This is a genomic window from Myxococcus dinghuensis, from assembly GCF_024198235.1.
Lineage (GTDB): Bacteria > Myxococcota > Myxococcia > Myxococcales > Myxococcaceae > Myxococcus > Myxococcus dinghuensis.
This window is the reverse complement of record NZ_JAKCFB010000001.1, coordinates 1-230,686: the sequence shown is the minus strand read 5'-3', so window position 1 is coordinate 230,686 and position 230,686 is coordinate 1. Positions and strand designations below refer to the sequence as shown.

The following is a 230,686-nucleotide window of genomic DNA, read 5'->3' as shown; positions in this document are numbered from 1 at the left end:
GCCCCGCTGCGGGCCCGGAGGCCATGGAGAGCGCGACGGCGCGGTTGAGTTCCACCACGGGAGACGGCATGCGCCGCGCCAGCTCCGCGTAGAGTTCGGCGATGCGCGCCCAGTCCGTGTCCTCCGCGCGGCGGGCCCGGGCATGGCACGCGGCCAGCGAGGCCTGGAGCACGTACGGCCCGGGCTGTCCGCCGTGGAGGGACTCCGCGCGCTCCAGCGCCGCCAGGCCTCGGCGGATGAGCAACTGGTCCCACAGCGCGCGGTTCTGGTCGAGCAGCAGCACCGGCTCGCCCGAGGGCCCCACGCGCGCCCGCGCCCGCGAGGCCTGGATCTCCATCAGGGCCACCAGGCCGTGGACCTCCGGCTCCATGGGCGCCAGCCCCGCGAGGATGCGCCCCAGGCGCAGCGCGTCCGCGCACAGCTCCGGGCGCATCCAGTCGTCCCCCGCCGTGGCGGAGTAGCCCTCGTTGAAGATGAGGTAGATGACCTCCAGCACGGAGGACAACCGCGCGGCGAGCGCCTCGCCCCGGGGCATCTCGAACGGCACGCGCTCCTCGGCGAGCGTGCGCTTGGCGCGGACGATGCGCTGGGCCACCGTGGGTGACGGCACCAGGAACGCGCGGGCGATCTCCTCCGTCGTCAGGCCGCCCAACAGCCGCAGGGTGAGCGCGACGCGCGCCTCCGTGGAGAGCACCGGGTGGCAGGCGATGAAGATGAGGCGCAGCAGGTCATCCCCCACGTCCTCGTCCAGCGCCGCGTCGAGGTCCGGCGTGGCCCGCTCCTGCTCCGCCTCCAGCTCGTGCCCCAGCTCCTCGTGCTTGCGCTCGACGCGCTTGCCCCGGCGCAGCTCGTCGATGGCGCGCCGCTTGGCCGTGGCCATCAACCACGCGCCCGGGTTGTCGGGGATGCCCGTCTGGGGCCAGCGCTCCATCGCGGCGACGAGCGCGTCCTGCGCGAGCTCCTCCGCGAGCCCCACGTCGCGCACCATGCGCGTCAAGCCCGCGATGAGGCGCGCGGCTTCGATCCTCCAGACTGCCTCAATCGCTCGATGTCGTGGGTCCCCGGCCGTCACGCGGCGACTAGAGCACCCTCATTCCCCGATGCAAGGCCTCCGCGACGAAGCATGCGGACCCACACGGACGTTCGACCAGCCCCCGACACCCCGGGTGTCGCGCGCTACTCCTCCTTCGAGGCCTTGTCCTCGCGCCACCAGTGGCTCATGCGCTCGTGGACCTCCGCCTCGTAGCCCTCCTTGCTCGGGCGGTAGAAGACGGCGCGCTCCAGGGGCGCGGGCAGGTACGTCTGCCCCGGCGCGTAGTGGTCCTTGAAGTCCCAGGGGGGCTGATATCCCTTGCCGTGGCCCAGCTCCTCGAGCAGCTCCGTGGGGGCGTTGCGCAGGTGTGGCGGAGGCGACAGGTTGGGGTGCTCCTCCAGCGACGCCAGCGCCGCGTTCATCGCCGCGTAGGCGCGGTTGCTCTTGCGCGCGGTGGCCAGGGTGATGACGGCGTGCGCGACGAACAGCCGCCCCTCCGGCATGCCCGTGGAGTGGAAACCCTCCTCGCACGCGCGGACGATGGTGATGGCCTCCGGCATGGCCATGCCCACGTCCTCCACGGCGATGACCTTGAGCCTGCGCCACAGCGACACCACGTCGCCGGTCTGGAGCAGCTTCGCCGCCCAGAAGATGGCCCCCTGCGCGTTGGACCCGCGGCAGGACTTCTGCAACGCGCTGAGCAGGTCGAAGTGCTCGTCGCCGTCCTTGTCGTGCCGGGACAGCCCCACCCCCACCGCCTCGCGCGCCACCTCCACGGAGATCTCCCCGCCGTCCGGCGTGAGGCCCGCCGCCATCTCCAGCGCCCCCAGCGCCTTGCGCACGTCGCCCGCCCCGCCCCGCGCCAGCAGGGCCAGCGCCGCGTCCCCCACGGTGAGCTTGCGCGCACCCAGCCCGCGCTTCACGTCCGCCAGCGCCCGGCAGAGCGCGCCCTGGATGTCCTGGAGCGTGAGGTCCCCGAGCCGGAACACGCGGCAGCGGCTGAGGAGCGCGGGGCGCACCTCGAAGCTGACGTTCTCCGTCGTGGCGCCCAGGAGGATGAACAGGCCGCTCTCCACGTGGGGCAGGGCCTGCTCCTGGACGTTCTTCGCCCAGCGGTGGATTTCGTCGACGAAGAGCACCGTGCGCCGCGAGTACTGGTTGCGCGCGCGCTCCGCGTCCGCCACCACCTCCCGGATGCGGGGGATGCCGTCGGACACGGCGGACAGGACCACCATCTCCGCGTCCACGCTCGACGCCAGCATCCGCGCCAGCGTCGTCTTGCCCACCCCGGGCGGTCCCCAGAACAGCGACGAGACGAGCTGCTTGCGCTCCATCAACCGCCGCAGCGGCGCGCCGGGACCCAGCAGGTGGGCCTGGCCGATGAACTCGTCCGGCGTGCGCGGTCGCATCCGCTCCGCCAGCGGCGCGAAGCGGTTCAGGTCGACGGAAGCGGAGAACAGGTCGGGGCCGGCGCTCATCGGGAGCCAACCTCGCGTGATGTGCCGCGCCGGTCAACCGCCGCGCGACGTGGTCCGGACTCACCCTCGGTGCGACGCGACGCCACACCCGTCGAGAAGGCGACAGCGCCGGCACGCGGCTCCGCTCGCGCGGGAATCACACCGTGAGGCTGGCGGACAATCGTCCGCATGCGCGCATCCGACGCGAAGCGCGCGCGGGCGCGGCTTGCGTGTGCTCTACACTGGCGTCCCCAAAAAGGAGGGAGCGCGATGTCTTTCATGTTGATGATCATGGAGCCACCCGGCGCGCGGCAGGGCCGGAGCCTCGAGCAGGGCAAGGTCGCCTTCGAGCAGATGATGGGCTTCCAGAAGCGCCTCCAGGACCAGGGCATCCTCATCGCCAGCGAGGCCCTGAAGTCGGACGACCACGCCGCGCGCATCGAGATACGCGGTGGCAAGCGAAACGTGAGTGACGGCCCCTTCACCGAATCCAAGGAGATCATCGGGGGCTTCTTCCTGCTCGACGTCAAGACGCGGGAGCAGGCCATGGAGATCGCCCTGTCCTGTCCCGCCTGCGAGTGGGGCATGGTCGAGCTGCGGGAGATCGCCAACAGTTGTTACGAGTAGCCCCGCGGGCGAGGAGATTCGCTCGTGGGCGGAAATCGCCCGGGGGGATGCCGCGTAGTGGTAGTCACGCGGCACAGGTGTCCCCCCTCTCCCGGAGCGATTTCATGCCCTCCTCGATGCCCCACTCCACCGTCGCCGTCGTGCTGGGCACACTCTGCGTGTCCCTGCCCGCCGTGGCGGCCCCCGCGAAGCCCGCCACCGCGTGGTTGGCCCGGCCCTCCGAGGCCGCCCGGGTGGCGCGCGTGGAGGCGGGCCTCAAGCCCATCTCCCTGCCGGGAGAAGCCCCCACGACCCTGTCGCTCCAGCGCTGGATGGCGCTCTACGACGTCCCCGGGTTGAGCATCGCCGTGTTCGACCGGGGCTCGCTCGTCTGGGCCAAGGGCTACGGCGTGAAGCGGGCCGGCACGGAGGACGCCGTCACGCCGGACACGCGCTTCCAGGCCGCCTCCATCAGCAAGCCCATCTCCGCCCTGGCCACGCTGCACCACGCCGAGGCCAACAAGTGGTCGCTCGACGAGGACGTCAACGCGCGGCTGGTGTCGTGGAAGGTGCCGGAGAACGACCTCACCCGCGAGCAGAAGGTCACCCTGCGGCGCATCCTCAGCCACTCCGCCGGCCTGACGGTGCATGGCTTCCGGGGCTACGCCGCGGGCCAGCCGGTGCCCACGCTGCTGCAGGTCCTGGACGGCGCGCCGCCCGCCAACTCCAGCCCCGTGCGCGTGGACATCCTGCCCGGGAGCCAGATGCGCTACAGCGGCGGTGGCTACACCGTGGTCCAGCAGTTGCTGGAGGACCAGTTGCACCGGCCCTTCGCGCGCATCATGCAGGAGACGATCATCGCGCCGCTGGGCCTGAAGCACAGCACCTTCGAGCAGCCCCTCCCGGCGGCGCTGGCCGCCCAGGCCGCCACCGGCACGCTCGACGGGGGCGCCAGCGTGACGGGCGACTTCCACGTCTACCCGGAGCGGGCCGCGGCGGGCCTGTGGACCACGCCGTCCGACCTGGCCCGCATCGCCATGGAGGTCTCCAAGGCGTACCAGGGCAAGTCCCGGCGCGTGCTGTCCCAGGCCATGGTGAAGCAGATGCTCAGCCCCCAGCCCACCGGCCAGTTCGGGCTCGGCTTCGCGCTCCCGGGTGGCGGACGCTTCGCCCACGGCGGCGGCAACGAGGGCTTCCGCTGCATCCTCCTGGCCGACCCGGCCACGGGCAGCGGCGTCGCGGTGATGACGAACTCGGACAACGGCTCGCGCCTGTTCGACCGCATCCTCGACGCCGTGGCGACCGAATACGGCTGGAAGGACTTCGCCCCCAAGGGCGGGCGCCTCGACGAGACGTTCGACCTGCTGGTGCGCAGCAAGGGCATCGACGCGGGCATCGCCTGGCTCCAGTCGAAGCCCACCCTGCAGGAAGGTGACACGCTGTCGCCGTCCCTCCTGAACGAAATCGGCTACGCGCGGCTCAACGGCGGGAAGACCGCCGACGCCCTGAAGGCGTTCGAGGCCAACGTCGCGCTCTTCCCCCAGGACGCCAACGCCCATGACAGCCTCGGCGAGGGCTACCTCAAGGCGGGCCGGAAGAGCGAGGCCGCCGCCAGCTACAAGAAGTCGCTCGAGCTCGACCCGAAGAACACGAACGCGGTCAAGGTCCTGAAGGAGCTGGGCGCCGTGACGCCATGAGGGCCCCCGCCCTAAGGCGTGGGTGACACCGCCGCCGAGGACTTCAGCTCCTCGGCGGTGAGGGTCTGGCAGGAGCCCTCCCATTTCCCGTCCGGAGGCTGGCCGGTGAAGCGCTGCCGCAGCCAGCCCAGCGTCCCCGGCAGGTCGTCCCCCATCACGCCGAAGTGGTCCGCGAACGGACACCCGATGTAGTCGATGGTCGCGCCCCGTTGGGTGAGCTGCGCATGGACCCTCAGGGTCTGCAGCGGCTCCACCCGCGTGTCCAGGCGCCCCTGCACCAGGCGGATGGGGATGGGGATGGTCAGCGTCCCCGGGTGCATGGTCGCGAGCTGCGCCTCCAGCGCGTGCGTGTCCGCGCCCTCCGCGAGCACCGTCTCCTTCACGTCGATGCCACCCCAGGAGTCCGGCTGGCTCAGCTCGACACGGCAGCGCGTGTCCACCTGGGAGTACAGCTCCCGGGCGCGCGCGTCCTTCAGCAGCGCGTCCAGCCGGACGTGCTCCGGGTCTCCCTCCGCCGCGCCCGTGAAGTACAGCGGGATGAAGGCCGCCCCCTCGAAGGGCTGCGACTGGGCCATGGCCAGCCGGAACAACCCGAGGATGTCCGAGGCCGGCGCATAGGCGATGACGCCCACGGCCTCCAGGCCCGACCCGGCGAGCCGCTCCGCCGCCCGCGCCCCGGCGAACAGCGCGGCCTGACCGCCCTGTGAGTGGCCGACGATGGCGAACCTCGGGGAGAGCACGTCCGGGTAGAGGTTCCTCGCGGCCCGGACGATGTCGAGCACCCCGCGCGCCTCCGAGTCACCGAGCAGGAAGGGGTGACGCCCCTCCGTGCCCAACCCCTCGTAGTCCGTCATGGCCACCGCGTAGCCGTTGCGCAGCAGCAGGTTCAGCAGCCGGTGGGGGGCCTGGTTGAAGACATGCGCCGCCGCGCCCAGCACGTCCCGGGAGGGCGAACACGCGTCGGCGACGCCCACCGTGCCGTGCGCCCAACTGACGATGGGCCAGCCCCCCGAGGGAGGCCGCCCCTTCGGCAGGGCGATGATGCCGGACACCGCGATGGGCCTGTCGCCCGCCACCGCGTTGGAGCGGTAGAGGACGCGCTCGTTGCTCGCCGCGTCCTCCAGCGCCGCGAAGCCCGTGAGCGGCTCGTGCCGGATGACATGGCCCGGCTCCGTCCCGGGGATGGGCATGGGCGCGCGGTAGAACGCGGGCATCGAGTCCGGAAGATGGGCGCCATGCGTGCAGGCCGCCGCCGACAGGGCGAGGGCGGCGAGGAGCGACGCGAGCGGACGAGGTGCGGACATGGGACCTCTCGAGGAGGAGGGGCCGCGTCAGGAGGAGTCACGCGAGGTGGGCGGCGTGGGCGCGGTCATCCTAGCCGGCGCTCCTTGGAGGACGACCGGGACACCGGGGCCGCCCGCCTCGCGTGGCGGGCGACCTCCGGCGAAGTGTCGACGCGGCTACAGCAGCGAGCAGAGCAGCCCGCGGCCCGTGGTGCCCTCGGGGCAGCCCGTGCCCTGGCAGTACGCGGGCCCCGAGTCCACGGAGACGCCCAGCAAGCCGGGCACCTTGACCTGGCAGGTGCCCGTGGCGGCGTTCCCCGCGGCGTCCTTCACGTCATAGGTGAAGGTGTAGAAGCGGCCGTTGCCCAGGAGCGCCGCCTCCGCGCGCACCAGCGCCGAGCGACCATCCGGCGACAGCTTGATGTCGTCACAGGCCAGCAGCCGCAGCAGGGACAGCGCGTCGTTCGGCTCGTCCGAGGTCACGCGCACGATCGCCCCCGCCTGCGACGGGTCCAGTTGCCCACCGCAGTTGTCGGTGGCCGGCATCGCGCAGTCGGACAGGGAGACCAGCACGTAGTCGGAGCCCACCGACGGCGTGAGGACGAGGTTCTTGCTGGCCCCCGGCACGGGCGCCGTCACGTCCACCACCCGGACCGACGCGGAGCACGTGCTCGTGGCCGCCCCGTCCGAGACGGCGAGCTGCACGGGCGTCGTCCCCAGGGAGAAGGGCCCCGCCGGTAGCTGCGAACGCTGGAGCGGACCGGGGAAGCCGTCCGGATCGAACGAGCCACGGTCGATGGACGCGGCGCCGCGACAGGAGGCGTCGGCGGCGACGGTGACGTCCTGGCACAGCGCCACCGGGAGCTGGTTGGTGGCGCACGGCATGGAGAAGTCGAGCGAGGCGGTGTTGTTGGCCTCGTCGTCCTCCGCGTAGAGCCCGTCGTCGTCCGCGACGACGAAGACCCGCGTGGTCCCCTCGGGGACGGTGAAAGAGAGCTGGAACGGGAAGCGCTCACCGCCCACCAGGAACGGGACGCTGATGGCGCCCAGCCGCGTGTTGCCCGTCCCGGGGGTGAAGGCATAGACGGCGGCCGTGGAGCCGGCCACGCCCGTGGGCGCCTCGTTCCGGACCGCCGCAGACACCGTCAGCGCCGTGGCCTCGCAGGACGCCACCAGGTCCACCACGCTCAAATCCAGGTCCCCCACCGCGGCCTCCTGCTGGCCCAGGTGCGAACCCTCGGAAGACTCCATCTCGAGCTGACTGCCCTCACAACCCGCCAGGACCAACATCGCCGCGAGCGGAAGTACGCCTTGTCCAAGTGTCATGTCTGGCTCCGGGGAAATGTCTCGCGAGGAGACAGCTCCAGCTATGCCAAGACATCAACGACATCTCAAGCCACTCCCCGCATTTCCAGACAAATTACAGACACGGGTATCCCAACACCCCGACACAGGTCGATTGACCCATGGCTGGGGCTACCCGCCCGTTTCAATTCCTGTCAGATGACAAGACAGCGAGAAGGCCTCGCGTGGGATGACGCGCGACGGCGAGCGCGCGCAAGGGGAGATTGTCGTGCCCGCGGTGCCCATGGAATCCTGCGCGGCATGGCCCCCCCAGACGTCGCTCCAGACGCGGTCCTCGCGATGCCGCTGCTCGTCGAAGCCCGCACGTCCCGTCCCGTGCTGGAGGTGGGGCTGGCGCGCGCGGCCACGGAGCGAGCGCCTCGCCCAGGCACGTTGCCGGGCGGCGTGGAGTCCCTGCTCCTCGACAGCCCCGACGGCGCGCCCAACGACCTCGCGGCCCAGCGCTGGGGCGTGGTGGCGGTCCAGGGCCCGGAGGGCGACGCGCAGTTGGAGGCGATCCGCCCGTTGCTCCAGTACCGGAGCGAACAGCAGCAGGCGCCCGTGAAGGTGTACCGGGTCTCCCCGGGCCTGGGCGCGGAGGCCGCCGCGAGCTGGCAGGAGTCCGTCCATCAGGCCTCCGACGTCTCGGAGCGCGAACGCCCCCGGTACCTGTTGCTCCTCGGAGACCTGCCCCAGGTCTCCCTCTCCTTCCAACAGGTCATGGCCCATGGCGCCTATGTCGGGCGCCTGCACGTGAGCCAGCCGGATGGCGGCTCGGACCTGCGTGGCTACACGGACTACGCGAACAAGGTGGTCGCCTGCGAGCAGCGCTCCGACCAGCCCCCCACTCCACGGGCGTTGCTCTACACGGCCCATGACGGCACGGGCGCGACCCGACAAGGCCACGCCGCGTTGATGCGCCCGTGCCTCCAGCGACTCCAGGAGCGCTGGCCTCGGGAACGACCGGGCGCCACCGTCACGGAAGTCCCCTACGACGGCACCGCCACCGGCCTGCTGCGGCACGTCGGAGAGGCCCGCTCCGGGTTGCTGCTCTCCGTCTCCCATGGGCTGGGGCGTCCTCCCGAAGGCTGGTCCTCGGTGGAGGAGCAGCGGCGGCTCCAGGGGGCGATGTCGCTCGGCCCCGGAGAGGTGCTGTCGGGCGAGTGGCTCCGCGACGTGCCGTTCCTGCCAGGAGGGATGTGGCTGAACGTCTCGTGCTTCGGCGCGGCCACGCCCTCGGAGAGCGCCTTCCACGCCTGGCTCACGCTGCTCGCGCGGGAAGGGGCCTACCAGGCGTCCGCGAACGAGGTGCTCCAGCACCTGCCCGGCGCGGGCGAACAGCCCTTCCTGGCCGCCCTGCCCCAGGCCCTGCTGGCCAATCCCCGAGGACCGCTCGCGGTGGTGGGCCACGCCGACCTCACCTGGACGCTGGGGCTGCTGGACGCGACCGACCCGCAACGGGCGCGCCCGGACCGCCTCCTCTCCGCGCTGGAGACGCTCGCGAACGGAAGCCGCGCGGGCGTGGCGCTCGATGCCCTCCTGCGTTTCTACCGCGGCATCAACGAGCGGGTGCTCCAGCAGTACCAGGCGCGGGAGAACGCGCGGGTGGGCGGGACGAAGGACCCCACCCAACCCGCGAAGCTCGGCCTGCTGTGGATGCTGCGCAACGACCTGCGGGGCTACCTGCTGCTGGGTGACCCCGCCGCGAGGCTGACCGCGGACTAGCGGGGTGGTGGCTCGCGCCCGTGGGAGCGCTCGCACGCCGCATGATGGAGCCGCGAATCCTCTCCGCTCTCCCCCAGGTAGAACCTGCGCAGCTCCGGCGACATGCAGTCACTGCTCGCCGCCTGGAGTTGCTGGCGGAGCCCCTCCACGTCGAGCGACCACAGGCGCGCCGTGGCGTCCGCGGAGGCCGTGGCCACCCACTTCCCGTCCGACGACAGGCTCGCGGAGCGCACCGGCCCCGTGTGCCCCTCGAAGACCATGGGGATTGCCTCCCTGTCCACAGGCCAGAGCCGCGCGGTCTGGTCGTCCGACGCCGTCACCACCCACCTGCCGTCCTGGCTGAAGGAGGCGGTGTTCACATAGCCGGAGTGTCCCTCCAGGATGAGGGGTGTCCCCGAACCGTCCGCCCGCCAGACGCGCGCGGTGCCGTCCATGGAGGCGGTGACCACCCGCTCGCCGTCCGCGCTGAACTCGGCGGATACGACGAATCCCTGATGGCCCGCGAGCACCACGGGTTCACCGAGCCCCGACGTCCGCCAGACCCGCGCCGTCTCGTCCGTCGAGGCCGTCACCACGAAGCGCCCGTCCTGGCTGAAACGGGCGGATTGGACGGCGGCCTCGTGCCCCCGGAACTCCGACAGGACCCGTCCCGTCCGCCAATCCCAGACACGCGCGGTCCGGTCATCCGACGCCGTCACCACCCATGCCCCATCAGGGCTGAACTCCGCGAACCAGACGGAGCCCTCGTGTCCCTCGAGGACCGTGGGCGTGTCGTCGCCCTCCGCGTTCCACACCCTCGCGGTCCCGTCGAGTGACGCCGTGACGACGCGCTTCCCATCCGGGCTGAAGCGCGCGGAGAGCACGGGCGCCGAATGTCCGACGAGCCGCACGGCAACCCCCGCCCCATCCGCGCGCCACACGCGCGCCGTCATGTCGTCCGACGCCGTCACCACGCGCTCGCCGTCCGCGCTGAAGTGGGCGGACTGGACCGAGCCCTCGTGCCCCATCAACGGCACGGGCGCGGCCCGGCCATCCACCCACCAGACGCGCGCCGACCCGTCCTCCGACGTGGTGAGCACCCGCTGCCCGTCCGGACTGAACGTCGCCTGGAAGAGCGCCCTCTCATGCCCCTGGAGGACCCCCGGTGCTCCCGCGCGCCCCAGCCACCACACCCGGGCCGTCTTGTCGTCCGACGCCGTCACCACCCACTGGCCGTCCTGGCTGAAGCGCGCGGAGCGCAGGGCGCCCTCGTCGCCCGGCAACACGAGTGACACGCTCGCCGCCCCCAGGGCTCCGTCCCACGAGCCGTCGTCCTCCGTGGGCACCGCGCCCTCCCCTCTGCGCGAATTCACCAGGGGGTCGACGCGCCAGACCCGGGCGGTCCCATCCTCGGACGCGGACACGATGGAGGTCGCCCGAGGGCCGAAGTGCGCCGTGTGGACGGTCCCGGTGTGCCCGGTGAGCACCGCCGCCGGCCCAGCGACATCCGAGCGCCAGACGCGCACGGTCGTGTCCTTCGAGGCCGTGACGACCCATCGGTCGTCGTCGCTGAACTCCGCGGACACCACGATGCCCTGGTGGCCCTTGAGTTCGATGGGCGGCGCCTTCCCATCCACCGACCAGATGCGCACCACCCCGTCGTTGGACGCGGCCACCACCCTGCTTCCGTCCGAGTTCAGCGCGGCGGAGAGGATGCTGCCCCTGTCCACCTTGAAGGGAACCGGCGGCGCCGAGCCGTCCGTGCTCCAGACCCGCGCGAGGCCGTCCAACTGCACGGTCACCACCCGGCGCCCATCCGTGCTGAAACGTGCGGACTTCACGGGCCCCGCGCTGTTGAGCAGCGTGGCCCGCTGCACGCCCGTCGCCACGTCCCAGATGCGCGCCGTCCCATCCACCGACGCCGTCACCAACCACTTCCCGTCCGCGCTGAAGCGAACGGTCACGACGGCCCCGAGGTGCCCCGTGAGCGTGCGCAAGCACTGACCGCTCCCGTCCGTCGCCCAGAGCCGGACCGTGCCGTCATCCGAGGCGGTCGCCACCAGCGGTTCGGTCGGACTGAACGCGGCGGCCGCCACCTCCGCCTCGTGTCCCACCAGCTCCGTCGGGGCGCCGGTCCCATCCGCGTTGAACAGGTGTACGACCTTCGAGTTGGCCACCACCACGACGCGCCCGGGGGCCGGCCCGCTCGCCGGACCGAACGCCGCGTCGAACACGGCCTGGCGCTCGTGGAAGGTCGCCAGGGGCAGCGGCCCGGCGAGCAGCTCGTTGGCCAGTTGCTTCCAGCCCTCCACCGCGCTCGGGACCTTGACCTCGAGCAGGAGATGCGCCGCCAGCGCGGCCTTCTCCCGGACCGCCACCTCGCGGGCGCTGGCCACCAGCACGCTGTCCTGCGTCTGGCGGAGCAGCTCGTCCATGTGGTGCTTGACCATCATCGCCACGAAGGCGAACGCGGCCAGCGCCACGACCGCCACCACGGCCACGACGCGCCACCGGGCCCTGCCGCGGCGCGCCAGCTGGAGGCGCTGCTCCTTCTCCATGCGCGCGTGCTCCTCGCGCACGGCCTCCCGTGCCTCCGCCAGCCTGCGCTCGTTCGCCTCGCGCTCCTGCCGCGCCTTCTTCAGGTCGCGGACCTTGCGCGCCAGCCAGTCGTGTCCCAGCTCGAAGTAGGGCTTGCCCTGGTGCTCCTCCGAGTGGAGCACCGCCGCGGCCTCCAGCCGGGCGAGCACGCCCTGCTCCAGCTTGCCGCGCAGCTCCGCCTCCGCCTCGTTCTGCGTCAGGAGGGTCCGGCTGCCATCGCTCGCGATGAAGTGGTCCTCGAGCAGCCGCCACACCTTGTCCTTGTCCTCGCCGAACGCGTCGAGCGTCGTCTCCAGGTAGCGGTGCAGCATCGGCTCCGCCTCGGTGGGCGTCGCCGAGGCGTCACGGGTGCGCGCGTCCCAGAGCGCCCGACAGACGATCTGCGCGAACGCCGCCTGGACCTCCGCGTCCTCGTCGTCCTCCCGCTGCCCGGGCACGCGCATCTGCACCATGAGCGGCCAGATCTCCGCCTCCGTCCACTGCTGCGCCGGGGTCCCCAGGGCGGCCAGCCGGCACGCCACGTCCACCATCTCCCCCACGGAGAGCGGCCCCAGCCGGAAGCCCTGCGCGAGCAGCTCGCGATACCCACGCAGCCGGTCCCGGAAGCGCCCCAGGTAGTCCTCGCGCAACGACAACACGAGCTGGAGGCCGCGCAGCGGCCGGTTCGCGAGCTGGCCCACCGCCTTGACGAACTCGCCCGTCCACACCTGGTCGCGGCCAGGGAGGAAGAGCTGCTCGAGCTGGTCCAGGTAGATGAGCAGCGGCTGCTCGGAGCGCAGGCGCGCCAGGTCCACCGCCACCTCCAGCGCCTCGTCCGTCTGGAGCGCCCCAGGGGCGCTCTCCAGCCCCAACCCCAGCTCCGCGTCGATGAAGCCGATCAACCGCGCCAGGGGATGTTCCCCCGACGGCCACCCATCCACGCGCACCACGCGGAAGCCGTGCTGCGCCACGAGCAGCGGCAACACGCCCGCCTGCATGAGTGACGACTTGCCCGCGCCGGACGGACCGTAGAGCGTCACGCAGGGATGCGCGCGGATGCGATGGAGCAGCTTCCACGTCGCCTCCTCCCGCCCGAGGAAGCGCTGATGGTCCCCGAACCGGTAGGGCTGGGGCCCTCGGAACGGGTTGGGGTCCTCCTGCGGCGAGGGGGACGCGGTCGTCACCGGCGCGGTGGCCGCCGCGCGGCTCATGGCGAGACTCCAGGCGGCAGCGCATCGAAGAACGCCCGCAGCCGCTCCGACGCGGCCTGGACCACCTGCACCGGGCCGTTGCGCGGCAGGCCCCGCCCCCGCTGCCACGACTCCGCCTCCGGCTCATCCGGCTCCAGCAGGACGCGGCTCTTGTCGGACAGCGGCTTGGTGTCGAACAGCTGGTTCAACAGCATCCGGTGGTGCCACGTCAGCAGCGACATCCCCAACAGCAGCGTCGGCCGGTTGCGCAGCGAACCCAACAGGACGTCGGCCAGCTCGGGCGTCAGCACCGACTCCAGGTCCCGCACCTCCGTCAGGTAGTCATCCTCCGTCAGCAGCGGCGTCTCGAAGACGGGGCCCGACAGATAGCCCCGATACAGCCGCACCAGCGTCGTCTCCCGCTCGGGGTCGAACTTCTGCGGCAGCTCGTCGAGCGGCTGCCACTCCTCCCCGTCCCACCGCCGCAGCACCGGCGCGCCACCACCAGGGGCCAGGGGCTGCACGACATACAGCGTCTGCTCCGGGCGCAGGCGCACGAGGGCCTCCTCCAACATGGGCGTCCGCAAGAGCGTGAGGTGGACGCCCGGCGGCAGGTGCGCCGCGAAGGATTCGACCAGGGGGATGGACGGCATCGCGCCGCGGAACTCGTGCTGGAACAAGGGGCTGAGCGCCTTCGGCCCGGACTTGAGGGCGAAGCGCTGGGCGAGCGCGCTCATGGGCAATCCCGCGGGCGCCGCCCAGGGGCCGGTGAGCTTGTCGTGCAGCGTCTGCCGGAAGCCCGCCAGCGACTCGTTCCACCGGTCGCCCAGCACCAGCGAGAAGGGCCGCTTCATCAGGTCCCCCAGCCCGCGCAGCTCCGGCGGCTCGGGAGCGGCGACGGACGACACGGGGGGGGAGGCCTGGGGCGGCGTCGTCCTGCGCTGCCGGAAGTCGAAGAGGCTCGAATCACGGTTGCGAAGGTAGAGCACCGGGGAGAAGGCCTCCGCGCTCTCCTTGAAGTGGGTGAACACGCTGAACCGCGCGGCCTGGAGGCTGCGGGCCACGTCACCGCAATGCGCCGTCTCCTCGATGAGCGCCCGGTAGAAGGCCGTCGAGCAGTGCCGGGCCACGGGGGCACGCACGGGCCACAGGTGCGCCAGCACCGCGTCCGCGCCCAGGTCCCCCAGCCGCGCCGCCGCGCTCGTCAGCGCGCCCGGCTGCGCGCCCGCGCACGACTCGAGCGTCACCAACCGCAGGTCCTCCGCGAAGGCCGGCCGCAGCAGGTTCCCCAGCAGCGCCACCTTGAGCCAGGACTCGTGGCCATCCACGTCCTCGGCCAGTTGGAGCGCGGGCGACGGCGTCGCGGTGCCATGCCCGATGAAGTGCAGGATGTGGGGCACCGGCGCCTTCATCAGGCGCTTCTCCACGAAGCCCAGTCTCGCGCGTGCCCCCGTGAGCGGCTCCAGCCACTCCAGGTGCCCGGAGTCGATGGCCTCCTGGAGCTCCGCCCGCATCAGGTCGGGGGCGTCCTCGTCCAGGGGGGAGATGACCAGCATCCGGACGGCCCCGTCCACGCGCCGCGGGCCCGAGGGCTTCGTCGTGTGGACGCCGCGCACCAGGCTCAGCTCCTGCGACGTCCCCAGGAACTCCAGCTCCTTGCCCCGCTGGCACAACGCCTCCCAGGGAATGCCCTCCAGGTCGCGGTGCTGGGGCATCAACCGCATCAGCAACGGCGGTCCCCCCGCGGCCCCCCGCAGCGCGGAGAGCACCTCCAGGAACTCCCCCTGGAACAGCGCCGCGTGGAGGTCCTCCGCCCGGACCGGCGGGTCCAGGGGGTGGCTCCGCGCCGCGGCCACGCGGACCCACTCGCTGAACTGCTCCAGCGCGTCCTTCTTCGTCAGCGTCTGTGGACGTGTGTGGACATTCCTGTCCCCGCGCGTCACGGCCTGGACCTCGTCCCCCGACTGGGCGATGTCGACCTCCAGCCAGGGGCTCGGAGGCGCTGCTCCATCCCGATTCATGTGCGGGCGAGCTTAGCCGCCGCTCGCACTCCCGATGCAATCACTCCCCGACGGATGGTGCGCCCCGCCCCTCCCCGCGCCCCGCGCCGGGCGGGTCCGTCCGCCGGGCGGGCGGGCGGCGGAGGGCTCGCCCCGGAGGGGTCCGGTTGTCCACGGGCCGACAGCCGCCCAGCTTTCGCGCATGAGTCACTCTCCTGTGGCGGATGTCCTCGTCCGCACGCTCATCGAGGCGGGCGCCGAGCGCATCTACGGCGTCGTGGGCGACAGCCTCAATCCCATCACCGACGCCGTCCGGCGCAGCCAGGGCCGGTTGCGCTGGATTCACGTCCGCCACGAGGAGGCCGGCGCGTTCGCGGCCTCCGCGGAGGCGCAACTGAGTGGCAGGCTGGCGGTGTGCGCGGGGAGCTGCGGGCCGGGACACCTGCACCTCATCAACGGCCTCTACGACGCGCACCGCAGCTACGCGCCCGTGCTCGCGCTCGTCTCGCACATCCCCAGCGAGGAGATCGGCACCGCCTACTTCCAGGAGACCCACCCGGAGCTGCTCTTCCGCGAGTGCAGCCACTTCTGCGAGATGGCGAGCAACCCCAAGCAGGCCCCGCGCCTGTTCCGGCTCGCGGCCCAGGCGGCGCTCTCCCGGGGCGGCGTCTCCGCGGTGGTGCTCCCCGGCGACGTGGCCGCGCTCGAGACCGAGGACCCCCTCCCACCCGTCTTCTCCACCACGCGACCGGTGGTGCGACCTCCCGACGAGTCCCTGGAGCAGCTCGCGTCCCTGCTCAACGCCGCCTCGCGCGTGACGGTGTTCTGCGGCAGCGGCTGTCAGGGCGCGCACGCGGAGGTGATGGCCCTCGCCCGGGCACTCCAGGCCCCCGTGGGTCACGCCTACCGGGGCAAGGAGTGGATCGCCTACGACAACCCCTACGACGTGGGGATGACGGGGCTGCTGGGCTTCGGCGCGGCCTATGAGGCCATGCACGCCTGCGACGTGCTGCTCCTGTTGGGCACGGACTTCCCCTACGACGCGTTCATGCCCGTGCGCCCGCACATCGCCCAGGTGGACCTGCGCCCCGAGCACCTCGGCCGCCGCTCACGGCTGGACCTGGGGGTGTGCGGCGACGTCCGGGAGACGCTGCGCGCGCTGCTGCCACGGCTGGAGCAGAAGGAGGACCGCCGGCACCTCGAGACGGCGCTGGAGACCATGGTCCGCGCGAGGGAGAAGCTGGACAAGCACGTGCGCGAGGTGGGTGACCACCGCCCCCTGCACCCGGAGTTCGTCGCGGCGCTGCTCGACGAGGTGGCCGCCGAGGACGCCGTCTTCACGGTGGACACCGGCATGTGCAACGCGTGGTCCGCGCGCTACCTGCGCGCCAGCGCGCGGCGGCGCATCATCGGCTCGTTCACCCACGGCTCCATGGCCAACGCCCTGCCCCAGGCCATCGGCGCGCAGTTGCTGTACCCGGGTCGACAGGTCATCTCCATGTCCGGCGACGGCGGCTTCGCCATGCTGATGGGAGACTTCCTCACCCTGGCGCAGTACGAGCTGCCCGTGAAGGTGGTCGTCTTCGACAACAGCTCGCTCGGCATGGTGAAGCTGGAGATGCAGGTGTCGGGCTACCCGGATACGGAGACCGACCTCGTCAACCCCGACTTCGCGAAGCTGGCCGAGGCGGTGGGCATCCTCGGCATCCGCGTGGAGGCGCCGGGAGAGGTGCGCGGCGCCTTCGAGCGGGCCCTGGCGCACCCGGGTCCCGCCCTGGTGGATGTCGTGACCGACCCGCACGCCTTGTCCATGCCTCCTCGGGTCACCCTGAAGCAGGCGGCGGGCTTCGCGTTGGCCATGACGCGGTTGGTGCTCAACGGCGAGGGCACGGAAGTGAAGGACACTGTGGACGCGCAGCTCCATCACTGACAGGTTCGTGTCGCGGCGCGCCGGTCCGCGCGCGGTCCGCGACCCCGTGAGCTGACCATGCGCATCCTCGTCCTCCATTCCGCCTACGGCCTGCGCCCCGCGATTCACGCCGCCTCTTCCCGCATGGAGGCCGCGGGTCACGTCGTCCACGCCCCGGACCTGTACGACGGCGCCACCGCGGACACGCTGGAGCGCGCGCTCGCCCTGCGCGACGCGGTGGGGCGCGAGGCGCTGCTGGACCGCGCGCTGGCGGAGGTCGAGGCCTGGCGCCCGGACGTGCTGCTGGGCTTCAGCCTCGGAGCCTCGCTCGTGCAGCGGGTGGCGGTGCGGCGCGGCGCGCCCCCGCGCCTGGTGCTCTTCCACGGCATCGCCGAATCCGACGTCCAGCTCCCGCCCCGCATGGACCTGCTCGCGCACGTCGCGCAGCCGGATGACTTCGCCTCCGACGAGGAGCTGGCCGCCTGGCGGCAGGCCTTCATGCGGGCGGGGGCGCGCGTGGAGCTGCGCCGCTACCCGGGCGCCGGACACCTGTTCACCGACCCCGACCTGCCGGACTTCGACGAGGCCGCGGCCGAGAGCGCCTGGGACAGCACGCTGCGCTGGCTCGCGGCCGGGGACTGACGTCGCGCCCGCCGCTCACTCCAGCGTCGCGGCGAACGGCACCCCCTGCTCCTCGCACCAGCGGCGGTACGAGACCAGCCGGTCCGCGGGCGTCGCCTCCCGCGTCACCCGCCCCTCTGCGTCCAGGTACTGGATGGACCCCATCACGGTGATGTGGAACACCGCGGGCTCGTCCCCCACCACCCTCCAGCTGTCGACGTTGCCGGCGGGCTCGTAGACGTAGCCCCCCGGCCCCACCACCTCGCCGGTGTCGAGGAGCTCGCGGCGGCCGGAGAGGGTGAAGCCATGCACCTCGCCCGTGTGGCGATGCCGGGGGATGACGGTGCCCGGCTCGACCCGGAACAGGTACATCCAACCGCGTCCGTCCCGGTAGAAGCGCAGCGGCTTGAAGGACAAGCCCGCAGGCCCCATGGGAATCCAGGGCGAGTTCGCGGTGTCGACGGTGTAATCGCGGGTCATGACGGCTCCTGTGTGAGGTGCCGGCAGGATGCGTCGGGCGCTGGCCCGGCTGAAGTGCCAGGATTGACGAATCTCACCGGGCCATTCCAAGGTGGGGACATGGACCTCCACGTCGACCTGGCGGACCGCCGCGACCTGGCGGGGCAGGTGTACCGGGGGCTGCGCGCCCAGGTGCTCGACGGTCGCCTGCGCCACGGCGAGCGGCTGCCGCCCACCCGCGAGCTGGCCCGGCGGCTGGGCGTCTCCCGCAACACCATCAGCGTGGCCTACGAGTGGCTCGCGGCGGAGGGCCTGCTCGTGGGCCACGTGCGCACCGGCAGCTTCGTCCAGGCCCCGGCGCGCCCCCGACGGGAGCGCGCGCCCGCCACCACGCCGCGGGCGAAGCCGAGGACACGGGCCTCCTGGCGCCACCTGCCCGACCTCGTCCTCCAGGGCGCTCCCACGGCGCTCGACTTCCGCGTGGGCCTCCCGGACAGCGCGCTGTTTCCCTTCGAGACGTGGCGACGGCTCGTGGCGCGACAGTTGCGCGCGGGAGCGCTGTCCTCCGCCTACGGAGAGCCCTCGGGGCATCCCGCGCTGCGCGAGGCGGTGGCGCGACACATCGGCGTCTCGCGCGGCGTGCGAGCGGAGGCAGGAGACGTCCACATCACCCAGGGCGCCCAGCAGGCGCTCGACCTCGTCGGACGGGTGCTGCTGGAACCCGGGGAGCGCGTGGCGGTGGAGGAGCCGGGCTACCCTCCGGCCCGGCTGCTGTTCCAATCCCAGGGCGCGCGCGTCAGCCCCATCCCGGTGGACGACGAGGGGCTCGACGTGCGCGCGCTGCCGGACGACACGCGGCTGGTGTACGTCACCCCGTCCCATCAGTTCCCGCTGGGCACGGTGATGTCGACGGCGAGGCGGCAGGCGCTGCTCGACTGGGCCCGTCGACGCGACGCGTGGGTCATCGAGGACGACTACGACAGCGAGTTCCGCTTCGGAGGCCGCCCCCTGGAGACCCTCCATTCACTGGACCCCACGGGGCGGGTCCTCTACGTCGGCTCGTTCTCCAAGGTGATGCTGCCCATGCTGCGGCTGGGCTTCCTCGTCGCCCCGCCCTCGCTGCACCGGGAGCTGCGGCTGGCCCGCTGGGTGGCGGACGGACACGGCCCGCTGCCCACCCAGGCGGCGCTCGCGCGCTTCATCGACGAAGGCCTGCTGGCACGGCACATCCGCAAGATGCGGCGTGAGTACGAGACGCGTCATCACCGCCTCAGCCAGGGCCTCGCGCGACATTTCGGAGACCGGCTCCAGGTCCAACCCTCCGTCGCGGGCCTGCACCTGTGCGCCCTGCTCGGCCACGGAGGCGTCGCGCTGGAGCGGGCGCTCACCGGGCACGCGCGGACCCGAGGCGTCGGCGTGGAGGGGCTGTCAGGCTACTTCGCGGGGACACCGACCCAGGCGGGTTGGGTGCTCGGATACGGCGCGACGACGGTGGCGGACATCGACGAGGGGCTGCGTCGCCTGCGCGAGTGCCTCGCCCACCTCGAGAGTGGACGGCCAGGACACGCCCCACGCCCGGCGAAGCGCGCCGCCGCGTCACGTCCCGGGAAGGGTCGCCGCTCCACACTTCCTTGACCGGACACCGCGGACACCGGGCGCGGTGATGGCCCCGACGCGGCGGGTCCACCCGGGCCACCCCGACCCCAGATTCATCCGGATTGCAGATGACACCCACGGGCTCTTGTCATCCAACAAGCCGTGAGTCCCCACCGCGCGCACCTTGGCGTTCATTGACGCTTTCTCCAGCGATGGCGGAGCATCCCGACTTCACCCGAAGGAGGTCCGACGATGCGCAACGCGATGCTGGAGTGCCTGGGAGCGATGGCGGTGCTGGCGCTGGTGGGCTGTGGCGGCATGGAGGACGCGAACGAGGCGGCCCTCTCCGAGCAGGAGCAGCCGCTGCCCATGTGCAAGGTCGACGTGCCGCAGCCGTGTCCGGTCAACTACTACTGTGACGGCCGCGTCTGTCGCCCCAACCCCATCGACTGACGTCGGGCGACACCCTCCTGGCGGCGGCGCTCGCGCCGTCCGCCGGGTCTGCTCCGCGCGTCAGCTCAGATGTTGATGCGGGAGCTGACCGTCCGGACGTCCAGCCCGAGCGCGGCGAACGCGTGGGCGTGGGTCCGGAGCAGGTCCACGAAGCGAGGATGCACGTCGGCCTCCTCGTTGGACAGGAGGAAGCCGTAGTTCGTCTTGGACAGCATCCACGAAATCCACAGCATCTCCGTGGCCTGGTCGGGGGGCGGCGCCACGTCCAGGTCCTCCTCTCCGGAGAGGGCCCCCCCCTTGCCCCACCGCAAGCCGAGGCAGGCATAGAGCACCTCGCTCGCATCCTCCCACTGGAGGTTGTTGGCCCAGGCGTGGCGGAAGGTGGCGAAGAAGATGACGTAGCGACACAACTGCTTGAGGGCGTCCACCTCGCCGGGCTGGGGCGTGTCCGTGAGCGTCACCGGGCTGACCGCCTTCGGGGGTGGCTGGGCGGCCTTCGCGTCCAGGTCCATCCGCTCCGAGCGGACGAACCACGGCGCCTCCCGGCCCGCCACCTTCGCGCGCAGGTAGCGGCACACGAACGCGGGCGCGGCGTGCGCCACCAGGTCCTCCGAGAACCGGTGGACCTCTGTCCACCAGGCCTCCACCGCCGCGCCATGCTCCGCGAAGAACGCGTCGACGTGCTCGCCCACCAGGCGCCAGAAGAGGCCGGCGGCGCGCGCGTAGCGATGACCCTCGCAGACCGGCGGGGCCGGAGCGAAGCCCTTCCAGTCATAGCTGCCCAGCAGGTGCACCAGGCGCGTGTGGATGCCCGCCTCCGTCAACGCGCTGGCCCGGGTGATGTAGCCGGAGGGCCCCACGAGGAACCCGTTCGCGGCGTGGTTGATGAGGACCACCTCGCGCAGGTGGGGCATCAACAGCCACCGCAGCGGACTGCGCCGCAGGTTGCGGTGCGCGGCGATGGCGTACTGCTCCACGTTGAAGTGGCACTGCCCCAGGTGGTTGCCCAGCTCCGTGTCCAGCGTGGCGCTCACCCGCGCCATGCGCTTGGCGGCCTCCCACCCGGCGCCGTCCTCCGGCGTGAAGCTCCGCCGCGTCACCGGAGCGCCGGCCGCCGTCGCCCCGGGCTCGCGCATCCCCAGGATGATGCGCACCGGAAGGAGCCGGCCATCCACCAGGCGCAGCCGCACGTCCACGTCGGGCAGGCAGTGGACCCCATCCTGTTCGTACGCGTTCCAGGGGACGTACAACCGGAAGGCCTCCGGCGCCTCGGGCGCCTCCGGGTCCCGGTCGAGGACGGAGGAGAACATCCCGTTGAGCAACCGCTCCCCGAAGAAGGCGTCCGTCCGCGTGGAGCCCGGAGCCTCACGCTCCAGGCGCACCGTCATCGACTCCGGATAGTCCGCCTGGATCTTCGCCAGGCTCGGAGGGCGTCCCAGCCGGGCCTCGAGCAGGTGCTGACGCTTGACCAGCTCGATGGGCGCGACGGCCTTGAGCATGGCCAGCGCCCGCCCCGGGGCATAGGCCGTGGGCGGCGTCCCCTCCTCCGTGACGAGCAGCCGCGCCAGCGGCGTCCCCGGGTCGTATTCCCAATAGGGCAGCCTCACCGCGCCGAAGTCGTACTGGAGCCCGCCGTGGTCATCCGGGCCCCGCTCCGAGCCGATGCGTCGCCACGTCTCCACCACCGACCCGTCCGGGCGGAACACGTGCTGCGGCTCGAAGAAGCGGATCTCCAGGTCGGGCAGGTCTCCCACGCCCGCGTCCGTGGGGTCATAGCGGATGGAGAACGCCCCCGAGGTGTCCGTGAACCCCTCGCCCAGGAAGTCGTCCGGCGTGCCGATGTCCCGGTCCCACAGCTCCACCTTGAGGTGATGCAAGGGAATGGGCCCGGACGGCCCATCCTGCTCGAACACGAGCCGCCCCGTGACGACCGCGGGCAGCGTCGCCGGGTCACGGGAGACACGCTTCCCTCTCACCCGGGGCGCCAGCTTCCGGCTGACGGCGCGCTGCTCCCCCGGACTCAGGCCCGCGTACCAGCGCGCCAGCTCCTCCGCCTCCAGCAACTCCACCGCCCTCCCGCGAGGGCCCAGCCCCAGCGCGGCCATCCACCGCGACAGGACACTCATCGCCGCCTCCGCCTCACGTCCCCTTCCTGTCCCATGTCTGTCCAACCTGCCGACCCCACTTGAAGAGAACACGAGAGAGCATGAGGCGCGGCGGACGGATGGAAGCGTGAGCTGATCGACGAGAGCATCATTCTGCAGGGAGGGTAGCATGGCTTGCAGCCCCCGCTTTCCTCGTCCTACGGTCCTGTCCCTCAGCAAGAGGGTTTCATGACTGTCGAGTACAAGCTCATCATTCGCACGAGCTCGCGGCTGGGTGCGGGCACCGACGCGACGATCTCCGTCATCCTGGTGGGCACGCAGGGCGAGAGCGGTCCCCATCCGTTGGACAAACGCTTTCACAACGACTTCGAGGCCGGCGCGGAGGATGTGTATTCCCTCCATGCCAGTGATTTGGGTGAGCTGGTGGCGCTGCGTTTCACCAACGCGGGGGGTGTCGCCAGCGACTGGTTGCTCGACACGGTCCACGCCATCCGAGGGGAGCGCACCTGGTTCTTCCCCTGGTTCCGCTGGGTGCTCGGCGGCACGACGGTGGACGTCGTGGAGGGCACGGCCCGCCTGCCCCAGCACGCGCGCCACGAACTGGAACGGGACGCGCGACGGCAGCTCGTCGCGCAGCGACGCAGGCAATACCCGTGGCGACCACCGGAGGCGACCGCGGGCCTGCCGGGCGCGCTCGACATCAGCGAGGCCCGCCCGCTCCCCAAGGACGAGCTGTACCGGAACCTGGGCGAGGGCAGCTACGAGGTCGTCATCGCCAAGACGCTGGCCGCCATCCAGCTCCACCTGCCCATGCTGCGCCACGCGTGGAATGGACTGGTGGACATCTTCGACTTCTTCAAGGGCATCGAGCTGCCCCAACTGGCCCAGCGCTGGAAGGACGACGAGGAGTTCGCGCGACAGGCCGTCCAGGGCATCAACCCGCTGCACATCCAGCTCACCCCCCGCGTGCCCGACGGCATGCCCCTCTCCGACGAGCAACTGCACGGCCTGCTCCCTCCGGGGCTGAGCCTGGCCCAGGCGCTGGACGCGAAGCGCGTCTTCCTCATCGACTTCGAGGTCCTCGACGGCATCCCGATGTATCGGAAGACCAACGACGAGGGCGTGGAGGAGCGTCGGTGGGCCCCGCCCTCACGGTGCCTGCTGTTCCTGGACGACACGAAGAAGCTGCGCCCCATCGCCATCCAGTTGGGGCGCTCCGCGGAGGAGGCGCCCGTCTTCACGCCGAACGACGGCGAATACGACTGGCTCCTGGCGAAGATCTACGTGCGGTGCAGCGAGGGCAACACGCACCAGATGATCGCCCACGCGCTGCGCACGCACTTCGTGGCGGAGCCCTTCGTCATGGCGACGATGCGCAACCTCCCCGACCCGCACCCCGTCTACAAGCTGATGCGGCGCCACTTCCGCTACACGCTGGCCATCAACGAAGGCGCGCGGAAGGGCCTGCTCGCGGCCGGCGGCGTATTCGACGACTTCATCGCCACCGGTGGCCCCGACAAGGGCCACGTCGCGCTCGGCAAGAAGGGCTTCCAGCGGTGGAAGCTGCTGGACAACAAGCCGCGCGTGGACTTCGAGCAGCGGGGGGTGCTCGACCCGGCGGTGCTGCCGGACTACCCCTACCGCGACGACGCCCTGCCCCTGTGGGACGCCATCGAGGAGTACGTCGGCGGCGTGCTGCGGCACTTCTACCGGACCGACGCGGACCTCGCGGAGGACACGGAGCTGCGCCAGTGGTGGACGGACCTCCTCGAGCACGGCCTGCCCGCGGACAAGCTGCCCTGCGCGCGGCTCGAGCGGGTGGACGACCTGGTGGACATCCTCTCCACCCTCCTGTTCACCGTCAGCGTCCAGCACACCGCGGTCAACTACCTCCAGTACGAACACTACGCCTTCGTGCCCAACGCGCCGCTGAGCATGCGGCGGGCGCCCCCGACGAAGAAGGGCCTCGTCGGCCCGGACGACCTCGCCTCGATGATTCCCACCAAGGCCCAGGCGCTCTGGCAGGTCGCCATCGGGCGGGCCCTCTCCAGCTTCGGTGACGACGAGGAGTTCCTGCTCCACGAGGGAGGCTGGCGCGAGGAGTACTTCAAGGAAGCGGAGGTGGGCACCCTCCGGGACCGGTTCCACGCCCGCCTCCGCGCGCAGCTCGAGGCGGTGAAGACACGCAATGCCCGGAGCGCGGTCCCGTACACCGTGCTCCAGCCCGACCGGATTCCCTGTGGCATCACCGTCTGAGCCACCCGTCCAGGAGCGCTCCGTGCCGAACCTGCTCTCTCGCGGCCTGTTCAACCTCTTCTTCGGCGCCCGGCGCAAGGCCATGGAGCCGCTGCCCGGCCCCACGCCCGGCATCCTGGGGACCCTGGGGGATTTCCTCGGTCCCCAGCCATGGGACGTCTGCGCGCGGTATGGTCGCGAGTACGGCGGGGTGACGCTCATCTGGATGGGCGCCAGCCCCGGCCTGGTACTCAACGACCCGGTGCTCATCGAGGAAGTCATGGAGACGCGCCGGCTGGAGTTCGAGAAGGGCAACATCAGCGAACAGGTCCGCCCCACGGTGACGAACGACACCACCTTCATCGCCCTCCAGGGCGACGAGTGGAACGAGAAGCGCCGGCAGGACCCGCTGGTGCAGCCCTGGTCGTCGGACTGGCTGGCCGCCCAGGTGGGGCCCCTCCAGCGCGCCGTCGACGCGTCGCTGGGCTCGCTGATGACGGCGACCTCGCTCGACCTCACCCCCACGCTGCGCCAGTTGACCTTCGACGCCTTCGCCCACGCCACCCTCGGCGAGTCGCTGCCGGACTCCGCCTACGAGGACTTCCTCCTCATGGCCCGGGGCGCGGACGCGCGCATCCAGGCGAAGCTGCCCCTGCGCTTCGTCTCCCTGCCCAAGGGCTTCGAGCAGGCCAAGGAGCGGTTCTACGGCCTGTTCGAACAGAAGGTGCGCCAGGCCCGCCAGGCCCTGGACCCGCGCCGCGTCGACCTCATGTCCTGGACGCTGCGGGAGCTGCCCGACATCCCGGACCGGTTCCTCGCGCACCAGTTGGGGACGTTCTTCTACGGAGGTGTCTTCTCCTCCAGCACCACCCTGGTGGGCGCCTACCACCAGCTCCAGAAGCACCCCGCCGTGGAGACGCGGCTGGCCGCGGAGGCCTCGGCGTTGAGCGCCCGGCCGCTCGACTTCGACCGCCTGCGCGACGCCCGGTGGGCGGAGGCCGTCGCCTACGAGGCCATGCGCGTGCTGCCCGCCGTGCGGGTCTTCACGCGCACCCCGTCCCAGGACACCCGGCTGGCCGGCGTCACCCTCCCCGCCGGGTCCCTCATCATGATCTCCAACCAGCACCTGCACCGGGACCCCACGCACTGGAAGGACCCGGAGGTGTTCGACCCGTCGCGCTGGCTCGACGGCGGCACGGCGAGGGATCCGCTCGGCAGCGGCCACTTCTTCCCCTTCGGACGCGGCCCCCGGGCCTGCTCCGGCGGCGCCTTCGCGGTGGTCTACCTGCAGACCACGCTGGCCACCATCGCCGCGCGCGCCCGGGTCCACGTTGATTCGACCGACCCCTTCGAGGAAGGCTTCTTCTTCGGAGTGGTCCTCCCCAAGGGCGTCACGGGCCGGTTCGTGTCCCGCCGTCCCCACCTGGTCCATCTCCCCCCCGAAGTCCGCCCCACCCCCGCAGTGGAATCCGCATGACCCTGTTCCGACATCCGAGAGACCGCATCCCCGTCCTGCTGTTCCTGTGTGTCTTCGCGCTCGACCTCACGGTGTACTTCACGGCGAAGAGCTGGTGGCTGCCCGTGCTGTGGCTCGCCCTGTGGGTGATTCCCAAGGGGTGGATCTGCGCGTGGAACCACCACCACCAGCACGTCCCCACGTTCCGGCACGTCCTCCCCAACCGCCTGCTGGAGCTCGTCTTCGGCTTCCAGACCGGCGTCACCTCCAATGCCTGGTTCCTGCACCACGTGGTGGGCCACCACCGCAACTACCTGGACCAGGGCAAGGACGAGTCCGGGTGGAAGCGCCGGGACGGCACGACCATGGGCGAGCTCGAGTACTCCGTCTTCAACACCCTGATGGCCTATCCGCGCGCGTTCTGCGTGGGCCTCCAGCACCCGCGCGCCCTGCGCGTGTTCCTGGGCATGGGCGTGGTGCAGTCCGCGCTGCTGGGGCTCCTGTTCTGGCACGACTGGTACAACGCGCTCTTCGTCTTCCTGCTGCCCATGTGCGCGTCGCTCTACGTGACGGTCTGGGCCACCTACTTCCACCACGTGGGGCTCGAGACCACCGAGCACTCGCAGGCGTCGTACAACATCCTCCACCCCGGCTATAACCTGATGACGGGCAACCTGGGCTACCACACCGCGCACCACACGAAGCACGGCGTGCACTGGTCCCAACTGCCGGAGCTGCACGCGCAGCTCGCCAAGGACATCCCGCCCACGCTGTACCGGCAGCCGGGCATCCCCTTCGTGTGGACCAACACGGAGGCCAAGGTGGAGCTGCCCTCCATCTCCGCCGACCCGGCGGGGACCTGACGCGGCCGGGCTCCCCGGGGCGGCCTCCTCCAGGCGTCCCGGGCCTCAGCCCGCCGACAGCAGCCACGCGCCCATCAGGACCATCCAACCGAAGAGGGCGCCCTCCAGCACCCGCTGGAGGAGCCCCCGGACGGGTGACTCCAGGGACAGGCCGAACACGCCCAGCAGCGCGCCCTTGCCCACCGTGGCCGTGAGCGTGGCGAGCGCCGCGACGGGCGCGATGTCCTCGAGCGCCCGCCCCAGCTCGATGAGCCCCGCGCCAGCGCCGCCGTAGCCCGCGACCGCGACCAGGTTGTGCATCTGGTTGCGCCACGTGCCCCAGGGCGGCGCCCCCTCGTCGCAGGGGAAGACGGCGGCCCCGAGGTAGCTGACGCCCAGCAGGGAGAAGGCCCTCAGGGGGCCCGCGACGTCCTCGTAGGCAGCGAGGCTCGTCCGCAGCAGCGCGGCGAACACGATGACGGACGCGCCCGCCGGCGCGAAGGCCAGCCAGGCCACGCGCTTCGCGTCCTTCGCCCCTGTCTCTCCCAGCTCGCTGATGGTGTTGCGCAGGTGGCTGTAGTCCGGCCGGCGCCGCGCGAACCACCACACGGGCGCGAAGGACAGCGTCACCGACACCAGCGAGGACACGAGGACCCAGGGAGCCATCCCCCCATCAAAGCGCGCACCACGCGTCACGAAAACCCTCACGCGCGAGCCGGGGCCGTCCCACCGCGGCCAGAGCCCTTGAAACATTGTCTTGTTTCATGACCACACGCCTGCTCCGCGACAGGCATTCACTCACACGCCTGGAGCGGTGCACGGACACATTCCGGGTGGGGCGATATCCGCCCACTTCGCGGCGCGTCGTCCTTCCTCGCCACGGGACCTGCCTTGCGAAGACACACTCCCGGGCTCCGGCCTCTTCTACGCCGGACGTGCCCCACCGTTCGTGAACATTCCGTCACCAACCAGGTCGGCTCCGACGGGGAACACCACGCGCGTCCCCTCGGAAGAACCACGTCGGGAAGGGAACCCCCGCGGCCCGCTGAGACTGCGTCATTCATTCCCTGTTGGGTTCACCCGTCTTGAAAGACTTCCAGAACCAATCAGGACAATTGAAACACCAGGATTTGCCAGTAACACCCCAGTTCGGTGTATTAAGCCGCCTCTCCTCGCAGTCCCCGCAGTCCCCCTCCAAGGAGCAACCAATGAACCGTCGTCTTGGCTCAGCGTTCATCGCCGTCGGCCTGCTCGCCGGCTGTGGTGGTGTCACCGAAGCGGAACTGTCGACTCCCGAGCCCACCCAGACCCAGGCGGAGACCACGCCCCTCACCTCGCTGGACGTGGACGTCGCGCCGGAGTGCGAGGGCATCCTCGACTTCGTGAACCGCGCCACCTACGCGACGCTCGACTTCTACCTGCCCAGCAACGTCGCCAGCGGCATCGTCAACCGCCGCGTCACGACGCCCTTCGTCTCCATCGAGGACATCTCCGCCATCCCGCAGGTCGCCGAGGCGCGGCTGAAGGAGATCGAGAAGGGCGCCCGCGCCGAGGGCTACCTGTCCCCCAACTGCATCGGCATCTACGACGAGCTGGCCCTCTCCGTGGATGACTCGTCGTCCATCCTGCACCTGGTCAACAGCATCAGCTCCACCGAGCTGCACGACATGCTGCCCAACGCCTGGACCGGCGCGACCAACCTGCTCAACACCCGGCCCTTCGAGACCATCCAGGCCGTCTCCAACACCAGCGGCATCGGCATCGTGAGCCTGCGCCACATCCGCAACGCGGCCACCCTGAGCCGCCCGCTGGAGAACCTCGCCTACGAGCTGGACCAGCTCTCCAGCAACGGCTCCCACGGGGGCAAGCTCGCCCGCCACTTCGACTGGTGGACCACGATGCGGAACGACATCCGCGGCGCCTATGGCCGGACCGACGTGGAGTGCTTCGGCATCGACGAGGACCGCATCCCGGCCGACGGCCCGACCCTCCGCGCCAACCTGGCCACTCCGGCGGACGTGCTCGCGCGCTTCGAGTACACCGTGCAGGTGTCGGATAGGTACAACGTGGTTCCCCAGCCCCTGAAGGACGCCGCCAAGGCCAACCTGGTGAACCTCTCGGCGGGCCGCTCGTTCGTGGGCTGCAGCTACAGCTTCGAGAAGGACCCCTGGAGCGGAGACACCGTCGAGTTCTTCTACGACCCGGCGGACGGCTTCGGCATCTGGACGCACACCTACTGGAGCGAGTGATTCACGCGCCACCGCGACCTCGCGCGCCCGCAGCGGGTGCGTGAGGCCGGGGTCGAGAGGCCCCGGGTTCCTCATGGAGCCCGGGGCCTCTTTGCGTTCCGGGGGGCTCGGACTCGGCGCCACCCCAGTGTTCCGCACCATGGAGCACGTCGGCCTTTCGTGCCGTTGCCGCCAGAGGAGGCAACACGCAGCTTGGCCGCTCGTGCCTGGCCGACTCGGGCAATCCAGCCCCCCAGGGAAGGAGCGTCACGCCGTGCTTCACGTCCTCGCAGGAATCCTGACCACCGCGAGCCTGTCGTCCGCGATCCCCACCGCCAACCCGACCCCGGAGGAGCCCGACGGTCCCTCCCCCCGGGCCTGCATCACGTTGGACGCGCCGGGCGGTGGACGCGCCTTCGTCTGCAAGAGCTGGGAGGTGGCGGGGGACGGCCTCTTCGACGGGACCTGGTGGACCCGGAGCTACACCGGGAACGTCCAGCTCCACGCGCGCATGGACGGCATCGTGGAGCGGGCCTGGAACGGGCAGTACCTCGCCACGCAGCGCTTCCAACTCCAGTTGTGCAATCGCGGCACCGGCAGGTGCTCGGGCTGGTGGTGACCGCCGTTCACGCGTGAGAGGTGGCCGACGCCCCCTCCGCGTGAACGAGCCATTCCCCCCACGAGCCCAATGCCCACCCCTGCGCACATTGGACGCAACCGTGCGCTTGGGGCTCCGATAATGGAGCAAGAGGCTTGGGTCACGAACAGCGCGCACGGCGCGCCGCATCTTCAGGGGGAACACCATGGGCATCGATGGAGTGGGCAACACGCGTCCACGGACGCAGGGCGCGGTCCGTCGCCCCGACGCGGAGACACCGACGGCGCCCCCCAAGCCGACGCCTCCCGTGGCGAAACCCGCGGCGAACGTCGCCCCGCCGAATCCGGACCAGTCCAGCTTCGAGCGCGCGCCCACGCGGGAGGGCCCACGACTGGACGGGCCGCTCACCGGCTCGCCGCCCACGCAGGAGCAGCCGAAATATCGAAAGACCGGAGCGCCGTGGGGCTCCACGTCCAGCGGCACCTCCTCCACGGCCTCGGGCTCGGCCAGGAGGACGATGCCGCCCCCCTCGAAGGGCGGCGGCCTGGAGGTCGACGGCAACCGCCTGCGCTTCACCACCTCCGACGGCAAGGCCTTCGATGGCGACGTGACGCCGGAGAACGCGCGGGACGTGCTCGCGCTCGTCAAGCAGTCGGACCAGGGCACCGGCGACGTGTCCGGCAGCTACGGGGTGCGCCAGGCCATCCTGGAGCGCTCCGGCGGCAAGGTGGGCACGTTCGAGGCCTTCACCATCGGCGAGCCGCCCAAGGACGACACGCTGTGGACGTGGCTGGACAATGCCAGCAACTGGCTCCCGGAGCGCCGCGAGCTGCAGCAGAAGCTCTTCTCCAGCGAGCTCCAGAAGGCGGAGACGCTCTCCAGTCGACTGGAGCCCAACACCGTCTACGCGCTGCGCGGCAACACCGCCGCCGGCAAGACGACGGCCGTCAAGAACGACCCGCATCTCAAGAGCAAGGTCCTGGACGAGCACGGCGAGCTGAGCGGCGCCCTCAACCCGGACCCCATCAAGGCGGAGATCGCCAAGGCGCACGGCGGGAGGATCTCCACGTCCCAGGCCCACATCGAGGGCGCCATCATCTCCCAGCGCGTGGAGGACGAGATGCTCTCCCGCCCCGGCAGCTCCGTCGTCTACGACAAGCGCTTCGCGGGTGAGAGCGACATCCCGCGCATGCTGAAGGCCGTGGGCGACCGCGACGTCAAGATCGTCGACCTGGAGGTGCCGCTGGAGACCTCGAGCGTGCGCGTGCTGATGCGCAACCCGGGGACGCCCGACCCGCTCGTGCCGTTCGGCGCGGTGGAGGGCGGCTTCAAGGGCGTGCGCCACAACCGCGCCAGCCTGCTCCTGGGCCGCCCGGGTGAGTTCGAGGGCGTCATCGAGAACGAGAAGATCACCGACTACAAGCTGCTGGTGACGGACGAGCGCGGCAAGCAGGTGCTGGTGGCGGAGAAGCGCGACGGCAAGTGGTTCGCCCCGGACACGGAGGAGAAGCGCGCCCTCTTCAACCGGGCCGTGTTCGAGACACCCGCCGCCGAGGCCGAGCGCGTGAAGAACACCGTCATCGACGAGGCCTTCATCGAGCGGCAGGTGGGCGCCATCTCCAACCCCGACTTCGCCTCCAAGGTGGGCGCGAGGCTCACCGAGTACAAGGGCAGGACACTCGGCGAGGCACTCGACGAACACGCGAAGAGGACCCAGTGAACCCCTCCACGCCCGAGGACCCGGCCGCGCGGGGAGCCCGCTCCACCGACTTGTTGAAGCGCCCCTCCGCCAGCCCTAGCCTCCACGCGCGCCGCCCCCTTCGAGGACCGAACATGTCGACATCCGCCGAGGAAACCCTGAAGCAGCTCCGCGACGCGCTCGAGCAGCGCCAGCAGACGGAGCGTGAGCAGGTGAAGAAGGCCCGGGCCACGTCCGGCAAGGAGCCCTTCGACATCGAGAAGTTCCGCGCCCTCTACAACGTCGCGTGGGACCGGGGCGCGGAGCCCCTCACCCCCTCCGCCATCGAGGACTACGAGCGCCGCTACTACCTCGACGTCCCGCAGGTGAAGACGCTCCAGCAGTTCGCCGAGCACCTGACCCGGATGCGCGACCACGACGCGACCTGAGGTCACCCCGCCTGACCTCCCCCATCCGGGGGGAGGTCGTCGGAAGCCTGGACGTGAGCGACCGGCTCACGCCTCGGCGGGACCGTAGAAGCGCCGGGTGAGCTCCGCCTCGCTCGTGAAGCGGGGGTAGCGGCCTTCCGCCAGCGCGGGAGCATCCGGCAGCGGCGCCGCGTGGGAGCGCTCCAACAACTGGGCGACGAACCGGCCGAAGGCCTCGCGGGGAGCCTGCTGGGGATACAACCGCGAGAGCCCCAGGTGCGCGACGCCCAGGCGCAGCACCACCGTGGGCTGCTGCTCCCGCCCCCACGACACCACCAGGTCCGTCAGCGCGGTGAGGCGCGCGGGCGCGCCATCCGGCGACGGCGCGGGCACCAGCCCCACCGCCACGGCCAGCACCTCCGTGACGCCGAGCGTGCGACGTTGTCCGCCGCCCGCCTCCACCGTCAGCGCCTGCTCGGTGAGGCTCACCAGCCGGCAGGGGATGATGCGCGGGGGGACCGTCGTGGGCGGCGAGGACGGGGCCACGTGGCGCGGAGGCGGCTCGTCCTCGAGCGAGATGCCCTGCTCCAACGACGCCTGACGCGCCAGCGCGCGGGCCACCTCCGCCTCGACCTCGGCCAGCCGCTCCGCCAGCGCCGCGTCGCCCACGGGCACCTGCGCCTTCGCGCGCTCCACGTACTCCCGCGCCACCTCGCGCTTCACGCCCTGCGCCAGCCGCAGCTCCGCGGCCCGGAGCAGGGCTCGCGTCGCGATGGCGCCCGCGCCGTTCCCTGCGGCGGCATGGAGCGGCTCGGACAGGAAGGACACCGTCGGCGGCGCGTCCTCCATCGTCTGCGCCACGCGCCAGGCCGTGGCCGGTCTCAGCTTGTCCACGGGGAGCCAGGGCGCGATTCCCTCCAGCGTGTTCCAGAGCGCCTCCGGGGACTCGCGCGCCGCGAGCAGGAGCAGCGCGCGCTCCAGCCGCGCCATCCCGGGCTGGGGGCGCCCCTGCTCCAACTCCACCCGCGCCAGGCCCAGCAGCGCGTCCGGGTCGTCCGCGTTCTCGCCCAACAGCCGGGTGAAGGCCGTGCGCGCCGTGTCCCATTCGCCCCGGTCCAACGCCGCCTGGGCCTCCGTCAACCGCGGGTCGGCCACCCAGCCTCCCTGCTGGCTCGCGAGCGTGGGCGCGACATAGCGCTCCTCCAGGTGCGTGGCCTTCATGAGGGCCGCCACCGCGAAGCCGAACACGAACCCGCCGATGTGGGCCATGACGGCCACGCCGTTGTCGGAGCCCGAGGTCAGGAAGCCGAGCACCTCGCTGCCGAACCACAGTCCACCCCAGGCCCACGCGGGCAGGGCGAAGGTGCCCCGGATGGGCTTCACGAGGATCCACGTGAAGTAGCCCATGCGCACCTTGCGCGACGCGAAGCGGAACGAGAACGCCCCCATGCACGCCGCCACCGCCCCGGACGCCCCCGCCATCATCGTCTGGGAGTGGGGGTCCAACGCCGCGTGCGCGAGCGCCGCCACCAGCCCGCCCACCAGGAACAGCGCCGCGAACAGCGGCCGGCTCCACGCGTCCTCCAGCAGCAGGCCCGCCACGTAGAAGAAGAGCAGGTTCCCCAACAGGTGCATCCACCCGAAGTGCAGGAACATGTGCGTGAGCCAGCCGGGCTGGGCCGCGCCCCTCGCGGGGACGAGCGAGAAGCGGCGCAGCGGCGAGCGCTCCTGCTGCTCGACGATGTGCCGACACCGGGCGTCGATGCGCTCCTGCGCGGCCTCCAGGTCGATCTCCGGCGCCTCCTTGTCCGGCCTGGCCTCCTTGCGCTCCGCGAGCAGCTTCCGCCCCACGGGCGTCAGGTAGCGCTCCGCGCATTCCCGAGGCAGCTCGAGCGACGGGTGGGCCATCACCTCCGAAACGAGCGCGCGCAGCTCCACCGGGCTCACGCCCTCCGGATGGGAGGGCAACACCCAGGTGGCGAAGAAGGCCAGCACACACACCGCGGCGATGGTGATGGAGACCCAGGGACGACGCTCCAACGTCGCCTCGTCCACACCCAGAGGAAGCAAGATGACCATGAGATCCCGCGGTGAGCGGCGCGCCTGACGCCGGCTCCCCCCTCGCGGGCCACGCGCCGATGACGGGCCCACCGCATGCTCGCGGTGCGGGGTTGGATATCACAGCCCCACCCCTCCGGGCAGGTTGAGGGCCGCCACCACCGAAGCCACGTTGTCGCGGCCCGGCGCCTCGCACCGGGAGTGCCCACCCGCGCATGCGCCCCCCTTCCGAACCACCTCCCCCGACCACCGAGGAGGGGGCACCACCCGCGCCACGGGAGCCGTCACCGGAAACGGGGCTCCCTCCCAGGAGGAGACCGCGACGCCGGGTGTGGCCCTGGGTGCTGCTCGTCGTGCTCGTCGGCCTGGGCGCGCTCCTCATCACCCGCCGACATGCCCCGGCCAAGGGCGCGAACGCCCCAGGGGGCCCCGGGGCCAACGCCGCCGCGCGCGGCCCCCGGCCGGTGGTCGCCGCGCCCGCCACCACGCGCGACGTCCCCGTCTCCATCGTGGGCCTGGGCGCGGTGGTCCCCACCTACTCCGTCACGGTGCGCACGCGCGTGGATGGTCAGTTGATGCGCGTGGCCTTCCGTGAAGGACAGGACGTGAAGGAGGGCGAGCTGCTCGCGCAGCTCGACCCCAGGCCCTTCCAGGTCCAGCTCGAGCAGGCCGAGGGACAGCTCGCCAGGGACCGCGCCCTGCTGGAGAACGCCCGGCTCGACCTGCGCCGCTACACCGTCCTGGTGGAGCAGGACTCCGTCTCCCGCCAGACGCTCGACACCCAGGCGGCGCTGGTGCGCCAGTACGAGGGCGTGGTGAAGGCGGACCAGGGGACGGTCGACTCCGCGCGGCTCAACCTCGTGTACACGCGCATCACCGCCCCCGTGTCCGGCCGCGTGGGGCTGCGCCTGGTGGACCCCGGCAACATCGTCAGCGCGTCCAGCACCACCGGGCTCGTCATCGTCAACACCCTGCGGCCCATCACGGTCATCTTCTCCGTCCCGGAGGACAACGTGCCTCGCATCATGGAGAAGCTCGGCGCGAAGGTCCCCCTCGAGGTCCAGGCGTACGACCGCGCGCAGAAAAACGTCCTGGCCACCGGCACGCTCCTCACCGCCGACAACCAGATAGACCCCACCACCGGCACCGTGCGGCTGAAGGCCAGCTTCCCCAACCGCGACGAGCGGCTCTTCCCGCAGCAGTTCGTCAACGCCCGGCTCATCATCGACACGCTGCGCGGCGCCACGCTCGTGCCCACCGCGGCCATCCAGCACGGCGTCCAGGGCGCGTACCTCTACGTCGTCCAGCCCGACGACACGGTGCGCTCGCGCGCGGTGACCACGGGCCCCACCGACGGCGACGACACCGTCGTCACCCAGGGGCTCCACCCGGGAGAGGTGGTCGTCGTCGACGGCGCGGACGGCCTCACCTCCGGCGCGAAGATCCGCCGCCAGCCCGCCACCGCGGCCCAGGGCCAGGGCCCCGGCGTGGGGGGCAGCGGAGGCCCCGCGGCGCCCGCGCCGGCGCCGGACGGAGGACCCTGAATGTCCTGGCCCTTCATCCTCAGGCCCATCGCCACGTCGCTGCTCATGGTGGCGCTCCTGCTGGCGGGCGCGCTGTCCTACCGGCTCCTGCCCGTGTCCGCGCTGCCGGACGTGAACTACCCCACCATCCAGGTTCTCACGTTCTATCCCGGCGCGAGCCCGGACGTGATGGCCTCCGGCGTCACCGCGCCGCTGGAGCGCCAGTTCGGCCAGATGCCCGGGCTGGACCAGATGACGTCCTCCAGCTCCGGCGGCGCCTCCGTCATCACCCTCCAGTTCACCCTGTCGATGAGCCTGGACATCGCCGAGCAGCAGGTCCAGGCCGCCATCAACGCCGCCAACAACCTGCTGCCGCAGGACCTGCCCAACCCGCCCATCTACAACAAGGTCAACCCCGCGGACACGCCGGTCATCACCCTGGCGCTGACGTCCCAGACGCTCCCCCTCCCCCAGGTCGAGGACCTGGCGGACACGCGGCTGGCGCAGAAGCTCTCGCAGTTGCCCGGCGTGGGGTTGGTGAGCATCAGCGGCGGCCAGCGCCCCGCCGTGCGTGTCCAGGTCAACCCCACCGCGCTCTCCGGGAACGGCCTCACCCTGGACGACGTCCGCACACTCATCGTCGCGTCCAACGTCAACCAGCCCAAGGGCAGCTTCAACGGCCCCCAGCAGGCGTACACGCTCGACTCGAACGACCAGCTGCTCACCAGCGCGGACTACGCCCCGCTCATCCTCGCGTACCGCAACGGCGCCCCCTTGCGGCTGGGAGACGTGGCGCGCGTCGTCGACGGGGCAGAGGACGTGCGCCAGGCCGCGTGGACCGGACTCGAGCCCGCCGTCATCATCAACGTGCAGCGCCAGCCCGGCGCCAACGTCATCGCCGTCGTGGACGGCGTGCGCCAGCTCCTGCCCCGGCTCCAGGCCACCCTCCCCGCCGCGGTGAAGGTCGCCGTGCTCAGCGACCGCACCACCACCATCCGCGCCTCCGTGGCCGACGTGCAGCGCGACCTGCTGTTCTCCATCGCCCTGGTCGTGCTGGTCATCTTCCTGTTCCTGCGCAACGCGCGCGCCACGCTCATCCCCAGCGCGGCCGTCCCCCTGTCGCTGGTGGGCACCTTCGCCGCGATGCTGCTGCTCGGCTTCTCCCTCAACAACCTGACGCTGATGGCGCTCACCATCGCCACGGGCTTCGTCGTCGACGACGCCATCGTGATGATCGAGAACATCAGCCGCTACATCGAGGCGGGCGAGACGCCCATGGAGGCGGCGCTCAAGGGCTCCAAGCAGATCGGCTTCACCATCCTCTCGCTCACCGTGTCGCTCATCGCGGTGCTCATCCCCCTGCTGTTCATGAGCGACATCGTCGGCCGGCTGTTCCGCGAGTTCGCCATCACCCTGGCCACCACCATCCTCCTGTCCGCCGTCGTCTCCCTGACGCTCACCCCCATGCTGTGCTCGCGCCTGCTGCGGCACCGGGACGAGCAACACCCCAGCCGCTTCGAGCGGGTGATGGGCGACGCCTTCGACCGGCTGGTCCGCGGCTACGACGTCGCGCTGGTGTGGGTGCTGCGGCACCGGGGCTTCACGCTGCTCGTCGCCGCGGCCACCCTGCTGTGCACCGCGCTGCTGTTCCTCTCCATCCCCAAGGGCTTCTTCCCCGTCCAGGACACCGGCATCCTCCAGGGCATCTCCGCCGCGCCGCCGTCGCTCTCCTTCGACGCCATGTCCGAGCGCCAGCGCGCCCTGGCCCGGGTGGTGCTGGAGGACCCCGCGGTGGAGGGCCTGTCGTCGTTCATCGGCGTGGACGGCACCAACCCCACGCTCAACAGCGGGCGGATGCTCATCACGCTCGCGCCCCTCTCGAAGCGCGACGCCTCCGCCACGCAGGTCGTCCAGCGCCTCCAGGCCCGGCTGGCGGAGGTGCCGGGCATCTCCCTGTTCCTCTCCCCCGTCCAGGACCTCACGCTCGACAGCCGGGTGAGCCGCACGCAGTACCAGTACAGCCTGAGCAGCCCGGACGCCGCGGAGCTGGAGCGCTGGACGAACCGGCTGGTCGAACACCTGAGGGAGCGGCCCGAGCTGGCCGACGTCTCCAGCGACCTGCAGAACAACGGGCTGCGGCTCAACGTGGAGATGGACCGGACCACCGCGTCACGGCTGGGCATCACCGCGCAGAACCTCGATGACGCGCTCTACGACGCCTTCGGCCAGCGCCAGGTCTCCACCATCTTCACCCAGCTCAACCAGTACCACGTGGTGCTGGAGGTCACCCCGTCACTCCAGCACGCCACCACCGCGCTGGACGCCCTCTACGTCCACTCCGCCGCGGGAGGCCCGGTGCCCCTGGGGACCTTCACCCGGACGTCGCGGGGGCTGGGGCCCCTCAGCATCAACCGCCAGGGCCAGTTCCCCGTGGCCATCGTCTCGTTCAACCCCGCGCCCGGGGTGTCCCTGTCGGAGGCCGTGAGCGTCGTCGACGCCGCGCGCGACTCGCTCCAGATGCCGCTGTCGGTGCAGACGTCCTTCGAGGGCACCGCCAAGACGTTCCAGGACTCGCTCGCCCACGAGGGCTTCCTCGTGCTGGCCGCGGTGGTGGTCGTCTACATCGTGCTCGGGGTGCTCTACGAATCCTATATCCACCCCCTCACCATCCTCTCCACGCTGCCCTCGGCGGCCATGGGGGCGCTGCTCGGGCTGCGGCTGACGGGGCAGGAGCTGGGGATGATCGCCCTCATCGGCATCATCCTGCTCATCGGCATCGTCATGAAGAACGCCATCATGATGATCGACTTCGCGCTGGAGGCCGAGCGCGTGGAGCACCGCTCGCCGGAGGAGGCCATCCACGAGGCCTGCCTCTTGCGCTTCCGTCCCATCCTGATGACCACCCTCGCGTCGATGCTCGGCGCCGTGCCGCTCGCGCTCGGGGGCGGCATCGGCGCGGAGCTGCGGCAGCCGCTCGGCATCGCCATCATCGGCGGGCTCATGGTCAGCCAGTTGCTGACGCTCTTCACCACGCCCGTCATCTACCTGGGCTTCGACCTGCTGGCGCGCAAGGCCTCCCGGCGCGCGGCCGCCCACCGCGCTCCGGCCCGGGGGCCCGCGTGAACCCGTCCGCGCTCTTCATCCGCCGCCCCGTGGCCACCTCGCTGCTCGCGGTGGGCCTGGCCCTCCTGGGAACACTCTGCTTCAACCTCCTGCCCGTCGCGCCGCTGCCGCAGGTGGAGTTCCCCACCATCAGCGTGTCGGCGCAGCTCCCGGGCGCGAGCCCCCAGACGATGGCCACCTCCGTGGCCACGCCGCTGGAGCGCCAGCTGGGCCGCATCGCGGGCATCACCCAGATGACGTCCGCGAGCAACCTGGGTTCGACCAGCATCACCGTGCAGTTCGACCTGTCGCGCAACATCGACGGCGCGGCGCGCGACGTCCAGGCCGCCATCAACGCCGCCCGGGGCAACCTGCCCACGAACCTGCCCAACAACCCCACCTACCGGAAGGTGAACCCCGCGGACGCCCCCATCATGCTGCTGGCCCTCACGTCGGAGCACCACGACCGCGGCAGCATGTACGACGCCGCGTCCACCATCCTCCAGCAGAAGGTGTCGCAGGTGAAGGGCGTGGGACAGGTCATCGTCGGCGGTGGCGCGCTGCCCGCCGTGCGCGCCCAGGTCAACCCCACCGCGCTCGCCCGCTATGGCCTGGGCCTGGACGTGGTGCGCGACGCCCTCGCCGCCCAGAACGCCAACCGCCCCAAGGGGCAGCTCGAGGAGGGGCCCCGCACGCTCTGGATCTCCGCGAACGACCAGCTCTTGCGCGCCGAACAGTACCGGCCGCTCGTCATCTCCTACGTCGACGGCGCCCCCGTCCAGCTCCAGGACGTGGCCACCGTCGAGGAGGGCGTGGAGGACGTCCACAGCCTGGGCCTGGCCAACGGGAAGGAGGCCATCATCCTGGTCATCTTCAAGGAGCCCGGCGCCAACGTCATCGACACGGTGGACGCGCTCCAGGCCCAGCTGCCCACCTTCCAGGCGCTGCTGTCCCAGGACATCCGGCTGACGGTGATGATGGACCGCACCACCACCATCCGCGCCTCGCTGCGGGACGTGGAGATGACCCTGGTGCTGTCCATCGTCCTGGTCATCCTGGTCGTGCTCGCCTTCCTGGGCAGCCCCCGCGCGGCGCTGATCCCCAGCGTGGCCGTCCCCCTGTCGCTGCTGGGCACCTTCGCGGTGATGAAGCTGTTGGGCTTCAGCCTGGACAACCTGTCGATGATGGCCCTCACCATCTCCACCGGCTTCGTGGTGGACGACGCGGTCGTCGTGCTGGAGGACATCCAGCGCCACATCGAGGAGGGCCTGCCGCCCATGGAGGCGGCGCTGCGCGGCGCGCGGGAGGTGGGCTTCACCGTCATGTCGATGAGCCTCTCGCTCATCGCCGTGTTCATCCCCCTGCTGCTGATGCAGGGGCTGGTGGGGCGGCTGTTCCGCGAGTTCGCCATCACCCTGTCGGTGGCCATCCTCATGTCCCTGGTGGTGTCGCTGACGCTGACGCCGGTGATGTGCTCGCGGCTCCTGCGCCCCCGCCGTCCCCGCACCGGGCGCCGCGCTCGCTTTGACCTCCACCCCTTCGGGAGGATGCGCGAGGGCTACGCGACGAGCCTCGACTGGTCCCTGCGCCACCCCGGCCTGCTGCTCCTGCTCACCTTCGCCGCCATCGCGCTCAGCGCCTGGCTGTTCGTCATCATCCCCAAGGGCTTCTTCCCCCAGCAGGACACGGGCCGGCTGACCGCCAGCATCCAGGCGGAGCAGGACATCTCCTACGACGCGATGCGGGAGAAGTTCGAGACCTACGTGCGCCTCATCGACGACGACCCGGCGGTGCAGGCCGTGGCGGGCTCCGTCGGCGGCCTCAGCGGTTCGACCAACGCCGGCTCGCTCTACGTCACGCTCAAGCCCCTGGCGGAGCGCAAGGTGACGGCGGACGCGGTCATCAACCGCCTGCGCGGGAAGCTGGCGGCCGTCCCGGGCGCCACCCTCTACCTCCAGTCCGCCCAGGACCTGGTGATTGGCGGGCGCCTGGGCAACGCCCAGTACCAGTACACGCTGTCCGCGGACACGCTGCCCACGCTGCTCGAGTGGTCCCCCCGGGTCCTGGAGCGGATGAAGACGCTCCCCGGGGTGGTGGACGTCAACAGCGACCAGCGCGACCACGGCCTGGAGAGCTACGTCACCGTGGACCGCGACACCGCGTCACGCTTCGGCCTCACGCCCGCGGTGGTGGACAGCGCGCTCTACGACGCCTTCGGGCAACGACAGGTGTCCACCCTCTACACCGCGCAGAACCAGTACCACGTGGTCATGGTGGTCCAGGACCAGTTCTGGCAACGGCCGCAGAGCCTGGACGCGCTCTACGTCCAGAGCCCCTCGGGCGCCCAGGTGCCGCTGTCCGCCTTCGCCCGCTTCGCGCCCGCCGCGACGCTCCTGTCGGTGAACCACCAGGGGCAGTTCCCCTCGACGACGCTGTCCTTCAACCTGCTGCCGGGCGCGTCCCTGGGCACGGCGGTGAACGAAATCGACGCGAGCGTGCGGGAGCTGGGGCTCCCGTCGGAGATCCACGGGAGCTTCAGCGGCACGGCCCAGGCCTTCCAGGCGTCACTGGCCTCGGAGCCCCTGCTCGTCGCCGCGGCCCTGTTCGCCGTCTACATCGTGCTGGGCATCCTCTACGAGAGCATCGTCCACCCGCTCACCATCCTCTCCACGCTGCCGTCGGCGGGCGTGGGGGCGCTGCTCGCGCTGCTGGCGGTGGGGCTGGACCTGTCCGTCATCGCCCTCATCGGCATCATCCTGCTCATCGGCATCGTGAAGAAGAACGCCATCATGATGATCGACTTCGCGCTGGTGACGGAGCGCGAGGAGGGGCGCTCGTCCCGGGACTCCATCTTCCACGCGGCCCAGCTCCGCCTGCGCCCCATCCTGATGACCACCGTGGCGGCGCTGCTGGGCGCGCTGCCCCTGGCGCTCGGCACGGGCGTGGGCTCCGAGCTGCGCCGCCCCCTGGGCATCGCCATCGCGGGCGGGCTGTGCACCAGCCAGTTGCTCACGCTCTACACCACGCCGGTCATCTACCTGACGCTCGACCGCTTCGGCCACTGGGTGCGCGAACGGGGCTCCCGCCGCGCGCCCCCGCTGCCCACGCGCGGGCCCTGAGGCGACTGGAGCCCCCCCATGCCTCCCTCCTTCGCTCCTCGTCGATGGCGCCCCCTGCTGCTCCTGGCGGGGCTGGCGGGCTGCGCGGTGGGGCCGGACTACCAGCGTCCGAAGCTGATGGTGCCGGTGCGCTTCAAGGAGGGCGGCGAGGGCTGGAAGCCCGCCCAGCCCGCGGACCGGGAGGAGCGCGGGGCCTGGTGGCGCGTCTTCGCCCTCCCGGAGCTGGACGCGCTGGAGGAGCGGGTCGCCACCGCGAACCAGACGGTGGTGGGGTTCGCGGCCGCCTATCGCCAGTCGCGCGCGCTGGTGGCCCAGGCACGGGCGTCGTGGTTCCCCACGCTCGGCGCGTCCGGCTCCGCCACGCGGGCCCAGGGCGCGGGCCGCAGCAGCAACGCCCCCGGCGGCATCAACGCCGGACAGACCACGGTGGGGAACGTCTTCGACGCGTCGCTCGATGCCAGTTGGGAGCTGGACCTGTGGGGAGGCGTGCGCCGCGAGGTGTCGAGCGCGAAGTACGCCGAGCAAGCCGCCGCCGCGGACTGGGGCAACGCCCTCCTGTCCGCCCAGGCGATGCTCGCGCAGACCTACTTCCAGGTGCGCGCGCTGGACGCCGCCCAGCGGCTGCTCGACGACACCGTCATCGCCTACGAGCGCTTCCTGGCGCTGACCCTCGACCGCTATGCGCAGGGCGTGGCGGCGCGCTCGGACGTGCTCCAGGCGCAGACCCAGCTCGCGCTCGCCCGGGCCTCGGCGCAGGAGAACGAGATTGCCCGCGCGACGTACGAGCACGCCATCGCGGTGCTCGTGGGGGAGCCCGCCTCGGGCTTCGCGCTGCCTCGCGTCCCGCTCACCTCCACGCCTCCCGCCATCCCCGCGCAACTGCCGTCGACGCTGCTCGAGCGCAGGCCGGACGTCGCCGCCGCCGAGCGACGCGCCGCCTCCGCCAACGAGCGCATCGGCATCGCCATCTCCGCGTTCTTCCCCTCGCTGACGTTGTCGGCGTCCGGCGGCTTCACCAGCTCCACCCTCGCGCAGTGGCTCACCGCCCCGCACCTGGTCTGGGCGCTGGGCCCCCAGCTGGTGGCCACCCTCTTCGACGGGGGCCTGCGCAAGGCCCAGACGGACGAGGCTCGCGCGGTGTACGAGCAGGGCGTCGCCGAGTACCGGCAGACCGTGCTCGAGGCCTTCCAGGACGTGGAGGACAACCTGGTGTCCCTGCGCGTGCTCGAGCAGGAGGTGGTGATCCAGCAGGAGGCCGTTTCGCTCGCCCGGCAGACGCTGGACGTCGTCACGAACCAGTACAAGGCGGGCACCACGACCTACCTCCAGGTCGTCACCACGCAGACCACGCTGCTGTCCGCGCAGCAGCAGCTCGTCTCGATCCAGGGCCAGCGCATGGTCTCCGCCGTCGGGCTCATCAAGGCGCTGGGCGGCGGATGGGACGCGAAGGCCCATCCGCCGAAGAAGCCCTGAGACGCCCGTCCAGGCCGGCTACGCGGCGGCGGCCGGGTCCATCCACACGACCTCCCAGTGGTGGCCGTCCAGGTCGTAGAAGCTCCAGCCGTACATGAAGCCGTGGTCCTGGGCGGGCATGGCGTTCGTGCCTCCCGCCGCGAGCGCCTTCTTCACCAGGTCGTCCACCTCCGCGCGGCTCGAACACGAGACGGTGAACAGCCCCTCCGTATGCGTGCGGGTGTCACAGATGGCCCGGCGGGTGAACGTCTTGAAGTAGGGCTCGGTGATGAGCATGACGTAGCCGTCGTCGCTGAGGACCATGCACGCGGCCTGCTCGTTGGTGAACTTCGGGTTGAAGGTGAAGCCGAGCGCGGAGAAGAACGCCATCGACCGCTTCAGGTCCTGGACGCACAGGTTGACGAAGAGCTTGCGGGGGTTGGGCACGGCCATGGTCCGACTCCAGGGTGTGGGTGGGGCCGGGGCCGGCGGACGGACGACCCCGGGACTCAGCGCTTCTTCTCACAGTTGAGCAGCCAGCGGACGCCGTAGGCGTCGTCCAGGATGGCGAACGTCGCGCCCCAGAACGCATCGTGCGGCGCCATGACGGTGGTGCCCCCCTCGGAGAGCGCCTGGAACCTCGCCACCAGGTCCGCCGCGTCGTCGAAGTCCAGGAGGATGTCGACCTGCCGCCCCACGGGGGCGGGCCTGTCGGGGAGCGTGTCGGCGAGCAGGAACGACTGCTCGCCCACGCGCAGGCTCGCGTGCATGACACGGTCCAGGTGCTCGGGAGCCATCTTCATTCCCGGTCCGTCCCAGAACCGCATCAGCGTCTCCACCCGCGCCCCGAGCGCGCGTTCGTAGAAGCGGAGGGCACGCTCCGCCGTGCCGTCGAGGTGGATGTATGGACGTATCTGCTGGATGGCCATGGTCCCTCTCCTTTCCTGGAGGATGCGCATCACCGTCCGCGCTCGTCGGAATGCAGCCAGTTCGTTCAAGCCCACGGGGGCCCCTCCTCCGTAGCTTCGCGGCATGGCCCCGCTCATCGTCCTCGCCGCGCTGTTCGTCGTCCTCTCCGGCCTCGGCCTGCTCGGCGTCCCCCTCCTGGAGGGGTGGCACACGCCGCTGCGGCTGGCGCTCGCGGGAATGTTCCTGCTCACCGCCTGCGCCCACTGGGGCAGGCGCCGGCCGGACCTGGTGCGCATGGTGCCCAAGGCCTTCCCCCGGCCCGGCCTGCTCGTGACGCTCACGGGCGTGCTGGAGCTGCTCGGCGCCCTGGGGTTGCTAGTCCCCTCCCTGGCCCCCTGGGCCGCGCTCGGGCTGACGCTGATGCTGGTGGCGATGTTCCCCGCCAACGTCCACGCGGCGCGCGAGCGGCTGAGCATCGCCGGTGCGCCCGTGCCGTCCCTCGCCCCCCGGACACTCATCCAGGCGGTGTTCCTCGCCGCCACGGTGGCGGTGTTCCTGAGGAGGTGACGCGAGAAGCCGTACGCGCCCGGTGACGCTGGGCTAGGCTTGCCGGCGCACATGGCCATCGAGAAGGCGCTCCTCCTCATCGCGGACATCGGCGGATACACCCGCTTCATGCGACACCACCGCTTCAGCCTGGCGCACGCGCAGGAGACGGTGGCGCTGCTGCTCGAGGCCGTCATCGACGCGGCCGGGACCCTCAAGCTGGCCAAGCTGGAGGGAGACGCGGCCTTCTTCTACGTCGTGGGGGAGGACTTCCCGACCTTCGCCCGGCACGTCGCGGACATCCGCCGTGCCTTCCTGTCGCGCCGGGAGCAGTTGGTGCTCGACCGCATGTGCAACTGCGACGGCTGCATGCAGGCCAACGCGCTGACGCTCAAGTTCGTGGCCCACGCGGGCGAGGTCGCCTTCCAGCGCGTCAAGCACCTCACGGAGCTGGCGGGCGTCGACGTCATCCTCGTCCACCGGATGCTGAAGAACGACGTCCCGCTGACGGAGTACGTGCTCGTCACCGACCCGGTGCTGGCGACGCTCGACCCGGTGCTGCGCGGGCACTGCCAGGGACTGGAGCACGAGTTCGAGGGAATCGGCCGCACCCCGACCCACTACCTCGACCTGGACCACGTCTCCGCCGCCCTCCCCGCCCGCGTCCAGCCCAACCTGCTCCGCCGCCTGTGGCACAAGCTGCTGATGGAGCTGCGCTCGGTGAAGTACGTGCTCGGCATCAAGCAGCCCTGCCAGGACTTCCGCAACGTCGAGGTCGTCGACGCGCCCAAGTCGGCCTGACGTCGCGGCCCTCGCGGGCAGGCGCTAGGAGCCGCCTCCGACGACGTCCGGCCCCACGGTGACGGACTCCGCCCGCGCGCCCCGCCTCCGCCAGAACAGGTACACGGGGACACCCGTCGCCATCAGCACCGCGCCCCGGAGCGCGTTCATCGGATTGGACACCACCGCCCCGACGACGACGTATCCGGCGGCGGCGATGAAGAGCAGCGTCGTGAACGGATGGCCGGGCACGCGGTAGCCCACGCGTGGGACGAGCCCTCGCCGCTCCCGCGCCCGGTAGACGAAGAGCGTCGCCGCGGTGCTCCCGAAGACGAGCCAATCCGCGAAGACGACGGCGTCGAGCAGCTCGCCATACGTGCCGGTGCACGTGAGGAGGATGGCCCAGGCCGCCTGGAACGACAGGGCCGCCGTGGGAGTGTGGAAGCGGGGATGGAGCCGCGCGAGGCGCGGGAAGAACAGCCCGTCCGCCGCCATCGCGTGGTAGACGCGCGGCGAGACGAGGATGACCAGGTTGAGGAACCCGAAGGTGGAGAGCGCCACGCCCGCGGTGATGAAGCTGCGCCCCACCGGCCCCAGCAACTGGCCGAGCGCGTCCGCCGCGGGCGCGCTGCTGGCCGCCAACCCCGCCGGCCCCAGGGTCCGCAGGTAGGTCACGTTCGCCAGCAGGTACACCGTCACCACGCCGATGACGCCCAACAGCAGCGCGCGCGGCAGGTTGCGCTCCGGAGCGACCAGCTCCTCCGCGACGAAGTTCGTCTGCTGCCATCCCCCGTAGCTGAAGAGCACGGGCACCAGCGCCGCCCCCACCGCGAGCACGATGGAGCCCGGCGCGGCCGGAGTGGTCGGGAGACTCCGCGCGGCCAGCGGGTCGGCGAGCAGCAGCCCCGCGCCCACCAGCACCGCGAGCGCCAGGAGCTTGAGCACGGTGAAGACGTTCTGCGTGAGCGCCCCGGGCCGCACGCCGACCCAGTTGATGCCCGTGAGCAACACGATGGCGCCCACCGCGAGGGGGAGCCGGAAGCCCGCGCCGAGCCCCGTCAGCGCGAGGGTGTAGTGGGCGAACGTCACCGCCACCGCCGCGATGGCACCGGTGGCAATCACCCACATCAACCCCCAGGCATTGAGGAACGCGGGCAGCGGACCGAAGGCATCGCGCAGGTAGACGTAGCTGCCGCCCGCCTTCGGGATGCGTTGCCCCAGCTCCCCGTAGACGAAGGCGCCGATGAGCGCCACCCCTCCACCGAGCGCCCAGACACCCAGCGTGAGACCGGGGGTCCCCACCCGCTGCGCGACGATGGCCGGGTTGAGGAAGATGCCCGAGCCGATGATTCCGCCGATGACCAGCATGACGCCCGAGAAGAGGCCGACCCGCCGGACATAACCCTGACGCGACGCATCCATTCGTGCTCCGGCCATCAACTTCGGGAGGACAGGAGGCCACGGCCCCGAGACACCGCCTGCCCCGAGCACCTCCGGGACAGGCGGGGAGCCGGCGCTTCCAACGGGTCGACTACTCCGTCGCGGGCAGACCGCACTTGCCCGGCGCGGGCGTGCTGTACCAGACGCACACGTTCTTCGGACAGTACTGCTGGGACTTGTAGCTGTTGCACCACTGCTCACGGACGTCCTGGGCCTGGACCTCGGCCCCGGGCTGCTCCGTCGTGTCACCCGCCTCGTTCCCTGCACCACAGCCGCTCAGCAGACCCACGAGCCCAGCAAGAACCATCAGGCGCATCATCCACCTCTCCGTTTGGGGGGATGACAGACTATCCGGTGAGCACCCGGAAAGCACTGGCAATTGGAGACAGGTTCGAGACAGGGCGATGAAATCAATCCATCACCATTCATCCGGTTACCTTAGCCATCCAGCCTCGGAAACGAGCCGCTGACGGGTGGATGAGACTGACCTGGAAAGCCGGGTGTGATAGACCTGCATGCTCCCCCTGCTTTTCAAGGAGTCACGCATGAAGACACGTCTTCTGGTCGCGCTGGCTGGCTTGTCGTTGGGCCTCTTCGCCGCGTGCGGCACCGCGGATTCGTCCCCCGAGCCGCTGACGTCGGCCGAGTCGGAGCTCATCTGCCCCTGCGGGCCCCCGGGACCGGGGGGCACCTGCCAGCCCTGCATGTACCTCTGCGGCGACGGCATCTGTGACACCGCCAACGGGGAGAGCGCCGAGTATTGTCCCGAGGACTGCACGCCCGCCGCCTTCTGTGGCGACGGCATCTGCAATGGCGGCGAGTCGTCCGCGACCTGCCCCTGGGACTGCCCCAACAATCCCTCGCCGTGGTGCGGCGACGGCGTGTGCAACGGCTCCGAGACCGACGTGAGCTGCCCGTGGGACTGCCACGCCTCGACGTGCGGCAACCACCTCTGTGAGACCTACGAGGAGGGCTGGTGCACCGTCGACTGCGTCCCCGTGTGCGAGGGCCCGACGTGCCCGCAGGTGCCGCACGGCTGAGACCTCCGGCCGTGGCTCCGCCGCACCCGGTCGTTCCTCCGGGCGCGGCGGTGACCGCGACACGGGCTCAGCGCTGGCTCTCCTTGCGCCAGGCCTTGAGCTCGGCCTTCTTCGCGGCGCCCACCTCGTCCAGGCGCTCCTGCCAGCGACGACGGTGGGGCCGCAGCGCCTCCGCCACGGCGCGCGCGACGACCAGGTTGCGATACCACTTGGCGTCCGCCGGCACGAGGATCCACGGCGCCTCCTTCGTCGAGGTGCGCGCGAAGACGTCCTGGTAGGCCCGGGTGTAGTCATCCCAGTGGTCGCGGTCCTCCCAGTCGCTGGCGCTGAGCTTCCACGCCTTGCGCGGCTCCTCCTCCCGGTCCAACAGGCGCTTCTCCTGCTCGTCGAGGCTGATGTGCAGGAAGAACTTGAGGACGATGGTGCCGTGCTCGACGAGCATCTGCTCGAAGTCGCGGATGTGCTCGTAGCGCGCCTTCCAGAGCGCCTTGGGCGCCAGGTCGTGGACGCGCACGGCGAGCACGTCCTCGTAGTGGGAGCGGTTGAAGATGGAGAACTCGCCCAGGCGCGGCGTGTGTTGGTGGATGCGCCACAGGAAGTCGTGGGACAGCTCCTCGTCCGAGGGCGCGGCGAACGACGCCACGGAGACGCCCCGGGGATTGAGGTTGCCCACCACGTGCTTGATGGTGCCGTCCTTGCCGGCCGTGTCGCGCCCCTGGAGGACGATGAGCACGGAGTTCATGCGCGCCCCCCACAGCAGGTCCTGGAGGTCGAACAGCTCCTGTCCCAACGCGTCGAACTCCGCCTTCGCGTCGGCCTTCTGCTCCTTCTCCGGCGGCTCCGTGGCGATGCGGTCGAGCCGCACCTTCGCGCCCTGCGCCTGACTGGTGATGACGTGCATGTCTTCCCTCCCCGAGGCTCGCCCCGGACCTTAGCGCGCCGCCACCGGTTCACGCGGCGCCACGTGACGCGAAGGGATGGGAGATGAACCATTCATGCCCGCGTCATGATGACTCCGTGAAGATGTGAGCAGACGGCGCTGGCTACCTTGGCGCCATGCTCCTGCTCGGACTCGGACTCGTCGCGACCAGCCTGTTGCAAGCCACCACCGAGGCGCCCATCACCGGGGTCACCGTCTACAGCGACCGTGCCCGGGTGGTGCGCACCGCCAACGTCACCCTCTCCGGCCCCCAGCGGCTGGAGCTGCCTCGACTGCCGGACGGCGTCTCCCCGGACTCCGTCCAGGTCGAGGCCCAGGGCGCCGAGGTGACGTCGGTCGACATCCGCCCCGCCAGCCCCTCGCCCTTCCCCCAGGAAGAAGCCCGGAAGCTGCTCGCCACGCTGGACCGCCTGGACGACGACATCACCCGCGCCGACACCGAGCGCGCCGCGTTCGCCCTCCAGATGACCGCCCTGCGCCGCATCCGCCCCCTGGCGCCCCAGGATGGGGTCCTCGAGGAGTCCTCGGAGCTCCAGCGCATCCTGACCTCGAACCCGGCGAGCTGGGGCACGTCCGTGGCCTTCCTGGTGGACCGGCTCGCGAAGCTCGAGGCCCGTCGCAGCGCGACCGAGGACCGGATGCTGGCGCTGCAGGCCGAGCGGCGCCGCCGCCTCGAGGAGGCCGCGAGCCTGGGCGAGCTGCCGCGCACCCCTGGCACCGAGGTCGCCGTGTCCCTCACCGGCTCCGGTCCCGCGAAGGTGCGGCTGTCCTATCTCGTCGTCCGCGACGTGCGCTGGTATCCGCGCTTCGAGTTGCAACTGAACCCGGCACAGCAGCGCGTCCAGGTCGCGTTCTCCGGCCGCGTCAGCCAGAACACGGGCGAGGACTGGGAGCACGCCCGCATCACCCTGAGCACCGCGCTGCCCTCCACCGCCACCGCGCTGCCCCGGCTGACCACGTGGAAGATCGGCACCGTCGAGCGCTTCATCCCCCAGCCCATCCGCAAGGAGGAGCGCGTCAGCGAGCCGCCTCCGTTGCCGGAGCGCCCGCCCGCGCCCGACCTCGAGCTCGAGCTGCGACGACAACTGCTGAGCCGCGCCGGAAGGCCGGAACCCACCCCTCCACCGGCGGCGCGAACCCCGCCGCGCTCGCCCACCGCGTATGCCCCGCCCACCTCGCCTCCCTCCACGAGGGAGACACAGAACAACGGAGGGCAGCCTTCGGGGCAGTCCCACATCATCGGGACCCTCATCGACGCCCAGAGCCGCCAGCCCATGGCCGACGTGGTCGTCACCGCGACCTCGCCGAGCCTGATGGGCGAGCAGACGGTCGTCTCGGATGCCCAGGGCAACTACCGCCTCCACGCCCTTCCCTCGGGCCGCTACACGCTGCGGTTCGAGAAGGAGCAGTACAAGCCCTATGCCCGCTCGGACATCCTGCTCCGGATGGGACGCACCATCCGCGTGAACGTGGAGCTGCTCACGGAGTCCCTCGGCGAGGTCGTCGAAATCATGGGCGCGCCCCCCACCATCGACGTGGGCAGCACCACGATGGGTGTGAACGTCGACGCCGAGTTCCGACAGCGGATGCCCGGCGGCGGCGGCGGCCCCTCGAGCACGGGCGGCTACTACAGTCCCTCCGCGCCGGAAGTCGTCGTCGACAGCTTCGTCGGACTCACGCCCCCGCCCGGCTGGAAGGCACCGGTGATTGCCTCGGACCTGCCCGCGTCGCTCGCCGGGGGCTATGACCTGGCCTACACCGCGCCTCGCGCGGAGACGGTCCCCAGCGGACAGGGCGAGCGCACCATCCCCCTGCTCGTGGAGTCCTGGCCGGTCGAGGTCCAGCGCAAGGTCTTCCCCGCGCTCGCGTCGGAGGCGTACCTCGTCGCGGAGCTCAAGAGTCCGTCCCGCGGGGTGCTCCCGGGTGGCGAGGCCGCGCTCTTCGTCGGCGCGGACCCCGTGGGCACCGCGAACCTGAAGTTCATCGTCCCCGGCGAGCCCTTCACCCTGCCGCTCGGGGTGGACCCCGCCGTGCGCACCGCCCGCAACGTGCGCGTCGTGCAGTCGAAGGAAGGCTTCATCTCCAAGGACGAGATCAACACCTACGAGGTGACGCTGGAGGTCCCCAATCCCTACACCTTTCCCTTGAAGACCCACGTCGTGGACCAGCGCCCGCTGAGCCAGGACAGCGAGGTGGAGGTGAAGCTGGTTCGCACCGAGCCCGCCGCGAAGGAGGACCCCAAGACAGGCGAGCTGAGCTGGGACGTCGTCGTCCCCCCCTCCGGCAAGACCACGCTCGTCTTCGAATACACCGTGCGCCGCCCCCAGCACTGGCGGCTCTCCCAGTCCCCCTGAGGAACCCGCCATGACCTTTCTTCCATTGACCCTCCTGGCGCTCGCCGCCTCGCCCCAGGTGTCGTCCGTCGTCGTGTATCCGGACCGCGCCCAGGTCACCCGGGTCCAGGACGTGACGTGCGCCCGCGCCACCACCGCCGTCTTCGACCACCTCCCCCAGGCCACCGCGCGCGACAGCTTCCGCGCCCGCGCCACGGGCGCCACGTTGGAGGGCCTGACCGCCGAGACGAGGCAGCGGACCCAGGAGCTGACCGCCGAGCGGACCCGGTGGGAGGAGCGGGAGCTGGTGCTGGACGAAGAGCAGTCCCGCCTGGACGCGGCCGAGGCGCAGGCGAAGGACCTGGAGCGGCTGGCCCAGGGCTACACGAACGTCGCCGTCACCCGCGTCACGAACGAGCTCACCGGCCCGAAGCCCGACACCCGCGCGTGGGACGCCTCCTTCGACGCGGCGATGGACGTGCGGCTGCGCGCCGTGAAGGAGGCGCGCGACGTCGCGGACAAGCAACGAGGTCTCGACCAACGGCGCGAGGAGGTGGCAGCGGAGTTCCAACGCCTGGCGCGACTCGGTGAACAGCGGGAGCTGCGCGTCGAGGTGCGCCTGTCCTGCCCCGAGGGCACGCATGCGCGCGTGGAGCTGACGTACCTGGTGGGCGGGACGTCCTGGACGCCGCTCTACGAGGCCCGCGCCCAGGAAGCTGACGGCAGCGTCGAGCTGACGACCCTGGCCACGGTGCGACAGGAGACGGGCGAGGACTGGACGGGCGCGAAGCTCTTCCTCTCCACGGCGCTGCCGCGGCAGGACGCCACGCCGCCCGAGGTGACGCCGCTGTACCTGTCCGCCACGAAGCGGCCCAAGGAGCGCAAGGTGCTCGTGCGTCGCGACGAGGCACAACAACACGCGGAGGCGGGAGCAGAGGACGACGCCACCGAGGGGCAGGGACTGCGCGTCACCTCCCAGGGGCTGTCCGTCCAATGGGAGGCCCAGGGGACCACGCGGGTGCCGGGTGACGGCAGCGCCGTGCGGGTGCGGCTCGGCCAACACCGGCTCAAGGCGAGCTTCTCGTGGCGGACGGTGCCCAAGCTGCATCCCGTCGTGTTCCGCGTCGCGCGGTTGGCGAACACCACCACGTTCCCGCTGCTTCCGGGCCCGGTGAGCATCTTCCGCGACACGGGCTTCCTCGGGCACCAGGCGCTCTCGCGTGTGGCCCAGGGCGCGCCCTTCGAGCTGACCTTCGGCCTGGAGGAGACCCTGCGCGTCAAGCGCGTCGCCGTCGAGGAGGTCGCGCGCCCCGAGGGGCTCTTCGGCGGGAAGAAGCGCTTCCGCTACGTCTATCGCTTCCAGCTCACCAACCTGCGCAAGGATGCCGAGCAGGTCGAGCTGTCCGAACACATCCCCATCTCGGAGTTGGACGACGTGAAGGTGGAGGTGGAGCCGGAGTCCACCACGGGCTACGCGCTCGACGCCGCGGATGGCATCGCGACCTGGAAGGTGAAGCTGGCGCCCGGCGAGAGCCGCGACGTGAACCTCGCCTTCCACGTCGATGCCCCCTCCAGCTACGAGACCGGCTCGTTGTAGGACCGCCTCGCGGGCGCCATCCGCGCAGGGCGGACCGGTGGCCTCGCGGGCTCGGAGCACGTTAGGGTCGAGCCCTCGAGGTCCCGCGTCCATGCCCCGACGTGACTCCAGAACGAGCGCGGCGCCCCCTCGCCGCGCGCCGGTCCTCACCGCGACGGGGCGGGAGCTTCGCCAGCAGTTGCTGCGCTTCGACCGTCTCGACAGCACGCTGCGGCAGGCCTGGGTCGCGACGCGGTTCAAGGACCGGAAGCTCTCGCGCCAGTTGGCGGAGCTGGACGCGGCGGGCGTCGCGTGGCTGCGGCGGGTGGTGGCCGAACACGGCTGGCCCGGGCGAACCCTGGTCGGCCCGGCCGCCTCGGAGGCCGCGTGCCGCCTCCTCCAGCATTCGCAATGCGCACCCTCGTTCCAGCGACGATGTCTGCGAATGCTCCGCGCGGCCGCGGCCCGAGGGGACGTCCCCCTGCGACAGGTGGCCTACCTCACCGATGTCGTCCTGCTGCGTGCTGGAAAGAAACAGCGCTATGGGACGAAGTTCCGCGAGGTGAAGGGCGTGCTCGTTCCGTATCCCCTTGAAAAGCCAGACACGGTCGACGCGAGGAGGAAACAGATGGAGCTGACCTCCTTGAGCCTCTACGCTCGCAAGCTCAGACAGCGCTTCCCGCCTTCTTGACCGGAGCAGCGATGAGCCGCGGAGTGGACTGGCAGCCTTTCGTGCGTCGCCACTGGGAGCGCGCGCCCACGACCCTGTCCCTCGGCGCACCCCTCCTCCCCACCGACGCGACGTTCCGCGCCCTCATCGAGCTCTGCGCACCCTTCCGCTTCGGCACGCGCTTCCGGACGCTGCCCGATGTCCGCCTCCACGTCGCGGATGGACAGCTCACCGGACCGGGCACGCTGTTGCCCGGACGAGAGGACGCGAGCGTCGAAGACTATCTGCGCCGCGCGGCCAGCGGGCTCGGGGGACAGCCCTTCGAGTTGCTCGTCGAACAACCCTTCCTGCTCGACTTCGCGCGCTGGAACACCCTGCGAGGTTTCCTCCGGGGATTGCTCGAACGGGTCGGGGTCCCTGTCCTCCCCATCGGCTGTGAGCTCCTCGTGGGGCAGGGCCACCGTCCCCCGCCAGGACTGGCGCGCCGCGAGCATCACTCGGTCCTCCTGCTCGTGCTCCACGGAACGCTCCTCGTCTCGCACGCGGACGGTGACGCGCCGCTGACGGCCCACGCGGGACAACTTCTGTATCTCCCCTCGAGGCAGCTCCATCGTGTGGAGTCCCTGGAGGAATGCATGGCGGTCCGCCTGGCGATTCCCCTCCAGGCCAGCCACCCCACCGAGGTCGTCCAGGACGTGCTGCTGTCCCTGCTCGAAGACCGGCTCGCCCATGACGAGGAGGTGCCCTACCTGCCTTTCGCGGACACCGCGCGCGCCCCGCGCATCCCGCTCCTCGAACGGACCGCGGACGCGCTGCGCGCCCTGGCCCGCGAACAGGACCTCCAGCAGGCCCTGCGCATCGTCTGGGCCCGCCGCGTGAGCGCGTGTGGCCTGGACCCCGCGCCCGCACCCGACACACCAGCGCCCCTGACGGACGCGCAGCACGTGCGCGGCCAGCTCCGGGGGAACCTCGTTCGGATGCGGGAACGAACGGGGCCGTGGATCTGGGCCCTGCATGGGCATGTCTTCCCCGGACTCGGAACGTCCCAGGCCCGGAGGCTACTCGAGGCCCTGGACGACGACGAGCCGCCCACCGTCGGTGCCCTGTGCGCCACGGCGAAGCGGGGCCGCGAGCGCGCCGAGCTGAGGACCGTGCTGGGGCGCCTCCACCAGTTGAGAGGGATTCAGGTCGTCCGCCAGGGAGGAGGCTGACCCATGCCCACCATCGAGGTCGCCCACCGCTTCGACTGGGATGTCTTCGTCAGGCGTTACTGGAACCGCAAGCCGGTGCTGTACCGCCAACCCGCCGAAGCCCCGTTCACCTTCGAAGCCATCTTCGAAGCGGCGACGGAGGCGTCCCGACCTCATCTGGAGGATGGGTCCGCGCCCCAGGCCCGGTCGGACGTCACCGTCACCGTGGAGAAGATGAAGCAGCACGTGCTCGCCCCGTGGCTGCCTCGCGCCGAGGATGGCGGCTTCGACGGGTACGACGCCCGGCTCGCGCCCCTGCTCGACGGGCGCCGGTATGCCCTCATCCTCTCCCGTCTGCACGCCTCCGCCTTCGGACTCTGGGACCAGGAGCGCGACTTCTTCTCCGGACTCTGGCGGCGCGTCGGCCTGCCGCTCACGGGAGGCATCACCACGCTCTTCCACGGCAACTACGAGCACAGCCCCGTGGGTGTCCACCTGGACCGCTTCACCACGTTCCTCTTCGCGCTGCGAGGCCGCAAGCGGATGCGCTTCTGGAAGAAGCGGCCCTGGAAGGAGGACGTCTCCACGGTGCTCGACTACGCCCCCTATCTGGCGAGCTCCTTCGCCGCGGAGGTCGAGCCGGGCGACATCCTCTACTGGCCCTCGACCTACTACCACGTGGGCGAGAGCGTCGGCGCCCAGGTCACCACCAGCTTGAACATCGGCATTCCCATCACCGAGCACCGGCCGCTCTATTCCGTCCAGGATGTGATGGGCGCTGGGCCCTCCCGGGCGCGGGCCCCACGACCTCCCCGGAGGCCAGCGCCCATGCTGACGCGTGGCGCGCTCACCCGGGACGGACGCCTCTCCGCGTCGTTGCCCGCCGCCTTCACGGAGGCCCTGTCGGCCCTCCGTGACGCGAGTCACCCCCGCGAGGCCCGGCTCAACATCCAGGCCGCCTGGCTCAAGCGGGCTTCCGCTGGCGGATTCGAGCCCGTACCGCCCCACGCTCCGGCCGGACGACTCGGGGATGAAGCACTCGTCCGTGTGGCGCCGGGGGTCTCCATCCTCTTCGAGCAGCGGGGCCCCCGAGACTGGAGTTGCGCCGCGAACGGCCATGTCTGGCATGGCTCGGGTGGGGGAAAGGCACTCGCCAGGTTCTTCTCCATGCTCAACACCGGCCACGAGGCCCAGGTCGGAACGTTGCTCGAGGCCTTTCGCGCTGAACGCAAGACACGTCGCGACGACACCCACCTTGCCGCAACGCGTGAGGGAATGCGCAGTGTCCTGGAAAAGCTTCAAGCCTGCCGCGCGATTGCCCGAGCGGATGCCAGCGCATGACGACCCGGCATTGACGACAGGGATTGAACAGCCGACGCTATCCAAGCTGTCCCTACACCACGACGGAGGAGTGCCATGGCTGCCGCGAAGAAGACGAAGCCCAAGAACGCCCGGTCGTCGAAGCAGGCCAAGCAGAAGCTGACCCAACTGATGGAGACGATGGAGAAGACCACACTTCCCCAATCCACCAAGGGTCGCGCCACCTGTTCCAGGGCCATCTACTGCGTCTAGGACGGCAGCGGAGCCGGCGGGCGACGCTCCGCTCGCCGCGCTTCGCCGTCTGAACACGGGCGCGGATCGATTCGGTCGATTCGCGCCTGTGTCTTTCACGGCGGATGACTCACTCGACCTCGGGCAAGGCGGACCTGCTGCTGGCGCTGCCCAGGCGACGCCCGTCGCGCGCCACCCCCCTGCCCCCGTATACCCGCGCCCTGCTGAGAGCCGTCCAGCGAGGCCGGGGCGCAGAGCTGTTCCCTCCCGTGGTCGAGCGCGGGCCCGACGGCGTCCTCTTCCCCTCACGACGACTCGCTGGCGCGGATGACGCCTCGCGCCTGCGCGGCGTCCTGGACAGACCGGCGTTCCATCCGTGGGTGGAGTTGGTGGAGTCGCTCGGACACGCATGCGGGGACCTGGCGCGACGCCATCCCGGGCTCCTCGCCAGGAGCGTCCTGCGCGTCACCAACGCCGACCTGTTCGGCGCCCTGCTCCGCGAGGCCTTCTCGGTGTGCGCGGCCTCGCCGCCCAGCGAGCCCCCCGAGGAGCCTCGCCGCCTCTGCGAGGGTTTCCAGGCCTTCTTCACCACCTTCCTGGAGCGTCTGGCGCGAGACGTCCGGGCGGGGCTCTTCCGGAAGCATGGCTATGACGGCCCCGTGGTGGGGCTCTGGAGCAACCCCGACGAGACGCACAACGGTCGACAGGCCGTGTTGCGTGTCCAATTCCGGCGTGGAGGCGCGGTGGCCTACAAGCCGCGCCCCGCCGGGGGAGAGGCGCTCTTCCTCTCGGAGCGTCGCTCGGGGAGTCGGGGCTCGCTGTTCGAGTTGCTCAATGCACTGCCCCCCTCCGCGGGGAAGGTGTGTCTCCCCACGATGCGCATCTTCACGGGGCGGGGCGCGGACCGGCGCGACTACGCCTGGCATGAGTGGATTCCGAGACCCCGGCGATGGGGCGTCTTGAGGTCCGCGGCCGGGAGGCAACTGGAGGGGTGCAGACTCGAGCCGCGCGCGGCGGAGCGCTTCTGGCACGACGCCGGAGCCCTCAGCGCCGCCTGCTTCGCCCTGGGCGTGGCGGACCTCTACGCGGGCAACCTGCTCGTGGGACAGCGCCCCGGAGAGCGACGACCGCTGCTCTACCCCGTGGACCTGGAGCTGTACTTCTCGCCCCTGCGTCGCCTGCCGGAGACGGGCCTCGTCTCCGACGTCCAGGAACACGGCAACCACCATGTGGGGCTCGAGCGGCTGGCGCGATGGTGCGCGGCGGACGGCCCCTCCACGTGCTTCTTCGAGACCCCCTCCGGAGGCCTCCAACTGCGCAGGAGGCGCGAGCCCTGGGGACGCCAGGAAGCGCGCTCCGTCATCGGAGACACGCGCGGCCATATCGGCTTCGGCGCCTACCTGCCCTCGTATCTGAGGGGCATGTTCGACCTGTGGGCGCTCCTGCTGATGGAGCGGCCTCGCGTCACCGCCTTCTTGCGTCGCAACGTCGCGGGCCACCGGGTCCGCGTGCTGGTCAAGGCCACCACGGACTACGTCGAGGCGCTGGATGACCAGTTGCTCTCCAGGAAGCAGGCGTCACGGCGCTCGGGGAGCGCGCGCTTCAGCGCGGAGGAGCAGGAACAACTGCGCAGGCTCGACGTGCCCTACTTCTTCAAGGAGGCCACGGGCGGCCCCTTGCGCTACCTGCGAGGGAGCCCCGGACGGATGACCGCGCGTCGGGCGGGGCCTCAGCGAATCTCGGAGCCCCATCCGCCGCCCTCCCAAGCGGTCCTCGAGGGAGGCCACTTCGACCTCATGAACCTGGGCGCCGCGGTGCGGGACGCCGTGGCCTTCGTCTTCCCGGATGTCGGCGCGGGCACGCGCTCCGACACGCGCCTGGGCGTCCACCTCGACCTGCGGTCTCGCGAGCGCGGACAGGTCACCTTCGACTGGAAGGAGCTGGAGCGGCGGCTGGTCTACGTCTGGAATCGCCGGGAGCTGAGCGTGCGGGCGGAGGCGCTGCCTCGTCGCTCCCGTCAGGGCTCGTCGGTCCGCGCCATGCCTCCTGTCGCGCCGAGGAGCGCTTGCAGTCGGTGCAGCCGCTCCGAGGTCGGCAGGAGCAACACCTCCCAGCGCGTCCGCGAAGGCATCGGCACGTAGCGAAGCAGGAAGTGCGACATCCCCTCGGGGGAGTCCATCTCCTGGAACGACCGGGCCTCGAAGCCGGCGAACGCACCGCGACTCCGGTACGCGGCATCCCTCGCCGCGTATCCGGCGAAGGTGGACCGCAGCTCCGTCAGCGCCTCGGGCGCGACGGGGCCCTTGCGCCGCTCGAAGGCCTTCACCGTGGCGAGCAGGCGCGCTCCCTCTTGTTCGAGGTTGTCGAGCCGGACGAGCGCATCCGCGTTGAAGTTCACCTGGCCAGCCTCGCCACCGACGGAACCCGGCACGGTCCCCACCGAGGCCAACACGCCCACGTGCGCGCGATCCAGCGAGGGGATGACGACGACGTAGCGAGGCTTGATGCCCTTGCCGGGGACGTCGGAGAGCAGCGACGCGGCGACCTCTGGGGTCAGCGCCCACGTCGCGTCGAAGGACGGCACCACGGGCACCTCCGGCTCCACGAGGACCGCGACCCGCTGTCCCGCGGTGGGCAGCGTGCTGCGCCACTCGTCGAAGCGGTTGCCAGCGGCCGCGCTGGGCACGCGCGCCACCGCCGGCTCCGCCGCGAAATCGAAGCGAGGCATGGCGCCCTGGGCGGGGACCTTGCCGAAGTCCGCCACCGGCTCGAGCCGCACCACGAAGGCCGGCAACGCCCGCTCCGTCGCAGTCCCATCCCGCGCCAGGGCGCCGGGCTCGCGGTTCCACCGGAGGGACTGGACCGTCACCCGATACCGCCCGTTGGGAACGGGGAGCCAGCGCGGGTCACTCTCGGGCGGCAGCGGCTCGGGATGCTCACCGTGTGGGAGCTTCTCCGCGCCGTCGAGCAACACCCGGCCGTGCTGGACCTCCAGGCGGAAGGTCCAGGTCGCCAGCTTCCACCGCTTCTCCCTCGCGGTGAGTCCTCCTTGCGTGACACGGACCTTGAAGGGACCGTCGAGCGTGCTCTCGAAACAGACGAGCCTGCCGGCCTCGAGGTCGGGCTGGACGGAGAACGTGAGCCACGGCCAGCGCTGAGGCTCCGTCTGGTGAGGGGCGAGGTCGTCGGGATGGAACAGGGCGATGGCGGCCGAATCACCTTGGAGACTCAGGGTCCGCTCGAACGCGAGGCTCGGGCCGCTCCAGAGCCAGACACCCGAGACCAGGCACAGTCGCACCATCGACAGCCACTGCGAGGCATTCCGCATGGCACTCCCCCCGGAGGGCCACGGCGCGAGTCCGCGGCCACCAGGAGCATAGCCAAACTCCCGCCCCACCCAGACATCGTGTCCCGCACGCCGCGACGCGGCATGACCGCCTGGCACTGACGCCCCTCGCGCGCTCACGAGCAATCCATTCCATGCCCGCTTCCGTGAAGCGCCGCCAGAGGGCGCGGCATCCCGTGGTGGAGGGCCCGAAAAGAAGAGGGCCGCGCCCCCCTTGGAATGGGCGCGGCCCTCGCACGACTGCGAAAGACGATTCGGCGCTACTCGCAGCTCCCCTGCCCCAGGTACGTCAGCAACGAGCCCTCGGAGGAAGGCGTGGTCGCCACGAGGCACTGCCCCTGCCCCACCTCCACCCGCACGTCCCCGGCGGACAGTTGCAGCCCGCCCGTCACCACCTGCATGCCCCCCTTGAAGCCCGTGGCGCTGTTGGCGGGGACGGCGCGCAGGCTCGGTCCGCCCTCACCGCCGCTCAGGCGCAGCCGGTACGAGGCGTCCGCATACGCCGCGGGAATCTCCATCGAGGCGTCGGCCGCGAGCGGCGACAGGAAGAAGCGCGCCACCAGGTCGAACTCCGGCTGCACCTTCACCAACGGCAGGCCGTTCGCGTCGGTCGTCAGCGTCAGGTCGAAGTGCCGACCCGACTGCGAGTTGAGGTCCAGCGTCACGAGCTTGTCGGTGCCGAGCCCCACGTAGCTCTGCCCATTCCCCAGGCCCAGGTGCTTCACCGTGAAGTCCTTCGCGTCCGGGGTGGACTCGACCGAGTACGACAGGCCCGCCAGCGACACCGTCCAGTCCTTGCCACGCAGCGAAGGCGCCAGCCCCGAGTACGGCAGGCGCACCTCCGTGGTGTTCAGGTCCAGCGCGTACCGCACGCGGTCCGCCGCGGCGTCCACCTCCAGCTCCGCCAGCGCCTCCGACCGCGCGGAGGAGAACGCGAAGGTGCTGCCCTCCACGCCCAGCTCCAGCCGCAGCGCCTCGAGGATGGCGCTGGTGAGGATCCAATGCGCCTCCGCCTCCTTCGTCACCCGCAGCTCCAACTGCCCCACCATCACCTTGGGAAGGAGCGCGGCCACCTGCGGGTCGAGCTGCTCCGCGGCGCCCTTCAGCCCGCCCAGGTCCAGCACCAGCGAGACGACCTTCGGCAGGAAGCGCAGGGCCAGCGGGTCCGCCTTCTTCGCGCCGATGAGCAGCTCCAGCTCCAGGGCGTCGCCCCCCAGGCTCGTCGCGCGAACACGCAGCTGGGTGTCGTCCACGAAGCGGACACAGCCCGCGTCCGCGCTGCCCCAGCCATCCGTGCAGACCTGCGCCCCCTCGAGCCGGAAGACGGTGGAGTTGCCCTCCGTCGACTCCACGTTGGCCTCGGTGAAGACGCGCTCGCGCAGGTACTTCGCCAGCCGCTCCGCCTGCGCGTCCGTCTCGTCCTCGCCGAACATGACCGCCAGCGACGAACCGTCGGTCCCCACCGGCAGCGTCGGCAGCGGCACGCCCGCGAAGCCCGCGCCGAACAGCGCCAGCGTGTCGTCCAGCCCCTCCAGCGACGTCGCGCCGCTCGCCTTCCGCAGGCTGCTGCTGACGCCCCGCACCACCTCCGCCGACCGGCCCGCGGCGATGTCCGCGACCTTCTTCGCCTCCGGCGGATCGCCGTCATCACAGCCAGAGGTGACGAATGCGAACGCCGCGACCACCGCGAGCCAGGACCTGGAGTTGTTCATGGGTTGCTCCTTGGGACGAGTGAACAGGTGCGCCTCCCTGAGCAACGGGCGAGCCAACCCAGACTCCTGGTATTTCCAGGGGTTTCCAAAGGCCCCCTGGCCCTGGCGTCGTCCGTCCCATGACATCCGTGTCAGGTGTCGTCCAGCGCCGCGGCCCGTCGTGGACGCCGACCGAAGACTTCTGGCGAGGCCCGTTCAGGGGAGGCAGCCCAGACCGAGGAGTCCTTCGCCATGTCGCAACAACGTGCCCTGCCCCGCGCCCCCGGCGCGAGGGCCCTGCTGTCGTCCGCCCTCTGCAGCCTGCTGCTCACCGCCTGCGGAGCCCCGAGCCCCACCGAGGCCCCGCCGGCCGAGGCCGCTGTTCCGGGAACGCTGTTGCACGAGCTGAAGCTGAGCGACACCCGCACGGTGCGCTTCATCGAGACGGCGCCCGGCGAGGTGGTCGTCGCGGAGTCGGGCCACATGGACCGCGACGCCGCCCACCTCCAGGCGGCGATGCAGGAGGACACCGAAGCCAAGGAGCTGGCGGACCTCTATCTCTCCCACGTCCCCGGCGCGAAGCGCGAGGACGTCCCCGCCGCGCTCGTGCAGGCCCAGGGCCGCATCGCCATGGCGCGCATCATCCAGGCCCGCGAGGCCGCGCGTGAGGTGGGCCGCGCCGCGGAGACGCTGCCCGACGGCCCCTCGCCGCTGAACGCCGAGCGCGGCCCCGCCGCCGCCAGCCTCAACGACACCTGGGACTGGGTGGGCGACAAGGCGTGGTTCCGCAGCAACTTCTGCAGCACCACCGCCACCCAGTCCGCCACCTGCATCACCGACTACTGGTACGGCTCCTACAGCGGCGCGAAGGACAACACCGTGTTCTTCCGCGCGGTGGGGCTGGCGGCCGGCTTCGACTCGACCGCGTATTTCTATACGAAGTTCAAGTCCTGCAGCATCTGGCCCTGGGAGGGCTGTGAGTGGAAGGTCAGCTACAACTCGACCCTCCAGGCGCGCCACTACCTGACGCTCACGTGGAACAGCGGCCCCCGCTCGCGCTGGGCGGGCATCGACCAGAGCACGGACCGCGTGTACCTGAGCACCGTCTGGAGCACGTCGTCCTCCACGCCCCCGCCGCAGCAGGAGCCGTGCAACGTGTACGCCCGCGCCCACGCGACCACCTGCTACAACCTGGACGGCACCATCTCGTCCATCTCCAACACGCTGTGCGCGGACGCCTGCGCCGGCTCGTACTCCACCGCCTCGGCCTGGGCCACCCAGGCGCTCGGAACCCAGGTGTGCCTGGGCGCCTACGCGGGTTGCTGCCAGTACTACGTCGATCAGAACTTCAACCGCTGCGGGGGGTAGCGGTCGAGGCAGAGGGGGGCACGCGCCGGCCCGGTCCGTGGGGTCGGGCCGGCGCGTGGGAAGTCGTGCCCCCGGCGAGGACTCCCATTAAAAGGAGCCCTCATGACGGCACTGGCAGACCTCTTCCCCACCGACGAGCAGGTCCCCCCTGGCGTGAGGCTCCCCGCCTACCTCGAGCAGCGTGAGTACCTGGTCGACGGAGCGCTGCGCACCTGGACGGGCGACCTCAACCCCGTGCAGAGCCCGGTCTACGTCCAGACCCCGGAGGGCCTCCGGCAGAAGGTCATCGGCGCCACGCCGCTGCTCACCTCGCGCGAGTCGCTCGACGCGCTGGCCGCCGCGGTGAAGGCGTACGACCTGGGGCGTGGCGTCTGGCCCACGATGCGGGTCGCCGAGCGCATCGAGGCCGTGGAGCGCTTCCTCGTCGCCATGCGCGCCCAGCGCACGGCGGTGGTGAACCTGCTGATGTGGGAGATCGGCAAGACGCAGCCGGACTCGGAGAAGGAGTTCGACCGCACCATCGACCTCATCGTGGAGACCCTCCGCGCGCTGAAGGAGCTGGACCGCACCTCGTCCCGCTTCGTGCAGGAGCAGGGCATCATGGCGCAGATCCGCCGCGCGCCCATGGGCGTGGCGCTGTGCATGGGGCCCTACAACTACCCCCTCAACGAGACCTTCAGCACCCTGTTCCCCGCCCTGCTCATGGGCAACACGGTGGTGTTCAAGCCGGCGAAGTTCGGCGTGCTGCTCATCCGCCCGCTGCTGGAGGCCTTCCGCGACTGCTTCCCGCCCGGCGTCATCAACATCATCTACGGCAAGGGCCGGGAGACGGTGGGCGCGCTGATGGAGAGCGGGAAGGTGGACCTGTTCGCCTTCATCGGCACCAACCGGGGCGCCAGCGAGCTCAAGCGGATGCACCCCCGCCCCCACCGGCTCAAGTCCGTGCTGGGCCTGGACGCGAAGAACCCGGCCATCATCCTGGAGGACGCGGACCTCGACAACGCGGTGAAGGAGTGCGTCACCGGGACGCTGTCCTTCAACGGGCAGCGCTGCACCGCGCTCAAGCTGCTGGTGGTGCACCGGAGCATCGTCGACCGGTTCCTGGAGAAGTTCACCGCCGCCGTGGACAAGCTCAAGCCCGGCATGCCGTGGGAGCCGGGCGTGGCCATCACTCCCCTGCCGGAGCCGGGCAAGGCCACCTTCCTCCAGGGCCTGGTGGACGACGCCCTGGCGAAGGGCGCGCGCATCGTCAACGCGACGGGAGGACAGGCGGCCCTGTCGTTCTACACCCCCACCGTCGTGTACCCCGTGACGCGGGACATGCGGCTGGCCAACGAGGAGCAGTTCGGCCCCGTCATCCCGGTGATGGTGTTCGACCAGGACGAGGAGGCCATCCGCCTGGTGGTGGAGTCGGAGTTCGGCCAGCAACTGAGCCTGTTCGGCAAGGACTCGGCGCGCATCGGCCGGTTCATCGACGCGTTCTCGAACCAGGTGGGGCGCATCAACCTCAACTGCCAGTGCCAGCGCGGCCCCGACACGTTCCCCTTCAACGGCCGCAAGGACTCCGCCGAGGGCACCCTCTCCGTCGCGGACGCGCTGCGCGTGTTCTCCATCCGCACGCTGGTGGCCGCCAAGGCGACGCCGGACAACACCTCGCTCGTCCAGTCCATCCTCACCCGGCGCGAGTCGGACTTCCTGACGACCGACTTCCTCTTCTGACGCCCCCTGCCCCCGGAGCGGGCCACCGTGGCTCCCGCTCCGGGTGGACGCGGGCGAAGCGTCAGTCGAACTCCAGCGCGCGCTGGAAGTCCGCCGGGTTGGAGGCGGCGCTCTGGGCCGTCTCCAGGGTGATGAGCCCCTCGCGGTACAACTGCGTCAGGTGCTGGTCGAAGGACTGCATGCCGAACATGTCGCGGCCCTTCTCGATGACGTCCTTCAGCTCGCTGGCGCGGTCGTCGCGGATGTACTGCTCCACCGTCTTCGTCTGCACCATGATTTCCAGCGCCACGGTGCGGCCCTTGCCGCTGGCGCGCGGCAGCAGGCGCTGGGACACGGTCGCCTTGAGGCAGTCCGCCAGGCGCATGCGCACCATGGTCTGCTCCTCCGCGGGGAACACGGACACCAGGCGGTTGATGGTCCGCGAGGCGTCCGTCGTGTGCACCGTGGACAGCACCAGGTGCCCCGTCTCCGACGCCTTGAGCGCGATGTCGATGGTCTCCGTGTCGCGCATCTCTCCCACCAGGATGACGTCCGGGTCCTGGCGCAGCGCCGCGCGCAGGGCCACCGCGAACCCCCGCGTGTCCGGGCCGATCTCCCGCTGGGAGATGGAGGACTTGATGTTCTTGTAGATGAACTCGATGGGGTCCTCGATGGTGAGGATGTGCAGGTTCTCCGTGCGGTTGATGTGGTCGATCATCGACGCCAGCGTGGAGCTCTTGCCGGAGCCCGTGGCCCCCGTCACCAGCACCAGCCCGCGCTCGTTGCCGGCGATCTTCTTCAACACCTGCGGCAGGCCCAGCCCGTCGATGGTCGGGATTTCATCCGGGATGATGCGCAGGATGCACGCCAGCGAGCCGCGCTGCCGGTAGATGTTCACGCGGAAGCGCGCCACGCCCGGGAGGCTGTAGGAGGCATCACACTCCTGCAGCGTGTCGATCTGCCCCTTCACCGCGGGGTCCGAGACGACGTGGATCGCCACCTGTCGGGTGTGGTCCGCGTGGAGCTTCTCCATCTTCAGCGGCCTGAGCGCGCCATTCACCCGGTAGATGGGTGGATCCCCCGGCCGGAAGTGGATGTCCGATGCCCCGTTCTGCACGCCAACCGTCAGCAGCTTGTTCAGTGTCGCCAGGTCCAGGAGAGTACCCTCAGCCGTGAAAGCCTGGATTCTAGGTGAGCGCGCGGATGAAGCCCATGGCCACGCGCCCCAACGACAGTCACGGGTTTGGGGCGACACCTGGTGGGTACCCCTTCCCCCGTCACCGGACCGACACGAACGGGCTCACTGCGCGGAGAGGACCTCCGGCGGGACGGGGTCCAGCGGCACCATGACGAACCGCTGGGCGGAGTCCACGGACACCACGCCCTTCGTCCGGGTGGACATCTGCCCCGCGACGCGCCGCCAGCGCCCCTCCTCGACGAGGAACTCGCCGCGCCCCACGTAGGCCATCTCCATGGTGGCGGGGATGGGCTTGAGCAGCGAGGGGTCCTCGTAGCGGCCGGCGTGCCGCTCCGCGAGCGTGAAGTCGATGACGGCCACCGTGCGGCCCTCCGCCTCGCGCTCCAGGGCCACCAGCTCCACGCGGTTGAGGGTGTCGCCCTTTCCATTCCAGCGCTTCCCCATGTCGAGGAGGTCCGCGCTGTGGGTCCAGACGTCGCCCACGGAGACGGGCCGCGAGGGCAGCTCCACCATCAGGGCCACCAGGTTGCGCTCCTCGCGCTTCAGGTCGCTGGTGACCAGCCCCGAGGCCGTGAGCGTCGCGCGCACCTGCACCGTCCCCTCCATGGCCTTCATCCGCTGCGCCACCTCACGCGCCTCCTTCGAGGACGGCTTCGTCTTGGGCAGTTGCACCCGGGTCACCACCAACCGGGCGGACACGCTCCCCGACGACTGGGGTGACAACACGAGCGCCATCGCCGACTCGGTGGGCTGGCGCAGCTCCAGCATCTGCTGGCGCTTCGCGGGAGGCACACCCCGCAGCTTGATGCTGGAGAGGTCCACCCGCATCGAGCTGCCCTCCGGGGCCACGCTCTCCGCCGTGTACTCGTAGCCCAGCGACGCCGGGGGCACCTTCCAGCGGAGCGTCACCGGCGCGTCGACCCCGCCCCCGGCGGCCAGGGCCCCCGGCGACGACAGCAGGGACGCGGCGAGCAGCAGGAGACGGAGGCCAGGGGCGCGGGACATGGCGCCATCTTCAGGCGGGCACGGCCCCGGACGAAAGCCGACCTCCCCCCCTTTTTTCCGCCCGAGTCCGAGGCGCCACCCGGGTCGCCACCGCCACCTCCGCCACGGCGGCGGCCTCCAGGACGCACACCGGCCACTTCCGCAGCTTCGTATCCATCCTCGCGAATTTCAGCAACCAAATTGCAACTACATCCACGGAAACAAATGGAACACGAGATTGAACTACGAAACCACAACACCCCCGTGAAGACTGGAACCCCCCTCTTGAAAGGAGTCCCCATGGATTGGAGTCCCCGTCGTACCCTCCCGACCCTGAGTGCCCTGCTCCTGTCTCTCCCGCTCTCCGCGGCGGCGCAGTCCACCAACGTCGCCCTGAACAAGCCGTCCTCGGCCTCGTCGGTGAACGCCATCGGCTTCCCGGACCTGTTCGGCCACCCCAAGGCGTTCAACGGCAACATCGCCTCGGATGACCGGTGGGCCTCGGCCGTCAACCCGCTGCCCTCGAATCCGGAGTGGCTGGAGGTGGACCTGCAGGCCCAGTACCGGGTGGACCGCCTCGCCCTGTACACCGGCAAGGACGACACCTACGGCCGCATGGTCTCCTTCGACATCGTCTATCGCGCCAACCTCACGGACGCCTGGCAGGTGATTCCCGGCGCGAGCATCACCGGCAACACCCTGCCCGCCTGGACGCTGACGTTGCCCCAGCAGGTGAGCGCGCGCTACGTGCGCCTCCTGTGCAAGGCGGGCGCGGACGACAACTTCTGCCGCGTGCGCGAGTTCCAGGTGTTCGGGAGCACGCTGACGAACCAGCCGCCGTCGGTCTTCGCCGGCGCGGACCTCTCCATCACCCTGCCCACCCACTCGGTCCAGCTCCAGGGGTCGGCCACGGACGCGGACGGCACCATCACCCGCTACCTCTGGACCCAGGTCTCCGGTCCGACGACGGCCACCCTCTCCGGGGCCACGGCGGCCACGGCGAGCGCCAACGACCTCGCCCAGGGCACCTACGTGTTCCAGCTCGCGGCCACGGACAACGGCGGCTCCACCAGCGCGGACACGGTGAGCGTCACGGTGAACGCGGCGATTCCGTCCGCGGACCCGCGCGCCGGGAAGCTCCACGTGTGGAACCGCAACGGCACGTACGACTCCGCGGTGTTCCTGCCCAAGGACTACGGCACCGTCCCGGGCAAGAAGTACCCCCTCGTCCTGACGCTGCACGGCCGCGGCGGCTCCACGCTGACGTCGGACCACACGCAGGTGGGCAGCAGCCCCGAGGGCTTCATCCGCCAGCTCCTCCCCGGCAAGGCGCTCGTCGACACCTTCCCCGGCATCGTCATCGCCCCCAACGGCCCCCGCGTCGGGCAGCCGCTGGACACCTGGTGGCACACGGCCAACGTGCACGCGCTGGTGCTCGAGGCCATCACCCTCTACGGCGCCGACCCGGACCGCGTGACGCTGACCGGCCTGTCCTCCGGCGCCTCGGGCGTGAACGACCAGCTCGCCTACTACCGGTCGACCTACGCCGGCGCGATGCCGCAGGCCTACTTCCCGCCCAACCCCTCTCCCCTCTGCGTGCTGGAGGCCTTCCCCATCTGGGCCGCCGGCAACTCGGATGACGGCACGTTCAGCGCCTGGAACTGGACCAACCCCTACGACGGCTTCCAGATGCGCTTGCAGCAGTGCGCCGGCTACTCCGGCGAGCTCATGATCACCGTCAACCCCTCCGGCGGCCACGGCGGCTGGGACACCTTCTGGGCCCGGTCCGATGCCCAGGACTGGCTGGTCAGCCAGGTGCGCAAGGCCCCCTGACCTCCCTCTCCCCGCCCCCGGGGCTCCGGCTCCGGGGGTGGGCGGTGTTCGCGAGCGGAGAGCCCACAGCCGCCCACACGGTCCGTACGACACCTGCCGGACGGGGACGGGCCACCCGGGCCCCCTCGCGCGTCAGCCCCAGGCGAACCGTGTACGGTGCGTCCCCCACCGCTCACGAAGGAGCAGCACGCCGATGGCCGCGCAGACGATGGAGCAGCTCGTGTCCCTGTGCAAACGCCGGGGCTTCATCTTCCCTGGCTCCGCGATCTACGGGGGCCTCCAGGGCACGTACGACTACGGCCCGCTCGGCGTCGAGCTGAAGAACAACCTGAAGCTCGCCTGGTGGCGCGCCAACGTCTGGGAGCGCGAGGACATGGAGGGCATCGACGCCGCCATCCTCATGAACAAGCTCGCCTGGCGCTATTCGGGACACGAGGAGACCTTCGTGGACCCGATGGTCGACTGCAAGGGCTGCAAGATGCGCTGGCGCGCGGACCAGATCGCCGGCAAGTGTCCGAGCTGCGGCTCCACGGAGCTGACCGAGCCGCGCCCCTTCAACCTGATGTTCAAGACCCAGGTCGGCCCGGTGCCGGACCCCGAGTCGTTCTCCTACCTGCGCCCGGAGACCGCGCAAGGCATCTTCCTCAACTTCAAGCACGTGCTCGACTCGACGTCGCGCAAGCTGCCCTTCGGCATCGCGCAGATCGGCAAGTCGTTCCGCAACGAAATCACGCCGCGCAACTTCATCTTCCGCGTGCGTGAGTTCGAGCAGATGGAGATCGAGTTCTTCGTGAAGCCCGGCGAGGACGAGGCCTGGCACCAGAAGTGGGTCGAGGACCGCATCAACTGGTGGCTGTCGGTGGGCCTGTCCCGCAAGAACCTGGAGCCCTACCACCAGAAGGGGAACGAGCTGGCGCACTACGCCAAGGCCACCGTCGACCTGCTGTACCGCTTCCCCCACGGGCTGGAGGAGCTGGAGGGCATCGCCAACCGGACGGACTACGACCTGGGCTCGCACAGCAAGGACCAGGGCTCGCTCGGCTTGAAGGCGCGCGTGGCGCCCAACGCCCACAGCACGGAGAAGCTCACGTACTTCGACCCGGAGACGAAGCAGCACGTGGTGCCCTTCGTCATCGAGCCCTCCGCGGGCGTCGACCGCGGCGTGCTCGCGGTGCTCAGCGAGGCGTACGACGAGGAGCAGGTGAAGCCCGCCCCGGCGGACCGGCTCAAGCCCATCGAAGAGGCGCTGGGCACGTTCCTCAAGTCCGTGGGCCGCAACGAGAAGCTCCCGGCGGACGCGAAGCACGCCCTCATCGCCGAGGGAGAGCGCATCGCGGGCGCGCTCGGCGAGCGGCTGGCCTCCATCACCGGCCTGTTGTCCATGCCCGGCGCGGAGAGCATCGAGGTCGCCAAGAAGCTGCGCGGCCAGGTCGACCCCGTCGTCGACGAGTTCTACCGGACGGTGCTGCACTTCAAGCCGCGCCTGGCCCCCATCAAGGTGGCCGTCCTGCCGCTGAAGAAGAACCACCCCGGCATCGTCGGCGTGGCCAAGGGCATCCGCCGGCAGCTCCAGTCCTCCGGCGCGATGCGGGTCGTCTACGACGACACCGGCGCCATCGGGAAGCTGTACCGGCGGCAGGATGAGATCGGCACGCCGTTCTGCGTCACCGTCGACTTCGACACGCTCGGGGACGGCAAGGACGCCGCCACGAAGGACACCGTCACCGTGCGCCAGCGCGACTCCATGACCCAGGAGCGCGTCGCCATCTCGGAGCTGGAGTCGTACCTGCGCGAGAAGATGGCCTGAGCCTCGGCGGCGCCGTGCCCCTCACGCAGTTCGTCCAGGGACACGGCCGTGCCCGGCTCCGTGGGCGCGACGGCGCGCTCAGGCCTTCGCGCCGGGCTTCGTCGCCAGCGCGCCCTCCGGACGCGGGCCCGGGTGGGCGGGCGGCTTGTTCGCGCCCCCCTGCTCGACGGGGCTTCGCCCCCTGCGTCGGCGGCGCCGCTTCTTTCCGGGAGCCCCCTGGGGCGGGCCCCCCAGCTCGCGGAGGACCCGGGCGCGGACGCCGCCCTCCAGCCGCAGCTCCTGTGTGAGTGCATGCACCTGCCGGGCGCCCTGCGGATGGCGCAGCGCCTCGCACAGGCGCTCGACGAGGTCGATGCGCAGGGCCACCGTGCCGAGCACCTCGTACCCGAAGGCGCGCGCGTCGCGCCCCGCGAAGGCGGCGCTCTCCAGGACGGGCTCCCGGGGCACTCCCGGCGGGGCCACGCCCTGGAGGAAGAGGGTCGTCAACATGGCGCGCCGCTGCAGCGCGGGTGGGGCCAGCGCCGCCTCGACCTGGACGAAGCGATGCCCGTCATGGACCCCCAGCGCCGCCAGACGCGCGCGCGACTCGTCGTCCAGGAGGGCCCACTGTTCGCGCGCCTCGCCCCGGGCAATCACACCCATGCCCTCCGCCAGCCGGTAGACGAGCCCGCGCATGGGCGGAGGATGTCCCGCGCCCATGAGGGACTCCGCGGGGAAGCCGCCCATGGCCTCCGTGACCAGGTCCCGCGCCAGCGCCACCAGCCGCCGCTCGAGCCGTCGCCGCGCGCCACCGGTCCACACCTCCGGCTCCGCCAGGGCAACCTGCGGCGAGCGCCGGTCCTTGCCTCGCACCAGCCGCCCCAGGGGCTGGCCCTCGAAGGAGATGTTCCCCACGGGGTCCACCTCGAACGTGTCGTGCGCGGACTCGTCGACCCGCTGGACGAACTGCTCCTCCGTCATCACGCCGTCCGCCGTGGACGACTCTCCCAGCAACTGCCCCAACCGCGCGAAGGGGCTGTCCGACGCGGGCTGCGCCGCCGCCGCGCGGACGAAGCGACGGGCGCTCCGGCGCGCCGCGCGCTGCACGAAGCGCTCGACGAGCCGCTCGTGGAGGGCGTCCCCGAGCGCGTCCTCGATGTGCCGGGTGCGCTCCTGCCACTGCTCCGCGTCGTGCAGCCAGCTCTGGCGGTGGCTGATGTACGTCCAGATGCGGATGGCCGAGAGCCGGTCCATCAGCGTGTGGATGTCACCGGAGACGTCGTCCAGCGGGGACACCTGCTTCGCCAACCACGCCGGCGCCAGCTTCCCGTCCCCCGCGGTGAGCTGCAGGAACGTCTCGCGCAGCAGCGCCACGTGCTGGCCGAGCAGCCCCTTGCGGAAGTCCGGAATCTGGCAGACCTGCCACAGCAGCTCGACCAGGGCCGGGCGGGTGACGATGTCCCGGATGGCGGGCACGGCCGACAGCTCCTTGAGGGCGTCGAAGTCGTCCGCGCGCTCCACCCGGACGAAGGCGCTGTCGCGAGGCGCCCGGGCCAGCGAGTCCAGCAGCGCCTCCGGGTTCGAGAAGTCGAGCGCGGCGTTGCGCCACACCAGCCGCCGCACCGGGGAGAAGCGGTGCGATTCGATGGCGGAGACGACCCCCTGCGGCAGCTCCGACAACGTGCTCAACGTGCCGAAGCTGCCGTCGTTCAGGTGGCGGCCCGCGCGGCCGGCGATCTGCGCCAGCTCCTCCGGGTAGAGGTCGCGTTGCTCGGCGCCGTCGTACTTGGAGAGCGCCGCGAAGGCCACGTGGTGGAGGTCGAGGTTGAGCCCCATGCCGATGGCGTCCGTCGCCACGAGGTACTGCACCTCGCCGGACTGGTACATCGCCACCTGGGCGTTGCGCGTGCGGGGAGACAGCGCGCCCAGCACCACCGCCACCCCGCCACGCAGGCGGCGCAGCGACTCCGCCAGCTCGTACACGCGGTCGGCGGAGAACGCGACCACGGCCGAGCGCGGCGGGAGGCTCTTGAGGGAGCGGCGGCCGGCGTAGCGGAGCTGCGACAACCGGGTGGCGCGCTTCACGGTGGAATGCGGGATGAGCGACTGCACCATCGGCCGCATCGTGTCCGCGCCCAGGAACCACGTCTCCCGCCGCCCACGCGCGTGGAGCAGGCGGTCGGTGAAGACGTGGCCCCGCTCCCGGTGGGCGGCGAGCTGGATTTCATCCACGGCGAGGAAGTCGACCACCCGGTCGGTCGGCATCGCCTCGACCGTGCAGATCCAGTAGTCGGGGCGCGGCGGCAGGCGCTTCTCCTCGCCCGTCATCAACGCGACCCGGCCCTCGCCCACCCGCGCGGTCACCCGGTCGTAGACCTCCCGGGCGAGCAGCCGGAGCGGCAGGCCCATCATGCCCGTCTCGTACTCGAGCATGCGCTCGATGGCGCGGTGGGTCTTCCCGGTGTTGGTGGGCCCCAGCTCCGCCACGACGACGGCCGGCCGGCTCGATGGGCTGGAGTTCATCGGGGGAGTCTAACCTCCGACCGGGGCGTCTGCTCTCGAGGCCTGGGCACCAGGAAGGCGGGCTCGGCGCTCTCGTACGGGGAGAAGGAAGGAGGGCTCACGCAGACACCAGGGGTGTACGACAGCGCCCCGGACGAACCTGCTCCCCCCATCCTGAAACGTCTCGCGACGAATGCTTCGCGCCCCGACCCCCGCGTCAGGGGATGGTGGCCAGGACGCGGTACATGCCCCAGCGGCACGCCACGTTGCCCCCGTCGTGCGCGAGCGACCTCGCCTCCGCCAGGAAGGAGCGCTCGAGCGCGGCCCGGGTGGCGGCGGGGAGCTGGTCCGCGTCGTAGGTCGCGGAGAGGAACTCCCACGCCCGCTCCGGCGGCCCGTCGTCGATGACCTCCAGCGCCTCCACCGAGACGTCCTGGAAGCCGGCGCCGAACAGCTCCCGCAGGCCCGCCTCGGCGCGGAAGCGACGGTCCCCCAGGCTCAGGGGCGGCGCGGGCTCCGCGGCGATCAACGGCTTCATCAGGTCCTTGAACAGGGCCACCGCGCCGCCGGGAACCGGCGTGCCGCCGACGATGACGGCCAGCCGGCCGCCGGGCTTCGACACCCGGCGGAGCTCCGCGAGGACCCGCTCCCCCTCATCCATCAGCATGAGGGCCAGGTGGCTGAGCACCACGTCGAACGTGGCGGCGTCGAACGGCAGCGCCTGCGCCCGCCCCTGCACGAGCGTGGCGGTCGCCCCCAGCCGCGCCTTCGCGAGCGACAGCTCGTCCGCGCTCATGTCGATGCCCACCAGGGAGGTCCCTGGCAGCCCCCGCCGGGCCACCCGCTCGAGCAGATAGCCGTCGCCGCAGGCCAGGTCGAGCACCCTCCGGGGCCCCGGGTCCGCGGGCACCGCGTCCGCCAGGAGGTCGTAGGTGGAAGAGAAGCGGGAGCCCCCCGACAACACGGGGGAGTTCGCCAGCCACCGGGAGGTCACTCCCGCGAGGCGGCGGTGGTAGTCGAGCAGGTAGGACTCGGTCTGGGAGGGCGGCATGGGCGTTCTGCCCAGCATAGCGCCCACGGCCCCTCCCGGCGACATCGGCTCGCATCGCGAATCCCGCGGTACGTCTGGCGTTGTCCCATGTTCGCGAATCAAACCCAAGCAAAATATCGCGACCCCCGCGATTACGACTCGAATCGCAAGCACCGGCATCAGCAACCCGGTTTCGTCTTGTCTCTGGGAAACAATAGACACAGGATGTCGACCTCAACCCCAACCAGGAGTCGACAACAGCATGAAGACTTTCCGAATCATGATGGCGTTCGCGGGCCTCGGCATGTCCGTCCTCGCGGGCTGCGGCGGTGCGCAGACGGATTCGACGGACGTGCAGACCGGGACGGTGGAGCAGGGCGTGCAGTACTGCACGAGCAACAGCCAGTGCCCCTCGGGTCAGTACTGCATCAACTCGGGCTGCCGCATCGGCTCCGATGAGCCCATCATCTGTGGCGACATCACCTGCGCGGATGGGAAGATCTGCTGCGTGAACAACTGGACGTGCGCCACGAAGTGCTCGACGCCGTGAGACGCTGACGACGTCTGGGAATGGCGGGCTCCACGCCGGGGCCCGTCATCTCCGACGCGTGGAGCAGTCCAGACGCCGGGAAGACCTCGCGGCGAGGCGGGGTCGAGACACACACCGGGCCGAGGCTCGGGTGGACCCACGCCAGGAGCAGGGGGAGACGGCGACCGCGCCGGGGCCGCGCTCGGGACGAGGCGGTGACCCACGGCCGCGCGGTGGCGCGTGTCAGGGAGGGAAGCTCACCGGCGACGCGGGCCCGGGCGGAGGCACTTCCCGCCCGCCCCTCCTTGCCCGCGCGCCGGCCATGCGGGACGACTAGTTCACGCCGACGGCGGTCCAGCTCTCCTTCACCTTCTTCACCTCCGCCGAGTCCGCGCCGTACAGGTCCGTGGCGGCGTTGATGGTCGCCTGGCGGGCCTGGGCGAAGGTGGTGCTGGGCGTCATGTAGTGGGCCAGGGCGCGGTAGTAGATCTTCAGGCCCTTGTCCATGCCGATGCCGTCCTTGACCTCGATCTGCGACGTGCGGTTCTTGCCGCCGTTGGCCAGCAGGTAGAACGCGTTGTTCGCGATGCCGCTCGAGCCGTGGACCTCGGTCTGCTTCGGGTAGTTCTTGTAGTGGTCGATGGAGTACCCGTCCTTGGTCGGGTCATCCATGTAGCGCAGGCCGTCGTTGGGGTCGCCGTTGGTCGGCGTCCAGGCCGCCTCGCCCACCGTCCAGTTGAACTTCACGGCCGGGTTCTTCGTGGAGGCGTACCACTCCACGCCCGCGCCCATGATGTCGCTGATGGCCTCGTTCAGGCCGCCGGACTCGCCGCGGTAGATGAGGCCGGCGGTGCGCTCGGTGAGGCCGTGGGAGATTTCGTGGCCCGCGATGTCCAGCGCGGTCAGCGGACCGGAGTCCACGCCGTCGCCGTCGCCGTAGCTCATCTTCTCGCCGTCCCAGTACGCGTTGACGTAGTTCTCGCTGACGTGGATGTAGGAGACGAGCTTCTCACCCTTGCCGTCGATGGAGTCGCGGCCGAGGATGTTCTTCATGAAGTCGTACGTCATCGCCGCGCCGTAGTGCGCGTCCACCGCGGCCTGGTTGCGCTGCGGGTCGGTGGCCTCGCCCCAGATGTCGTTGTCGTCCTTGATCTGCGTCTGGCCGCTGGCCTCTTCCTGGTTGCGCGCGTCGTAGGTGGCCACGCCCTTGCCGCGCGTGGAGTCCTCCAGCGAGTACGTGCCGTCCGCGTTCTTCTTCGTCGAGAGGTCCACCTTGCCGCTGTAGAGCGAGGTGTCGTCGGCCTTGCCGGTGGACGGCGTCGTCGGGTCGGTGGGCGTGGGGGTGGTGGCCTTGGGGGTGATGGTCAGGTCCCAGCGGTTGAGCGTGCCGGTGTCCTTCTTGGCGTTGTCCTTGACGGTCAGCGTCCACTCGCCCTTGGCCTTCTCGCCCGCGAAGGCGCTCAGGTCGAAGTCGCCCTTCACGTTGTCCGCGCTGCCGCCGGTGCGGTTGTGCACCACCGCGCTCTTGCCCGAGGGGCTCGTCAGCGTCACGGACAGGTCGCCCTTGAACGAGTGGGCGATGTCCAACGACAGCTTCAGCTTGTCCACCGTGACGTCGGCGCCCACCTTCACCTTCGAGGTGATGGTGCCCTGGTCGGGGATGGGGACCTTCTTGGTCGAGGAGACCTTCACGTCCGGGCTGGCGGCGGCGCTCGCCGGCTTGCCCTGGGCCGCGGCCGTCTCACCCACGCCGCCGTGGGTGGCGCAGGGGCACTTCTTGAAGCCGTCGATGCTGTTGAACTTCTCGTAGACCTCACCGGAGTTCGCGTCGATGAAGTAGTGCATCCGGCGCGGGTCCTCCTCGCCGTTCACGTTGGCGACCTCGACCCGGTACGCGGAGTGGTACTCGCCGGAGGCGTCCTTGTAGATGATGCGCTCGGAGTGCGGCTGGCGGTCCGGCTTCACCCCGAAGTCCTTCTGGGCGATCTCCAACGCCTGCGCGTTCGACAGCGCGGGCTTCTGGACGCCCAGGCCCGCGGGAATCGTCGTCTGGTCGCCCGTGACGGTGGACACCTTGCCGTCCTTGCCCAGGTGCGCGACGACCTGCTCGCCGTAGACCTTCACGCCCTCGTGCTGGCGGTCCAGGCGCACGTGCGTCATCCCCAGCTCGTCACGCTCGACGTTCTTGGGGACGAAGGCCGGGTACTGCACGCCCCCGCGCAGCCCCTGCGTCGACGCCTTGGGCGCCGGGGTCAGGTGCGCGACCGCGGTCTGGATGGCGGCCTGCGCCTCCTTGCTCTCCAGGGACAGCCGCCCCACGGGCGCCGGCAGCGACTGGAGCGACTGCTCCGCGCGCGCCAGGTCCGTCGTCTTCGCCGCCGGGCCGAACCCGTCCTTCACCCGGGCCGCGGCCACGTTCGCGCTCTTCGCCGCAGCCTTGGGCTGAGCCGCCGTCGTGTTCGAGGTGGAGAGGACGGCCGGCTTCGATCCATCGGTACGGCGAATGCTCATGGGGCGCTCGGATGTCGGTACGAGGAGGATGAAGAGTTATCGTCAGAATGTATCAGAAGGTTTCCTCGCACCGACAAGCCCCCTCAGAACGCGAGCCAGCGCGCGGAGGAGGTCTTGTCGCCGAAACTCCAGGTGTTCAGGTTGACTTCACGGGCCGTCCCATCGCCCACGAGGTCCTTGTAGCCACCCGCGTGGTTCGAGTCCTGGTAGAGCCGCACGCGGTGGCCGAGGGGAATGCACCACCGGACCGCGGACACCTTGTCGTTGAGGCCGTCCACGTCCTGGAAGCGGGCCCAGTTCTTCAGGTCGCGGTCCACGGAGTCGAAGATGAAGCCCCGGTCGCTGAAGTCGGAGTCGTCGTAGAAGTCGACGTAGGCGCGCGCGAGGTCCACGCCGCAGCCGACGTTGGGGACGATGCTCCGGAACTCCATCATCTTCACCGACCCGGAGGGGCCGTCGTCGGCGTGCTCGGTGGCGTAGAGGACGAGGTTGCGGTCCGGCCCCACGAAGACGCCGCCCGCCGCGTCGAGGTTGCACTGCCGGGGTCCATCGTTCGTGCAGTACAGGTGCTTCGAGGCGACCTGCTCGATGCGCAGGTGGCCGGACGCGTCCACCCGGTACAGGAAGGCGTGGTCCTCGCTGCCCTTCAGGTAGGTCCCCACCAGGTACAACTGGCCGTCGTTGCAGTCGGTGAGGAAGGTGAGCCCCTGGAAGGCGCCCCACTGTCCCGACACCAGCTCTCCCTGCTGCCACGTGTCCACGCGCACCCACCGGTTCGCGCTCGAGCGCAGGTCGGTCTCGGACGAGCGGAAGACCTCGAGCGTCTTCGCGTCGTACTGCCCCAGCAGGAGCAGGTAGCGCTGGTCCGACAGCCGGGTGAGGGACGCGGTGCCCGCATCGGAGGAGAGGCCCTCGACGAAGGCGAAGGGGCTCGGCGCCAGGCTGGTGTTGAAGTCATAGAAGGCGACGCGGCCTGCCCCCGGGCCCTGCTCCATGGGCAGGGCGACGATGTTGCCCACCGCCTGCATCCCCCCGCCATGCGCGTAGCCGTCGACGAGGGGGAGCGCCGTCACGGCCCGGTCGCTCGCGGGCGGCGCGGTGTCCTCCGGCTGGGAGATGGTGGGAGACAGCCGGTTGGAGCGCCACCGCAATCCCTCTCCATTCCGGGAGACCATGTGGACGACGTGCCCCACGTTGCCCGCGGCGCGGTCATCGCGCTTGGACAGGACCAGGATGCGGCCGGCGTCACGTGGCAGCCTTTGCACGCCCTGCCAGTGGTTGCCTCCCGGATAGGCCACGTTGAAGTCGAAGCCTCCCCGGTGGAAGCCCAGGACCTCGCCGTGGTCCCGCAAGGCATTGAAGCGCGCGGGGACATCCGGCACGCAGAGGTTGCAGTCCGGGCTTCCCCAGACACAGGACGTGTCCCCCGCGAGCGACGCCTGGAGGGGACTGGACTGCGTCTGGGTGACAGGCTCGGCGCCGGGAGGCTCCGGCTCACAGCCCGCGAGCAACGCGCCGGCCGTGACGAGGAGGGCCAGCGCCCGCAAGGAGCAGCGTCGTGACGTGGACATGGGGACTCCCTGGAAGTGCGCGTCTTCGAATCCTCCGGCGTCATGACACACCCCGCCCGCCCGACGCCAACGCGGGGGCGCGCAGCGCGAGACGGCGGCCCTCGCGTCCAGGGAGGTGACCGCTGCGCGACGGCGCGTGCGCCCCGGGGACCGTTGTCCGGGGGCGCGAAGTGGCCTGGGCTCCGGAGCGCGCGAACACGCCCTCGCGCTGACGGAGGAGAGGCCCGATGCGATACCGACGCTGGACCCTGATGGTGGTGTGCACGCTCGCGAGCTGCTCGTCGCGTTCGGACCCGTTCGACCCGGCGCGCCCCGATGAGACGCCGTTGCAGAGCGCCTGGGAGTTCTGCTCGCGGACGGCGGTCTCGACGGGCGTCACCCCCGTCGAACCCGTGCCCTACGAGAAGGCCATGGCGCCCAGCATCGGAGGGCTGGTGTTCGCCGCGAACGACGGCACGCGTGGCAACGAGCCGTGGGTGAGCAACGGCAGCCCGGGCACGGGGACCCGAATGCTGGTGGACCTGTACCCGGGGGCCCAGGGCTCGAATCCCGGGCAGTTCACCCAGGTGGGGGACCGCGTGTTCTTCGCCGCCGACGACCCGGTGGCCGGACGCGAGCTGTTCGTGAGCGATGGGACGACCGCAGGCACCCGCAGGGTGTCCGACATCTGGCCCGGCCCGGTGGGCTCGTTCCCGGACGAACTCTTCGCCTTCGAGGGACTGCTCTACTTCGCGGCGGGCGACCCCATCCACGGGCGGGAGCTGTGGCGCAGCGACGGGACGTCCTCGGGCACCTTCCTGGTCGAGGACCTGGAGGACGGCATCGAGGACTCCTCTCCCCGTGGCTTCACGCTGGGCGGCGACGGCTCGCTCTATTTCTTCGCGCGGGTCGCCAGCACCTTCACGTCCCTGATGCGCTCGAACGGAGACCCGGGCGCCGTCGAGCTGCTGCGCATCCCGAGCGACCCGGGCTTCGTGTCCCCGCTCGTGCCGGTGGACAACCAGTTGTTCTTCGTCACGGGGAGCACCACGGGCGGCCTGGTGTCGCTGATGCGGTCGAACGCGGGCGCGGCGCCGGTGACCGTGGGGCTCTTCGGCGACGTGAACGCGATGGCGGACGTCGGCGGGACGCTCCTGTTCAGCGCCACCCCCAGCGTCGGCAGCGATGACATGGAGCTGTGGCGCAGCGACGGGACGACCGCGGGCACCTGGCTCGTCGAGGACATCCAACCCGGTCCCCAGGGCTCCTATCCCGACGAGTTCACGGTGCTCGGCGACACGCTCTTCTTCGCCGCCGACGACGGCGTCAATGGCCGGGAGCCCTGGGACAGCGACGGCACCGCGGTGAAGACGCGCTTGTTCGGCAACCTGCAGCCCGGCGCGGGCAGCTCGTCGCCCGAGGAGATGACGACCATCGAGGACCACTTCTTCTTCCGCGTGGAGATCCTGTCGCGCGGCGACGAGCCCTGGGTGAGCGACGGCGTGCGCGTCACCACCGTCGCGCTGACCGAGCCCGCCCCCGGCCCCAAGTCCTCCAGCCCCCGGGGCTACCTGCGCTCCGGCTGGAACGTCTTCTTCGTCGCGGCGGACAACTCCGGCGTGCGCAAGCTGTACGCCCTGCCCTTCCGCCCCGCGGGAAGCTGCACGCCCTGACGGCCGTGGACACCGCCCGGGCCCACGCCAGCGTGTGGGCCCGGCACCGCGCAGGTGGCCCTCGTGCTCCGCCCGGCTGGCCCGCACCGGAGCCCGGGCTCCCGCGCGCCCCAGCCGTCACGCGGCGGTCACGGCCTGCCGGGCATGAAGGGCCCAGGAGGGCTCGACATGCCCCGACGAGCGGTCCCCTGGGCCAAGCGGCTGTTGTTCGTCACATGCGGCCTCGCCATGTCCTGCGATGTGACCTTCCTCCGCGAGACGGCTCCCGCGACGTCCCCGCCCCGCGAGGAGCGCGCACCCTCCCGGGGGCGCGAGGTGTCCGTGTGCTGGTCCACCCCCGGCGACGCCGGGCGGAGGTCCGCGGTCCGCGAGGCCCTCGCGAATACCTGGGAGCGCTATGCGGACGTGCGCTTCACGGGGTTCGTCGACTGCGAGCGCGCGGCCGGAGCGCCGCTTCGTGGGCCGCCGCACGCCGAGGTCGCGCTCACGCCCCCCACGACACCGGACGACGCGCCCCCGCGCCACGACGACGCGACGCTCGTCGTCCCTCCCCGCACCGCGACGAGCCGCTGGGAGCACCTGGGCGTCCAGGCCTCCGGCCAGGTCCTTTCGCTCCCCCTCCCTCCGTTCGACGAGGGGAGGTTGCGACGACGGGACATCGAGGGTGCGCAGGCCGTCCATGGTCCCTCCCGTTGGTTCACGGGCATGAAGCAGCGGTTGCTCCCCCTCATGCACGTCGACGCGGACGGGCGTCCCGACCTCGTCTACCTTCGGGACGAGCGGGGCCTGCTCGGCATCGGCGTCAACCGCGCCCTCCACCAGAACGGCGCGCCAGCCCTCACCGCCACGGAGGTGGAGGCGGAGGCGCTCGTGTGGCTGACGGGTGACGCGGACGGCGACGGCCTCACCGACGTGCTCCAGGTCGGGGGCACGCCCGCGAGTCCCTGGCTGCGCGTCTGGCGCTCGGATGGCGTGGGCCTCCAGCCACGTCCTCCCATCCCCCTCCGGGGCCATCCCCGCGCGTTCCTGTATCTGCCCGTCGACGTGAACGGCGACGGCCTGACGGACCTCGCGGAGCTGTCGCCCTCTCCCTCCGGGCTGCTCCAAGTCACCGTCCACCGCGCGACCCCGGGCCTCGGCTACGAGACGGGACCCACGCGCCGCATGGCGGGCGGCACGGACGCCCTCGACTGGCGGACGGGCGACGTCGACGGAGATGGACGCACCGACCTCTTCCAGGTGTGGAGCGACGCGGGCGAGGTCCGGCTCGTCATCCACAAGCCGGACGCCGCGGGCACCTGCTACGAGCATGGCTGGGTCGACACGTCCCGGCTCCAGGGCGCGAGCGAGGCCTCGAGGTTCTTCGCGCTCGACCTCGACGGCGACGGGCGCACGGACCTGGCCCAGGCGCGCGACGTGGACGGCCGCGTCGCGCTGCGCGTCCATCAGAACGTCCAGGGCACCCGCTTCACGACCACGCGGGAGGTCCTCACCGACGAGCCCTGGGACGCGATGGACTGGCTGACGGGGGACACCGACGCGGACGGGACGCAGGAGCTGCTGCAACTGCGCGACGACGCGGACCGGCTGCGCGTCGTCCTCTGGCGTTGGAATGGCGAGGCCTTCGAGGACGCCCACGTCCGGACCCACCTCGCGGCGCCCGCCACGGCCCTGGCCTTCCACGCGGGAGACATCTCGGGCGACGGGAGGGCGGACCTCGTGTTGCTTCGCGACGATGGCCGGGGAGGCGCGTTCGCCAGCGTGCTCGTCTACGACGGCGGCCTGAACGCGTTCAGCGCCGCCATCATCTCTCCCGGACTCGGTCCCCTGTAGGCCACCGGCCGGGACACGGGCCCTCCGCGAGGATGTGCTCTCGGGGAGGGCCTCGACCCGCGGGCGCGGGCCGCGCGCGCGGGCACCCCGCTCAGGGACGGCAGTCCGCCGGATTGCTGTCGCTGGTGTCCTTGTTGTTCAGCACGAACGGGAAGCCGCAGCCCGCGGGCGAGCCGCAGGACTCACGGCCCGCGGCGGGATTGCCGCAGCCGTCGCCGTCCCGGTCCTCGTACCAGATCTCCCGCTTGTAGACGCCCCTGTTGGTGTCGTCGCAGTCATCCGGCAGCGTGGACACGTAGTGGCCCTGGACCAGCACGTTGCCGGTGGTGGGGTCCACCAGGTTGGTGGGGTTGGTGCACCAGCGCAGCTGGAAGCCCGTGCCCGCGTGGCCGTCCTTGTCGGCGTCGCCGTACCAGAGCGGCGCGCCGCCGGAACTCTCCGGCAGCTCGGGGTCCACGTCGTTGCGGTCCCCGTCGCAGTCGTTGTCCACCTGGTCCGCGTACGCCCCCGGCTCGCAGCGCTCCGTCATGCCCGGGTTCACCTCCGGGTTGAGGTCGTTGCAGTCTCCCTCCACGGCCACGTAGCCCGCGGGCCGCGTGCAGCTCTTCACCGTGAGGGTCTTCACGCCGAAGCCGTCGCCATCCGCGTCCCGGTACCACGTGGTGCCGTCGACGGCGTTCTCCGTGTTCCCGTCGCAGTTGTTGTCCACCTGGGCTCCGCTCACCTCGCAGACCTCCACCTGCGCCGGGTTGATGCGGGCGTTGGCGTCGTTGCAGTCCGTGTGGTTGTTCACGTAGCCCGGCCCCGGGGAGGCGCAGGCCGCCACGGGCGTCCCGTTGGACTGGCCATGGCCGTCACCGTCCGCGTCCACGTACCAGTTCGTCGTGGCCAGCCCCTCGTCCACGGCGCCGTCGCAGTCGTTGTCCAGCAGGTCGCAAAGCTCCGGCGCCCCCGGCTTCACCGTCGCGTTGCCGTCGTTGCAGTCCGCGTGGCTCGCCACGTAGCCCGACGGCGCCGTGCACGCGAGCACCCGGAACGACGCGTTGGACGTCCCCACGCCGTCATTGTCCGCGTCGGGATACCACTCCCCGAGCACGCCCTCGTCCACCCGGCCGTCGCAGTTGTTGTCGCGGCCGTCGCAGACCTCCGCCGCCCCGGGGTGCGTCCCCGGCCGGCTGTCGTCGCAATCCAGGTTGTTGGTCACGTACCCCGACGCGGTGCACGCCATCACGAAGACATACGGGTTGCCGTAACCGTCTCCGTCCGTGTCCAGGTAGAAGGCGGACTTCACGCCCTCGTCCGTGTCGAAGTTGCAGTTGTTGTCCAGCCCGTCGCACACCTCGGCGCGGCCGGGGTACATGAGCGCGCCGTTGCCCGGCGTGTCGTTGCAGTCGTCGCTGGTGGCCGCGTAGCCCGCGGGCATGCTGCAGGCCTGGACGGTCTGCGTGGGCACGCCGTGGCCATCCCCATCCGCGTCCCGGAAGTAAGTCGTCAGCACGCCCTCGTCCACGCTGCCGTCGCAGTCGTTGTCGCGGTTGTCGCAGACCTCGAGCGCGCCGGGGTGGGTGCTGGCCAGCGTGTCGTCGCAGTCCGCCTTGTTGTCCACGTACTGGGGCGGCGCCGCGCAGGCGTGGACGACGTTGGCGTCCCGGCCGTAGCCGTCCCCGTCGGAGTCCGGATACCACGGCGGCCAGAGCGCCTGGTCCTCGTCGATGGCGCCGTCACAGTTGTTGTCCTTGCCGTCGCAGACCTCCGGGGCGAACTGGTGGATGGTGGGGTCGTTGTCGGTGGTGAAGCCGGGGTCCGGGTTCCCGGGCGGGGGGTCACACTCCAGGCCCACGCTGGTGTTGAGGTCGATCCACCCGGAGCTCGCGGGCGGCGCACAGCTCTGCTGCGCGGCGTTGAAGTAGACGTACAGGTCGCCGTCGTTGTCCGGGACCCACGTCTTCACGTTCACCGGGTTGGCCCCCGGGTCGTCGCCCTTCAGGCCGTCACAGTTGTTGTCGATCTCCTCCTCGGCGGAGGCCTCACAGACCTCGTCCGCGCCGGGGTAGACGTTCGCGCGGGTGTCGTCACAGTCGCCGTCGATCAACGCGCGCTTGCTGCCCGCGGCCGGCTCGCCGCACTGGCGCGAGGAGCCCACGCTCGTGCCCACCCCGTCGCCGTCGTTGTCCACGTACCAGGTGCGGGGGCCGTAGCCGAGCACCAGGGTCGCCGCGCCCGCGCTGGACAGGCCCGGAGAGCCCACCGCGAAGTCGGCGGAGCCGTCCCCGTCCACGTCCCCCAGCGCGACCAACGCGCGCCCGGTCTCGCTCGCCGCCAGGCCCGCGTAGCGCGGCAGCGTCGCGAGCGACACGTTCCCCGTGAAGCGGGTCGCCGCGCCGTAAGCCACGTACACCGCGCCCGCGTTGGACGAGTAGCCCGGCGCGCCGACGAGCACGTCCTTGAAGCCGTCGCCGTTGATGTCCCCGGGACCGAGCAGGGCCGTCCCCGCGAGGTCCTGGGCCACGCCCGTGAAGCGCGGCTGCGCCGCCAGGGAGAAGGGCGACGCCGTCGCCGTGCCGCCGTACACCACGTAGGCCTTGCCCGCGGCCGTCCCCGACGCGGGAGCGCCGATGAGCAGGTCCTCCAGGCCGTCGCCGTCCAGGTCACCCGCGCTGGCCACCGCGCTGCCCGTCAGCTCGCCCGCCACCGCGCCCGTCAGGACGAGGTTCGCCGTGGCGAAGGTCTGCAGACCCGACACCGGGCCGAAGAAGACGAACACCGCGCCCGCGTCCGTCAGGGCCCCCACGTCGTAGCGGGGCGCGCCGACGACGAGGTCCTTGATGCCGTCGCCGTTCACGTCCGCCACGGCCACCGACGTGCCCGCCTGGTAGTTGGCCTGCGTCAGGCCTCCCAGCACGCGGATGGGCGCGCTGCCGAGCTGACCATTGGAGGATGGCGTCACGGGTCCCGTGAAGGCGTAGACCGCGCCCGTGTCCGCGTACGTCGTGGACGTGTCGTAGAAGGGCGAGCCGACGATGACGTCGTCCACGCCGTCGCCGTTGATGTCACCCACCGCGAGCGCGGCGCCCGCCTGCTCCGCCGTCGTCGCCCCCCGCAGCCGCGGGTTCGTCGCGCTCAACGGCTTGTCGCCGCCGCCCAGCGTGAGGCCATCCACCGGATACGCGATGCCCTGGCTGGCCGTGTGCCCGGGCGCCCCCATCAGCAGGTCCTGCCGCGCGCCGGTGACGAAGTCACCCACCGCGACGGCGCCACCCAGCCGGTTGCCCACCGCCTCCCCCTCGTAACGCGTGCTGTAGCGGCTGATGTCCAGCGGGCTCGCCAGCGACACGACATGGACGTAGCCCTTCAGCGCCGTCGAGCCCGCCACCGCGGGCGCGCCGATGACGAGCTCGATGCGTCCGTCACCGTCGAGGTCGCCCGCGGCCAGCGCCGAACCCGTGCGCGTGCTCGCCAGCCCCAGGAAACGCCGCGCCCCCACCGGGAGCACCGTGTTGGTCGCCGCGGGCAGCTTGCACAGCGGGTCCCCCGGCAATTCCTGCTCCTGGGTGGAGGGCGCCGCGCGCCCCTCCTCGTCCGCCCCAGGTTCGTTGCATGCCGCGAGCGCGACCCCCGACAGGAGCAATATCAATCGTCGATTCACTGCCATCCCCTTGGTGAAGGTGCCCGGGAAAAGGGCGTGGCCTTTTAGATCCACACTCGGGGTATGAACACGCAATTTATTGATGACGCGCGAGACCGGAATCCCACGAATATTTTGCGCGCGCATCCAGACACCCGCCGCGCCCCACGGGAACGCTCACACAGACACTTCCAACACGGGTCAAAACCGACTTCACGGAGATGTGCATGGAGGACCTGTGCGACGACCACCAACACTCGGACTGCCGCCTGGACGCGCGCGCGCGGTGGACCGGCAATGGCTTGCTGTACGAGCTGCCGCGGGAGGACGGCCTGGGGCGCTGCAAGCAGTTCGTCGACGACGTGCGTCTCCTCCGTCAATGACTACCCGTGCATCCATATCGACCTGAGCCAGTACACGAAGGGGCGGATGGGCGACCCGGAGGCCTTCGTCGAGTGCATGTGCTTCGTCTTCAATGCCTACGTGGCCCCCGAGACGCGGAAGTACGACGACAAGCTGCCATGCGTCTGCCGTTCCAGCTTCGGCTTCAAGGGGGCCTCGAGCCGCGCCGACACGCGGGCCTTCGAGCGGGCGGGCCTGGTGCCCACGGTGTCCGCCATCCTGTCCCCCGAGTCCCTGTGACGCCGGCCCGGGCGTGATAGAGGGGCGGCATGATCGTCCGCCCTCGTCTCCACTGGCTCCGGATGCTGTTCGTCTGGCGGGGCTCGGTGGTTCCGAGAATCCTCCCCCGCCTCCTCTTCTTCCTGGTCGTGTCGTGCGTGGCGGTGTTGCTGGAGCCCTGGCGCTTCCGCCTGGAGCCGGGCCCGCTGGGGTTGCTCGGCGTGGCCCTGGCCATCTTCCTGGGCTTCCGCAACAGCACCGCCTACGACCGCTTCTGGGAGGGCCGGAAGCTGTGGGGCTCGCTGCTCATCGTCTCGCGCTCGTTCATGCGGCAGGCGCTCACCCTGCCCGCCCCCGCGCTCACCCAGGACGAGCGTCGCCGGCTGTGCGATCGGCTCCGCGCCCTGGCCCTGACGCTCAACCACCAACTGCGGCACAGCCCCATCCCCCTCGACACGCTGCCCCCCGGCGTGCGGGAGCAGGTGGTCACCGCGAACGAGCGTCCAGCCCAGGTGCTCCAAGGACTGGCGGAGGAGATTTCACGCCTGCGACAGGAAGGACGGCTGGGCGAGCTGCTGGTCGCCTCGCTCGACGACAACCTCAACCGGCTGTCGGAGGTCATCGGCGGGTGCGAGCGCATCGCCTCCACCCCGATTCCGTACGTGTACAGCGTGATGCTGCACCGCACCGTCTACCTCTACAGCCTGCTGCTCCCGTTCACGCTCTCCAGCAGCCTGGGCTGGTCCACGCCGCTCATGTCCGTGTTCGTGTCGTACACCTTCATCGCGCTCGACATGGTGACGGCGGAGCTGGAGGACCCCTTCGGCACCGAGCCGAACGACCTGCCCCTGGACGCGATGACGCGCACCATCGAGCGCGCCGTGCTGGAGCTGGCCGGAGAGCCGCTGCCCCCCGCCCTCCAGCCGGACGCGAACTTCGTCCTGACCTAGGACGCCCTCTCGCCACCACGGGGCGTCTTCAGCGCATCCCCCGTGGCGTCGTCCTCGGTGTTCGAGCCCGTGGTGGCGTCGAAGTCGCGGTTGTCGTGCGGCTCGATGTCCCCCGGTGAATCCCGCTCGTCCGGCGTCGGGCCGCCCTTCAACCACCCCGACTCCGAGGAGCCGCTCCCGCCCGTCCCTTCGCCGGCACGCTCGCAGGCCTCGTCGTCCGTCTGCTGGCGCGCGCCGTCGACGCGGGTGGGGGCTTGCTCCTCCGCCCGGCCCACCCCGCTCCAGAGCGCGAACGCGCCCACTGCCGCCATCCATGGAAGACGCATCGAATCCCTCCCTGGATGGAGGGTGTGCACCCCAGGGGCTGGCGACAGTCCGACCCGGCCCGGCCCGGCAGGCGGGCGCGCGGCCCGTGCCGTCCCCTGCTCACATGAAGTTGAAGGGCGTCGCCACCGACAGGGTGTGGATGAGCTGATCCGTCTCCTTGGTGGGCCGGCGGGTGTAGACGTTGAGGTAGCCGACCTCGAGCGCGGAGTGCTTCCCCAGCTTCCAACCCGCGCCCACGAAGGCGCGATTCATGTCGAAGCCGGTCCGCGGCCCTCCCTCTACGGTGTTGAGGTGGAAGAAGACCTCGTCCCAGACAATCAGCGACAACCGCGATTCGAACGCCATGGGATAGGCGCCGCGCAACAACAGGCGCGTGCGGAGGGAGACGTCGGTGGTGCCCGGGAGGAACCGCTGCTCGAAGCGCGCGCGCACGGTGGCCTTCAGCTCGCCGAGCTTGGGGGTGTAGAGCCCCTGCTGGAACAGCCGGCTCTCGCCCTGCCGCAGGGACGGGTTTCCCTCCTCCCAGGCCCAGAGGGGAATCCACGCGTAGCCCAGCCAGAACGACAGGTCGTGCAGCGCCCGGACGCCGCCCGCGGAGCGGAAGATGACGCGGCCATCCTGCTTGCTGACGCGCGGCTGCGCCTCCAGGTAGTACAGGAACGGCTCGGCGATGGGGCCCTGCGCCGACAACACGTACCAGAACTGCGCCTCCGAACTGACCGGCCGGGCCTGCACGGCGCGGACGGGGACGAGGAGCAGCAAGCCAATGAGGACGATGAGGGTCTGCGAACGCATGGTGCCCGGCGCTAGAACACGCCCGGCGTCCCCATGCCAGTGTCACGCGGGGCACCTATCCCAAAGAACACGCGCCCTGCCGGCCGCCGCCTCCGCGTCGTCACCCCCCGGACGCGAGCAGTCGCCCCAGCACCCGGGGGGCCGCGCGCGCCGCGTAGTCCCAACCGTGGTCCCCCGGACATTCGTCATAGGTATGTGACATCCCCGTGGTGACGAGCAGACGATGCATCCGGCGGTTCATCTCCACCACGCGGGGATGGTCCTCGGTCCCCACCTCCAGGGCCAGCGTGAGCCCCTGCCCCGCCGCCGCCTCGACCAGCCGGCCCGTGTCGTAGACGCGCCGGACCTCGCTGCCCGGCGGCCCCCAGACGCGCTCGTGCTCCTGCTGCGTCGGCATCATGCAGGCCCCTCCGCGCAGCGCCGCGTAGGGGTCCCCCTCGCGCTCGGACGCGAAGAACGCCCCGGCGATGGCGAAGGCCCGGGGGAACAGCGCCGGGTGGCGCAGCGCGAGGTGCACCGCGCCAGCCCCTCCCATGGAGAACCCGCCGACGAGCCGTCGCCGCGCGTCGCATGACACCGGGAAGGAGGCCTGGACGGCGGGCAGGAGGTCCTCCACGAGGTAGTCCTCGTAGCGCCGACCGGAGACATCATTCATGAACCAGCGCCGTCCGCTCTCCGGGAAGACGAAGGCCCACTCCTCGCCGAAATGCGCCAGGAAGTCCCCCGCCTGACGGGCCCAGGAGAGCCTGTCTCCGCCGAAGGGATGAAGCAGGAAGCAGACCGGGAAGCCGCCCGCGGGCGCGCGCCGCGAGGGCACCCGCACCCAGGCCACCTTCCTCCGGCCCAGCGCGGGGGCGTCGTGCTCGAACTCATGGCCCGCGAGGCCCTCCTCCCACCGAGGTGTCAACATCGTCTCGCTCCCTGGGCTCAGACGCCCTCGACGGCGGGTGACGACAGCTCCACGGCGGGCGCGCCCCCTCGCGCCACGTGCTCCAGCACGGCCCGGGTGTCGACCTTGCCCCGAGGGGTCCGGGGCAGCGCCGGCAGACACACCAGCCTCGACGGCACCATGTAGGGCGCCAGCCGCGCGACGCAGTGGGCGCGCAGCGAATCCAGGGTCACCTCGGCGTCTCCGCTCGGGACGACGGCCGCGCCCAGTTGCTCCACGCCGCCCTCCTCGAAGACCACGGCCGCCGCCTCCACCACGGCCGGGTGCCCCAGGAGCGCGTGCTCGACCTCCTCCAACTGGACGCGGTAGCCCCGCACCTTCACGAGCCGATCCCGACGCCCGAGGAAGACGAGCCGGCCGTTCTCGAAGCGGGCGATGTCGCCCGTCCGGTAGAACGCGCCCCCCTCCGGCGCCGCCACGAAGCGCTCCGCCGTGAGCGCATCCAGCCCGCGATAGCCCTCCATCACCGTGGGGGCGTGGACGAGCAGCTCCCCCTCGTCTCCCTCCCGCGTCGCCCCCTCCAGGCGGATGCGCGCATAGGGACATGGCAACCCGATGGGCACCGGCCCTGGCGAGGACAGGTCGTCCGGTCCGATGTCGTGGAACGTGAAGACGTTCGTCTCGGTGGGGCCGAACCAGTTCGACACCCCGCACCCCGCGGGGAGCCACCGCGCCAGCTCCCGGAGCCCCGGCTTGGGAATCACCTCGCCCGCGAGCACCACGTGGCGCAGCGCGGAGCCGGCCAGCTCCCGCAGGGGCGACTCCGCGTCCGGACGCAGCAGGACGGAGGGCACCGAATACCAGACGGTGATGCCGCTCTTCACGATGAAGCGGCAGGTGCGGGCCACCTGCCCGAACAGCCACTCCGGCACCGGCACGAGCGCGGCCCCCACCCGCGCCGACGCGAAGAAGTCGAAGATGGTCAGGTCGAACGACGGCGAGGCGTGTTGCGACAACACGTCCTCCGACCGGAGGCCGAGGTGGCGGGCCCCCCAGTCCACGAACGCCACCGCGCCGCGGTGGGCCTGGATGACGCCCTTCGGCTTCCCCGTCGAACCCGACGTGTAGAGGATGTAGGCGATGGAGTGCTCGTGGACGGGCGCCGCCTGGGGCAGCGGCTCCCGGGCGAGCGCCTCGCGCCACGCCACGCGCTCCACCTCCCGGGTCCACGGAGCGGCGAGCTTCGCCACCACGACCTCCTGGCGCGGCGACCCCTCCCCCGCGCGGCCCTCGCCGCGGAGCAGCGCGTCCGCGACCTGGCGCGTGGCGATGAGGTGACCGGGCTCCGCGTCCGCCAGGATGAGCCGGGCCCTCGCGGCGGGGGTCGCGTGGTCGATGGGGACATAGGCGCCACCGGCGAGCAGCGTCCCGAAGATGGCGACGGACAGGTCGACCCCCTTCGGCAGGCAGATGGCCACCCGGCCTCCCGGGCGCAGCCCCGTCTCCACCAGACACGTCGCCAGTCGCAGGGCCCGCTCGAGCAGCGCGCCATAGGTCAACTGCGCCGCCGGGGTGATGAGCGCGGTCCGGGAGGAGAACCGGGACGCGGCCTCCATGAGCAGGGTCGACAGGGTCTCTGGATGCATCGCGGTTTCCTTCCCTCTCAGCAGGCGAGCCCCAACTCGGAGGCGATGATGACCTTCTGGATTTCGGAGGTCCCCGAATAGAGGATGCCTCCCAGCGCGTCGCGCAGCTCGACGCCCACGTCCGAGCCCTCCATGAACCCCATCCCGCCGTGGATGCGGAAGGCATCCGTCCCGGAGGCGAGGGCCGCCTCGCTCACGTACAGCTTGGTGAGGCTGGCCTCGCCCGCCGTCAGCGCGCCCGTCGCGAGCCGGGCCGCCGTCTCGCGCACGAGCAGCGCGGACGTGCGGTAGCGCGTCAACATGTCGACGAGCCGCGCGCCCACCTGCTGGTTCGCGCCGATGGGGCGCCCGAACTGCCGGCGCGTCTTCGCGTAGTCGAGCGCCGCGAGGAACTGCCGGCGCATCACCCCCAGGTGGAACCCGGCCAACAGGCCACGCTCCCACAACAGGGCGTGCTGGAACACCGCCGCCCCCCTTCCGGGAGGACCCAGCATCGCGCTCCGCGGCACGCGGACCTCGTCGAGCCCCACGGAGCCCACGGAGCAGCCATGCATGCCCAGGCGCGGCTCATCCAGCCCCACGTGCACCCCGGGCGTGTCGCGCGGAACCAGGAACGCGCTGATGCCCCGGTAGTGCAGACGCGGGTCCCGCGTGGCGAGCACCAGGAACCAGTCCGCCTCGCGCGCGTTGGTGATGAAGCACTTGTCGCCGCGCAGGAGGAAACCCTCTCCTTCGGCCCGGTACCGCGTCCGCAGCGACATGACGTCCGAACCCGAGCCCGGCTCCGTGGCCGCGAGCGCGCCAATCGCGGTGCCGTCCCGCAGCGACGGGAGCAGCCGCCGTTGCGCCTCGTCGCCGAAGCGCAGCACCGCCGAGCAGAACGCGAAGCAGTGCGCGCCCAGCCCCAGGGGGAAGCCGCCCCCCTTGCAGCCCATGCCCACCCCCTCCAGGACGCAGAGCGCCGTCTCCACGTCCAGGGCGCCCTCGGGGATGAGCAGCTCGAGGAGGCCGAAGCCCGCCGCCTTGCGCCAGGACTCCCGGAACCACGCCTGCGCGTCGGCCCCCGGACGGGGCGCCCCCAGGGACTGGCCGAACGTCCGCGCCGCCTGAAACTCCGGCGTCTCCGCCGGGAGGACCTCGCCTTCCATGACCGACTCCTGGGTGAGAGGGGGCGTCAGCGGGCCGCCGCGGCGACGCGCGTGTTGAACTCCTGGACGTGGCGAAGGCTCTCCGACAGGAGCGCCTCGTTCGGGGAATCCGGCTCGAGGGTGTCGGCGCGCAGGCGCTCGTAGGCGCTCAGGTCGAACAGCCCGTGACCGCTGATGTTGACGAGGATGACGCGTGGCGGGCCCTCCTCGGGGGCACGCCGCGCCAGGTCGAGCGCTCCCGCGATGGCATGGGCGGACTCGGGCGCGGGCAACAGGCCCTCGCACTCCGCGAAGAGCAGCCCGGCCGAGAGCGCCTCGCGCTGGGGCACGGCCATGGCGTCGAAGCCCTTGTCCGCGAGCATCGCGCTGAGGAAGGCGGACGTCCCGTGGTAGCGCAGCCCGCCCGCGAAGATGGGAGGCGCGATGTAGTGACTGCCCAGCGTGTACATCCGGTTGATGGGCGTGGTCCCGGAGAAGTCGTTGACGTCGAGCGCGTAGACGCCCCGGGTGAGCTTGGGGCATGCCGCGGGCTCCACGGCCAGCAGGCGCACGGAGCGCTCCCGCTCGCGCGCCGCGCGCAGGAAGGGCAACCCCACGCCCCCGAAGTTGCTGCCGGCCCCCATGCACGCGACGACATGGTCCGGGAACTCCCCGAGCGCGCCCATCTGCTCGACGGCCTCGCTGCCGATGAGCGTCTGGTGCAGCAACACGCAGTTCTCCCCGCTGCCCACGGCGAAGCGCACGCGCTTGCCGCCGTGGGCGACCTCCAGCGCCTCGCCGGTGGCGATGGCCAGGCTCCCCACCCGGCCCGGGTCCCGCTGCGCCGCCTTCCGGCCGACCTCCGTCGCGTCGCTGGGGCTCTCGTGGACGGTGGCGCCGAACAGCTCCATCATCGCGCGGCGCTGGGGCTTCTGGCGGAGGCTCGCGCCCACCATGAACACCGTGCAGCGCAGCCCGAACAGCCTGCACGCGTGGGCCAGCGCCGTGCCCCACTGACCCGCGCCCGTGCCGGTGACCAGCTCCTCGATGCCGGCCCGCGCGTAGTAGTAGGCCTGCGCCAGCGCGGAGTTGAGCTTGTGGCTACCCGACACGTTGAGCCCTTCGTACTTGTAGTAGATGCGGGCGTTGGCCCCCAGGCGGCGCTCCAGCTCGCGCGCCCTGCGCAGCGGCGTGGGCCGGTACTGGGAATACAGCTCCAGCAGCCGCTCCGGAATCTCGTGGTACGGCTCGCGGGTGCTGTGGGACTGCGTCACCAGCGAGAGCGGCTGCTGGGGAACGACGCTCACGCGCCGAGCCCCCGACTCCAGCAGGGCCGCGGCCTTGGGCACGTCGTGCTCGGCGTACCGGGGGAAGTCGAAGAGGAAGTTGCACCAGTGCTTCGGGACGGAGGTCACCTGGGCTTTCGACATGACGTTCACTCCTCGGGAGACGGCGCCGACCTACGCGCGGGTGAGGCCCTCGACGAAGCGGACCAGGTCGCCCACGGTGACCAGCTCCGCGTCGAGCAGGTCCTCGTCGTCGATCTCCCTCGACAGCTCCTTCTCCAGGGTGGCCAGCAGTTGCACGAACTGGAGGGAGCTGATGGCCAGGTCCGCGTACAGCTCCAACGACTCGTCCGGTTCGCCCGTCGCCTTGAACGCCGGAAGCACCCGGGCGAGCGCGGCGCCGACCACCCTCCGGGCCACCTCCCCGCCGTCGAGCGCCAGCAGGTGGAGCACCCCGAGCTGCTCCGCGAGCTTGCGCCGGACACCGACCGCGACCCGGTCGAGGTTGACCACGGGCCGCAGCTTCCCGGAGGGCTCCCGCCGGATGGCCTCCGCGCGATGGGTGAGCACCTCCACGCCCTCCCCCAGGATTTCCCGCAGCCGGGCGGTGGTCGGCTCCACGTTCGCGGGCTCGAAGCCCACGCCCGGCACGTACTGCATCACGTACCGCGCCGGGGACAGGCCGATGAAGCGGTACTGCGCGTGCGGCAGGTGGTCCTTGATGGCCCCCAGGACCTGGAACGTCGTGACGGAGCGGCCATCCGGAGGCTGGAGCAGGTCCGCCTCCTTCCCCTCCAGGCCATCCAACGTCGCGCACGCGAGCGTGGTGGTCACGGCGACGGGCGCGCAGGGGCGCGCCACGTCCCCGATGTCGTAGCGGAGGAGCGGCATGGTGTCGTTCAACAGGTCCGTCACCACCAGCCGTGACAGCTCGCCGGGCCTCGCCGCCCCTGTGCCCTCCCGCCGGAGGAACTCCAGATGCAGGCGGTCGGACTCGGCGTGCAGCGGGGCGTCCTTCTCCGCCTGCCACGCCATGAAGCCGAACTCGTTGCTCGCGTAGATCTTCAGCGGTTCGCAATCCAAGACCTGGCGGATGGCCTCCGCGCCATCCAGGGGCAGCACCTCCGACGTGGTCCAGACCTGGCGGATGGAGGGCAGCCGCAGGCCCTCCTTCCCCATCCAGCGGGCCAGCGCGGCGACGACGCTCGCGAAGCCGACCAGGCTCTCCGGCGCCAGCTCCTCCAGCGCCTCGTAGAGCTCCGGGGGAGGCAGCAGCGAGTTGACCGTATAGGCCTTCTGCGCCCCCTGGGTCTTCGTCTCCATGGGAGGTGAGTCGGAGCCTTGCCGCTTCGCCCTCTTGGGCAGGGCGGTGAAGCGCTGGGTGTGGTCCTTGGGCTCGCGCACCTCCGTGCGCACCCCTGCCCCGGGGGAAGAGGCCTCGCCCTGGGCGCTCGTCGATGCCAGCTTCCGCTCCTCCTGGGGCGTGCGGACCACGAAGTCCCAGGGGAAGAGATAGGTCAGCTTCTCCGGCTCGTTCGACACGAGGTGGTGATGCGGGCGCTGGAAGCGCCACTTGCGGAACGCGAAGACGCGACCGTCCAGCAGCAGGGAGAAGGGCACGCCGGTGCTCCCGCTGGTCGGACGGCGGATCAGCTCCGACGCCTTGTAGCGGGAGCTGAGGATGCGGTGCTCTCCGGCAGCCTGGAGCTGGGACTTGCTGACGACGGGCAGCCGCTCGAACCACGCGAGGAACCCAGCCCCCGAGGGGACAGGACCGAAGGGGGCGTAGAGCTCGCGGTAGAAGGGCACGTGCTCCACGGCGGAGAGCACCCGCTCCCGCAGCAACTCCAGGGGCGAGACGGGGAGGTAGCCGATGGAGCCTCCCTCCACTTCCTGCATCGCTGCGGCGAGCGCCTGTTCGGTGTGGTGCATGGGATTCGCGTCCTCTGAAGCGGAATGGGCGGAAGGCTTCGGAAGGGGACCGCATGGGCGCCACCCCGGCGTCCATGCGGCCCCGGTGACTCGGCTTCAACGCGCGGCGGAGCTAGGACTCCTGGTCCTTCCTCGCGACCTGCTTCTTCGCGCCCGACTGGCGGACCTGGGCGGTGCGGCCCAGCGACTGCTTGTCGCCCGCGTCACCGCCGCCGACCAGCGCGGCGCTCCGGGCGAGCTTGATGCTCTTGCGCGCGCTGAACTGGCGCAGTTGCATCGGCTTGGCGAGCGTCACCCCGTTGGACGCGGACGAGCCGCCCTGGACCGCCGTCAGCTTCGTGGCGAGTTGCTTCGTCGCCTTGAGCTGACGCAGCCGGCCCTGCCTGGGCAGACGGGTCTCCGCGCCCTTGGTCGACGCGGTCGGCGCGGCCGCACGCACCGCCAGGGTGCTCTTCTCCCGGAGCCTGCGGACCTGCTTCGCGCGTCCCACGCGAGGCTGTACCGTCCCCGTGCGAACGGACTGCTCGGGGCCTGCTCCGGACGTTCTGTCATCATTGCGTTTGTTCATGCTGCCTCCTGACTGCGGGTGATACACCTCGGGACGAACAGGGCAGACGACGAGCTCGAGGGCGCGCTCGGAACAGCGCCCTTTGATGACGCAAGGATTTGTCTTCCCGGGACACGCCCGCGACCGCCGCGCGAGCAGCGATTGACGGTGCGCATTTGTCTATCGAACCGACCCTGGACTTCAAACCGTATATCCAGGAATTCGTCCATGACACGACGTCCGTCACGAGTGACCCTGGCCAGGGATTGAACGCGAGCACCAACCTGCCAGGACAGCTCCGCCAGCGCGCGCCCCGCGGCACGCAATGACATGCATCCCGCGTCTCACCCAGGCGAATCACCCGGACGACTGGTTTTCAAAGACGCATCAGGTCACGTCCAGCGGGACGCCGCCACGGATGCCTTTCACCGCGCGAAGCGCTGACATCGCGGGTCGTCGAGGCCGCGGCGCGAGTGTCGGCTGCCGAGCATCAGCCCGCATCCCCCGAACGCGCCACGAGGAATCACCGGCGCCTGGCGGCCGGGGCGCGGAAAGACAAAGCCCCGGGGCACCCGACAGGCGCCCCGGGGCTCGTCGTCAGGAGCGAGGCCGCGCTACTTCGCCGGCACGGCGGAGCGCGCGGGAGCCTGCGCCTTCGCGGGCACGGGCGCCTTCACGGGCATGGGCGCCTGGGCGGGCGCGGGCGTCTGGGCGGGCGCGGGTGACGTGGTGGCGGGCGCAGGGGCCACCTGGGCGGGCGCCGGTGCTGGTGCCGGTGCGGGCTCCGGCGGCTTCGGGGCGATGACGGTGATGGTGTCGCCCGTCTTCTCGACGACGTGGACGCTGCCCGGGGAGAAGCGCTGGAACTCCTCCAACGTCGCCGGGGCATAGTCGACCGGGGGATGCGCGTCGTCCTTCAGCACCACGCGGTAGGTCCCGCCGCGCTCGCTGCGCTCCCGCTCACCCTTGGCCAGGGGCTTGACGGGCCGCAGCTCGGCCTCCGTCGGCCAGCGTGTCTCGAGCGTCGCGCCGGTCGCGTTCACCTTGCGGTCGAACTTCCACTGCCACTCCTTCCAACCGAACCACGTCGCGGAGTGGGCCTCGGTCCGATAGCGAGGCTCCTGGCGCGAGCGGCGCTCGTCGACGTAGCGCGGCACCTTGCGCGTCTTGCGCACCGAGCAGTAGCGCGTCGTGCAGCTCCTCCCGCCTCCGGTGCAGGTGGTCTTGCAGGTGGCGAAGCCGTTGCGGTTGCTCGTACACGTCTCCTTGCACTTCTCGGGGGTCGTCTGGCAGTCCTCGCCGCACGCCTCGCGCTCCGTGTAGCTCTCGGAGTCGTAGCCTCGCTGGACGCTCTCGGTGAAGTAGACGGTCTCGTGGCCCACCAGCACCTGCTCGTCATGGTGGTGGCGCTTGCCCCGGGACTGGACCTGGAGGGCCTTCGCGGGACGGTCCTCCGCGAAGCCCTCCTCGTCGACGAGCTGGTAGCGGTCCACCGTCACCGTGTGGGCCCAGGACACCTCGCGGACGGTGAGCTTGCGGGACCACTCCGGTCCGTTCCTCGCCGCGGCCTGCTCCGTCGGCTCAGTCGTCTTCGAGCCCGACGAGTTCATCAGGCAGGGGCAGCAGCACCCGAAGAACACGACGAGGAGCACCAGCGCGGTGCACCCGCGTCGGCGCTTGAGCTTGCCCCACAACGACTCCGCGCCCTCGGGCGAGTCAGCCGAGGCCGGCCCGGGGTCCGGCAGCGGGGGGACGGAGGCGCCGCAGTTCCGGCAGCTACCGTCCAATGCCCGCTGGTCGCTGTCGCAGTAGGCGCAGCGCCAGTTGGGGCCCGCCAGCGCCATGCGCAGCAGCGCCTCGTCCGTCACCGTCGCCGCGGAGGCCGTGTCCTCCGGCATTTCGTACCGCTCGCTGCCGTCCTTCGCGCTCTTGCAGTGCTGGCACACCATGTGGCGGCCCAGGTTGCGATGGTCGCAACTCGAGCACCGCCAGAACATCTCGATCTGCCGCTCCGACATTTCCTTGAACTCCCCCTCTGAGGCACGACGCCGCGCCCCAGCGCCCCCTATAGCACCCCGCGCCAGGACGCGTGCCCCGGATGCCGGGCTCGCGCGGGGAGCGGGCCCGCCCGGAGCGGCGCCGAGGCCCCCGCCCGGGCCGGAGCAGGCGACGTGCCACCGGGCCGTGGCGGCGCATGTATCATCCGTCTCGATGTTTCACCCACGCGCGCCTCCGTCCCCGCCCACCGCTGGCACTGCCAGCGCGACGCCCGTCATCACTCTCCGCGCGAACGGCGCTGGGACGATCCGTGGCGTTCGTATTCCTTGGCTCACGGTGAAACATGCGCACCGCGTCGCGAGCATCGACGCCAACGCACGGCGGCGAGCCGAACATTCGTTCACGCGCAGGCGCGCGCCGGGCCCTGTCTCATCGCGGGTATCCACGACCCCAGGGCAATTGACTGATTCAAAGACACCCCCTGTCCAAAATCCAGGCGCCCCCCTCGATGGGCCGAAAGCACCGTCAAACCAGCCGCTTACCGCGCCCGCTGTCACGTCCCTTTACGAGCGGGCACCCCCACCTGGAGCACGGACACTCCAGGCCTTTCTTTTAAAGCTAGGTTTCCCTCTCTTGAACTGGGAATGGCCCGACAGTTGCTCACAGGCCCGGCACGCCGTCCGCGGCTGATGGAAGGTCAGGCGGCGGCGTGTCCCCCCGTTGCATCAGAGGAAACTCAAATGTTCAAGAGAGCGGCAGTCCTCGCGGTGAGCTGTGGCGCGCTGATGGCCGGTTGCGGAAACGACTCCGCGCCGCAGAGCCAGAACGAGGAGATCATCTCCAACCTGGTCGAGGCGGGCTTCCCCCTCAACGACATCATGGAGGCGGATGGCCAGGTGTACGTGGGCCGCGACAGCCACGTGACGCTCGAGGCCTCGCGCGAGATGCTGCAGACGGACCTGGTGACCCAGGAGCAGTACCGCACGACCAACCTGGTCACCGGCACGAAGAAGATCTGCATCAACCCCACGTCGGCCTTCAACGCCAACGCGCGCCTGAGCGCGGGCCTGGACGCCGCCATCCTGAACTACAACCAGCGCGGTCTGGTGCTGACCTTCGCGCGCGGCCCCACCACGGGCTGCAACGCGAACATCACCGCCGCGACCACGACGGGCGCGGGCGGCTCCGCGGGCTTCCCCTCCGGCGGGCAGCCCTACGGCACCATCAACATCGGCACGGGCCTGAGCAGCTACAGCGCGGCCGTGGCCGAGCACGTCATCACCCACGAGATCGGTCACTGCATCGGCTTCCGTCACTCGGACTACTACAACCGCGCCATCAGCTGCGGCGGCTCGGCGACCAACGAGGGCACGGCCGGCGTGGGCGCCATCCTCATCCCCGGCACGCCCAACACGGCGACCGTGGGCGGCTCCATCATGAACTCGTGCTTCCGCTCCACGGAGACGGGTAACTTCACCAGCAGCGACATCACCGCGCTGAACTACCTGTACTGAGAGGACCCGCGTGCCCCATGAATCCGTTCTGACCTCGTGGGGCGCGCGGTTGGCGGGCACCGCGCTCCTGGTCCTCGTGGCCTGTGGCGAGGACGCGGTGCCCCCGGCTCCCCAGGTCTGTGAGGAGCCGGAGCTTCCGGAAGTGAGCGGCCAGGCCCAGTGTGGCCCGACGCTCGAGTTCACCCCTGTCAACCGCTACACCGGCCTGTTCGCGGACGTCGTGGACCGGGAGGACGCCGTCGTCTTCATCGACGGGCGGTGCACCGGCACGCTCATCGAGGCGAGCGCGGGCCCCGTGGTGCTCACCGCGGGCCACTGCGTGGGGCTCGGGGACCGCTCGGTGCTGGTGTTCAACTTCGAGGAGGACCCGGACGGTGACGAGCTGGTGACGGAGGGGACCGTCATCGAGCGGTCGGAGTCGCCGGACTACGCGCTCATCGCGCCGGACACGCTCCCCGCCGTCACCCCGACCCTGCTGTCCACGGTGCCCACGGAGAGGCTGGCCATCATCCAGCACCCCCGTGGACATCCCAAGGTCATCGCCGAGGGACGGTTCCTCGACTCCTGCAACCAGCGCCTCTACTACACGGACCTGGACACGCTGGTGAGCAGCTCCGGCGCGGGCGTGCTCAACCGTCAGGGCTACGTGGTGGGCATCCACACCGACGGAGACTGCTCGACGGACGGCGGCGGGGCGAACCGGGGCTGGACGACGCGGTCCATCGTCGACGCGTCCGAGTACCTCGTCGACGAGGACATCGTCGAGCGCTGAGGCCGTCCGCCCCGAAAGCTCACGGGAAGGCGTAGCCCAGGAGCTGCTCCGTGACGTGTCCCTCGCAGTTGGCGGCGGGGGAGACGAAGTGGTCCAGTCCGGAGGTGGTGCGGCAGCGGTAGAGCGGCGCCGAGCCCGCCACCTGCGAGGTGTGGATGTAGCCCACCGGGCCCATGGCCATCTGGCCCTCGCAGTTCACATCCGGGCTGATGAGGTTGTGGTCGCCCACCCGGCACTCGTACAGCAGGCGGGTGCCCGCGACCGGGTCACGCCACAGGCGAACCGAGCCCTCCGACGTGAAGCCCGGGGGCGGGAGCCGCGACGACACCCAGTGGCCCTTCGTGGTGTGGTAGCTGCGTTGCAGCCGCGTGTACGGCAGGTTCTCGAAGCCGCACGACAGTTGGGGCGGGTTCAGGTCGTTGCGGTTGGCCAGCGCCCAGGTCCCCCACGAAGGCTTCGGGCTGCCGTCCACGCGGCGCAACCCCAGCATCAGCCCGGCCTCCATCGTGTTGTCCACCAGCCGGTGGTAGATGTAGTTCTCGATGCCGGGCGTCCCCAGCACGTTGCGGAAGGAGTCGCAGATGGCCGCCTGCTGCGCGCTCTCCGAGGACTGGGGCGAGGCCGAGTGGACGCCGCTCTCCGTCAACTGGATCTCCCACGTGTGCGGCCGCGACGGGAACGTCTTGCGCAGCCAGCCCGCCAGGATGCCGATGTTCCCGTAGGTCACGTGCGGATAGTCGAGCGCGGAGAACTGCGGCTTGAACAGGTCCGGCGCGTACGGGTGATAGGCCACGCGCCACGCGCGCGAGCCCACGCGCGCCGCGAAGCCGGTCAGGAACGTCTCGCCGGAGAGGATCGGGCTGTCGATGGCCGGGAAGTCGAAGTGCGAGCCGAAGTGGTGCGTCAGGGGGATGAGCACCTTCGCGGAGGGCTGCCAGGTCATCACCTGGTCGTAGGCGGCGTTGTAGTTGGCGGCGTACGTGTCCAGCCACGCGGTGACGTTGCACGCGCCCGCGCCCTGGCCACAGCCGATGTCGAACCACTCGTTGGCGTTGACCTCGTTGTGGATGACGAAGTCCGCGATGCGGCCGTTGCCGCCGAGGCCGTCATAGCGCTTGGCCAGCATGCCGACGAAGCGGCCATAGTCCGCCGGGTCGTTCGGCGCGCAGAACATGGCGAAGTCCGGCGTGGTCGGAGTGCAGACGCGCCCCGTGCGCGCCCAGGCCGGCACGCCGTACACCACCGCCGTCACCACCAACCCGCGCGCCGTCCAATCACGGATGGCGTTATCCGTCCGGACATCCACCGTGAAACAGCGCCCGCCGTACTCCACCTGTCCGGCGGAACAGGGCGGCAGCTTCACCTCCGGCTCCCAGGCCAGCCAGACCAGGTTCATGACCACGCCGCCCGTGTTGTTGCCCGCGACTTCGTCAAAGTTGGTCCAGAAGTCCGGCTGGATGCTCTTGATGCGGTATGCGCTGCGCGTCGGATAGGGCAGGTCCGCCCCCGACTCCGCCGGCATGCCCAGCACCACCGCCAGCGCGAGCGCCAGCACGACACCGCTCCAACGCTTCAATCCCAGATGCATGTGTCCCCTCCCGAGCGAGACGGGCCCGCCGGGAGGGACCATTCCCTCACATCAGGAGGAACCGTCGACGCGCGGCCCTCATGACATGGACTCCCAGACAAACAAAAGCCCTTCTGGAGAGGACTTCACGTTGGAGTGCGGGACCCACATCCCAGAGACTGCGCTCTCGTTGTCTGAGATTGCCGGAGGCTGGAGCGGCGCTGACGCTGCCTTCGCGCCAGTCAAATCATTGCAGCGCCACTTCACCCTGGCGGAGGCATCAGTCGATGCGCTCGGAGAGTTCGACGAGGTTCAGGTCGGGGTCTCGGAGGTAGACCGAGCGCAGCCTCCCCGTCGCCCCGGTCCTCTCCACCGGCCCCTCGACGATGGGCCATGAGCAGGCCTTCAGGTGTTCGATGACCTGGTCGAGGGGAACGGTGGTGATGAAGCACAGGTCCAGGGCGCCCGGCACGGGAAGGTGCGCATGCGGGCGAATCTCACGGCCACGCACATGGACGTTGAGCTTCTGCTCGCCGAACCGGAAGGCCAGCCGGTTCTCGCCGAAGGTCTCCAGCCGCATGCGCAGAATCTGCGTGTAGAAGCGTGTGGTGGCCTCCACGTCGACGCAGGTCAGGACGAGGTGGTCGAGCTGGGCGATGAGGGACATCGGTCTCACGTCGGGCCGGGCGCCGCGAGGAAGCCGCTCCCCACGAGCGCCGAGAGGTACGTCGAAATCAGGGACGCATCCGCTGGCGGGCAAGGCGTCCCCGTCGCGCCCAGCGCTTTCAAGGTGTGCCCGCTGTCACACACCACCATGCGCGGGCCCCCCACGCTCCGGTCCTCGGGCGGGACCTGCTGGAGGAACATGAACAGGTCCCCCAGCTCGCTGTCCGCCGGCGCCGCGTGGCCCAGCTCGGAGAGCCACTCGTCGTAGGGGAGGATCCTCAGCCCGTAGCCGAACTCCCGCAGATGACTCCACATCTCGTCCGCGCGGACGAAGTGGGGATTGACGAGGTGGAAGGTCTGTCCTGTCGACTCCGGGCGCAGCGACAGGTCCACGATGGCGCTGCTCACGTAGTCGACCGGCGTCACGTCGAGCAGGGCCTCGACGCGGGGCGCGCTCCCCAGGCGGACACATCCCTTGAGCGTCCTGCACACGAGGTCATCCGTGTTCCAGGCGCCCGTCCGGCTGTGCCCGGTCACCCGCCCCGGGCGATGGAGGGTCACCGGCAGGCCACGACGGGAGGCCTCGCGCACGAGCTTCTCGGCCACCCACTTGCTCTGGGCATAGCCGCCCACGAGGCTCGCGGGGCCCTCCAGCGGCTCGTCCTCCCGGATGGGGAGCGCCCGCCCCACGGGCAGCACCGACACCGTGGAGACGTAGTGCAGCGGCTTGAGGCGCGTGCGCAGCGCCAGGCGGAGGATCTCCCGTGTCCCGTGCACGTTCGCCGCGCGCATGGACTCATAGGGGTAGATGAAGTTGACGAGCGCGCCGTTGTGGTAGACGGCGTCCACCTCTTCCGACAGTCGCTGGAACTCCGCCTCGGAGAGGCCGAGCAACGGCTCGGCGATGTCCCCGCGGACCGGCACGATGCGCGACGCCAGCTCCTCGCGCCACAGGGCGTAGCGCTCCAGGTTCTTGCGCAGCCGGAGCCGTCCCTCCTCCTCGGACGCCGCGCGCACCAGGCAGAGGATGCGCGCCTGGGTCTTCCGGCAGAGCTCCTCCAACAGGAACGCCCCGAGGAAGCCCGTGGCGCCCGTCAGCAGCACGGTCCTCGCCGGCCCCGAGCGCGGCGGCCGCGCCGCCCCCGGCACCAGCGCGGAGTCCAGCACGGCGTCCGCCTCCATCAGGGCCAGGGTGTCGTGGACGGGCAGCGTCCCCGCCTTGGCGGCGTCGAGCGTCCGGGCCATCTCCTCCAACGTCGGCGACTGCAGCAGGGCCCTCAGCGGGACGTCCACGCCCGTCCGCGCGCGCGCCAGGACGAGCACGCGGTAGAGCAGCAGCGAGTGCCCGCCGAGCTCGAAGAAGTGGTCCAGCGCGCCCACGCGCTCCACGCGGAGGACCTGCCGCCAGATGTCCGCCAGCAGCCCCTCCGACGGCGTCCTCGGCGCGACATGGCCCTTCGCCTCCCCGAGTCCCTGACCGGACGGTGCCGGGAGCGCGGCCCGGTCCACCTTTCCATTCGGCGTGAGCGGCAGGGCGTCCAGCCCCACGAACACGAAGGGGACCATGTACTCGGGCAGCCTGGACTTCAGGTGGTCGCGCAGCTCGGCCGGCGCGGGCGCCCTCCCCTCCCGGCCCACGACGTAGGCCACCAGTTGCTCGTCCCGGACGACGACCACGGCGTCGCGCACGCCCGGGTGCCCCAGCAGCGTCGCGCCAATCTCTCCCAGCTCGATGCGGAAGCCCCGGAGCTTCACCTGGTGGTCCATCCGGCCCAGGTACTCGAGCTGCCCATCCGGCAACCACCGCGCCAGGTCCCCCGTCCGGTACAGGCGCGCGTCGGAGGTTTCGTCGAACGGAGACGCGACGAACCGCTCGGCCGTCAGCTCCGGCCGGCCCAGGTAGCCCCGCGCGACCCCGTGTCCACCGATGAAGACCTCACCGGGGACCCCCATGGGCGTGGGCTCCCGGTTCACGTCCAGCACGTAGACCTGGGTGTTCCCGACCGGCCTGCCGATGGTGGGCGTCTGGCCCCGCTCCACGCGGGTGAACGTCGAGTAGGTGGTCGTCTCGCTCGGCCCGTAGAGATTGAACACGTCCTGGACGTGGCCGAGCGCGTGGAGCTGATCGACCAGGGTGCCGGCGAGCGCCTCGCCCGCGAGGTTCACGGTGGCCACCGACCGCGGCACCCCGCCGCCCCTCAGGAGCGCGCCCATGGCCGAGGGCACGGTGTTGATGAGCGTCACCTCCTCCGCCGCGGGCAGGTCGGGCAGCTCCAGCGCGTTCCTCGCGACGATGACCTTCGCGCCGCAGCACAGGGGCGTGAAGAGCTCGAAGACGGACAAGTCGAAGCAGATGGACGTCGAGGCCAGCGTCCCCGACAGCGCCCTGGGCGAGAAGACGCCGAGCGCCCACCGCAGGAAGGCCACCGCGTTGCGGTGGTCGATCATCACGCCCTTGGGTCGCCCCGTGGAGCCGGAGGTGTAGATGAGGTACGCGAGCGACGCCGGAGTCGTGGTCCGCTCGGGGTTCGTCTCGGGCTCGTCCGCGATGGCCGCCCGCTCCGCGTCGATGCACACCACGCGCGCCCGCGTCGCCGGCAGCTCCGGCGTGAGGCGTTGCTGGGTGAGCAGGACGGGGACCTGCGCGTCCTCGAGGATGAGGGCCAGGCGCTCCTTCGGGTATGCGGGGTCCAACGGCACGTAGGCCCCACCCGCCTTGAGGATGGCCAGCAGGCCGATGACGAGGTCCTCCGTCCGCTCCATGCAGAGGCCGACCCGCGACTCCGGCCGGATGCCCAGCCGGCGCAGATGGTGGGCCAGTTGGTTCGCCCGGCGGTTGAGGTCCACATAGCGCAGGGACGTCAGCCCGCTCACCACCGCCACCGCCCCGGGCGTCTGCTCCACCTGGGCCTCGATGAGCTCGTGCATGCACGCGGGCGGCACCCCGAGCACCGGGCCGTGGCTGTTCGCGAGCAGCCACGCGCGCTCCTCGGGCGTCAGCAGGGGGAGCTTCGACAGCGGCGTCTCCGGATGGGCGACGACGGCCTCCAGGAGCACGCCCAGGTGCCCCACCATCCGCTCGACGGTCGCGCGCTCGAAGACCTCCCGCGAGTATTCCAGCATGCCGAAGAGGCCCTGCGCTCCAGCGGCCAGGATGAGGGAGAGCTCGAACTTGGCGACGCCCTCCACGCTGCCATCCGGAGCCCCCTTCAAGAAGGACCAGCGCGCCCCCGGCAACTCCAGCGTGGGCGCCGGGACGTTCTCCAGCGTGAAGCAAGCGCGCACCAGCGGGTTGAGCCCTCCTTCACGCGAGGCGCCCACGACCTTCACCACCTCGCTGAAGGGCAGCGACTGGTGGTCCTGCGCGTCGAGCACCGTCTCACGCACCCGGGTCAGCCACCGCGAGAAGGACGGGTCGCCTGACAGCTCGCAGCGCAGCACGAGCGTGTTGGCGACGAAGCCGATGAGGTCCGGCGCGACGCCTCCCCTGCTCGCCGTCACCGTCCCCACGCCGAAGTCGAGCTGCCCCGAGTAGCGGTGCAACAAGACGGCGAACGCGGCCTGGAGCACCATGAAGAGGCTGCACCCCTCCTGGTGGGCCAGCCGCTGGAGTCCCTCCACCAGCGAGGAGGACAGGACCACGGGGACGCTCTCGCCACGATGTTGCGTGGCTCCCGAGACCGCGTGGTCCACGGGGAGCTGGAGCGGAGGCAGGCCCTCGAGCCGCGTCTTCCAATGCGCCCGTTCCCGAGCCCCCTCCTCTCCCGCCAGCCACTCCCGCTCGCGCAGCGCCGCCTCCGCGAACTGCATCGACACGGGGGGCAGTCCCTCCGCCTGCCCCCGCACGCGTGACGCGTACAGCGCCGACAACTCCCGGATGAAGACCCCCAGCGACCAGCCGTCCGTCATGATGTGGTGCATCGTCACGAGGAGGCCGGAATCCTCGGGTGCCATCGCGACGAGCGTCACGCGCAGGAGCGGCCCCTTCGACAGGTCGAAGGGACGTCGCGCCAGCGTGGCCGAGCACCGCTGGAGCGCCTCGTCCCGCTGTGACACGTCCGGCACCGGCAGGTCCACCACGTCCAGGGTCGCGCCCACCTCCGGCGCGGCGATGACCTGCCGCGGACTCCCCTCGACCTCCGGGAACGTGGTCCGCAGAATCTCGTGACGCCGGACCAACGCGTCCAGGCTCCAGCGCAAGGCCGAGGCGTCGAGCGGGCCGTGGACCCGAAAGCCCAGGTGGACGTTGTACTGGGCCGTTCCCGGAGAGAGGCGGTCCAGGAACCAGAGCCGCTCCTGGCCGCTGGACAAGGGGATGACCTCCGGCCTCGGGAGCGGCGACACGGGCGCGCCCGTCCCTCCGGCGCTCGCGGTGTGCCTCAGGAGGAACGCGAGGATGTCCGCCTTGTTCGTCACGAGCGCGGTCCGCAGCTCCGCCGTCAGGACGGCCTTGCCCGCCTCGACCACCAGCCGGTCGCCCTCCGCCCGCAGGCGCACGCCGCGCGCCGCGAGGTTGCCCAACAGCTCCCGAATACTCATAGGACGATGACCTCGTTGTCGTGGGCGGAGGAGTCCTCCACCACGGGTGCGGCGCCCACGGAGGGGGGCGCAAGCGTCTCTGCCAGCGCGCGGTCCAGGACCTCGCCCTGGAGATGCAGACAGAGCGCATCCAGGGTCGGGTGCTTCCAGATGAGCGACGCGGGGAGCGACAGCCCCAACCCGGACGCCAGCCGGTTGCGCAACTCCAAGCCCATCAGGGAGTCGAGCCCCAGCCCCTGGAGCGGGGCCTCCACGTCGATGCGCGCGGTGTCGAGGCGCAGGACCCGTCCGAGCTGCTCGCGGACGAACTTCTCCAGGGCCAGCCGCGCGTCTCGCGGGGTCGCCGTCCGGAGCGTCTCCAGCAACGCCTCGTCCCTCGAAGCCGGGGCGCTCCCCGCCGTCCCCGCGGGAACCAGGTCCGCCAGCCAGGGTGTGGACCGCGCACGCGGATGGAACTCCACCCACTTGCCCAGGTCGAGCAGCATGACGGCGAGCTGCGTGACCTCCCCGTCCAACAGACGCCCCAGGATGGTGTTGCCCTCGGAGGGCGTGAGGCTGTCCGAGCCGCGCTGAGCCAGACGCGCACCCCGGTTGGACTGGGCGGCGGCCAGGCCGACCTCGGAGAAGGGCCCCCAGTTGATGCTCGTCCCGGGCAGCCCGAGCCTGCGCCGGTGGTGGGCCAGCGCATCGAGGAAGGCATTGGCCGCCACGTAGTTGCCCTGCCCCGCCGCGCCGAAGAAGGAGGCCGCCGACGAGTACAGCACGAAGAAGTCGAGCGGAGCCTCCCGCGTCAGGACATGGAGGTTCCAACCTCCCTGCACCTTGGGCGCCATCACGCGCCGGAAGCGCTCCACCGTCTGCTGCGACAACAAGCCGTCGTCCAACACACCCGCCGCGTGGATGACCCCACGCAGCGGGGCATCGGCCCGGGCCACCTCCGTGAGCACCCGAGCCAGGGCCGCGCGGTCGGACACGTCCACGCCGACGACCCGCACCCTCGTCCCGGAGGCCTCGAGCGCGGCGATGTCCGTCTGCTGGGAGGGCGTCAGCGAGGTGTCACGGCCCAGGAGCACGAGGTGTCCCGCGCCCTGCTCCGCCATCCACTTCGCGACGGCGAAGCCCAGCCCTCCGAGCCCTCCCGTGATGAGGTACGTCCCGTTCGCGCGCAGGCGTCGCGCCCCTGTCGCCTGCACCACCACGCGCCCCACGTCCGGAGGGCTCAGCGCGAGCGTGTCCACCGCCGACGCGGTGGACGCGGGGGGTCCCGCCTCGGAGGCCTCCCGCACCTCCTGCCAGAGCCGGGCGAAGCGCTCGGGGGCACGCCGCGCGAGGGCGTAGACATCGACGACGCACCAGGCGACGTTCGGGTCCACCGGGGTCCGGGGCTCCGCGTCCGTGCGCAGGTCGAGGACCCGGGCTCCCTCCGCCAGCCCGCCGAGACTCGCTTCGGGGACGGTGGCCCCGGGAGCGACGATGGCCAGCTCCACCCCGCGTCCTCCCGTCAGCGCGAGGAGCGCCGTGGTGGACACGCCATCCCCTGGCGCCAGGACATGGGCCACCCCCATCGAGAGGAGGAGGGCGCGCTCCGCGTCCGTGGTGGCCACGGCGAAGACCTCCGCCTCCGCGCGCTTGGACAGCTCGATGACCGCGCGCCCGAGCCCGCTCGAACCCCCGAGGACGAGCACCCGTGTTCGCGGCCCGACGCGCCCCAGGTGGAACACGGCGTACCAGGCCGGCAGCACCGTCGCGACCAGCGACGCGGCCCCCCCGGGTGAGGACGAGGGCGGGCGGACGACGGTGTCCCCCACGGGCACGCACAGGTGCGACGCGAGCCCGGAGGTCGTCATGGCGATGCGCGCCTCGCCCACTTCGACGCCCTGGACGCCCTCGCCCACGGCCACGACGCGGCCGGCGCAGGCCATCGCGCCAGCGACGTCCCATCCCTCCGAGCGTGTCACCCCACCCGGGCGGGCTCGCGCGGCGACGTCGACCGCCAGCTCGAGCTCCCCCGGCCCCGGCGGGCGACGGTCGCTCGCCCGATACTCCAGACGTCCGCTGGCGTCGCGCACCACCTGGTAGGCATGCGCTCCCACGGGGACGACGGCCTCGCTGACCGGTCTGCCCGGCGCGCCCCGGACGATGCGTCCGACGTGGCGCCCATCGCCGCGCAAGGAGACCTCCTCCTCCGCGTCCGCCAGGAGCAGCTCGCGCAGCAACGCCTCACCGGCGTCCTCGAAGCCGAGCGCGGCGGACACATCCACCCGCGTGCATTTCAGGTCGGCGTGCTCCTGCGCGACCGTGCGCCCCACGCCCCACAGTGGCGCCTGCCACAGGTCGGAGGTCGAGCCCGCTTCCGCCCCGTGCTGGAGTCCCCGCGTGACGAGCCACAACCTGGGCGGGTTCGCGAACGCACGGCGCGTCAGCGTCTGCACGAGGTGCAGCAGCCCACCGCAGTCCACCCACGGGTCCACGTCTCGTGGCCTGTCCCCCGTCAGGTGAATCACGCCGCGAGGGACCGCGCCCTCGCTGAACACCCTGGCCAGCACGGCCTCGAGGTCGAGGGGAGAGGCCCCCTCCCCCGTGCCACGCTCCAGGTCCGACAGGCAGATGCGCGTGACTTCGCCATGGCGCTCCCGCAGCCGCGACACCACCGCGTCGGCCAGGGGGCCTTCGTCCGCCACGAGCAACCACCGCCCCCCCGCCTCCGCGCCCGCGGGAGGGAGCTGTCGGACGTCGGGCGTGTGGCGCCACTCGTGCGCGAAGTAGAGGCCCTTGCCCGCCTCGTCTCCGACCGCGGCGTCCAGTTGCTGGAGCCGCAGCCCGAGGGCCTCCAGCACGGGCCGCCCCTCCGCGTCGAGCATCACCAGGTCGAACTCCCGGACGCCTCGCTGGGGCCCCAGGAGGGGTCTCAGTCGCACGTGGCAGAAGGCCTCCGCGCCGGGTGACGCATGCAGCCGCAGCCGCGAGAGCGCGACCGGGACCGCCGGCCCCGCGACGGGGTCGATGTCCTCGCGGGACACCGCCGCGGACACGAGCTGGAAGCAGGCGTCGAGCAGCGCGGGGTGGATGAGGTACTCCGACGACCGGGCGAGGAGTGACGGTGGCAACCGGACGTGGCCCAACGCCTCTCCCCGGCCCCGCCAGACCTGTTGGACCCCCTGGAACGCCGGCCCATACACCACCCCGTTTCGCGCCAGCGTCTCGTAGTGCGCCGCCTGGGTGAGCCCCTCGGCGCAGCGCTCGCGAATGGCCTCGAGCGACTCCGGGGGAGGACGCGAAGTGTCCTCCCCGCGCGGCTGGAGCCTCCCCTCGACGTGCGTCAGCCATCGCGTGGGCGCGCCCGTGTCCGCGCCCACCACCTGGCTCGAGAGCCGGAACGCGAGACCTCCGGACTCCCCACCCCGCAGCGAGACCTGGACCGTGCGCGACTGGCCCTCCGGCAGCACCAGGCCCTCCGCGAAGGAGACCTCCGTCAGTTCGTGCGCGCGCCCACCCGACAGCTCACGAGCCGCGGACAGCGCCATCTCCAGGGAGGCCGCTCCCGGAACGACCACCGAGCCCGCGACGCGATGGTCCGCCAGGTACGCCGGCTCGGCCGCGCTCAGCGTGGACTCCCAGAAGCGCAGCGCCTGCGGAACGGAGGTCGTGAACGAGGCTCCCAACAAGGGATGACCGTCATCCCCCTCTCTCGTGACACGCCCGCGCGCGCCACCGGAGGAGCGCGCCTCCAGCCAATGCCGCTCGCGCTGCCAGGGATACGCCGGCAGGGCGACCCGGTGCTGCGGGCCGGGATACAGCCGGAGCCAGTCGATGCGGTCCACCCGCGTGGACAGCGCGCCGAGCGATGCGAGCAGGCACGGCCACTCCTCCTGCTCCCGGAGCAGGCTCGGGACCACCAGGCCACGACCCGACGCGTCCGCCTCCCTCAACATCGCGTCCACGAAGGGCACCAGGATGGGATGCGGGCTCAACTCGATGAACAGGATGTTCCCATCCTTCACGAGGCGTTGGACCGCGTCCGCGAACAGCACGGGCTGCCGGAGGTTGCGCACCCAGTACGCGGCGCCCAGCTCACGCCCGTCGATGGGTGCCCCCGTCACCGTCGAGTACAGCGGCACGGTGCTCGCGACGGGGCGCAGCCCCTCCATCCGCGCCAGCAGGTCCTGCCGCAAGGGGTCCATCTGCGGACTGTGCGAGGCCACGTCCACCTTCACCCAACGGCAGAAGACGTCTCGTTGCTCGAGCCGCGCCAGCACCTCCCGGAGCGCGGCCGGGTCCCCCGACAGCACCGTCGCCTTCGGGCTGTTGGAGACGGCGATGGCGATCCGGTCCTCCAGCCCCCGGAGCTCTTCTCCCGCCTGCTCGCGCGACAGGTCCACGACCGCCATGGCGCCCTTGCCGCTGACGCGCCGGAGCAGCTTGCTGCGCTCGCAGATGATGCGCGCGGCGTCCTCCAGCGAGAGCGCCCCCGCGACGTGCGCCGCGGCCACCTCGCCCATGCTGTGCCCCACCACCGCGTGCGGCTCCAACCCCAGCGAGCGCCACAGGGCGGCGAGCGCCACCTGCAAGGCGAACAACATCGGCTGGATGACGTCGATGTCCCCCCAGCGCGGCGGAGTGTCGGGGCCCGTCAACAGCTCGCGCAGCGACCAGTCCGTGTGACGACCGAGCGCCTCGTGGCACCGGTCGATGGCCTCCCGGAACGTCGCGTCCCGGGCGTAGAGCTGTCGCCCCATCCCGAGCCACTGGGAGCCCTGGCCCGGGAAGACGAAGACCACCTTCTGGCTGTTGCTCCGGCGTCCCACCGCCAGGGCCCCGTGGCCCTCCCCCGAGACGAAGGCCTCCAGCCCCGCGGCGAGCTCCTCCCTGGACTTCGCCGCGAACGCGAGCCGGTGGTCGTGACGCGTGCGGCAACGCGCGGCCGTGTAGCCGAGCTCCGCGAGCGTCCCCGTGTCCTCACGCTCCAGATGCGCCACCCAGGCCTTCGCCGTGTCGACCAGCGCCGGCGCCGTCTTCGCGGACAGGACGACGAGGCGGGCCTCGCCGTCCTCGACCGGGGTCACGGGCTGGACGGCGGCGGGCGCCTCCTCCAGCACCACGTGCGCGTTGGTGCCGCTCAAGCCGAACGAGCTCACCCCGGCGATGCGCCGGCCCTCGTACGCGGGCCAGGGGTGCCGCTCGACGGGGACACGCGCCGGGATGTCCCCCCAGTCGATGTGGGGATTCGGCGTCTGGAAGTGCAGGTGCGGCGGAATCTCCCGGTGCCGGAGGGCGAGAATCGTCTTGATGACGCCGGCGACGCCCGCGGCGGGCTCCAGGTGACCGATGTTCGTCTTCACCGAGCCGACGAAGAACGGCCGGTCCTCCGCCCGCCCCTTGCCCAGCACCGCGCCCAGGGCGCGCAGCTCTATCGGGTCGCCGAGCGGCGTCCCCGTGCCGTGCGCCTCGACGTAGCTGACGAGGCCTGGCGCCACCCGCGCGTTCTCCAGCGCGGTCGCCACGACGGCCTGCTGCGAGGGGCCGTTGGGGACGGTCAACCCACCACTCGCCCCGTCATGGTTGACGGCCGAGCCGCGAATCAACGCGAGGGGAGTGTCCCCGTCCCGCTGCGCGTCCGAGAGCCGCTTGAGGACGAGCACGCCGCAGCCCTCGCCGCGCACATACCCGTCGGCCGCCGCGTCGAACGTCTTGCAGCGGCCATCGCTCGCCAACGCCTGCATGCTGCACAGGCACAGCGTCGTCTCCGGGGAGAGGATGAGGTTGACCCCACCCGCCAGCGCGAGGTGGGACTCCCCGCGGCGCAGGCTCTCACAGGCCAGGTGGAGCGCCACCAGCGAGGACGAGCACGCGGTGTCCACCGGAATGCTCGGGCCCTGCAAGCCGAGCACGTACGAGATGCGCCCCGGGACGAAGCAGAAGCCATTGCCGGTCGCCATGTACCCGTCGAAGCGGGTGGCATCTCCGTCCTTGAGCAGGCGCGCCAGGTAGTCACTGGACATCACGCCCATGAAGACGCCGGTCCTGCTGCCCACCAACTGCGCGGGGTCCACCCCCGCGTCCTCCAGCGCCTCCCAGGCGACCTCCAGCGCCAGCCGCTGCTGCGGATCCAGGCTCGCGGCCTCCCGGGGAGAGATGCCGAAGAACTCCGCGTCGAAGTGCTCCAGCCCCTCGAGGTATCCGCCGCGCGTCCCATACATCTTCCCCGGCGCACCTCGGGTCGGGTCGAAGTACTTGCGCATGTCCCACCGCGACGCGGGCACCTCGCGCAGCGCGTCCACGCCGTCGCGCAGCATGCGCCAGTACGAGGCTCCGTCGACGGCGCCGCCGGGGAAGCGACAACCGAGGCCGATGACCGCGATGGGCTCGCTCCGCGCGCGCTCCACGGACTCGAGGCGGGCTTGCAGCTTCTCGACGAGCAGCGCGGCGCGCTGCAACGCGGTGGGTTCCGCGGCCTTGGGGGGTGTACTCATGTGCCTTCTTCCACGAGAGCGGAGAGCTTGGCTTCGAGCGAAGCGGCAAGTTCATCCGGAGAGAGTTCCATGATGCGTTCGAGGAGCGTCGAGTCCCGCTGCCCCTCGGCCTCGGGGTCGGCCGCTTGCGGCGACAGCCCGAAGACCTCCGCGAGGACATGGGCCGCGATGGCTTCAGGGGTCGGGTAGTCGAAGACCAGGGTCGCGGGCAGGGCCGCGCCGAGCGTCTTCTGGAGCCGGTTGCGCAGCTCGAGCGCCATCAACGAGTCCATCCCCACCTCGAACAGGCGTTGACGGGGCTCCAGCGGCGTCGAGGCGTCGAGCCCCAGGACGTGGACCGCCGCCTCCAGGACATGCTCCAGCAGCAGCGGCAGACGCTGGCGTGGGCCGGCGGCCTCGACGCGACGCCGCACGTCGGACGCCGGGGGCCCGTCTGCCGCGGCCTCGGCACGCCCCTGTCCCGCGACCTCCGCGAGCAGGGGCGGCGTCGCGCCCGCGGGGAACCGCGCGAGGTAGCGAGACCACTCCACCTGGAGCAGGACGAGCTGCGGTCGCTCGCGTCCGAACGCCCGTCCGAGGGCCTCCAACGCCTCCGCCGAGGTGAACGCCTCCACGCCCTGAGCGCGGTAGCGGGACGCCAACCCCGCGGCCATGCCGACCTCGGCCCACGGGCCCCAGTTGACGCTCAGGCCCGGCAGCCCGAGGGCGCGCCGTTGATGGGCCAACGCGTCCAGGAAGGCATTGGCCGCCGCGTAGCTGCCCTGTCCAGGCGCCCCGAGCAGCGATGAGGCCGACGAGTACAGGACGAAGAAGTCGAGCGGCTTGCCCCGGGTCGACGTGTGCAGGTGCCAGGCGCCATCCACCTTGGGCGCGAGCACCCGGGTGAAGCGCTCCCAGTCCTGCTGCAGCAGCACCCCGTCATCCAACACCCCCGCCGCGTGAACCACGCCGCGCAGGGGCGCCAGCCGCTCGGCCTCTTCCAAGATTCGGCGGACGTCCTCGAGCCTCGACACGTCGGCCTGGACGACCAGGACCTTCGCCCCCGTCTCCTCCAGCGACGCGAGCGCGTCTCGCGCCTCGGGCCGAGCCCCTCCGCGGCCGACGAGCACGAGGTTCCTGGCGCCCTGGTCCACCATCCATCGCGCCGTCGCCAGCCCCAGCCCCCCGAGCCCGCCGGTGATGAGATAGCTCGCCTCCGGGAGCAACCTCGGCGGCGCCTCGTGCGACACCGCGCGCGCGGCCCGGAGTCGGGCCACATGGCGTTGGCCATCCCGAATCAGCACCTGCCGCTCGTCGTCCGAGGCGCCGAGCGCATTCCACAGGGCGGAGACGTCGGAGACGGATGCCGCGGGGTCGAGGTCGATGAGCGCGCCGCACCGCTCGGGATGTTCCTGGGAGAAGACGGCGCCCAGGCCCCAGAGGGCGGTCTGCTCCATGGCGAGCGGGGCCAGCCGTGATTCGAGCGCGCGTGCCCCCCGCGTCACCAGCCAGAGCCGCGTAGCACGGGGAGAGCTCGCGAGCGCCTGGGCCAGATGCAGCGCGCTGACGGTCCCCACCTGGTGTGCCGCACGCAGCGCCTCGACATCCTCCCCACCGGACCCGCGCAAGGACCAGAGGTGGACGACGCCGCCGAGGGGCTCGTCCGCCGCCACGGCCTCCTGGAGCAACCGCACGCAGTCCTCCGGCCTCCGGGCATCGAGCGAGAAGCGGTCGTCTCCTTCACGGGCGAACACCTCCCCCGGCTGGACCAGCACGGGGCGGAGGCCGTGCTGACGCATCTTCTCCGCGAGCGCCTCCGCGACGCCCGACGCGTCCGTGAACACGAGCCAGCAGCCGGGAGCGGGACGTCCCTCGGGGAGGGGCTGCGCCTTCCAGCCCATCTCGTAGAGCGAGTCGCGCGAGCCTCGCCGCAGCGCCGCCATCAGCGCCTCACGTGGGGCGCGCTTGAGGTTCAACCCCTCGATTTCGATGAGCACCTGGCCTTCGGCGTCGACCACGGAGACGTCGCCGGTGAGGACCTCGCCCATCACCTCCTCCGCGCCCCGGCGCACCGAGTACGCCCAGAGCGGACCGGTGGGCCGCGCATGGAAGCGCAGGCGCCGCACCGAGAAGGGGGCGTAGACGGTGTCCAGCTTCTCGTCCTCACGCGCGAGGTCCGTCCCCATCGACTGAAGGAAGGAGTCGAGCAACCCGGGATGGATGAACAGGCTCGGGTCGTCCTGGACCGTGGCCAGCCGGAACTGACACAGCGACTCGCGCCCCACGCTGTGGATGCGGTCGATCCAACGGAAGGCGTGCCCCAGGTGGAATCCGCAGTCCCAGTTGCGCGCGTAGAAGCTCGCGTCGAGCTGGCGCACGCAGCGCGCTTCGATCTCCCCGCGCGACAGCGGCGGCGGACGCACGGCTCCGTCGCCCACCCGCAGCGTTCCCGTACTGTTCAACGTCCACGCCGCCGTCTCGTCGGCGGCCGCGGAGAGGCTGTGGAGCTCGAAGTCGTAGTGGCCCGGCCCCTTGGGGGCGAGGACGAGCTGGACGAGCGCCTCCTCGGCGTCGGCGAGCACGACGGGCTGATAGAACAGGCAGTTCTCGAGGGTGTAGGGCCCCGCGCCCAACGACTGGGCCGCGGTCGCGAGGATGCGCGCGAGGTGGCACGAGCCCGGCACGACGACCGTCCCGTAGAGCCGGTGGTCCTCCAGGAACGGCAGGGAGCGCACGCTGTAGCGCCCCTCGAAGACCAGCGACCGGCTCAGCGGCGAGCGGACACGTTGTCCGACGAGGGCCTGCGCGGCGCTGACGGACGCGGCGGCGGGTGGCCCCTTGGGCGCCTCCAGCCAATGCCGCTGGTGCTGCCAGGGATAGACGGGGAGCGAGACGCGGGTCCGCTCACGTCCGCCATTCAGCGCTTCCCAGTCGACCGCCACGCCCCGGGTGTAGAGCGCGGCGAGGCTGGTGAGGACCCGCGGCAGCTCGGGCTGGCCCTTGCGCAGCGACGGCACCCACGTCCCCGCCTCCTCCCCGAGCCCCTTGAGCGCCATGGCCGTCAGCGTCGGATGGGGACCGACCTCCACGAACACGGTGCCCCCCAACGCCCGGAGCGCCTTCAGCCCGTCGTGGAAGCGCACGGCCTCGCGCACGTGGCGGCGGAAGTACGCGGCGTCGAGGACCGTGCCCTCGTCGAGGACCCGCCCCGTGACGTTGGAGGCCAGGTGGATGCGCGGAGCACGGAAGGAGACCTGCCCCGCCGCCTTCTCGAACGCGTCCAGCATCGGGGCCATCGACGGCGAGTGGAAGGCATGGGACACCGTGAGCCGCCGGGTCTTCACACCCCGAGCCTGGAACGCGGAGGACAGGGCCTCCACGGCCTCCCGTGCCCCGGCGATGACGGTGTCCGCTGGACCATTCACGGCGGCAATCGACACCCGGTCCGCGGAGGGCGCCACGGCCGAGGCCACGTCCGCCTCGCTCGCGGAGACCGCCACCATCTCTCCGTCGCGAGGCAGCGCCTGCATGAGGCGGGCTCGCTCCGCGATGAGGTGGAGCGCCTCATCCAGCTCCATGACCCCCGCCACGCACGCGGCGACGTACTCACCGACGCTGTGCCCGAGCACCGCCCAGGGTTCGACCCCCCAGGAGCGCCACAGCTCCGCGAGGGCGTACTCCAACGCGAACAGCGCCGGCTGGGTGAACCCCGTCTCGTCGATGCGCGCGTCCGTCCCATGCATCACCGACAGGAGCGAGTCGCTCCACTCCTTCCGGAGCAGGGCCTCGCACCGGTCCAGCGCCGCGCGGAAGACGGGCTCCGTCGCGTACAGCTCCCGGCCCATGCCCGAGTACTGCGCCCCCTGCCCCGTGAACACGAAGACGACCTTCGGGGGCTCCCCCTCGAACCGGTCCCGCGACAACCCAGGGACCTCTTCTCCACGCGCGAACGCCCCCAGGCGCTCCCGGGCCTGCTCCTTGGACTCCACGACGAGCGCGACCCTGTGGGCGAAGCCGGTGCGCTGGGTGTTCGCGGCGTGGCAGACGTCCGCGAGTGAGGACTCCGCCCCCGCAGCGAGGTGCTCGCCCACCCGGGCCGCCAGTTGCATGAGCGCCGCAGGGCTCTTCGCGGACAAGGCGAGCACGTGTGCGCTCCGCGCGCCCTGCTCCACGCGCGCCTGCGGCCTGGGCGCCTCCTCCACGAGCACGTGTGCGTTGGTGCCGCTCAGGCCGAAGGCGCTGACGCCCGCGATGCGCGGACGCGACCTCCGAGGCCATGGGGTCGGCTGCGTGGGGATGTCCAGCGGGAAGCCATCCAGCTCGATGTGGGGGTTGAGCCGCTTCAGGTGCAGGTGCGGCGGAACCACCCCGTGGCGATGCGCCAGGACGACCTTGATGAGCCCGGCGATGCCCGCGGCGGCCTCCAGATGGCCGACGCTCGTCTTGACCGAGCCCACCATCAGCCGTTGCTCGGGGGCGCGCCCCTCGCCCAGCACGGTGGCGGCGGCTCGGACCTCGATGGGGTCCCCGAGCGACGTGCCCGTGCCGTGTGCCTCGAGGTAATCCACCTCCGACGGGGCGATGCCCGCGTTGGCGAGCGCCGCGCGGAGGACCTGTTGCTGGGCATCGCCGTTGGGCACGGTGAGCGCGCTGCTCGGCCCGTCATGGTTGACGGCGGAGCCCCGGATGACGGCGAGGATGTCGTCGCCGTCCCGCTTCGCATCCGACAGGCGCTTGAGCACCACGATGCCGCAGCCCTCGCTGCGCACGTAGCCGTCCGCGGAGGCATCGAACGTCTTGCACCGCCCCTCCGGGGAGAGGGCGCGCAGTTGGGCGAGGTAGATGGTCGAGTGCGGCGCCAGCGTCATGTTGACGCCTCCGGCCAGCGCCAGGTTCGCCTCTCCCGAGCGCAACGCCTGACACGCCAGGTGCACGGCGACCAGCGACGAGGAGCACGCCGTGTTCAGGCTCATCGTCGGCCCCTGCAAACGGAGCAGGTAGGCCAGCCGTCCCGCGGCGAAGCTCGCGTCGTTACCGGTGGCGATGTACGCGTCCCCCACCGCGGAGGCGCTCCCCACGCCGTTGAGCACCGCGTATTCGTTGCTGCCGATGCCGACGAACACCCCCGTCCGGGTGTTGGCCAGGCGCGCGGGAGCCAGCCCCGCGTGCTCCAGGGACTCCCAGGCCACCTCCAGCAACAGGCGCTGCTGCGGGTCCATGTTCGCGGCCTCGCGGGGCGAGATGCCGAAGAACTGGGCGTCGAACTGGTCGGCGTCGTCCAGGAAGCCGCCCCACCGCGTGTACGTCTTGCCGGGGGTGCCTGGGCGCGGGTCGTAGTAATCGTCGACCTTCCACCGCGAGGCGGGCACCTCGCGGATGGCGTCCACCCCACCCTCCAGCAGACGCCAGAACGCGTCGGGGCCCGACGCCTGGGGGACACGGCAGCCGATGCCGATGATGGCGATCGGCTCCCTGACGTGGCTCGTCGCGGGGCCGGCCTCCGCCTTCGCCTCCACCTCCAGTCGGAGCGCGTCCGTGAGGAGATAGGTGGAGAGGGCCGCGACGGTCGGACGGTCGAAGGCGATGGTGGCGGGGAGCGAGACGTCGAACCGGGCGCACAGCCGGCGCCGCAGCTCCACCGCGGTGACGGAGTCCATGCCCGTGTCGAAGAAGCCTTGCTCGAGCTTCACGGAGGCGCTCGACGTGAAGCCCAGCACCCGGGCCACCTCCTCCCGGACCCACGACGTCACCAGCTCCTTGCGCCGCGCGGGCGTCGCCTTGCGCAGTTGCGTCAGCGCCTCGCCCCCATCAGTCCGCCCTCCCCGCTCCACCGCGGACGCGGCGGGGGGACCGAGCGACTCCAGCAGTGGACGGGGCGCACGCGCCTCGTACACGGACTTGAAGAGGCCCCAGTCCACCTGGGCGACACTCCGCTGCGTCACGTCGAGCGCGAGCAGCTCCCCGAGCAGTTGGAGTCCTCCCTCCACGGAGACACCTCGGACGCCGATGCGCTCGAACCAGCGCAGCCCCTCCTCGTCCACCATTCCCTCGGCGGACCACGGGCCCCAGTCGATGCTCAGCGCGTGCTGTCCGCAGGCGCGGCGATGGTGCGCGAGCGCGTCGAGGAACTGGTTGGCCGCCGCGTAGTGCCCCATCTGCGCCGAGCCCCACACCGCCGAGCCGGACGAGAAGTAGACGGTGAAGTCCAGGTCGAGCCCACGGGTGAGCTCGTGGAGCACCCAGCCCCCCATCACCTTCGGCCTGAGGATGGCGGTGAGCGCCGCTTCGTCCATCGCCTCCAACGACACCTGCGTGGACACACCCGCGGCGTGGATGACGCCCTTGAGCGGCGCGGCCCCTCGCTGGAGTGCGCCGAGGACCTCCTCCATGCGGACCATGTCCGCCACGTCCGCGCTGAGGGCCTGGACGACGGCGCCTCCGGCCTCCAGGGCCTCGATGGCGGCGAGCTGGCGCCCCACGTCGCTGTCCCGCGAAATCGAGGGCCACTGCGCGCGCTCGGGCAGCCCCCTGCGCCCGAGCAACACGAGGTTCCTCGCGCCCCGGGAGACGAGCCACCGCGCCACGTGGAGCCCGAGCCCTCCCAGCCCCCCCGTGACGAGGTACGTGGCCTCCGCGCGGAGGGGTGCCGGCGCCAATCCCCTCGACGGAGCCGAGGGAAGGAGACGCGCCACATGGCGGGCCCCACCACGAAAGGCGACCTGGTCCTCCACGTCCGCGCCCGACACCTCCCGCCACAACACCTCGACCTCCCCCTCCGGTGGGTTGGGGTCCAGGTCCACCAGACCGCCCCAGGCGTCCGGGTGCTCCAGCGCCAGGACGCGCCCGAAGCCCCACAGGGGCGCCTGGATGGGAGACCCGCGGGTGACCCCCGCCACGGACTGGCTGCCCCGCGTGCACAACCACAGCCGGGTGCCCCGCATGGAGGACGACTTCACGAGCGCCTGGAGCAGATACAGCGCGGAGTAGACGCCGCGCGACTGCGCCACCTCGACGTCCGAGAGCGTGACCTCCGAGGCCGACGCGACGTCCGCGCCCCACAGGTGCACGACGGCCCGGACCGGGCCCACGTCCTGGAGCAGTCGGGAGTAGTGCTCGGGGTTGCGGGGGCGGATGGAGCGGACGTTCGGCCCCTCGACCACGGAGTCCTCTCCCGGGACCACCAACCAGTGCGGCTCCCCACGGGCCTCGAGCAACGCCGCCAGCGCGGCCCCCGTCCCCGTGCGGGTGCCGAAGATGAGCCAGCACCCCTCCGCGCGTGGCGCGCGAACGGACGCGGCACCTCGCTCACGGCGAGGCCAGTCGATGTCGTAGACCCAGTCCCTCGGCGAGGGAGGGTGCGCCTCGGGCGCGGAGATCGCCTTCCGAGGGGCGTCTTCAATCCAGTACCGCGAGCGCTGCCACGGGTAGAGCGGCAAGGCCGCGACACGGCCCCCGGCGGGGAAGAGCCGGTCCCACGCGACCGGGAAGCCCTTCACGTGGAGCCCCCCCAGGGCGGCGAGCATCACCGTCTGCCCATCCCGTCCCTTGCGCAGGGACGGCACCACGGCGCCCTCCTGCGCCCGGCGCTCCAGCGCCTGGGAGACGTACCGGCCGAGCGCGGGCTGCGGTCCCAGCTCCACGAAGAGTCGGTGCCCCTCGTCGAGCAGGGCCTCCACGGCGGAGGAGAAGCGGACCGGCTCGCGGACGTTGCGGGCCCAGTAGGCCGCGTCCAGGGCCGTGCCCTCGATGACGCCCCCGCTCACCGTCGAGAACATCGGGAGGACCGTGGGTCCCACGTCGACCCGCCCCAGGGCCTCCAGCAGCTCCGCCTGGAGTGGCGCCATCTGCTGGCTGTGGAAGGCGTAGTTGACGCCCAGGTCCCTCGTGCCGACGCCCCGGGCACGCAGGGCCTCGAGCAGCCCCCCGAGCGCCGCGGCCTCCCCCGAGACCACCACCGCGCGAGCGCCGTTGAGGGCGGCCAGCGACAGCCGACCCGCGTGAGGCGCGAGCTCACGCTCGACCTCTTCGGGTGACAGCTCGACCGAGGCCATGCGGCCGAGCCCCGTCGCCTTCTGCATGATGCGGCTGCGGTGCGCCACCAGCCGCACGGCCTCGGACAGGCTCAGCGCCCCCGCCACGTGCGCGGCGGCAATCTCGCCCACGCTGTGCCCCACGACGGCGGAAGGCACGACGCCCAGCGACCGCCAGACCGCCGCGAGCGCGACCTGGATGGCGAAGATGGCGGGCTGCGCCACCTCCGTCTCGTCCAGCCGGGAGCGGGCACCCTCCGCCTCCAGCGCCTCCAGGAGGGAGGTCCCCGTGTGCGGCGCCAGCAGCCTGTCGACCTCGCGGAGCGTGGCGGCGAAGGGCTCGCTGCGCGCGAGCAGGTCCCTCCCCATGCCCGACCATTGCGTGCCCTGCCCCCCGAAGACGAAGACCACCTTCTCCCGGCGGCTGTCCGCGACGGCCGACGTCAGGTACGGCGGCGACGCGCCCTCGACGAAGGCCTGGAGCTGCTCGCGCCACTCCTGCGCGGTGCGCCCCGCGACCGCGAGCCGGTGCTCATGGAGGTTCCGACGGAGCGCGGCGGAGTAGGCCAGGTCCTCCGGCTCCGCTGACGACGACCGCGCCAGGAGCGCGGCGTGCGCGCTGGCGAGGTCCCGGAGCGCGCCCTCGCTCCTCGCGGACAGGACGAGGAGTCGGGCCTCCGCCTCGGCGGCCTTCGGAGAAGCGGCGACCCTGGGGGCCTCCTCGACAATCACGTGCGCGTTCGTGCCGCTGATGCCGAAGGAGCTGACCGCCGCGTAGCGACGGCGGGACGACGCGGGCCACGGCTGGTGCTGCGTGGGGATGACGAACGGCGTGTCCTCGATGGAGATGCGTGGGTTGAGCGCCTTGAAGTGCAGGTGTCGGGGAATCGCCTCGTGCCGCAGCGCCAGGAGCACCTTGATGAGGCCCGCCACGCCGGCGGCCGCCTCCAGGTGTCCCAGGTTCGTCTTGGCCGAGCCGAGGAAGCAGGGGGAGCCGTCCTCCCTCCGCGCGCCATAGGTCTCCCGGAGCGCCTCGACCTCTATCGGGTCCCCGAGCGGCGTACCGGTACCGTGGGCTTCGACGTAGCCGATGTCCGCCGCGGACACGCGCGCCGTGACCAGGGCCTCGCGAATCAGCGCCTGCTGGGAGAGGACGTTCGGCGTCGTCAGGCCAGTGGACCCACCGTCCTGGTTCACCGCCGACGCGCGGATGACGCCCACCACGTCGTCGCCCTGGGCCAGGGCATCGGAGAGCCGCTTGAGTACGACGACGCCGCAGCCCTCGCCTCGGACGAAGCCGTTCGCGCGGGAGTCGAACGTCCGGCAGCGCCCATCCGGGGACAGCGCCGTCAGCTTGGAGAGCCAGGTGCTCGGCCGCTGGGAGAGGAGCAGGTTGACGCCTCCCGCGAGCGCCGTGTCGCACTCGCGGTTGCGCAGGCTCTGGGCCGCCAGGTGCAGCGCCACCAACGAGGACGAGCAGGCCGTATCCACCGACATGGCCGGGCCACGCAGGTCCAGCAGGTACGAGAGCCGCCCGGCAATCACGCTGTTGGAGCAGCCGATGACGGAGTAGACGTCCCCCGCGACATCGCGCTCCGCCTGGAGCATCGCGTAGTCGTTGCCGCAGACCCCGACGAAGACGCCGGTCCGCGAGCCGGCCAGGCGCGCCTTCGGCAGGCCCGCGTCCTCCAGCGCCTCCCAGGCGACCTCGAGCAGCAGCCGCTGCTGCGGGTCCATGGCCACCGCTTCACGCGGCGCGATGCCGAAGAACTCCGGGTCGAAGCCGTCGACGCGGTCCAGGAAGCCACCCCAACGCGTGCCCTTGTGCTCGGCCGCGTCCGTGCTGCTCCGCCACCGGTCCGGAGGGACCTCGCGGACCGCGTCCACGCCCTCGCTCAACAGCCGCCAGTAGGCCTCCGGGTCGTTGGCCCCACCGGGGAACCGGCAGCCCATGCCGACGACGGCGAGGAGCTCCGGCCCCGAGTCGACGGACGCGGACCGCGGCGCGACGGGGGCCGCCTTCTCGACAGGAAGCACCCGGGCCGCTCGAAGCCCCTCCGCGTCGAGGAGGGACTCGAGCTTTCCGAACAGGTGCGTCGTCAGCGCCCGCACCGTCGGGTAGGCGTAGGCGAGCGTCGCGGACAGCGTGAGCTTCAGGCCCGATTCGAGCCGGTTGCGAAGCTCCAGGCCCGTCAGGCTGTCCATCCCGAGGTCACCGAAGGGCTGCTCGGGGTCGATGCGCGCCGGCTCCATGCGGAGGATGCGCCCGAGCTGCTCACGCAGGTATTCCTCCAACAGCCCCCTGCGCGCCGCGGGCTCCGCGTTCGCGAGCAGCTCCCGCGCGCCGCCCTTGCGCGGGCCCGGCGTGCTCACGCGCTCCTGCATCAACACGGAGAGGAAGGGCGACTGGGCGGCGCCCAGATAGAACTCGCGCCACTGGCGCAGGTCCAGCGGCACCACCGCCACCTGCGCCGCGTCCGTCGCGAGCAGCCGCCCCAACGCCGTCAGGGCCTGCTCGGGCGGCATGTTCCCCACGCCCCGGAGGGCGAGGCGCTCACCCCGGTTCGTCGCCACGGCCGCGAGCCCCACCTCGGCCCAGGGCCCCCAGTCGAGGCTCAACGCGGGCAGCCCCGCCGCGCGGCGGTGATGCGCGAGCGCATCCATGAAGGCATTGGCCGCCGCGTAGTTGCCCTGCCCCGGCGAGCCCAACACCGACGCCGCCGAGGAGAACATCACGAAGGCGTCGAGCGGCCTCCCCAGCGTCTGGACATGCAGGTTCCACGCGCCCTGGACCTTGGGCGCCAGCACCGCGCGCAGCCGCTCCGCGTCGAGCTGCGTCAGCACGCCGTCGGCGATGACACCCGCCGCATGGACGACACCCCGGAGCGGCGGCAGCTCCGCGTCCACCGATGAGAGCAGGCGCGCCACGTCGTCGGCGCGTGTCACGTCCGCCGGATAGGCGCGGACCTCCACCCCCTCCGCCCGGAGCGCACCCAGCGTCTCGTTCGCCTCGTCGGACGGCGCGCCGCGCCCGCAGAGCGCCAGGTGACGCGCACCCTGCCGAGCGAGCCACTTCGCCACCTCCAGGCCCAGCCCCCCCAGCCCGCCCGTCACGAGCCACGTGCCGTCCATCCGGGGAGCCCGTGGCGACGCCGCGGCGTGTCCCGGCAGGCCTCGCACCAAACGGGAGACGTGCCGCAGGCTCCCACGCAGCGCGACCCGGTCCTCGGTCGCGTCCGCCAGCACCTCCTCCGTCAGCGCGCGGACCTCCTCGGGCGCGGGCGTGGCGCTCAGGTCCACCTGCGCGCAGCGCAGCTCCGGGTGCTCGTGGGCGATGACCGTCGCGAGCCCCGCGAGCGGCGCGGAGGTCGGGGCGCCAGGCGCCTCCCCCGGGACGACGACCTGCAATCCCGAGGTCACCAGCCACAAGCGTGGGGCATCACGCCAGCCACGCTGCGCCCAGGCCTGGAGCAGGTGGACCACGCTCGACCCCGCCAACGTCACCACCTGCTGGAAGGCCTGGGGTTCGGCAACGGCGGGTGCCACGTCCAGCCCGAAGAGGTGCACCAGGCCCTTGCACGGCGACGCCTCGCTGAAGGCCTCGCGCAGGAGCACCTGGAAGTCCTCCAAGCGCTCCGGAGCCACGCGGTAGTGGTCCTCCCCGAGCCGCGCATACCCGACCCCCGCCTCCACCACGACGCAGGACTCGCCGCGCTCCGTGAGCTGCCTCGCCAAGGCCTGCCCGACGCCCCGCGCATCCGCGAGGACGAGCCAACGCCCGCCGCCCCGCGCTCCTGCTTCGGCGCGCGCCTCCGCGAGCGCCTGGGGCCGCCACTGGACGGAGTACGTCCAGCGGTCCACCTCGTCGGCGGGCGACGTGGAGGCCGCGACCTTCTTGCACACCAGCCGCCGGACCTCCGCCAGCGCCCCTCCCCGTTCATCCAGGAGCGTCACGTCACACTCGATGGCGTCCCTGGCCGTCGCGTCCCCACCGAGGATGCGGACATGGCTCCATGCGGCGACTCGCGCGGGAGCCAGGACCCGCATGCGGGACAGCGACACGGGGACGTACACGCCCCCATCGCCGTCGATACCGTCCAGCGCCGCCGCCAGGACCTGGAAACAGCCATCGAGCAGCGCGGGATGGAGGCTGTAGCGGCCCTCCTCCGAGGCGGGCGCCCCCGACAGCCGCACCTCACCGAGCGCCTCGCCCTCCCCGCGCAACAGCTCGGTGATGACGCGATAGGTGGGGCCGTAGTCCAGGCCGATGTCGTGGAGTCGCTGGTAGTGCGCCTCGACGGAGACCGGGTCGGACAGGCGCTGACGAAGGGACTCCAGGGCCTCCTCGCCCGCGAGGAGCGCCTCGTCGCGCCGCAGCGAGCCTTCGGCATGGAGCGTCCAGGTCCGCTCGTCGACGGGGCCGTCGCGCAGCACGGGGGCGCTGAAGAGCCGGAACGCGCTGCCTCCGCTCCGCTCCGTGGAGAGCCAGAGTTGGAGGACCCGCTCCTCATCGTCGGGGAAGGACATCAGCGCGCTGAAGGTCACGTCCTCCAGGAGGACCGCCCCGCCGAGCAACTGCTTCGCCGCGCTCAGCGCCATCTCCACCATCGCCGCCGCGGGCAAGGCGGGCACACCCCGCACCCGATGGTCCGCGAGCAGCGGCAGGTGCTTGGGCCCCAGTTGCACCTGCCAGAGTCGGGACCCCTCCCCGTGCGCGGACAGGTCGATGCGCTCACCGAGGAGCGGATGCGCGGTGGAGGCGCGCCCCGCCCGCGACGCGCGGGAGACCGGCTCCATCCAGAAGCGTTCACGCTGCCAGGGGTACGCGGGCAGCGGCACGAGCTGCCCCTGGGAGGGATACAGCCGACTCCACGCGACGCGATGGCCCGTCGCGTAGAGGGCGCCCAGCGAGGCGAGCATCGTCTGCCGCTCGTCCTCGCCCCGGCGCAAGGACGCGAGATACAGCCCCTCCGTGTCGGTGGCGCGCACCGTCTGCTCGAGCGCCGGGAGCAGCACGGGGTGCGGGCTCACCTCGACGAAGACGCGGTGCTCGCTGGCGAGCAAGGTCCGGGAGGCCGCCTCGAAGCGCACGGGCAGCCGGAGGTTGCTCCCCCAGTGGGCCGCATCCAGCTTCGCGCCGTCGATGAGCTGGCCCGTCACGGTGGAGCACAGCGGCACCTGTCCGGCACGCGGGGTGATGCCGCCGATACGCCCCTCCAGCTCCCGGCAGATGGCCTCCACCAACGGGGTGTGGGACGGGACATCCATCTTCACCCACCGGGTGAAGACGCCCCGCTGCCCCAGCGCCGCGACGGCTTCCTGGAGCGCCTCCGGTGTCCCCGACAGCACCTGCGAACGAGGCCCGTTCAGCCCGCCCACCCACAGCCTGTCCCGCCAGGGCCGGATGGCCTCTTCCGCCTCCTGCGCCGACAGGTCGACCAGCGCCATCGTCGCGCCGCGTCCGCCCAAGGTGCGCATGAGCCTGCTGCGGTGGCAGATGATGAGGCAGGCATCCTCGAGGCTCAGCGCCCCCGCGACATGCGCGGCGACGACCTCGCCCATGCTGTGCCCCATCACCGCGTCGGGCTCGACCCCCCACGAGCGCCACAGCGCCGTGAGCGCCACCTCGACCGCGAAGAGCACCGGTTGGTTGATGTCGATCTCCCCCAGCCGCGAGCGCTGCTCGTCCGCGGAGAGCTCGTCGAGCACGCTCCACCCCAGGAGGGGGCGCAGCGACTGGTCCACCTGGATGAGCGCGTCCCGGAACACCGGCTCGCGCGCCATCAACTCCCGCCCCATTCCCGCCCGCTGCGCGCCCTGGCCCGGGTACACGAAGACGACCTTGCGTCGCGAGCCGAAGGCCCTCCGCCCGGACCAGGTGCCCTCGGGCTGCGCCCCGCTCGCGAAGGCCCGGAGCCGCTCCGCCGTGCGCTCGGGGTGGTCCGCCAGCACCGCGAGCCGGTGGGCATGGTGCGCGCGGCGGGACGACGCCGTGTAGCAGAGGTCCGGAAGGCTCTCCGCCTCACCTCGCCCCAGGTGCTCCGCGTGGCGTCCGGCCAGCGCCAGGAGGGCCTCGCGGCTGCGCGCGGAGAGCGGCAGCAGCTCCGGACGCCGGGGCAGCGGCACCCTCACCGTGGGCGTCGTGGTCTCTTCCAGGATGACGTGCGCGTTGGTGCCGCTGATGCCGAACGAGCTGACCCCGGCGCGGCGCGGCTGCCCCGAGGTCTCCCACGCGGTGAGCGCGGTGGGGATGGTGAGCGCGCTGCCTTCCAGTTGGATGCGCGGGTTCACCTGCTTCAGGTGCAGGTGCGCCGGGATTCGCCGGTGGCGCATGGCGAGCACGACCTTCATCAGGCCCGCCACGCCCGCCGCCGACTCCAGGTGGCCGAGGTTCGTCTTCACCGAGCCGATGGAGCACGCGCCGCCATCCGACCGGGGCAGTCCGTAGGTCTCCCGCAGGGCCTCGAACTCGATGGGGTCGCCGATGGGGGTCCCCGTGCCGTGCGCCTCCACGTAGCTGACGTGCTCCGGCTTCAGCCCCGCGCTGTCCAGCGCCTGCCGGATGAGGGCCTGCTGCGAGAGGACGTTGGGGGTGGTGAGGCCGGTCGACTTGCCATCCTGGTTGATGGCCGAGCCCCGGATGGTGGCCAGGATGCGGTCGCCGTCCGCGAGCGCGTCGGACAGCCGCTTGAGGACGACGATGCCGCAGCCCTCGCCTCGGGTGAAGCCGTTGGCGGAGGCGTCGAACGCCTTGCTCCGACCATCCGGCGCGAGCGCCTGGAGCTTGGACACCAGCAGCACGGACTGCGGCGAGAGGATGAGGTTCACGCCTCCCGCGAGCGCCAGGTTGCACTCGCGCGCCCGCAGGCTCTGGCAGGCCAGGTGGAGCGACACGAGCGAGGACGAGCAGGCGGTGTCCACCACCAGGCTCGGCCCCTGGAAGTTGAAGAGATAGGACAGCCGACCGGAGAGGACGCTCGCGGCGACACCCGTCGCGCTGAAGGCGTCCCCCGTCTCCGGCTGCTCCACCTGCATGCAGTGGTAGTCGTCGTTGCAGGCGCCGATGAAGACGCCGCTGCGACTGCCCGACAGCAGGTCGACGTCCAACCCCGCGTCCTCGAGCGCCTCCCACGACACCTCCAGCAACAGGCGCTGCTGCGGGTCCATCCGCACGGCTTCGCGTGGGGAGATGCCGAAGAAGCCCGGGTCGAAGCCGTCCACCGCGTCCAGGTACCCGCCCCAGCGCATCGCGCCCTCGGAGAGGCCGGTGACGTCCTCCTGGGGCCAGCGACCGAGCGGAATCTCCCGGACGGCGTCGACGCCTCCCTCGAGCAGGCGCCAGTAGGCCTCCACGTCGTCCGCCTTCGGGAAGCGGCACGCCATGCCCACGATGGCGATGGGCTCCTTCGCCGCGCCTTCCACGGCGTTGAGCCGTGTCTGCATCTTCTCCAGCGCCACCAGCATGCGCTTGGCGGGAGACAGCTCGTTCGACTCATCGTTGCGGTTCGACATGGAGGACACCCTTCAATCGGCCAGCGCGGCGAGCTTCGCCGCGAGGAGCGCCTCGGCTTCGTCGTCCGAGAGCTGCTTGACGTGGTTGACGATGGCGGCGTCGGGCGCCGCGACTTCATTCCGGGGTGACTCGCCCGGGTTCGCGATGGGCAGTTGCAGCAGCTCGGCCAGGTGCACGACCAGCGCCGCCACGGTGGGGTGGCGCCAGACCAGGGTCGCGGGGAGCCGCAACCCCAGACTCACCTCGAGCCGGTTGCGAATCTCCAGGCCCATCAAGGAGTCCAGCCCCATGCTCCCCAGCGGCTCGTCCGGGTCGATTCGCGAGGGAGACAGCCGGAGCACCTGCCCGGCCTGCTCGCACAGGTGCTTCTCGAGCAACAGCGCTCGTGAGAGCACCTCCGCGGCGCGGAGGGTCTCCACGAACGCGCCCCGGTCCGAGGGTGTCCGCGCGCGGCCGGCCTGCTCCCGCGCGAGCCGCGACAGGAACGGGGAGCGCGCCGCCGTGAGGTAGAACTCACTCCACTGGCGCAGGTCGAAGCGCATCACCACCACCCGCGGGTGGGGACTGCCCAGGACGCGGCCCAGCGCGTCCAACGCCTGCGCCGGAGGCATGCCGTCCACGCCTCGCTGGGTGATGCGCTCCCCCCGAGCCTGGGCGACGGCGGCCAATCCCACGTCGGCCCAGGCCCCCCAGTCGATGCTCAGCGCCGGCAACCCCGCCGCGCGCCGGTGTTCGGCGAGCGCATCGAGGAAGACATTGGCCGCCGCGTAGTTGCCTTGCCCCGGCGACCCGAGGAGCGCGCCCGCCGCCGCGAAGAGCACGAAGTGGTCGAGCGGCGCCTCGCGCGTCGACGCATGGAGGTTCCACGCCCCGTGGACCTTCGGCTCCATGACCGCCCGCAGACGCTCGGCGGTGAGGTTCGCGAGCACGCCGTCATCGAGCACCGCCGCCGCGTGGAAGACCCCCCTCAGCGGAGGCATCCGCGCCGACACCTCTCCGAGCACGCGCTCGACGTCCGCCCGCACCGAGACATCCGCCTGGAAGACGTGGACCTCGGCGCCCGCCGTGCGCAGCGCCTCGAGCACGGGCCGCGCCTGCGCGCTCGCGCCCTTGCGCCCCAGGAGGACGAGGTGCCGCGCGCCCTGCTCGACGAGCCACTCCGCGAGCTTCAAGCCCAGCCCCCCGAGCCCCCCTGCAATCAGGTAGGTGCCATCGGCCCGTGGCGCCACGCCGGATACGAGGCTCCGCTCCAGCCGCGACAGTCGCGCGACGAGTCGGGTCTCGCCACGAAGCGCGACCTGCTCCTCCAGGCTCGCGGAGAGGAGCTCTCCCGCCAGGGCGACGGCCTGGGCCTCGTCCCGAGCCCCCAGGTCCACGCTCCGACACCGGAGCTCCGGGTGCTCCAGCGCCAACACCCGCCCCAGTCCCCAGAGCGGGGCCTGCTCGACGTGCTCCAGGCGCTCCCCGGGCGCGACGGCCTGGGCCCCCTGCGTCACCAGCCACACCTGGGGCATGTCCCGGAAGCCCGAGGCCACCAGCGCCTGCGTGAGGTGCAGCGCGCTCTCCACGCCCAACTCCCGAGCCGTCGTCAGGGCCTCCGCCCCTTCATCCGCGACGGGCGCGTCCAGGCTGAAGAGGTGGACGACGCCCCGGCACGCGGGACGACCGGCGCCGAACTCGGCCTCGAGAATCCGCGCGAATCCCTCAGCCGCCGAAGGGTCGACTCCGTGGTGACCGGGCGCGACGAGGCGCGTCTCCTCGCCGTGGGACACGAGGACGCAGCGCTCGCCTCGGGCGGCCAGCGCCGCCTTCAGCCGTTCGCCGAAGCCGCCCCCGTCGGTCAACACCAGCCAGGTGCCTGGCGCGGAGTGGGAAGGCGCTGGCGCCTCGCGCGCGGCCTCCTGCCAGTCGACGCGATACAACCAGTCGTCCACCTCGTCGGCGGTGCGGCGGCGGACCGCGTCGAGCCGGCGCGCCATCAGCCCCCGGACCTCCAGCAGGACACCCCCATCCGCGTCCAGCAGTGTCACATCCGCTTCGATGGAACCTGTCCCTTCGCTCGCGCTGGGGCGGACGCGGGCATGGCTCCACGTCGCGGCGGCGGGACTCCCGTGGAGTCGCAAGGACTCCACGGCCACCGGCACGAAGGTCTCCTTGCGTCGGTCGCCCAGCCCCGCCCCGTTGATGGCCTGGAAGCAGGCATCCAGCAGCGCGGGGTGGAGCCGGTGCACCGCCAGCTCCGAGGCGACGGAGGGTGACGGTTCCAGGCGCGCCACCGCCTCCCCTTCGCCCTTCCACAGCTCCGTCACGAGTCGGAAGCTGGGGCCGAAGTCGACACCGCGCTCGCGCATGCCCTGGTAGTGCAGCGCCCCCTCCAACCGCTCCGGGCACCGCGCGCGTGCCTCCTCGAGCGCGAAGGGCTCGGCGGCGGACGCGTGTTCCCGGAGCCTGCCCTCGGCATGCAACGTCCAGGCGCCACGCGACTCCGCCGGACGACTGAACACCTGGAAGCGCTTCGCGCCGTCCTCCTCCGGGAAGAAGCGCACCTGCACCGGGAGCGCCTCTTCCCGGGACAGCACCATCATCTGCTGGAAGATGACGTCCTCGAGCGCGTGGCCTCCCGGCCCGAAGGCCTGGGCAGACGCGGCGACCGCCATCTCCAGATAGCCGGTCCCAGGGAGGACGACCTGCTCGTGGACGACGTGGTCGGACAGGTACGCGGGGCTGTCCGCGAACAGCTCGGTCTGCCACAGGTGCGCGCCGTCCTGGCCGGCCAGGGCGACATGTGTCCCCAGGAGCGGGTGGTGTCCCGTGTCCCGCCCCTTGCGCGCCCGCGTGGGTGCGTCAATCCAGAAGCGCTCGTGCTGCCAGGGGTACGTGGGCAGCGCGGCGAGCCGCCCGCGCACCGGGTGCTGCCGCTCCAGGTCCACGTCGTGCCCCATGGCATAGAGGGCCCCCAGCGCGGACAACATCGCGCCCCGCTCGTCCTCCTCGCGGCGGAGCGATGACAGCACCGCGCCCTCGCGTCCCAGGTGCCGCAGGTGCTGCTCCACGGCGGGGAGGAGGATGGGATGCGGGCTCAGCTCGATGAAGGTGTCATGCCCGTCCGCCGCGAGCCGCTCGACGGCCTTGGAGAACAGCACCGGCTCGCGCAGGTTGTCCGCCCAGTAGGCGCCGACGAACTCCGCGCCGCGGGTCGTGAGGCCCGTCACCGTGGAGTAGATGGGGACCTGGGACACACGCGGCGCGAGGTCCTGGAGCGCCGCGAGCAGCTCGGGTCGGAGCGGGTCCATCCGCGGGCTGTGTGACGCCACATCCACCTTCACGAAGCGGCAGAAGACGTCGCGCTCCTGGAGCCGCGCGGCGATGGCGTCCAGCGCGTCCTTCCCGCCCGAGAGCACGGTGGAGCGCACGCTGTTGCTCACCGCGACGGAGACCTGGGCCTCGAAGCCCGCCAGCGCCTGCGTCGCGTCGTCCAGCGTCAGGTCCACCAGCAGCATGGCCCCCTGGCCGCGGACACCGCGCAGCAGCCGGCTGCGTCGGCAGATGACCTTCGCCGCGTCCTCCAGGCTCAGCGCCCCGGCGACGTGCGCCGCGGCGACCTCGCCCATGCTGTGACCCACCACCGCGTCGGGCTCGACGCCCCACGCCCGCCACAGCTCCGCCAGCGCGACCTCCATGGCGAAGAGCACCGGCTGGATGACGTCGATGTCCTGGAGACGGCCGCGCCCCTCCTCCGCCTGGAGCTCCTCCAGGACGCTGAAGTCGGCGCAGGCGCGGATGGCGCCGTCGCAGCGCTCCAACGCGGCGCGGAACGCGGGCTCCTGCTCCAGGAGCCTCCGGCCCATGCCGAACCACTGGGAGCCCTGTCCGGGGAACACGAAGACGACCCGGCGCCGGGCATGTCCGGATGCACGCCCCGTGGCCGCGCCCGGGACGCTCTCGCCTCGGGAGAACGCCTCCAGCTTCTCCGCGAGCTCGGCGTGGGTGTGGCCCACGAGCGTCAAGCGGTGGTCGTGGTGCGAGCGCGACAGGCTCGCGGTGGCACACACGTCCCCCAGGGGCACCTCGGGATGCGCGGCGAGCCACGACGCGTGGTTTCCGGCCGAGGCCCGGAGCGCCTCGGGTCCTCGCGCGGACAACACGAGCAGCTCCGCCCCCCGGCTGGGCGTCGGAGGTCGGGGCGCCGGTGCGGGAGGCTCCTGGAGGATGACGTGGGCGTTGGTGCCGCTGATGCCGAACGCACTCACCCCGGCCAGGCGCGGCTGCTCGGCCCGGGGCCACGGTTGCGGCGACGTCGGCACCACCACGGGCGCGCCCTCGAGGACGATGTCGGGGTTCAGGCGGTGGAAGTGCAGGTTCGGAGGTATCGCTTCCCGCCGCAGCGCCAGCGCCGTCTTCAGGACACCCGCGAGGCCGGCCGTCGCCTCCAGGTGCCCGATGTTCGTCTTCACCGACCCCACGAACAGCGGCGCGTCCGCGTTCCGCTTCCCACCCAGCACCCGCGCCAGGGCCTGCATCTCGATGGGGTCCCCCAGCGAGGTCCCCGTCCCGTGGGCCTCCACGTAGGAGAGCTGGGAAGGCTTGATGCCCGCGTTCGCCAGCGCCTGCTCGATGACCCGCTCCTGTGCGGGGCCGTTGGGGACCATGAGGCCGCTGCTGGCGCCGTCCTGGTTCACCGCGGAGCCGACGACCAGGGAGAGGATCTCGTCACCATGGGCGAGCGCGTCCGAGAGGCGCTTGAGCACGAGGACGATGCAGCCCTCGGCGCGCACGAAGCCGTTGGCCGCCGCGTCGAACGTCTTGCACCGCCCATCCGGCGCGAGCCCTCGGCTGCTGGAGAGCGCCATCGTCGCCTCCGGCATCAACATGAGGTTGACGCCCGCCGACAGCGCGAGGTCGCACTCGCGGTTGCGCAGGCTCTGACAGGCGACGTGCAAGCCCACCAGGGAGGACGAACACGCCGTGTCGATGGCCATGCACGGCCCCTGGAGTCCCAGGGTGTACGCCAGCCGCCCCGCCGCCGCGTTCAGCGACGTCCCCGTCAGGTGGTAGATGTCGAGCGCCTCGCCGAGCTGCCGCGCCTGGAGCTGCGCATAGTCGCTGTGGATGATGCCCAGGAAGACGCCGGACCGGCTGCCCATGAGCTGGTCCGGGGGATGACCGGCGCGCTCCAGCGCCTCCCACGTCACCTCCAGCAACAGCCGCTGCTGCGGGTCCATCCGCGAGGCCTCCCGAGGGGAGACTCCGAAGAACGCCGCGTCGAACAGGTCCACGCCTTCGATGAAGCCGCCCCAGCGGGCGTACGTGCGGCCGGGCTTGCCCGGCTCGGGATCGAAGAGGGCCTCCGCGTCCCATCGCTCACGTGGGACCTCGGTGATGGCGTCCACGCCGTCATGCAGCAGCCGCCAGAAGGCCTCGGGGGTCCGGACGCCTCCCGGGACGCGGCAGGACGTGCCGACGATGGCGATCGGCTCCGAACGCGTGCGCTTGAGGGCCTCGCTCTCCGCGTGGAGGTCGAGCGCCAGCAACGCGAGCCGCTTGGGAGAGAGACCCGAAATCTTCTCGTAGAATTCCTTGCTCATCGCACCCGTCCGCTTCAGCCCAGCTTCTGGGCAATCAACCGCTCGACCTCGTCGTCCGACAGCTCGGAGACCTGGGCCAACCGCTGCGAGAGGTCACCGACGTCCGCCGCGGCCGTCGCGGCCCTCGGCGGCGGCGCCTCGGCGGTCGGCAGGGGGATTTCCACCGCGGTGACGCTCGCGGCCAGGCGCTTCGCCAGCGCGAGGACCGTGGGGTGGTCGAACGCGAGGCTCGCGGGCAGGTCCTTCTCCAGGCCCCGCTGCAACACGTTGCGCAGCTCCACGGACATCTGGGACGTCATGCCCAGTTGGAAGAAGCCACGGTCGACCGGAGGGGGCTCCTCGGGCGCGAAGCCGAGGATGCGCCCCACTTCGACCTGGATGCGCAGCACGAGCGTGTCGAACCGGCGTTCGGCCGACAGCGCCTGGAGCTCCGCCAGCAGCCGGGCCCTCGGCGCGGCTCCGCTCCCGGAGGTGGACGCGTGCCCGCCCATGCGCGACAGGAAGGGCCTGCGTCGGCGCGCCTCCCAGATGGGCTTCAACACGGCCCAGTTCACGGATGCGACCGTCTTCACGCCCGCGCCCGAGCGCAGCACCTGCCCCAGCGCGGTGAGCGCGCGCTCGGAGGCCATGGGATTCAAGCCGAAGCGCGAGTACCCACGCGCGGTGTCGGCGCGCTCGCCCCCGATCTCGTCCCACGTCCCCCAGTGGATGGTCGTCGCCGGCAGTCCCTCGGCGCGGCGATGGTGGGCCAGCGCCTCGAGGTACTGGTTGCCCGCCGCGTAGTGCGCCAGCCCGGAGGCGCCCCACAACGAGGACGTCGACGAGAACAGCACGAAGAAGTCCAGCGGCAGGTCGCGCGTCAGGTCGTGCAGCACCTGGCTCCCGAGCACCTTCGGCCGCAGCATCGCCGCCATCGCCTCGGCGTCCAGCTCCTCCAGCCGGCGCTCCTCGATGAGCGCGGCGGCATGCACCACGCCCCGCAGCGGGGGAAGCGACTCCGAGACCTCTCGCAACAGCCCCGCCATCCGCTCACGGTCGGCCACGTCCGCGGCCACCGCGAGGACCGTCGCCCCCAGGGACCGCAGCGCGTCGAGCGCTTCCCTGCGCCGCGCCGACGCTGTCTCCGACGCACCGGAGAGACCACCGCGCCCCAGCAGCACGAGGTGGCGCGCGCCCCGCTCCACCAGCCACCGCGCCACCTTCAGCCCCAGACCCCCCAGGCCTCCAGTGACGAGGTAGGTCGCCTCCGCGCGCGGTCGAGGTGCCTCTCCCGCCTCGCCCCCCTGCCCCCGCGTGAGCCGTGGCACGAGCACGCGGCCCTCGCGGAGCGCGAGCTGGTCCTCCCCGTCCCCCGCGAACGCGGCGATCTCCCGGAGCACCACCGGGACCTCGTCGGCCGTGGGGCTCGGGGACAGGTCGATGAGCCCGCCCCACACGCCCGGCTGTTCGAGGGCGACGCTGCGCCCCAGGCCCCACAGGAGGGACTGCGCCAGCGCCACGCGCTCGGCGCCCACGCCCGTCACCTGGGCCCCCCGCGTCACGCTCCAGAGTCGCGCGCGCCCTGGGGCGCCCATGAGCGCCTTCACCAGGTGCAGGGCCGCGAGGGACGACGCCGAGCCACCCGCCTGTCCGTCGAGCCCCTCATCGAGTCCCCAGAGGAAGAGGGCCCGCCCCTCGTGCCCGGGAGCGAGGGCCGGCACCTCGCGCAGCAGGCGCGCCATGTCCTCCGGTCGCTTCGGGTCCACCACGAAGCGGCGCGGCGCCTGTCGCAGGAAGCCCGTCCCCGCCGTCACGGTGACGAACGAAGTCCCCTGCTTCCCCAGCGCCTCGACGAACGTCGCGCCCCATCCGCCCCGGTCGAGGAACACCAGCCAGTCCGCCGTCGTCTCCGGTGGAGACACGGCGGGCCGCGGCTCCCACGTCACGTCGTGGAACCAGTCCTGGGTGCGGACCTCGCCCAACACCTCGGGCAGCCGCTCCTCGGCCACCCGCCGGAGCCGGACCCCCCGCGCCACCGCCACGGGCCGGCCCTCTCCATCCAACAGGGCCACGCGCCCCACCCGCTCCTCGGGTCGCGCCGAGGGCGCCAGGGAGGCGTGGGCCCACTGGACGTCCCCCCGTCCCGGGACGCAGTCGAAGGACTCCAGCGACAGGGGCATGAAGAGGGCGGCCTGCTCCGGCTCCGCGGCCAAGGCGAGCGCCAGCGTCTGGAGCCCCGCGTCCAGCAGGGCGGGGTGCAGCTCATGGTTCGGAGCCTCCTGGAGACGGTCCGCGTCGAGCACCACGCGAGCGAGCGCCTCCCCCGGTCTGCGCCACGCCTCACCGAGCGTCCGCAAGGGCGCCTCGTATTGGACGTTGCAGCGCTCCAGCTCGCCATAGATGACCGAGGCCGACAGCGGCTGTGCGCAGCGCGAGCGCACGGCGTCGGGAGCATCCACCACCTCCGCGGTCCGCCCCGGCGCCTGGACCTGTCCCCGGCAGTGCCGCACCCAGCCGGTGTCGCCCCCCGTGCCTCCCACCGGCCGGCTGTGGAGGTGGAAGGCATGCCGGCCTCCCACGCCCGCCGAGACGTGGACCTGCACGAGCCGCCGCGCCGTCCCCGACAACACCAGCGCCCGCTCGAACTCGACGTCGGACAACGTCCGCGGCCCTGGCCCCAGCGCGGCGGCGGCGGCGCTCAACCCCAGCTCGACCAGGGCGGAGGCAGGCACCACGGCGACGCCCCCCAACCGGTGCGCGCCCAGCCATGGGAGGGAGGTGCTCCCCAGCTCCAGCTCGAAGACCTCGCCATCCACGCCATGCGCGACCTGGACGGGGCGGCCCCGGAGCGACGTCACCGGCGCGGCGAGCGTCGCCACGGGGCTGGCCACCGCGTCGAGCCAGTACCGCCGGTGCTGCCATGGGTACGTCGACAACGGGACGTGCCTGCCGCCGTCGGGGAAGAAGCACTTCCACGGCACGGACACTCCCGCGCGGAACAGCGCCCCCACGGACTCCAGCAGCACGCCTCGCTCGGACTCCTCCCGGCGCAGCGACGGGAGCGTCACGCCCTCACGCCCCGCGTGCTGCAAGCACCGCTCGACGGCGGGCAGCAGGATGGGATGCGGGCTCATCTCCAGGAAGACGGAGTGCTCGTCCCGGGCGAGCTGGAGCACGGCCGAGGAGAAGAGCACCGGGTCGCGGAGGTTGCGGACCCAGTACGCCGCATCGAAGCCGGAGCCGTCGCAGCGGGTGGCCGTCACCGTCGAGACGATGGGCACGGAGGCTGCCCCGGGACGCACGGACGCGAGCACGGAGAGCAGCTCGGCGCGCAGCGGCTCCACCTGCGGGCTGTGCGAGGCCACGTCGACCTTCACCCAGCGGCAGAACACGTTGCGCGACTCCAGCTCGCCGCGGATCGCCTCGAGCGCGGTGACCTCACCGGACAGCACGGTGGAGGTGGGGCTGTTGCTCACCGCGATGGCCACGCGGTCCTCGCGCCCCACCAGCGCCTCGCGGGCCTGCTCCAGGGGCAGCTCCGTCGCCAGCATCGCCCCGCGGCCACTGATGCGCTTCAGCAGGCGACTGCGCAGGCAGATGATGGCCGCCGCGTCCTCCAGCGAGAGCGCCCCGGCGACATGCGCGGCGGCGACCTCGCCCATGCTGTGCCCCACCACGGCGTCCGGCTCGACGCCCCAGGAGCGCCACAGCGCGGAGAGCGCCACCGCCATGGCGAACAGCACCGGCTGCACGACGTCGATGTCCTGGAGGCCCGGCGCCGCGCCGGAGGCCCTCAACACGTCGACCAGGCGCCACGACACATGGGGGCGCATGGCCACGTCGATGCGCTCCATCGCCTCCCGGAAGACGGGCTCCTCGTCCAGGAGCCGTCGCCCCATGCCGGCCCACTGCGAGCCTTGCCCAGGGAAGACGAAGACCACCTTGCGCCGCGTGTCCGGGTCCGTCGCCACGGGCGGCCGCCCCTCCGAGGCCAGCTCCCGGAGGCGGGCGGCGAGGCCCGCGTGGGAGTCCCCCGCGACCGCCAGTCGATAGGCGTGGTGGGTGCGCCGCAGCGCCGCGGTGAAGCAGACGTCCCGGAGCGACACCTCCGGCGAGGACTCCAGGCGCTCCGCGCACTCGAGCGCCAGCGCGCGGAGCGCCGCGGGAGAGCGGGCCGACAGCGGCAAGAGCTGCGCCGCCGTGGGGCGCGTGTCGGCGGGCGCCGCGACCGGCGGGGCCTCCTCGACAATCACATGCGCGTTCGTCCCGCTGATGCCGAACGAGCTGACCGCGCCCCGCCGCTTCCGCGCCGCCTGCGTGGGCCAGGGGTGGAGCTTCGTGGGCAGGGTGATGGACTCGCCGGTGAAGTCGATGCGCGGGTTGAGTCGCTGGAAGTGCGCGAGCGGCGGGATGGCGCCGTGCTGGAGGGAGAGGACCAGCTTGATGAGGCCCGCGATGCCCGCCGCCGACTCCAGGTGGCCGATGTTCGTCTTCGCGGCCCCCACCACGAGCGCGTGCTCCGCCGGACGCCCGTGCGCATAGACCTCGTGGAGCGCCTCCATCTCGATGGGGTCCCCCAGGGAGGTCCCCGTCCCGTGTGCCTCCACGCAGTCGATGTCGGCGGGCGCCAGGTTCGCGCTCTCCAGCGCCTGGCGGATGAGCGCCTTCTGCGCGAGCACGTTGGGCGCCGTGAGCCCCGCCGACCGCCCATCCTGGTTGACGGCCGAACCCCGGATGAGCGCGAGGACCGGGTCCCCCGCGGCGAGCGCGTCCGACAGCCGCTTGAGGACGACCACGCCGCAGCCCTCGCCGCGCACGAAGCCGTTGGCGCGCGCGTCGAAGGTCTTGCACCGTCCGTCCGGGGACAGCGCCTGGGCGCGAGAGACGCGGCTCGAGGACAACGGGGAGAGGATGAGGTTGACGCCGCAGGCCAGCGCCATCGAGCACTCCTGCTGCCGGAGGCTCTGGGCGGCCAGGTGCAGCGCCACCAGGGACGACGAGCACGCGGTGTCCACGGCCAGGCACGGCCCCTGGAAGTCCAGGAGGTACGACAGGCGCCCGGGCACCACGCAGTTGATGGCCCCCGTCACGCTGCTGGAGTCGCGCGCCGAGGGATTCCCCACTTGCAGCAACGCGTAGTCATCGCTGTAGACGCCGACGAACACGCCGGTGCGGCTGCCGGCGAGCCGGGCCATGTCCTGTCCGGCGTCCTCCAGCGCCTCCCACGCGACCTCGAGCAACAGGCGCTGCTGCGGGTCCATCCGGTGCGCCTCGTGGGGCGAGACGCCGAAGAAGTCCGCGTCGAACTGGTCCACCGCGTCGATGAAGGCCCCCCACTTCGCGCCCAGCTTCTCCTGCGCCTCGGGGTCCATCCGCGCCATGTCCTCCCGGGACCAGCGCGAGGGCGGGACCTCCGTGACCGCGTCCCCGCCCCTGCACAGCAGGTCCCAGTACGACGCCAGGTCGTTCGCGCCCCCCGGGAAGCGGCACCCCATGCCGATGATGGCGATGGGCTCCGAGCGAAGTCCCTCCGCCGCGTCGAGCCGGGCCTTGAGGTCCATGGCCAGCAGCGCGAGCCGCTTGGGAGAGTACTGGGCAATCCTCTCGGCGAACGTCGTCATGACCCCTGCTCCATGCGCTGGGCGAACAGCCGCTCGACGTCTTCTTCCGACAGCGCGTCGATGTCTCCCGCGGGCGCGCCCGGCGGCGCGGCGCTCTCGGGCACGGGCTCCGGGGTGCGCTCGTCGAGCGGGAGCGCCAGCTTCTCCGCCAGGAAGGGCGCGAGCGCGGCCACCGTCGGGTAGGTCCACACCACCGTCGCGCTCAGCTTCAAGCCGAGCGCCACCTCCAGGCGGTTGCGAATCTCCATGCTCATCAACGAGTCCAGCCCGAACGCCATCAACGGCGTGCGCGGGTCGATGCGCGCGGGCGCCATGCGGAGCACGCCGCCGATCAACTCCCGCAGGTGCGTGTCGAGCAGCCCGCGACGCTCGGGCGGACGTGCGGCCTCGAGCTGCTCGCGGATCCGCCCCCGCCCCGAGCCCGTGGCGGGCCGCTGGGTGGACTCACTCGCCAACCGCGTGAAGTACGGGGACTGCGCCGCGGACAGGTAGAACCCCAGCCACTGCCTCGGCTCGAAGGCCATGACCGCGAGCTGCGGACGTGACTGGCCCAGCAGCAGACCGAGCGCCGCCAGCGCCTTGTCCGGTGCCATGCTCCCCAGGCCCCTGGCTTCCAGGCGCTCTCCCCGGTTCGCTCGCGCCGCCGCGAGCCCCACGCGCGCCCAGGCCCCCCAGTTGACGCTCAACGCGGGCAGCCCCTCCGCCGCGCGCGCCTGGGCCAGCGCGTCCATGAACGCGTTCGCCGCCGCGTAGTTCGCCTGCCCCGGCGTGCCGAGCGACGCGGCCACGCTGGAGAACAGCACGAAGTGGTCCAGGGACAGGTGACGGGTCTGGACATGGAGGTTCCAGGTCCCCAGGACCTTGGGCGCCATCACCGTCGCGAAGCGCTCCTCCGTGAGGTTGAGCAGCAGTCCGTCATCGAGCGAACCCGCCGCGTGGAACACCCCGCGCAACGGAGGCATCGTCTGGTCCACGTGGGCCAGCGCCCGCGCCACGTCCTCCGCGCGCGCCACGTCCGCGCCGAGCGACTCGACGTGGACCCCCACCTCGCGAAGCGACGCGAGCACCTGCTCCGCCTCGGCCGAGGGAGCGCTCCGCCCCAGCAACAGGAGGTGACGTGCTCCCTGGGACACCAGCCAGCGCGCCAGTTCGAGCCCCAGCCCCCCCAGCCCTCCGGTGACGAGGTACGTGCCCTCCGCGCGGAGCGGAGGCGCGGGCGCCCGGGAGGAGAGGGCCTCCGCCGCCCGAGCCAGGCGCGCCACCCGACGCGTGCCCCCACGCCACGCCGTCTGGTCCTCGAACACCGTCGACGACAGCTCCCGCAGGAGCGCCTCACCCGCGACCTCCGGCGCCCCCTCGAGGTCCACGCGGGTGCAGCGCAGCTCGGGGTGCTCCACCGCCACCACCTGCCCCATGCCCCAGAGCGGAGCCTGGGCCACGGCGACCGGCTCGGGTGTCGTGTCGACGGCGCGGGCCCCCCGCGTCACCAGCCAGAGGCGGGGAGCGTCGCGCCATCCAGCGCCAGCGAGGGCCTGCACGAGGTGCAGCACGCTGGTCGTCCCGCACCGTCGCGCGTCCTCCAAGCCCTGGGGCGTGAGGGCCTCGGTCGACGCGGCATCCAGGCTCCACAGGTGCACCACGCCCCGGCAGGGCGGCCTCCCGGCGCCCAGCGTGTCCGAGAGCAGGCGTCGCCAATGCTCGGCGCGTCCCGGGTCGACCTCCGCGCTCGCGGGCCCGGTGAACCGGTACCGCTCCCCGGGCGAGACGAGCACACACGTCTCCCCTAGCTCCCGCAGCCGCATGGCCAGTCGCTGCCCCACGCCGAGGCTGTCGCGGAGAATCAGCCAGCTCCCCGGCGTGCGCTCGGGCCAGGGGAGCTGTGCCGGGAGCGGCTGCGCCTCCCAGTCCACCTGGTAGAGCCAGGTCCCGAGTTCGCCTCGGAGCGCGGCGCCCGCATCCAACCGGTACAGGCGCAGCGCCTCGACCTCCAGCAGCACCTGCCCCTGCTCGTCGAGGAGCCAGAAGTCGAAGGAGCGCTCCCGCTCGTTCGCCTCGCCGTCCCCGTGCACCCGCATCCGCGCCCACGTCGCGCGCCCGGGGCGCTGGTGGAAGCGGACACGCGCCATCCCCACCGGGACGTACGTCGCCGGGTCGGGGGCCCCCGACAGTGGCGCCACCAGCTCCACCGCCACCTGCAGGCCGGCATCCAGCAGCGCGGGGTGGACGCGGTACGCCCCCGCCTCCAGCGAGACCGCCTCGGGCAGCTCCAGGCGCCCCAGCGCCTCGCGCTCGCCCCGCCAGAGGTCGCGCAGCCCCTGGAAGGCGGCGCCATACATCAGGCCCTGCGCGCGACGGCGCTGGTAGTGCGACTCGCCGGAGACCACCACGTGCCCCCGCGCCCGCAGCGACTCGGGGGACTCACACGCCGCGGCCACGCCCTCCCGCGCCTCGCGCAGCACGGTGCCCGAGGCGTGCTTCCGCCAGGAGGTGTCCCCTTCCGCCCGGCTGGCGATGTGGAAGGTGGCGCGCTCCGGTGACTCCTCGCTCACCACCACCTGGACGCGTGTCGGCGCCCCGGGTCCGAGCACGAGCATCTCGCTGAGCGCGACGTCCTCGAGCACGAGCCCCGTCTCCCCCAGCACCTCCGCGCCCGCGGCCAGGGCCATCTCCACATAGCCGGCGCCCGGGAAGACGACGTCCTCCCAGACACGGTGGTCGGCCAGGTACGGGAACGCCTCCACCCCCACGCTCCGCTCCCAGAAGTGGGTCCCCGGCTGGACCGAGGACGAGAGCCCTTCGCCGATGAGCGGGTGCCCCCGTCGCGCGGAGGCGCGCACGTCGCCTCCGGGCTGGACCGCGACCTCGTCCGGCAGCCAGAACCGCTCGCGCTGCCACGGATAGCGAGGCAGCGCGACCACGCGCCCCCCGTCGGGGTGGAGCGACGCCCAGTCCACCGGGCAGCCCCAGGCGTCGAGCGCCGCCAGGGACTCGAGCAGGCAGCGCCGCTCCGGGGTCTGTCGCCGCAGCGACGCGAGCGCGAGGGCCTCTTGCCCCGACTCGCGCAGGGTCTCCTCGATGGGCGCGAGCAGCACCGGGTGGGGGCTCAGCTCGACGAGGACCGTGATGCCGTCCTCGAAGAGGCGCTCCACGGCGCCATGGAAGAGCACCGGCTCACGCAGGTTGCGAACCCAGTAGGCCGGATGGAAGTCCGCCCCATCACACGTCTGCCCCGTCACCGTGGAGTAGATGGGGACCGTGGCGCTCCGGGGCTCGAGGCCCTCGAGCACCCGCAGGAGGTCCTCCTTCAGTTCGTCCATCTGAGGGCTGTGGGAGGCGACGTTCACCTTCACCCGACGGCAGAAGGTGCCCTGGCCCTCGAGCCGCGCAAGCAGCGTCTCCAGGGCCTCGGTGTCTCCGGAGAGCACCGTGGAGCGCGCGCTGTTGCTGACGGCGACGGACAGCCCGTGCTCGAAGCCCGCCAACGCCTCGCGCGCCTGCGCCAGGCCCAGCTCCACCACGGCCATGGCCCCCTGCCCGCTCTTGCGGCGCAACAACTGGCTGCGTCGGCAGATGACACGGCAGGCATCCTCCAGGCTCAGCGAGCCCGCGACGTGCGCGGCGGCGACCTCGCCCATGCTGTGCCCCACCACCGCGTCCGGATTGATACCCCACGAGCGCCACAGGGCCGCCAGCGCCACCTGCACGGCGAAGAGCACGGGCTGGACGACGTCGATGTCGGCCAGGCGCGAGCGCGCCTCGTCCGCGAGCAGCTCCCCCGTGAGCGACCAGCTCACATACGGGCGCATGGCCCGCTCGCACGCCTCGATGGCCGACCGGAACACCGGCTCCTCGGCCAGGAGCTGCCGCCCCATGCCCAGCCACTGGGAGCCTTGCCCCGGGAAGACGAAGGCCACCTTCGCCCGCCCCTCGGTCCGCACCTGCCCCTGGCTGACGCCCGGCGAGAGCTCGCCCCGCGAGAACGCCTCCAGCGACTCCACCAGCTCCCGCCGCGAGCCGCCCACCACCGACAGCCGGTGAGGGAGATGTGCCCGGCGCACGGCCGCCGTGTAGGTGACGTCACCGAGCCCCGAACCCTCGACGGCGCCCTCCACCAGGAAGTCACGCCAGTCCTTCGCCAAGGCCCTGAGCGCCTCCGGGCTCCGAGCAGACAAAGGCAGCAGACGGACCCGCTCCCCATCCCCCGAGGAGGAGCGTGCGTCGTTCGGGAGGGGCAACCCCCGCGTGTACAGCGCGCCGAGCGTGTCGAGCAGCGCGCCCCGCTCGTCCTCGTTTCGCCGCAGGGAGGCGAGCACCGTCCCCTGTCGTCCGAGGTGGCGGAGCGTCACGTCGATGGGGTGCCGCAGGATCGCGTGCGGACTGACCTCCAGGAAGAGCGAGTGCCCTTCTTGGATGGCGTGGGAGAGCGCGCCGGTGAAGAGCGTGGGCCACGCGATGTTCCGCACCCAGTGCGAGGCGTCCGCGCTCGCGCCGTCGAGCACGCCGCCGGTGATGGAGGAGAGCATCGGGACACGCGCCGCGCGGGGGCGCAGGTCCTTCAAGGCGTCGCGCAGCGCCTCGCCCAGCACCTCCATCCGGGGGCTGTGCACCGCGACGTCGATCTCCACCCGGCGGCAGAACACGCCGCGCGGCTGCAACGTCGCGAGCACCGCCTCCAGCGCGTCGACGTCCCCCGACAACACCGTCGAGTCCGCGCCCGAGTCGATGGCCCGGAACAGCCGCCCCTCGTACCCCACCAACAACGCGGCGGCCTCGGCCCAGGGGACCCCCACGACGGCCAGCCCCCCCTGCCCGCTCAGCGTGCGCAGCAGCCGCCCCTGGGCGCAGACCACGCGGAGCGCGTCCTCCAGCTCGAGGATGCCCGCGGCGTGGGCCGCCGACACCTCACCGATGCTGTGGCCCACGACGGCGACGGGCTCGACGCCCCACGAGCGCCACAGCTCGGTCAGGGCCAGCTCCATCGCCACGACCGAGGCCAGGGCGACGTCGATGCGCCCCAGCCGGGCCGAGGCATCCTCGGCCCCCAGCACCTCCAGCAGCGACCACCCCAGTGTCTCCTGGATGAACCGGTCGCAGCGCGAGAGCGTCGCCTGGAACACGGGCTCGGTGCGCAGCAGCGACAGCCCCATGCACGGCCAGTGGCACCCGTGCCCCGAGTAGACGAACACCGGCCTCGGCGGCGTTCCCGCCTCGCCCCGACCGGAGGACACGCCGGCGCGGGTCTCTCCCGCCAGGAAGCTCTCGACGCCCGCGAGAAGGTCCTTCCGCGTCCGGACCGTCAGGGCCAGGCGATGTGCGTGCGCGTCGCCTCCTTCGTGGGTGGAGCGCAGCAGCGTGTCCAGCGGCGCGTGTGCCCCCTCCGCGGCGCGCGCGAGCAGCCGCCGGGCCTCGTCCTTCAGCGCCTCCTCCGTCTCCCCGGAGAGGTGGGCGAGACGTGCCTCGGGCCCCCGCGCCTCCTCCATCACGACGTGGCAGTTGGCGCCGCCGAAGCCGAACGAGCTGACCCCGGCGACGAGCCGCTCCTCGGGTGCGGGCCAATCGCCCAGGGTGCGGTGGACCGCGAGCCCCAGCGCCTCGAAGGGGATGAGCGGATTGGGGGTCTCGAAGTGGAGGCTCGGCGGGAGCGTCCGGTGGTGGAGCGCGAGCGCGGTCTTGATGAGCCCCGCGATGCCCGCCGCGGCCTCCAGGTGGCCGATGTTCGTCTTGCACGAACCGATGCGCAGCGGCGCCTCCGGGGACCGTCCCGCACCGAGCACCGCGCCCAGGGCCTGGGCCTCCAGCGGGTCCCCGAGCTGGGTCCCCGTGCCGTGCGTCTCCACGTACTGCACGGAGGACGGCTCGACGCCCGCGCGTTCGCAGGCCTGTCGGATGACCTCTGCCTGGGCCTTGGGGTTGGGCGCGGTGAGGCCGTTGCTGCCTCCGTTGTTGTTGATGGCGCTGCCCCGGATGACGCAGTAGAGGGCGTCCCCGTCCGCGAGTGCGCGGGAGAGGGGCTTGAGCACCACCACGCCGGCGCCCTCGCCCCGCACGAAGCCGTTGGCGCGCGCGTCGAACGCGTGGCAACGCCCATCCGGGGAGAGCGCCCCAAGCTTCGAGAGGGCCACCTGGCTCTCCGCCCCGAGCATCAGGTTCACGCCCCCCACCAGCGCGAGCGTCGACTCCCCTCGACGGAGGCTCTCGCAGGCGAGGTGCACCGCAGTGAGCGAGGACGAGCACGCCGAATCAATCGAGAAGCTCGGCCCCCGCAGCCCCAGGAAATAGGAGACCCGGTTGGCGAGCACGCTGTGGTGGTACCCCGTCAGGGTATACGAGGACATGCGCCGCAGGCCGAAGCGCTGCAGCATCATCTCGTGCTCCATCCACACCGCGCCGAAGCAGACCGCCGTGGGTGAGCCCTGCAGGCGCTCCGCCGGAATGCCCGCGTCCTCCAGGGCCTCCCACGTCAGCTCCAACAGCAGCCGCTGCTGCGGGTCCATGTGGAGCGCCTCGTTCGGAGAGATTCCGAAGAAGAGCGGGTCGAACCCATCCACCGGTCCCAGGTATCCCCCCCAGCGGGAGATGCTCTTGCCCGGGGCGGAGGCGTCCCGGTCGTAGACGCGGTCGACGTCCCACCGGTCCGCGGGCACCTCGGAGATGGCGTCCGTTCCCTCGACGAGCAGGCGCCAGAACGCGGCCGGGTCGGGCGCGCGCGGGAAGCGGCAGGAGAGGCCGACGATGGCGATGGGCTCGTCCGCTCGCGCAATCCCAGACGGTCCCCGGGAGGCCGTGTCCTCCAGCTCACCCGCGAGGTGGCGGGCCAGCGCGTCGAGCGTGGGGTATTCCCAGGCGAGCGTGGGCGACAAGGCGCGCCCGAGCAGCGTCCCGACCTCGGCGATGAAGCCCGTGGCCTTCAGCGAATCCAGGCCGTACAGGCTGAATCGCTCGCGGACATCCAAGCGGTGCGACTCGATTCCCAATCTCCGAGCAAGCACCGCCGCCAACTGGCCCCGGACCTCGGCCAAACCTGCCTTCTGCGACCTGTTCTTCGACGACACTCGGACCTCTGTCCTGGACACGCGACCGCCGACTCCAGGCCCGGCACGGAGTCGACGACGGACCCCGTCCGTCACCCGGTGTTCCGTTCGGAACGGGGCCCGTCAACTCGATGCACGACCTGGGAATGACGGCGCGAAACAATCAGCGCGAACATGCCCATGCGCTTCCACGAGGCCGTGAACCCCGCGTCGAAGGTGGAGGCATGCACTCAACTCGATGGCCGCGACTCCGCTCGGAGCGCGAACGACCAACGTCCTCGCGAACTCAGCTACACAATCCGCCTGTCCTGGCCACCGGGCCCGAGCCGCATCCCATGGGCAAAGCCCCCCCGCATACCCAGACGAGCGCGACCCGCACAGCCATGACCACGAGGCCCATCCAACCCTCCGTTCGAGGAATGTCCAAGCTCATACCCACAATCCCGAGAGGGGCCCAGCGTCCCTCGGGGCTGGGAATCCGTTGGATTCCACGAGCCGTGTTGCCCGGAACGGACCCGCTTCCCCGGAGGACGCACGCACGTCCTCCTGGAACGCACGCCGCCAATCCAGACACCCGCAAAGCCTCACATGCAGACCGGTGAACAGGTCTGGCCCGGGACTTGCGAATGTCATCTCCTCTCATTCCGAGGAGTGTTCCCGTGCCCCTGCTGCCGACCGTCCGAACCAAGGCCGAGGTCATCGGTCTCACCCGCGTCCTCCGCAACCAGCTCGAGGGTTCGGTGGCGAGAGCAGACCTCTTCGGGACCATCGACGACTTCTGGGGCGACTATCTGGAGATTCGCGGCGAGCGCTACCGCAAGCGACAGGAGGTGCTCTCGCTCGTCGAGCACAGCGTCTACGAGTTCCTCACCTCGAGTCCGCAGCTCGCCCGGACCGGCGCGGTGGGGCGCACGGCGTTCCTCAACCTGCTCTCGTTCCTCGACGACGTCCAGGCCGAGCACACCGCCGTCATCACGGAGGTGATGCCGGAGACGACGGTGTACGCCATGGACGACGACGACCTGGTGACCACCCACGCGTGGCGCGCGCTCAAGGGCGGCAACGGCAGCATCCGCATCCTGGACGACGACGGGTTCCTCGCGGTCCCCACCCGACGAGACACGCAACGCTTCGACGGCTTCCGCACCAAGGTGCTCGCGGCCTTCGCGCGGATGCTGTCCACCGCGGGCGGCCGCAGGCTCGTCACGAGCGTGCTCGCGCAACCCAGGCTCGTGCGGATCCTCCCCCGGACCCAGAGCTCCGTCGTGTCCGCCGTCGCGCTCCGCGAGGGGCTGCGCCGACTCAACGCGATGCACGGCATCCCCGTCCCCAACACCCCCGTCAGCGACCACGTCGGGCCCGCCATCACCGCGACCTCCGCGGAGCCGATGACGCCGTTCAACCTCGCGCGCTCCCTGGGCAGCGCCCGCGCGAACATCGACATCATCTCCGGCACGGAGCTGCCTCCGCTGCCCGACGGGGGCAGCGACTCGCTCATCGCCCTCCACCCCGACATCTGCGACTCGTCCTTCCTCGCCCTGGACGCCACCATCAACCCGCTGCCCACCCCGCTGTTCCTCACCATCGCCCACGAGCTGATCCACGCCCTGCACAACGCGCACGGCACCGCCCGGGGACAGTTCCCCATGTGCGACTACGACAACCGCGAGGAGTACGAGACCATCCAGGGCGGAGACCCCTCTGAGAACGCCCTCCGCGCCGAGCACCGCCTGGGCCTGCGCTTCGGCCACTCCGGCCTCTTCTCCGGGGAGCTCGCGGACTACCTCGAGGACCACCCCCAACCCCGCATCCCCGTGGAGCGGGCCCTCACCTGGCGCTGACCCCGACGCAGCCGCCCAGGGCCGCTCCGCCCGCCCCACCACCGGGTCAGGCGTGCACCTCCCCGCCCGCCGGGGCGTCTTCGTGGGTTCTCCAACGGGTTATTCGGGGTAGTCGTGTGTCCAAGAGGGGGTGATTTCCACACCGGCACCCTGCCCGGAAGGCCCTCCACCGCCTCCGAGCCCCCCTTGGCGCCTCCGAGCGCCTGACCATCGTGCTCGGGGGCTTCGAGAAGGCTCCCAGATGGAGCGGAAATCCCGTATAGGCCCCCCACGCACACTGTGCGGCGCATGAGCGCCCCAGAGGGGAGGGACAAGGCCCCGGGACTGCTCTGGAGGATGGGATGGAGTTGTCGAGTCTCGAGTCGAGTTTCTGGGCAGTCGCACCGGGTGTCATCGGCGCCGTGGGTCTGCTCTTCGCTGCGTTCTTCTACTTCCGCGTCAAGTCGCTCCCGGACGGCGACGCGACGATGAACCGCATCGCGGGCTACATCCGCGAGGGCGCGATGGCGTTCCTGGTCCGGGAGTACAAGGTGCTCGCGGCATACTGCGCCGTCCTCGCGGTGCTCATCGGCGTGACGCTCGGTGGGCTGGCCAGCGCGAGCTTCGTGCTGGGCGCGTTCCTGTCCCTGCTGGCGGGCTACATCGGCATGAAGGCCGCGACGTTCGCGAACGTGCGCACCGCGCAGGCCGCGCGCGGCGGCTCGAAGCCGGACGCGCTGCTGGTCGCGCTGGACGGTGGCGCGGTGATGGGCTTCGCGGTCGCGGGCCTGGGCCTCATCGGCATGGGCGGCATCTACTACGCGTTCCAGGGCCACGCGCAGTTGTCCCCCATCCTCCACTCCTTCGCGGTGGGCGCCAGCTCCATCGCGCTGTTCGCGCGCGTGGGCGGCGGCATCTACACCAAGGCCGCGGACGTCGGCTCGGACATCGCCGGCAAGGTCATCGAGAACATCCCCGAGGACGACCCGCGCAACCCCGGCGTCATCGCCGACAACGTGGGTGACAACGTGGGCGACGTGGCGGGCATGGGCGCCGACATCTACGAGTCCATGGTGGCCGCGATGGTGGCCGCGATGGCGATGGCGCTCACCGCCAGCGCGAGCGACCTGTCGCGCCTGGTCGTCGACACGTCCGCGCTGGGCAAGGCGAAGGTGGCCGGCGTGGTGCTGCCGCTCGTCCTGTCCGCGGTGGGCCTGGTCGTCAGCCTGGTGAGCATCTTCATCGCGCGGGCGCTCAAGAAGATGAACCCGGCGCAGGTGCTGCGCAGCGCGCTCATCATGCCCCCCGTCATCCTGGTGGCGCTGGCCTACGTGATGATGCAGGTGTTCGGCCTGTCCCAGGCCATCACGGTGGCGCTGGCCGCCGGCGCCTTCGGCGGCGCCATCATCGGCCTCGTGACGGACTACTACACCTCCGCCAAGCCGGTGCAGCGCATCGCGGAGGCGTCCATCACGGGCGCCGGCACCAACCTCATCCGCGGCCTCGCGGTGGGCATGGAGAGCGTGGGCATCTCGATGGCCACCATCGCCGCGGTGGCGTACATCGCGGACCACGCGCTCGGCCTCTACGGCATCGCGCTGTCGGCGGTGGGCATGCTCGGCGGCACGGCCGTGGTCATGACGGTGGACGCCTACGGCCCCATCTCCGACAACGCGGGCGGCATCTCCGAGATGTCCGGCCTGGGTCCGGAGGTCCGCGCCATCACGGACGAGCTGGACGCGGTGGGCAACACCACGGCGGCCATCGGCAAGGGCTTCGCCATCGGCTCGGCGACGCTCACGGTCATCGCGCTCTTCTCCGCCTTCAACCTCGAGGTCAACCACACGCGCATCGCCGCCGGTCTGCCGGAGATGAGCCTGCTCCTGACCAACCCGAACGTCATCGTGGGCCTGCTGCTCGGCTCCATCCTGCCGTTCCTCGTGGGCGCCTCCACGATGCTCGCCGTGGGTCGCGCGGCGGGCGCCATCGTCGAGGAGATTGGCCGTCAGTTCCGCGAGATTCCGGGCCTGATGGAGCTCAAGGCGGACCCGGACCCGAAGAAGATCGTCGACATCTCCACGAAGAGCGCGCTGCGCGAGATGATCTTCCCCGGCCTCGTCGCCGTCGTCGCCCCGCCGCTCATCGGCTACCTGCTCGGCCCCAGCGCCCTGGCCGGTCTGCTGGCCGGCGCGCTGGTCGTCGGCGCCACCATGGCGCTCTACATGGCCAACGCGGGCGGCGCGTGGGACAACGCCAAGAAGTACATCGAGAAGGGCAAGCTGCCGGGCCACGCCAAGGGCTCGCAGGTCCACAAGGCCGCCGTCGTCGGCGACATGGTGGGCGACCCGTTCAAGGACACCTCCGGTCCGGGCGTTGCCATCCTCATCAAGGTCATGAGCGTCGTGTCGCTGCTCGTGGCCTCCCTCATCGCGCTGCGGTAGTCACGCCGCGCGAAGGAGCGGCGCCCGTCCTCACGGCGCCGCTCCCCCCGACGGGCAGGGGCTCCCCTCCCACGCCGCGGCCCCCCCACGGAGGCCGTGCGGGACCTGGAGCCCCACCCGGGGGTCATGCGGGTCGAGTCCGGCGATAGCGCCGCGCGTCGAACGGATGCGCGCCATGCCAGTGATTCGATTCGCGAGTGTCCGACAGCCGACATCTCGACAATCATTGTCGTCCCGGCGCCAGGACTCCCGGTGCGCACACGCTACGCTTTCGCGTGTTCCGCAGACCGCGAGGTGTCCCATGGTCCTGGAGCTCTCCCCGCAGCAAATCCACCTCCTCCACGACTGTCTGGTCGAAAGCATCGAGGAGTTGCACGACGAGGTGCTCCACACCGACGCGCGCGAGATGCGCATCAAGCTGCGGGAGAAGCTCTCCCAATTGCAGGCCCTCCAGCGACAGGTGGAGCCGCTGGTCCAGCAGAAGCTGGCGGCGCTCTGAGTCCACGCGCCCAGGACCCGGCCGCCCCGCCGCGGAGCCGGGACGGCTCGCCATGACAGCCCGCATGTGACTCGGCCGCCCGGGCGGGAATCCCTGCCACCCGCGCGCCTGGGGTCCCATGGACTTCCCTGCATTGGCAGACTAATAGCCGTCAAACAATGAACTCTGGAACAAGCCGCGCGTTGACCTCGTGGGTGGCGGTGCTCGTCGTCGTGCTCGGCGGCTGCACCCAGGTGGGGGAGCGGGAATCGTCGACGGGGACGGCGCGGCGGGCGCTGACGTCTTCGGTGACGGTGTCCGAGGCGGTGACCATCACCAGCCAGGGCATGACGCCCAACGGCGCGGCGTACCGCAACGAGCCATTGATTGGCGTCTTCCAGACGGAGGACTACGAAATCGAGGCGCTGCTGCGCTTCCCGCAGCTCGGCGTGCCCGTGGGGGCGGTGGTGCAGGGCGCGACCCTGCGGCTCGCGATGGAGACGTATACCGACGGCTTCGCGATTCGCGGCGCGTACCTCCAGACGCCGTGGAACCTGATGGCCAGCGAGCTGGGCTGGCAGTTCCGCGACGACGGGCTGGAGTGGGAGCGCCTGGGCGCGGTGGGCCAGGGGACGGACCTCGTCGCCAACCGCTCGTTCACGCTCACCACGTTCCCGGACATCGTCACCATCCAGGACGTGGTGCTCGACGTGGCCATGGTCCAGTCGTGGGTCGACGACCCGTCCACCAACCAGGGCCTGATGCTGGCGAACACGCAGGTGGGCAAGGTGGCGAAGCTGTTCACCGCCCTGGCCACCCAGCCGGAGCGCCGCCCGGTCCTCACCCTCGAGTACACGGCCCCGGGCCCTCGCAGCGACACCACGCCGCCCACCGTCGCCATCACCTCACCCGCGGCGAACGCGACGGTGGAGGACGTCGTCACCGTCGCGGTGAGCGCGAGCGACGACGTGGGCGTGGCGTCCGTGCAGTTGCGCATCGACGGTCGTGACCTCGCCTCCTCCCAGCTCGACACGCGCCTGCTCCGCAACGGGGGCCACGTGCTGACCGCCCACGCCCGGGACGCCGCGGGCAACCTCACGACCTCCGCCCCCGTTCGCATCACCATCGACAACGAGATCATCGACACCTCTCCACCCCAGGTGCAGCTCACCCTGCCCGCCGACGGGAGCACGGTGAGCGGCCCCTTCGTGGTGCGGATGAGCGCGACCGACGACGTGGGGGTCACCCGCGTGCACGTCGAATTGGACGGGGTGCAGGTGGGGGATGCGGACCTGGCCGCGCCCTGGTCGGTGGCGCTCGACACGGAGAACCTGCAACCCTACGGGAGCAGGCAGTTGACCGCCGTGGCGCGCGACGCCGCGGGCCACGTCACCACGTCGACGCCCATCACCGTCGTCGTGAGCGCGCCTCCGCCGGACACCACCCCACCGCAGGTGCAGATCGTCTCGCCCGCGAGCGGCGCGACGGTGGGTGGCACCCTCCAGATACGGGTCGACGCCTACGACGACGTGAGGCTCGCGGGCGTGCGGTTGCGGGTGGACGGCCAGGACTTCGGACAGGAGGACGTCACGTATCCGTATTGGATCAACGTCACCACCACCCGGATCGGCAATGGCACGTTCTCCGTGACGGCGGTGGCGAGGGATCGCGCCGGCAACCTCGCCACCTCGGCGCCCATCTCGCTCACCATCGCCAACGGCCCACCGGTGGTGCTGGACATCCCGGTGAGCCACCCGCGCATCTGGTTCACGGGAGACCGGCTGGCGCGCGCCCAGGCCTATTTCGCGCTGAATCCCTACACGCCGGCGACGACCGTGGAGGGACCGGAGCAGGCGCTCGACGCGGCGATGCACTCGCTCATCACCGGGAGCGCCGCGTCCTGTCGCGCCGCGATCACCTGGGCGGTGAACACCGAGATTCCCATCACGGAGAACACGGTGTCGAGCGACCCCGCCCGCTGGTACGGCGAGGGCATCATCCTCACCTATGACTGGTGCTTCGCCCACCTCTCGCCGGGGGAGCGCACCACGCTGCTGGACCGCTGGAACCTCGTCATCTCGGCCCTCAACGACAATCCCTGGGGCGGCATCGGGATGGAGGGCAACAACTACTACACGGGCTACTTCCGCAACTCCCTGCTGTGGGCCATCGCGAGCTGGCACGAGAACCAGCCCTACGCCGACGACCTCCTGCAGTACGCGATGAACTCGCGGTGGGACTTCTCGCTGAAGCCCTACCTGGACGGCGCGGCGGCGGGTGGCGCGCCGCACGAGGGCTCGACGTATGGCCGCCGGACGTTCGGCTACATGACGGTGCCGTTCACCACGCTGGGCCTGTATGGCCACGACATGTGGAACCAGACGGACTACTTCATGGAGACGGTCTTCTGGGCCATCTACTCGACGGCGCCCGGCCTGAGCCCCATGGGCCAGTTCCCGCTCTACGAGACCTTCCCCTTCAACGACGACGAGCGCTGGCTGTCGCGGTGGGACCCCAGCAACACGGCACAGACCACGCTGGGCAGCTATTTCGCCCCGCTCATCGAGGAGTGGTCCGACCAGCCGATCGCCGGCTACGCGAAGCGATTCCTGGAGATGACCGGGCACCCCATCGATGACCGGATGGTGCGGTACGTCTACAGCGACACGCTGGCGGCGGTGCCGTCGAGGGACCTGTCGACGCTTCCGCTCGACTATCGCGCGCCGGGTCTGAACATGGTGTACGCGAAGACGGCCTGGGCGGCGGATGCGACGATGGTGAACCTGCAGTTCGGTGTCACCTCCAACGCGGGCCATGCCCACCGAGACTCGGGCAACTTCCAGTTGTGGCGGGCGGGCCAGTTCCTGCTCCGCGAGACGGTGGGGTACGCCGATTACATCGTCGGCTACGCCGGCAACGGCGTGGTGGAGACGGAGTCGCCCGTGGCCCACAACACGCTCCTGTTCGAGGGGCTGGGGACGGTGGGCTACTACCACCACGCGCCGCAGATGCTGCGCCTCGAGTCCTCGGCGGTGGCCAACTACGCGGCGGTGGACCTGACGGGCGTGTACGACGTGAACGACGAATGGGCGCACCGCGAGGCGGAGGTCGGCAATCCGTACGCGGGGCGGGTGGTGCGCGAGACGCTGTTCGTGCGTCCGCTCGACGCGCTGGTCGTGTTCGACCGGGTGGAGAGCGCGAATGACGACGCCTCGGTGGACAAGACGTTCATCGTCCACTTCCCGCAGAGTCCGGTGCTCACGGGCAACACCTGGTCCGCGACCAGCGGGGGCCAGGAGCTGCGCGTCAGCACCCTGGTGCCCGCGAGCCCGGTCCGGCGGGTCATCGACGAGCGCGGCCCCGCCCGCGCCGATGGCAGCCATCCGTACCCGGTGGGCCAGTTCCGTGGAGAGGTCGAGACCCAGGGGCAGGTGGTGAGCCACTTCCTGCACGTGGTCCAGGCCCGGGATGTGACCACCGGCTCGGCGCTCACGCTCACGCTCGCCGAGACGTCGACCACGTACACCGTGACGATGAGCCACCCGACCCGTGGCAGCGCGGTGGTCCAGCTCGAGAAGGGAATCACGAGCACCGGCGGAAGCTTCGGCTACGCCGCCAGCGGACCGGTCACCCTTGCGCCCCTGCGAACCACCGTGCAGCCCATGAGCGTCACCGGGAGCGGCCCCGTCTGGGGGCCGTGACGGACCGCAACCCGCGGAGACTCGGGGACCTACCACTCCAGAGGTACAGACAGCCTCGACCGGGACGAACGATCCTCCCATTCGAATCGAGACTCGAATGGGAGGAGACGGCATGCGTCACATCGTCCAGATTCATCTCGACGGCGGGGTGCTCCATGAGCACATCACCTGGGTCCGCTGGAGGGATGGCATCACGGCCGGCGAGGCCAGCCGCGAGGAGATGGTGCAGTGGATCCGCGCGGGAGGAGATGCGCGAGTGGCCGCGGCCTCTGGCGTGGTGAAGGTCGAGGTCGTCAACGCAAGGCCCCCCTATTTGAGGACGAAGGCCAACGGCGTCCTCACGGACAACCTGCTCGAGTTGCCTCGGTTCTGAGGAGCAGGCAATGGGCTGTCCATTCGAGTTCCCATGTCGCCGCAGCGACAGAGGCCCCGCACGGGGTTCCTCAAATGGGCCTGTTGAGGTACGTCGCCTGGTAGAAGAGGTCGAGCCGGCTGTCGATGCTGAGTCGCTCGAAGATGTCCCCCATGTGTGTCTTCACCGTCTCCTCCGAGAGCCTCAACTCATTGGCGATGGTCCGGTTGGACCAATTCCGGAGGACACCCTTCGCGATTTCGGTCTGCCGTGCCGTGAGCTGCCGACGCAACACCTCCGGGAGGGGAATCGAGACGGGAATCTCGTACAGGACGAGCGCCCACTGGCGAGGCGCATCTCCCTCCGCGGGCAGCTCGATGAATCTCACGGCCCGGTAGGTGTCGCCATGGAGCGACACCCAGAGACTCGCGTCCAGGCGCGAGTCCGCATCCATACCCGGCAACGCGACGAGGCGCTCATGCAGCACCTCAGGGATTCCCGAGGCATGCAGGTCCGAGGGAGTGAACCACTTCTCGAACAACGTGGCAGCGCGACGCGAACGCAGCACCTCGCGCGAGGGCTGCGACACCACGATGAAGGCGGCATCGTCACGTCCGTGGAGTTCCTCCAGGAGACGTACCCCGGACGTGGCGACCTGCATGTCGCGACAGTTGCGCACCATGTTCACCATGTGCCGCGCGAAGCTCGTCAGCATGGCGGAGTCCTTCTCGGAGAAGGGGCGCCGGCGATCCCGGTACAAGGCGAAAGCAGCACATTGCGCAGGAGGCACCGGCAGCAGCATCGCCATGACGTGCTCCAGACGCAGTTCCAGCTCTCGGCTCCGTTGGTACAAGGCGCTGTGCTCCAGCGCGCGACGGGAGAGCATCTCCGAATCCCGAATGGCTGTATTGGGTCGAGCGAAGATCGGCGCTCGGACGAAATCGGAGTCGACCCACTTGGGGTACTCGTCCAGCAGCGTGAGTCGATGGCCAGGGACCAGCCATTTGAACTCCACGCTCAATCCGAGCGTCATGAGGCACATCGCCATGTGGTCAGCGGGTAGCAGTTCGAGGAGCGGGATCCGGGCCGCCTCGAGCGCCGTGGAGAGGGACAAGTCGCTGTGGAAGGCCTCGATGACGCGTTCCCTGAGCATCCATTCGCGTGCGCTGAAGTTCACCGGCATGTACATCCGTCCTTTCTGGTCAAACCCGTCCGCGAGACCGCCCTGCTGACCGGTCCATCCATAGACATCCCCTGAATGCCTGTCCCTCCCCCGCCAGGGGGACAGCTCAGGGCTTGACTCCAGAATCCTTCCCTGTCCGCCAGCGGCGCAAGACCTCGCTGTCGCTCACCCGACATTTCGATTCCCAGACACAGGAGTGAAGATGGCCACATCCAGCGCGGTCCGCGTCAGGCATCTCAACGTCCTCTTGATCAAGGAGGGCCTCACCACGGCCGATTGCCTCAAGCAGGACTCCGCGACGAAGCAGGTCCCGACGTCTCCCCAACTCCCCTACTCCGCGGACTTCTTCTATCAATCGAAGAAGTCCCGCTCCCCTGTCTGGCTGGACTTCATCGCGGAGGGACTGGCGAGCAAACCGTCGGCGCCCCTGAGCACCAACATCATGGCGGTCCTCTTCGTCAGCGAATCCAAGCGCCTTTTCGCCGTGACGTTCGGACACGGGCGCAGCCTGTTACGTCCCGACTGCTTCGAGCGGGACTTCGGACTCCGCGTCGTCCTGAACTCGGTGGACCCGAGCCAGTTGCGGAGCATCGACGCACGGACGGTGGAGGAGCTCACGCTCCACACGCGGCGGCAGGCCAGTCGGGGGACGCCGCTGGAGACCTTCTCCATCAACGTCAACCAGGACATCCTCCGACTCCTGACGGGCAAGCCGCTCGACCCCCGCCTGGCGACCCGGCTCGTGGGGTCGGACTCGCTCTGGTTGAGCGCCAAGCTCCAGGTCGAGGACATTGGCGCCAAGTGCAAGGCGCTGCTGAAGGCGTACAAGAGTCAGGAGTACAAGAAGTCGTTCCCGTGGTTCGACCACCTGCGGGCGATTCGTGACCCGGCCCTGGTCGATACCCTGGATGCCTCGCTGGTCGAGCAGCTTCGACAAAACCAGCTCGACACGCTCCACATCGCGCCGCCAGAAGTCATCGATTCGGAGTTGCTGGAGGGGTTCTCGTTCTCGACCGAGAAGGCCCCCGTCCCCCGATATGACCTCCTCGTCGAGGACTATCTGAAGACACTGAAGGACCCAGGCCAGGTCTCCCTGAGCCAGCTGAAGAAGCATCAACTCCAGTTCCACCACACGGGTGGCACCGCCCCAATCTCCAAGTGGCGCATCTACGACTCCATCGTGCTCGAAATGGAGCAACGAGATGAGCTGTACGTCCTCTCCAGTGGCGAGTGGTTCCGTGTCGCTCGGAGCTTCGCGGGGAGGATCCAGGACAAGGTTCGGCAGATCAACCCAGCGACCCTGGTGCTCCCTCCCGCCCAGCCAAGCGAGCGGGAGGACGACTTCAACATTCGAGTCGCCACGGGGAACAAGGCCTTGGCCTTGATGGACCGCAAGAACGCGCAGGTGAAGGGCGCCACGAGTCGCATCGAGGTCTGCGATCTGTTCACCCGGGACCGGCAGCTCGTCCACGTGAAGCGCAGGACCAAGTCGGCCACCCTGAGCCACCTCTTCTCTCAGGGCGTCGTCGCCGCGGAGTCCTTCCTCATGGATGAGGACCTCCGGCTCCAGGCACGAAACCTCGTCGCCGCAACCAGCCCGAAGCTCGCGGCGCTCATTCCGAAGGAGCAGCCCGTGGCCAGGGACTTCGAGGTCGTCTTCGCCATCATCACCAAACCGAACGCGCAGTGGCCGCTGTCCCTGCCGTTCTTCAGCCAGCTCAGCCTCAGCCACGCCTCGGACCGGTTGACTCGGATGGGCTACAAGGTCTCGCTGTTGCGGGTCGACGAGCAGTGACGCCGACCCGCCCCCGTGTCACTTGACGCGCGCGAGCACCTCCTCCAGCGCGTCATCGGCGGGAACCTCGATGTCGGGGAGGATGCCCACGCCCTCCCAATCCTGCTCCGTGTCTGGGTCCACGGTCCTTCCCACGGGAAGGACCACGGCCAGCCCGTCTCCAAGCTCTCGCAGGCAGGAGAAGTGGTTGGCGCCCGCCGTGGGCTCTCCGACCAGCGTGGCGCGTCCCGTGCGCTGGAGCGCCAACGCCAGGTGCTCCGCCGCGGACGCGGTCCGCTTCGAGGTGAGATAGAACACCTGCGCTCCAAACAGTCGGGACTCGTCGGGATTGGGCCGGACCAGGTGGGCTCGTCGATAGATGCCCTCGGGACCTTGCACCTCTCGCAGCGTGGGGTCCGCGGGCGGCAGGCACCTGAGCTCGAGGTTGCGTTCGGGAGCGTCCATGTACGCCAGGACCGTCTCCTGGTCGAAGAGATAGGGCAGCAGGACGTTCATCTCCCGCGTGCCCCCACCACCATGCGTCCGGGCATCGATGATGAGCACCCGAGCCGTCGCGTGCTCCTTCATGAACTGGTCCACGCGCTCGACGGTCGCGTCATCACCGGGGAACCCGTTGATACGGATATGGGCGATCCCCTCCGAGAGCCATCTGGCCTCCGAAACAGGCTCGGGGCGAGGAGGGCCACCAGCGCTCGGCCCCTGCTCGGTCGTCACGACTCGCAGGTGTCCATCGGGAGAGACCGCCTGGAGGTCGGACGTCAAGCGCATGGCCAGATCGGCTTGAGCCACGTACTCGCGATAGGCCCCCTGGGCGAGGTTGTCTCGCAACCGGGTCGCGTATCTCGTTCCGACTTCCGGATAGACGTACCCGGCCTCCAGGAGCGCGGCGAGGGCTCCGATGGGCTGAGCGAACACCCCAGGCTCAGAGACCGCCTCCGACTTCGTGCAACTCGCGCCCACGAGACCTACCACCCACAACGCGAGCATCAACGGCACCCTGACCTTCATGTTCATGGCGGAGACTCCTCGTGCGAAGGAGGTGGGTGCCCGGCCCTCTTTCCGGAGCCCCGAAACGAACCGGGTCGCGGCGTTGCCAGAGGGCGGCAGGCCCCCTTGCGGCATGGAGCTGCCTCGGCGCTCACCCTCCATCCTGGGAGGACGCCCGACGCGGGTTTCCGGCATACACACCCATGCGTCCGGTTCCAGGGCGTAGGCCACGAACGCAGCACCAGGGACAGCCTGGAGTCACGACGTCAGCGGCGCGGGCGCCGGGGCCTCTTCACGGCGCGAACCGTGCGGCTCGGCCCCCCACCCGCGTAGAAGATGTCGCCGCCGTCCGACTCGAGCCCCGTGACGGTCATGCCCTCCGGCAGCGTGAGCCGGACCAGCACGCGACCGTCTTTCGGGTCGATTCGTCGGATGTCACTCGAATCACCTTCCGCGGTGCCATGCCACAACTCGCCCTCCACCCACGTCACGCCAGTGACGAAGCGCTTGGATTCGATGGTGCGCAGGACCGCGCCCGTCTCGGGGTCGATTTGATGAATCACCCGGCCACGAAACTGCCCCACCCATAGAAACCCCTCGGCCCAGGTGAGCCCCGAGTCGTTGCCATGGCCAGGGGCAGGCACGACCTTCAGCACCTGTCCCGTCCCAGGGTCGATCTTCCGGATGACGCCCTCTCCGAGCTGAAAGAGATGCCGGCCATCGAAGGCGGTCCCCGCGTCGCATGGAACGTCGAGGGTGCGCACGGGCGCGCCGCTCACCGGGTCGAAGGCCTGAAGCGTCTCGCCCCCGGCGAACCAGACGTTCGCGCCGTCATACGTCACGCCATGGACACGCGAGGCGGCATCGAATGGGCCGTACTCACGGAGAATCTCCGCTGGCTGTACCTCTTCCTCCGCCTCGCTCCGCGTCTTGTCCATGTCCGTGCTCCGGCCCTCGCCCCGCTCTACTCGAAGAGGGTGGAAGTCGGGAGTAACAACGTCGTCGTGAAGCCACTGACAGGAGGCGCCACCCAGCGTCGCGCGCGGCCACCGCCGAGCGCGCGGACCTGTCCGTCCTCCGCCAGCGCGGAGAGGACGCGTTGCACCGTGCGTTGACTTGCACCGAGCGCGAGCGCGAGCGACGAAGTCGACCAATGTTCGCCGTCCGCGAGCAGCGCCAACACCCCACCACCCGCTCCCTCGATGGGTGGCGCGAGGACCCGCACCTCCATCGATTCCCGCGGAGCCAGGATGAAGCCGAGCGGGGTTGCCCGGATCTCCGCCAGGTCGCGCAACTGCGCTCTCAGGCGGCCCAGCTCGACTCGCAGGCGCACGCGATGAGATGCATTCACGCGCCGCGCTCCGAAGACGCGCCAGGCGAAGTCATCTCGCGAGGCCGCACCAGGCCAGCGCTCGGCCAGGACGCGCAGGAGTTCGAACAGCACGGGGCGAGTGGACAGCGTCACGACGCGCCCGCGCGCGTGGACCGTTCGCCGGCAGGCGTTGACGACGAGGTGCCCCGAGCCTGGCAGCGCCTCGACCTCATCGAGCCCGACCAGCCTCGCCTCCCCCCGGGCGATGACTCGCGCGGCGGGGAGGCTCAGGACACGAGCGGCATGCTCGACCTCGGCGTCGAGCGAGGGGATGCGCGCACGTCCAGCGGCGCTCCGCGCGTGTTCGAGTGCGACGCGGGCCGCACGGGTGGCCCCTCGCCGCAGCGCCACCTCGAGTTCCAGCAGATGCGCGACAGCCAGTGTCATCGCGGATGCACCCAGGAGGTCGAGCTCGGCCATGGCCCGCGCGGCCTCGTCGACGCGTCCCAGCAACAGGGCTCGCCGCGCCTGCAACAACCGCGTGTAGCGCGCGTTCCGCGAGTCACCATGGAGAAGGAACGTGCGAAGCGCTTCGCCGAGCGTGAGGTCGGCGCCTCCGAAGTCCCGAGACGCGAGCGCCACCTCCGCCTCCGCGACGTTGCAGCGAGCCCGCGCGAGGGCGTCACTGGAGCCGTAGGCCCGAGCCGCGCGCCGCAGGAGCTGCGTCGCCTTCGCGAACACCCCCATCTGCGCCATGGCGATGCCCCTCACGGCCAACGCAGGCGCGTCCTCCCGGAGTGCCACGCGCTGGAGTGCCCCCAGCGGGTCTCCCTCCCCCAGTGCCCGGGCCGCCGCCGTGATGAGCGCATCCATGACGCGCATCCTCCGGCACCCCTTCCGCGTTGGGAAGCCCGTCGCCTTTGTTACTCCCGGCTCAAGCGTCCCATCCATTACGTCTGGGGCCATCCACCCCAGCAGAGGAATCACGGTGACACACGCCAAGACGGAGTCGAGGAGTGAGTGGCTGGCCGCACGCACGGAGCTGTTGGCGAAGGAGAAGGCCCTCACGCGCCTGCGCGACGAGCTGAGCGCCACGCGCCGCACGCTGCCCTGGCTGCGTGTGACCGAGCCATACGTGTTCGAGGGCCCCGAAGGCAAGGAGACGCTCGCCCAGCTCTTCGCGGGCCGAAGCCAGTTGCTCGTCTACCACTTCATGTTCGCCCCCGAATGGGAGAAGGGATGCAAGAGCTGTTCGTTCTGGGCCGACTCCTTCAACGGAGCCGTCGAGCACCTGCGGCAACGGGACGTCAGCTTCGTCGCCATCTCACGCGCGGAGCTGCCGAAGCTGCAGGCGTTCCGGCAGCGGATGGGCTGGCGCTTCAAGTGGGTGTCATCGCAGGGAAGCGAGTTCAACTTCGACTTCCACGTGTCCTTCCGAGCAGACGCCGTGGCGCGTGGCGACGCCGTCTACAACTACGCGCCGCTGCCGCACGCCCCTTCGGACATGCCGGGCTTCAGTGTCTTCTCGAAGGATGAACACGGAGACGTCTTCCACACGTATGGGACCTACGGGCGAGGCATCGAGCCGCTCAACACGGGCTATCAGCTCCTCGACCTCGTCCCGAAGGGCCGAGACGAAGACGGGTTGCCCTCGCCGATGCACTGGGTTCGCCTGCGGGACGAGTATGGCCCCTGAGCATGAGGCAAGCGCCCAGATGGGGCACCGCCCGGCCGTGCGTGCTCCCACCGTATCGCTGGGTCTGGGGCTCATGGCCGCGCTCCTCCCGAAATGCCCGTTGTGCCTCGTCGCGTACCTGCCGGTGCTCGGAGTGACGGTCGGCGCCGCGGGGACCCTCGGCGCGATGCTGCGCCCCGCGGGCTTCGCCGTGGCGCTCCTCTCACTGGGATTCATCGTGCTTCGTCGCATGGGCAGGTGGCGGTTCATCCGACGAGGCCGACATCGAACGACCTGACCGGCGGTGAAGCCACCCCCGGCCGCCCTCGGCGTCCCCCACTCCCGCGGGGCCGAGGGGCGGGTTCAATCCTATACATTCCCCCTACCCCGACATGCGCTTCCAGGTGCGCTCCTGGCCACTCGATATGTCGAAGGATGGCCACATCGTTCCACGTGCGTAGACACGCATCCGCCCCCGAATCGACCATCGGCGGCGCGGAACCCAGCCAGTTCCCGTGTCCTGGATTCCGCCTGCTGTTCCCTCGCATCAGGTCCACCAGCAAAGGAATGCCAGCAATGTCTACGTATAGCGTTCAGAACCAGTGGGGAGGGTCGTCCGCGTCCTGGAATCCGGGGGGCATGTGGGTGATTGGAAACCGCCCCACCCAGAACGTCATCGCGCTGAATGTCACCTCCAGCGATGGAGGCAAGACGCTGACGGGAACCATGACGTATGCAGGCGAGAAGCCCATCGGCTTCCGCGGCACCCTCACCGGCGCGAACAACTACCAGGTGGAGAACCAGTGGGGCGGCTCCTCCGCGCCCTGGAACCCGGGCGGCACCTTCCTCCTCGGCTACCGGGTGGGCCAGAACGTCATCGCCATCGACGTCACCTCCAGCGACGGCGGCCAGTCGTTGGTCGGGACGATGACCTACTCGGGTGAGAAGCCCATCGGGTTCAAGAGCGAGCTGGTGCATGGCGGCCCCTACTCGGTCGAGAACCAGTGGGGCGGAACCTCCGCGCCCTGGAATGCCGGCGGACTCTGGAGCCTCGGGGCGCGCAAGGGGCAGAACATCGTCGCGCTGAAGGTCACCTCCCCCGACGGCGGAAAGACGCTGACGGGGACGATGACCTACGACGGTGAGCAGCCCATCGGATTCCGGGGCAGCCTGTCCGGAGCGGGCACCTACGCCGTGGAGAACCAATGGGGCGGCACGTCCGCCGCGTGGAATCCCGGAGGGCAGTGGATCATCGGCTTCCGGCCAGGGCAGAACGTCGTCGCCATCGACGTCAGCTCCAGCAATGGTGGGAAGACCCTGATGGGGACCATGACCTACAGCGGCGAGCAACCCATCGGCTTCCGCGGCACGCTGGGCTGAACCTCGCGTGTGAACACCTCCCGGCGGGCTCCCAGTCGAGGAGCCGCCGGAGCAGGAGGATGATGCTGAGCCCCCCTGCCTCCCGGCATGGCCTTACGGCTATCATTCCGAGCCACGGAGGCGCCTTCGAATGGCCCTGCTCATCTACAATCGCGGCCAGGCCGACGAGAGGCGCTACGAGCTGGGTGTGCATCCCATCCATGTCGGGCGCGCGCCGGAGTGCGAGGTCTCCATCACCCACCGGGGGCTCTCGCGCATCCACGCCCGCATCGAGCAGGTGGACAGCCGGTTCATCCTGACCGACCTGGACAGCAAGAACGGCACGTTCATCAACGGGGGGCGGGTCCAGCATCAGGAGCTCCAGGACGAGGACACGGTCCTGCTCGGCAACGCCTCCTTCACCTTCGTCCTGGAGCACCGCCCCGCCAGGCCGGGCGCCGTCCAGCGCCCCGTGGAGCCGGAGGAGCCCCAGGACACCTCGGCCCTGCGCCCCACCGTCGTCCGGGAGATGCTCCGATTGGACCTGGAGCAACTGCTGGGCAGGACGAAGCACTTGCAGAGCCTCCAACGCGAGGCCGCGCTCGCGAAGGCACAGGACAAGCTGCAGATCCTCCTCGAGGTCAGCCGCATCCTCGGTGTCCCCGGGTCGCTGGAGGTCCTGTTCCAGAAGGTGCTGGACGTCGTCTTCCGCATCTTCGACGCGGACCGCAGCGTCATCCTGCTCATCGATCCGCAGTCGGGCCTGCCCGAGGCGAAGGCCTCCCGGTCCACGCGCGGGCCTCCCAGCGGCCCTGTTTCGTACAGCCAGCGCATCGTCGAGTACGTGCGCGTCTCGGGCCTCGCGGCGCTCTTCTCGGACGCCGTCGAGGACCCTCGCATCGACGATGCCGCGTCGGTCATCCACCACTCCATCCGGGCCGTGATGTGTGTCCCCTTGAAGCCCCGGGACGACGTCATGGGCATCCTCTACGTCGACAACCTCTCCGTCCCGAACCGCTTCTCCGAGGAGGATCTGGAGTTCCTCGTCATCGTCGCCAGCCATGCGGCGCTCGCCATCGAGAACTCGATGCTCTACCGGCGCATCGAGCAGGAGACGAGCGAGCGGATGCGACTCATCATGGAGGCGAAGCTGGCCTCGCTCGGCGCACTCGTCTCGGGCGTCGCCCATGAGCTGCGCAACCCGCTCAACTTCATGAACAACTTCGCGGGCCTCTCGGAGGAGTTGGTGGCCGAGCTCTCCAGCGCGCTGGTGGAGCTCCCCCGGTTGCCGGAGCCCGACGCCCTGCCCCACATCCAGGAGAACCTCACCCTGTTGAGCGGGAACATCGCGCGCATCCGCGAGCACGGTCGCCGAGCGGACTCGGTCATCCAAGGGATGTTGATGCACGCGCGGGGGAAGACCGGTGGCCGGTCCGAGTCCAACCTCAACGCCATGCTGGCCGAGAGCGTGCGGCTGGCCGCGGGAGGACGGGGTTACGCCGAGCTGCAGGTCCACGTGGAGGCAGAGTACGCCCCGTCGCTCGAACGAACCCAGGTCGTGGGCACCGACCTGAGTCGCGTGTTCATCAACATCGTCGACAACGCGCTGTACGCCATGCAGCAGAAGCGGCTGCGGAGCGGGCCCGAGTACGTCCCCGTCCTGCGCGTCCAGACCCAGCAGACCGACCAGCACCTCCTGGTGCGCATCCGCGACAACGGGACGGGCATCCGGGAGGAGGACCTGGCGAGAATCTTCGACCCCTTCTTCTCCACCAAGCCCCCCGGCCAGGGCACGGGGCTCGGCCTCTCACTCAGTCACGACATCGTGGTGCAGGGACACCGGGGCACCCTGCGCGCCGAGTCGGTCCTCGGCAGCTTCACCGAGTTCATCATCGCCCTGCCGAACCCAGCGCCGGCCGCGCCGTCACGGGCACCGTGAGCCCACCCCCGAGCAGCCGCGCCGGGTTGTCCCAGAGCGCGGCACGCAGCCGCGGCGCGTCGAGCGGCGCCCCGGGCGCGAAGAGCCGCTCGACGATGTTCGTGTCATGGTCGACGTGAGGGAAGTCCGACCCGAACACCACCCGGTCCAGGCCGATGGCGTCGACGTTGGCGCGCAGCAGGACCTCGTCGGGCTCGAACGCAATCCAGCACTGTCGCCGGAAGTACTCGGAGGGTCGCCGGTTCACGCGTCCCGCGACCTCGTTGCTCAACTGCGCGTACTCCAGCTCGTCGAGCCGCCACAGCCAGTAGGGCAACCAACCGCAGCCCGCCTCGAGCAGCGCCACGCGCAGCTTCGGGTGCCGTTCGAGCACGCCCCCCTCCAGCAGCGCGAGCAGGGCCATCATCGCCTCCATCGGATGCGAACAGGCGTGCTGGGCGAAGTGCGTCTCGAAGCGGGACGCCCCCGCCGTCTCCGCGCGGGTGTGGGCCCCCTCGTGGAGCAGCACGGGCACGTCGGCGGCCTCACAGGCCGCGAAGAAGTGCTCCAGCTCCGGCGCGCCGAGGGTCCGGCCCCGCACGGGGTTCGGCCTCAGCACCGCGGCCCGCAGGCCCTCCCGCAGCCCGGCCTCCAGGTCCGCGACCATGTGCTCCGGCTCGTGGCGGGAGATGATGGCGGCCCCCAGCAGGCGGTCGGGCCGCTGCCGGCACTGGTCCGCGAGCCAGCGGTTGTAGGCCGATGCGTACGCGCGCGAGCGGGCCGCGTCGATGTCGTCGTCGTAGACGAGGTACCCCGCGTACGTGGGCAGCAGCATGGCGATGTCGACGCCCGACGCGTCCATCGTCCCCACCTGCCCCGCCGCCGACTCGGCCGCGAGCAGCTCCTCGCGGTGTCCCTGGCTGTGCAACCCGACCTCGATGTAGCCGACCTCCGTCATCCCACGCCAGATGGGCTTGCCCTCCACCGCCACCACCGGCGGCGTGGGCAACAGCGCGTGGTCCCCCAACCGCTCGAGCCGGGCGAGCACCGATTCACCAGGCGGTGACAGCGGACGGACCTCCGGCGCGACCCCGTGGTACTTCGCGGGCAGGTATTCGCGCCACATCGCCATGGGCTCCATGACGTGGCGGTCGACGTCGATGATGGCGATACCATTTCGCATGCGGGCCTCTACACGAGCAGTGGATCCGGGTGGAGTTCATCCTCCGCGAGCGGGCGGGACCACCAGCCGAGGGTGACCGGCACGCTGTAGAGGCGGCCGGGCCCGAGGCGCGGCCAAGGGTGACGCAGCCCCGGGACGATGACCTGGGCCACACACAACCCCAGGTCCGGACGGGTCTTGTCCACGACGACCGTCTCCAATCCTCGCGCCTCGAGGCGGCGCACCCAGGTCATGACATGGTCCTTCAGGTCATCGCTGGGGACGGAGGCCACCGGGGCGACCGGAAGGGCGCCGTCATCGGGCTGGAGGTGGAGCAGTCGCGACGCGGCCATGCCATCCCAGGGGCTCGGGGTGGTGCCATGAGGGTCGAACACCTGGGCGAGCTCGGAGACCGCTCGGCGAAGCGCGAGCGCCGGGTCGGAGTGGGCCCCGAAGCCCATCGCGAACCGTTCGCCAGCGGTCTGCGCGGTGATGGCGACAACCACCGGGAGGCCCAGGTCGTGGGTCAGGTCGAGCGCCCACATGGACCAGCCCCGCGCCGCATGGCGCGCACGCTGCTGCTCGAAGTACACCCGCGCCGATTCGGGCACGGACACCGCGGGCCGACGGACCCGGCCGTACCACCAGATGGCCACCGCGTCGCGCTCGATGAGTTCGAACAGGCCTTGGAGGATGGCCTCCTCCAGACAACTCCCCGCCGCGCTGCCGTTCGAGGAAGGCCTGCAATAGCCCGCGCCACGTGCATCGGGCGCCTCGCCATAGCAGTACGCCAGCGGCACCCACCTGCGACGGTCGTGGGTCAGCGACCACGCGGGAGTCCACGTCGTGAGGGTCTCTGGCGACAGGCGGGGCGGAGCCAGCCCCCGGGCCTGCTGGGCCGCGCTGAAGAGGTGCAACACATCGGGGTGGAGGGCCTCGCCGGCGAGCTCCTCGAAGCGTGCCTGGCGCGCCGCCTCGTCACCGCGATAGACGCCGCTGGTCCGCTCGATGGCCTCGGCCAGTGCGCTCATGCGGGCCTGGTCCGGAGTGCAACCCTTGCCCGCGCAGCGCCGGTCGAACGACGGGGGGCCCGAGCCGGGGACGACGAGGAAGCCGGAGCTGAACACGGGGTGGCCCTCTCCGTGACGGTCCGGCATCGGCGACAGGTGGGTCACCGGGCCGAGCACCGGGCTGACCAGCTGCGCCAGCCGCGTGAGACTGACGCCAGGCGGCTCGCGCCGGAGCCCGCCATCGTCCGAGGCCCCAACCCTGACCGACGCGAGCGTCACGGGCCGTGCCCCCATCGCCGCCTGCAACCCCGGGTCTCCACAGCCAGGACACTGGGGGCGGTGGCGAACCGGATGCTCGCGCAGCTCGAAGCGCGGGAGGTCCAGCGTCCACAGTCGCGCGGGGGGCTCGCGCAGGCCCATGAGTCGAAGCAGCTCGATGGCCGCCAGATGGGCCGCCGCCGCGACACTCGAGGGGAGCGCGGCGGTGGGAGGCGCCAGCCGCTCCCCCTCGGGCGAATCACGCAGGAGCCACCGCTCGACGGGCCGCTGCTCCTCGAGGGCGTGACTGAGACACCGTGGGCAGGGTCGCGCCAGCGCCCCCGTGAAGAGCGGCCCCAACAGTGGACGAAGGCCCGATGGCTGGACCAGGAAGGCGGCTCGCCCGGCACGAAGCGCGTCTTCCGCGCGCGCCACGCACAGCGACGCCGTGAGGTCCGCGGCGACGACGACCCGAGTCCCTTCCCCTGCCAGCTCGAAGCCGGCACCGCGAAAGGCCACGGCCACCGTCGCCATCACCTCCGCCCCCACTCCGGCGTCCACCAGGTCCACAGGGGGCAACCGAGCGGGAGCGCGCAGCCCGTCGACGAAGGCCAGCCGCGCGGGCTCACCGGCCTGGACTTCGGCGACCAGCCCGCGCTGTTCGAGTTGGACGAGGGTGTCGAGCACCCACTCCATCGGCAGGTCGTCGCAGGCGGCGATGAGCTGCTCCACGTCGCGGCGACCATCCAACCGGGCCAGCACCGCGACAGCGGGTCCGCGCACGACGTAGTGCTCCCGCTCGCCGAGGAGCAGCCCCATTCCGGCTTCTCCCCGCGGCACCAGACGGAGCCTCGGAGAGAGCTGGAGGACACGGTGGAGCCCCTCTCCCGAGGCGACGGACTCAGCCACAGGTGAACGGATACTGACCACCGGTGTCGTTGTACGCGGCCAGGGCGACGGCCTGCACGTCCACGGGGAGCGGCCGGAGCGGCAGGTGGAGCGTGATGACCGAGCGAGGGAAGCTCTTCCAGTAGACGTCGGTGTCCGGGTCTCGCAAGAGACGGGCCATGGGGTTGGGTCCCTTGCTGTCCGGCCCCGACCAACGATGGAACCGCAGGTTGAAGTTCCACGGCAGGATGCAATCCATCGCATCCTGGAAGAGCCCCCGCGCATCCTTGGCGTCGAAGAGCTGGTCCGCGAAGACCTTGTCGCGCCAGGTCAGCGCGAGCAAGCGGCCGGTGAGGACCCCGACCTCGGCGAAGTCAGGTGGCGCCGAGACGAAGTCCTCTCCCTGGCCGAGCAGGGACGGGAACTGCTCGCAGTAACGGGCGAGCACGCTCGCGCAGTTGGCGTCGTCTTCGGGCTTCTCGGGCAGGTGGAGCTCGAACCCGTCGGCGAAACCGTACCAACCGGTGCTCCCGATCGGCATCCACTGCGGCCGCGACGTCGTGTTGATGACGAGCTTCACGTCGAAGGGGAACTTGAAGTGGTACTTCTCCTCGAGGAAGTCGAGCACGCCTCGGGGCCTGAGCGACTCGGCGACCAGCTCCTTCTCGAAGCTCGGCTCACGCCACGCCTGGGCGATGGCGCGGAGATAGGCGGTGCGCAGTTGGGGGAACGGCGCTTCGTTGTTCATGTTCATGGTTCACCCTTGCATCGTGGCGGGGTTGAGTTCGGAGACCGTCTCGTACAGATGCGCCAGTCGCTCGCGCTGCGGCTCGCTGTCCTCGAAGATGCGCTGATGGTCCTGGAGCGCGGCGGCCTCGAAGCGGGCCATGCCCTGCTCGCGGGCCAACGAGGCGGCGCGGACCAACGACCCTCGCACCACCTCCAGGTCCGGCGCCGGCTTCCCCATCTCGAGCATCGCGCGGCGCCGGGAGAGCTCGGCCTCGAACATGTGCTCCCCGAGCCGCACGCACTGCGCGAGATACGTCTCCACGTGGCCAATCGCCTGGGGGATGTTGCCTGCTGCGGCCTCGATGTCCGCCAGGAACGAGCCGTAGTACGTCAGGATGAGGTTGCAGTTGAGCGACTCGAGGATGCCGATGATGGTCCGCACCCCCTGCAGGTCCCCGGCGGCCCACGACGCGATGGCCGCGGCATAGCCCTCGAAGGCGGGCAGGCCGTAGGTCTTCGAGGTCTCGAGCAGCTCGCCCGTCCACCGCTGGACCGCGGGCTTGTCGTTGGCCTGCTGGTAGATCTGGCTGATGTAGAGCAGCGAGATTCCCAGCGAGGGGATGTGCTGGAGCTTCCGGGCCCACGCGATGGCCTCGTTGGCCAATTCGAGCGAGCGGCGGCTCCGCCCCATGCCCCACTGCACCAGCGCGAGCTGGGCGCTGGCCCAGACGTAGCAATCCATGCCGAAGACCGGGCCCTGGTGCTTGTCCCGCTCGGGATTGTAGAGCTGGCGCGCCCGCTCCAACCAGACCTCCGCGTCGAAGTAGCGCCCCTCGGCGTGGAAGGTCACCCCCTTGGCCGTCGCGGCGACGGACTGGAGCGCCTCGTCGCCCAGGTTGTCGGCGAACGCCACCAGTTCCTCGGCCACCAGGCGGCACCGCTCGCGGTCCGAGGCGACGTGGTAGTGCATGTACAGGGCGAAGAGCGTCGAGACCGTGTGCTCGACGGAGCTGCTGGTGGGCAACAGCCCGCGGGACGTCTCGGCCAGCTCGCGGACGTTGGCGGACGCCCAGCCCTGGGTCGACATCAGCGCCTGCAGCTTGATGCCGTTGATCCGCAGCGCCGAATCGACGCGCAGCCCCTGGGGAAGCTCGGGCAGCCACGCCGCGAGCTGCGCCGCCTGGGCCATGGCCTCGGCATTGCTGCTCTTGTCGAGCAGGGCCTGGGCCGCCGTCATCCCGTGGCGGACCGCGGCCTCGAACGCCCCCGCGCCCGCATGGTGGCGGGACAACTCGGCGGGGGTGCAGAAGGGCGTGCCGGAGAACTGCTGCTCGAGCACCTCGGCGATGCGTGCGTGGGTCTGCTTCCGCACCTCTCCAGGCATGCTGTCATAGGCCGCGTCCTGGATGAGCGCGTGGCGGAACACGTACGTCGAGCCCGCGACCCTGCGGCGCAGATAGACGAGGCGCGACTGGATGAGCCGCTCCAGCCCCCGTGCGACCGCGGCCTCGTCGGCGCCCGCGGCCGCGAGGAGCAGCGCGCCGTCGAACTCACGGCCGAGCGCCGAGGCGACCTGGGCGATGGCGCGGACGTCCCCCAGCCGGTCGAGCCGCCCGGCCAGCGAGTCACGCAGGGTGATGGGGATGGATTTCAGGTCGCTGGAGTCCTGCTCCACCATCCGCGTCAGCTCCTCGACGAAGAGGGGGATGCCGTCCGCGCGACTGACGATGGCCTCCACCACGTCGGGTGACGGCGTCCCGTTGCCCCAGCTATGGAACACGAGCTGCTGGGCGGCGTCCGGAGAGAGGCGGTCGAGGTTGACGCGCGTGAGCGCGACCTCGCCCCACTGGGGCTCGAACTCCGGTCGCGCGGTGCAGACCAGCAGCGGCGCCCGCTCGCTCGGGGTTCGCAGCAATTGGCCGAGCAGCTCCAGGGTCGTCGGATCGGCCCAGTGGAGGTCCTCCACCAGCAGGATGGCGCCCTCCCCCTCCCCCAGCCGCGAGAGAATCACCCCCAGCGCCTCGAGCAGCACCTCCCGCTGTCGGTAGGGCGCCATCGCCACGGGCGCGATGCCCTCTGGCAGCGGGAGGGCCAGCCATGTGCATAGAACGGGCGCGAAGCGCGCGGGAGCCAGCTCGTAGCGAGCCAGCGCGGAGACGAGCTGCGCGCTGGTGCGCTGCGCGTCGGTGCCGTGCAATCCGAGGACGCGGCGCAGCAACGGGAGGATGGGGGAGAGCGCGGTGTTGCGCAGCTCGGCCAGACACCGGCACTCCTGGACGGACTGCCCCCGCTCCCGCGCGCCTGTCAGGAACTCGCGGACCAGCCGCGACTTGCCGATGCCCGCCTCTCCGACGATGAGCGCCGCCTGGGCCGTGGGGCCTCGGTTGCTGGCGAGCTGCTCGAGCTGTCGCAGCTCCGCGGCGCGCCCCAGCAGCGAGGGGGCGCTGGACTGGTTGGGGCGGAACGAGAGCGCCTCACCCCGGCGCTCCCCCACGAGCCGCGCGGTGACGATGGGCTGGGCCGCTCCGCTGACGAACACCGGGTCCCCCGCCTCGAACTCGGCGAAGGGCTCCAGGATGCGTTGGCTCTCCGGGCTCACGAGCAGGGTGTTGGCGGCGGCGACCGACGCCAGGGCCAAGGCCCGGGTCGGCGTGATTCCGAGCGGCACCTGTCCGGGGAACACCGTCACCGGCCCGGTGTGGATGCCGATGCGGAACTCCAGGCTCAAGCCATGGGTGGCGCTCAGGCGCTGGCTCCGAGCGCGCACGTCGTCGGCGAGCTCGAGCACGGTCCGCACCGCGCGCCGGGCGTCGGTGTCGCTGGCGCTCGGATAGCCGAACAGCGCGACGAACTGGTCTCCCAGCTGGCCGGTGACGGTGCCCCCGTAACGGGAGAGCGCGTCGCGGCACAGGTCGAGCTGGTCGCGCAGGATGGGGTCGAGCATGTCGGGCGCGCCCACCCGCTCGGGCAGTGGCGTCAACCGCAACACGAGCGCCAGCGCCGTCACCTGCCGCCGCTCCATCCGCCCGTGCGGGCCGACCGTGGTGGTGCTGAAGTCGGTCTCCAGGGGAATGTCGCGGTCGCTGCCCAGCTTGCCGACGATGTCCCCGAGGTGGAGCTGTCGGAACTCGGTGTAGAGCTTCGCCGCGTCGCCCGCGCGCTCGCCGGGCTGCTTGCGCAGCACCCGACGCAGGAACTCGCCGAGCGGGTGCCCGACCAGGCTGGGCGGCAACGGAATCTCCACCGGGCTGAGGTGCTGCTGGTAGATCTCCGCGACGGTCGTCCCGGAGATGGGTGAGTGGCCGGTGATGCACTCCAGGAACACGAGCCCCCACGCGTAGAGGTCCGTCTTGGTCGTGGGCACGTCCCCGCGGAGCTGCTCGGGAGCGCTGTAGCGGGGCGTCCCGAGGAGCTCGTTCGAGCGCGTGACGTTGTGGAACGCCGTGTCCCGCGCCTCCAGCGTCAACGTGCTGATGCCGAAGTCGAGCACCTTCACGTGCGTCGACGGGCCCGTGCTGACGATCATGATGTTGCCGGGCTTCAGGTCACGGTGGACGACGCCCCGAGCGTGGGCCGCGGCCACCGCGTCGAGCACCTGGCCCATCAGCTCCGCGGCCCGGTCGACGGACAGGTACTTCTCGCGTTTGAGCAGGCTGCCCAGCGTCTCGCCGGGGACCCGCTCGTAGATGGCGTAGTAGAGGTCCGTGGGGGTGCGCCCCTTGTCGATCAACCGGACGATGTTCGGATGCTGGATTCCCGCGCACAGCTCGGCCTCGCGCTCGAAGCGCGCGACCTGGGAGGCCGCGACCTGCGTGGACCAACTGGACTGGCGCCGCAGCACCTTGATGGCCACGTCCTGACCAGTGTTGGTGTGGACGGCCCGATACACCGAGCCGAAGCCGCCACTGCCCAGCTTCTCGCGGACCTCGTAGTGCGGGGCAAGCGCCGCCGCCAGGTGCGCTACCAGGACGTCCCCCTGGAGGGCGTCGTCGTCTGTCCGAGGCGGCTCTGCCCCGGGCGAATGAGAGGATTCAGGACCCGCCATCCGAACTTCCCCCGCGAGGATTTGTCGGGCGAAAAGCCTAGCGCATCCTCGATAAACCGGAGATCGAGAGTTACCACGGGTCTGAAATGACTACGGACCCGAGGAGGGCTCCTCGCTGCCGAAACGAAAACCTTGCGCCTCGCGGCGACTCAGGTGTCGGGGCCTTGGCTCACGCCGTCGCGTTGAACGCGTCGTGATAGGCCACTCGCGCGACGGGCCAGTGTCCCGTGAAGGAGAGGGCCTGGAAGTACTCGGCGGGGACATCCGGCAGCACCAGCTCCGGACGAGGGGAGAAACCGAAGCGCTGGTAGAACGCCGGATCACCGAGCAGCACGCAGCCCGAGGCGCCGAGGTCGCGCAGCGCCGCGAGGGCCGCCGTCATGAGCCGGGCGCCAATCCCCTGCCCCTGGCGTTCCGGCAGCACGGCGATGGGCCCCAGGCCATACCAGCCCGCCTCACCGGAGGAGAGACTGACGGGGGAGAGCGCGACATGGCCGACGAGGACCCCGTCGTCCTCCGCGACCAGGGACACGGACAGCACGCCGGCGCGTCGGAGCGCGTTGACGATGAACTGCTCGGTGTGGCTCGTGTGAGGCGCGTCCTGGAACGCGGCGGTGATCAACCGTTGAATCTCCCCGCTGTCGGTCGGGGTTTCGGGGCGGAGCGCCAGGGACATGGTTGTTCCTCGGAGGTCAGGAGTCGGTAGGCGGCGGGGGTATCCCGCGTCTCTTGGCCCACAGGCGAGCCACCACGCCCGTCACGAGCAGGAACAGGCCCAGCCAGCTCAATATCGGGACCAGCGTGTCCATCATCCACGCTGGCGCGGGCGCACCGTCCCGGTCCCGCCACGCGACCATCACCACCAGCGCCGTCACTCCGAGCGCGAGGGCGTACTGGACCCCGCGGGGCAAGCGGCGCAGGTCCACCCGCAGACGTGGAGGTGGCGAGTTCACCCGCGCTCCGCGACGAGCCCCTGCAACCGGAGCCCCTTCGATTCCGAGAAGAAGCGCTCGGAGGGGCCACTCAGCGAGAACGCGAAGGTGCCGAGCACCTCGCTCAGCCGTGGCATGCGCCCGAGCCCCGCCTCGTACTCATCCATGATGCGGAAGAGCGCCGACGACAAGGTCCCCTGCAACTCCGTGTCCGTGGGCTCTCCACTCACCAGCTCCGGCGCCGGGGACGCGAAGCGCGCTCGCAGCCGCACCTTCTCGAGCGACGCCGGATCCGACACGACGAGTGCCCCCACCTCCCGGAGCGCCGCGGCCGCCGAGTCCAGGAAGTACTGGAAGGACAACTTCGGCGTGCCCATGACGAACAGGTCCAACTGACTCTCGATGACGTCCGCGGGCCCGTCGCCCAGTTCGTCGGTACTGCCATCCACGGTCCACCACCCCATGGCGTCTCCTTAGCACCCCTGGAAGAGTCCCTGCTTCTTGTACTCGTTGAAGGTGTCCTGGGTGATGGGCACGCCGGTGTTCTCCAGCGCCGCGCGTCCACCATGCTGCTGGATGAAGTGCTCCTCCCAGACCGCCGTCTCGAACGTATTCCACTGGCCTTCGCGGAGCATCCTGACCCGGATGAGCTCCTCGCCTCGCTGCTCCCCCAGCGCGGCCAGGTCCGCCCAGCGCTGCTTGGTCGCCAGATGCCGGTCGAAGCGGGTCGTCACGTCGCCAGCGCTCCCCTGATAGGTCTTGCCGACATAGATATCGCGCCAGGAGCCATCCGGCATCTTCTCCTGGACCAGGTAGATGCGCGTCGACCGCCGCGTCGGGTCGTCGAAGCCAGGCATCTTCGTCCGGCCGTTGTGCACCAACACACCGTGGGCGCCGACGAAGTAGTTGTGCAGCCCCTCCACCTCCAGGTTGACCGTGGGAGAGACCACCGCGACGGCCGCGACCGAGCCCACCACCACGGGCCCGTGGAGGCCGCGCAGGACGTCGCCCGGACGCACCAGACTCGCGGCCCGCCACACCCGCTCCTCCTCCAGCCAGAACGGATGCTCGCGGGTGGCGCGGATGAGCCCTCCGGCCACGGAGACGTGGATGAAGACCTCCGTCGCGTTCCGGTAGACCTCCCGCACAGCCCTGGGGACCACCGAGCGCGCCTCCGGGTCCCACGCGAGCACCTCGTCTCCCACCTCCAGCGAGCCGATGGCCCGCGCCCCGCCGGGCGTATGGACGGGCGTGTCCGGTGAGAAGCAGGGCTCCACCTTGCCCACGTCCCCGAACTGGTAGCGCTCCGAGCGAGCCGAGCCGCGCGATTCCAGGCCACGGACATCCCGCTCGAGCTGTCGCATGCGCTCGGCCAGGGCATCGACCTGACGGGTGGAGACGTGCTGGTCGTCGGGGACCATCTGTCCCCGGCGCGACGCCGCGCGGTTCTTGACCCAGCGCTCATCCGCCGCCTTCCACTGGGCACGCGCCTCCGCGAGCTCCGCGCGCTTCTGCGTCAACGTGGCGAGGTCCTCGTCGGCCTGCTTGAGGAGCTGCTGATAGCGCTCCGCCAGGGCCGGGGCACCGCCGGACCGGGTGGCGGCGTCCAACACCTCGTCCTCGAGTTCGGCCATGCGCGCCCGGTACTGCTCCAACGTCTCGCCCGGACGCTGGTCGAAGAGCCTGCGCTCCGTCTGCGCCGGGGTCTCACCCGGAACCGTCTGGTAGTGGCGGTTGAGCTCCTGATCCAACTGGTTGAGGCGCTCGCGCTGGGCATCGGTGAGCGTGCCGTTCCGCTCGGCCTCGCGCAGCGGCTTCATCTCACCGCGCACGTCGTCGACGGAGCGCGGCGGGGCCGGGCTGACGCCGGGCGGACCACTGGTGCTGCACACCGTGGGCGTGAGCGAGTAGCGGCACCACCGGCCATCGGGTCCCTCGCGCCACTCGTGCTCGCCCACCCTCGCGCGGCGGTTGGGAGGAGTGCCCTCGATGAGCCGAGGGTTCTCGCCGATGTGCTCCAGCTCCGTCTGGACCTGTTCCCCGTTGATGTGCTCGTGGCGGCCCGACTCGGCCACCGCCTCCTCGCGAGCCTGGCGCCGGGCCTGGACCTCGTCGCGAGCCACGGGTGCCTGCTCGTTCGCGGGGGCCTGCTCTCGCGGAGGGACTTGTTCGTGAGGCTGCGGTGCGGGCTCATGTGGCGCCGTCTCTGGAGCGGGCGCGGTCTCACGCGGCGCGGGCGTGGGCTCCGGCGTGGGTGCGGTCTCATGTGGCGCGGGCGTCGCGGGTTCCGGCGTGGGCGCGGTCTCCGACACGGGCGCGGTCTCATGCGGCGTGGGCTCCGGCGTGGGCGCGGTCTCGTGCGGCGCGGGCGCGGTCTCCGACACGGGCGCGGTCTCGTGCGGCGCGGGCGCGACCTCCGGCGCGGGCGCGGTCTCGTGCGGCGCCGTCGCCTGTCGCGCGGCGGGGGGAGCCTCTGGGGCGGGGGGCGCTTGCGGCGGGGCCTCGGCGATGGGACGCACGGGATCCACGGGCGGCACGCCATGCGGCACGGCGGCTCCGGCCTCGCCCGCGGTGGAGCGAGGCCCCACCAGGAAGTCCCGCGAGAAGCCCTCGCGAGCGCTCATCGGTGTCTGCCCGTCGCCCTTGAACATCCCGCGGACGCCTTGCCATATCTCCGAGCGGCCCTGACGGCTGGCCAGCATCCGGGCTCCGGAGGCGATCTTCGAGGGCGCGCCGCGCACCACGCCCCCCACCGCGCGCGCGTAGCTCCCCGCCCCCGTCGTCCTCACGCCGCCCACGGTGCGCGCGAAGCCGACACCTCCGCCCGCCGCGGAGATCTCCGCCTGCATCGCGCGCCCACCCACTTGCGCCAGCTTCGCCATGCCCATCTGCATGACGACGTTGCCGGCGCTGCTCACGTCGGCGGTGAGCTTGTCGGACTGGTTTTGCAATTGTTGCGCGGTCTGTGCGGCGGCCGCGTCGATGAGGTTCTTGATGAGCACGAGCCCCTGGAGCAACAGGGCAATCTCTCCCACCGTCAGCGTCCAACCGCCCACGGTGGCCATGACGGATGCACAGAAGGCGATGACGGGCCCCGTCACCGGCGCCAACGTGCCCAGCGACAACAGCGTGAGCGCCCCCATGATGGCGATGATGACGCCCGCCAGCGCGGTGATGGAGCCGAGGATGATGGTCAACCCGGTGGCGATGTCGGCCGCGGACTTCAGCAGGTTGCCCAGCGGGTCCCGCTTCCACTGCTGCAGTGACAGGAGGTTGGCCCCGCCGGAGAGCATCATGCTCATCCCTCCGACCACGCCCATCAGCGGACCGCGCGGGTCGATGAGCCCCAGCGCCAGGTGTCCCCAGCCGGGCCAGCGGATGCCCTTGACGGAGGAGAAGAGGTGGCGGCCCGTCATCCGCAGCGCGATCCAGGCGCGCTGGCCGGGCCCGATGGAGGCCACGTCACCCCCTGCCATCTCCTCGATTTCGCGCACCTCGCGACGGCGCCGCTCCTGCTCGTCTTGCTCGGCCTTGGCGCGCTGTTCGGCGGACACCGGGTCCGCCCCGGAGAACCACGAGGGCAGCCGCGAGGCGAGGTCCACGCTGGCGCGGTCCTCGTACCGGTAGTCCTCGGGCATCCCCCCCGCCGTCTCCGGGGCTGGCGCCTCGGGTTCGGCCGCGCGGACCTCGGGGAGCGCGCCGAGCGCGGAGGAATGCGTCTGCTGGGCGCCGAGAACGCGCGCCTCGAGGGCCTCCGACGCGTCCAGCATCTGCTGCCCCTGCGCGTCGAGGTCGCCGGCCTGCCGCAGGAGCGAATCGGGCTGGCCCGACAGGGCCTCCGCCCTGCCTCGGGCGGTGGCGTTCTGCTCCTGCATCTGCCCCAGGCGCGCCTCGGTGGCGCCGAGGGTGGTCTCGGTGGCGGTGAGCCGGGCGTCCGTGGCCGTGTTGAGCTGGGTGGCCTGCGCGGCCTCCTGTTGCAGCGTGCCCGCGCGCGCCTGCGTCTGGGTGATGGCGCTGTCGGTGCTGGTCAGGTCCGAGTTGACCTTGTTCAGCTTCCCGCTCTGCTCCTGTGCGGCTTCGGCCGCCTCGGCGTCATCGGACGCGGCGCTGCTGCTCTCGGACGCCAGTCCGCTGGCCTCCGAGGCCATGGGGCCGGATTGCGCGTGCCCCTCCTCGGCCTGGGACGCGAAGCCTGGCGCCTGCTCCGCCACGGTCCGTGCCTTCTCGCGGGAGACGTCCAGCGACTGGCGAGCCGTCTCCGTCACCTCGCGGCGGTAGGACAGGTGGCCCTGCGAGGTGGCGACACCCTGCTCGGCCTGGGAGACGCCCTGCTCCACCAGTTGCAGGTTGCCGCGCAGGGTCTCCGCGTTCGCGCGCTCCTCGGCGGCGTGCTGGCGGAGGTTGAGTCCTTCGTCGCGCAGCGATTGCGCCTGCTCCGCGACGCCGACGAGGGCCCCATCGGCGGAGGGGTCCATGGCCACGGGCGCCCCACGCGCGTCGACGGGGGCCACGGGCTTCGGCGGAACGACGGAGGCGAGTCCGGAGGGCTGCGGCTGGCTCTCGGCGGCGGAGAAGGCCGCGTCCGCCTGGGCGCTGGCGGCCTCCGCGGCGGCGAGCACGGGGGACTTGCCCTTCCCCTTGGGTGCGTTCGCGGGAGCCTCGGTGGCGGCGACGGGTGCGCCAGGGGTCTCCGCCTCGACGGTCGTCTGCTGTGCGGCCTGCGAGACCTGGGGTGACACCTCCGCGGCACGGTCCACGTCCGGCCGCGCGGCGGGCTCCAGTTCTCCCCGCCGCGTCGCGAGTTCGCTCCGGTCGATGGTGGACGAGGAAGTGGACGGGGTCGCGGTGGAGGAAGCGCCAGAGGGCGTGGCGGACTGTTCGGGCGCGCGGCGGGAGACCGCGTCCAGGCTGGTGGAGGCGTCGTCGCCGAGCTCGGTGCGAATGCGCCCGAGGATGCGCTGCCTCGGAGCCTCGCCGTCCTGCGTGGTGTTTCCCTCCGCCAGCAATTGCACGTCCGGATGCGCTCCACTCTCGGAGCCTGTCTGCTGGACGACGTGAGTCGCCTCGTGGGCCAGCAGCGCGACATCGTCGGCGTGCTGGTCCGGCCCCAGGAAGATGTGCGAACCGTGCGTGAAGGCCCGCGCCCCGAGTTCGCGTGCCGTTCCACGGGACTCGGAGTCCTCATGGACGCGGACATGGCCGAGGTCCGCGCCCAGCACCGGCTCGATGCGCTCGCGCACGGAGGAGGCCATGGGCACGCCAGGGCTGGAGGACGGCAGCGAGGAGTCGATGTCCGAGGGCGTGCGGCCCGGGAGGGCCTGGGCTTGCACCCGCGTGTCGCCCTGGCAGGACGCGCACGTGCCGCCGCAATCACACTTGCGCTGCACGGTGTTGCCCGCGGGTCGCGAGGAGATGGGGCGAGGCGTGGTCGAGGAGCGTGTCACCGCATCCGCGACGCGGTCCGCCTCCCGTTCTGAAGGGTCTCCTTGCGGGCCGACGGAGAGCTTCGCCTGAACCCGCAAGCCACCGAGCAGGTAACGAGGAAGCCCTTGCGCGGTGCTCGCCTCCCGGGAGGCTGAAGACGCGGGAGCCTGTGAGGAGGGGGCGCCTTGAAGGAGGTAGCGCGGCAGCCCTGCACCGGCGCTGGCTTCGACGAAGTGGGAGAAGGGACGCTCGGCGGAGGCAGGCTTCCTGCCCTGTTCCGCAGGCTTCCCGGCCTTCTCCTTGGACTTGAGCACCTTGAACTCCCCCTATTTCAAAGCACTGACGAGGGAGCCTAGCGAACCACTTCACACAGGAGCAAGACAGGCAGGACGCCGCGCCCGAGGGGACGACTGGAGTGACCTCGGTCCCGCTGAGTTCCAGCGACCTCGTGGGTCGTGGCACGGGTTGGAATCTCTTCTCGCGACTGGACTTCAGATGATGCCAGTCATCGACAACTCCTTGGGACGGCCCTTCTCGAAGAGATGCGCAGACAGGACCGCTGTGGGAGGCGATGCCACAGACACACCCGCTGGGCATGCCGCACCGTGGCGATTGGACCCCGCGTAGGGCCTTCAGACCCAATAGCAGCTTACCAATGATTCCTTGCGAATCCCCCGGAACACCGAAACAGTCACTCCCTGCCCGAATCTCGAGGTTCCTCGTGGCCATGGGTCACGAGAGGGGGATGCATGCGAAAGCGGTTCATGACAGGTCTGATGCTGTGCGGCGTTTGGGTGACCGGGTGCAACGGTGAAACCGGCACGGAAGCGTCCGTCGCGTCCACCCGCCAGCGAGTCGCATCTCCGGAACTCGAAGCCTCGCTCTCGTGTATCGAGACGTATGCCAAGGCGGGGACGTGCGACTGGGATCACTGGAGCGAACTCTGGGAGAAGTGTCAGACGTACGAGCACCCGGCGCTGGAGGATGGCTCCTTCCTCGATGCGGTGCAGTCAGGAACCTGCACGGCGGCCAACTGGCCCACGCTTCGTGCGCAGCTCGTGACCCGGCGTCCGCCACCTGTTCGATTGCGGGAGGACTGCTACGGCGACTCCGAGGTTCTCCTCGAAGCAGCGTCCAACGGCTGCTACGCGCTTGCACAGGCCGCAGGGGCCTCCTTCGTCGACGTGCCGCTCGGGAAGACCGTGACGCTCCATGCCGTCGCGGGTTGCACCGGGGACTCGGTCACTGTCGAGACCGACACGAATCTCTGTGAGACCTCGTTCGAGAGCGGCGCGAGCGCGAACGACACCGTACGTTCATTCCGCCTGCAAGACGTCGAGGCCCCGCCGTCGCCCTACCGCTACGACTGTGCCGCAGCGGAGTCGACGTGCGTCCAGAACTACAACAGCCAAAGCACCTTGGGTGCCATCAATCAGCAGCACACCATCAAGCTCGTCCGCGTCACCGTCGCTGGACGAACGACACCTTCTTTGAGTTCCATCCAAGCCAACGCCGACAAACTGAACACGTACCTCGCCACCTCGTCTCGAAACCAGGTGGGCTTGCAGCGCGTCGGTTCGCAAATCGTGCAGGCGACGGGCACCCACTGCGACACCGTCAAAGCCGACGCCGTCCGGAAGGCCCAGTCGAACGCCTTCATGACGGTGTATGTGATGCCCACCGGGCTGTGCCCCTCCTCGAGGGCTGGGACGCGAGCCATCTACCTCAATGACAACCTGTTCCGGAGCTACGCCCACGAAACCGGGCACATTCTCGGCCTCGCGCACGGGAACGGACGAGACGGTACGACCGGCAAGCCCGTCGAGTATGGCGACTCGAGCACGTACATGGGCCGCTATCCGTCGGACAACTACAACCTCCCGCAGCTCCATTGGCTGGGATGGACGAAGAAGGAAGAACTCGTCCGGGTCAACCCGGCGCTCGACACCGTCGGATTCACCGAAGTCAGGCTTCGCCCGGTGGACGAAAACGTCGACAGCATCAGCGGCGACCGCCTGGGCGCGGTCTATGACATTCCCGGCAGCGACGACCGGTTGTTCATCGCCGTTCCGAAGTCACGACTCAACGACTCGAACCAGATCGAGGGGGGTACGGTGTTCGTATACCGAGCCCCCAAGTGCGCGGGCTGCGTGGGAATGGTGATGGGCACGCTCGTGGCCGCGCGGTTCGTCGCCAGGAACACGAATGTGCACACGGTGGGAGACCTCCGCGTCAGGCCCGTGGCTTTCGAGAGCCACCTGGTCCGCGTCAGCGGGAAGGACGTCGAGGTGTTCGACTCCGTGACGGTGCGCTTCGAGCGATAAGGAGGGCCGACCGCGATTGAGCATCAGGTCCGAAGTCCGCAGGGCATGTCAGTGGCCCGCTCCTGCATCCTGGGGCGGGCCTCGTCGCGATTGGAGTGGCTACTCTGGCGGAACGCGCGCCTGTCGCGTCCTCGCGGGGACGTAACACCCGTCCTCGTGCGTGTAACCGACAGAGCTGCAGTCTCGGAGCCACAGCTCCACCCGCACCCAGCATCCGCCGCGTACCGCCACCACGGGGTCTCCACTCACTTCCTCGGGGCACGGGGGCGTGTCCTGCCCAGGCAGCGGATTGTTGGGGATGGCGAACCCCAGGAGCCCGCCTGGTTGGAGCCCGCGGTCGTCATCCTCCCATCGCTGGCGGAAGTCCGCCCCCGCCATCACGAGTCCGGCGATGGACAGCACGGCGACAAGGGCAAGCACGACCTTCTTCACGAATACCTCCGAGCAACGGGGGCGACCATGGTTGTGGTGGCCATGCGGTGGATTCTACGGCCGGGTCGACTCAGGGAGGAGGGATACGCTGTTCGGGGCGCGGCCTCCGACAGTGTGGAGCGACGCGTTGGACTCTTGTGCCGTTTTGTGCGCCGGCTCGAAATGGGTGTTCCCCTGGAGTCTCGTACCGCCCAGGACGTGCCTGTCACTGCGACGAGGAGCCGGTCCACCAGCAGGCGCCTCTGGAGGGCCTCGCGGCCCGCGCGCTGCTCGTCCTTCCCGCCCTCGCCAGTTCGACGACTCATGCACGGAACTCCGTGGGGTATGGAGGCTTTGGTTTCAGGGCGGGCCGTGGGGGACGCGTCGTCACGGCATGGTATGCAACACGGATGACCCTGACCCCACTTGTCGCGCTGCTGTTGCTGGCAAGCCCCAAGCCACTCCAACCCATGCCAAAGAAGGAGTTCGAGCGGGCGAGGCAGCTCGAAGCGCAGGCGCGCGAGGCCCAGCGCGCGGGCCGGTTCATGGACGCGGAGAAGCCCTTGCTGGACGCGATCTCCTTGTGGACGCGGTATCGCGGAGCCCAGGACATCGAGGTGTTGAACGACACGATGAATCTCGCGGTCGCCTACCGTCGACATGGCGCTCCCGAGCGGGGCATTCCCCTCCTCGAAAAGGCGGTCGAGGGGCTCGCGGCTTGTGCGGACTCGGACGCGCCGGAGCTGCGGCGCAAGGCCATGAACAACCTCGCGACGGCCTACCACTTCGCCAACAGGCTCCAGGAGGCGCGCAAGACCTATGAGGCGCTGCTTGCGTTGCTGGACGAGCAGTCCCCGTCCGAGGAACGCGCGCGTGTCATCGACAACTTCGCCTCCCTGCTGCTCGACCAGCGGGACAGGGCCGGTGCGAAGGCTCTTGCGCGGAAGGGGTACGCGGAGTGGCTCGCCCTGCGCGGAGAGGATGACCAGGACACCGCCGTATCGCTCTCCACCCTGGGCGCGATCGAAAGCGCGATGGGAGAGCAGCAGGAGGCCCGACGCCACCTCGAGCAATCCCTGCGGACCAGCGAGAAGCTCCTGGGGCGGGACCATCCCAATATCGGCGCGGTGCTCAACCTGCTGGCGGTCGTCGAGGTCCGGTCCGGAAACCCCGCGGAGGCCAGGGCCCTCTACGAGCGCTCACTCGTCATCAGCCGTGCGCGACTGTCTCCCGACCACATTCAGATCAAGGACGCGCTCCTGGGGCTTCAATCCCTGGCGCCCGCCGCCGACGCGGGGACACGACCCCGCTGAACCCTGTCGGGTCGGGGATTGAATCGCGCCCTTCATCGCCCTGAGCGTGACCGCCACCGACCCGGATGGCGACCCGCTGAGCTACCAGTGGACGAGCAACTGCCCCTCGAGCATCTTCGCCGCGCCCACGTCCCCCTCTACGCAGTGGGGCAGCTCGACCGCGGCCCTGTGTCGCATCGAGGTCGCGGCGACAGCGCGTGGCCAGACGATGACCCTGGGCCTCACGGTGAACGTCGCGGGGCTGATACCACAGACGGGGGATGTCGACGTGGTGGCCGAGTACATCCCCGACCGCTCGTCACCTCCATCCACGTCCAGGCCGTGGCTGCCGCCCACGGCTGCGTGGGCAGGCAGTCCGGTGCTGGAGGTGGGGATGGCTACATCCTCTTCATCCTCGAGGACACGACGCGAGACGACCTGCGCCGGGTCCTGACCTCACGCGGCTTCCATACGCTGACGCCGTCGCCCAGGCCCGGAGTCCGGGCCGAGGCACAGCATTCGAGGCGGAGACCGGCGGTCACGGTCCAGCCGAGAATGCGGTCGTCAAGGCGACGCCCGAGTAGCCCGAGTACGCGTGGACGCCGATGTAGTAGGTGCCCGCCGCAGGTGCCGTCAACGTGCAGGTCTCGTTGTTGTCGGTGGTGTACGGACGACACTGGAAGGTCGTCGTCGTCGGGGCCGAGCCGTAGTTGACGTAGAGGTCCGCGTCTCCCAGCCCCCCGCTGAGCGTGAACGTGACCGCCGACTGGCCCGCGGGGACATCAACCGTCCAGTAATTGAAGTGGCTGACGAAGCTGTCAGCGATATCGAAGAGCGGGTCCCAGGGCGGCGGGGGCGGAGGAGGCGGGATCTTGAAGGGGAAGGGCCAGGGATAGAGCGGGCAAAGAGGAGGAGGGTCGTCGTAGGTACCGGTCAGGCTGACTCCCGAGAAGCTCGAGGCGCCGTTGAGACTGACGTGGTACCTGCCTGCCTGCGGAAACGTGAACGTGCAGAACTCGTTGTCGCCGCCGCGGCTTGCTCGACAGTCGTAGACGGTCGTCGTCGGCTGCTCGCCGAATCTGACGTAGAGGTCCACGTCCCCCACGCCATCGCTGACCTTGAACGTCACGTGCGGCTTTCCGGCGGGGACGTCGAGACTCCACTGTTGGACGGAGCCCGCGATGCCCGAAAGGTTCGCCATGGACAGCCAGGGCTGAGGGAAGGTGCCCGCGTAGAGCGCGTTCAACGCCGTGACATCGCTCTTCGTCCACTCGCCAGTCGTGGTCGTCGGAGTGCAGGTGTTCATGATGGAACCACCCACCGTGGCGATGCTCGGCGTGCCAGGGATGAGGACGGCGCCCACGCCTGCCCCTTCGTTGCCGCCGGAACCGCAACTGATGGACTGGTTGTAGTAATCAGAGTGGCGAAGGCCAATGCTATGGCCGAGCTCGTGGGTGATGATGTGTTCGTTCACATCCACGCTGGCGGTGTTCAGGCCCGTGCCGATGCTGATGGTGTTGTAGGGGGTGCCACCGGATGGGAAGCCCCCGGAGCCGCCCGCGCCCGACGTGGTGCCCATGGTGATGCTGGCGTTGCAGCCAGTGGTGGGGCCACGCGCCATGGTGAAGGCGAGTCCCAGTCGGTTGTAGTTCTGGATGGCCAGGTCGAGGCCCTGGCTCAGCCGGGAGTAGCTGTTGAACGTGGAGGTGGTGTTGACGCAGATCTTCTTCACGGACGCGCTGATGAGGTTGGTCGTGCGGTATTGCTCCTGGCTCCCCTTGTCCGTCTGGAGCATCTCGCGGGAGGCCTGGAGGCTCACGGCGGCGTCACCTCCGACGTAGACGACGCCATCGACGACTTCGATGTCACTGGCCGGGAACCCCGCCTTCACGAGATTGTCGATGACCTCCTGCGTGTCATCCGAGGCTGTTGGCTGCCCGCTACAACCGAACATCCATGCGCTACAGAGCAACGTGAGTACGGCCATCCTTGTTGTCATGGGTCTGTCTCCTGAATGCTGACGCAGGGGCTCGTGGCTCACCTGGCCTTGCGTCAGCCCTGCTCACGCGAGTGATGGCAGCCGCTGATGGTGATTGAGCGCCGGGGCTCTGGGTAGTCCCTGAAATTAGGGGGGTACGCGGCCGAGTGATTCACCTCGGAGGATGCCTGGGAATCACCCCCACGCCGCGGCCCTGGGGATGGAGGACGTCGCAGGGCTCACCGTGGCCGACCTGCCCATCCGAGTTGCGTCCCAGATCCTCACGGGTCTGGCACGCCTCGGAGTTGGCGCATGGCGCGGTGGTCGTCGTCGCGGATGCGCTTGCCACGCAGTTGCTCGGGCGTCGTCTGTCTCGACGCGCAGTGGACCTCCGTGCCAGGGCAGAAGTGATGACGGCATCCCTCGCCCCCGTGGGTCCTCTTCCACGCCCGACTGCGCTGCTATCGTCCCGCGCGTTCGCGTGCGCGACGGCCCTTCTGCGGCGCCCCCCGTGTGCTTGAGGCCGAGGCGCGCATGCCGTGAGGACGACATGTCCGGGGGGACTTCCATGGCGGTGTTGCGTTCGTGGTGGGTAGTGCTGCTGCTCCTGCTGGTTGGCTGCGCGTCGGCTCCCGTCGCTGGGCGACTGGACCTGCCGCGCGAGGACGACTCCGCGGAGGCCTGCGCCGAGGCGGCCGAGGAGGACGACGACGAGGGATGCATCACCCTGGCCTGCGACGGTGACACCTGCGGACTGTACCGATGCGAGGACGTGTCATCCGCACCGATGGCCTTCCGCACTGCCGGCACAGCCGCCCCCATGGCAGGCGTCGGCACCTCACCCCAGCGCTACTGGGGCGCCCCCCAGCTCATGCCCGGCCGCGAGCCGGTCCTCGTCTTCCACATAGAGCGCCCCGAGGAACTGCCGACAACGAAGGCGCTCCGCAAGGCGCGCGCGGAGTGGGAGCGAGCTCCGAAGGAGAAACACCACATCTTCCCCCGGGCATTCGAGGCCTACTTCAACCGTCAGGGCATCAACATCCACGAGTTCGCTTTCGCCATCGACGTGAAACGCCACAAGGCGCTCCACAGCGGCGAGCGAGGCGCACCATGGAATGCGGAGTGGGAGGCGCACATCTGGAGGCTGGAACGCGAACGCGAAGCTGGCCTTCCGCGCGGAGAGATTCGGCGTCGACTCTTCGAGTTCGCTGGGGGCATGATCCAGAAGTACCGACTCGTTGGAATGCCCATGTCGTACTGGCAGCAACTCACCGCGAAGATGCGGCTGGCGGAGGACGGGTGATGCGCTACTACGAACTGGGCCCGACCTCCGATGCAGGGGCGACGAAGTGGCGATGGGGCATCACCGGCAAGCGCCCTTGGGGGTTACCGGGAACGGAATGTCCCAGATGCGAGGCAGGCGGCGCGACCATCGCGCTCAACTACCCGAGCGTGGACCTGTCAGGACTGCTCGAGGAGCGCGAATACCGGCGGGCCCGCCTGGCTCCCTGGGATGAGTACGTCCGCCTTCGTGACCGGGTCCTCTCCCTCATGCCGCCGGGTGCCGTCGTGCGGCCAGGGACGGAGATGGGGGCGCTGGTCGGCAGGGTGCGTGGACTCCCGCCGCCTGTGGCGATGGATGCGCCGTGGAACCTCTACGCCCAGCCCGAGGGCGTGAAGCGGCTCCTCGCCGCGGGACTCTGCGGCATCAAGCCCGTGCCCACTGCGCTGAAGGTCGGGCGGGACGTGCCGCCGCTGCTGGAGTTGGAGCTCGGCGTGGGCGGGGACTACGCTCCCGAGTGCCGCCCCGAGTTGGTGGGGGAGCCCTGCCCCGTGTGCGGGACGCAGCGGCGGGGCCTTGAGCCCTACCGCTGGTGGTTGGACCGTGACGCGCTGCCAGAGGCCGACGTGTTCCGCTTCCGGCACAACCCGGCCTGCACCATCGCGAGCGAGCGCTTCGTCGAGGTGCTCCGGAACATGGGCGATACGGGCATCCAGGTGACGGAGATTGCTCCGCCCGCTGCGCGCGAGGCGAACGCATCGCGCTAGGACGCACCGCCCAAACCACCGGCTCCACCGGTGACTCTCGGCCAAAGAAAAAGCCCAGCAACCTTGCGGCTGCTGGGCTTCACTCAGTGGAGGCGGTGGGAATCGAACCCACGTCCGAAAGCCTTCCGCTCTTCGACCCTACGTGCGTAGTCCGCGATTTGCTACGTCCCCAGGACTCCCACGGACAGGATTCCTAGAGCCGGTCCTGGATAGGTCTCGCCACCTCGAGTCCAGGCACCCTCGGCGGCCAGCCCGCATTATGACGGTCGATCCCAACCCCACGGGCCGAGGGCTGGGGGACCGCGCACTAAGAGCTGTTTTTAGGCAGCCAGCGCGAGCTCAACGTTGTCGTTGGCTTTTGTGTTCTCGCCTAGTGGGATTTACGAGCTACCAAGCAAGCTCGGCACGCGTCTCGAACTTCTATGCCCCCGTCGAAACCAGGTCACCCCCGACAGGTCCTACATGTTGCGACCGCGGTCACCGCGACCGCGACTTCTTCACATTAACCGGTGACGGCCCTGCGTCAATCCTTCTGAGCCCCTGTCCCCGCACCTTCTCGCACGACTCCGGACAGTCTGCGCCGAAGGTGCTTCCTCCCAGGCCGGGCCAGCGTAGGGTCTGCCTCCCCGCCGGCTCCCCTCTCTGGGGCCGGCCCAGAGGACACCGAATGAGACGACTGCTCCCCCTCCTGCTGCTCCTGCTCGGCGCGGCCCTGCCCGCCGCCGCCCAGGCGCCCGCCTCCACGGCCTTCCCCTATTCCCTCAAGACGGACACCCTGCCCAACGGACTGACCGTCGTGCGCGTGCCCTACCCGTCCCAGGGAATCATCGCGTACGTCACCGTGGTCCGCGTCGGCTCGCGCAACGAGGTGGAGCCCGGCAAGACGGGCTTCGCGCACTTCTTCGAGCACATGATGTTCAAGGGCACCCGTCGCCACCCGGAGGGCACGCGCGAGAAGTTGATGGGCGCGTTCGGCTTCGACGACAACGCCTTCACCACCGACGACATCACCCTCTACTACTCCTACGGTCCCTCCGCCGGCCTGCCCCAGCTCATCGAAATCGAGGCGGACCGCTTCCAGAACCTGGAGTACTCCGAGCCCTCCTTCCGCACCGAGGCGCTCGCCGTGCTCGGCGAGTACCACAAGAACGCCGCCGCGCCGTACCTCAAGATGGAGGAGGCCCTCAACGCCACCGCCTTCACGAAGCACACGTACCGCCACACCACGCTCGGCTTCTACGAGGACATCAAGGCCATGCCGGAGGCCTATGACTACAGCCGCACCTTCTTCCAGCGCTGGTACACCCCGGACAACACCCTGCTCTTCATCGTCGGCGACTTCGACGACGCGAAGGTGATGCAGCTCGTCCGCGAGAACTACGGCCCCTGGAACCGCAAGGCCGCCCAGGTCACCGTCCCCGTCGAGCCGCCCCAGCGCGGCACCCGCACCGTCCACGTCGACTGGCCCCAGCCCACCCAGCCGCGCATCGTGCTCGGCTGGCACACCCCCGCCGCCTCGCCCAAGACGCCCGACTCCGCCCTCCAGGCGCTGCTCGTCGACTACCTCGTCGGCCCCACCAGCCCCGCCTACAAGTCGCTCGTGCTGGACAAGCAGCTCGTGGAGGCCATCGGCAGCGACACCAGCGAGCACCGCGACCCGCACCTGTTCACCCTCACCGCCACCCTCAAGGAGGAGCGCTCGCGCGACACCGTGCGGCTCGCCCTCCTCCAGGAGGTGAGCCGGCTCGCCGCCGGCAAGGTCGACGCCGCCCGCGTCAAGGCCGCGCAGGACCACGCCCGCTACGGCGCCCTCATGGCGCTCCAGACACCCCGCGACGTGGGCATCCAGCTGGGCTGGTACGCCGGCATCCTCGGCACGCCCGACGGCCTGCAGACCCACCTGCGCCACCTGGCGGAGGTGACGCCCGCGCAGCTGTCCACCTTCGCCAAGCGCTACCTCACCGCCAACAACCTCACGATGCTCAGCCTCACCCCCAAGGCCTCCGCCAACGAGGGAGGGACGAAGTGATGAACACCCGAGCCACCCTGTCCCTCGCCGCCCTGCTGGCCCTGTCCGGCTGTGCCTCCACGCCCAAGCCCGCGCCGGAGCCCGTCCCCCCGCCGCCCGCGCAGGAGGCCACCACCCCGCCGACGCCCGCGCCCACCACCGCGCCCACGGAGGTCCCCGCCGTCCCGCTGCACCAGCCGAAGCCGCTGGAGACCGTCGTGCTCGCGCGGAAGGACACGCCCATCGTCACCTTCCGGCTCGTCTTCCACACGGGCTCCATCGACGACCCGAAGGGCAAGGAGGGACTCACCGCGCTCGCCGCCACCCTCATGGCCGAGGGCGGCACGCAGAAGCTCACCTCCGCCCAACTGCTCGACGCGCTCTATCCCATGGCCGCGGAGCTGGAGGTCTACCCGGACAAGGAGTTCACCACCTTCTCCGGCCGCGTCCACAAGGACTTCCTCCCGCGCTTCGTCGACATCCTCACCGACGTGCTGCTCGCCCCCCGGCTCGACGCCGCCGAGCTGGAGCGCCTGCGCACCAACGCCGTCAGCGACGTGGAGAACGGCCTGCGCAGCGCCAACGACGAGGCGCTCGGCAAGGCCGCGCTCGACGCGCTCCTCTACGAGGGCCACCCGTACGCGCACTACGTCGGCGGCACCGTGCAGGGCCTGAAGTCCATCACCCTGGACGACGTGAAGGCCCACGTGCGGCGCGTCTTCACCCAGGACCGCCTCGTGGTGGGGCTCGCCGGCGCCGTGGACGACGCGCTCCAGCAGTCGCTCCTCGCGAAGCTCTCGACGCTGCCCGCCCAGGGCGCCCCCCGCGTGGAGCTGCCCACCGTGAAGTCCTCCGCCGGCAAGGTGGTCATCCTCCAGAAGGAGGCGCTCTCCACCGCCATCAGCCTGGGCACCGTCTACCCCCTGCGCCGCGGCGACCCGGACTACTACCCCATCGCGTTCGCCCTCTCGCACCTGGGTGAGCACCGGCAGTTCATCGGCGTGCTGTTCAACGAGCTGCGCGAGAAGCGCGGCCTCAACTACGGCGACTACGCCTACCCCGAGAACTTCATCGAGGACCCGGGCAGCACGTACAACCGCACCAACATCGCGCGCACCCAGCAGCTCATGTCGCTGTGGGCCCGCCCGGTGGAGCCCGCCAACGCCGTGTTCGCCACCCGGGGACTGGTGTTCTTCCTCGACCAGTTGGTGAACCAGCCCCTGTCCCAGGAGCGCTTCGACCTGATGCGCGGCTACCTCCAGGGCTACACCCGGCTGTGGGAGCAGACGGACGCACGCCGGCTCGGCTACGCCATCGACTCGCTCTTCTACGGCACGCCCGACTTCCTGGAGCAGTACCGCCAGGCCATGTCGAAGATGACGCCCGCGTCCGTCCAGGAGGCCGTGCGCCGCCGCCTGCACCCGGACGCCCTGGGCTTCGCCTTCGTCACCCAGGACGCGGAGGGCCTCGCCCAGGCGCTGCGCTCCGGCCAGCCCTCGCCCATCACCTACGCGTCCCAGAAGTCCCCCGAGCTGCTCGAGCAGGACCAGGCCATCATCCGCCTGAAGCTGCCCGTGCGCCCGGACGCCATCCACGTCGTCCCCGCGCAATCCTTCATGGAGAAATAGCGCGACGCTGTACTCGGGCCCCGGGGGTGGGTCATTTCTTTCCGCCCCTGGGAGCTGGATGGTATGAGCTTCCATCATGCGAGGCTCCAGCTCCGGGCACTTCCCTTGGCGGCGGCTCCTGTACGGCCCCGCCATCCGACTCGTCCTGGCGGGTCTGTGGCTGGCCTCCACGGCGAGCCACGCGCAGACCGACCCGTTCGCCCGAGGCTTCGACGCCGTCCCCGTCAAGCCGACGCCCGCCCAGCACAGCGGCATCGCGCTGGAGGGCACCACCAGCGGCGAGCCCGTGGGCAGCTTCCGGGGCGCGCTGCTGTTCGACTTCAACTGGCGCATCCTGTCCCTGCAACTGGGTGACGAGAAGCAGGGCAACCTGCTGCCGTACCGGCTCGACGCGCACCTGCTCTTCGCCTACCAGTTGCACGAGCGGCTCGAGCTGGGCGTGGACCTGCCCGTCACCGTCCTGCAGGGCGACAACTTCCAGTTGCTGCGCGACGCGCTCGACGCGCCGGACTTCCCGGGCGCGGCCGGGGTGGGCCGCACGACGCTCGGGGACGTGCGGCTGGTGCCACGCATCCACGTGCTGGACCGGGAGAAGTTCCCGGTGGGCGTCTCGCTCATCCCGGAGGTGCGCTTCCCCACCGGCAGCGCCGACAGCTTCACGGGCGAGCGCGGCTTCCTCTTCGCCCCGCGCCTCGCGGTGGAGCAGCGCTTCGGCTCGCTCCCCGTCCCCATTCGGGTGCTGGGCAACGTGGGCATGCGGCTGCGCAAGCAGGCGCAGTACCTGAACCTGGTGGTGGGCGACGAGCTGACGCTGGGCGCGGGCGCCATCGCCGAGTTGCCCAACATGGGGCGCTTCACGGACGTGGAGGCCACGGCGGAGATGCACCTGGCCACGCCGCGGGTGCGCCCGTTCAACTCCGACCAGTCCGATTCGCTGAAGTCGCCGTGGGAGGTGCTGGTCGGCGCCCGCGCGAAGATCTGGGGCAACTGGGGCCTGGAGCTGAACGTGGGGCGCGGCGTCGGACTGTCGAGCGGCTACGGCCGCGAGGCCCTGCGCGTCATGTTCGGCGTGCGCTATGACGAGCGCTTCGTCGACTCGGACGGCGACGGCGTGCCGGACGTGAAGGACCGCTGCCCCAACGAGGCCGAGGACAAGGACGGCTTCGAGGACTCCGACGGCTGCCCCGACCCGGACAACGACAACGACGGCGTGGTGGACGGCGAGGACAGCTGCCCCAACGTGGCCGGCCCCAAGGAGCGCAAGGGCTGCCCCGAGGTGGACACGGACGGCGACGGCATCACCGACGAGTTCGACAAGTGCCCGGACAAGGCCGGCCCGAAGGAGTACGACGGCTGCCCGGACTCCGACGGCGACGAGGTCCCGGACAACGAGGACGACTGCCCCGAGCAGTTCGGCCCGCCGGAGAACAACGGCTGCCCGTTCGACAGCCCGCCCTACGTCTTCGTCGAATCCGACCGCATCCGCATCAAGGGCAACGTGCTCTTCGAGACGGGCTCGGCCGTCATCCAGAAGCGCTCGTATCCGCTGCTGGACGAGGTGGCCACGGTGCTGCGCAAGAACCCCACGCTGGGGCCGGTGCTCATCGAAGGACACACCGACAACCGCGGCTCGCGGCAGCTGAACATGGGCCTGTCGGACAAGCGCGCCCGGTCCGTGCTCGAGTACCTGGTGGGCAAGGGCATCGACCGCAAGCGCCTGAGCTCGGCGGGCTTCGGGTTCGACCGCCCCATCGCCACCAACGACACCGCGCTGGGCCGCGCCAAGAACCGCCGCGTCGACTTCAAGCTCGTGCGCTCCGAGGTGGAGACCGAGAAGAAGGAGACCGTCGTCCCGGCGGGACAGCCGCCTCCGACCACCCCGCCCGCGGAGAAGAACGCTCCGGCGGAGAAGCCCTCCCCCACGACGGAGGAGAAGGCCCCCGCGGCGCCTCCGGCCACGGGAAAACAGCCGGCCCAGGCGACGCCGGCCGCGCCCACGGCGCCAGCTCCCGGCGGCAAGTAGCAGGGGCGCGGCGTCCCTCCACCGCGCTTCCCGGGAATACCGGGGCTCGAATGGGGTTGCCCCGGCGGTTGGCGCTCCCATTCGAGAGGTGGCCCTTGCAACAGCTCGAGCGGCGCTCCGTCCTCGTGGGGATGGGTGCGTGTGCGGTGGGTGCAGTGGCCTGCGCGAGGACGGCGACAGCGGAGTCCCCCGCCCGGGCGGACCTCTACACGTGCGAGGGCTGCGAGGCCCTGGGCGAGCGCCCCGCCTCGTCCCTGGGGCCCACCGTCCAACTGGCGAGCGCCGCCGAGCCCGGGGAACGGATGACGTTGACGGGACGCGTGCTGAGCACCGGGGACCGGAAGCCCGTGGCGGGCGTGGTCGTCTACGCCCACCACACCAACGCGGCCGGGCTGTATGCGAATGGCACCCAGGAGTCCGAGTGGAGCCGCCGCCACGGTCGTCTGCGCGGCTGGGCGAAGACGGGGCCCGATGGGGTCTACACGTTCCACACCGTCAAACCCGCGCCCTATCCGAACGACACACTCCCGGCGCACGTCCACCTGGTCGTCGGCGAGGCAGGGCGCCCCCCGTACTACGTCGACGACGTCGTGTTCGACGGGGAGTTCGGCGTGACGGCCCGCTATCGCGAGAAGCAGGAGCTGCGGGGCGGCAGCGGCATCGTGCGGCTGCGACGCACCGCCGAGGGACGGTGGCTCGCCACCCGGGACATCCTCCTCGAGCGACATCCCTGAACGGGAGCGGGGCTCGGCATACCGGGCCCGCCAGAGACATGGGCAGACCCCACAGTCCAGACACGGCCCTGATTCGCGCGTGGAGGAATCGCGTCCTTGGTCTCATTCGAGAGCGTGGGTTCGGAGGGGAGCCGAGCGCTCACGCGTGAACCAGGGCCGGAGGCGGACATCGTCCCCTGCCCTGGCGCCTCCACGGCCACGTGCCGCAGACGTCTCACGCGCCGATGAGCCCCTGACCACAGACCCGTACCGTATTGCCTGTCACACCGAAGGCGCCCGGACTGGCGAGGAAGGTGATGAGCTCCGCCACGTCGCGCGGCAGCCCACCCTGCGACAGGGAGTTGAGCCTGCGCCCCACCTCGCGCGTCATGAGCGGCATCTTGTCGACCATCGCGGTCTCGATGAAGCCCGGGGCCACTGCGTTGGCGCAGATGCCACGGCCAGCGAGGCGCGGCGCGAGCGCCGCCACATAGCCGATGAGCGCCGCCTTGCTGGTGGCGTAGTTCGTCTGTCCGAAGTTGCCCGCCACGCCGCTGATGGACGACAGGTACACCAGTCGCCCGTCATCCCTCAGGACTCCACCCTCCGACAACGCCTCATCCACCGCCACGATGGCCGCGAGGTTGACGGCGAGCACCGCGTCCCACTGCTCGGGGGTCATCTTCGCGAACGTGCGGTCCCGGGTGATACCCGCGTTGTGTACGACGATGTCCACGCCGCCGTGTCGCTCCTTCAACGCGGCCACGAGGCGCGCCGGTGCATCCGTCGCCGTGACATCCAGCACCAACGCCTCCCCACCGATGCGGGACGCGGTGGCCTTCAACGCCTCCTCGAGGGCCGGTACGTCCAGGCACACCACCCGTGCCCCCTCCTGCGCGAGTCGCTGCGCCGTGGCCTCGCCGATGCCGCGCGCGGCCCCCGTCACGAGCGCCACCTTCCCATCCAAGGCCTCATGCAACGGCACCGCCGAGGGCGGGCGCACCCCGGTCGAGAGCCGGACCGCCTGTCCGGACACATAGGTGCACGCCACGCCGCAGAAGAAGCGCAGCGGCCCGGAGAGCCGGGCCTCCGCGCCACGCGCCAGATAGATGAGGTTCACCGTGACGCCGCGCCGCCCCACCTCCTTGCCCAGACTGCGCACGAAGCCCTCCACCCCACGCGCGGCGGCAGCGGCCGCCGGGCGCTCCATCTCCTCAGGCACCGCCGCGACCACCAACACCCGGGCATTGCGCGCGAGCCGCGGCCCCCTCGGGTGGAAGAAGTCGTAGAGCGCGCGCAGCCCTCCGGGCCCCTCCAGGCCGGTGGCATCGAAGACGATGCCGTGCAGTTCCGGGTCTGCTCCCTCACTGGCCGACTCCACGACCCGCGCGCCCCCCTCCGTCAGCGCCGCATGCACCTGCTGTCGGGCGAAGCCACCTGGAGTTCCTCCCACCGCCAGGACCCGGTCCACGAAGGGCCTCGCACTCCAGCCAACGCGCGCCCGCGCCAACTGCGTCGGCTGAGGAAGGCCGAGTGCCCGCACGAGCCCGCGGGTGAGTGGGTTGTGGGCCAGGGACATGAGCCGGTCAGTCATGGAAGCGCTGCTCCTGGGACCCGCGAGCGGTGCCGTGACGTTCGCGCTGGGGCCACCTGAAGGGGGAATGTAGCCAGGACAGTGTAGAGCGCTGAGCCTCCACGTGAAGAGCGTCCGCTGCCCGCTGAAGTTCTCCGAATGCGAGCAACAAGACACACGCCCTCCCACGCGAACCGCAGACCTCGAGCTGACACGCCAGGAAACCACCCTGAAGCGCATTGACGCGTCGGAGCGTGCCCTGACACGTCAAACGCAACCACGACACGTCAATTCCTCACATTGACGCGTCAAAAACAGCCCACCCGCCGACCCATGCCGATGTCTGGATTTTCCCGTCCCCTCGGGTCGCGGCTCCCTAGACTGGCAATTCCTCTTCAACAGGAGTCTCGATGAGACGACATCCAACCCAGAAGACACGGACACATGGCCGCTCGCACCGTCGCACCGCCGCGATGCTGGGAGCCCTCGCGATGCTGACGTCCTGCGCGACCAAGGGAAGCATCAACCCGGTCACCGAGCGCACCACCCTCTTCATCGGCAAGATCATCACCCTGGACGACAAGGGCACCATCGCGGAAGCCGTCACGGTGGACGGGCGCGGACGCATCCTGAGGGTGGGCACCGAGCAGGAGCTGCGCGCGGGACTCGAGATCGGCGTGAAGGCCGTCTACCTGGAGGAAGGCCAGGTCCTCCTTCCCGGGTTCATCGACCCGCACCTGCACCTGCTTCCCACCCTGATGCAGAGCCTGCTGGGGACGCACAACCTGGCGCCCTGCCTCCCTCCGCCGTACAACGCGTCCTCTCCCGAGGAGTGCAAGAAGCACGAGGATCTGCTCGGCGCCCTCTCCTCGATGAAGGTGGCCCCTTCCGTCGTCGAGCCCGCCGACACCTTCGTGCTGGGGATGAATCTGGACCCGTCACGACAGGCGTTCATCCCGGGCAAGTGCGGCGTGAACGGCAACGTCGCCTTCATGAAACAACCGAAGCTCTACATCGACGCCTGCGTGAGCAAGGACCGTCCGGTCATCGTCCTCGACCAGTCGGGCCACCTCGCCTACGTGAACCAGAAGGCCTTCGATGTCGTCTGCAAGGGCCAGACGAAGTGCCAGCCTCCGTCCTCGGTGACCGACAACGGCGGCAAGTGGGTCACGGACGCGAACGGCTTCACCGGCCTGCTCGAGGAGTCCCCCGCCTTCGCGCCATTCCTGGAGGCGACGCAGCAGGGAATCCTCCTCCAGAAGACGATCCCCGCGGGGAGCCTCCAGGAGCTCCACCAGGCCATCCAGGCGCTGCGTGAAGCGGGCCTCACCACGGTGGCGGACGGTGGGCTGTCGAGCCGGAGCCAGCTCGAAATCGTCCAGCGACTCGCCGAGAACCCAGCCTTCCCGCTGCGCGTCACCGGCGTCGTGACCCATGACGCCGCCGCGGCCTTCAAGGACGCTCACGGCGTCAAACATCCGGCGCTCCAGCCCACGCCCCCCGCGTGCGATCCGAACCAGGATTTGCAGTGTCACCTGCCCAAGTGGCTGGGTGCCGGGGGTATCAAGCTCTGGGTGGACGGGTCGACGCAGGGCTGCACGGCGCTGCTCGGTCAACCCTATACCTACAGCGCGAGCGGGCACTGTCCGGAGGCGGGCGCGGGCCAGGGCGACTTCGCGGACGCGGCGGCCCTCACCTCCGCCATGCGCCCCTACTGGGCCGACTCGGCCTGGCGCCTCCAGCTCCACGCCAATGGCAACCAGGCGAACCAGCTGGCGCTCGAGGCCTTCGCCCAGCTCCAGTCGGAGCATGCCAACCGCCGCAGGATGTTGCTCATCCACAACACGGTGGGCCTGGATGCCATCTCCCAGGGAATCGGCAACATGCGCACGGGGAACTACGCGGCCGCCAGCGGCCAGAAGGTGCCCGCCCTGGACCTGCGCGTGACGCACCTGATTGGACATGTCGCCTATTGGGGAGATGCCCTCGCGCAGATGCTGACGAACGGCACCTCGCACAGCGGCAACGACATCGACCCGGTGAACTTCGACCGGCGCTACGACATCCCGTACTCGCTCCACAGCGATTCGATGGTGACCCCCGCCCGTCCCCTCTGGTTCGTGGAGCAGGCCGTCACGCGCCGGACGTGGGCCTATCCGGACTTCAAGAAGACCTACGTGCTCGGGCCCGAACACGCGATGACGGTCGAGGAGGCCCTGCGCGCGGTCACCATCGAGCCGGCCCGCCAGCACGAACTGGATGGATGGCTGGGCAGCATCGAGTCGGGCAAGGTCGCGGACTTCGTCGTGCTCGGCAAGAACCCGCTCGACTTCGACCCCGCCAAGAACGGCGACCCGACGAAGATCAGCCAGATTCCAGTGGTCCGGACCTACGTGAACGGGAAGGACACGGCCCTCCCGGAGTAACGCGACCCAGGGAAGGTCCTCACGCGCCACGCGGGCGTGAGGGCCCTCTGCCTCCGGGAAAACACCTCAGGCCGCGGGATCGAAGGGGACAGGGCCTCCGGCCGCGGAGTCCTGGGCAGCCTTCGGCTCCAGGGGGGGCGGCGGCGCGGCCTGCTCGACATCCGGGAGCGGCGTCCGTCGCATCACCCAGGCGAGGACTCCCGCGCCCAGGTAGCAGGCCGTCCCCAGTCCGAACGTAACCGCCGTGCCGAAGTGGATGGCCACGTAGATGGCCCCCGCGCTCGCCATCACCGAGAATACACCGTTGAGAGCCCATCCCCACTGGACCAAGTCCTGCCTGCGCCCGATGAGGGACATCCCAAGGGACATGGGAAGTCCCATCAGGAAGGACAGCGGCGCGATGAGCGCGGCCGAGACGGCGATGCGCGAAGCAAGCGACATCCCCACCACGGACTCCAGGACCGGCCCCTTGATGGACAGGAAGGCGCCAAGCCCCACGGCGAGCGCGACGAAGACGCCTCCGGTCACAGCGGGCCGAGCCCTGGAGAGCCGCTGCGCGAACAAGCTCCCGACACCGCTGGCGACGAGCATGCTCGCCAAGACCGTGGCGAAGGTGATGGTCGGACTGCCCAGCACGAGCGCGAAGACATGGAAGAACTCCATCTCCACGAGCATGAAGGCCACCCCCAAGAGCGAGAAGTAGCCCAGGGAGGCCCAGCCCGACATCCCCATGCGCCCCGTCCGCCGGGCCAGTTGGAACAAGGGCACCAGGAGGAAGGGAATCACCAGGGCCATGAGGATGGCCACCATGCTCCGCAACTCCAATACGCCGGTGCCTGCTTCCCTCGCGGGCCCCTCGCGCTCCACGAAGTAGAAGGGGTTGTCGTCGGTGGCAGGAGTGATGTCCAGAGGGCTCTCCTCCCACAGCCGCGCGGGGTCCGGCCGGGTGATGATGTCGCGGATCATCCTCTCGAACGAGGCGAAGGTCCGGGGAATGGAAGCGGCATCGAGCGAGCCATCCGGCAGCCAGAGCGCCTGGAAGCCCATCGCGTCGAGGTGCTGACGGGCGACCGCGACGTCCGCGGGCGTCATGGGCGTACGCTTCACCAGCACGAAGCACATGGGCCTGGGAAAGTGGGGGCTCGCCACCGCGGCCACCAGCATGTGCTTGCCCGGCTCCTGGATGCCCAGCTTCTCGAGGGCCTCGCGCGCCACCGTCAGGCCCCGCATCGAGTCGATACGAACCACCTCGCCCGCCCCCAGCGCGCGCAGGAAGCCCATGTAGCCGTCGGGCGTGAGGTGCTGGAAGAACTCCTGGTAGGCCTCGACCGTGTAGAGATAGTTCTCGCTGAACGCCAACGCGGTCGCGCTCCCACCCGTGTCCACCCAGGTGAGGGTGATGAGGTCCCACTTCTCGGTGGAGCGCTTGATGAACGTCCGACCGTTCTCGATGTGGAGTGAGACGCCGGGGAGGTAGTACGGCCGACCGGAGAAGTCCGCGAGGTCTTCATTCACCACCCGCGCAACCAGCGGGTTGATCTCCACCGCGGTAATGTCCTTGCGACCATGACGGACGGCCTGGAGGACATCCACGCCTCCTCCCGGGCCGATGATGAGCTGCCTCCCCGAGGGCGGCACCAGCTTGTGGGCGAGCGCCGTCAGGTCGTGCTCGAGATAGGTGTAGGCGGAGAGAGATTCCGGTTTGCCATCGAACTGGACGATCTGCGTCCCACCGAGCCCGTCGATGATGAGGTCCAACATCTTGAACTTCGGACCGGCATAGCGCTCGCTCAGCGACCAGGTGAAGAACTGCGTCGGATGCACGCGAACGGAGGAGATGGAGTTCCACTCCGAGACCACCGTAGGCCGCCCCAGCCAGCTCACATGCGGAGGCCTCGCGATGGCGGGGATTCGCGTGAGGAAGCTCCCGAGCAACACGAAGGCGAGCGTGAGTCCTACCGCGGCGAGCGCGGTGGTGCGCTGCCCTCCCGCCAAGGCGAACAGGATGGCCGCTAGCATCGGCAGGATGACGACCGTGCCGAGCATGACCTCCACTGGCGTGTTGAGCTCGAGGAGGAGGACGGCGGCGATGCAGCCCAGCGCGGCCGACACCAGGTCGACGGCATAGAGCCGGTGGAAGCGCTCCCGGTGGTGCGACAGGACGAGCGAGACCACGAGCCCGCCGAAGAGGAAGAGCGGGAAGGCGCACCAGAAGATTCCCGCCAGGGACCAGAACTCCTGGGCGTAGACGCGGAAGGCGCCGCCGAACCTCACGTGGGGCAACAGCGTGAGAATCCCCATGATGCCCACGAAGCCGGAGATGCCCGCCATCAGGCTCAGCACCGCCACGTGGCCCAGCACACGCTCGGGCGTGAAGAAGCGGTGTGCGAGCTGAGCCAGGAGCCCACCCGACGCCAACCCCAGCATCGCCAGGGAGATGAGCATGAAGGCGTAGTAGTAGGTCATCGTCCCCGCGAGCAGACGCGACATCACCACCTGGGCCGTCAACATGCTGGCCGCGACGAGACCGAATCCCAGGCTCATGGCGCGCATCGAGGCGCCGACCGAACGCTCTTGCATGGTACTGAAGTGTCCTTCCTGATGAGGCGCGGGAAGCATAGGAAAGTCCGAAGGACTATCAAAGGCACAGGGGCAAGCCCCTGCCCTGGCGGCTGCTTCAGGCCTCACGCACCTTGCGCCGGTATTCCCCGGGAGGCACGCCCATGACGCGACGGAAGGCGCGGTTGAAGGCGAATTCGGACGTGTAGCCGACGCGGCTGGCGATGGCCGCGAGGCCGTCCTGGCCCTGCTTCAACTGGTGCGCGGCCTCCCGCATGCGCAACTGGGTGAGGTACTCCAGGGGCGTCGTTCCCACCTCGGCCGAGAAGCGGCGAGCGAGGGTCGCCCGGGAGGTCCCCACCCGACGCGCCAGCTCGCTCACGCTCCAGTCCGTGCCGGGTGCCTCGTGCAGGCACCCCAACGCCCGGGCCAGGGTCGGGTCTCCGAGCGCCCCCAGCCAACCGGCGCCTCCCGGCGGCTGCGCGTCCGCCCACGCGCGCAGGACCTGAATCAAGAGGATGTCCAGCAGCCGGGAGACGACCACCGAGACGCCTCGCTCCGCGCGCTCGTACTCGCGCTCGAGCAGCGACAGGGTGGGCAACAGGGCCCGAGCCTCCTCCGAAGCGCCGCGCAGATGGACGTGTCCGGGCAGCAGCTTCAACACCGGATGCGCGCCAGGGTCTTCGAACGTGAAGCAGCCACACAGCAGGCGCGACTCCACACCGGAGCCACCCAGGTCGTAGGACGAAGCACCTGCTCCGCGCGTCGACAGCCAGTCCCCGAGGTCGAGCCTGGGGCTGCGCGGAGAGTCCGCCACCGAGTGGCCCTCGCCCCGCGGCAGGAGCACCACGTCACCGGGCCCGAGCGCGAGGACCTCACGTCCTCGCCACAGGTGACAGGTGCCCGCGATGACCATGTGCAGGGTGGCCGTGTTCGTGGGCGGGAAGCGCAGGCCCCAGGGGGCCCGCGCCACCGTGCGGCAGTACACCTGTCCTCGCAGCCCCGTGCGCTCGAGGATTCGTCCCAGCAGGTCCGAGGGAGTCGCGAGGTCCATGACCTCAGGCTACCAGCGCCACGACGCCCACGCTCGGCCCCTGAGCGCTTCGGACAAATCTTCGAGTCGCCGGGACAAGGCGGCGGAACCTCACCGCCTCCCGGAGGCTCCGGGGAGCCTCAGTCATCGTTCTGGTCGTGGTCCTCGTCGTCCTCGCCGCCGTCACGGTCGTCGTCGTCGAACGCGTCGATGGAGCGGTGGAGGTTGTTCTCGATGGTGGAGCGAGCCGACGCATCCCTCGGGTCCAACCGCCGACCGCCCTCGTCGACGAACCAACCGGTCGGGTCGATGTTGAGGGTGATGTTCGGCTCCTCGCCCGCCTTCACCTCGAAGCGGGCTTCCCGCTCCTGCTCCACACGCACGCTGGAGACGAAGCTGAAGGGCTCGCCGTCGATGTGTCCGTCGATGACCACGGACGCGCCCAACTGGGCCAGCTCCGCGAGCGCCGCGTCCCCGCCCGCCTCGGCGGTGGAGACCTTCCCGATGTCGAACTCGATTTCGTCGAAGACACCCGGCGACACCTCCAGGTTGCCCACGTGGACGACCCGGCCATTCAGGTCGTCGGCCGACAGGTCGATGAGGAAGGGCCCCAGCTTCTGCTCCGAACCCTGGTCGTCGCCAGTCCGTGGCGTGTCGTCATCCGACCCATGGTGCTGACCATCGTCGTCGTCATCTCCCTCGTGCTCCAGCTCCAGCCCACGCACGGAGAGGCGGACCCTCTCGATGGTGATGCCGGAGGCGGGCTCGAGCTGCTGCGCCATCTTCCGCGCACCCGGGGCGCCACCGACCCGCGTGCTCAAGCCGACCTTGACGGTGTCGTCACTGCCACAAGCCGCGAGCAACATGATGGACGTGCACAAGCCGATGAATCGCATGCCTTGCGTCTCCTGTTATCGAGGGACCTGGCGGGCGGCGTCTCCGGCCCGGGACCGTCCGAAATCCCCTGTCTGAAATGAAGGAGTCCCGAGCCCCGAATCGGCCACATCCCGGAGCTCCGCTCCCCCCGGACACGAAAGTCCGTGGCCGTTCGACGGCTCGTGACTCCTTCCATGGAGACGGGTTACTGACCGGGGAGACATGGCTTGTCCGCGTATCGCGAGCGTGGGGTACCCCCGGAGGGCCGGTACGCCCTTCGTGTGGCCGGGGACGGCCACGCGGGGAACCTGCTCCCATGGCGCGCGCCCTCACCGTGGGGCCGCGGGCTCCGTGGGCAAGCGGGGCGTGTCGTGACGGAGGCGGAGCTCTCCACCTGCATCCAGCGGGCGACCCAGGGTGCGCAGGACGCCCACCGGGAGCTGTACCAGCGCTTCCATGGCTCCGTGCGGCGCGTCGCGCTCGGCTACTCCGCGCTGGGGCCCGCGGAAGTGGAGGACGTGGTCCAGGAGACGTTCGTCCGGGCGTTCCGGGAGCTGTCCCGGCTCCAACATCCCCGGGCTTTCGGTCGCTGGCTGGTGACGATTGCCCGGCACCATGCCCAGGCCCTCAGCCGAGGCGCGCGACTTCGGGGGCGAGCGGCGGAGGACCTGGCGCTGGAATTGGAGACGACCACGCCCGCGGTGCCCCCCACCCTGGAGTTGGAGCGGCGCGCGGCGGTGGTGCGCGAGCTCATCGAGGAGCTGCCCGAGGGCCCGGAGAAGGAGACGGTCCGCCTCTTCTATCTGGAGGGTGAGCTGAGCGCGCGGGAGATCGCCGAGCGCCTCGGCCTGGGCAAGAGCGCCGTGACGATGCGCCTGGAGCGATTCCGCGCGCGCGTGAAGCGGCAGTTGCTGGCGCGGCTGCTGGCCGCGGGAGTGGGATGAGCCATGAGCGACGCGGACAGACATCTGGATGCGCGCAGTTGGAAGGCCCTGCAGGACCGGTCGCCCGACGCGGTGGCCTACTTCGCCGACCACCTGTCCCGCGACTGCGAGCTGTGCGAGGCGTTCCTCGCGCGGACCGGCGAAGAAGAAGATTCATTCGGCCTCGAGGCGATGACCGACGAGACGTTGGGCGCGCTGGGCCCCCTCCGCGAGGACGCGGTGGGCTGGGCCCGGCTGCGGCGACGCATGGGCCCGCCTCGGCGCGCATGGCTCACGGGCGCCGTGGCGGTGGCCGTGGCGGCCTCGGTCGCCTTCGCGCTGCGTCCTCTCGCGCCAGCGGGTGAGCAGGCGGACACCTCGTGGCAGTTGAAGGGCGGCGCGGGACTGTCGCTGGAGGTGACGGCCGTCGCCCGGCTGCCGGATGGGAGCCTCCAGGCCGTCGCGGAGGACACCGCGCTGCCGGCCGAAGCCGTCGTGCTGGTGCGCTACCGCTCCAACGAAGTCGCCGATGCGCTGCTCGCGCTGGAGGCGCCAGGAGCGCCCCCCCAGATGCTGGGGAGCTACACGCTGGAGTCGGGGACCCACGACCTGCGCGAAGGGGGCGAGCTGGTGGGCGTGTCCCTGGAAGGTGAGCACGGTCCCCGGACCCTGGTGCTGGTGGCGTGGCCACGAAGCCCCCACTCCCTGGCCGCGCGCGACGCGGCGCTCGCCCGGGGACAGGTGCCCGAGGACGCCCTCCAGGCTCGACTCCGGCTCCAGGTGATGCCGGGGTATCATCGCTGAGCGTGTCCGTGCATCGCTCCGGCCTTCACGTCGTCCTCTGGCTCGGCCTCCTGCTGGTCTCCGGCTGCGGCGCCGTGGCCGCCGGGGAGAAGGGGAAGGCGGTGCGCGTGAGCCTGGACTCGGCGCAGCTCTCGTTGGCGTACGAGGGCGAGCGCCACGCGTTGCTCATCGGCATCAGCCAGTACGACGACGATGCGTGGAACGACCTGCGCTATCCGGGCAAGGACGCGGAGGACCTGGGGCGCGCGCTGGCGGACCCTCGCCACGGCGGATTCCGCTCGGTGACGGTGCTGAACCAACCGGAGCAGACGACCCGCGCGGCGGTGCTGGAGGCCCTGCGCGAGCTCGCGGCGCGCCCCTGGCGCCCCAAGGACGTCCTGGTGGTCTACGTCTCGGGCCACGGCACACTCGCGCGGGATGCGCGGGGAGAGCTCCAGCGATACCTGGTGATGCGCGACACCCGCTTCCGGGACGTCCAGGGAACGGGCCTGGAGATGGCGGTCCTGGAGCGGGAGCTGGAGCAGTTGGGCTCGCGGCGACGCGTGCTGGTGCTGGCCACCTGTCACAGCGGGACGGGCAAGTCCCTGCTGCCGCCCTCGGTGCTCGAAGAACTGGAGCGCACCAAGGGCGCGTTCCCGCCTCGGCCACTGGAGGAGGACAGCCGCGCCTCGCTGGTCCTGTCCGCCAGCGACTGGGGCGAGGCGGCGCGCGAGGACGACGCGCTCGCCAACGACATCTACACGCACTTCTTCGTGGAGGCGCTCGACGGTCGGGGAGACCGCAACCGGGATGGCGCGGTGAGCGCCACCGAGGCCCATGACTGGGCGCGCCGGAACACGTGGACGTATACGCAGGGCCGGCAGCGCCCGAGCGCCCGGATGACGGAAGTGGGCGCGGACCCGGTGTTGCTGTCCGGGACGTTGACCCGGCCGGGTCAACCCGAGGTGTTCTCCTACAGTCCGCGACTGGAGGGCTTCACGCTCAAGGTGGACGGCGTGGACGCGGGCGAACTCCCAGGAGGCGTGACGCTGCCCGAGGGCAACCGGCGCCTGGGCCTGCACAAGGGCGGAGAGGTGCTGTGGGAGGACACCGTGGCGTTGCGTCCCGGTGAGCGCCGGGCCCTGGACTCGCTGCTGCGAGAGTTCGCGCGAGGTCATCGACGCACGGCGGCCCTGGAGGTGGGCGCCTTGGGCTTCCTCGACGGACGCAGCCGCCGCGAGGTGCTGCCCCCCACGATGATGGCGGGCGCGAGCCTGCGGTGGGAGGGCGTCCTCCTGGAGCGGAGGCTGGACGTGGGTGTGGACCTGTCCGCCGGCCAGGGACGCCGGGCACTCCAGCTCGACGTGGGCGGGACGGTGCCGGTGCGCCACCGCGCGGTGATGCTCGGCGTGACGGTGGGGCCCTCGTGGCAGTGGGGACGGCTGGGCGTATCCACGGGGCCGCGTGTGGCCGCGTTGTGGCTGGAGCGCTCCTTCCAGTTGGACCTGTTGAGCCAGGACGAGCGCTACGTCACGGTGTGGCCTGGCTGGATGGCGGGAGTGTCATGGCGCGTGGCAAGCCAGTTCGTGTTGGAGGCGAGGGGCCAGTTGCTCTGGGCCTACGTGCCCGTGGACGGGCGCACTCGCGCGGTGGGGTTCGGAGGCCTGTCGTTGGGCGGAGGGTATCGATTCTGATGCGCGCGCCGAGACATCCGTGGTTCATCGCGTGGGGGGCCCTGGCCTTCATGGGGGCCTGTGGCGGATTCAACAACGGGCCCCTCGAGGAAGGCACCGTGCGAGGGCGGCTCCTCGGCGCCGAGGCCGACGTGGCACACGTCAGCGTGCTCGGCCAGCCCGACCTCCGCGCGAGCGTGGCGGCGGACGGGCGCTTCGAGCTGACGCGTGTCCCCGCGACCTCCGTGGAGCTCTTCCTGGTCGCAACCCGCACCCGGGCGGCACGAGCACGGGTGGAGCCACAGGGCGCCCGTGTCACCGACCTGGGCGACATCGACGCCCCCCAGGGCGCCTTCGTCACCGTGAGGATGCGGGACGCGGACGGGAAGATCCCCTCGCGAGGCGAAGTGGAGGTCGAGGGCACGACGCTCGACGACCTGAAGCTGGACACGTCGACCGGAGAGGTTCGCGTCGGTCCCCTCCCCGCGGGCTGCTACACACTGGAGGTCCAGGGCGACAAGCACGGAAAGGTGGAGGAGGAGGTCTGCGTCCGCGAGGGCGAGTCGCTGGTCCGCGACTTCATCCTGCGCGGCGAGGACGACGATGACGGTGGCACCGACGACGACGGAGGGGACTGAAGCCCTCCTCGCATCCCCGGGACGTCCGCGTCACGCGACGCCGTGATGACTCCAACGCTCGGGCCGTGAGCGTTTCGGGCAAAGCATTGAGTCGTAGACGCATGGTGGCGGGAGGCCATCTCCGCCACATTGAGGACCATGAACGCGGCGCTCACGCCCTCTGGAGACCTCATGAACCCGACCCACCCCGCATCGTCCTGGAAGCTCTCGTCCCCCACCGCCGCCTTCACGATGCTGCTGGTGGCCTTCATGCTGTTCTTGACCCTCCGCACCGTGCTGGACCCGGCCAGCGCGGCGACGGGCTTCGGCGTCCCCTACTCCGGGCCCGAGGTGATCCCCTGGCTGCACGTCAAGGCGGGGCGCGACCTCGGCATCGGGTTGGCGCTGGCGGGGCTCGTCGCCCTCCGACAGCGCCGGGCCGCGGGCGTCTTCGTCCTCGCCAGCATCGTGATGCCCGTCGTGGATGCGCTGACGGCCGTGCGCGAGGGCGGCACCTCCGTCGCGATGGCGCTCGCCATCCATGGCAGCGCGGCCAGCTATGGCGTCATCCTCGCCACCGCGCTGCTGTGGAAGCGGGACTGAAGGCACATCCCGAGCGCCCGCTGCGCGACGCCGGGGGCACCGGCGACGCGCCTCCCGAGGTGCCGTCGCGGAGGAGCGCCACCGGACCAGCGCGGCGGGCAAGGCGTGGACCTTCACCCGCGTCGTCCACCGGCTGTTCCCACTGTCACCGCGGCGGCGCCAGGTCCGGCAGCAGGGGCACGCGGCGCGTTCCCGGGCCGTTCGGCGTGGACGGGCTGTTGTTCGTCACCCGCCGCAGCAGCGAGCGCAGCCTGGCCGCGTCCTTGCGCAGGTTGTTGACGAAGGCCGACGGCGCGGCCGGCTCCACGTAGAACGTCACGCACCCCACCGTCGCGTCGGTGATGTAGGCGCCGAAGTCCTGGAGCGCCTGCGCCACCATCTTCCCCTCGGCCGTCAGCCCCTGCGCGTTGATGTCCACGGACGGAGGGATGGCGAAGTACGCGCCCATGGAGACGTGCCCCTTGTAGGTCGACTCGCTGCCCCAGTCCTGCTCGGTGGCGGGCCAGACGTAGCCCTTCGCGGTGCCGTAACCGCTGGAGTCGTACCCGCTCCATCCGCCGCTGTAGTAGAGCTGCGCGCGGTCCACGGCGAGCGCGATGGCGTGTTGGATCTTCCCCGTGTAGCTCGGGTGCGTGGACGTCGTCTCCCACGCGCGGATGAGGCCGCCCACCGCGGAGCCACCATACGCGCGCACGCCGGCGCGGGGCCCCAGGCCCGAACCGTAGAGGTCGATGGTGTGGTGGCGCCCCACGCTGTACGCCGTGGTGGACTGACGCGTGGTGGCCCACGCCTCGTCGAGGTACGTCTTCTGCGGGTTGATGACGTGCATGTGCTTGTCCGAGCCGTCCGCGATGACGGCGGTGGCGGGCACGTAGTAGGCACCGTTGCGCGACGAATCGTTGTAGTCCGTCACCGTCGCCCACGGGTCGGTGTCGGCCGCGAAGCTGACGGGATGCGAGTACTGGTTCCAGTTGGCCCAGCTCGTGAGGGTGATTCCGTTGAGGCTGGTGGCGAGGAAGTCCTTCGTCGCCAGGTCCGTGGTGTCCGCGTACGTCGCGCCCTGACCGATGGGCAGGTTCCACACCGAATTCGAGCGGAACGGCTGCAGCGTCGCGTCACGCGTCCCCTGGGTGTAGACCTTGAACTCGTCGAAGCGCGCGAGGTTGTCCTGGCTGCCGAGCAGGCCCACGCGGGTGGCGTACTGGTGGGTGGAGTCGTCGACGCCGCCCTTGAACACGCCGTTGAGGTACACGTCGATGCGGGTGCCCTGCGCGCGCACCTCGAGCACGTCCCCCGCGACGGGCACCTGGTTGATCTGCAGCGGGAAGGTCTGCGTGCCGCTCAGGTAGCGCGTGAGGAAGTACTTCCCCTGGCTCGTGTCCGTCGCCAGCTTCCAGCAGTTGGAGCGGTCGACATGACGGAAGGTGAGGCCGGAGTACTGGCCCAGCACGGCCAGCGTCACCATCACCCGGACGTCGGACGTGCCGGGCACCGTGGTGTAGTGGTCCATCCACGTGCCGTCGTCCTTCGCGAGGTAGGCGCGGCCGCCCATGACGCCCCACGCGCTGCCCCAGTAGGGGTTCGAGGTCCACGCGTGGACGCCCTGCTCCAACGAGTTCAGGCGCGAGTCGTGGTTGGCCCGGCTGAAGGAGTCATACAGGTTGGCGTCCGAGGCAGCCTGCGTCGCGGCGGCCAGCGGCGCCTCCCGCGTGTCGCGGGACTCCTCGCCACCACACCCCAGGGACACCAGGGGGAACAGCAGGGACAGGAGCGCGGGTCGGGGGGCCCGCGGGAAGGCACTTGCAGAGGGGGACATCTCGTCTCCTTGTAGGCACGCCTGGTAAGCGTGCTTTTCAAGGATATCTCGGTGTCCGACAGCACCCCGGGGAGGGGAGCGCCAGGCTACTGCTGCTTGAGGGCGCGCTCGATGCGGCGGCGCAGGGCGTCCTCGGACAGGGCGCCGCGCTGGGCGTCCATCACCTTCCCCTCGCGGTCGAGGAAGTAGAGCGTGGGCAGCGCGCTCACCTGGAAGGAGCGCGCCATGTCGTCGCTGGCGTACACCACGTAGGGCTTGAGCTCCGGGAGGTGGCGGCGGATGAAGCTGTCCACCAACTGGGGGGCCGAGTCGCCGTCGTCGCGGCTGGCCGCGAGGAAGACGAGCCCCTGGGACTCATACTCCTTGGCCAGCTTGACCAGGGCCGGCATCTCCTCGCGGCAGGGCGGGCACCACGTGGCCCAGAAGTCGAGCATCACCACCTGCCCGCGGAACTCCTCCAGCTTCAGCACGCCGCCGCCGTGCCGCTGCATCTCGAACGCGGGCGCGGACGCGCCGTCCGGCACGAGCTGCGAGCGCCGCGCCTCCAGCACGCCGAGGTACACGATGCCGCCCACCGCCAGGGCCGCCAGGAGCCCGAGGAACACCTTCGTGCCTCCGCCCGTCGGCCTCGCCGGCGGCGGTGCGCCGATCGGTTCTTGCGTCACGCGTCTCCACTCCTCGTCAGGCGGTCATGCACCCGCCGCAACACCCACCGCACGCCGCTCCGGACCACCGGTCGCCGCGCCACCCACCGCGCCACGGAGGGCCCGTGGCGATAGTAGCCACGGATGAACCCGCGCCCGAGCGCGCTCTTCCCGAGCACCTCGTCGCGGTACGCCCGGAAGGCCACCAGCTCCGGCGCGCCCTCGCCGAACGCCACCGTCACCACGAAGCACGAGGACGCCGGGCTCACCCACATGAGCCGCTGGTTGGTGAGGTTCACCACCACCTTCAGCTCCCGCGCGTCCGTGTAGAGGAACGCCAGCAGGTCCCGGCGCGCGGCGGGGAACTCCTGGCCGCTCGCCTCCTCGAACTCGATGCGCGAGCTGCCGTTGCCGCCGACCTCGTCCACGGTGAAGAAGTAGCGCTTGGAGCTGCGGCGCACCTCCACCTCCAGCCCGCGCAGCTCGCCGAAGTACGCCAGGAAGGGCGAGCGGCACACCGGGCAGACGAAGCGGTTGTACGCGTGGTTCGTCAGGAAGGCGTAGTCCCCCACGCGCTTGCAGCCGGTGTTGGGACACACGAGCTTCACGCTCGCCTGCGGCGCGGGACGGGGGTCGTAGCGCGACGTCTTCGTCCCCTTGTCGAACACCGGCGGCGGGCGCGGCGGCGCGGACACGAGGTGTCGCGTCGGATGCGCGGCGCGCTCCAGCTCCAGCGCGCGGCGCCACGCCGTCTCCGCCGCCTCCAACCGGCCGCTCGCGGTGTGGACCAGCGCCTCGCCGTGCGCGAGCAGCGCCGCCACCAGCTTCTCCAGGGCGGGCGCCATCGCCGGGTCGCGACCGGCCGCCAGCGCCTCCGCCAGCACCTTCTCCACCTCCGGAAGCAGCGCCTGCGCCACCTTGCGCGAGGGGTCCTCCGCGCGGCGGTACACCGGCGGCTCCGGAATGCGGGTGAACAACGCGGACGCCGCGGCGCGGACGCGTTCCACCACCGCGTCCCCACGTCCGACGTCCATCTGCGAGGCCCGCTCCCGGGCCGACTGGAAGAACTCTTCGGGCTGCAAGCCCGCGGACATTAAGTGCCCCGCCCCGCCCTGTCAGCGACATCCACACACGCGGTCGGAAACTGGCCAGCCCCTGCCCGGAGATGTAAGAAGACGTAGGAGGCTGTGAGCATGGGTGCTTTGAAGTTCATCGTCTGGACGGCGTGCGCGGTGGGGCTCGGCATCTTCCTGTCGAAGGGAGAGGTGGACGGACGCACGCCGCTGGAGCACGCGGAGCGGGCCTGGAAGCGGACCGTGAAGCCGGACGCGGTGGACCGGATGAAGGACAGCCTCGAGGGCGCGTACGAGGACGCCAAGGGCGCTGTCTCCCGGTCGACGGACGCGGCCCCGCGCGAGCGCATCTCCGCGGAGGACCGGGCGGCCGTCGATCGCATCATCGCGAAGAAGAAGTAGGTCGCCTGGCGGACAGGTCCGCTTCCGCGACACGTCTTCCCTCCCTAGGTTGCGTGGGTGGGTGGTCGGTCGGGGCGGAGGCGGGCCATGGACAGGGCTCCATTCAAGGGCGTCATCTTCTTCATCGCACTGGTGTGCGCGCTGGCGCCGCCCGCGAGGGCCGCTGGACGCGCGCGCGGACGGCTGTGGCTCGAGGCCCAGAACCGTTCATTGAATGACCAGCGGGCCACGCTGAGCGAGGTGGCGCGCCGGGCGATGCCCGCCGTCGTCTCCATCACCACCCGGCAGATGAGCGACGAGGCCGCCGCCCCCGGCGAGGAGCCGCAGAAGGGCATCGGCTCGGGCTTCATCATCCACACGGACGGCTACATCCTCACCAGCGCGCACGTCGTGGAGGGGGCCTCCGAGGTGGTCGTCTCCGTCATCCACCCGCGCGGCTACGTGGAGGAGTACCTCGCGCGGGTGGTGGGCGAGGACACCCGCACGGACTGCGCGCTCCTGAAGATCGACGCGCCCCGCAGGCTCCCGGCGCTGCGGCTCGCGTCCGCGACGCACGTGCGGTCGGCGGATTGGATCGTCGTCATCGGCAACCCGTTCGGCCTGTCGCACTCCGTGACGGTGGGCGTGGTCAGCTTCATGGGCCGCACGGACGTGACGCCCAACGGCCGCGACGGCGACTTCGACTACATGCAGATGGACGCGTCCATCAACCCGGGCAACTCGGGCGGGCCGGTGCTGGACCTGCACGGCGACGTGGTGGCGGTGGCCAACGCGGTCAACGTGGCGGGCCAGGGCATCGGCTTCGCCATCCCCATCGACATCGCCAAGACGGTGCTCCCCCAACTGCGCGCGCACGGCCGCGTGCGCCGGGGCTGGCTGGGCATCAGCGTGCAGGACTTCTCGCCGGAGGTGGCCGAGGCCTTCAACCTGAGCCGAGGCCCGGGCGTGGTGGTGACGGAGGTGGTGGAGGGGGGCCCGGGCGAGCGCGCGGGCCTGCGCAGCGGAGACGTCATCGTCGGCCTGGGCAAGGGCCGCGTGGAGCGCGCCCACACCCTGCGCTGGCAGGTGGCCGCCCGGGGCGTGGGGCGCGACGTGCGGCTGAACGTGCGCCGTCTGGGGAAGCCGCTCGTGCTCAAGGTGCGGCTGGAGGAGATGCCGGCGCTCGAAGAGGCTCCCGCCCCCGCGCTGGCCTCCCGGCCACCGGGGCGCAAGCCCACCCGCGCCCAGTCCGTCCTGGACGACCTGCTGTCGCCCATCCCCCGGGAGAAGGTGAGGCCGCCCTTGTCGGACGAGTCGGAGGAAGCCGCGCCCGACGTGCCCGGTTTCGAGGGGACCACCCCCTCGCCGTGAGGCCGATGCCGGCGCCTCCCTTGCGTTCGGGTGGCATGGGCGCTAGACAGTGCGCCTTTTTCGTACCCGGCGGCGGGTCCACCCCGTGTGGCGCCGCGCTTCCCGCAGGAGAGTCCCACAATGGCCGAGGCCACCCCGACGACCCAGAAGAAGCTCACCCACTGGCCGCGCACCGCCAAGGGCGGTGGCAAGAAGGCGTGCTCCGTGGAGGGCTGCAAGCGCCCCTACCGCGCCAAGAGCTTCTGCTTCTTCCACTACAAGACCTGGCGCCAGGGCGACCTGCCCCACTCGCGCTACCGCACCTGCTCCAAGGCGGAGTGTCGGGTGAAGACGTTCAAGGCCGGCCTGTGTGAGAAGCACCACGGCGAGACCTACAAGAAGGACGCGGCGTAGTCGTACCGCCCCGTCGTCCGCGCGGCGCCGGGGCGTGCTTCCCACCGACGGGTTCCGTCAGGAAGCGCTGCCCCGCGCCACCGCGCGCCCCAGGTGCTTGAAGGCCGTGAGCCACAGCTCCGCCTCGCGCTGGGTCAGCTTCGCCCGCATCAACGTCCGCTCCAGCTCGTTGAGCACGTGCTCCGGCGCCTGCGGGTTGAGGAAGTCCGCCGCCAGCATCACCTCGCGCATCCGCTTCGCCAGCGCGTCCAGCGTGCCCAGCCGCGCGCCCGGCTCCGCCGCTTCCTGCGCGGCCACGGGGGCACCCAACCCCTGGCGGTGACACAGGTACAACAGCACCGCGGAGGACTGGGCCAGGTTCATGGACGGCTGCACGTCCGACGTGGGGATGACGAGCACGTCCTCGCACCGCGCCAGCTCCTCGTCCGACAGGCCGCGCTGCTCGCCACCGAACACCAGCGCCACCCTGCCCCGCACGCTCTCCTCCGCCAGCCGCCGCACCGCGTCCTCCGGCGACAGCGCCGCGCGTCCCTCGAGCTGGGTGCGAGACGTCGTGCCCACGGCGTACACGCAGTCCTTGAGGGCCTCTGGCAGGTCGCGCGCCACCGCCATGCGCTCCAGCACCGCATCGCCCTTCACGGCGAGCCGCTCGGCGCCGCGGAACGAGTAGGTAGCCGGGTCAGAAAGGACCAGCCGCCCGAAGCCGAAGTTCGCCATGACGCGTGCCACGGCGCCGAGGTTGTCCGGAGAGCGCGTCTGGTGCAGGACAACGGTGAGGAAGTCTCCTGGACGCATGGCGCGGAGTTTAGCTGGTTGATCCTGGAGCAGATCGGTATATTCCCCGCCGTATGCGTCGCTGGCTCCCTGGGTTGCTCCTGTCGCTGGTCACGGTGCTCACCGCGTGTGGTGGCGCCGGGACGCCGACGCGCGCGACGATGAGCGCCCGGCAGGCCCTGTCGCATCCGCCGGAGTTCCTGGAGTTCGAGTCGCCGGCCACGCGCCTGGAGCTGTTCCGCGAGGTGGCGAGGCAGTCGGACCAGGAGGCAGGTCAGGGCGCCCAGGCGCTGGTCCTCTTCCCCGTGAGCCAGAACGGCGAGCTGCTCGCGGCGCCAGGCTTCGAGTCCCGCATGGACCTGTTCCAGGCGCCGGACGCGGGCAAGGGGCTGGAGCTGGTGCTGGACGCGCGCGCCGGCGAGCGCTGGCCCGAGGATCGCCGCGAGAGCCTGCAGGGGCTGTCCGAGCGGGAGGCCGCGGAGCTGGTGGCCCGCACGCTGCTCGTGCACTGGGGCATCCAGCCGGACGGGGCCATCCAGGTGGACCGGGCCACCGGGGCGCCGTACGCGGTCGCCTACGTGGATGGTGTCCTGCGCGTCAATCCGGCCTTCCTCTACCTGGCAGCGGCCTACGGTCCCGCTTCCATGCCGGCCGCGCTCCAGTAGAGTCCCGCGCCTCAGCAACAGGCCCGTCCTTCTCTCGCCGTTCCCCTCTTCCAGAGGGGCGGGCCGCGAGGCGACCGTGAACACCTCCGCACTTCACGCCCAACTCCCCCATACGCTCCAGCAGGTGGACCTGCCCGCGCTCGGCCAGCACTACCGCGGCAAGGTCCGCGACACGTTCCGGCGCGGCGACTCGCTCGTCCTGGTGACGACGGACCGGCTGTCCGCGTTCGACCACGTCCTCACCACCATCCCCTTCAAGGGCGAGGTGCTCAACCGGCTGGCGGCCTTCTGGTTCGAGCGCACGAAGCACATCTGCCCCAACCACGTGCTGGACGTGCCGGACGCGAACGTCACCGTCGCGCGCGCCTGCCAGCCCTTCACGGTGGAGGTGGTGATTCGCGGCTACCTCACCGGCAGCCTGTGGCGCGACTACCAGAAGGGCTCGCACACCGCCTACGGCGTGCCCTTCCCGGACGGCCTGCGCAAGGACGAGGCCTTCGCCGCGCCCATCATCACCCCGTCCACCAAGGCGGAGTACGGCCAGCACGACGAGCCCATCTCCGAGAAGGAGATTCTCGCGCGGGGCCTGGCCAGCGCGCGGGACTGGGCGCGAATCACGGAGGCGGCGCGCGGCCTGTTCCTCGAGGGCCAGAAGTGGGCGCGCACGCGCGGCCTCATCCTCGTCGATACGAAGTACGAGTTCGGCAAGGTGGGCGACGAGCTCTACGTCATCGACGAGATGCACACGCCCGACTCCAGCCGCTACTGGGTGGCGGACGAGTACGAGAAGCGCTTCGCCGCGGGCGAGGACCAGCGCATGCTCGACAAGGAGAACATCCGCCAGTGGCTCATCCGCGAGCGGAACTTCTCCGGCCAGGGCAAGCCGCCGCCCATCCCCGACGACGTGCGCGTGGAGCTGGCCACCAAGTACGTGGCCGCCTTCGAGCAGATCACCGGCACGTCGCTGGCGCTCCAGCCCGGCGACGTGCACGCGCGCATCGAGCAGCACCTGCGCGAGAAGGGCTACCTGGAGTAGCCCTCCTCCAGCGCCCGGCCGGGGCTACTCGCTCCGGCCGAAGACGCGGCGGAACACGTCGTCCATGTGCCGCGTGTGGTAGCCCGGGGAGAAGCAGTCGTTGATCTCCTCGGGCGTCATCATCTTCAGCAGGTCCGCGTCCGCGAGCAGGGCCTGCCGGAAGTCGACCCCCTCCTCGTAGAGCTTCATCGCGTTGCGCTGGACGATGACGTAGGCGGCCTGCCGGTCCATGCCCTTGCGCGCCAGCTCCAGCAACAGCCGCTGCGAGTTCACCACGCCGCCGAGCAGGTCCAGGTTCTTCTTCATCTGCTCCGGGTAGACGCGCAGGTCCTCCATCAGCCGGGCGAAGCGCACCAGCATGAAGTCCATGAGGATGGTGGCGTCCGGGCCGATGACGCGCTCCACGGAGGAGTGGGAGATGTCGCGCTCGTGCCACAGCGCCACGTCCTCCATGGCGCTCACCGCGTAGCCGCGCAGCAGCCGGGCCAGGCCGGTGAGGTTCTCCGACAGGATGGGGTTGCGCTTGTGCGGCATCGCGCTGGAGCCCTTCTGCCCCGCGGTGAAGGGCTCCTCCGCCTCGCGCACCTCCGTGCGCTGCAGGTGGCGGATCTCCACCGCGAACTTCTCGATGCTCGCGCCCAGCAGCGCCAGGGCCGTGAAGTACTCGGCGTGACGGTCGCGCTGCACCACCTGGCTGGAGGCGGGCGCGGCCTTCAGGCCCAGCTTCGCGCAGACGTGCGCCTCCACCGCCGGAGGCAGGTGCGCGAACGTGCCCACCGCGCCCGAAATCTTGCCGGTGGCGATGGTCTCCCGCGCGTGCAGCAGGCGCGTGCGGCCCCGGCCCAGCTCGTCGTACCAGATGGCCAGCTTGTGGCCGAACGTCACCGGCTCCGCGTGGATGCCGTGGCTGCGGCCCATCTGCAGGGTGTGCTTGTGCTCGAAGGCGCGCTTCTGCACCGCGGCCATCACCCGCTCCAGGTCCTGGAGGATGAGGTCCACGGCGTCGCGCAGCGTCATCGCCAGCGACGTGTCCAGCACGTCCGAGGACGTCATGCCCAGGTGCAGCCAGCGCGCGCTGGGCCCCACCCGCTCCTCCATGAAGGTGAGGAAGGCGATGACGTCGTGCTTGGTGGTGCGTTCGATTTCCTCGATGCGCGCCGCGTCCGCCGGGGTGAAGTCCCCGGCGCGCTTCAGACAGTCCTCCAACGCCTCGCGCGGGGCCAGCCCCGCCTCCACCATTCCCTCCAGCGCGGCGAGCTCCACGTCGCGCCACCGGCGCAAGCGGGCCACGTCGGACCAGAGGTTGGACATCTCCTGTCGGCTGTATCGCGGAATCACTCGTAGACCTTCACGGCAAAGTCCCGCTTCGCCGCGAACCGGAGCAGTTCCAGCACGGACTCAGGGGACGGACCCAACTTCCTGGCGGTGGACAGATTCACGGAGAGGTCGAGTCCCTCCGGCTGCGCCACCGCCAGCGCACCAGGGTCGACCTTCTCGTGGATGATGCGATTGGCCAACCGTCCCGCCTGGAGGCCGATTGCAAGGGGGCTGGGGGACAAGGCCAGCGTCGCGCCCTCCTTGACCTGGCTGGGGGTGAGCCCCACGAGCGGCAGCCGCCGGGCCTGGGCGAAGGAGATGAGCGCCTGGACGACCGCCGCGGTGCCCACCGTCTTGTCCGCCACCATGATCAACGCGTCCACGCGCCCCGCCGCGCCCTCCAGCACCTTCTCCACACGGCCCTGCGAGTCCACCTCCAGCGGGTGGATGGTGAGGCCCCGGGCGACCGCGGCCTGCTGGGCGAGCGCCACGGTGTTCGCGGAGAAGCGCGGGTCGTGCACCATGCCCACGCGCTTGGCCTTGGGCACCACCGCCAGCAGCGCCTCCAGCTCCGGCCCCAGGTCACTCGTCAGGGAGATGCCGGTGACGTTGGGGCCCTCCAGGCCGTACTTCTCGTAGTACGGCACCATGGCGAACAGGACGGGCACGTCCTCACCCAGCGAGCGGCGCGCGGCGTTGGCCGCCAGCGGCCCCAGCGCGAGCACCAGCGCCGGCTTCTGCGACGCCAGCTTCTTGAAGACGCGCGCGGCGGCGCCCGCGCTCTCGTCCAGCGTCACCTCTTGAATCTCCGCGCGGGCCTCGGCGGAGAAGCCCGCGATGACGGAGGCGTACGGCGCCAGGTTGGCGGACTTCACGGCCACGACGCGGGGACGGGAGCCCCCCTGGGCCCCCGCGACCGCTGGCGCCAGCGCGGCCAGGAGCGCGAGGGCCAGCCACCTCATGGCCGCACACTCGCGCAGCAGCGGAACCCCACGGCGGGCGAGCGCTCCTCCGGCGGCCCGAGCCTGCGCGTGCCACAGCGCGAGGACTCCGGCGGCTGGTTGAAGGCCCCGCCCTTCTGGGCGTACCCCCCGGAGGTCGCGCGCGTGGCCGTCCACTCCGCCACGTTGCCGGACAGGTCCCTCACCCAATAGCCCGGCGTCACGCATTCGGAGAACCGCCCCGACGGCGCCACCGCGCCCTGCGCGCCCGCCTTCACGTTGCAGCGGCCCGGGACGTACTCGGCGCCGTACGTGAAGCGCGAATTGCCCGCGCCCTTGCATGCCTTCTCCCACTCGTCCTCCGTGCACAGTCGCTTCTGCTGCTCCTGGCAGAGGTCCCGCGCGTTCTCCCATGTCACGGACACCTTGGGGCTCTCGCCGCGCTTGTTGGGGTATTCGTACTCGTCCACGCAGAAGGACTCCACCTGCATGCTGGCGAGGGGGCGGTCGCCCGCGACGAACTGCTCGTCGTCGTTGGCGACCCCCATCTTGAAGAAGCCGCCGCTCACGAGCTTCATCCCCGCGGGACACGTTCCCGACGCGGCGACGATGGGTGGACCGTCGTCGACGAGGGGCGCGCCTCCCGGCTGCACGGGCAGGGGCACGGGGGTGTTGGCCCGCGCGCGCGCGTAGCGGAGCGCCAGGTAACCACCGCCCGCGCCCAGCACGAGCCCGCCCACCACGAGCACCGCCATCCACATCCACAAGGACCGCCGCCGCGAGGAGCGCCCGTTGCGTCCCGAGCGCACCGTCGGCGCGATGCGGGGCGCCGAGCGCGCACCCGACGTCATCGGCGAATCGTAGCCCCGCGCGCCCGACACCGCCGGCGAGGACTCCAGCGTGCGCGCCTCGCGAATCGCCGGCACCACCGGCGCATCCAGCGTGCGCGCGGGCCGTGGCCCCGACATCGCCGGCGCGGACTCCAGGGTGCGCGCGGCCCCGCGGGCTCCGGCCCCGGAGGGCTCTTGCGAGCGCGAGGACGGCGCCGAGCGCGGCCCGGAGCTGGAGGGAGAGGACTCGAGCGAGCGCGAGGACGGCGCCGAGCGCGGCCCGGAGCTGGAGGGAGAGGATTCGAGGGCGCGGCCGTTGCCCGCGACCTCCGGGTCCGGCGCGGGCCGGGACGCGGCGCGAGGCTGCGCGGCGGCCATGGAGCCGGTGACCCGAGGCCGGGGCGCCGCCTCCTGCGGGTGGGGCCTCGCAGCGGGCTCGGCCGGCTGCGGCTTGGGCGCGGGCGTGGAGACGAAGGGCAGCGCCTGCTCCGTGAGCGCCTGTCGACCCAGCTTGCTGGAGCCCATGATGGCCGCGAGCGTCGCGGCGTCCAGCGGCTGCGTCGCGTCCGGAGGAGGCGGCTCGTCCTCGTGGTGCTGCGGCGCCGGCGCGGGCTTCGGCGCGGCCGGGGCCAGGGGCTTGGACATGCCGGTGGGCACCGGGAGCATGTCCGTGGGCACCGGCGGCGGAGGACGGGCGGCCAGGCGCGCCGCGGCGGCCTGCGCGGAGCCCGGCGGGGGCGGCACGCTCCGCACGCGCGTGGCCACCGCGTCCGGGGTGCGCGACAGGATGGTGGCGAACTCGGTGGCCAGCTCGCCCGCCGTCTTCGGACGGGCCAGCGGGTTGATGTTCAGCGCGCGCCGGTAGAGCGCCTCGAACGAGGTGGGCAGGTCCGGGTGCAGGGACGTGAGCCCCGGCACCACGCCATCCGCGGGCACCAGGCCCGTCACCATCTCGCCCATGATGACCCCGAGCGAGAACACGTCCATGCGCGTGTCGAGCTCGCCGCCCGCCACGTACTCCGGCGCGATGTAGAGGTCCGCCCGGTGCCCCTTCTGCGCCTGCACGAACGGCAACTGCGGCACCGCGAGGCCCAGGCCATAGTCGGTGACCTTGAGCAGGTCCGGCAGGACGATGACGTTCTCGGGCTTGAGGTCCGAGTGCGGACCGAAGCGGTGCGCCGCGTCCAGCGCCGCCGCCATCTGCGCCAGCAGCGGCTCCACGTCCTTGAGGGAGAACAACTGCCCACGCGCGGCGCGCTGCTCCATCATGCGCCGCAGCGTCATGCCCTCCAGCAACTGCATGGTGAAGAAGGGCCGCTCGCCGTCGAGCCCCTCCTCGTACACGCGCAGCAGGTTCGGGTGGTTGAGCTTCTTGCCCACCCGCATCGAGAACGCGAACTGGGTGCGCTCCTCGGGCTGCTGCACCAGCCGTGGGTGCACCGTCTTCAGCGCGACCTCGACGTCGATCTCCTCGTCCTGCGCGCGGAAGACGAAGCCCATGGGGCCGGAGCCCACGACCTCCTTCACGGCGTAGCGGCCCGCGATGACGTCCCCTGGCTTGTAGGGGGCGCCCTCCAGGCCACGCTTACGGGCGACGCCGGCCGCCTGGCGCGCGGCGGCGTCGTACTTCATCCCGCAGGTGGGACAGGTGTCGGTCGTCTCGGGGACGTGGCTGCCGCAGCGGTAGCAGAGCAAAGCAGTCGGACTCCAGGGGCCAGTCGAGGGAGGACCGCGAGCGGGGGGCGGTCCAGACCTCTTATTCTGCACACTCCCCTGTCATCAAGGAACGACGCTGTCGCCGTCCACGCCGGGCTAGCGACCCGTTGAGCCGAAACCGTTGTCGCCGCGCGCCGTTGCGTCGAGTACCTCGACTTCCGAGAGCGTGACAGACGTCACCGGCGACACCACGAGCTGGGCCACCCGGTCGCCCCGACGCAGGGTGAAGGGCTCCTGGGAGAGGTTGACGAGGATGACCTGGACCTCGCCCCGGTAGTCCGCGTCCACCGTCCCCGGCGCGTTGAGCAGCGTGACGCCGTGCCGGAGCGCCAGCCCCGAGCGCGGCCGCACCTGTCCCTCGTAGCCGGCGGGCAGCCCGAGCGCGAGCCCCGTGGGCACGGCCATGCGCTCCAGCGGCTGGAGCACGCGCTCCCCGTCGATGTCCGCGCGCAAATCCAACCCGGCCGCGAGCGCCGTCTCGTAACGGGGGAGTGGCAGCGGGTCCGGATGGGCGCGCACGCGGCGCACCTGCACGGTGAGCTGAGGAGCCATGGGCGCGGATGTACCACACGCCCGGCCGGTCTCCAGTTCCCTCCCCGACGTGCAGGGTAGCGCCATGGCCACCCGACGCGACGCCGAGCCTGCGCGGCGTCCCCAGGTGAGCCCGGGAGCGAAGTCAATCCATGGAGTCCTGGGAGGAGGACACCGCGGGGACGGACGCGCGGAACTTCAGGGGGTCCACGGGGCGCGCGGCCAATTCGAGCTGGTAGTGCAGATGCGGCCCGGTGGAGCGCCCGGTGTTCCCGGAGCGGGCGATGAGCTGGCCCCGAGACACCTTCTGGCCCACCGCCACCAGCAGCTCCGAGTTGTGGCAGTACGCCGTCGTCACCCCGCGGCCATGCTCCAACACCAGCACGCGGCCGTTCACCGCGTCCTCGCTCGCGCGGCGCACGACGCCGTCGGCCACCGCGGCCACCGCCGTCCCGGTGGGGACGCCGATGTCGACGCCCGTGTGCATGCGCCGCGAGCCGAGCACCGGGTGGTAGCGCTCGCCGAAGGGGCTCGTCACGCGCGCGCTCTGCGACACCGGCCAGGACAGCCCGAACGCGGTGGACAGCGCCAGGGCCTGGGCGGCGCCCACGGACGCGGCCTCGAAGCCCGGGGGCAACTGACGCGCCAGCGCCTCCAGCGTCGCCACGCCTCCTTCCGCCTCCACGCGCTCCACCGCGTAGCGCGCGGGGACGCGGCCCGCGAAGAGCGCGGCGAGCCGGGCCTCCTCACGGGGGAAGTCCCCCGCCAGCGCCGTGAGCAGCCTGCGCGTGGCGACCGGGCCCTCCACCGGGTCGAGCAACCGCGCCGCGGGGATGCCCAGCTCGGTGGCCAGCGCCACCACCGGCTCGCGGGCCCGGGCGTCGAGCCCCTTGAGCGACAGGTGCGTGCCCCACGCGAGCGCCTCCGCGTCCGTCAGGGGATGGAGGAGCGAGCCCTCGGGCACCGTCACCGGCACCGCCAGCGTCGTGCCGCTCACGCCGTCGTAGTAGGCGAGCAGCGGGCGCGCGGTGCTCCGCGAGCCGAAGACCCAGGCCGAGCCCTTGCGCACCAGCGCGCCCGCGGGCGTGTGGTGGTACGCCGTCCACAGGCACAGCACCGCCATGCAGAAGTCCAGGAGCCCCTTCGCGCGACGCGAGAACATGGCGCGCCTCAGCGGAGGAAGGACAGCAGCGGGGACGCATCCAGCGCGGCGGCCACGGCCAGCGGCACCACCACCACGCACCCGAGCAACCCCCGCGTGAAGGCCCTGCTGCCCCGCTCGCTCGCGCACGCCGCGTCCGCGTGTTGCAGGTTGCGCAGCACCGCGCGCCAGCCCAGCGTGCCCAGCACACCTCCCAGGGCCCCCAGCGCCAGCACACGCGCGGCCACGTCCGCGATGCGGTCCCCCATCAACTCGCGCCAGGACAGGTACACCGTGCCCTGGAGCAGCCGCGCCACGGCGCAGGCGCCCGCCACCACCACCGCCGCGGTGGCCAGGGGCCGCAACCAACGCATGGGCGTGGGCTTGCGCAGGCACCGCGTCCACAGCGCACGCCAGGACGGCGTCTCGGCTTCACGTGCCTCCAGCGCCGCGCGCCACGCCTCCGCGGGCCTAGGCGCCGTGGCCTCCCGGTAGCCCAGCGCGGGCAGCGCCAACACCAGGTCGGCCGCCAGCTCCCAGGCCAACGCCAGCCCCCGGGCGATGCGCGTGCGCGTCTCCAGCGACACCCACTCCACCCAGGACGCGGTGAAGTCGGACGCGCCCACCCACGCGTCGAAGGTCGCGTCCGCGCGGTCCACCAGCCAGACGAGCCGGTCATCCAGCGTGTCCGCCGCGGCGTGCACGCCCACCGCCACCAGGGCCAGCAGCCCCAGCGGCATGAAGGCCCACCGGAAGCCGCCCAACAGGCGCGAGACGTCGGTGACGAAGCCCGAAGCAGGCGGCGGCGGCGCGGCGGACGGCGGGCGAGGCGGCAATGGGGCCTCCAGGAGCAAGCTCGCGCCTCCAACGCGCGACCCCGGTCTCCCGGTCTAAGCCACATGGGCCCGAAACGAAAACACCCCCTCCCGCGCGGTGGCGGAAGGGGGTGCTCGGCGCGGGCGGTCCGCGGGCTCCTTCAGGAGCCCGGGTCCGCCCGGCGGCCGGGGACTCAGGCCTTGGCGTTGGGCTGGGTGGCCTCGGGGGACGCCGGCTGGGCGGCGACGGCCTCGGCGGCGCCCTGCTGGGCCGCCGCGCGCTCCGCCATCGCCTCCTTGCGCGACAGGCGGATCTTGCCCGTCTTGTCGATGCTGACGACCTTCACCAGCACCTCGTCGCCCTCCTTCAGCACGTCGGAGACGCTCTTGACGCGCTTGTCGGACAGCTCGGAGATGTGGATGAGGCCGTCGGTGCCCGGGAACAGCTCCACGAAGGCGCCGAACTCGGCGATCTTCCGCACCGTGCCCGTGTAGATCTTGCCGATCTCCGCCTCGCGGGTGAGCGCCTGGATCATCGCGATGGCGGCCTTCACGGCCTCGCCGTTCGCGCTGGCGATGTCCACGCGGCCGGAGTCCTCGATGTTAATCGCGGCGCCGGTCCGGGCGATGATGTCCTTGATGACCTTGCCGCCCGGCCCGATGACGTTCTTGATGAACTCGGGACGGATCTGGATGGTGGTGATGCGCGGCGCGTACTGGCTGATCTCCTTGCGGGGCTGCGCCAGCGTCTTGAGCATCTCGCCCAGGATGTGGATGCGGCCCTGACGCGCCTGCTCCAGCGCGCGGCTCATGATCTCCGTGGTCAGGCCGGTGATCTTGATGTCCATCTGGATGGAGGTGATGCCCTTCGAGGTGCCGCACACCTTGAAGTCCATGTCGCCCAGGTGGTCCTCGTCACCGAGGATGTCCGACAGGATGGCGACCTTGTCGCCCTCCTTCACCAGGCCCATGGCGATACCGGCCACCGGCGACTTGATGGGGACGCCCGCGTCCATCAGCGCCAGCGTGCCACCGCACACGGAGGCCATGGACGAGGAGCCGTTGGACTCGAGGATGTCCGACACCAGGCGGACCGTGTACGGGAAGGACTCGCTCTTGGGCACCATGTTGCGCAGCGCCCGCTCCGCCAGCGCGCCGTGGCCGATTTCGCGGCGACCCGGGCCGCGCAGCGGCTTGGTCTCGTTCACGCTGAACGGAGGGAAGTTGTAGTGCAGCATGAAGCGCTTGAAGGACATGCCGCCCAGCATCTCCAGGCGCTGCTCGTCCTCGCTGGTGCCCAGGGTGGCCACCACGAGCGCCTGCGTCTCGCCACGGGTGAAGACGGCGCTGCCGTGCGTGCGCGGGAGCGCGCCCACCTCGCAGGTGATGGCGCGGACCACGTCGTGCCCACGCCCGCCGATGCGGCCACCGTTGACCGTCATCTCGCGCATGTGCTCGTACTTCAGGTCCTCCACCACCTGCTTGGCGTGCTTCTCCGTCAGCGGAGTGTAGGCCTCGCCCAGCTGCTCCTTGAGCTTCGCCAAGGCCTCCTTCTTCGCCTTGGAGAGCGCGTCGTAGCGGGCGCCCTTCTCCTTGATGGCGTAGCCGGCCTTCACGCCGTCCATGGCCAGCTCGCGCACCTTGGCGCGCAGGGCGTCATCCACCGCGGGGGCCTTGTCGAACGCGCGCACCTGCTTGTTCAGCTCACGGCGCAGCTCGTCCTGGATGTCCAGCGCCGGCTGGGCGGACTGGAAGCCGAAGTCCAGCGCGGCCACCATGTCGGCCTCGGAGACCTCCTCCGCGCCACCCTCGACCATGACGATGGCCTTGCGGCTGACCGCCATGACCAGGTCCAGGTCGCTCTGCTCACGCTGCTTCGCGGTGGGGTTGGCCACCAGCTGACCGCCGACGCGGCCCACGCGGATGCCGGCGATGGGGCCGTCGAACGGGATGTCCGACACCCACAGCGCCGCGGAGGCGCCGGTGATGCCGTGCACGTCACCCTCGTTCTCCGGATCCGCGGAGATGACGCTCGCGATGATCTGCGTCTCGTACGCGTAGCCTTCCGGGAACAGCGGACGCGCGGAGCGGTCCACCAGGCGGCTGGCCAGCGTCTCCTTCTCCGTCAGCCGGCCCTCACGCTTGAAGTAGCTGCCGGGGATGCGGCCCGCCGAATACAGCTTCTCCTGGTACTCCACCGTCAGCGGCAGGAAGTCGACGTCCTTCTTCTCCTTCGCGCTCACCGCCGTGACGAGCAGCATGGTGTCGCCATAGCGGACCACCACGGAGCCGTCGGCCTGCTTGGCCAGACGGCCCGTCTCGATGCTCAGCTCGCTCTCGCCAATCTTGACGCTCTTCTTCAGCATGTCCTTGCCTCTGTAGTCCTTCGGGGCGAGGACCCCACCGCGCGCACCCGGTACGCCCAAAAGGGCCGGGCACCCCGGGAGGGCCCTCGGGGTGTAAGAGCGGTCGCCAGGGCCTGGGACAGGCACACGTCAGGCAACCGCCAGCCTGTACCGCGGAGGGCGCTTGCGGAGCGCCGGAGGGATGCTCGGAACTTTTGATCCCTGATCGCACCGGCCCACCCCACTGGGGTCAGCCGGTCCGAACGGAAACCAAAACCTCCGACGGCACCACTCCCTCGCCCGCCTCCGTCCACCGCGACTTCTCACTTCACTTCACTGCGACGACGTCCTGCCAAAACGCGCGGGGCGCTGGTCGAACCAGCGCCCCGGGTCCTACGAGATGCCTACTTGCGGATGCCGAGGCCCTCGATGAGCTTCTTGTACCGCGTCACGTCCTTCGACTTCAGGTAGTCCAGCAGCCGGCGGCGCTGGCCGACCAGCTTCAGCAGACCGCGGCGGGAGTGGTGGTCCTTCTTGTGCGTCTTGAAGTGCTCGGTGAGCATGTTGATGCGCTCGGACAGCAGCGCCACCTGCACCTCCGGGGAACCCGTATCCGACTCGTGGGTCCGGAACTTCGTCACCAGCTCCGACTTCCGCTCCTGATGCAGCGACATGTGATTCGTCCTTCGGTCCCGCTCCGGTGGTGAGTACCGCTTGAGTCGCCCAGGTCCGCGGAGGGGTACAGACCGGGTCTCATCCTTCTAACGAGCGGGGGGCTTATAAGCTTCACCCTACCCAGGGTCAACCTTGGACGCCTGCCCGTGAGGCCCACCAGGAGCGGAGCGTGCGAAGACGCACAAGCCCGACGCGCCTAGACGAGCACCCGCAGGTAGCGCAGCCGGCCGCCCACGCCCTCGGCCACGGCGAGCAGCTCTCCGGAAGGCCCGAGGACCCGGAGCCGTCCCGGCCGCAGCGACGTGGCGGGGACCTCCACCGGGACGCCGTGGGAGACGCGCCGGGCGTCCTCGGCGCCCAGCCGGACCTCCGGCAGGTCCACCAGCGCGTCCCCCATGGAGACGAGCCGGGAGGCCAGCGTGCCGTCCTTCACCAGCCCGGGTACGTCCGCCAGGGGCAGCGCGCGCGCCAGGGAGAACGGGCCGCTGTGCGTGCGACGCAGCGCTTCCAGGTGCGCGCCGCAGCCCAGCGCGCGCCCCAGGTCGAAGGCGAGGGTGCGCACGAAGAAGCCCTTGGAGCAGCGCACGGACAGGTGCAGCCGGTCCGCGGAGAAGTCGCGCAGCACCAGTTCGTACACGGTGACGTGGCGGGCGGCGCGCTCCACCTCCTCGCCGGCGCGGGCCAGTTCGTACAGGCGCTTGCCGTCCACCTTCACCGCCGAATACATGGGCGGCACCTGCTCGAAGGAGCCCCGGAAGCGCGCGAGCGCCCCCTCCAGCAGCGCGGGCGTCAGCGCGGGCACGGCCGCGCGGGCCGTCACCTGGCCCTGCGCGTCCTGGGTGTCCGTCTCCGCGCCCAGCCGCACCGTGGCGTCGTAGGCCTTGTCGCCCTCGGTGATGAAGCCCGCGACCTTGGTGGCCTCCCCCAGGCACAGCGGGAGCACCCCGGTGGCCATGGGGTCCAGCGTCCCCGTGTGGCCCACCTTCTTGATCTTCAGGAGCGAGCGCACCTGTCGCACCACGTCGAACGACGTGGGACCCGAGGGCTTGTCGATGACCAGGACGCCGTCCATGCGGAGACTCAATATTGAGGGGCCGGGGCTGGAACTACCAGCCTTCCTTTCCCCGGACCTCGCGCAGCAGACGGTCGATCTTGTCCCCCTCGCCGATGGACTCGTCGAAGGAGAAGAAGACCTCCGGGGACACCCGCAGGTTGACGGCGGACGTCACCGCGCGGCGCACGAAGCCCTTGGCGGCGTCCAACCCCTTCTGCGTGTCCGCGCGCTCCTGCTCGGTGCCCATCATCGAATAGAAGACACGGGCGACCCGCAGGTCCGGAGAGACCTTCACCCCGGTGATGGTGATGTAGCCGATGCGGGGATCCCTCAGCTCACCCCGCGTGAGCAGGTCCGCGATGGCCGCCTGGATCTCCTGCCCCACTCGCTCGGGTCGGGAATGCGTCGTCATTTCTTCTCCCAGTCTCGCGGGTTGCGCAGCGCGCGGGCCCGTGCCCGCGCCTCGTCCAGCGTCATCCGTCCACCGCCCGACGGAGACGGGCGACCCATGCCGGGGCCGCCGCCGTTGTCGCCGTCATGACGGCGCTCCCACTCCCCCAACCCCTCGGCCTCCGCCATGGAGGCCCGCTCGCCCCGCATGAACCGGGCGATGGCGGCCTCCGATTGCGCGGCCGCCTGCTCGGGCGAGAGGTCATCATCCTCGCCCGGCGCTCCATCCCCCATCATGGGGGCGGCGCCACTTCCGGAGAACAACTGGTCTCCGAAGGCCAGGATTTCCGTCTCCCGCGCCATCAGCGGGGCGACGTACATCTCCTCGACGAAGTGGATGACCTTCTCCAACTGCTCCTCCACGTGGCGGCGCTCGTTGCCCACCACCGAGAGGGCAATCGAGGCCTTCTGCCAGAGGTCCTGGTCCTCCACCTCCGCGATGGCCACGTTGAAGCGAGCCTTCACCCGGTCCATCACCCGGCGCAGCACCTGCCGCTTGGACTTCAGCGAGCCGCTGTCCGGAATCTGGAGGGTGAGGCGTGCGACGCCCACGAACATGTGAATCCCCTGACCCGAGGGGCGCCGGGCACGACCTGCGGCGCCCCTGGGGCGAAACCTCCCCGGGAAGGTGGGGCCTTCCCGGGGGCGCGAAGCGACGCGCGGCGAGGGCCTAGGTCAGGCTCTGCCGGGTCTCTTCGATCTCGTAGGCCTCGATGATGTCCCCGGCCTTGAGGTCGTTGAAGTCCGCGATGCCGATACCGCACTCGAAGCCCTGCGCGACCTCCTTGACGTCGTCCTTGAAGCGACGCAGCGACGCCATCTTGCCCGCGAACAGCTGCTTGTTCTCGCGCATGAGGCGCACGAACGCGCCGCGCTTCATGACGCCATCCAGCACCGCCGCACCGGCGATGGTGCCCAGACGCGGGACGTTGAAGGTGTTGCGGACCTCCGCGCGACCCAGCTTCTTCTCCGTGCGGATGGGCTCGAGCAGGCCCTCCATCGCCGTGCGGACCCCGTCGATGAGCTCGTAGATGATGGAGTAGCTCTGGAGGGTGACCTCCTGGGCCTTGGCCGCCGCCTCCGCGCCGGACTCCGGGTGGACGTTGAAGCCCACCACGAGGCCCTTGGAGGCCGCCGCGCGCATCACGTCGCCCTCGGTGATGGCGCCCACGCCCGTGTGGACCGCCTCCACCTTGACCTTGTGCGTGGAGAGCTTGAGCACGGCCTGCTTGACGGCCTCGGCCGAACCCTGCACGTCCGCCTTGATGACGACGCGCAGCTCCTTGGGACCGCCGCCCGCCTTCGTCTTGGCGAACAGCTGCTCCAGGGACTCGCGGCTGACCTTGCTGAGCTCCGTCTGGCGCTCCTTCATGCCGCGGTGCTCGGCGATCTGCTTGGCCGCCTTCTCGTCCGCCACCATGTTGATGGTGTCGCCCGCGCTGGGGACACCGGACAGGCCGATGACCTCCGCGCAGTAGCCGGGCTTGACTTCCTTCACCTGCTCGCCGCGGCTGTTGTTCATCGCGCGGACACGGCCGTAGTGCGAACCGGTGACGATGGCGTCGCCCAGCTTGAGCGAACCCTCCTGCACCAGCACCGTGGCCACGGGGCCGCGGCCGCGGTCCAGCTTGGCCTCGATGATGGCGCCCACCGCCGGACGGGACGGGTTGGACGTCAGCTCGAGCACCTCGGCCTGCAGCGCCAGGTTCTCCAGGAGCAGGTCCAGGTTCTGCTTCGTCTTGGCGGAGACGGGCACCATGATGGTGTCGCCGCCCCACTCCTCGGGGACGAGCTCGTGGCTGGCCAGGTCCTTCTTCACGCGGTCCGGGTTGGCGCCCGGCACGTCCATCTTGTTGATGGCGACGACGATGGGCACCTCGGCCGCCTTGGCGTGCTTGATGGCCTCGATGGTCTGCGGCATCACGCCGTCGTCGGCGGCCACCACCAGCACCACGATGTCCGTCACGTTGGCGCCGCGGGCGCGCATGGACGTGAAGGCCTCGTGACCCGGCGTATCCAGGAACGTCACGTCACCGCGCGCCGTGGAGATGCTGTACGCGCCGATGTGCTGGGTGATGCCGCCCGCCTCGCCCGCCGCCACGTTGGCGCTGCGGATGGCGTCGAGCAGGCTCGTCTTGCCGTGGTCGACGTGGCCCATGATGGTGACGACCGGCGGACGCGGACGCTCGTCCTCGGGACGCGCCTCCACCTCGGGCAGGTAGTCCTCCACCTCGAAGCCCACGCGGTCGATCTTCCAGCCGTAGTCGGTGGCGATCATCTCCGCGGTGTCGGCGTCCACCATCTGGTTCGCCGTGGCCATCTTGCCCAGGCCCATCAGCTTCTTGATGAGCTCCGCGCTGCGCACACCCATGCGCTGGCCCAGGTCGGACACGGAGATGCCCTCCTGCAGCTTGATGACCTTCTTCTCCTCGGCCATCTGGGTGATCTGCGTCTTGGCGCCCTTCTTCGTGGGCTTCTTCTTCTTGCCACGCACCGGGATGGTGACGCGGCCCCAGACCATGTCCGTCAGTTCCTGCTTGGACACGCTCTGCGTATCGCCGCTGGTGCGCTTGCGCTGACCCCGCTCCTTGTTCTTGGAGACGTCGACCAGCTCGCGACCCCGGCCCAGGTGGTCCGGGACGACCTTGTACTCACGCCGCTCGGGGATGCCCGCGCGGCCCGGCGCCATGGGGTACTGCTTGGCCTGACCGGCGGTGGGCGTGACGCGCCGCACCTGGATGAGCGGACGCGAGATGACCACGGCCTGGGTGGCCGTGGGACGCGCCTGGCCACCCGTGGGGGCGACCTGGGCGTGGGGCACGCCGCCGACCATGATGGTGGGCCCCTGCGCCGCCGGAGCGGAGCCGGGGGCGCCGCCCTGCGCCGAAGGGCCGCTGGGGCGAACCGTCGTCTGTCCGGGACGGGGACTGGCCTGGTACGACTGGGAGTAGCCGGGACGGCCACCCTGCCCCGGGCCACCAGGACGGCCACCCTGCCCCGGGCCACCGGGACGACCACCCGGGCCGCCCGGACCACCGGGACGACCACCCGGGCCGCCCGGACCACCGGGACGACCACCCTGCCCACCCGGGCCACCGGGACGGCCACCCGGGCCACCACGGTTGCCGTAGCCCGGCGCAGGTCCTCGGGACACGACGGTTGCGGACGACGACTGCGAAGGAGACGTCCGGACTGTCGGCGGGACCGGCGAGCGCGGAGGGGGTTGGGGCAAGTGGGTGCTCTCCTGAGAGGGGGGACGAGGCTGCGCGGCGGCAGCGGGAGGGACAGCGACCGGACGAGCTGGCTCGGCCGGAGCCTTGGGCGCCTCGGCGGCGACCTGGGGCTGGGACTCGACGGGCGCCTTGGGCGCCTCGGCGACAGGCTGGGACACCGGTGGCGCCACCGGGGCGGCGACGGCGGGCGGCGGCTCGGGCGCGGGAGGCGGCTCGGCGACCGGCGACGGCTCGGGCGCGCGCGGGGCGGCCTCC

The 230,686-nt window shown here is 70.9% G+C and carries 143 protein-coding genes and 1 other RNA gene (1 of these 144 cut by a window edge); 69 read left to right on the top strand and 75 right to left on the bottom strand.

Annotation, left to right across the window (positions count from 1 at the left end; translation table 11 throughout):
• Together LZ198_RS00725 and LZ198_RS00720 are read right to left on the bottom strand one after the other, a co-directional pair.
• Positions 1-1,072 carry the 5' portion of an RNA polymerase sigma factor gene (locus tag LZ198_RS00725; protein WP_407667367.1) on the bottom strand. 206 nt of this gene lie to the left of the window's left edge, so 1,072 of the gene's 1,278 nt are visible here — the first part of the coding sequence; it begins with the start codon at positions 1,070-1,072; its stop codon lies off the left edge, out of view.
• Between the two features lie 104 nt (positions 1,073-1,176).
• Positions 1,177-2,511: a replication-associated recombination protein A gene (locus tag LZ198_RS00720; protein ID WP_253969876.1), complete on the bottom strand. Its 1,335-nt coding sequence runs from the start codon at positions 2,509-2,511 to the stop codon at positions 1,177-1,179.
• Between the two features lie 249 nt (positions 2,512-2,760).
• On the opposite strand from LZ198_RS00720, the gene LZ198_RS00715 reads away from it, so the two are divergent.
• Both LZ198_RS00715 and LZ198_RS00710 read left to right on the top strand, forming a co-directional pair.
• Complete coding sequence (locus LZ198_RS00715) at positions 2,761-3,117, top strand: YciI family protein (protein WP_253969875.1); 357 nt, start codon at positions 2,761-2,763, stop codon at positions 3,115-3,117.
• Between the two features lie 104 nt (positions 3,118-3,221).
• Positions 3,222-4,793 carry a serine hydrolase gene (locus LZ198_RS00710; RefSeq protein WP_253969874.1) on the top strand — a complete coding sequence of 524 codons (1,572 nt, stop codon included), beginning with the start codon at positions 3,222-3,224 and terminating at the stop codon, positions 4,791-4,793.
• 11 nt (positions 4,794-4,804) lie between these two features.
• Here the strand turns inward: LZ198_RS00710 and LZ198_RS00705 are convergent, their stop codons facing one another.
• Together LZ198_RS00705 and LZ198_RS00700 are read right to left on the bottom strand one after the other, a co-directional pair.
• The gene (locus LZ198_RS00705) at positions 4,805-6,097 is read right to left on the bottom strand and encodes a lipase family protein (RefSeq protein WP_253969873.1); all 1,293 of its coding nucleotides are present in this window, start codon (positions 6,095-6,097) and stop codon (positions 4,805-4,807) included.
• A gap of 156 nt (positions 6,098-6,253) precedes the next feature.
• Positions 6,254-7,402 (bottom strand): hypothetical protein, encoded by a 1,149-nt coding sequence (locus LZ198_RS00700; protein ID WP_253969872.1) that lies wholly within the window; start codon positions 7,400-7,402, stop codon positions 6,254-6,256.
• Between the two features lie 279 nt (positions 7,403-7,681).
• Here LZ198_RS00700 and LZ198_RS00695 point away from each other — a divergent pair, with 279 nt between their 5' ends.
• Positions 7,682-9,145 (top strand): hypothetical protein, encoded by a 1,464-nt coding sequence (locus LZ198_RS00695; RefSeq protein ID WP_253969871.1) that lies wholly within the window; start codon positions 7,682-7,684, stop codon positions 9,143-9,145.
• On the opposite strand, the gene LZ198_RS00690 is transcribed toward LZ198_RS00695, so the two are convergent.
• Both LZ198_RS00690 and LZ198_RS00685 read right to left on the bottom strand, forming a co-directional pair.
• Positions 9,142-12,912 carry an nSTAND1 domain-containing NTPase gene (locus LZ198_RS00690; RefSeq protein WP_253969870.1) on the bottom strand — a complete coding sequence of 1,257 codons (3,771 nt, stop codon included), beginning with the start codon at positions 12,910-12,912 and terminating at the stop codon, positions 9,142-9,144. The two genes, LZ198_RS00695 and LZ198_RS00690, sit on opposite strands and share 4 nt — an antisense overlap.
• Positions 12,909-14,912 (bottom strand): CHAT domain-containing protein, encoded by a 2,004-nt coding sequence (locus tag LZ198_RS00685; protein WP_253969869.1) that lies wholly within the window; start codon positions 14,910-14,912, stop codon positions 12,909-12,911. The genes LZ198_RS00690 and LZ198_RS00685 overlap by 4 nt, the downstream gene beginning before the upstream one ends.
• Positions 14,913-15,093: 181 nt before the next feature.
• Between LZ198_RS00685 and poxB the strand changes: the two genes are divergently transcribed.
• Entirely contained in the window at positions 15,094-16,821 is a 1,728-nt protein-coding gene (gene poxB, locus LZ198_RS00680; protein WP_253969868.1) for a ubiquinone-dependent pyruvate dehydrogenase, read from the top strand.
• 57 nt (positions 16,822-16,878) lie between these two features.
• Complete coding sequence (locus tag LZ198_RS00675; RefSeq protein ID WP_253969867.1) at positions 16,879-17,442, top strand: dienelactone hydrolase family protein; 564 nt, start codon at positions 16,879-16,881, stop codon at positions 17,440-17,442.
• Between the two features lie 15 nt (positions 17,443-17,457).
• On the opposite strand, the gene LZ198_RS00670 is transcribed toward LZ198_RS00675, so the two are convergent.
• Positions 17,458-17,901, bottom strand: coding sequence for a 2,4'-dihydroxyacetophenone dioxygenase family protein (locus LZ198_RS00670; RefSeq protein ID WP_253969866.1), 444 nt, complete (start codon positions 17,899-17,901; stop codon positions 17,458-17,460).
• Between the two features lie 99 nt (positions 17,902-18,000).
• Between LZ198_RS00670 and pdxR the strand changes: the two genes are divergently transcribed.
• On the top strand, positions 18,001-19,515 hold the full coding sequence (pdxR, locus tag LZ198_RS00665; RefSeq protein WP_253969865.1) for a MocR-like pyridoxine biosynthesis transcription factor PdxR: 1,515 nt from the start codon (positions 18,001-18,003) through the stop codon (positions 19,513-19,515).
• A gap of 213 nt (positions 19,516-19,728) precedes the next feature.
• Positions 19,729-19,929: a hypothetical protein gene (locus LZ198_RS00660; RefSeq protein ID WP_253969864.1), complete on the top strand. Its 201-nt coding sequence runs from the start codon at positions 19,729-19,731 to the stop codon at positions 19,927-19,929.
• A 65-nt stretch (positions 19,930-19,994) separates the two neighbouring features.
• On the opposite strand, the gene LZ198_RS00655 is transcribed toward LZ198_RS00660, so the two are convergent.
• Positions 19,995-22,055, bottom strand: a complete 2,061-nt coding sequence (locus LZ198_RS00655) for a lipoxygenase family protein (RefSeq protein ID WP_253969863.1) — start codon at positions 22,053-22,055, stop codon at positions 19,995-19,997.
• Positions 22,056-22,262: 207 nt separating this feature from the next.
• On the opposite strand from LZ198_RS00655, the gene LZ198_RS00650 reads away from it, so the two are divergent.
• From LZ198_RS00650 to LZ198_RS00640, 3 genes are read left to right on the top strand one after another with little or no spacing between them, the layout of a single operon-like run.
• Positions 22,263-24,290 (top strand): lipoxygenase family protein, encoded by a 2,028-nt coding sequence (locus tag LZ198_RS00650; RefSeq protein WP_253969862.1) that lies wholly within the window; start codon positions 22,263-22,265, stop codon positions 24,288-24,290.
• Positions 24,291-24,312: 22 nt separating this feature from the next.
• Complete coding sequence (locus LZ198_RS00645; RefSeq protein ID WP_253969861.1) at positions 24,313-25,746, top strand: cytochrome P450; 1,434 nt, start codon at positions 24,313-24,315, stop codon at positions 25,744-25,746.
• Positions 25,743-26,588 carry a fatty acid desaturase gene (locus LZ198_RS00640; protein ID WP_253969860.1) on the top strand — a complete coding sequence of 282 codons (846 nt, stop codon included), beginning with the start codon at positions 25,743-25,745 and terminating at the stop codon, positions 26,586-26,588. Before LZ198_RS00645 ends, LZ198_RS00640 begins: the two co-directional genes overlap by 4 nt.
• A gap of 45 nt (positions 26,589-26,633) precedes the next feature.
• On the opposite strand, the gene LZ198_RS00635 is transcribed toward LZ198_RS00640, so the two are convergent.
• Positions 26,634-27,233, bottom strand: coding sequence for a DUF998 domain-containing protein (locus LZ198_RS00635; RefSeq protein ID WP_253969859.1), 600 nt, complete (start codon positions 27,231-27,233; stop codon positions 26,634-26,636).
• Between the two features lie 542 nt (positions 27,234-27,775).
• Here LZ198_RS00635 and LZ198_RS00630 point away from each other — a divergent pair.
• The 4 genes from LZ198_RS00630 to LZ198_RS00615 all read left to right on the top strand — a co-directional run bounded on the left by LZ198_RS00630 (position 27,776) and on the right by LZ198_RS00615 (position 31,520).
• Entirely contained in the window at positions 27,776-28,816 is a 1,041-nt protein-coding gene (locus tag LZ198_RS00630) for a hypothetical protein (protein ID WP_253969858.1), read from the top strand.
• 253 nt (positions 28,817-29,069) lie between these two features.
• Complete coding sequence (locus LZ198_RS00625; protein ID WP_253969857.1) at positions 29,070-29,414, top strand: hypothetical protein; 345 nt, start codon at positions 29,070-29,072, stop codon at positions 29,412-29,414.
• Between the two features lie 184 nt (positions 29,415-29,598).
• The gene (gene xopAJ, locus LZ198_RS00620) at positions 29,599-31,113 is read left to right on the top strand and encodes a XopAJ/AvrRxo1 family type III secretion system effector zeta toxin (protein ID WP_253969856.1); all 1,515 of its coding nucleotides are present in this window, start codon (positions 29,599-29,601) and stop codon (positions 31,111-31,113) included.
• A gap of 113 nt (positions 31,114-31,226) precedes the next feature.
• Entirely contained in the window at positions 31,227-31,520 is a 294-nt protein-coding gene (locus LZ198_RS00615; protein WP_253969855.1) for a hypothetical protein, read from the top strand.
• A 66-nt stretch (positions 31,521-31,586) separates the two neighbouring features.
• Here LZ198_RS00615 and LZ198_RS00610 read toward each other — a convergent pair whose 3' ends face one another.
• Positions 31,587-33,578 (bottom strand): rhomboid family intramembrane serine protease, encoded by a 1,992-nt coding sequence (locus LZ198_RS00610; RefSeq protein ID WP_253969854.1) that lies wholly within the window; start codon positions 33,576-33,578, stop codon positions 31,587-31,589.
• 308 nt (positions 33,579-33,886) lie between these two features.
• On the opposite strand from LZ198_RS00610, the gene LZ198_RS00605 reads away from it, so the two are divergent.
• Genes LZ198_RS00605 through LZ198_RS00590 form a run of 4 tightly spaced genes read left to right on the top strand, consistent with a single transcriptional unit; the run spans position 33,887 to position 42,774 of the window.
• Positions 33,887-35,101 (top strand): MdtA/MuxA family multidrug efflux RND transporter periplasmic adaptor subunit, encoded by a 1,215-nt coding sequence (locus LZ198_RS00605; RefSeq protein ID WP_253969853.1) that lies wholly within the window; start codon positions 33,887-33,889, stop codon positions 35,099-35,101.
• Positions 35,102-38,203: a multidrug efflux RND transporter permease subunit gene (locus LZ198_RS00600; protein ID WP_253969852.1), complete on the top strand. Its 3,102-nt coding sequence runs from the start codon at positions 35,102-35,104 to the stop codon at positions 38,201-38,203.
• The gene (locus tag LZ198_RS00595) at positions 38,200-41,301 is read left to right on the top strand and encodes a multidrug efflux RND transporter permease subunit (RefSeq protein WP_253969851.1); all 3,102 of its coding nucleotides are present in this window, start codon (positions 38,200-38,202) and stop codon (positions 41,299-41,301) included. Before LZ198_RS00600 ends, LZ198_RS00595 begins: the two co-directional genes overlap by 4 nt.
• Before the next feature lie 18 nt (positions 41,302-41,319).
• Positions 41,320-42,774: an efflux transporter outer membrane subunit gene (locus tag LZ198_RS00590; protein ID WP_253969850.1), complete on the top strand. Its 1,455-nt coding sequence runs from the start codon at positions 41,320-41,322 to the stop codon at positions 42,772-42,774.
• Positions 42,775-42,792: 18 nt separating this feature from the next.
• On the opposite strand, the gene LZ198_RS00585 is transcribed toward LZ198_RS00590, so the two are convergent.
• Both LZ198_RS00585 and LZ198_RS00580 read right to left on the bottom strand, forming a co-directional pair.
• A complete protein-coding gene (locus LZ198_RS00585) occupies positions 42,793-43,206 on the bottom strand; it encodes a VOC family protein (protein ID WP_253969849.1) in 414 nt (137 codons plus the stop codon).
• Positions 43,207-43,262: 56 nt separating this feature from the next.
• The gene (locus LZ198_RS00580; RefSeq protein ID WP_253969848.1) at positions 43,263-43,682 is read right to left on the bottom strand and encodes a VOC family protein; all 420 of its coding nucleotides are present in this window, start codon (positions 43,680-43,682) and stop codon (positions 43,263-43,265) included.
• Positions 43,683-43,785: 103 nt separating this feature from the next.
• On the opposite strand from LZ198_RS00580, the gene LZ198_RS00575 reads away from it, so the two are divergent.
• Entirely contained in the window at positions 43,786-44,229 is a 444-nt protein-coding gene (locus tag LZ198_RS00575) for a DoxX family protein (protein WP_253969847.1), read from the top strand.
• A 51-nt stretch (positions 44,230-44,280) separates the two neighbouring features.
• Positions 44,281-45,009 carry a DUF2652 domain-containing protein gene (locus tag LZ198_RS00570; protein WP_253969846.1) on the top strand — a complete coding sequence of 243 codons (729 nt, stop codon included), beginning with the start codon at positions 44,281-44,283 and terminating at the stop codon, positions 45,007-45,009.
• A 24-nt stretch (positions 45,010-45,033) separates the two neighbouring features.
• Here LZ198_RS00570 and LZ198_RS00565 read toward each other — a convergent pair whose 3' ends face one another.
• Positions 45,034-46,410: an APC family permease gene (locus LZ198_RS00565; protein WP_253969845.1), complete on the bottom strand. Its 1,377-nt coding sequence runs from the start codon at positions 46,408-46,410 to the stop codon at positions 45,034-45,036.
• 109 nt (positions 46,411-46,519) lie between these two features.
• Entirely contained in the window at positions 46,520-46,747 is a 228-nt protein-coding gene (locus LZ198_RS00560) for a hypothetical protein (RefSeq protein ID WP_253969844.1), read from the bottom strand.
• A gap of 226 nt (positions 46,748-46,973) precedes the next feature.
• Between LZ198_RS00560 and LZ198_RS00555 the strand changes: the two genes are divergently transcribed.
• Positions 46,974-47,468: a tenascin-X gene (locus tag LZ198_RS00555; RefSeq protein ID WP_253969843.1), complete on the top strand. Its 495-nt coding sequence runs from the start codon at positions 46,974-46,976 to the stop codon at positions 47,466-47,468.
• 67 nt (positions 47,469-47,535) lie between these two features.
• On the opposite strand, the gene LZ198_RS00550 is transcribed toward LZ198_RS00555, so the two are convergent.
• Positions 47,536-48,369, bottom strand: coding sequence for a PPK2 family polyphosphate kinase (locus LZ198_RS00550; protein ID WP_253969842.1), 834 nt, complete (start codon positions 48,367-48,369; stop codon positions 47,536-47,538).
• Positions 48,370-48,524: 155 nt separating this feature from the next.
• On the opposite strand from LZ198_RS00550, the gene LZ198_RS00545 reads away from it, so the two are divergent.
• From LZ198_RS00545 to LZ198_RS00515, 7 genes are all read left to right on the top strand, one after another.
• The gene (locus LZ198_RS00545; RefSeq protein WP_253969841.1) at positions 48,525-50,762 is read left to right on the top strand and encodes a mucoidy inhibitor MuiA family protein; all 2,238 of its coding nucleotides are present in this window, start codon (positions 48,525-48,527) and stop codon (positions 50,760-50,762) included.
• Positions 50,763-50,772: 10 nt separating this feature from the next.
• Positions 50,773-52,338: a mucoidy inhibitor MuiA family protein gene (locus tag LZ198_RS00540; RefSeq protein WP_253969840.1), complete on the top strand. Its 1,566-nt coding sequence runs from the start codon at positions 50,773-50,775 to the stop codon at positions 52,336-52,338.
• Between the two features lie 91 nt (positions 52,339-52,429).
• A complete protein-coding gene (locus tag LZ198_RS00535) occupies positions 52,430-53,008 on the top strand; it encodes a DUF6624 domain-containing protein (RefSeq protein ID WP_253969839.1) in 579 nt (192 codons plus the stop codon).
• A gap of 23 nt (positions 53,009-53,031) precedes the next feature.
• Positions 53,032-54,198 carry a hypothetical protein gene (locus tag LZ198_RS00530; RefSeq protein WP_253969838.1) on the top strand — a complete coding sequence of 389 codons (1,167 nt, stop codon included), beginning with the start codon at positions 53,032-53,034 and terminating at the stop codon, positions 54,196-54,198.
• Between the two features lie 3 nt (positions 54,199-54,201).
• Positions 54,202-55,518: a JmjC domain-containing protein gene (locus LZ198_RS00525; protein ID WP_253969837.1), complete on the top strand. Its 1,317-nt coding sequence runs from the start codon at positions 54,202-54,204 to the stop codon at positions 55,516-55,518.
• A gap of 75 nt (positions 55,519-55,593) precedes the next feature.
• Positions 55,594-55,749 carry a hypothetical protein gene (locus LZ198_RS00520; protein ID WP_253969836.1) on the top strand — a complete coding sequence of 52 codons (156 nt, stop codon included), beginning with the start codon at positions 55,594-55,596 and terminating at the stop codon, positions 55,747-55,749.
• Positions 55,750-55,853: 104 nt separating this feature from the next.
• Positions 55,854-57,869 carry a DUF4135 domain-containing protein gene (locus tag LZ198_RS00515; RefSeq protein WP_253969835.1) on the top strand — a complete coding sequence of 672 codons (2,016 nt, stop codon included), beginning with the start codon at positions 55,854-55,856 and terminating at the stop codon, positions 57,867-57,869.
• A 1,465-nt stretch (positions 57,870-59,334) separates the two neighbouring features.
• On the opposite strand, the gene LZ198_RS00510 is transcribed toward LZ198_RS00515, so the two are convergent.
• Positions 59,335-60,786: a hypothetical protein gene (locus LZ198_RS00510; RefSeq protein ID WP_253969834.1), complete on the bottom strand. Its 1,452-nt coding sequence runs from the start codon at positions 60,784-60,786 to the stop codon at positions 59,335-59,337.
• Between the two features lie 231 nt (positions 60,787-61,017).
• Between LZ198_RS00510 and LZ198_RS00505 the strand changes: the two genes are divergently transcribed.
• Together LZ198_RS00505 and LZ198_RS00500 are read left to right on the top strand one after the other, a co-directional pair.
• On the top strand, positions 61,018-62,133 hold the full coding sequence (locus LZ198_RS00505; protein WP_253969833.1) for a hypothetical protein: 1,116 nt from the start codon (positions 61,018-61,020) through the stop codon (positions 62,131-62,133).
• A 102-nt stretch (positions 62,134-62,235) separates the two neighbouring features.
• A complete protein-coding gene (locus LZ198_RS00500; protein WP_253969832.1) occupies positions 62,236-63,852 on the top strand; it encodes an NADP-dependent glyceraldehyde-3-phosphate dehydrogenase in 1,617 nt (538 codons plus the stop codon).
• Between the two features lie 61 nt (positions 63,853-63,913).
• On the opposite strand, the gene LZ198_RS00495 is transcribed toward LZ198_RS00500, so the two are convergent.
• Both LZ198_RS00495 and LZ198_RS00490 read right to left on the bottom strand, forming a co-directional pair.
• Complete coding sequence (locus LZ198_RS00495) at positions 63,914-64,987, bottom strand: type IV pilus twitching motility protein PilT (protein WP_323381845.1); 1,074 nt, start codon at positions 64,985-64,987, stop codon at positions 63,914-63,916.
• A gap of 144 nt (positions 64,988-65,131) precedes the next feature.
• Positions 65,132-66,034, bottom strand: a complete 903-nt coding sequence (locus tag LZ198_RS00490) for a hypothetical protein (protein ID WP_253969830.1) — start codon at positions 66,032-66,034, stop codon at positions 65,132-65,134.
• 279 nt (positions 66,035-66,313) lie between these two features.
• On the opposite strand from LZ198_RS00490, the gene LZ198_RS00485 reads away from it, so the two are divergent.
• A complete protein-coding gene (locus LZ198_RS00485; RefSeq protein ID WP_253969829.1) occupies positions 66,314-67,846 on the top strand; it encodes a PKD domain-containing protein in 1,533 nt (510 codons plus the stop codon).
• 193 nt (positions 67,847-68,039) lie between these two features.
• On the top strand, positions 68,040-69,653 hold the full coding sequence (locus tag LZ198_RS00480; protein ID WP_253969828.1) for a glycine--tRNA ligase: 1,614 nt from the start codon (positions 68,040-68,042) through the stop codon (positions 69,651-69,653).
• A 78-nt stretch (positions 69,654-69,731) separates the two neighbouring features.
• On the opposite strand, the gene LZ198_RS00475 is transcribed toward LZ198_RS00480, so the two are convergent.
• Together LZ198_RS00475 and LZ198_RS00470 are read right to left on the bottom strand one after the other, a co-directional pair.
• Positions 69,732-72,155 carry a helicase-related protein gene (locus tag LZ198_RS00475; RefSeq protein WP_253969827.1) on the bottom strand — a complete coding sequence of 808 codons (2,424 nt, stop codon included), beginning with the start codon at positions 72,153-72,155 and terminating at the stop codon, positions 69,732-69,734.
• 196 nt (positions 72,156-72,351) lie between these two features.
• Complete coding sequence (locus LZ198_RS00470) at positions 72,352-73,185, bottom strand: class I SAM-dependent methyltransferase (RefSeq protein ID WP_253969826.1); 834 nt, start codon at positions 73,183-73,185, stop codon at positions 72,352-72,354.
• A 241-nt stretch (positions 73,186-73,426) separates the two neighbouring features.
• On the opposite strand from LZ198_RS00470, the gene LZ198_RS00465 reads away from it, so the two are divergent.
• Complete coding sequence (locus LZ198_RS00465) at positions 73,427-73,714, top strand: hypothetical protein (protein ID WP_253969825.1); 288 nt, start codon at positions 73,427-73,429, stop codon at positions 73,712-73,714.
• 312 nt (positions 73,715-74,026) lie between these two features.
• On the opposite strand, the gene LZ198_RS00460 is transcribed toward LZ198_RS00465, so the two are convergent.
• Together LZ198_RS00460 and LZ198_RS00455 are read right to left on the bottom strand one after the other, a co-directional pair.
• Positions 74,027-76,204, bottom strand: coding sequence for a M4 family metallopeptidase (locus LZ198_RS00460; protein WP_253969824.1), 2,178 nt, complete (start codon positions 76,202-76,204; stop codon positions 74,027-74,029).
• Between the two features lie 83 nt (positions 76,205-76,287).
• Positions 76,288-77,775 carry a hypothetical protein gene (locus LZ198_RS00455; protein ID WP_253969823.1) on the bottom strand — a complete coding sequence of 496 codons (1,488 nt, stop codon included), beginning with the start codon at positions 77,773-77,775 and terminating at the stop codon, positions 76,288-76,290.
• A 227-nt stretch (positions 77,776-78,002) separates the two neighbouring features.
• Between LZ198_RS00455 and LZ198_RS00450 the strand changes: the two genes are divergently transcribed.
• Positions 78,003-79,427, top strand: a complete 1,425-nt coding sequence (locus tag LZ198_RS00450; RefSeq protein ID WP_253969822.1) for an ELWxxDGT repeat protein — start codon at positions 78,003-78,005, stop codon at positions 79,425-79,427.
• A 168-nt stretch (positions 79,428-79,595) separates the two neighbouring features.
• Positions 79,596-81,260 (top strand): FG-GAP-like repeat-containing protein, encoded by a 1,665-nt coding sequence (locus LZ198_RS00445; protein WP_253969821.1) that lies wholly within the window; start codon positions 79,596-79,598, stop codon positions 81,258-81,260.
• Between the two features lie 91 nt (positions 81,261-81,351).
• Here LZ198_RS00445 and LZ198_RS00440 read toward each other — a convergent pair whose 3' ends face one another.
• A complete protein-coding gene (locus tag LZ198_RS00440; protein WP_253969820.1) occupies positions 81,352-84,906 on the bottom strand; it encodes a MopE-related protein in 3,555 nt (1,184 codons plus the stop codon).
• A 206-nt stretch (positions 84,907-85,112) separates the two neighbouring features.
• Here LZ198_RS00440 and LZ198_RS00435 point away from each other — a divergent pair, with 206 nt between their 5' ends.
• Genes LZ198_RS00435 through LZ198_RS00425 form a run of 3 tightly spaced genes read left to right on the top strand, consistent with a single transcriptional unit; the run spans position 85,113 to position 86,456 of the window.
• Positions 85,113-85,268 carry a hypothetical protein gene (locus tag LZ198_RS00435; RefSeq protein ID WP_253969819.1) on the top strand — a complete coding sequence of 52 codons (156 nt, stop codon included), beginning with the start codon at positions 85,113-85,115 and terminating at the stop codon, positions 85,266-85,268.
• 46 nt (positions 85,269-85,314) lie between these two features.
• Positions 85,315-85,527, top strand: a complete 213-nt coding sequence (locus tag LZ198_RS00430) for a hypothetical protein (protein ID WP_253969818.1) — start codon at positions 85,315-85,317, stop codon at positions 85,525-85,527.
• A 29-nt stretch (positions 85,528-85,556) separates the two neighbouring features.
• The gene (locus LZ198_RS00425) at positions 85,557-86,456 is read left to right on the top strand and encodes a bestrophin family protein (protein ID WP_253969817.1); all 900 of its coding nucleotides are present in this window, start codon (positions 85,557-85,559) and stop codon (positions 86,454-86,456) included.
• Here LZ198_RS00425 and LZ198_RS00420 read toward each other — a convergent pair.
• The 9 genes from LZ198_RS00420 to LZ198_RS00380 all read right to left on the bottom strand — a co-directional run bounded on the left by LZ198_RS00420 (position 86,453) and on the right by LZ198_RS00380 (position 97,023).
• Positions 86,453-86,782 carry a hypothetical protein gene (locus tag LZ198_RS00420; protein ID WP_253969816.1) on the bottom strand — a complete coding sequence of 110 codons (330 nt, stop codon included), beginning with the start codon at positions 86,780-86,782 and terminating at the stop codon, positions 86,453-86,455. The two genes, LZ198_RS00425 and LZ198_RS00420, sit on opposite strands and share 4 nt — an antisense overlap.
• A 100-nt stretch (positions 86,783-86,882) precedes the next feature.
• Positions 86,883-87,578: a DUF2490 domain-containing protein gene (locus tag LZ198_RS00415; protein ID WP_253969815.1), complete on the bottom strand. Its 696-nt coding sequence runs from the start codon at positions 87,576-87,578 to the stop codon at positions 86,883-86,885.
• 100 nt (positions 87,579-87,678) lie between these two features.
• A complete protein-coding gene (locus tag LZ198_RS00410) occupies positions 87,679-88,488 on the bottom strand; it encodes an alpha/beta hydrolase (RefSeq protein ID WP_253969814.1) in 810 nt (269 codons plus the stop codon).
• A gap of 17 nt (positions 88,489-88,505) precedes the next feature.
• Complete coding sequence (locus LZ198_RS00405; RefSeq protein ID WP_253969813.1) at positions 88,506-90,113, bottom strand: amino acid adenylation domain-containing protein; 1,608 nt, start codon at positions 90,111-90,113, stop codon at positions 88,506-88,508.
• 17 nt (positions 90,114-90,130) lie between these two features.
• Positions 90,131-91,261: an acyl-CoA dehydrogenase family protein gene (locus LZ198_RS00400; protein ID WP_253969812.1), complete on the bottom strand. Its 1,131-nt coding sequence runs from the start codon at positions 91,259-91,261 to the stop codon at positions 90,131-90,133.
• A gap of 26 nt (positions 91,262-91,287) precedes the next feature.
• Entirely contained in the window at positions 91,288-92,670 is a 1,383-nt protein-coding gene (locus tag LZ198_RS00395) for a TrpB-like pyridoxal phosphate-dependent enzyme (protein WP_253969811.1), read from the bottom strand.
• A 30-nt stretch (positions 92,671-92,700) separates the two neighbouring features.
• Positions 92,701-94,458, bottom strand: a complete 1,758-nt coding sequence (locus tag LZ198_RS00390; protein WP_253969810.1) for a phosphopantetheine-binding protein — start codon at positions 94,456-94,458, stop codon at positions 92,701-92,703.
• 112 nt (positions 94,459-94,570) lie between these two features.
• Positions 94,571-95,026, bottom strand: a complete 456-nt coding sequence (locus LZ198_RS00385) for a hypothetical protein (RefSeq protein WP_253969809.1) — start codon at positions 95,024-95,026, stop codon at positions 94,571-94,573.
• Positions 95,027-95,619: 593 nt separating this feature from the next.
• Positions 95,620-97,023 carry a hypothetical protein gene (locus LZ198_RS00380; RefSeq protein ID WP_253969808.1) on the bottom strand — a complete coding sequence of 468 codons (1,404 nt, stop codon included), beginning with the start codon at positions 97,021-97,023 and terminating at the stop codon, positions 95,620-95,622.
• A gap of 720 nt (positions 97,024-97,743) precedes the next feature.
• On the opposite strand from LZ198_RS00380, the gene LZ198_RS00375 reads away from it, so the two are divergent.
• Together LZ198_RS00375 and LZ198_RS00370 are read left to right on the top strand one after the other, a co-directional pair.
• Positions 97,744-98,517 carry a zinc-dependent metalloprotease gene (locus LZ198_RS00375; protein WP_253969807.1) on the top strand — a complete coding sequence of 258 codons (774 nt, stop codon included), beginning with the start codon at positions 97,744-97,746 and terminating at the stop codon, positions 98,515-98,517.
• 10 nt (positions 98,518-98,527) lie between these two features.
• On the top strand, positions 98,528-99,289 hold the full coding sequence (locus tag LZ198_RS00370) for a trypsin-like serine peptidase (protein ID WP_253969806.1): 762 nt from the start codon (positions 98,528-98,530) through the stop codon (positions 99,287-99,289).
• Between the two features lie 19 nt (positions 99,290-99,308).
• Here the strand turns inward: LZ198_RS00370 and LZ198_RS00365 are convergent, their stop codons facing one another.
• The 8 genes from LZ198_RS00365 to LZ198_RS00330 all read right to left on the bottom strand — a co-directional run bounded on the left by LZ198_RS00365 (position 99,309) and on the right by LZ198_RS00330 (position 146,257).
• A complete protein-coding gene (locus LZ198_RS00365) occupies positions 99,309-100,877 on the bottom strand; it encodes a DUF5722 domain-containing protein (RefSeq protein WP_253969805.1) in 1,569 nt (522 codons plus the stop codon).
• A 259-nt stretch (positions 100,878-101,136) separates the two neighbouring features.
• Positions 101,137-101,523: a VOC family protein gene (locus LZ198_RS00360; protein WP_253969804.1), complete on the bottom strand. Its 387-nt coding sequence runs from the start codon at positions 101,521-101,523 to the stop codon at positions 101,137-101,139.
• Positions 101,524-101,528: 5 nt separating this feature from the next.
• On the bottom strand, positions 101,529-106,061 hold the full coding sequence (locus LZ198_RS00355; protein ID WP_253969803.1) for a non-ribosomal peptide synthetase: 4,533 nt from the start codon (positions 106,059-106,061) through the stop codon (positions 101,529-101,531).
• Complete coding sequence (locus tag LZ198_RS00350) at positions 106,058-112,531, bottom strand: type I polyketide synthase (protein ID WP_253969802.1); 6,474 nt, start codon at positions 112,529-112,531, stop codon at positions 106,058-106,060. The genes LZ198_RS00355 and LZ198_RS00350 overlap by 4 nt, the downstream gene beginning before the upstream one ends.
• On the bottom strand, positions 112,528-128,052 hold the full coding sequence (locus LZ198_RS00345) for a type I polyketide synthase (RefSeq protein ID WP_253969801.1): 15,525 nt from the start codon (positions 128,050-128,052) through the stop codon (positions 112,528-112,530). Before LZ198_RS00345 ends, LZ198_RS00350 begins: the two co-directional genes overlap by 4 nt.
• Before the next feature lie 12 nt (positions 128,053-128,064).
• Positions 128,065-133,638 carry a type I polyketide synthase gene (locus LZ198_RS00340; protein ID WP_253969800.1) on the bottom strand — a complete coding sequence of 1,858 codons (5,574 nt, stop codon included), beginning with the start codon at positions 133,636-133,638 and terminating at the stop codon, positions 128,065-128,067.
• 14 nt (positions 133,639-133,652) lie between these two features.
• Positions 133,653-139,238 carry a type I polyketide synthase gene (locus LZ198_RS00335; protein WP_253969799.1) on the bottom strand — a complete coding sequence of 1,862 codons (5,586 nt, stop codon included), beginning with the start codon at positions 139,236-139,238 and terminating at the stop codon, positions 133,653-133,655.
• Positions 139,235-146,257, bottom strand: a complete 7,023-nt coding sequence (locus LZ198_RS00330; RefSeq protein WP_253969798.1) for a type I polyketide synthase — start codon at positions 146,255-146,257, stop codon at positions 139,235-139,237. The genes LZ198_RS00335 and LZ198_RS00330 overlap by 4 nt, the downstream gene beginning before the upstream one ends.
• A 671-nt stretch (positions 146,258-146,928) precedes the next feature.
• Between LZ198_RS00330 and LZ198_RS00325 the strand changes: the two genes are divergently transcribed.
• The 5 genes from LZ198_RS00325 to LZ198_RS00305 all read left to right on the top strand — a co-directional run bounded on the left by LZ198_RS00325 (position 146,929) and on the right by LZ198_RS00305 (position 155,082).
• A complete protein-coding gene (locus tag LZ198_RS00325) occupies positions 146,929-148,110 on the top strand; it encodes a type III secretion system effector protein (protein ID WP_253969797.1) in 1,182 nt (393 codons plus the stop codon).
• A gap of 341 nt (positions 148,111-148,451) precedes the next feature.
• On the top strand, positions 148,452-150,530 hold the full coding sequence (locus LZ198_RS00320; protein WP_253969796.1) for a sodium-translocating pyrophosphatase: 2,079 nt from the start codon (positions 148,452-148,454) through the stop codon (positions 150,528-150,530).
• Between the two features lie 301 nt (positions 150,531-150,831).
• Positions 150,832-151,029, top strand: a complete 198-nt coding sequence (locus LZ198_RS00315; protein ID WP_253969795.1) for a hypothetical protein — start codon at positions 150,832-150,834, stop codon at positions 151,027-151,029.
• A 158-nt stretch (positions 151,030-151,187) separates the two neighbouring features.
• Positions 151,188-154,709, top strand: coding sequence for an Ig-like domain-containing protein (locus LZ198_RS00310; RefSeq protein WP_253969794.1), 3,522 nt, complete (start codon positions 151,188-151,190; stop codon positions 154,707-154,709).
• A 112-nt stretch (positions 154,710-154,821) separates the two neighbouring features.
• Positions 154,822-155,082 (top strand): DUF3892 domain-containing protein, encoded by a 261-nt coding sequence (locus LZ198_RS00305; RefSeq protein ID WP_253969793.1) that lies wholly within the window; start codon positions 154,822-154,824, stop codon positions 155,080-155,082.
• A 70-nt stretch (positions 155,083-155,152) separates the two neighbouring features.
• On the opposite strand, the gene LZ198_RS00300 is transcribed toward LZ198_RS00305, so the two are convergent.
• Positions 155,153-155,947 (bottom strand): helix-turn-helix domain-containing protein, encoded by a 795-nt coding sequence (locus LZ198_RS00300; protein WP_253969792.1) that lies wholly within the window; start codon positions 155,945-155,947, stop codon positions 155,153-155,155.
• Positions 155,948-156,446: 499 nt separating this feature from the next.
• On the opposite strand from LZ198_RS00300, the gene LZ198_RS00295 reads away from it, so the two are divergent.
• Positions 156,447-158,039 (top strand): DUF6119 family protein, encoded by a 1,593-nt coding sequence (locus tag LZ198_RS00295; RefSeq protein WP_253969791.1) that lies wholly within the window; start codon positions 156,447-156,449, stop codon positions 158,037-158,039.
• 18 nt (positions 158,040-158,057) lie between these two features.
• Here the strand turns inward: LZ198_RS00295 and LZ198_RS00290 are convergent, their stop codons facing one another.
• From LZ198_RS00290 to LZ198_RS00280, 3 genes are all read right to left on the bottom strand, one after another.
• Positions 158,058-159,053 (bottom strand): S41 family peptidase, encoded by a 996-nt coding sequence (locus LZ198_RS00290; RefSeq protein ID WP_253969790.1) that lies wholly within the window; start codon positions 159,051-159,053, stop codon positions 158,058-158,060.
• Between the two features lie 239 nt (positions 159,054-159,292).
• Positions 159,293-159,964, bottom strand: coding sequence for a Vgb family protein (locus tag LZ198_RS00285; RefSeq protein ID WP_253969789.1), 672 nt, complete (start codon positions 159,962-159,964; stop codon positions 159,293-159,295).
• Positions 159,965-159,990: 26 nt separating this feature from the next.
• Complete coding sequence (locus LZ198_RS00280) at positions 159,991-161,211, bottom strand: helix-turn-helix domain-containing protein (protein WP_253969788.1); 1,221 nt, start codon at positions 161,209-161,211, stop codon at positions 159,991-159,993.
• A 115-nt stretch (positions 161,212-161,326) separates the two neighbouring features.
• Between LZ198_RS00280 and LZ198_RS00275 the strand changes: the two genes are divergently transcribed.
• From LZ198_RS00275 to LZ198_RS00265, 3 genes are all read left to right on the top strand, one after another.
• On the top strand, positions 161,327-162,034 hold the full coding sequence (locus LZ198_RS00275; protein WP_253969787.1) for a DUF899 domain-containing protein: 708 nt from the start codon (positions 161,327-161,329) through the stop codon (positions 162,032-162,034).
• A 555-nt stretch (positions 162,035-162,589) separates the two neighbouring features.
• Positions 162,590-163,393, top strand: coding sequence for a lectin OAA family protein (locus LZ198_RS00270; protein WP_253969786.1), 804 nt, complete (start codon positions 162,590-162,592; stop codon positions 163,391-163,393).
• Between the two features lie 130 nt (positions 163,394-163,523).
• Positions 163,524-165,311: an ATP-binding protein gene (locus LZ198_RS00265; protein ID WP_253969785.1), complete on the top strand. Its 1,788-nt coding sequence runs from the start codon at positions 163,524-163,526 to the stop codon at positions 165,309-165,311.
• Here the strand turns inward: LZ198_RS00265 and LZ198_RS00260 are convergent.
• The 8 genes from LZ198_RS00260 to LZ198_RS00225 form a co-directional block, all read right to left on the bottom strand.
• Positions 165,262-166,473 carry an amidohydrolase family protein gene (locus tag LZ198_RS00260; RefSeq protein WP_253969784.1) on the bottom strand — a complete coding sequence of 404 codons (1,212 nt, stop codon included), beginning with the start codon at positions 166,471-166,473 and terminating at the stop codon, positions 165,262-165,264. The two genes, LZ198_RS00265 and LZ198_RS00260, sit on opposite strands and share 50 nt — an antisense overlap.
• Before the next feature lie 8 nt (positions 166,474-166,481).
• Complete coding sequence (locus LZ198_RS00255; protein WP_253969783.1) at positions 166,482-168,539, bottom strand: TOMM precursor leader peptide-binding protein; 2,058 nt, start codon at positions 168,537-168,539, stop codon at positions 166,482-166,484.
• A gap of 82 nt (positions 168,540-168,621) precedes the next feature.
• Positions 168,622-169,362: a BMA_0021/BMA_0022 family TOMM bacteriocin gene (locus tag LZ198_RS00250; protein ID WP_253969782.1), complete on the bottom strand. Its 741-nt coding sequence runs from the start codon at positions 169,360-169,362 to the stop codon at positions 168,622-168,624.
• Between the two features lie 3 nt (positions 169,363-169,365).
• Entirely contained in the window at positions 169,366-173,382 is a 4,017-nt protein-coding gene (locus LZ198_RS00245) for a TOMM system kinase/cyclase fusion protein (RefSeq protein ID WP_253969781.1), read from the bottom strand.
• A 169-nt stretch (positions 173,383-173,551) separates the two neighbouring features.
• Positions 173,552-174,058, bottom strand: coding sequence for a GNAT family N-acetyltransferase (locus LZ198_RS00240; protein WP_253969780.1), 507 nt, complete (start codon positions 174,056-174,058; stop codon positions 173,552-173,554).
• A gap of 16 nt (positions 174,059-174,074) precedes the next feature.
• Complete coding sequence (locus LZ198_RS00235; RefSeq protein WP_253969779.1) at positions 174,075-174,335, bottom strand: hypothetical protein; 261 nt, start codon at positions 174,333-174,335, stop codon at positions 174,075-174,077.
• Positions 174,332-174,778, bottom strand: a complete 447-nt coding sequence (locus LZ198_RS00230) for a hypothetical protein (RefSeq protein WP_253969778.1) — start codon at positions 174,776-174,778, stop codon at positions 174,332-174,334. The genes LZ198_RS00235 and LZ198_RS00230 overlap by 4 nt, the downstream gene beginning before the upstream one ends.
• Before the next feature lie 9 nt (positions 174,779-174,787).
• Positions 174,788-179,758, bottom strand: a complete 4,971-nt coding sequence (locus tag LZ198_RS00225) for an eCIS core domain-containing protein (protein ID WP_253969777.1) — start codon at positions 179,756-179,758, stop codon at positions 174,788-174,790.
• A gap of 729 nt (positions 179,759-180,487) precedes the next feature.
• Here LZ198_RS00225 and LZ198_RS00220 point away from each other — a divergent pair.
• Entirely contained in the window at positions 180,488-182,062 is a 1,575-nt protein-coding gene (locus LZ198_RS00220; RefSeq protein ID WP_253969776.1) for a hypothetical protein, read from the top strand.
• Between the two features lie 99 nt (positions 182,063-182,161).
• On the opposite strand, the gene LZ198_RS00215 is transcribed toward LZ198_RS00220, so the two are convergent.
• The gene (locus tag LZ198_RS00215) at positions 182,162-182,494 is read right to left on the bottom strand and encodes a hypothetical protein (RefSeq protein WP_253969775.1); all 333 of its coding nucleotides are present in this window, start codon (positions 182,492-182,494) and stop codon (positions 182,162-182,164) included.
• Between the two features lie 389 nt (positions 182,495-182,883).
• Here LZ198_RS00215 and LZ198_RS00210 point away from each other — a divergent pair, with 389 nt between their 5' ends.
• Together LZ198_RS00210 and LZ198_RS00205 are read left to right on the top strand one after the other, a co-directional pair.
• The gene (locus LZ198_RS00210; RefSeq protein ID WP_253969774.1) at positions 182,884-183,786 is read left to right on the top strand and encodes a tetratricopeptide repeat protein; all 903 of its coding nucleotides are present in this window, start codon (positions 182,884-182,886) and stop codon (positions 183,784-183,786) included.
• A gap of 46 nt (positions 183,787-183,832) precedes the next feature.
• Positions 183,833-184,219 (top strand): hypothetical protein, encoded by a 387-nt coding sequence (locus tag LZ198_RS00205; protein ID WP_253969773.1) that lies wholly within the window; start codon positions 183,833-183,835, stop codon positions 184,217-184,219.
• A gap of 84 nt (positions 184,220-184,303) precedes the next feature.
• On the opposite strand, the gene LZ198_RS43360 is transcribed toward LZ198_RS00205, so the two are convergent.
• Positions 184,304-185,764, bottom strand: coding sequence for a M57 family metalloprotease (locus LZ198_RS43360; RefSeq protein ID WP_323381695.1), 1,461 nt, complete (start codon positions 185,762-185,764; stop codon positions 184,304-184,306).
• Positions 185,765-186,311: 547 nt separating this feature from the next.
• On the opposite strand from LZ198_RS43360, the gene sitA6 reads away from it, so the two are divergent.
• Together sitA6 and sitI6 are read left to right on the top strand one after the other, a co-directional pair.
• Entirely contained in the window at positions 186,312-187,046 is a 735-nt protein-coding gene (gene sitA6, locus LZ198_RS00190; protein ID WP_253969772.1) for a SitA6 family polymorphic toxin lipoprotein, read from the top strand.
• On the top strand, positions 187,046-187,792 hold the full coding sequence (gene sitI6 / locus LZ198_RS00185; protein ID WP_253969771.1) for a SitI6 family double-CXXCG motif immunity protein: 747 nt from the start codon (positions 187,046-187,048) through the stop codon (positions 187,790-187,792). The genes sitA6 and sitI6 overlap by 1 nt, the downstream gene beginning before the upstream one ends.
• An 84-nt stretch (positions 187,793-187,876) precedes the next feature.
• Here the strand turns inward: sitI6 and ssrA are convergent.
• Positions 187,877-188,242, bottom strand: a transfer-messenger RNA (tmRNA) gene (gene ssrA / locus LZ198_RS00180).
• A 217-nt stretch (positions 188,243-188,459) separates the two neighbouring features.
• Between ssrA and LZ198_RS00175 the strand changes: the two genes are divergently transcribed.
• The 4 genes from LZ198_RS00175 (at position 188,460) to LZ198_RS00160 (ending at position 194,185) form a co-directional block, all read left to right on the top strand.
• Positions 188,460-189,821: a M16 family metallopeptidase gene (locus LZ198_RS00175; protein ID WP_253969770.1), complete on the top strand. Its 1,362-nt coding sequence runs from the start codon at positions 188,460-188,462 to the stop codon at positions 189,819-189,821.
• Positions 189,821-191,428: a M16 family metallopeptidase gene (locus LZ198_RS00170; RefSeq protein ID WP_253969769.1), complete on the top strand. Its 1,608-nt coding sequence runs from the start codon at positions 189,821-189,823 to the stop codon at positions 191,426-191,428. The genes LZ198_RS00175 and LZ198_RS00170 overlap by 1 nt, the downstream gene beginning before the upstream one ends.
• 76 nt (positions 191,429-191,504) lie before the next feature.
• Positions 191,505-193,451 carry an OmpA family protein gene (locus LZ198_RS00165; RefSeq protein ID WP_253969768.1) on the top strand — a complete coding sequence of 649 codons (1,947 nt, stop codon included), beginning with the start codon at positions 191,505-191,507 and terminating at the stop codon, positions 193,449-193,451.
• A gap of 95 nt (positions 193,452-193,546) precedes the next feature.
• Positions 193,547-194,185: a dioxygenase family protein gene (locus tag LZ198_RS00160; protein ID WP_253969767.1), complete on the top strand. Its 639-nt coding sequence runs from the start codon at positions 193,547-193,549 to the stop codon at positions 194,183-194,185.
• Between the two features lie 214 nt (positions 194,186-194,399).
• Here LZ198_RS00160 and LZ198_RS00155 read toward each other — a convergent pair whose 3' ends face one another.
• On the bottom strand, positions 194,400-195,758 hold the full coding sequence (locus tag LZ198_RS00155; protein WP_253969766.1) for a 3-oxoacyl-ACP reductase: 1,359 nt from the start codon (positions 195,756-195,758) through the stop codon (positions 194,400-194,402).
• A gap of 389 nt (positions 195,759-196,147) precedes the next feature.
• Between LZ198_RS00155 and LZ198_RS00150 the strand changes: the two genes are divergently transcribed.
• Positions 196,148-198,163, top strand: a complete 2,016-nt coding sequence (locus LZ198_RS00150) for an amidohydrolase (RefSeq protein WP_253969765.1) — start codon at positions 196,148-196,150, stop codon at positions 198,161-198,163.
• Between the two features lie 66 nt (positions 198,164-198,229).
• Here the strand turns inward: LZ198_RS00150 and LZ198_RS00145 are convergent, their stop codons facing one another.
• The 3 genes from LZ198_RS00145 to LZ198_RS00135 all read right to left on the bottom strand — a co-directional run bounded on the left by LZ198_RS00145 (position 198,230) and on the right by LZ198_RS00135 (position 202,651).
• Positions 198,230-200,707 carry a spermine/spermidine synthase domain-containing protein gene (locus LZ198_RS00145; RefSeq protein WP_253969764.1) on the bottom strand — a complete coding sequence of 826 codons (2,478 nt, stop codon included), beginning with the start codon at positions 200,705-200,707 and terminating at the stop codon, positions 198,230-198,232.
• 133 nt (positions 200,708-200,840) lie between these two features.
• On the bottom strand, positions 200,841-201,776 hold the full coding sequence (locus LZ198_RS00140) for an AraC family transcriptional regulator (RefSeq protein WP_253969763.1): 936 nt from the start codon (positions 201,774-201,776) through the stop codon (positions 200,841-200,843).
• Positions 201,777-201,895: 119 nt separating this feature from the next.
• Positions 201,896-202,651, bottom strand: a complete 756-nt coding sequence (locus LZ198_RS00135) for a hypothetical protein (protein ID WP_253969762.1) — start codon at positions 202,649-202,651, stop codon at positions 201,896-201,898.
• Between the two features lie 351 nt (positions 202,652-203,002).
• Between LZ198_RS00135 and LZ198_RS00130 the strand changes: the two genes are divergently transcribed.
• The 5 genes from LZ198_RS00130 (at position 203,003) to LZ198_RS00110 (ending at position 207,230) form a co-directional block, all read left to right on the top strand.
• Entirely contained in the window at positions 203,003-203,575 is a 573-nt protein-coding gene (locus tag LZ198_RS00130; protein WP_253969761.1) for an RNA polymerase sigma factor, read from the top strand.
• Between the two features lie 3 nt (positions 203,576-203,578).
• A complete protein-coding gene (locus LZ198_RS00125) occupies positions 203,579-204,358 on the top strand; it encodes a hypothetical protein (protein ID WP_253969760.1) in 780 nt (259 codons plus the stop codon).
• 8 nt (positions 204,359-204,366) lie between these two features.
• Positions 204,367-206,031: a caspase family protein gene (locus tag LZ198_RS00120; protein ID WP_253969759.1), complete on the top strand. Its 1,665-nt coding sequence runs from the start codon at positions 204,367-204,369 to the stop codon at positions 206,029-206,031.
• Positions 206,031-206,648 carry a carboxypeptidase regulatory-like domain-containing protein gene (locus tag LZ198_RS00115; protein WP_253969758.1) on the top strand — a complete coding sequence of 206 codons (618 nt, stop codon included), beginning with the start codon at positions 206,031-206,033 and terminating at the stop codon, positions 206,646-206,648. The genes LZ198_RS00120 and LZ198_RS00115 overlap by 1 nt, the downstream gene beginning before the upstream one ends.
• A 171-nt stretch (positions 206,649-206,819) precedes the next feature.
• Positions 206,820-207,230 carry a DUF4267 domain-containing protein gene (locus LZ198_RS00110; protein ID WP_253969757.1) on the top strand — a complete coding sequence of 137 codons (411 nt, stop codon included), beginning with the start codon at positions 206,820-206,822 and terminating at the stop codon, positions 207,228-207,230.
• Positions 207,231-207,375: 145 nt separating this feature from the next.
• On the opposite strand, the gene LZ198_RS00105 is transcribed toward LZ198_RS00110, so the two are convergent.
• From LZ198_RS00105 to LZ198_RS00095, 3 genes are all read right to left on the bottom strand, one after another.
• Positions 207,376-209,046: a hypothetical protein gene (locus LZ198_RS00105; protein ID WP_253969756.1), complete on the bottom strand. Its 1,671-nt coding sequence runs from the start codon at positions 209,044-209,046 to the stop codon at positions 207,376-207,378.
• A gap of 86 nt (positions 209,047-209,132) precedes the next feature.
• Positions 209,133-209,711: a TlpA family protein disulfide reductase gene (locus tag LZ198_RS00100; RefSeq protein WP_253969755.1), complete on the bottom strand. Its 579-nt coding sequence runs from the start codon at positions 209,709-209,711 to the stop codon at positions 209,133-209,135.
• Positions 209,708-210,784: a CFI-box-CTERM domain-containing protein gene (locus tag LZ198_RS00095; protein ID WP_253969754.1), complete on the bottom strand. Its 1,077-nt coding sequence runs from the start codon at positions 210,782-210,784 to the stop codon at positions 209,708-209,710. Before LZ198_RS00095 ends, LZ198_RS00100 begins: the two co-directional genes overlap by 4 nt.
• Positions 210,785-210,877: 93 nt before the next feature.
• Between LZ198_RS00095 and LZ198_RS00090 the strand changes: the two genes are divergently transcribed.
• The 3 genes from LZ198_RS00090 to LZ198_RS00080 all read left to right on the top strand — a co-directional run bounded on the left by LZ198_RS00090 (position 210,878) and on the right by LZ198_RS00080 (position 212,908).
• Entirely contained in the window at positions 210,878-211,165 is a 288-nt protein-coding gene (locus tag LZ198_RS00090) for a hypothetical protein (RefSeq protein WP_323381687.1), read from the top strand.
• Positions 211,166-211,252: 87 nt separating this feature from the next.
• A complete protein-coding gene (locus LZ198_RS00085) occupies positions 211,253-212,515 on the top strand; it encodes a S1C family serine protease (RefSeq protein ID WP_253969752.1) in 1,263 nt (420 codons plus the stop codon).
• A 120-nt stretch (positions 212,516-212,635) separates the two neighbouring features.
• On the top strand, positions 212,636-212,908 hold the full coding sequence (locus LZ198_RS00080; RefSeq protein ID WP_253969751.1) for a vegetative protein: 273 nt from the start codon (positions 212,636-212,638) through the stop codon (positions 212,906-212,908).
• 57 nt (positions 212,909-212,965) lie between these two features.
• Here LZ198_RS00080 and LZ198_RS00075 read toward each other — a convergent pair whose 3' ends face one another.
• Positions 212,966-213,703, bottom strand: coding sequence for an RNA methyltransferase (locus LZ198_RS00075; protein WP_253969750.1), 738 nt, complete (start codon positions 213,701-213,703; stop codon positions 212,966-212,968).
• 53 nt (positions 213,704-213,756) lie between these two features.
• Between LZ198_RS00075 and LZ198_RS00070 the strand changes: the two genes are divergently transcribed.
• Both LZ198_RS00070 and LZ198_RS00065 read left to right on the top strand, forming a co-directional pair.
• The gene (locus LZ198_RS00070; RefSeq protein ID WP_253969749.1) at positions 213,757-214,347 is read left to right on the top strand and encodes a hypothetical protein; all 591 of its coding nucleotides are present in this window, start codon (positions 213,757-213,759) and stop codon (positions 214,345-214,347) included.
• Between the two features lie 76 nt (positions 214,348-214,423).
• Positions 214,424-215,383 (top strand): phosphoribosylaminoimidazolesuccinocarboxamide synthase, encoded by a 960-nt coding sequence (locus LZ198_RS00065; RefSeq protein ID WP_253969748.1) that lies wholly within the window; start codon positions 214,424-214,426, stop codon positions 215,381-215,383.
• A gap of 24 nt (positions 215,384-215,407) precedes the next feature.
• On the opposite strand, the gene purB is transcribed toward LZ198_RS00065, so the two are convergent.
• The 12 genes from purB to infB form a co-directional block, all read right to left on the bottom strand.
• Positions 215,408-216,721: an adenylosuccinate lyase gene (gene purB, locus LZ198_RS00060; protein ID WP_253969747.1), complete on the bottom strand. Its 1,314-nt coding sequence runs from the start codon at positions 216,719-216,721 to the stop codon at positions 215,408-215,410.
• The gene (locus tag LZ198_RS00055) at positions 216,718-217,662 is read right to left on the bottom strand and encodes an ABC transporter substrate-binding protein (protein WP_253969746.1); all 945 of its coding nucleotides are present in this window, start codon (positions 217,660-217,662) and stop codon (positions 216,718-216,720) included. Before LZ198_RS00055 ends, purB begins: the two co-directional genes overlap by 4 nt.
• Positions 217,659-220,166: a protein kinase domain-containing protein gene (locus LZ198_RS00050; RefSeq protein WP_253969745.1), complete on the bottom strand. Its 2,508-nt coding sequence runs from the start codon at positions 220,164-220,166 to the stop codon at positions 217,659-217,661. Before LZ198_RS00050 ends, LZ198_RS00055 begins: the two co-directional genes overlap by 4 nt.
• A gap of 117 nt (positions 220,167-220,283) precedes the next feature.
• Positions 220,284-220,739 (bottom strand): dUTP diphosphatase, encoded by a 456-nt coding sequence (gene dut, locus LZ198_RS00045; protein WP_253969744.1) that lies wholly within the window; start codon positions 220,737-220,739, stop codon positions 220,284-220,286.
• Positions 220,740-220,863: 124 nt separating this feature from the next.
• Entirely contained in the window at positions 220,864-221,880 is a 1,017-nt protein-coding gene (locus LZ198_RS00040) for a M23 family metallopeptidase (RefSeq protein ID WP_253969743.1), read from the bottom strand.
• 8 nt (positions 221,881-221,888) lie between these two features.
• Positions 221,889-222,695, bottom strand: a complete 807-nt coding sequence (locus tag LZ198_RS00035) for a hypothetical protein (RefSeq protein ID WP_253970246.1) — start codon at positions 222,693-222,695, stop codon at positions 221,889-221,891.
• 173 nt (positions 222,696-222,868) lie between these two features.
• The gene (pnp, locus tag LZ198_RS00030) at positions 222,869-225,040 is read right to left on the bottom strand and encodes a polyribonucleotide nucleotidyltransferase (protein WP_253969742.1); all 2,172 of its coding nucleotides are present in this window, start codon (positions 225,038-225,040) and stop codon (positions 222,869-222,871) included.
• A gap of 383 nt (positions 225,041-225,423) precedes the next feature.
• On the bottom strand, positions 225,424-225,693 hold the full coding sequence (rpsO, locus tag LZ198_RS00025) for a 30S ribosomal protein S15 (RefSeq protein ID WP_044279503.1): 270 nt from the start codon (positions 225,691-225,693) through the stop codon (positions 225,424-225,426).
• A 197-nt stretch (positions 225,694-225,890) separates the two neighbouring features.
• Positions 225,891-226,766, bottom strand: coding sequence for a tRNA pseudouridine(55) synthase TruB (gene truB, locus LZ198_RS00020; RefSeq protein ID WP_253969741.1), 876 nt, complete (start codon positions 226,764-226,766; stop codon positions 225,891-225,893).
• Positions 226,767-226,800: 34 nt separating this feature from the next.
• The gene (rbfA, locus tag LZ198_RS00015) at positions 226,801-227,160 is read right to left on the bottom strand and encodes a 30S ribosome-binding factor RbfA (RefSeq protein WP_253969740.1); all 360 of its coding nucleotides are present in this window, start codon (positions 227,158-227,160) and stop codon (positions 226,801-226,803) included.
• Positions 227,157-227,756, bottom strand: a complete 600-nt coding sequence (locus tag LZ198_RS00010) for a DUF503 domain-containing protein (protein ID WP_253969739.1) — start codon at positions 227,754-227,756, stop codon at positions 227,157-227,159. Before LZ198_RS00010 ends, rbfA begins: the two co-directional genes overlap by 4 nt.
• Positions 227,757-227,868: 112 nt before the next feature.
• Positions 227,869-230,686 (bottom strand): translation initiation factor IF-2 (gene infB, locus LZ198_RS00005; protein ID WP_256559160.1); only part of this gene is annotated, 2,818 nt, incomplete at its 5' end.

Coding starts and splice junctions, on each gene's coding strand:
- LZ198_RS00380 (WP_253969808.1), bottom strand. CDS start 97,023: ATGTCGGAGCGGCAGATCGAGATGTTCTGGCGGTGCTCGAGTTGCGAC.
- LZ198_RS00650 (WP_253969862.1), top strand. CDS start 22,263: ATGACTGTCGAGTACAAGCTCATCATTCGCACGAGCTCGCGGCTGGGT.
- LZ198_RS00685 (WP_253969869.1), bottom strand. CDS start 14,912: ATGAATCGGGATGGAGCAGCGCCTCCGAGCCCCTGGCTGGAGGTCGAC.
- LZ198_RS00480 (WP_253969828.1), top strand. CDS start 68,040: ATGGCCGCGCAGACGATGGAGCAGCTCGTGTCCCTGTGCAAACGCCGG.
- LZ198_RS00360 (WP_253969804.1), bottom strand. CDS start 101,523: ATGTCCCTCATCGCCCAGCTCGACCACCTCGTCCTGACCTGCGTCGAC.
- LZ198_RS00435 (WP_253969819.1), top strand. CDS start 85,113: ATGGAGGACCTGTGCGACGACCACCAACACTCGGACTGCCGCCTGGAC.
- LZ198_RS00455 (WP_253969823.1), bottom strand. CDS start 77,775: ATGTCCACGTCACGACGCTGCTCCTTGCGGGCGCTGGCCCTCCTCGTC.
- LZ198_RS00555 (WP_253969843.1), top strand. CDS start 46,974: ATGAAGACACGTCTTCTGGTCGCGCTGGCTGGCTTGTCGTTGGGCCTC.
- LZ198_RS00315 (WP_253969795.1), top strand. CDS start 150,832: ATGGTCCTGGAGCTCTCCCCGCAGCAAATCCACCTCCTCCACGACTGT.
- LZ198_RS00155 (WP_253969766.1), bottom strand. CDS start 195,758: ATGACTGACCGGCTCATGTCCCTGGCCCACAACCCACTCACCCGCGGG.
- LZ198_RS00565 (WP_253969845.1), bottom strand. CDS start 46,410: ATGGATGCGTCGCGTCAGGGTTATGTCCGGCGGGTCGGCCTCTTCTCG.
- rpsO (WP_044279503.1), bottom strand. CDS start 225,693: ATGTCGCTGCATCAGGAGCGGAAGTCGGAGCTGGTGACGAAGTTCCGG.
- LZ198_RS00365 (WP_253969805.1), bottom strand. CDS start 100,877: ATGCATCTGGGATTGAAGCGTTGGAGCGGTGTCGTGCTGGCGCTCGCG.
- LZ198_RS00505 (WP_253969833.1), top strand. CDS start 61,018: ATGTCGCAACAACGTGCCCTGCCCCGCGCCCCCGGCGCGAGGGCCCTG.
- LZ198_RS00140 (WP_253969763.1), bottom strand. CDS start 201,776: ATGGACCTCGCGACTCCCTCGGACCTGCTGGGACGAATCCTCGAGCGC.
- dut (WP_253969744.1), bottom strand. CDS start 220,739: ATGGCTCCTCAGCTCACCGTGCAGGTGCGCCGCGTGCGCGCCCATCCG.
- LZ198_RS00395 (WP_253969811.1), bottom strand. CDS start 92,670: ATGTCGAAAGCCCAGGTGACCTCCGTCCCGAAGCACTGGTGCAACTTC.
- LZ198_RS00355 (WP_253969803.1), bottom strand. CDS start 106,061: ATGAGTATTCGGGAGCTGTTGGGCAACCTCGCGGCGCGCGGCGTGCGC.
- LZ198_RS00470 (WP_253969826.1), bottom strand. CDS start 73,185: ATGCCGCCCTCCCAGACCGAGTCCTACCTGCTCGACTACCACCGCCGC.
- LZ198_RS00295 (WP_253969791.1), top strand. CDS start 156,447: ATGGCCACATCCAGCGCGGTCCGCGTCAGGCATCTCAACGTCCTCTTG.
- LZ198_RS00600 (WP_253969852.1), top strand. CDS start 35,102: ATGTCCTGGCCCTTCATCCTCAGGCCCATCGCCACGTCGCTGCTCATG.
- LZ198_RS00115 (WP_253969758.1), top strand. CDS start 206,031: ATGCGCGCGCCGAGACATCCGTGGTTCATCGCGTGGGGGGCCCTGGCC.
- LZ198_RS00110 (WP_253969757.1), top strand. CDS start 206,820: ATGAACCCGACCCACCCCGCATCGTCCTGGAAGCTCTCGTCCCCCACC.
- LZ198_RS00055 (WP_253969746.1), bottom strand. CDS start 217,662: ATGAGGTGGCTGGCCCTCGCGCTCCTGGCCGCGCTGGCGCCAGCGGTC.
- rbfA (WP_253969740.1), bottom strand. CDS start 227,160: ATGACGACGCATTCCCGACCCGAGCGAGTGGGGCAGGAGATCCAGGCG.
- LZ198_RS00475 (WP_253969827.1), bottom strand. CDS start 72,155: ATGAACTCCAGCCCATCGAGCCGGCCGGCCGTCGTCGTGGCGGAGCTG.
- LZ198_RS00010 (WP_253969739.1), bottom strand. CDS start 227,756: ATGTTCGTGGGCGTCGCACGCCTCACCCTCCAGATTCCGGACAGCGGC.
- LZ198_RS00585 (WP_253969849.1), bottom strand. CDS start 43,206: ATGGCCGTGCCCAACCCCCGCAAGCTCTTCGTCAACCTGTGCGTCCAG.
- LZ198_RS00590 (WP_253969850.1), top strand. CDS start 41,320: ATGCCTCCCTCCTTCGCTCCTCGTCGATGGCGCCCCCTGCTGCTCCTG.
- LZ198_RS00550 (WP_253969842.1), bottom strand. CDS start 48,369: ATGCACGTCATCACCAGTCAGGCGCAGGGCGCGAAGGTGCGGCTCGAC.
- LZ198_RS00515 (WP_253969835.1), top strand. CDS start 55,854: ATGACTCACTCGACCTCGGGCAAGGCGGACCTGCTGCTGGCGCTGCCC.
- LZ198_RS00145 (WP_253969764.1), bottom strand. CDS start 200,707: ATGAGCCTGGGATTCGGTCTCGTCGCGGCCAGCATGTTGACGGCCCAG.
- LZ198_RS00385 (WP_253969809.1), bottom strand. CDS start 95,026: ATGAACAAACGCAATGATGACAGAACGTCCGGAGCAGGCCCCGAGCAG.
- LZ198_RS00300 (WP_253969792.1), bottom strand. CDS start 155,947: ATGCTCTCCCGTCGCGCGCTGGAGCACAGCGCCTTGTACCAACGGAGC.
- LZ198_RS00420 (WP_253969816.1), bottom strand. CDS start 86,782: ATGCGTCTTCCATGGATGGCGGCAGTGGGCGCGTTCGCGCTCTGGAGC.
- LZ198_RS00345 (WP_253969801.1), bottom strand. CDS start 128,052: ATGTCGAACCGCAACGATGAGTCGAACGAGCTGTCTCCCGCCAAGCGC.
- LZ198_RS00675 (WP_253969867.1), top strand. CDS start 16,879: ATGCGCATCCTCGTCCTCCATTCCGCCTACGGCCTGCGCCCCGCGATT.
- LZ198_RS00075 (WP_253969750.1), bottom strand. CDS start 213,703: ATGCGTCCAGGAGACTTCCTCACCGTTGTCCTGCACCAGACGCGCTCT.
- LZ198_RS00080 (WP_253969751.1), top strand. CDS start 212,636: ATGGCCGAGGCCACCCCGACGACCCAGAAGAAGCTCACCCACTGGCCG.
- LZ198_RS00320 (WP_253969796.1), top strand. CDS start 148,452: ATGGAGTTGTCGAGTCTCGAGTCGAGTTTCTGGGCAGTCGCACCGGGT.
- LZ198_RS00560 (WP_253969844.1), bottom strand. CDS start 46,747: ATGATGCGCCTGATGGTTCTTGCTGGGCTCGTGGGTCTGCTGAGCGGC.
- LZ198_RS00280 (WP_253969788.1), bottom strand. CDS start 161,211: ATGGATGCGCTCATCACGGCGGCGGCCCGGGCACTGGGGGAGGGAGAC.
- LZ198_RS00525 (WP_253969837.1), top strand. CDS start 54,202: ATGCCCACCATCGAGGTCGCCCACCGCTTCGACTGGGATGTCTTCGTC.
- LZ198_RS00700 (WP_253969872.1), bottom strand. CDS start 7,402: ATGACACTTGGACAAGGCGTACTTCCGCTCGCGGCGATGTTGGTCCTG.
- LZ198_RS00125 (WP_253969760.1), top strand. CDS start 203,579: ATGAGCGACGCGGACAGACATCTGGATGCGCGCAGTTGGAAGGCCCTG.
- LZ198_RS00165 (WP_253969768.1), top strand. CDS start 191,505: ATGCGAGGCTCCAGCTCCGGGCACTTCCCTTGGCGGCGGCTCCTGTAC.
- LZ198_RS00390 (WP_253969810.1), bottom strand. CDS start 94,458: ATGCACCACACCGAACAGGCGCTCGCCGCAGCGATGCAGGAAGTGGAG.
- LZ198_RS00255 (WP_253969783.1), bottom strand. CDS start 168,539: ATGGGGCTGCTCCTCGGCGAGCGGGAGCACTACGTCGTGCGCGGACCC.
- xopAJ (WP_253969856.1), top strand. CDS start 29,599: ATGGGCATCGATGGAGTGGGCAACACGCGTCCACGGACGCAGGGCGCG.
- LZ198_RS00655 (WP_253969863.1), bottom strand. CDS start 22,055: ATGAGTGTCCTGTCGCGGTGGATGGCCGCGCTGGGGCTGGGCCCTCGC.
- LZ198_RS00580 (WP_253969848.1), bottom strand. CDS start 43,682: ATGGCCATCCAGCAGATACGTCCATACATCCACCTCGACGGCACGGCG.
- LZ198_RS00640 (WP_253969860.1), top strand. CDS start 25,743: ATGACCCTGTTCCGACATCCGAGAGACCGCATCCCCGTCCTGCTGTTC.
- LZ198_RS00520 (WP_253969836.1), top strand. CDS start 55,594: ATGGCTGCCGCGAAGAAGACGAAGCCCAAGAACGCCCGGTCGTCGAAG.
- LZ198_RS00575 (WP_253969847.1), top strand. CDS start 43,786: ATGGCCCCGCTCATCGTCCTCGCCGCGCTGTTCGTCGTCCTCTCCGGC.
- LZ198_RS00085 (WP_253969752.1), top strand. CDS start 211,253: ATGGACAGGGCTCCATTCAAGGGCGTCATCTTCTTCATCGCACTGGTG.
- LZ198_RS00375 (WP_253969807.1), top strand. CDS start 97,744: ATGTTCAAGAGAGCGGCAGTCCTCGCGGTGAGCTGTGGCGCGCTGATG.
- LZ198_RS00305 (WP_253969793.1), top strand. CDS start 154,822: ATGCGTCACATCGTCCAGATTCATCTCGACGGCGGGGTGCTCCATGAG.
- LZ198_RS00340 (WP_253969800.1), bottom strand. CDS start 133,638: ATGAGCAAGGAATTCTACGAGAAGATTTCGGGTCTCTCTCCCAAGCGG.
- LZ198_RS00660 (WP_253969864.1), top strand. CDS start 19,729: ATGCGCAACGCGATGCTGGAGTGCCTGGGAGCGATGGCGGTGCTGGCG.
- LZ198_RS00070 (WP_253969749.1), top strand. CDS start 213,757: ATGCGTCGCTGGCTCCCTGGGTTGCTCCTGTCGCTGGTCACGGTGCTC.
- LZ198_RS00335 (WP_253969799.1), bottom strand. CDS start 139,238: ATGACGACGTTCGCCGAGAGGATTGCCCAGTACTCTCCCAAGCGGCTC.
- LZ198_RS00425 (WP_253969817.1), top strand. CDS start 85,557: ATGATCGTCCGCCCTCGTCTCCACTGGCTCCGGATGCTGTTCGTCTGG.
- pdxR (WP_253969865.1), top strand. CDS start 18,001: ATGGACCTCCACGTCGACCTGGCGGACCGCCGCGACCTGGCGGGGCAG.
- LZ198_RS00450 (WP_253969822.1), top strand. CDS start 78,003: ATGCGATACCGACGCTGGACCCTGATGGTGGTGTGCACGCTCGCGAGC.
- LZ198_RS00350 (WP_253969802.1), bottom strand. CDS start 112,531: ATGAGTACACCCCCCAAGGCCGCGGAACCCACCGCGTTGCAGCGCGCC.
- LZ198_RS00170 (WP_253969769.1), top strand. CDS start 189,821: ATGAACACCCGAGCCACCCTGTCCCTCGCCGCCCTGCTGGCCCTGTCC.
- LZ198_RS00095 (WP_253969754.1), bottom strand. CDS start 210,784: ATGTCCGCGGGCTTGCAGCCCGAAGAGTTCTTCCAGTCGGCCCGGGAG.
- LZ198_RS00720 (WP_253969876.1), bottom strand. CDS start 2,511: ATGAGCGCCGGCCCCGACCTGTTCTCCGCTTCCGTCGACCTGAACCGC.
- LZ198_RS00710 (WP_253969874.1), top strand. CDS start 3,222: ATGCCCTCCTCGATGCCCCACTCCACCGTCGCCGTCGTGCTGGGCACA.
- LZ198_RS00040 (WP_253969743.1), bottom strand. CDS start 221,880: ATGTTCTCGCGTCGCGCGAAGGGGCTCCTGGACTTCTGCATGGCGGTG.
- LZ198_RS00245 (WP_253969781.1), bottom strand. CDS start 173,382: ATGGCGGGTCCTGAATCCTCTCATTCGCCCGGGGCAGAGCCGCCTCGG.
- LZ198_RS00715 (WP_253969875.1), top strand. CDS start 2,761: ATGTCTTTCATGTTGATGATCATGGAGCCACCCGGCGCGCGGCAGGGC.
- LZ198_RS00500 (WP_253969832.1), top strand. CDS start 62,236: ATGACGGCACTGGCAGACCTCTTCCCCACCGACGAGCAGGTCCCCCCT.
- LZ198_RS00290 (WP_253969790.1), bottom strand. CDS start 159,053: ATGAACATGAAGGTCAGGGTGCCGTTGATGCTCGCGTTGTGGGTGGTA.
- LZ198_RS00510 (WP_253969834.1), bottom strand. CDS start 60,786: ATGAACAACTCCAGGTCCTGGCTCGCGGTGGTCGCGGCGTTCGCATTC.
- LZ198_RS00175 (WP_253969770.1), top strand. CDS start 188,460: ATGAGACGACTGCTCCCCCTCCTGCTGCTCCTGCTCGGCGCGGCCCTG.
- LZ198_RS00105 (WP_253969756.1), bottom strand. CDS start 209,046: ATGTCCCCCTCTGCAAGTGCCTTCCCGCGGGCCCCCCGACCCGCGCTC.
- LZ198_RS00285 (WP_253969789.1), bottom strand. CDS start 159,964: ATGGACAAGACGCGGAGCGAGGCGGAGGAAGAGGTACAGCCAGCGGAG.
- LZ198_RS00610 (WP_253969854.1), bottom strand. CDS start 33,578: ATGGTCATCTTGCTTCCTCTGGGTGTGGACGAGGCGACGTTGGAGCGT.
- LZ198_RS00210 (WP_253969774.1), top strand. CDS start 182,884: ATGACCCTGACCCCACTTGTCGCGCTGCTGTTGCTGGCAAGCCCCAAG.
- LZ198_RS00635 (WP_253969859.1), bottom strand. CDS start 27,233: ATGGCTCCCTGGGTCCTCGTGTCCTCGCTGGTGTCGGTGACGCTGTCC.
- LZ198_RS00545 (WP_253969841.1), top strand. CDS start 48,525: ATGCTCCTGCTCGGACTCGGACTCGTCGCGACCAGCCTGTTGCAAGCC.
- LZ198_RS00405 (WP_253969813.1), bottom strand. CDS start 90,113: ATGCATCCAGAGACCCTGTCGACCCTGCTCATGGAGGCCGCGTCCCGG.
- LZ198_RS00460 (WP_253969824.1), bottom strand. CDS start 76,204: ATGAGCATTCGCCGTACCGATGGATCGAAGCCGGCCGTCCTCTCCACC.
- LZ198_RS00310 (WP_253969794.1), top strand. CDS start 151,188: ATGAACTCTGGAACAAGCCGCGCGTTGACCTCGTGGGTGGCGGTGCTC.
- LZ198_RS00250 (WP_253969782.1), bottom strand. CDS start 169,362: ATGAACATGAACAACGAAGCGCCGTTCCCCCAACTGCGCACCGCCTAT.
- LZ198_RS00670 (WP_253969866.1), bottom strand. CDS start 17,901: ATGACCCGCGATTACACCGTCGACACCGCGAACTCGCCCTGGATTCCC.
- truB (WP_253969741.1), bottom strand. CDS start 226,766: ATGGACGGCGTCCTGGTCATCGACAAGCCCTCGGGTCCCACGTCGTTC.
- LZ198_RS43360 (WP_323381695.1), bottom strand. CDS start 185,764: ATGACAACAAGGATGGCCGTACTCACGTTGCTCTGTAGCGCATGGATG.
- LZ198_RS00430 (WP_253969818.1), top strand. CDS start 85,315: ATGGGCGACCCGGAGGCCTTCGTCGAGTGCATGTGCTTCGTCTTCAAT.
- LZ198_RS00535 (WP_253969839.1), top strand. CDS start 52,430: ATGCCCCGACGTGACTCCAGAACGAGCGCGGCGCCCCCTCGCCGCGCG.
- LZ198_RS00485 (WP_253969829.1), top strand. CDS start 66,314: ATGGATTGGAGTCCCCGTCGTACCCTCCCGACCCTGAGTGCCCTGCTC.
- LZ198_RS00230 (WP_253969778.1), bottom strand. CDS start 174,778: ATGGGGTGGTGGACCGTGGATGGCAGTACCGACGAACTGGGCGACGGG.
- LZ198_RS00615 (WP_253969855.1), top strand. CDS start 31,227: ATGTCGACATCCGCCGAGGAAACCCTGAAGCAGCTCCGCGACGCGCTC.
- LZ198_RS00400 (WP_253969812.1), bottom strand. CDS start 91,261: ATGGAAGGCGAGGTCCTCCCGGCGGAGACGCCGGAGTTTCAGGCGGCG.
- LZ198_RS00240 (WP_253969780.1), bottom strand. CDS start 174,058: ATGTCCCTGGCGCTCCGCCCCGAAACCCCGACCGACAGCGGGGAGATT.
- LZ198_RS00150 (WP_253969765.1), top strand. CDS start 196,148: ATGAGACGACATCCAACCCAGAAGACACGGACACATGGCCGCTCGCAC.
- LZ198_RS00220 (WP_253969776.1), top strand. CDS start 180,488: ATGCGAAAGCGGTTCATGACAGGTCTGATGCTGTGCGGCGTTTGGGTG.
- LZ198_RS00630 (WP_253969858.1), top strand. CDS start 27,776: ATGAACCGTCGTCTTGGCTCAGCGTTCATCGCCGTCGGCCTGCTCGCC.
- pnp (WP_253969742.1), bottom strand. CDS start 225,040: ATGCTGAAGAAGAGCGTCAAGATTGGCGAGAGCGAGCTGAGCATCGAG.
- LZ198_RS00445 (WP_253969821.1), top strand. CDS start 79,596: ATGCCCCGACGAGCGGTCCCCTGGGCCAAGCGGCTGTTGTTCGTCACA.
- LZ198_RS00465 (WP_253969825.1), top strand. CDS start 73,427: ATGAAGACTTTCCGAATCATGATGGCGTTCGCGGGCCTCGGCATGTCC.
- LZ198_RS00270 (WP_253969786.1), top strand. CDS start 162,590: ATGTCTACGTATAGCGTTCAGAACCAGTGGGGAGGGTCGTCCGCGTCC.
- sitA6 (WP_253969772.1), top strand. CDS start 186,312: ATGGCGGTGTTGCGTTCGTGGTGGGTAGTGCTGCTGCTCCTGCTGGTT.
- poxB (WP_253969868.1), top strand. CDS start 15,094: ATGAGTCACTCTCCTGTGGCGGATGTCCTCGTCCGCACGCTCATCGAG.
- LZ198_RS00690 (WP_253969870.1), bottom strand. CDS start 12,912: ATGAGCCGCGCGGCGGCCACCGCGCCGGTGACGACCGCGTCCCCCTCG.
- LZ198_RS00415 (WP_253969815.1), bottom strand. CDS start 87,578: ATGCGTTCGCAGACCCTCATCGTCCTCATTGGCTTGCTGCTCCTCGTC.
- sitI6 (WP_253969771.1), top strand. CDS start 187,046: ATGCGCTACTACGAACTGGGCCCGACCTCCGATGCAGGGGCGACGAAG.
- LZ198_RS00265 (WP_253969785.1), top strand. CDS start 163,524: ATGGCCCTGCTCATCTACAATCGCGGCCAGGCCGACGAGAGGCGCTAC.
- LZ198_RS00705 (WP_253969873.1), bottom strand. CDS start 6,097: ATGTCCGCACCTCGTCCGCTCGCGTCGCTCCTCGCCGCCCTCGCCCTG.
- LZ198_RS00695 (WP_253969871.1), top strand. CDS start 7,682: ATGGCCCCCCCAGACGTCGCTCCAGACGCGGTCCTCGCGATGCCGCTG.
- LZ198_RS00260 (WP_253969784.1), bottom strand. CDS start 166,473: ATGCGAAATGGTATCGCCATCATCGACGTCGACCGCCACGTCATGGAG.
- LZ198_RS00540 (WP_253969840.1), top strand. CDS start 50,773: ATGACCTTTCTTCCATTGACCCTCCTGGCGCTCGCCGCCTCGCCCCAG.
- LZ198_RS00135 (WP_253969762.1), bottom strand. CDS start 202,651: ATGCGATTCATCGGCTTGTGCACGTCCATCATGTTGCTCGCGGCTTGT.
- LZ198_RS00410 (WP_253969814.1), bottom strand. CDS start 88,488: ATGTTGACACCTCGGTGGGAGGAGGGCCTCGCGGGCCATGAGTTCGAG.
- LZ198_RS00490 (WP_253969830.1), bottom strand. CDS start 66,034: ATGTCCCGCGCCCCTGGCCTCCGTCTCCTGCTGCTCGCCGCGTCCCTG.
- LZ198_RS00570 (WP_253969846.1), top strand. CDS start 44,281: ATGGCCATCGAGAAGGCGCTCCTCCTCATCGCGGACATCGGCGGATAC.